206 protein-coding genes, 1 pseudogene and 2 riboswitches (1 of these 209 only partly in view) are annotated in these 227,748 nt (G+C 60.9%); of the genes and pseudogenes, 94 read left to right on the top strand and 113 right to left on the bottom strand.

Features of this window, described 5'->3' with window-relative positions; translation table 11 throughout:
• Both HBJ59_RS22450 and HBJ59_RS22445 read right to left on the bottom strand, forming a co-directional pair.
• On the bottom strand, window positions 1–238 hold the 5' end (the start) of the coding sequence (locus HBJ59_RS22450) for a MoxR family ATPase (RefSeq protein WP_003218556.1). Its footprint begins 722 nt before the window's first position; the window shows 238 of its 960 coding nt (coding positions 1–238); the start codon lies at window positions 236–238; its stop codon lies off the left edge, out of view.
• Between the two features lie 309 nt (window positions 239–547).
• Window positions 548–904, bottom strand: a complete 357-nt coding sequence (locus tag HBJ59_RS22445) for a hypothetical protein (protein ID WP_076014887.1) — start codon at window positions 902–904, stop codon at window positions 548–550.
• A 468-nt stretch (window positions 905–1,372) separates the two neighbouring features.
• Here HBJ59_RS22445 and HBJ59_RS22440 point away from each other — a divergent pair, with 468 nt between their 5' ends.
• On the top strand, window positions 1,373–6,232 hold the full coding sequence (locus tag HBJ59_RS22440) for an NAD-glutamate dehydrogenase (RefSeq protein ID WP_167664799.1): 4,860 nt from the start codon (window positions 1,373–1,375) through the stop codon (window positions 6,230–6,232).
• 232 nt (window positions 6,233–6,464) lie between these two features.
• Here HBJ59_RS22440 and HBJ59_RS22435 read toward each other — a convergent pair whose 3' ends face one another.
• From HBJ59_RS22435 to HBJ59_RS22425, 3 genes are all read right to left on the bottom strand, one after another.
• Window positions 6,465–7,151: a GntR family transcriptional regulator gene (locus HBJ59_RS22435; protein ID WP_167664798.1), complete on the bottom strand. Its 687-nt coding sequence runs from the start codon at window positions 7,149–7,151 to the stop codon at window positions 6,465–6,467.
• Window positions 7,152–7,168: 17 nt separating this feature from the next.
• Window positions 7,169–7,873: a FadR/GntR family transcriptional regulator gene (locus HBJ59_RS22430; RefSeq protein ID WP_003212959.1), complete on the bottom strand. Its 705-nt coding sequence runs from the start codon at window positions 7,871–7,873 to the stop codon at window positions 7,169–7,171.
• A 145-nt stretch (window positions 7,874–8,018) separates the two neighbouring features.
• The gene (locus tag HBJ59_RS22425; protein ID WP_076014883.1) at window positions 8,019–9,329 is read right to left on the bottom strand and encodes a C4-dicarboxylate transporter DctA; all 1,311 of its coding nucleotides are present in this window, start codon (window positions 9,327–9,329) and stop codon (window positions 8,019–8,021) included.
• Window positions 9,330–9,561: 232 nt separating this feature from the next.
• Here HBJ59_RS22425 and HBJ59_RS22420 point away from each other — a divergent pair, with 232 nt between their 5' ends.
• Window positions 9,562–10,191, top strand: coding sequence for a DNA-3-methyladenine glycosylase I (locus HBJ59_RS22420; RefSeq protein ID WP_167664797.1), 630 nt, complete (start codon window positions 9,562–9,564; stop codon window positions 10,189–10,191).
• On the opposite strand, the gene HBJ59_RS22415 is transcribed toward HBJ59_RS22420, so the two are convergent.
• The 9 genes from HBJ59_RS22415 to HBJ59_RS22375 form a co-directional block, all read right to left on the bottom strand.
• Entirely contained in the window at window positions 10,188–10,589 is a 402-nt protein-coding gene (locus tag HBJ59_RS22415) for a cupin domain-containing protein (RefSeq protein WP_076014881.1), read from the bottom strand. The genes HBJ59_RS22420 and HBJ59_RS22415 overlap by 4 nt on opposite strands.
• An 84-nt stretch (window positions 10,590–10,673) precedes the next feature.
• On the bottom strand, window positions 10,674–12,107 hold the full coding sequence (locus HBJ59_RS22410; protein ID WP_167664796.1) for a PLP-dependent aminotransferase family protein: 1,434 nt from the start codon (window positions 12,105–12,107) through the stop codon (window positions 10,674–10,676).
• Window positions 12,108–12,166: 59 nt separating this feature from the next.
• Complete coding sequence (locus tag HBJ59_RS22405; protein ID WP_003210776.1) at window positions 12,167–12,934, bottom strand: SDR family oxidoreductase; 768 nt, start codon at window positions 12,932–12,934, stop codon at window positions 12,167–12,169.
• A gap of 19 nt (window positions 12,935–12,953) precedes the next feature.
• Window positions 12,954–14,021 (bottom strand): phosphotransferase family protein, encoded by a 1,068-nt coding sequence (locus HBJ59_RS22400; RefSeq protein WP_076014879.1) that lies wholly within the window; start codon window positions 14,019–14,021, stop codon window positions 12,954–12,956.
• A gap of 130 nt (window positions 14,022–14,151) precedes the next feature.
• Window positions 14,152–16,008 carry a pilus assembly protein TadG-related protein gene (locus tag HBJ59_RS22395; RefSeq protein WP_167664795.1) on the bottom strand — a complete coding sequence of 619 codons (1,857 nt, stop codon included), beginning with the start codon at window positions 16,006–16,008 and terminating at the stop codon, window positions 14,152–14,154.
• Window positions 16,009–16,098: 90 nt separating this feature from the next.
• Entirely contained in the window at window positions 16,099–17,049 is a 951-nt protein-coding gene (locus HBJ59_RS22390) for a 2-hydroxyacid dehydrogenase (protein WP_076014877.1), read from the bottom strand.
• Window positions 17,050–17,179: 130 nt separating this feature from the next.
• Window positions 17,180–17,716, bottom strand: a complete 537-nt coding sequence (locus HBJ59_RS22385; protein ID WP_167664794.1) for a cysteine hydrolase family protein — start codon at window positions 17,714–17,716, stop codon at window positions 17,180–17,182.
• A gap of 216 nt (window positions 17,717–17,932) precedes the next feature.
• A complete protein-coding gene (locus HBJ59_RS22380; protein ID WP_167664793.1) occupies window positions 17,933–18,529 on the bottom strand; it encodes a TetR/AcrR family transcriptional regulator in 597 nt (198 codons plus the stop codon).
• Between the two features lie 52 nt (window positions 18,530–18,581).
• Window positions 18,582–18,965 carry a tautomerase family protein gene (locus HBJ59_RS22375; protein ID WP_076014874.1) on the bottom strand — a complete coding sequence of 128 codons (384 nt, stop codon included), beginning with the start codon at window positions 18,963–18,965 and terminating at the stop codon, window positions 18,582–18,584.
• A 252-nt stretch (window positions 18,966–19,217) separates the two neighbouring features.
• Here HBJ59_RS22375 and HBJ59_RS22370 point away from each other — a divergent pair, with 252 nt between their 5' ends.
• Together HBJ59_RS22370 and HBJ59_RS22365 are read left to right on the top strand one after the other, a co-directional pair.
• On the top strand, window positions 19,218–20,495 hold the full coding sequence (locus HBJ59_RS22370) for a serine/threonine transporter (protein WP_076014873.1): 1,278 nt from the start codon (window positions 19,218–19,220) through the stop codon (window positions 20,493–20,495).
• Between the two features lie 80 nt (window positions 20,496–20,575).
• Window positions 20,576–22,222: a SulP family inorganic anion transporter gene (locus HBJ59_RS22365; protein WP_167664792.1), complete on the top strand. Its 1,647-nt coding sequence runs from the start codon at window positions 20,576–20,578 to the stop codon at window positions 22,220–22,222.
• 45 nt (window positions 22,223–22,267) lie between these two features.
• Here the strand turns inward: HBJ59_RS22365 and HBJ59_RS22360 are convergent, their stop codons facing one another.
• Together HBJ59_RS22360 and HBJ59_RS22355 are read right to left on the bottom strand one after the other, a co-directional pair.
• The gene (locus tag HBJ59_RS22360) at window positions 22,268–22,762 is read right to left on the bottom strand and encodes a DUF934 domain-containing protein (RefSeq protein ID WP_003210798.1); all 495 of its coding nucleotides are present in this window, start codon (window positions 22,760–22,762) and stop codon (window positions 22,268–22,270) included.
• Window positions 22,746–24,404, bottom strand: coding sequence for a nitrite/sulfite reductase (locus HBJ59_RS22355; RefSeq protein WP_076014871.1), 1,659 nt, complete (start codon window positions 24,402–24,404; stop codon window positions 22,746–22,748). The genes HBJ59_RS22360 and HBJ59_RS22355 overlap by 17 nt, the downstream gene beginning before the upstream one ends.
• Window positions 24,405–24,854: 450 nt before the next feature.
• On the opposite strand from HBJ59_RS22355, the gene HBJ59_RS22350 reads away from it, so the two are divergent.
• Window positions 24,855–25,934 (top strand): ABC transporter substrate-binding protein, encoded by a 1,080-nt coding sequence (locus tag HBJ59_RS22350; RefSeq protein ID WP_167664791.1) that lies wholly within the window; start codon window positions 24,855–24,857, stop codon window positions 25,932–25,934.
• Window positions 25,935–25,940: 6 nt separating this feature from the next.
• Here HBJ59_RS22350 and HBJ59_RS22345 read toward each other — a convergent pair whose 3' ends face one another.
• Window positions 25,941–26,159, bottom strand: coding sequence for a DUF2970 domain-containing protein (locus HBJ59_RS22345; RefSeq protein WP_076014869.1), 219 nt, complete (start codon window positions 26,157–26,159; stop codon window positions 25,941–25,943).
• A 47-nt stretch (window positions 26,160–26,206) separates the two neighbouring features.
• Window positions 26,207–29,917 (bottom strand): methionine synthase, encoded by a 3,711-nt coding sequence (gene metH, locus HBJ59_RS22340; RefSeq protein WP_167664790.1) that lies wholly within the window; start codon window positions 29,915–29,917, stop codon window positions 26,207–26,209.
• Window positions 29,918–30,081: 164 nt separating this feature from the next.
• Between metH and HBJ59_RS22335 the strand changes: the two genes are divergently transcribed.
• From HBJ59_RS22335 to nfuA, 3 genes are all read left to right on the top strand, one after another.
• Window positions 30,082–32,373, top strand: a complete 2,292-nt coding sequence (locus HBJ59_RS22335) for a fatty acid cis/trans isomerase (RefSeq protein WP_167664789.1) — start codon at window positions 30,082–30,084, stop codon at window positions 32,371–32,373.
• 81 nt (window positions 32,374–32,454) lie between these two features.
• Complete coding sequence (locus HBJ59_RS22330) at window positions 32,455–33,477, top strand: acyltransferase (protein ID WP_167664788.1); 1,023 nt, start codon at window positions 32,455–32,457, stop codon at window positions 33,475–33,477.
• Between the two features lie 59 nt (window positions 33,478–33,536).
• Window positions 33,537–34,121 (top strand): Fe-S biogenesis protein NfuA, encoded by a 585-nt coding sequence (gene nfuA / locus HBJ59_RS22325; protein ID WP_003210817.1) that lies wholly within the window; start codon window positions 33,537–33,539, stop codon window positions 34,119–34,121.
• Between the two features lie 1,481 nt (window positions 34,122–35,602).
• Here the strand turns inward: nfuA and cobM are convergent.
• The 5 genes from cobM to fabF form a co-directional block, all read right to left on the bottom strand.
• Window positions 35,603–36,349 carry a precorrin-4 C(11)-methyltransferase gene (gene cobM / locus HBJ59_RS22320; protein ID WP_167664787.1) on the bottom strand — a complete coding sequence of 249 codons (747 nt, stop codon included), beginning with the start codon at window positions 36,347–36,349 and terminating at the stop codon, window positions 35,603–35,605.
• Window positions 36,350–36,432: 83 nt separating this feature from the next.
• The gene (locus HBJ59_RS22315; RefSeq protein WP_167664786.1) at window positions 36,433–36,825 is read right to left on the bottom strand and encodes a cobalamin biosynthesis protein; all 393 of its coding nucleotides are present in this window, start codon (window positions 36,823–36,825) and stop codon (window positions 36,433–36,435) included.
• Entirely contained in the window at window positions 36,822–37,520 is a 699-nt protein-coding gene (locus HBJ59_RS22310; protein ID WP_076014863.1) for a CbtA family protein, read from the bottom strand. The genes HBJ59_RS22315 and HBJ59_RS22310 overlap by 4 nt, the downstream gene beginning before the upstream one ends.
• Before the next feature lie 11 nt (window positions 37,521–37,531).
• Window positions 37,532–37,720: a CbtB-domain containing protein gene (locus tag HBJ59_RS22305; protein WP_003217883.1), complete on the bottom strand. Its 189-nt coding sequence runs from the start codon at window positions 37,718–37,720 to the stop codon at window positions 37,532–37,534.
• A 95-nt stretch (window positions 37,721–37,815) separates the two neighbouring features.
• Window positions 37,816–38,032: riboswitch (cobalamin riboswitch) on the bottom strand.
• 36 nt (window positions 38,033–38,068) lie between these two features.
• A complete protein-coding gene (gene fabF / locus HBJ59_RS22300) occupies window positions 38,069–39,337 on the bottom strand; it encodes a beta-ketoacyl-ACP synthase II (RefSeq protein ID WP_167664785.1) in 1,269 nt (422 codons plus the stop codon).
• 113 nt (window positions 39,338–39,450) lie between these two features.
• Between fabF and HBJ59_RS22295 the strand changes: the two genes are divergently transcribed.
• From HBJ59_RS22295 to HBJ59_RS22275, 5 genes are all read left to right on the top strand, one after another.
• Window positions 39,451–39,969 (top strand): helix-turn-helix domain-containing protein, encoded by a 519-nt coding sequence (locus HBJ59_RS22295; RefSeq protein WP_167664784.1) that lies wholly within the window; start codon window positions 39,451–39,453, stop codon window positions 39,967–39,969.
• Window positions 39,966–40,168: riboswitch (cobalamin riboswitch) on the top strand. It overlaps the preceding gene by 4 nt.
• A gap of 92 nt (window positions 40,169–40,260) precedes the next feature.
• A complete protein-coding gene (gene cobW, locus HBJ59_RS22290; protein WP_076014860.1) occupies window positions 40,261–41,322 on the top strand; it encodes a cobalamin biosynthesis protein CobW in 1,062 nt (353 codons plus the stop codon).
• 3 nt (window positions 41,323–41,325) lie between these two features.
• On the top strand, window positions 41,326–45,099 hold the full coding sequence (cobN, locus tag HBJ59_RS22285) for a cobaltochelatase subunit CobN (RefSeq protein WP_167664783.1): 3,774 nt from the start codon (window positions 41,326–41,328) through the stop codon (window positions 45,097–45,099).
• Complete coding sequence (locus HBJ59_RS22280; RefSeq protein WP_167664782.1) at window positions 45,099–46,097, top strand: ATP-binding protein; 999 nt, start codon at window positions 45,099–45,101, stop codon at window positions 46,095–46,097. The genes cobN and HBJ59_RS22280 overlap by 1 nt, the downstream gene beginning before the upstream one ends.
• Window positions 46,022–46,753: a VWA domain-containing protein gene (locus HBJ59_RS22275; protein ID WP_256670870.1), complete on the top strand. Its 732-nt coding sequence runs from the start codon at window positions 46,022–46,024 to the stop codon at window positions 46,751–46,753. The genes HBJ59_RS22280 and HBJ59_RS22275 overlap by 76 nt, the downstream gene beginning before the upstream one ends.
• Before the next feature lie 38 nt (window positions 46,754–46,791).
• On the opposite strand, the gene HBJ59_RS22270 is transcribed toward HBJ59_RS22275, so the two are convergent.
• Window positions 46,792–47,835 carry a DUF1853 family protein gene (locus HBJ59_RS22270; protein ID WP_076014857.1) on the bottom strand — a complete coding sequence of 348 codons (1,044 nt, stop codon included), beginning with the start codon at window positions 47,833–47,835 and terminating at the stop codon, window positions 46,792–46,794.
• A 144-nt stretch (window positions 47,836–47,979) separates the two neighbouring features.
• Here HBJ59_RS22270 and HBJ59_RS22265 point away from each other — a divergent pair, with 144 nt between their 5' ends.
• From HBJ59_RS22265 to pepN, 6 genes are read left to right on the top strand one after another with little or no spacing between them, the layout of a single operon-like run.
• Window positions 47,980–48,870, top strand: a complete 891-nt coding sequence (locus HBJ59_RS22265) for an NAD(+) kinase (RefSeq protein ID WP_003217892.1) — start codon at window positions 47,980–47,982, stop codon at window positions 48,868–48,870.
• Window positions 48,867–49,841, top strand: coding sequence for a metallophosphoesterase (locus HBJ59_RS22260; protein WP_167664815.1), 975 nt, complete (start codon window positions 48,867–48,869; stop codon window positions 49,839–49,841). Before HBJ59_RS22265 ends, HBJ59_RS22260 begins: the two co-directional genes overlap by 4 nt.
• Window positions 49,838–50,713 (top strand): rhomboid family intramembrane serine protease, encoded by an 876-nt coding sequence (locus HBJ59_RS22255; protein WP_167664781.1) that lies wholly within the window; start codon window positions 49,838–49,840, stop codon window positions 50,711–50,713. The genes HBJ59_RS22260 and HBJ59_RS22255 overlap by 4 nt, the downstream gene beginning before the upstream one ends.
• 15 nt (window positions 50,714–50,728) lie before the next feature.
• Window positions 50,729–50,989, top strand: coding sequence for a YeaC family protein (locus tag HBJ59_RS22250; protein ID WP_003217900.1), 261 nt, complete (start codon window positions 50,729–50,731; stop codon window positions 50,987–50,989).
• Entirely contained in the window at window positions 50,986–51,816 is an 831-nt protein-coding gene (locus tag HBJ59_RS22245; protein WP_178124281.1) for a DUF2797 domain-containing protein, read from the top strand. The genes HBJ59_RS22250 and HBJ59_RS22245 overlap by 4 nt, the downstream gene beginning before the upstream one ends.
• Before the next feature lie 13 nt (window positions 51,817–51,829).
• Entirely contained in the window at window positions 51,830–54,487 is a 2,658-nt protein-coding gene (gene pepN / locus HBJ59_RS22240) for an aminopeptidase N (RefSeq protein ID WP_167664780.1), read from the top strand.
• Window positions 54,488–54,608: 121 nt separating this feature from the next.
• Here pepN and HBJ59_RS22235 read toward each other — a convergent pair whose 3' ends face one another.
• Entirely contained in the window at window positions 54,609–55,664 is a 1,056-nt protein-coding gene (locus HBJ59_RS22235; RefSeq protein ID WP_167664779.1) for an aldo/keto reductase, read from the bottom strand.
• Window positions 55,665–55,849: 185 nt separating this feature from the next.
• Here HBJ59_RS22235 and HBJ59_RS22230 point away from each other — a divergent pair, with 185 nt between their 5' ends.
• The 4 genes from HBJ59_RS22230 to HBJ59_RS22215 all read left to right on the top strand — a co-directional run bounded on the left by HBJ59_RS22230 (window position 55,850) and on the right by HBJ59_RS22215 (window position 58,698).
• A complete protein-coding gene (locus tag HBJ59_RS22230; RefSeq protein ID WP_076014851.1) occupies window positions 55,850–56,566 on the top strand; it encodes a YafY family protein in 717 nt (238 codons plus the stop codon).
• Between the two features lie 51 nt (window positions 56,567–56,617).
• Window positions 56,618–56,959: a nuclear transport factor 2 family protein gene (locus HBJ59_RS22225; RefSeq protein WP_076014850.1), complete on the top strand. Its 342-nt coding sequence runs from the start codon at window positions 56,618–56,620 to the stop codon at window positions 56,957–56,959.
• Window positions 56,960–56,981: 22 nt separating this feature from the next.
• Complete coding sequence (gene zapE, locus HBJ59_RS22220; protein ID WP_167664778.1) at window positions 56,982–58,115, top strand: cell division protein ZapE; 1,134 nt, start codon at window positions 56,982–56,984, stop codon at window positions 58,113–58,115.
• A gap of 91 nt (window positions 58,116–58,206) precedes the next feature.
• Window positions 58,207–58,698: a GNAT family N-acetyltransferase gene (locus tag HBJ59_RS22215; RefSeq protein ID WP_167664777.1), complete on the top strand. Its 492-nt coding sequence runs from the start codon at window positions 58,207–58,209 to the stop codon at window positions 58,696–58,698.
• Between the two features lie 97 nt (window positions 58,699–58,795).
• Here HBJ59_RS22215 and HBJ59_RS22210 read toward each other — a convergent pair whose 3' ends face one another.
• From HBJ59_RS22210 to HBJ59_RS22195, 4 genes are all read right to left on the bottom strand, one after another.
• A complete protein-coding gene (locus HBJ59_RS22210; RefSeq protein ID WP_076014847.1) occupies window positions 58,796–59,011 on the bottom strand; it encodes a hypothetical protein in 216 nt (71 codons plus the stop codon).
• 151 nt (window positions 59,012–59,162) lie between these two features.
• A complete protein-coding gene (locus HBJ59_RS22205) occupies window positions 59,163–61,412 on the bottom strand; it encodes a TonB-dependent siderophore receptor (protein ID WP_167664776.1) in 2,250 nt (749 codons plus the stop codon).
• Window positions 61,413–61,567: 155 nt separating this feature from the next.
• Window positions 61,568–63,310: a phosphoethanolamine transferase CptA gene (locus HBJ59_RS22200; protein ID WP_167664775.1), complete on the bottom strand. Its 1,743-nt coding sequence runs from the start codon at window positions 63,308–63,310 to the stop codon at window positions 61,568–61,570.
• A gap of 155 nt (window positions 63,311–63,465) precedes the next feature.
• The gene (locus HBJ59_RS22195) at window positions 63,466–63,642 is read right to left on the bottom strand and encodes a DUF6026 family protein (RefSeq protein WP_159442632.1); all 177 of its coding nucleotides are present in this window, start codon (window positions 63,640–63,642) and stop codon (window positions 63,466–63,468) included.
• Between the two features lie 244 nt (window positions 63,643–63,886).
• On the opposite strand from HBJ59_RS22195, the gene gnd reads away from it, so the two are divergent.
• Genes gnd through HBJ59_RS22180 form a run of 3 tightly spaced genes read left to right on the top strand, consistent with a single transcriptional unit; the run spans window position 63,887 to window position 67,235 of the window.
• Window positions 63,887–64,894, top strand: a complete 1,008-nt coding sequence (gene gnd / locus HBJ59_RS22190; protein WP_318302832.1) for a phosphogluconate dehydrogenase (NAD(+)-dependent, decarboxylating) — start codon at window positions 63,887–63,889, stop codon at window positions 64,892–64,894.
• Entirely contained in the window at window positions 64,891–66,414 is a 1,524-nt protein-coding gene (zwf, locus tag HBJ59_RS22185; RefSeq protein WP_167664773.1) for a glucose-6-phosphate dehydrogenase, read from the top strand. Before gnd ends, zwf begins: the two co-directional genes overlap by 4 nt.
• Complete coding sequence (locus HBJ59_RS22180) at window positions 66,411–67,235, top strand: HAD family hydrolase (RefSeq protein ID WP_076014842.1); 825 nt, start codon at window positions 66,411–66,413, stop codon at window positions 67,233–67,235. The genes zwf and HBJ59_RS22180 overlap by 4 nt, the downstream gene beginning before the upstream one ends.
• A 137-nt stretch (window positions 67,236–67,372) precedes the next feature.
• Here HBJ59_RS22180 and HBJ59_RS22175 read toward each other — a convergent pair whose 3' ends face one another.
• Entirely contained in the window at window positions 67,373–67,633 is a 261-nt protein-coding gene (locus HBJ59_RS22175; RefSeq protein ID WP_063029505.1) for a hypothetical protein, read from the bottom strand.
• 342 nt (window positions 67,634–67,975) lie between these two features.
• Here HBJ59_RS22175 and HBJ59_RS22170 point away from each other — a divergent pair, with 342 nt between their 5' ends.
• On the top strand, window positions 67,976–69,304 hold the full coding sequence (locus HBJ59_RS22170) for a sigma-54 dependent transcriptional regulator (protein WP_167664772.1): 1,329 nt from the start codon (window positions 67,976–67,978) through the stop codon (window positions 69,302–69,304).
• A 167-nt stretch (window positions 69,305–69,471) separates the two neighbouring features.
• Here HBJ59_RS22170 and HBJ59_RS22165 read toward each other — a convergent pair whose 3' ends face one another.
• The 7 genes from HBJ59_RS22165 to HBJ59_RS22135 all read right to left on the bottom strand — a co-directional run bounded on the left by HBJ59_RS22165 (window position 69,472) and on the right by HBJ59_RS22135 (window position 75,511).
• A complete protein-coding gene (locus HBJ59_RS22165; protein ID WP_076014840.1) occupies window positions 69,472–70,785 on the bottom strand; it encodes a transporter in 1,314 nt (437 codons plus the stop codon).
• 49 nt (window positions 70,786–70,834) lie between these two features.
• On the bottom strand, window positions 70,835–71,581 hold the full coding sequence (locus HBJ59_RS22160; RefSeq protein ID WP_167664771.1) for a hypothetical protein: 747 nt from the start codon (window positions 71,579–71,581) through the stop codon (window positions 70,835–70,837).
• Window positions 71,582–71,618: 37 nt separating this feature from the next.
• Entirely contained in the window at window positions 71,619–72,299 is a 681-nt protein-coding gene (locus tag HBJ59_RS22155; protein WP_076014838.1) for a C39 family peptidase, read from the bottom strand.
• A gap of 62 nt (window positions 72,300–72,361) precedes the next feature.
• Window positions 72,362–73,117: a hypothetical protein gene (locus HBJ59_RS22150; protein WP_076014837.1), complete on the bottom strand. Its 756-nt coding sequence runs from the start codon at window positions 73,115–73,117 to the stop codon at window positions 72,362–72,364.
• A 72-nt stretch (window positions 73,118–73,189) separates the two neighbouring features.
• Entirely contained in the window at window positions 73,190–73,738 is a 549-nt protein-coding gene (locus tag HBJ59_RS22145; RefSeq protein ID WP_076014836.1) for an adhesin, read from the bottom strand.
• A complete protein-coding gene (locus tag HBJ59_RS22140) occupies window positions 73,738–74,196 on the bottom strand; it encodes a hypothetical protein (RefSeq protein ID WP_076014835.1) in 459 nt (152 codons plus the stop codon). The genes HBJ59_RS22145 and HBJ59_RS22140 overlap by 1 nt, the downstream gene beginning before the upstream one ends.
• Window positions 74,197–74,515: 319 nt before the next feature.
• Window positions 74,516–75,511, bottom strand: a complete 996-nt coding sequence (locus HBJ59_RS22135; protein ID WP_167664770.1) for a FecR family protein — start codon at window positions 75,509–75,511, stop codon at window positions 74,516–74,518.
• Between the two features lie 151 nt (window positions 75,512–75,662).
• On the opposite strand from HBJ59_RS22135, the gene HBJ59_RS22130 reads away from it, so the two are divergent.
• Complete coding sequence (locus HBJ59_RS22130; protein ID WP_076014833.1) at window positions 75,663–75,932, top strand: PepSY domain-containing protein; 270 nt, start codon at window positions 75,663–75,665, stop codon at window positions 75,930–75,932.
• A gap of 41 nt (window positions 75,933–75,973) precedes the next feature.
• Here HBJ59_RS22130 and HBJ59_RS22125 read toward each other — a convergent pair whose 3' ends face one another.
• Window positions 75,974–81,094, bottom strand: coding sequence for a dermonecrotic toxin domain-containing protein (locus HBJ59_RS22125; protein WP_167664769.1), 5,121 nt, complete (start codon window positions 81,092–81,094; stop codon window positions 75,974–75,976).
• Window positions 81,095–81,264: 170 nt separating this feature from the next.
• Between HBJ59_RS22125 and HBJ59_RS22120 the strand changes: the two genes are divergently transcribed.
• The gene (locus HBJ59_RS22120) at window positions 81,265–82,302 is read left to right on the top strand and encodes an Ldh family oxidoreductase (protein ID WP_076014831.1); all 1,038 of its coding nucleotides are present in this window, start codon (window positions 81,265–81,267) and stop codon (window positions 82,300–82,302) included.
• Window positions 82,303–82,342: 40 nt separating this feature from the next.
• Here the strand turns inward: HBJ59_RS22120 and HBJ59_RS22115 are convergent, their stop codons facing one another.
• Window positions 82,343–82,663 carry a YqjD family protein gene (locus tag HBJ59_RS22115; protein WP_010172915.1) on the bottom strand — a complete coding sequence of 107 codons (321 nt, stop codon included), beginning with the start codon at window positions 82,661–82,663 and terminating at the stop codon, window positions 82,343–82,345.
• A 176-nt stretch (window positions 82,664–82,839) separates the two neighbouring features.
• On the opposite strand from HBJ59_RS22115, the gene HBJ59_RS22110 reads away from it, so the two are divergent.
• Window positions 82,840–83,091 carry a hypothetical protein gene (locus tag HBJ59_RS22110; protein WP_003217960.1) on the top strand — a complete coding sequence of 84 codons (252 nt, stop codon included), beginning with the start codon at window positions 82,840–82,842 and terminating at the stop codon, window positions 83,089–83,091.
• Here HBJ59_RS22110 and HBJ59_RS22105 read toward each other — a convergent pair.
• From HBJ59_RS22105 to HBJ59_RS22095, 3 genes are all read right to left on the bottom strand, one after another.
• A complete protein-coding gene (locus tag HBJ59_RS22105) occupies window positions 83,066–83,983 on the bottom strand; it encodes a LysR family transcriptional regulator (RefSeq protein WP_167664768.1) in 918 nt (305 codons plus the stop codon). The genes HBJ59_RS22110 and HBJ59_RS22105 overlap by 26 nt on opposite strands.
• A 56-nt stretch (window positions 83,984–84,039) precedes the next feature.
• Window positions 84,040–85,329 carry an MFS transporter gene (locus tag HBJ59_RS22100; RefSeq protein WP_167664767.1) on the bottom strand — a complete coding sequence of 430 codons (1,290 nt, stop codon included), beginning with the start codon at window positions 85,327–85,329 and terminating at the stop codon, window positions 84,040–84,042.
• A gap of 67 nt (window positions 85,330–85,396) precedes the next feature.
• Window positions 85,397–86,785 carry a M20 family metallopeptidase gene (locus HBJ59_RS22095; protein ID WP_167664766.1) on the bottom strand — a complete coding sequence of 463 codons (1,389 nt, stop codon included), beginning with the start codon at window positions 86,783–86,785 and terminating at the stop codon, window positions 85,397–85,399.
• A 119-nt stretch (window positions 86,786–86,904) separates the two neighbouring features.
• Here HBJ59_RS22095 and HBJ59_RS22090 point away from each other — a divergent pair, with 119 nt between their 5' ends.
• A complete protein-coding gene (locus tag HBJ59_RS22090; protein ID WP_076014827.1) occupies window positions 86,905–87,789 on the top strand; it encodes a LysR family transcriptional regulator in 885 nt (294 codons plus the stop codon).
• 109 nt (window positions 87,790–87,898) lie between these two features.
• A complete protein-coding gene (locus HBJ59_RS22085) occupies window positions 87,899–88,825 on the top strand; it encodes a carbon-nitrogen hydrolase family protein (RefSeq protein WP_167664765.1) in 927 nt (308 codons plus the stop codon).
• 832 nt (window positions 88,826–89,657) lie between these two features.
• Here the strand turns inward: HBJ59_RS22085 and HBJ59_RS22080 are convergent.
• From HBJ59_RS22080 to HBJ59_RS22070, 3 genes are read right to left on the bottom strand one after another with little or no spacing between them, the layout of a single operon-like run.
• A complete protein-coding gene (locus tag HBJ59_RS22080) occupies window positions 89,658–90,209 on the bottom strand; it encodes a GNAT family N-acetyltransferase (RefSeq protein WP_167664764.1) in 552 nt (183 codons plus the stop codon).
• Between the two features lie 4 nt (window positions 90,210–90,213).
• Window positions 90,214–90,675 (bottom strand): LEA type 2 family protein, encoded by a 462-nt coding sequence (locus HBJ59_RS22075; protein ID WP_076016521.1) that lies wholly within the window; start codon window positions 90,673–90,675, stop codon window positions 90,214–90,216.
• 12 nt (window positions 90,676–90,687) lie between these two features.
• A complete protein-coding gene (locus HBJ59_RS22070; protein WP_167664763.1) occupies window positions 90,688–92,115 on the bottom strand; it encodes a nucleobase:cation symporter-2 family protein in 1,428 nt (475 codons plus the stop codon).
• A gap of 235 nt (window positions 92,116–92,350) precedes the next feature.
• Between HBJ59_RS22070 and HBJ59_RS22065 the strand changes: the two genes are divergently transcribed.
• The gene (locus HBJ59_RS22065) at window positions 92,351–93,976 is read left to right on the top strand and encodes a methyl-accepting chemotaxis protein (RefSeq protein WP_167664762.1); all 1,626 of its coding nucleotides are present in this window, start codon (window positions 92,351–92,353) and stop codon (window positions 93,974–93,976) included.
• A gap of 133 nt (window positions 93,977–94,109) precedes the next feature.
• Here the strand turns inward: HBJ59_RS22065 and HBJ59_RS22060 are convergent, their stop codons facing one another.
• The 5 genes from HBJ59_RS22060 to HBJ59_RS22040 form a co-directional block, all read right to left on the bottom strand.
• Entirely contained in the window at window positions 94,110–95,087 is a 978-nt protein-coding gene (locus HBJ59_RS22060) for an NAD(P)-dependent oxidoreductase (protein WP_167664761.1), read from the bottom strand.
• Window positions 95,087–96,382, bottom strand: coding sequence for an MFS transporter (locus tag HBJ59_RS22055; RefSeq protein ID WP_167664760.1), 1,296 nt, complete (start codon window positions 96,380–96,382; stop codon window positions 95,087–95,089). The genes HBJ59_RS22060 and HBJ59_RS22055 overlap by 1 nt, the downstream gene beginning before the upstream one ends.
• A 111-nt stretch (window positions 96,383–96,493) precedes the next feature.
• The gene (locus HBJ59_RS22050; protein ID WP_076016526.1) at window positions 96,494–97,456 is read right to left on the bottom strand and encodes a sugar kinase; all 963 of its coding nucleotides are present in this window, start codon (window positions 97,454–97,456) and stop codon (window positions 96,494–96,496) included.
• Window positions 97,449–98,231 (bottom strand): sugar phosphate isomerase/epimerase, encoded by a 783-nt coding sequence (locus HBJ59_RS22045; protein WP_167664759.1) that lies wholly within the window; start codon window positions 98,229–98,231, stop codon window positions 97,449–97,451. Before HBJ59_RS22045 ends, HBJ59_RS22050 begins: the two co-directional genes overlap by 8 nt.
• A gap of 89 nt (window positions 98,232–98,320) precedes the next feature.
• On the bottom strand, window positions 98,321–99,385 hold the full coding sequence (locus tag HBJ59_RS22040; RefSeq protein WP_167664758.1) for a LacI family DNA-binding transcriptional regulator: 1,065 nt from the start codon (window positions 99,383–99,385) through the stop codon (window positions 98,321–98,323).
• Between the two features lie 241 nt (window positions 99,386–99,626).
• On the opposite strand from HBJ59_RS22040, the gene HBJ59_RS22035 reads away from it, so the two are divergent.
• The 3 genes from HBJ59_RS22035 (at window position 99,627) to HBJ59_RS22025 (ending at window position 106,184) form a co-directional block, all read left to right on the top strand.
• The gene (locus HBJ59_RS22035; protein ID WP_167664757.1) at window positions 99,627–101,573 is read left to right on the top strand and encodes a hypothetical protein; all 1,947 of its coding nucleotides are present in this window, start codon (window positions 99,627–99,629) and stop codon (window positions 101,571–101,573) included.
• 149 nt (window positions 101,574–101,722) lie between these two features.
• Complete coding sequence (locus tag HBJ59_RS22030) at window positions 101,723–103,714, top strand: hypothetical protein (protein ID WP_167664756.1); 1,992 nt, start codon at window positions 101,723–101,725, stop codon at window positions 103,712–103,714.
• A 280-nt stretch (window positions 103,715–103,994) separates the two neighbouring features.
• A complete protein-coding gene (locus tag HBJ59_RS22025) occupies window positions 103,995–106,184 on the top strand; it encodes an autotransporter outer membrane beta-barrel domain-containing protein (RefSeq protein WP_256670868.1) in 2,190 nt (729 codons plus the stop codon).
• A gap of 59 nt (window positions 106,185–106,243) precedes the next feature.
• On the opposite strand, the gene HBJ59_RS22020 is transcribed toward HBJ59_RS22025, so the two are convergent.
• The 6 genes from HBJ59_RS22020 to HBJ59_RS21995 form a co-directional block, all read right to left on the bottom strand.
• On the bottom strand, window positions 106,244–106,729 hold the full coding sequence (locus HBJ59_RS22020) for a hypothetical protein (RefSeq protein WP_167664754.1): 486 nt from the start codon (window positions 106,727–106,729) through the stop codon (window positions 106,244–106,246).
• A gap of 132 nt (window positions 106,730–106,861) precedes the next feature.
• Window positions 106,862–107,467, bottom strand: a complete 606-nt coding sequence (locus HBJ59_RS22015; RefSeq protein ID WP_167664753.1) for a LysE family translocator — start codon at window positions 107,465–107,467, stop codon at window positions 106,862–106,864.
• Between the two features lie 54 nt (window positions 107,468–107,521).
• On the bottom strand, window positions 107,522–108,361 hold the full coding sequence (locus HBJ59_RS22010; protein ID WP_076016533.1) for an AraC family transcriptional regulator: 840 nt from the start codon (window positions 108,359–108,361) through the stop codon (window positions 107,522–107,524).
• A 166-nt stretch (window positions 108,362–108,527) separates the two neighbouring features.
• Window positions 108,528–109,169 (bottom strand): DUF1345 domain-containing protein, encoded by a 642-nt coding sequence (locus HBJ59_RS22005; protein ID WP_167664752.1) that lies wholly within the window; start codon window positions 109,167–109,169, stop codon window positions 108,528–108,530.
• Window positions 109,170–109,222: 53 nt separating this feature from the next.
• Window positions 109,223–112,321: an efflux RND transporter permease subunit gene (locus HBJ59_RS22000; protein ID WP_167664751.1), complete on the bottom strand. Its 3,099-nt coding sequence runs from the start codon at window positions 112,319–112,321 to the stop codon at window positions 109,223–109,225.
• 17 nt (window positions 112,322–112,338) lie between these two features.
• Entirely contained in the window at window positions 112,339–113,496 is a 1,158-nt protein-coding gene (locus HBJ59_RS21995; protein ID WP_167664750.1) for an efflux RND transporter periplasmic adaptor subunit, read from the bottom strand.
• A gap of 305 nt (window positions 113,497–113,801) precedes the next feature.
• Between HBJ59_RS21995 and HBJ59_RS21990 the strand changes: the two genes are divergently transcribed.
• From HBJ59_RS21990 to nudC, 4 genes are all read left to right on the top strand, one after another.
• On the top strand, window positions 113,802–114,503 hold the full coding sequence (locus HBJ59_RS21990; protein WP_167664749.1) for a response regulator transcription factor: 702 nt from the start codon (window positions 113,802–113,804) through the stop codon (window positions 114,501–114,503).
• A gap of 3 nt (window positions 114,504–114,506) precedes the next feature.
• Window positions 114,507–115,802, top strand: coding sequence for an ATP-binding protein (locus tag HBJ59_RS21985; RefSeq protein ID WP_167664748.1), 1,296 nt, complete (start codon window positions 114,507–114,509; stop codon window positions 115,800–115,802).
• Window positions 115,803–116,024: 222 nt separating this feature from the next.
• On the top strand, window positions 116,025–116,837 hold the full coding sequence (locus HBJ59_RS21980) for a crotonase/enoyl-CoA hydratase family protein (RefSeq protein WP_167664747.1): 813 nt from the start codon (window positions 116,025–116,027) through the stop codon (window positions 116,835–116,837).
• Window positions 116,838–116,843: 6 nt separating this feature from the next.
• Window positions 116,844–117,677, top strand: a complete 834-nt coding sequence (gene nudC, locus HBJ59_RS21975; protein ID WP_063029560.1) for an NAD(+) diphosphatase — start codon at window positions 116,844–116,846, stop codon at window positions 117,675–117,677.
• Here nudC and HBJ59_RS21970 read toward each other — a convergent pair.
• From HBJ59_RS21970 to HBJ59_RS21960, 3 genes are all read right to left on the bottom strand, one after another.
• Window positions 117,645–118,424: a TSUP family transporter gene (locus HBJ59_RS21970; protein WP_063029562.1), complete on the bottom strand. Its 780-nt coding sequence runs from the start codon at window positions 118,422–118,424 to the stop codon at window positions 117,645–117,647. The two genes, nudC and HBJ59_RS21970, sit on opposite strands and share 33 nt — an antisense overlap.
• A gap of 195 nt (window positions 118,425–118,619) precedes the next feature.
• A complete protein-coding gene (pcsA, locus tag HBJ59_RS21965) occupies window positions 118,620–119,336 on the bottom strand; it encodes a phosphatidylcholine synthase (protein WP_076016540.1) in 717 nt (238 codons plus the stop codon).
• A gap of 151 nt (window positions 119,337–119,487) precedes the next feature.
• Window positions 119,488–120,414 carry a class I SAM-dependent methyltransferase gene (locus tag HBJ59_RS21960; protein WP_167664746.1) on the bottom strand — a complete coding sequence of 309 codons (927 nt, stop codon included), beginning with the start codon at window positions 120,412–120,414 and terminating at the stop codon, window positions 119,488–119,490.
• A 190-nt stretch (window positions 120,415–120,604) separates the two neighbouring features.
• Here HBJ59_RS21960 and mdeB point away from each other — a divergent pair, with 190 nt between their 5' ends.
• Entirely contained in the window at window positions 120,605–123,283 is a 2,679-nt protein-coding gene (mdeB, locus tag HBJ59_RS21955; RefSeq protein WP_167664745.1) for an alpha-ketoglutarate dehydrogenase, read from the top strand.
• 121 nt (window positions 123,284–123,404) lie between these two features.
• On the opposite strand, the gene HBJ59_RS21950 is transcribed toward mdeB, so the two are convergent.
• Both HBJ59_RS21950 and HBJ59_RS21945 read right to left on the bottom strand, forming a co-directional pair.
• On the bottom strand, window positions 123,405–123,893 hold the full coding sequence (locus tag HBJ59_RS21950) for a DUF1289 domain-containing protein (protein ID WP_063029570.1): 489 nt from the start codon (window positions 123,891–123,893) through the stop codon (window positions 123,405–123,407).
• A 150-nt stretch (window positions 123,894–124,043) separates the two neighbouring features.
• Complete coding sequence (locus tag HBJ59_RS21945) at window positions 124,044–125,294, bottom strand: ribonucleotide-diphosphate reductase subunit beta (RefSeq protein ID WP_167664744.1); 1,251 nt, start codon at window positions 125,292–125,294, stop codon at window positions 124,044–124,046.
• Between the two features lie 283 nt (window positions 125,295–125,577).
• Between HBJ59_RS21945 and HBJ59_RS21940 the strand changes: the two genes are divergently transcribed.
• Window positions 125,578–126,054 (top strand): GNAT family N-acetyltransferase, encoded by a 477-nt coding sequence (locus tag HBJ59_RS21940; RefSeq protein WP_167664743.1) that lies wholly within the window; start codon window positions 125,578–125,580, stop codon window positions 126,052–126,054.
• A 567-nt stretch (window positions 126,055–126,621) separates the two neighbouring features.
• Here the strand turns inward: HBJ59_RS21940 and HBJ59_RS21935 are convergent.
• Window positions 126,622–127,107, bottom strand: coding sequence for a GFA family protein (locus tag HBJ59_RS21935; protein ID WP_076013703.1), 486 nt, complete (start codon window positions 127,105–127,107; stop codon window positions 126,622–126,624).
• Window positions 127,108–127,199: 92 nt separating this feature from the next.
• Here HBJ59_RS21935 and HBJ59_RS21930 point away from each other — a divergent pair, with 92 nt between their 5' ends.
• The 4 genes from HBJ59_RS21930 to HBJ59_RS21915 are packed head-to-tail and all read left to right on the top strand — an operon-like array spanning window position 127,200 to window position 133,471.
• Window positions 127,200–128,321, top strand: coding sequence for an AAA family ATPase (locus tag HBJ59_RS21930; RefSeq protein ID WP_167664742.1), 1,122 nt, complete (start codon window positions 127,200–127,202; stop codon window positions 128,319–128,321).
• Window positions 128,318–128,752, top strand: a complete 435-nt coding sequence (locus HBJ59_RS21925) for a hypothetical protein (RefSeq protein ID WP_076013701.1) — start codon at window positions 128,318–128,320, stop codon at window positions 128,750–128,752. Before HBJ59_RS21930 ends, HBJ59_RS21925 begins: the two co-directional genes overlap by 4 nt.
• Window positions 128,752–130,584, top strand: coding sequence for a hypothetical protein (locus tag HBJ59_RS21920; protein ID WP_167664741.1), 1,833 nt, complete (start codon window positions 128,752–128,754; stop codon window positions 130,582–130,584). Before HBJ59_RS21925 ends, HBJ59_RS21920 begins: the two co-directional genes overlap by 1 nt.
• Window positions 130,577–133,471: a bpX6 domain-containing protein gene (locus HBJ59_RS21915; RefSeq protein WP_167664740.1), complete on the top strand. Its 2,895-nt coding sequence runs from the start codon at window positions 130,577–130,579 to the stop codon at window positions 133,469–133,471. The genes HBJ59_RS21920 and HBJ59_RS21915 overlap by 8 nt, the downstream gene beginning before the upstream one ends.
• Here the strand turns inward: HBJ59_RS21915 and HBJ59_RS21910 are convergent.
• The gene (locus HBJ59_RS21910) at window positions 133,464–134,357 is read right to left on the bottom strand and encodes a LysR family transcriptional regulator (protein ID WP_076013698.1); all 894 of its coding nucleotides are present in this window, start codon (window positions 134,355–134,357) and stop codon (window positions 133,464–133,466) included. The genes HBJ59_RS21915 and HBJ59_RS21910 overlap by 8 nt on opposite strands.
• Before the next feature lie 277 nt (window positions 134,358–134,634).
• Here HBJ59_RS21910 and HBJ59_RS21905 point away from each other — a divergent pair, with 277 nt between their 5' ends.
• The 8 genes from HBJ59_RS21905 to dctM all read left to right on the top strand — a co-directional run bounded on the left by HBJ59_RS21905 (window position 134,635) and on the right by dctM (window position 143,353).
• Window positions 134,635–135,453: a MaoC family dehydratase N-terminal domain-containing protein gene (locus tag HBJ59_RS21905; RefSeq protein WP_167664739.1), complete on the top strand. Its 819-nt coding sequence runs from the start codon at window positions 134,635–134,637 to the stop codon at window positions 135,451–135,453.
• 31 nt (window positions 135,454–135,484) lie between these two features.
• The gene (locus tag HBJ59_RS21900) at window positions 135,485–136,648 is read left to right on the top strand and encodes an acyl-CoA dehydrogenase family protein (protein ID WP_167664738.1); all 1,164 of its coding nucleotides are present in this window, start codon (window positions 135,485–135,487) and stop codon (window positions 136,646–136,648) included.
• Window positions 136,649–136,658: 10 nt separating this feature from the next.
• A complete protein-coding gene (locus HBJ59_RS21895) occupies window positions 136,659–138,008 on the top strand; it encodes an MmgE/PrpD family protein (protein WP_167664737.1) in 1,350 nt (449 codons plus the stop codon).
• A gap of 9 nt (window positions 138,009–138,017) precedes the next feature.
• Window positions 138,018–139,214 carry a CaiB/BaiF CoA-transferase family protein gene (locus HBJ59_RS21890; protein ID WP_167664736.1) on the top strand — a complete coding sequence of 399 codons (1,197 nt, stop codon included), beginning with the start codon at window positions 138,018–138,020 and terminating at the stop codon, window positions 139,212–139,214.
• 14 nt (window positions 139,215–139,228) lie between these two features.
• Window positions 139,229–140,044: a CoA ester lyase gene (locus HBJ59_RS21885; protein WP_167664735.1), complete on the top strand. Its 816-nt coding sequence runs from the start codon at window positions 139,229–139,231 to the stop codon at window positions 140,042–140,044.
• A 237-nt stretch (window positions 140,045–140,281) separates the two neighbouring features.
• Window positions 140,282–141,265, top strand: coding sequence for a TRAP transporter substrate-binding protein (locus tag HBJ59_RS21880; RefSeq protein ID WP_167664734.1), 984 nt, complete (start codon window positions 140,282–140,284; stop codon window positions 141,263–141,265).
• Window positions 141,266–141,440: 175 nt separating this feature from the next.
• On the top strand, window positions 141,441–142,073 hold the full coding sequence (locus tag HBJ59_RS21875; RefSeq protein WP_076013692.1) for a TRAP transporter small permease: 633 nt from the start codon (window positions 141,441–141,443) through the stop codon (window positions 142,071–142,073).
• Window positions 142,073–143,353, top strand: coding sequence for a C4-dicarboxylate TRAP transporter large permease protein DctM (dctM, locus tag HBJ59_RS21870; RefSeq protein WP_010169752.1), 1,281 nt, complete (start codon window positions 142,073–142,075; stop codon window positions 143,351–143,353). The genes HBJ59_RS21875 and dctM overlap by 1 nt, the downstream gene beginning before the upstream one ends.
• Window positions 143,354–143,477: 124 nt before the next feature.
• Here dctM and ampC read toward each other — a convergent pair whose 3' ends face one another.
• Window positions 143,478–144,632 (bottom strand): class C beta-lactamase, encoded by a 1,155-nt coding sequence (ampC, locus tag HBJ59_RS21865; RefSeq protein WP_167664733.1) that lies wholly within the window; start codon window positions 144,630–144,632, stop codon window positions 143,478–143,480.
• Between the two features lie 133 nt (window positions 144,633–144,765).
• On the opposite strand from ampC, the gene HBJ59_RS21860 reads away from it, so the two are divergent.
• Window positions 144,766–145,647, top strand: coding sequence for a LysR family transcriptional regulator (locus HBJ59_RS21860; RefSeq protein ID WP_076013690.1), 882 nt, complete (start codon window positions 144,766–144,768; stop codon window positions 145,645–145,647).
• Here the strand turns inward: HBJ59_RS21860 and HBJ59_RS21855 are convergent, their stop codons facing one another.
• Window positions 145,648–146,223, bottom strand: coding sequence for a DUF1349 domain-containing protein (locus HBJ59_RS21855; protein ID WP_167664813.1), 576 nt, complete (start codon window positions 146,221–146,223; stop codon window positions 145,648–145,650).
• 214 nt (window positions 146,224–146,437) lie between these two features.
• On the opposite strand from HBJ59_RS21855, the gene HBJ59_RS21850 reads away from it, so the two are divergent.
• Window positions 146,438–147,622, top strand: coding sequence for a DUF2252 domain-containing protein (locus HBJ59_RS21850; RefSeq protein WP_167664732.1), 1,185 nt, complete (start codon window positions 146,438–146,440; stop codon window positions 147,620–147,622).
• 124 nt (window positions 147,623–147,746) lie between these two features.
• Here HBJ59_RS21850 and yghX read toward each other — a convergent pair whose 3' ends face one another.
• Together yghX and HBJ59_RS21840 are read right to left on the bottom strand one after the other, a co-directional pair.
• A complete protein-coding gene (yghX, locus tag HBJ59_RS21845) occupies window positions 147,747–148,634 on the bottom strand; it encodes a YghX family hydrolase (RefSeq protein ID WP_167664731.1) in 888 nt (295 codons plus the stop codon).
• A gap of 44 nt (window positions 148,635–148,678) precedes the next feature.
• The gene (locus HBJ59_RS21840; RefSeq protein ID WP_063029646.1) at window positions 148,679–149,173 is read right to left on the bottom strand and encodes a PaaI family thioesterase; all 495 of its coding nucleotides are present in this window, start codon (window positions 149,171–149,173) and stop codon (window positions 148,679–148,681) included.
• Window positions 149,174–149,291: 118 nt separating this feature from the next.
• Between HBJ59_RS21840 and HBJ59_RS21835 the strand changes: the two genes are divergently transcribed.
• On the top strand, window positions 149,292–149,846 hold the full coding sequence (locus HBJ59_RS21835) for a YceI family protein (protein WP_167664730.1): 555 nt from the start codon (window positions 149,292–149,294) through the stop codon (window positions 149,844–149,846).
• A gap of 3 nt (window positions 149,847–149,849) precedes the next feature.
• Here HBJ59_RS21835 and HBJ59_RS21830 read toward each other — a convergent pair whose 3' ends face one another.
• A complete protein-coding gene (locus HBJ59_RS21830; protein WP_167664729.1) occupies window positions 149,850–150,740 on the bottom strand; it encodes a DMT family transporter in 891 nt (296 codons plus the stop codon).
• Between the two features lie 90 nt (window positions 150,741–150,830).
• On the opposite strand from HBJ59_RS21830, the gene HBJ59_RS21825 reads away from it, so the two are divergent.
• Window positions 150,831–152,159 carry a PLP-dependent aminotransferase family protein gene (locus HBJ59_RS21825; protein ID WP_167664728.1) on the top strand — a complete coding sequence of 443 codons (1,329 nt, stop codon included), beginning with the start codon at window positions 150,831–150,833 and terminating at the stop codon, window positions 152,157–152,159.
• Between the two features lie 126 nt (window positions 152,160–152,285).
• On the opposite strand, the gene HBJ59_RS21820 is transcribed toward HBJ59_RS21825, so the two are convergent.
• On the bottom strand, window positions 152,286–152,720 hold the full coding sequence (locus HBJ59_RS21820) for a nuclear transport factor 2 family protein (protein WP_076013683.1): 435 nt from the start codon (window positions 152,718–152,720) through the stop codon (window positions 152,286–152,288).
• A 258-nt stretch (window positions 152,721–152,978) separates the two neighbouring features.
• On the opposite strand from HBJ59_RS21820, the gene HBJ59_RS21815 reads away from it, so the two are divergent.
• On the top strand, window positions 152,979–153,449 hold the full coding sequence (locus HBJ59_RS21815; RefSeq protein ID WP_017475185.1) for a RidA family protein: 471 nt from the start codon (window positions 152,979–152,981) through the stop codon (window positions 153,447–153,449).
• A 6-nt stretch (window positions 153,450–153,455) separates the two neighbouring features.
• Window positions 153,456–154,190, top strand: a complete 735-nt coding sequence (locus HBJ59_RS21810; RefSeq protein ID WP_167664727.1) for a CPBP family intramembrane glutamic endopeptidase — start codon at window positions 153,456–153,458, stop codon at window positions 154,188–154,190.
• 6 nt (window positions 154,191–154,196) lie between these two features.
• On the opposite strand, the gene HBJ59_RS21805 is transcribed toward HBJ59_RS21810, so the two are convergent.
• Window positions 154,197–154,562, bottom strand: a complete 366-nt coding sequence (locus HBJ59_RS21805) for a hypothetical protein (protein ID WP_076013681.1) — start codon at window positions 154,560–154,562, stop codon at window positions 154,197–154,199.
• 288 nt (window positions 154,563–154,850) lie between these two features.
• Here HBJ59_RS21805 and HBJ59_RS21800 point away from each other — a divergent pair, with 288 nt between their 5' ends.
• Window positions 154,851–155,267: a hypothetical protein gene (locus HBJ59_RS21800; RefSeq protein ID WP_003215097.1), complete on the top strand. Its 417-nt coding sequence runs from the start codon at window positions 154,851–154,853 to the stop codon at window positions 155,265–155,267.
• An 18-nt stretch (window positions 155,268–155,285) separates the two neighbouring features.
• Here HBJ59_RS21800 and HBJ59_RS21795 read toward each other — a convergent pair whose 3' ends face one another.
• A complete protein-coding gene (locus HBJ59_RS21795; protein ID WP_076013724.1) occupies window positions 155,286–156,095 on the bottom strand; it encodes a helix-turn-helix domain-containing protein in 810 nt (269 codons plus the stop codon).
• Window positions 156,096–156,211: 116 nt separating this feature from the next.
• Between HBJ59_RS21795 and HBJ59_RS21790 the strand changes: the two genes are divergently transcribed.
• Both HBJ59_RS21790 and HBJ59_RS21785 read left to right on the top strand, forming a co-directional pair.
• Window positions 156,212–156,529 (top strand): DUF2834 domain-containing protein, encoded by a 318-nt coding sequence (locus HBJ59_RS21790; RefSeq protein ID WP_076013680.1) that lies wholly within the window; start codon window positions 156,212–156,214, stop codon window positions 156,527–156,529.
• Window positions 156,529–156,945, top strand: coding sequence for an MAPEG family protein (locus HBJ59_RS21785; protein WP_167664726.1), 417 nt, complete (start codon window positions 156,529–156,531; stop codon window positions 156,943–156,945). The genes HBJ59_RS21790 and HBJ59_RS21785 overlap by 1 nt, the downstream gene beginning before the upstream one ends.
• Here HBJ59_RS21785 and HBJ59_RS32085 read toward each other — a convergent pair.
• From HBJ59_RS32085 to HBJ59_RS21775, 3 genes and pseudogenes are all read right to left on the bottom strand, one after another.
• Window positions 156,945–157,039, bottom strand: a pseudogene (locus HBJ59_RS32085) (outer membrane lipoprotein carrier protein LolA); the annotation flags it as partial. The gene HBJ59_RS21785 and the pseudogene HBJ59_RS32085 overlap by 1 nt on opposite strands.
• Window positions 157,040–157,066: 27 nt before the next feature.
• Window positions 157,067–158,233, bottom strand: a complete 1,167-nt coding sequence (locus HBJ59_RS21780; RefSeq protein WP_167664725.1) for a cystathionine gamma-synthase — start codon at window positions 158,231–158,233, stop codon at window positions 157,067–157,069.
• Window positions 158,230–159,606 (bottom strand): cystathionine beta-synthase, encoded by a 1,377-nt coding sequence (locus HBJ59_RS21775; RefSeq protein WP_167664724.1) that lies wholly within the window; start codon window positions 159,604–159,606, stop codon window positions 158,230–158,232. Before HBJ59_RS21775 ends, HBJ59_RS21780 begins: the two co-directional genes overlap by 4 nt.
• A 265-nt stretch (window positions 159,607–159,871) precedes the next feature.
• On the opposite strand from HBJ59_RS21775, the gene atzF reads away from it, so the two are divergent.
• Both atzF and HBJ59_RS21765 read left to right on the top strand, forming a co-directional pair.
• A complete protein-coding gene (gene atzF / locus HBJ59_RS21770) occupies window positions 159,872–161,671 on the top strand; it encodes an allophanate hydrolase (RefSeq protein ID WP_167664723.1) in 1,800 nt (599 codons plus the stop codon).
• A 2-nt stretch (window positions 161,672–161,673) separates the two neighbouring features.
• Window positions 161,674–162,360 (top strand): GntR family transcriptional regulator, encoded by a 687-nt coding sequence (locus HBJ59_RS21765; protein ID WP_076013676.1) that lies wholly within the window; start codon window positions 161,674–161,676, stop codon window positions 162,358–162,360.
• A 144-nt stretch (window positions 162,361–162,504) separates the two neighbouring features.
• Here HBJ59_RS21765 and dapA read toward each other — a convergent pair whose 3' ends face one another.
• Window positions 162,505–163,368, bottom strand: a complete 864-nt coding sequence (dapA, locus tag HBJ59_RS21760; protein WP_167664722.1) for a 4-hydroxy-tetrahydrodipicolinate synthase — start codon at window positions 163,366–163,368, stop codon at window positions 162,505–162,507.
• Window positions 163,369–163,660: 292 nt separating this feature from the next.
• Window positions 163,661–164,581: an alpha/beta hydrolase gene (locus tag HBJ59_RS21755; protein ID WP_167664721.1), complete on the bottom strand. Its 921-nt coding sequence runs from the start codon at window positions 164,579–164,581 to the stop codon at window positions 163,661–163,663.
• A gap of 106 nt (window positions 164,582–164,687) precedes the next feature.
• Here HBJ59_RS21755 and HBJ59_RS21750 point away from each other — a divergent pair, with 106 nt between their 5' ends.
• Complete coding sequence (locus tag HBJ59_RS21750; RefSeq protein WP_167664720.1) at window positions 164,688–165,167, top strand: VOC family protein; 480 nt, start codon at window positions 164,688–164,690, stop codon at window positions 165,165–165,167.
• On the opposite strand, the gene HBJ59_RS21745 is transcribed toward HBJ59_RS21750, so the two are convergent.
• The 3 genes from HBJ59_RS21745 to HBJ59_RS21735 are packed head-to-tail and all read right to left on the bottom strand — an operon-like array spanning window position 165,157 to window position 166,492.
• Window positions 165,157–165,303: a hypothetical protein gene (locus HBJ59_RS21745; protein WP_167664673.1), complete on the bottom strand. Its 147-nt coding sequence runs from the start codon at window positions 165,301–165,303 to the stop codon at window positions 165,157–165,159. The genes HBJ59_RS21750 and HBJ59_RS21745 overlap by 11 nt on opposite strands.
• 1 nt (window position 165,304) lies before the next feature.
• The gene (locus tag HBJ59_RS21740) at window positions 165,305–165,856 is read right to left on the bottom strand and encodes an arsinothricin resistance N-acetyltransferase ArsN1 family B (RefSeq protein WP_167664719.1); all 552 of its coding nucleotides are present in this window, start codon (window positions 165,854–165,856) and stop codon (window positions 165,305–165,307) included.
• A gap of 15 nt (window positions 165,857–165,871) precedes the next feature.
• Entirely contained in the window at window positions 165,872–166,492 is a 621-nt protein-coding gene (locus HBJ59_RS21735) for a LysE family translocator (protein ID WP_167664718.1), read from the bottom strand.
• Window positions 166,493–166,731: 239 nt separating this feature from the next.
• Between HBJ59_RS21735 and HBJ59_RS21730 the strand changes: the two genes are divergently transcribed.
• Entirely contained in the window at window positions 166,732–167,298 is a 567-nt protein-coding gene (locus tag HBJ59_RS21730; protein ID WP_167664717.1) for a hypothetical protein, read from the top strand.
• A gap of 691 nt (window positions 167,299–167,989) precedes the next feature.
• Here HBJ59_RS21730 and HBJ59_RS21725 read toward each other — a convergent pair.
• Window positions 167,990–169,135: a serine hydrolase domain-containing protein gene (locus HBJ59_RS21725; protein ID WP_167664716.1), complete on the bottom strand. Its 1,146-nt coding sequence runs from the start codon at window positions 169,133–169,135 to the stop codon at window positions 167,990–167,992.
• A gap of 70 nt (window positions 169,136–169,205) precedes the next feature.
• A complete protein-coding gene (locus tag HBJ59_RS21720) occupies window positions 169,206–170,273 on the bottom strand; it encodes a fatty acid desaturase (protein WP_076013722.1) in 1,068 nt (355 codons plus the stop codon).
• Window positions 170,274–170,586: 313 nt separating this feature from the next.
• Here HBJ59_RS21720 and HBJ59_RS21715 point away from each other — a divergent pair, with 313 nt between their 5' ends.
• The gene (locus HBJ59_RS21715; RefSeq protein WP_076013668.1) at window positions 170,587–171,150 is read left to right on the top strand and encodes a recombinase family protein; all 564 of its coding nucleotides are present in this window, start codon (window positions 170,587–170,589) and stop codon (window positions 171,148–171,150) included.
• A gap of 43 nt (window positions 171,151–171,193) precedes the next feature.
• Here the strand turns inward: HBJ59_RS21715 and HBJ59_RS21710 are convergent, their stop codons facing one another.
• Window positions 171,194–172,252 (bottom strand): FAD-binding oxidoreductase, encoded by a 1,059-nt coding sequence (locus tag HBJ59_RS21710; RefSeq protein ID WP_167664715.1) that lies wholly within the window; start codon window positions 172,250–172,252, stop codon window positions 171,194–171,196.
• 167 nt (window positions 172,253–172,419) lie between these two features.
• On the opposite strand from HBJ59_RS21710, the gene HBJ59_RS21705 reads away from it, so the two are divergent.
• Window positions 172,420–172,791, top strand: a complete 372-nt coding sequence (locus HBJ59_RS21705; protein WP_167664714.1) for a hypothetical protein — start codon at window positions 172,420–172,422, stop codon at window positions 172,789–172,791.
• A gap of 39 nt (window positions 172,792–172,830) precedes the next feature.
• On the opposite strand, the gene argC is transcribed toward HBJ59_RS21705, so the two are convergent.
• The gene (gene argC, locus HBJ59_RS21700; RefSeq protein WP_167664713.1) at window positions 172,831–173,763 is read right to left on the bottom strand and encodes an N-acetyl-gamma-glutamyl-phosphate reductase; all 933 of its coding nucleotides are present in this window, start codon (window positions 173,761–173,763) and stop codon (window positions 172,831–172,833) included.
• Between the two features lie 112 nt (window positions 173,764–173,875).
• On the opposite strand from argC, the gene HBJ59_RS21695 reads away from it, so the two are divergent.
• From HBJ59_RS21695 to HBJ59_RS21675, 5 genes are all read left to right on the top strand, one after another.
• Entirely contained in the window at window positions 173,876–174,760 is an 885-nt protein-coding gene (locus HBJ59_RS21695; RefSeq protein ID WP_167664712.1) for a LysR family transcriptional regulator, read from the top strand.
• An 82-nt stretch (window positions 174,761–174,842) separates the two neighbouring features.
• Complete coding sequence (locus HBJ59_RS21690) at window positions 174,843–175,175, top strand: DUF2388 domain-containing protein (protein WP_076013663.1); 333 nt, start codon at window positions 174,843–174,845, stop codon at window positions 175,173–175,175.
• A gap of 41 nt (window positions 175,176–175,216) precedes the next feature.
• Complete coding sequence (locus HBJ59_RS21685) at window positions 175,217–175,843, top strand: hypothetical protein (protein ID WP_167664711.1); 627 nt, start codon at window positions 175,217–175,219, stop codon at window positions 175,841–175,843.
• 156 nt (window positions 175,844–175,999) lie between these two features.
• A complete protein-coding gene (locus HBJ59_RS21680) occupies window positions 176,000–176,806 on the top strand; it encodes an alpha/beta fold hydrolase (protein WP_167664710.1) in 807 nt (268 codons plus the stop codon).
• 101 nt (window positions 176,807–176,907) lie between these two features.
• Window positions 176,908–179,103, top strand: a complete 2,196-nt coding sequence (locus HBJ59_RS21675) for an OsmC domain/YcaO domain-containing protein (protein WP_076013660.1) — start codon at window positions 176,908–176,910, stop codon at window positions 179,101–179,103.
• A gap of 154 nt (window positions 179,104–179,257) precedes the next feature.
• On the opposite strand, the gene HBJ59_RS21670 is transcribed toward HBJ59_RS21675, so the two are convergent.
• Genes HBJ59_RS21670 through HBJ59_RS21660 form a run of 3 tightly spaced genes read right to left on the bottom strand, consistent with a single transcriptional unit; the run spans window position 179,258 to window position 183,358 of the window.
• Window positions 179,258–180,676 (bottom strand): efflux transporter outer membrane subunit, encoded by a 1,419-nt coding sequence (locus HBJ59_RS21670; RefSeq protein ID WP_167664709.1) that lies wholly within the window; start codon window positions 180,674–180,676, stop codon window positions 179,258–179,260.
• Window positions 180,673–182,253 (bottom strand): DHA2 family efflux MFS transporter permease subunit, encoded by a 1,581-nt coding sequence (locus tag HBJ59_RS21665; protein WP_167664708.1) that lies wholly within the window; start codon window positions 182,251–182,253, stop codon window positions 180,673–180,675. Before HBJ59_RS21665 ends, HBJ59_RS21670 begins: the two co-directional genes overlap by 4 nt.
• The gene (locus tag HBJ59_RS21660) at window positions 182,246–183,358 is read right to left on the bottom strand and encodes an HlyD family secretion protein (protein ID WP_167664707.1); all 1,113 of its coding nucleotides are present in this window, start codon (window positions 183,356–183,358) and stop codon (window positions 182,246–182,248) included. The genes HBJ59_RS21665 and HBJ59_RS21660 overlap by 8 nt, the downstream gene beginning before the upstream one ends.
• A gap of 99 nt (window positions 183,359–183,457) precedes the next feature.
• On the opposite strand from HBJ59_RS21660, the gene HBJ59_RS21655 reads away from it, so the two are divergent.
• Window positions 183,458–184,162: a CerR family C-terminal domain-containing protein gene (locus HBJ59_RS21655; protein ID WP_167664706.1), complete on the top strand. Its 705-nt coding sequence runs from the start codon at window positions 183,458–183,460 to the stop codon at window positions 184,160–184,162.
• Window positions 184,163–184,164: 2 nt separating this feature from the next.
• Here HBJ59_RS21655 and HBJ59_RS21650 read toward each other — a convergent pair whose 3' ends face one another.
• Window positions 184,165–184,785 (bottom strand): LysE family translocator, encoded by a 621-nt coding sequence (locus HBJ59_RS21650; protein WP_167664705.1) that lies wholly within the window; start codon window positions 184,783–184,785, stop codon window positions 184,165–184,167.
• 181 nt (window positions 184,786–184,966) lie between these two features.
• On the opposite strand from HBJ59_RS21650, the gene HBJ59_RS21645 reads away from it, so the two are divergent.
• Window positions 184,967–185,806, top strand: coding sequence for an SDR family oxidoreductase (locus HBJ59_RS21645; RefSeq protein WP_167664704.1), 840 nt, complete (start codon window positions 184,967–184,969; stop codon window positions 185,804–185,806).
• 2 nt (window positions 185,807–185,808) lie between these two features.
• On the opposite strand, the gene HBJ59_RS21640 is transcribed toward HBJ59_RS21645, so the two are convergent.
• Entirely contained in the window at window positions 185,809–186,579 is a 771-nt protein-coding gene (locus HBJ59_RS21640; RefSeq protein ID WP_167664703.1) for a nucleotidyltransferase domain-containing protein, read from the bottom strand.
• Between the two features lie 46 nt (window positions 186,580–186,625).
• On the bottom strand, window positions 186,626–187,585 hold the full coding sequence (locus tag HBJ59_RS21635; protein ID WP_167664702.1) for a DMT family transporter: 960 nt from the start codon (window positions 187,583–187,585) through the stop codon (window positions 186,626–186,628).
• A 92-nt stretch (window positions 187,586–187,677) separates the two neighbouring features.
• On the opposite strand from HBJ59_RS21635, the gene HBJ59_RS21630 reads away from it, so the two are divergent.
• On the top strand, window positions 187,678–188,577 hold the full coding sequence (locus HBJ59_RS21630; RefSeq protein ID WP_167664701.1) for a LysR substrate-binding domain-containing protein: 900 nt from the start codon (window positions 187,678–187,680) through the stop codon (window positions 188,575–188,577).
• A gap of 75 nt (window positions 188,578–188,652) precedes the next feature.
• Entirely contained in the window at window positions 188,653–189,690 is a 1,038-nt protein-coding gene (locus HBJ59_RS21625; protein WP_167664700.1) for an alpha/beta fold hydrolase, read from the top strand.
• Window positions 189,691–189,936: 246 nt separating this feature from the next.
• Here the strand turns inward: HBJ59_RS21625 and HBJ59_RS21620 are convergent, their stop codons facing one another.
• Window positions 189,937–190,437 (bottom strand): Lrp/AsnC family transcriptional regulator, encoded by a 501-nt coding sequence (locus tag HBJ59_RS21620; RefSeq protein WP_017475545.1) that lies wholly within the window; start codon window positions 190,435–190,437, stop codon window positions 189,937–189,939.
• 118 nt (window positions 190,438–190,555) lie between these two features.
• On the opposite strand from HBJ59_RS21620, the gene HBJ59_RS21615 reads away from it, so the two are divergent.
• The 3 genes from HBJ59_RS21615 to HBJ59_RS21605 all read left to right on the top strand — a co-directional run bounded on the left by HBJ59_RS21615 (window position 190,556) and on the right by HBJ59_RS21605 (window position 194,690).
• Window positions 190,556–191,590 (top strand): histone deacetylase family protein, encoded by a 1,035-nt coding sequence (locus tag HBJ59_RS21615; protein ID WP_167664699.1) that lies wholly within the window; start codon window positions 190,556–190,558, stop codon window positions 191,588–191,590.
• A gap of 76 nt (window positions 191,591–191,666) precedes the next feature.
• Window positions 191,667–193,076, top strand: a complete 1,410-nt coding sequence (locus HBJ59_RS21610) for an amino acid permease (protein ID WP_167664698.1) — start codon at window positions 191,667–191,669, stop codon at window positions 193,074–193,076.
• Window positions 193,077–193,280: 204 nt separating this feature from the next.
• On the top strand, window positions 193,281–194,690 hold the full coding sequence (locus HBJ59_RS21605; protein WP_076013654.1) for an OprD family outer membrane porin: 1,410 nt from the start codon (window positions 193,281–193,283) through the stop codon (window positions 194,688–194,690).
• A gap of 166 nt (window positions 194,691–194,856) precedes the next feature.
• Here the strand turns inward: HBJ59_RS21605 and HBJ59_RS21600 are convergent, their stop codons facing one another.
• From HBJ59_RS21600 to HBJ59_RS21590, 3 genes are all read right to left on the bottom strand, one after another.
• Window positions 194,857–195,366 (bottom strand): cytochrome P460 family protein, encoded by a 510-nt coding sequence (locus HBJ59_RS21600; RefSeq protein WP_167664697.1) that lies wholly within the window; start codon window positions 195,364–195,366, stop codon window positions 194,857–194,859.
• On the bottom strand, window positions 195,366–196,418 hold the full coding sequence (locus HBJ59_RS21595) for an alpha/beta fold hydrolase (RefSeq protein ID WP_167664696.1): 1,053 nt from the start codon (window positions 196,416–196,418) through the stop codon (window positions 195,366–195,368). Before HBJ59_RS21595 ends, HBJ59_RS21600 begins: the two co-directional genes overlap by 1 nt.
• 133 nt (window positions 196,419–196,551) lie before the next feature.
• Window positions 196,552–197,079: a GNAT family N-acetyltransferase gene (locus HBJ59_RS21590; RefSeq protein WP_167664695.1), complete on the bottom strand. Its 528-nt coding sequence runs from the start codon at window positions 197,077–197,079 to the stop codon at window positions 196,552–196,554.
• A gap of 150 nt (window positions 197,080–197,229) precedes the next feature.
• Between HBJ59_RS21590 and HBJ59_RS21585 the strand changes: the two genes are divergently transcribed.
• On the top strand, window positions 197,230–198,357 hold the full coding sequence (locus HBJ59_RS21585) for a GGDEF domain-containing protein (RefSeq protein ID WP_076013650.1): 1,128 nt from the start codon (window positions 197,230–197,232) through the stop codon (window positions 198,355–198,357).
• A 3-nt stretch (window positions 198,358–198,360) separates the two neighbouring features.
• Here the strand turns inward: HBJ59_RS21585 and HBJ59_RS21580 are convergent, their stop codons facing one another.
• The 6 genes from HBJ59_RS21580 to HBJ59_RS21555 all read right to left on the bottom strand — a co-directional run bounded on the left by HBJ59_RS21580 (window position 198,361) and on the right by HBJ59_RS21555 (window position 205,068).
• Window positions 198,361–200,037 carry an ATP-binding protein gene (locus HBJ59_RS21580; protein WP_167664694.1) on the bottom strand — a complete coding sequence of 559 codons (1,677 nt, stop codon included), beginning with the start codon at window positions 200,035–200,037 and terminating at the stop codon, window positions 198,361–198,363.
• 140 nt (window positions 200,038–200,177) lie between these two features.
• Entirely contained in the window at window positions 200,178–200,597 is a 420-nt protein-coding gene (locus tag HBJ59_RS21575) for an organic hydroperoxide resistance protein (RefSeq protein ID WP_167664693.1), read from the bottom strand.
• Window positions 200,598–200,737: 140 nt separating this feature from the next.
• On the bottom strand, window positions 200,738–201,592 hold the full coding sequence (locus HBJ59_RS21570; RefSeq protein WP_076013647.1) for a CAP domain-containing protein: 855 nt from the start codon (window positions 201,590–201,592) through the stop codon (window positions 200,738–200,740).
• 81 nt (window positions 201,593–201,673) lie between these two features.
• Window positions 201,674–202,999, bottom strand: coding sequence for an MFS transporter (locus HBJ59_RS21565; RefSeq protein WP_076013646.1), 1,326 nt, complete (start codon window positions 202,997–202,999; stop codon window positions 201,674–201,676).
• A 57-nt stretch (window positions 203,000–203,056) separates the two neighbouring features.
• A complete protein-coding gene (lhgO, locus tag HBJ59_RS21560; protein ID WP_167664692.1) occupies window positions 203,057–204,250 on the bottom strand; it encodes an L-2-hydroxyglutarate oxidase in 1,194 nt (397 codons plus the stop codon).
• Window positions 204,251–204,357: 107 nt separating this feature from the next.
• A complete protein-coding gene (locus HBJ59_RS21555) occupies window positions 204,358–205,068 on the bottom strand; it encodes a FadR/GntR family transcriptional regulator (protein ID WP_063029761.1) in 711 nt (236 codons plus the stop codon).
• A gap of 464 nt (window positions 205,069–205,532) precedes the next feature.
• Between HBJ59_RS21555 and HBJ59_RS21550 the strand changes: the two genes are divergently transcribed.
• On the top strand, window positions 205,533–206,207 hold the full coding sequence (locus HBJ59_RS21550) for a GNAT family N-acetyltransferase (protein WP_003215223.1): 675 nt from the start codon (window positions 205,533–205,535) through the stop codon (window positions 206,205–206,207).
• Here the strand turns inward: HBJ59_RS21550 and HBJ59_RS21545 are convergent.
• The gene (locus HBJ59_RS21545; RefSeq protein WP_167664691.1) at window positions 206,204–206,806 is read right to left on the bottom strand and encodes a TetR/AcrR family transcriptional regulator; all 603 of its coding nucleotides are present in this window, start codon (window positions 206,804–206,806) and stop codon (window positions 206,204–206,206) included. The genes HBJ59_RS21550 and HBJ59_RS21545 overlap by 4 nt on opposite strands.
• 90 nt (window positions 206,807–206,896) lie before the next feature.
• On the opposite strand from HBJ59_RS21545, the gene HBJ59_RS21540 reads away from it, so the two are divergent.
• Window positions 206,897–207,502, top strand: a complete 606-nt coding sequence (locus tag HBJ59_RS21540) for an NAD(P)H-dependent oxidoreductase (RefSeq protein ID WP_076013642.1) — start codon at window positions 206,897–206,899, stop codon at window positions 207,500–207,502.
• On the opposite strand, the gene HBJ59_RS21535 is transcribed toward HBJ59_RS21540, so the two are convergent.
• On the bottom strand, window positions 207,499–208,356 hold the full coding sequence (locus HBJ59_RS21535; RefSeq protein ID WP_167664690.1) for a LysR substrate-binding domain-containing protein: 858 nt from the start codon (window positions 208,354–208,356) through the stop codon (window positions 207,499–207,501). The two genes, HBJ59_RS21540 and HBJ59_RS21535, sit on opposite strands and share 4 nt — an antisense overlap.
• A gap of 107 nt (window positions 208,357–208,463) precedes the next feature.
• Between HBJ59_RS21535 and HBJ59_RS21530 the strand changes: the two genes are divergently transcribed.
• The gene (locus tag HBJ59_RS21530) at window positions 208,464–208,742 is read left to right on the top strand and encodes a carboxymuconolactone decarboxylase family protein (protein ID WP_008436391.1); all 279 of its coding nucleotides are present in this window, start codon (window positions 208,464–208,466) and stop codon (window positions 208,740–208,742) included.
• A 5-nt stretch (window positions 208,743–208,747) separates the two neighbouring features.
• Window positions 208,748–209,122, top strand: a complete 375-nt coding sequence (locus HBJ59_RS21525; protein WP_167664689.1) for a tautomerase family protein — start codon at window positions 208,748–208,750, stop codon at window positions 209,120–209,122.
• A 1-nt stretch (window position 209,123) separates the two neighbouring features.
• On the opposite strand, the gene HBJ59_RS21520 is transcribed toward HBJ59_RS21525, so the two are convergent.
• From HBJ59_RS21520 to HBJ59_RS21500, 5 genes are all read right to left on the bottom strand, one after another.
• A complete protein-coding gene (locus HBJ59_RS21520; RefSeq protein ID WP_167664688.1) occupies window positions 209,124–209,513 on the bottom strand; it encodes a hypothetical protein in 390 nt (129 codons plus the stop codon).
• Window positions 209,514–209,545: 32 nt separating this feature from the next.
• Window positions 209,546–210,802, bottom strand: a complete 1,257-nt coding sequence (gene aroA, locus HBJ59_RS21515) for a 3-phosphoshikimate 1-carboxyvinyltransferase (RefSeq protein ID WP_167664687.1) — start codon at window positions 210,800–210,802, stop codon at window positions 209,546–209,548.
• Between the two features lie 84 nt (window positions 210,803–210,886).
• Window positions 210,887–211,345, bottom strand: coding sequence for a nuclear transport factor 2 family protein (locus HBJ59_RS21510; protein WP_167664686.1), 459 nt, complete (start codon window positions 211,343–211,345; stop codon window positions 210,887–210,889).
• On the bottom strand, window positions 211,342–212,187 hold the full coding sequence (locus HBJ59_RS21505) for an SDR family NAD(P)-dependent oxidoreductase (RefSeq protein WP_167664685.1): 846 nt from the start codon (window positions 212,185–212,187) through the stop codon (window positions 211,342–211,344). Before HBJ59_RS21505 ends, HBJ59_RS21510 begins: the two co-directional genes overlap by 4 nt.
• Window positions 212,184–213,083: an NAD-dependent epimerase/dehydratase family protein gene (locus HBJ59_RS21500; RefSeq protein WP_167664684.1), complete on the bottom strand. Its 900-nt coding sequence runs from the start codon at window positions 213,081–213,083 to the stop codon at window positions 212,184–212,186. The genes HBJ59_RS21505 and HBJ59_RS21500 overlap by 4 nt, the downstream gene beginning before the upstream one ends.
• Window positions 213,084–213,197: 114 nt before the next feature.
• Between HBJ59_RS21500 and HBJ59_RS21495 the strand changes: the two genes are divergently transcribed.
• The 3 genes from HBJ59_RS21495 to HBJ59_RS21485 all read left to right on the top strand — a co-directional run bounded on the left by HBJ59_RS21495 (window position 213,198) and on the right by HBJ59_RS21485 (window position 215,407).
• Complete coding sequence (locus tag HBJ59_RS21495) at window positions 213,198–214,097, top strand: LysR family transcriptional regulator (protein ID WP_076013635.1); 900 nt, start codon at window positions 213,198–213,200, stop codon at window positions 214,095–214,097.
• Between the two features lie 114 nt (window positions 214,098–214,211).
• On the top strand, window positions 214,212–214,565 hold the full coding sequence (locus tag HBJ59_RS21490) for a DUF1428 domain-containing protein (protein ID WP_167664683.1): 354 nt from the start codon (window positions 214,212–214,214) through the stop codon (window positions 214,563–214,565).
• 212 nt (window positions 214,566–214,777) lie between these two features.
• Window positions 214,778–215,407: a lytic polysaccharide monooxygenase auxiliary activity family 9 protein gene (locus HBJ59_RS21485; protein WP_167664682.1), complete on the top strand. Its 630-nt coding sequence runs from the start codon at window positions 214,778–214,780 to the stop codon at window positions 215,405–215,407.
• Window positions 215,408–215,555: 148 nt separating this feature from the next.
• Here the strand turns inward: HBJ59_RS21485 and HBJ59_RS21480 are convergent, their stop codons facing one another.
• The 5 genes from HBJ59_RS21480 to HBJ59_RS21460 all read right to left on the bottom strand — a co-directional run bounded on the left by HBJ59_RS21480 (window position 215,556) and on the right by HBJ59_RS21460 (window position 219,366).
• Window positions 215,556–216,110, bottom strand: coding sequence for a UPF0149 family protein (locus HBJ59_RS21480; RefSeq protein ID WP_167664681.1), 555 nt, complete (start codon window positions 216,108–216,110; stop codon window positions 215,556–215,558).
• An 87-nt stretch (window positions 216,111–216,197) separates the two neighbouring features.
• Window positions 216,198–217,451 (bottom strand): chloride channel protein, encoded by a 1,254-nt coding sequence (locus HBJ59_RS21475; RefSeq protein WP_167664680.1) that lies wholly within the window; start codon window positions 217,449–217,451, stop codon window positions 216,198–216,200.
• A 114-nt stretch (window positions 217,452–217,565) separates the two neighbouring features.
• Entirely contained in the window at window positions 217,566–218,249 is a 684-nt protein-coding gene (locus tag HBJ59_RS21470) for an anti-sigma factor domain-containing protein (protein ID WP_167664679.1), read from the bottom strand.
• Window positions 218,246–218,773 carry a sigma-70 family RNA polymerase sigma factor gene (locus HBJ59_RS21465; protein WP_076013629.1) on the bottom strand — a complete coding sequence of 176 codons (528 nt, stop codon included), beginning with the start codon at window positions 218,771–218,773 and terminating at the stop codon, window positions 218,246–218,248. Before HBJ59_RS21465 ends, HBJ59_RS21470 begins: the two co-directional genes overlap by 4 nt.
• Before the next feature lie 71 nt (window positions 218,774–218,844).
• On the bottom strand, window positions 218,845–219,366 hold the full coding sequence (locus tag HBJ59_RS21460; protein ID WP_076013628.1) for a DUF3455 domain-containing protein: 522 nt from the start codon (window positions 219,364–219,366) through the stop codon (window positions 218,845–218,847).
• 137 nt (window positions 219,367–219,503) lie between these two features.
• Here HBJ59_RS21460 and HBJ59_RS21455 point away from each other — a divergent pair, with 137 nt between their 5' ends.
• Together HBJ59_RS21455 and HBJ59_RS21450 are read left to right on the top strand one after the other, a co-directional pair.
• Window positions 219,504–220,283, top strand: coding sequence for a class I SAM-dependent methyltransferase (locus HBJ59_RS21455; RefSeq protein WP_167664678.1), 780 nt, complete (start codon window positions 219,504–219,506; stop codon window positions 220,281–220,283).
• A gap of 82 nt (window positions 220,284–220,365) precedes the next feature.
• Window positions 220,366–221,151, top strand: a complete 786-nt coding sequence (locus tag HBJ59_RS21450) for a sulfite exporter TauE/SafE family protein (protein ID WP_076013626.1) — start codon at window positions 220,366–220,368, stop codon at window positions 221,149–221,151.
• Here HBJ59_RS21450 and HBJ59_RS21445 read toward each other — a convergent pair.
• Window positions 221,148–222,383 (bottom strand): acyl-CoA dehydrogenase family protein, encoded by a 1,236-nt coding sequence (locus tag HBJ59_RS21445; RefSeq protein ID WP_167664677.1) that lies wholly within the window; start codon window positions 222,381–222,383, stop codon window positions 221,148–221,150. The two genes, HBJ59_RS21450 and HBJ59_RS21445, sit on opposite strands and share 4 nt — an antisense overlap.
• A 263-nt stretch (window positions 222,384–222,646) precedes the next feature.
• On the opposite strand from HBJ59_RS21445, the gene sfnG reads away from it, so the two are divergent.
• Window positions 222,647–223,738, top strand: a complete 1,092-nt coding sequence (sfnG, locus tag HBJ59_RS21440; protein WP_017475582.1) for a dimethylsulfone monooxygenase SfnG — start codon at window positions 222,647–222,649, stop codon at window positions 223,736–223,738.
• On the opposite strand, the gene HBJ59_RS21435 is transcribed toward sfnG, so the two are convergent.
• Window positions 223,722–224,822 carry a GNAT family N-acetyltransferase/peptidase C39 family protein gene (locus HBJ59_RS21435; protein WP_167664676.1) on the bottom strand — a complete coding sequence of 367 codons (1,101 nt, stop codon included), beginning with the start codon at window positions 224,820–224,822 and terminating at the stop codon, window positions 223,722–223,724. The two genes, sfnG and HBJ59_RS21435, sit on opposite strands and share 17 nt — an antisense overlap.
• Window positions 224,823–224,916: 94 nt before the next feature.
• Between HBJ59_RS21435 and HBJ59_RS21430 the strand changes: the two genes are divergently transcribed.
• Both HBJ59_RS21430 and HBJ59_RS21425 read left to right on the top strand, forming a co-directional pair.
• A complete protein-coding gene (locus HBJ59_RS21430) occupies window positions 224,917–226,503 on the top strand; it encodes a RimK family protein (protein ID WP_218585931.1) in 1,587 nt (528 codons plus the stop codon).
• Window positions 226,504–226,509: 6 nt separating this feature from the next.
• On the top strand, window positions 226,510–227,451 hold the full coding sequence (locus tag HBJ59_RS21425; protein WP_167664674.1) for a magnesium transporter CorA family protein: 942 nt from the start codon (window positions 226,510–226,512) through the stop codon (window positions 227,449–227,451).
• The last annotated feature ends 297 nt before the right edge of the window (window positions 227,452–227,748 follow it).

The following is a 227,748-nucleotide window of genomic DNA, read 5'->3' as shown; positions in this document are numbered from 1 at the left end:
TGCCGGTGATGTCGGCGGGCAGCAGGTCGGGGGTGAACTGGATCCGATGGAACTGTGCTTCGATCCCTTCGGCAAGCTCCTTGATGGCCTTGGTCTTGGCCAGCCCGGGAGCGCCTTCAACCAGCATATGGCCATCGGCAAGCAGGGCAATGAGCAAGCGCTCGATGAGTTTTTCCTGGCCGAGAATCTGCGTTGAAAGAAAGGTTCGCAGCGCAAGCAGCGCTTCACGATGTTCCATCGATGACGGTTCCTGGAGGGGTGAGACTGGGCATTGCGAAAAATGCCAGGCCTGGGGGCGTTACTTTAATGCATCGCAGGGGCTGGCGACTAACGGCGTGGGGGGTATTTTTGGGAAATGTGGGAAATTTCCGAAGATTTTGCCGACGGGCACCTGCCGTTGTGGCGAGGGAGCTTGCTCCCGCTGGGCTGCGCAGCAGCCCCAATAAGGCTGTCGAGTTTTTCCAGGAAGAACGCAGTAGGCTGGTTTGGGGCCGCTGCGCAGCCCAGCGGGAGCAAGCTCCCTCGCCACATTGTGCGGGTTTGGCAGCTAGGCCCGGATATAGGTCCCGGTGCCCTTGAGAATGTTCTGCAGGGTTGCCTCCACTTCGGCCAGGTCCGACGCGGCGGTGCCGTGGGTGATTTCCAGATGATCGCTGCCGCCCAACGCATCGGCATCCGCTGCGCCAATTTCCACCAGCAACGTCGTGGCACTCAGGGTGATCTTCAGCCCGTCAAGGGTCGACGGCTCGTAATCCCAGGTGATCTCCACCTCGTCCTCATCCGGATAACGGGTCACCATGAACATCTCGCCCTTGTCGCCGTGGCAGCAGAGCATGGCCATGTTGTCTTCTTCGTCATCGCACGGGTTGACGATCAGGTGGGCGGTGGTGAGTTGCAATGGCATGGTTAATCCTGTCTGGGGGAGGGCGAAGCAGGGCAATTGTGCCATTACGGCGAATTTTGTGCTGCATCGTGTGTCAGACCTTTTGGCATGACCTGGCGGGCTACATCAGTCATTTCCGATACTCGGCGCCCCGGGATTTCTCCGAAAACACCCGGTTGCCCAAGTCGCAACCCGCCAGCAGCGTGCCGATGACCGAATATGTCGCAGCGTCGCAAGCAGCCTGCTTCCTACACTCGTTAAGCTGCGCAACGGATGTGCCCTGCCGGGAGTCTGACCTGCCCGTCGTACCGTCACCTGGCAAGGTGCGCATCTTATGGAAGTTGAATGTGACCTCATTGTCTTGTCCAGCTTCACCCACCTGTCACTCTGAATTCGTTACTGTAGACCGCGAACAGAGCTGACGGTCTCCCCGCAAGGGGATAACACGCGACGCTTCCATCAATAACAAGCCCAAGCGGAGTACCACAGATGGCGTTCTTCACCGCAGCCAGCAAAGCCGACTTCCAGCACCAACTGCAAGCGGCACTGGCGCAGCACATCAGTGAACAGGCACTGCCACAAGTGGCGCTGTTCGCTGAACAATTTTTCGGCATTATTTCCCTGGATGAACTGACCCAGCGTCGCTTGTCCGACCTGGCCGGTTGCACCCTGTCTGCCTGGCGCCTGCTTGAGCGCTTTGATCACAACCAACCGCAAGTGCGGGTCTACAACCCCGATTACGAACGTCATGGCTGGCAATCGACCCACACCGCGGTCGAAGTGCTGCACCACGACTTGCCATTCCTGGTGGACTCGGTACGCACCGAGCTGAACCGCCGTGGCTACAGCATCCATACCCTGCAAACCACCGTGCTCAGCGTGCGTCGTGGCAAGAAGGGCGAGTTGCTGGAAATCCTGCCGAAAGGCACCCAGGGCGAAGACGTTCAGCAAGAATCGCTGATGTACCTGGAAATCGACCGTTGCGCCAACGCCGCCGAGCTGAGTGTCCTGAGCAAGGAACTTGAGCAGGTGCTGGGCGAAGTGCGCGTTGCTGTCGCCGATTTCGAACCGATGAAGGCCAAGGTCCAGGAACTGCTGGCCGGTATCGATGCCAGCTCGTACGTGATCGACGGCGAAGAAAAAGCCGAGATCAAGAGCTTCCTGGAATGGCTGGTGGGCAACCACTTCACCTTCCTCGGCTATGAAGAGTTTGTGGTACGTGACGAGGCGGATGGCGGTCATATCGAATATGACACTCACTCGTTCCTCGGTCTGACCAAGCTGCTGCGCCCGGGCCTGACGGCCGATGACCTGCGCATCGAAGACTATGCAGTGAACTACCTGCGTGAGCCGGCTGTGCTGTCGTTCGCCAAGGCTGCTCACCCAAGCCGCGTCCACCGCCCGGCCTACCCTGACTACGTGTCGATCCGCCAGATCGATGCCACCGGCAAGGTCGTCAAGGAATGCCGCTTCATGGGCCTCTACACCTCCTCGGTGTACGGCGAAAGCGTGCGAGTGATTCCTTACATCCGTCGCAAGGTTGCGGAAATCGAGCGTCGTTCGGGCTTCCAGGCCAAGGCGCACTTGGGCAAGGAATTGGCCCAGGTGGTCGAAGTACTGCCCCGTGATGACCTGTTCCAGACCCCGGTGGACGAGCTGTTCAGCACCGTGATGTCGATCGTGCAGATCCAGGAACGCAACAAGATCCGCGTGTTCCTGCGCAAAGACCCGTACGGTCGCTTCTGCTACTGCCTGGCCTATGTGCCGCGCGACATCTATTCCACCGAAGTGCGCCAGAAGATCCAGCAAGTCCTGATGGATCGCCTGAAAGCCTCGGACTGCGAGTTCTGGACCTTCTTCTCCGAGTCCGTACTGGCTCGCGTCCAACTGATCCTGCGGGTAGACCCGAAGAACCGCCTGGACATCGATCCGCTGCAACTGGAAAAAGAAGTGGTGCAGGCCTGCCGCAGCTGGCAGGACGACTACTCCAGCCTGGTGGTGGAAAGCTTCGGCGAAGCCCACGGCACCAACGTGCTGGCGGATTTCCCGAAAGGCTTCCCGGCCGGGTATCGTGAGCGTTTTGCGGCACATTCGGCCGTGGTCGACATGCAGCACTTGCTCAGCCTCACCGAAGCCAACCCGCTGGTGATGAGCTTCTACCAGCCATTGGGCCAGGTTTCCGGTCAGCGCGAGTTGCACTGCAAGCTGTATCACGCCGACACCCCGCTGGCACTGTCCGACGTACTGCCGATCCTGGAAAATCTCGGCCTGCGTGTACTGGGTGAATTCCCGTACCGCTTGCGTCATGCCAATGGCCGCGAGTTCTGGATTCACGATTTCGCGTTCACCGCCGCTGAAGGCCTGAACCTCGACATCCAGCAGCTCAACGACACCCTGCAGGACGCGTTCGTGCACATCGTCAACGGCGATGCCGAGAACGACGCGTTCAACCGCCTGGTACTGACCGCCGGCCTGCCTTGGCGCGACGTGGCGCTGCTGCGTGCCTACGCCCGTTACCTGAAGCAGATTCGCCTGGGCTTCGACCTGGGTTACATCGCCAGCACCCTGAACAACCACACCGACATCGCCCGCGAGTTGACTCGGTTGTTCAAGACTCGCTTCTACTTGGCGCGCAAGCTCACCGCCGAAGACCTGGAAGACAAGCAGCAACGTCTGGAGCAAGCGATCCTCACGGCCCTGGACGACGTTCAGGTGCTCAACGAAGACCGCATCCTGCGTCGCTACCTGGACCTGATCAAGGCTACCTTGCGGACCAACTTCTACCAGGCGGATGCCAACGGTCAGAACAAGTCGTACTTCAGCTTCAAGTTCAACCCGCACGCCATTCCAGAATTGCCGAAGCCGGTGCCGAAGTTTGAAATCTTCGTCTACTCGCCACGGGTTGAAGGCGTGCACCTGCGCTTTGGTAACGTTGCACGCGGCGGCCTGCGCTGGTCTGACCGTGAAGAAGACTTCCGCACCGAAGTGCTGGGCCTGGTAAAAGCCCAGCAAGTGAAGAACTCGGTGATCGTGCCGGTGGGCGCCAAGGGCGGTTTCCTGCCGCGTCGCCTGCCACTGGGCGGCGGTCGGGACGAGATCGCGGCCGAGGGCATCGCCTGCTACCGCATCTTCATTTCCGGCCTGCTGGACATCACCGACAACCTGAAAGACGGCGCCCTGGTGCCTCCGTTGAACGTGGTGCGCCACGACAACGATGACCCGTACCTGGTGGTGGCAGCGGACAAGGGCACTGCGACCTTCTCCGACATCGCCAACGGCATCGCCATCGACTATGGCTTCTGGCTGGGTGACGCGTTCGCTTCCGGCGGTTCTGCCGGTTACGACCACAAGAAAATGGGCATTACCGCCAAGGGTGCGTGGGTCGGCGTGCAGCGTCACTTCCGTGAGCGCGGCATCAACGTCCAGCAAGACAGCATCACCGTGGTGGGCGTGGGCGACATGGCCGGCGACGTGTTCGGCAACGGCCTGTTGATGTCCGACAAGCTGCAACTGGTCGCGGCCTTCAACCACCTGCACATCTTCATCGATCCAAACCCGACCCCGGCCAACAGCTTCGCTGAACGTCAGCGCCTGTTCGACTTGCCGCGCTCGTCCTGGACCGACTACGACACCAGCATCATGTCGGAAGGTGGCGGTATCTTCTCGCGCAGCGCGAAGAGCATTGCCATCTCGGCGCAGATGAAAGAACGCTTCGACATCCAGGCCGACAAGCTGACCCCGACCGAACTGCTGAACGCCTTGCTCAAGGCGCCGGTAGACCTGTTGTGGAACGGCGGTATCGGTACTTACGTCAAGGCCAGCACCGAAAGCCATGCCGATGTGGGCGACAAGGCCAACGACGCCCTGCGCGTCAACGGCAACGAGTTGCGCTGCAAGGTAGTGGGCGAGGGCGGTAACCTCGGCATGACCCAATTGGGCCGTGTGGAATTCGGCCTCAATGGCGGCGGTTCCAACACCGACTTCATCGACAATGCCGGTGGTGTGGACTGCTCCGACCACGAAGTGAACATCAAGATCCTGCTCAACGAAGTGGTGCAGGCTGGTGACATGACCGACAAGCAGCGCAACCAGTTGCTGGCGAGCATGACCGACGAAGTCGGCAGCCTGGTGTTGGGCAACAACTATAAGCAGACCCAGGCCCTGTCCCTGGCTGCCCGCAAAGCCTTCGAGCGAGCGGCCGAGTACAAGCGCCTGATGAGCGACCTGGAAAGCCGTGGCAAGCTGGACCGCGCCATCGAATACCTGCCTTCGGAAGATCAACTGACCGAGCGTGCCGCCACCGGCAAGGGCCTGACCCGTCCGGAGCTGTCGGTACTGATCTCTTACAGCAAGATCGACCTCAAGGAAGCGTTGCTCAAGTCTCTGGTACCGGATGACGACTACCTGACCCGCGACATGGAAACCGCGTTCCCGCCGAGCCTGGTGGCGAAGTTCTCCGAAGCCATGCGTCGCCATCGTCTGAAGCGCGAGATCGTCAGCACCCAGATCGCCAACGACCTGGTCAACCACATGGGCATCACCTTTGTTCAGCGGTTGAAAGAGTCCACCGGCATGAGCCCGGCTAACGTGGCCGGTGCTTACGTGATCGTGCGTGACATCTTCCACCTCCCGCACTGGTTCCGTCAGATCGAAGCCCTGGACCACCAGGTTTCGGCTGAAGTGCAACTGGCGCTGATGGACGAACTGATGCGCCTGGGCCGCCGTGCCACACGCTGGTTCCTGCGCAGCCGTCGCAACGAGCAGGATGCTGCCCGTGACGTCGCGCACTTCGGTCCGCACCTGGCAGCGTTGGGCCTCAAGCTCGACGAACTGCTGGAAGGTCCGACCCGCGAAGGCTGGCAGAACCGGTACCAGGCCTATGTCGAAGCCGGTGTGCCTGAACTGTTGGCGCGCATGGTTGCAGGCACTACCCACCTGTACACCTTGCTGCCGATCATCGAAGCCGCTGACGTGACCGGTCAGAGCGCAGCGGACGTGGCCAAGGCGTACTTCGCCGTGGGCAGCGCCCTGGACTTGCCGTGGTACCTGCAGCAGATCAGCGATCTGCCGGTGGGCAACAACTGGCAGGCCCAGGCCCGCGAAGCCTTCCGCGACGACGTGGACTGGCAGCAACGGGCGATCACCATCAAGGTTCTGCAAATGGCCGATGCGCCGGAAGACATGGAAGCCCGCGTGGCCCTGTGGCTTGAGCAGAACGCGAGCATGGTGGAGCGCTGGCGCGCAATGATGGTGGAGATTCGTGCTGCGGTCGGTACGGACTACGCCATGTACGCGGTGGCCAACCGTGAGTTGCTGGACCTGGCGATGAGCGGCCAGTCGGTGCTGTAACGGGTCTGACTGAGCGTTAAAACAAAAAGCCCGGTATCGAAAGATGCCGGGCTTTTTTTGTTCATTGAGTGGGTGGGTGGTTAACCCTGTGGCGAGGGGGCTTGTCCCCCGTTGGGCTGCGCAGCAGCCCTAAAACCGCAAACGCATTTTCCAAATGAATGTGGTGCTTGCATTGGGGCTGCTGCGCAGCCCAACGGGGGACAAGCCCCCTCGCCACAAGTCAGCGGTGCTCCTAATTGCTGCGTAGCAGCTTGGCCTCCAGATAATCCAGATGGTGGGTCATCAAGGTGACGGCTGTACCGGCATCGCCTTGCTCCACCGCATCCACAATCGCCCTGTGCTCCTGCCACGCGCAATACGTGCAGGCCTTGGCCTCAAATTGCGCAATCGCCAACGAGGTCAACGGCACCAGGCTGTTGAGAAACTGCGCCAACGGCGCGTTACCCGCTATCGCCGCCAGTTGCAGGTGAAACTCCCCGGAAAGCCGAATCGCTGGCCCGCGTTGGTCGCGCTCGATGCATTCCCGTTCCCGCGCAATCAACTCTCGCAACTGTCGTACCTGCGCTGGCTCCGCATTAGCACACGCCAACTGCACCACGGTGATTTCCGTCAGGCGCCGGGCCTCGAGAATCTGCCGGGTTTGTTGGGCATCGGGTGCCGCCACCTGGGCCCGGTGGTTGGGACGCAGGATGATCACTTGTTGGTGCGACAGTCGCGCCAGCACTCGGCGAATGACGCTGCGGCTGACACCAAAACTTTGCCCGAGGCTCTCCTCGGTAAAACGGCTGGCGGGGGCGATGCGTTGCTCGAGAATGGCGTCGAACAGTGCCGGGTAGATGTCGTCCACCGAGAGTTTCGGCTTGCCCACCAGGCGCAACGGCGTAAAGGGGAAAGGGGTGTGCAGGGCGTGAGCGGTCATGCGCGGTCTCCTGGAAGTCAGCTACCCAGATGGTCATCCGGGATGTTCAAGCGAATGCCCATGCGCAAGCCTTCCTGCAGGATGTGCCGGCGCATTTCGGCGCTGGCCAGGGCGCTGTTTTTGTTGCGGATCGCGCGCACCACGGCGTCGTTTTCCTGCAAGCGTTCCGCCAGGTGTTCGGGGGAGTTGCGCAGCACCTGGGCGCTTTGCTTGAGGGCATTGCTGGTCTGTTGCACCACGTTCTGGAAGATCGGGTTGGAAGTCAGGGCGAACAGTTCTTCGTGGAACGCGATGTAGGCGTTCATCCCGGCTTCGCTGTCGCCGGCGTCGAGGGCTTCGCGCATGTCCATCAGGGTCAGGCGCAGTTGCCCGACTTCCTTGCTGCTGATGGATTGCGCCACTAAACCTACGATAAACGGCTCGAGGGTGTAGCGCAGTTGCAGGATGTCTTCGAGGCTGGCGTCGGCCACGCCGCTGTCCTGGGCCTGGGATTCGCTGAGGGTGGTCTCCAGCACCACCACGCCCTTGCCGGGCATGGAACGCACCAGGCCGAGGGTTTCGAGCACGATCACTGCTTCGCGCAGGCTTGGGCGGCTGATGCCCATTTGCTCGGCCAGTTCACGCTGGCCGGGCAGCATCTCGCCGCGCCGCCACTGACCCCTCGCCAGGGCGGCGCGCAGTTTTTCTACCACTGAATTGACTACGGTTGACGAGGTGATCACGTGTGGCTCCCTTTAAATTGGACTGTCTGCTTTGTGTGGCGAGAGAGCTTGCTCCCGCTGGGGCGCGAAGCGGCCCCAAAAAATGGGCCTGCTGCGCAGTCCAGCGGGAGCAAGCTCCCTCGCCACAGGGGATGAGTCAGTCTCATCAGAACTCTTGGTGGGCAGGCAAGACCGGCTTCTTGGCCTGGAATGCATACCCTTGCTGTCCGTCCAGCACCTTGTTGGCGCGCTGGATATCGATGTCCTTCTCCCAACGGGCGATGGCCACGGTGGCGACACAGTTGCCGATCAGGTTGGTCAGCGCCCGGCCAATGCCCATGAACCAGTCCACCGCCAATACCAGCACCAGGCCTACCACTGGAATCGCCGGAATCGCGGTCAGTGTCGCCGCCAGAATCACCAGTGCCGAGCCCGGAATCCCGTGGGCGCCCTTGGAGGTGATCAGCGACACCAGCAGGATGGTCAGCAGGTCGGTCATCGACAGCGGTGTGCCGGTGGCGTTGGCGATAAACACGATGGCGAGGGTCAGGTAGATCGAAAAACCGTCGAGGTTGAACGAGTACCCGGTCGGAATCACCAGGCCCACGGTGGAGCTGCCAATCCCGAGGTGCTCCAGTTTACGCATGATTTGGGGCAGCACTGCGTCGGAGGAGGCGGTGCCCATCACTATCAACAGCTCTTCCCGCAGGTACTTGAGCAGCGGCAGCATCCGCAGGCCCGACAGGCGCATCACCAGGCCGAGAATCACCGCGACGAACAGGAAGCAGGTGAGGTAGAACAGGCCCACCAGGCTGCCCAGGTGTTGCAGGGAATCCAGGCCATAAGTACTGGTGGTGAAGGCGATGGCGCCGAACACGCCGATGGGCGCCAGGCGCACGATCATGCCCATGATGCGGAAGATCACGTGGCTCAGTTCGTTGATCAACCGTGAGATCCCGGAAGCAGCTTCGCCCACCAGGTTCAGCGCGCTGCCGAACAGCACCGAGAACAACAGCACTTGCAGCACGTTGTTGTCAGCGAAGGCGCCGATCACCGAGTTGGGGATCAGGTCCATCAGGAATTGGCTGGTGCCCTTGATGTGCTGGCCTTTGTCGGCCAGCTCATTCAAGCCGGCAGACGACAGTTGTTCCAGGTGAATATTGGCGCCAGTGCCGATTCCGGTGCTGAAGGCCATGATCAGGCCGATCACCAGGGCCACGGTGGTCAGTGCTTCGAAGTAGATCACCGACTTGAGGCCGATGCGTCCGACTTTCTTCAAGTCGCCGGCGCCGGAAATACCGCTGACCACCACGCAGAATACGATCAGGCCAATCAGCATTTTGATCAGCTTGATAAAGCCGTCACCCAGGGGTTTGAGTTGCGAGGAAAATTCGGGAAGGGCGAGGCCGCAGATTATGCCGATGATCAGGCCAATCACGACTTGCAGGAAAATCGAACGCGAGCACCATCTGAGCATGGGAAGGATCTCTATTCGGTGCCCTGGTGGGTCCAGGGCTTAATTGTTGTGGTCTGACCGGTATGTCCAGTGCGGGGCCAGTCTACGCTCGGGTTTTTTCAAGTCGCAAGTAAATATTACGTGGATGGCCGGTCCCGGTCTGACCAGTTGGTGCGTAAGGTCTGTGCTTGAGCGGTTGGCGGCGGGAATTTTTTTTCGCTTATCATCCGCAGCTTGGCCAAACAGGTGAGCTATGGATATTCCGGGACTGACGACGGATGAGAATGGCCTGACGCGCTGTACATGGCGCATGGCCGCAGTGGAATACCCGGATTACCACGACCATGAATGGGGCGTGCCGGTGGCTGATGACATTGCGCTTTACGAGAAGATTTGCCTGGAGGGTTTTCAGGCGGGCATGGCGTGGATCACCATCCTGCGCAAGCGCGAGGCGTTTCGACGGGCGTTCGAGGGCTTTGATTTTCGCCGGGTGGCGCAGTACACCGAGCAGGATATCGAGCGGCTGATGGCCGACCCGGGTATCGTGCGCAATCGCGCCAAGATCGTGTCCACCATCAACAACGCCCGGCGCGCTTGTGAGCTGGTGGATGAGACCGGTTCGCTGGCGGCGTGGTTGTGGTCATTTGAGCCGTCCGCCGATGAGCGCCCGGCGCAGGTCGACCTGGCATACTGGACGGCCAACCCGACTTCAGCCGCTTCAACGCGCTTGTCCAAGGCCCTGAAAAAGCGCGGCTGGAGCTACGTGGGGCCGACCACGATGTATGCGTTCATGCAGGCGATGGGCATGGTCAACGACCACCTTGAAGGCTGTATCTGCCGGCAGCAGATCGAAGATCGGCGCCGGCAATTCAAACGGCCTTAGTGTGGCAGCGGTGTGAGTACGTCGGCCTTGTCATCCATCACCATCACCACCAGCAATTTCGCCGGTTGAGTCTGGCTGGCATTGCTCGATTCAAAGTGCCGCGAGCCAGCCGGTTCGTAGAACGATTGGCCGACCTTGTAGGTGATCGCCTTCTCATCGTTGACCCGCGAGGTGATTTCACCCTCCAGCACGTAGGCCACGGCAGTGCCGGTGTGGCTGTGGGGCACGGTGGCCTGGCCCGGCGCATAGTCCACGGTGAGCATCACGGTTTTCTTGCCGGGGACGTTGGTCAGGGCGTGTTCCTGCAAGACGTTGATCTTTTCCTGGTTGTATACCGGGTCGTGGGCAAAGGCGCTTAACGAGGCCAGCAGCAGGGTGGTGCCGAGCAGTACTTTCATGGTGAGGCTTCCGAGTGAGTCGAGACCCGTTCACCCTAGGCCCCGATCCGGATTTGACCAATAGCCAATCCGGCGGAAATTCCCTCAGCCAATCTGTTGCAGGATGTCCCGCACCACGTCCAGCGCCGGGTCGATGTCCAGGGTTTCGATCGCGCCAAACCCGATCTTCAGCCCCTCGCGTACCGGTGTGTCGTGAAAAAACACGCTCAGCGGATAGAGCCCCACGTCCGCCTCCCGTGCCAGTCGGGTGAGCTGCGGGATATTCACCGGCACCTTGCACAGTGCGGCCAGATGGAACCCGGCCACGGTGGGCACCACTTCGAACCACGGCGAGAGGTCCCCCGCCAGGCGCTGCAGAATCCGTTCCCGGCGCCCGGCATACACCCCATGGCAGCGCCGAATGTGCTTGAGCAGGTAGCCTTCGCTGATGAACTTGGCCAGGGCCCATTGCGGCAGGGTGGAGCTGTGCTGGTCGGTGAGTTGCTTGGCCTTGAGCACCGCGCCAAAAATCGCCGGCGGTAACACCGTGTAGCCCAGGCGCAACTCCGGCAGGAGGGTTTTCGAGAAGGTCCCGACATAGGCGACCACGCCGCGGGTGTCCATGCTTTGCAGGGAATCGGTGGGGCGGCCCTCGTAGCGGAATTCGCTGTCGTAGTCATCCTCGATCACGATGGCGCCCAGCGCCAGCGCACGTGCCAGCAATGCCTCACGGCGCGGCACGCTCATGGGCATGCCCAGGGGAAACTGATGGGACGGTGTCACGTAGATCAGCCGCGTGCCGTCGGGAATCAAGTCGACCCGCAGGCCGTGCTCGTCCACCGGCACGCCCACCACGGTCGCCCCCATGGCGTCGAACATCAGTCGCACCGGGGGGTAGCCGGGGTCTTCCATGGCGACGACGCTGCCCGGCTCCAGCACCACGCGGGCGATCAGGTCGAGCGCCTGCTGGGCGCCGTTGGTGACTACGATGTCGTCTTCGCTGCACCTGACCCCACGGGAAAACGCGATATGCCCGGCGATTGCACTGCGCAGGGCCGGCAAACCTTCCGGCCGGCTGTAGAAGCCGCTGTCCTGTGAGATACGGCGCAAGGCATCGAGGGTGCAGCGCCGCCATTCATCCTGGGGGAACTGGCTGCGGGCCGTGGCGCCGCCGATAAAGTCCCGGCTCGGGCGGGTCTCACGGCTGGGGTGGCCCATGGGAGCGGGAAGGGCCTGCCACTTGGCCAGGTTGGCGGCGCAGGCGAGGTCGGCGGCACTTTGCAGGTGTTCGCGGCGCGTGGCCCAGGCGTTGACGAACGTGCCACGGCCGATCCTGCCGACCAACAACCCTTCGTAGGTCAGCGCCGCGTAGGTGTCTGAGACCGTCTTGCGCGACACGCCCAGTTGCAGGGCCAGCAAGCGGCTGGGAGGCAATTGCGACCCGGCCACCAGTTGTCCCGACTCAATGGCCGTGCGCAGTTGCTGGTAAAGCTGTTCGGCCAGGTCCTTGCGGCCCTTGATAACGACGTGCAGTTCCATGGTTCATCCAGAGGCAAGCAATCACCCGCAAGATTACCGCAAGTCACCCGCCAGCCGAATCAGGACAGGAAACCGCCGTCCACATTCAGCGAAACGCCGGTGGTGTAGCTCGACGCATCGCTGGCCAGGTACAGCACCGCGCCGGCCATTTCGCTCGGGTCGGCCACACGCTTGAGGGGAATCTGCGCCAGGGCCATTTTCAGGATCGAGTCGTTCTTCACCAGCGCCGAGGCGAACTTGGTGTCGGTCAGGCCCGGCAGCAGTGCGTTGCAACGAATGCCGAACGGCGCGCATTCCTTGGCGAAGACTTTGGTCATGTTGATCACGGCGGCCTTGGTCACCGAGTAGATGCCCTGGAACACACCCGGGGAAATCCCGTTGATCGAGGCCACGTTGATGATGCTGCCACCGCCGTTTTCGCGCATCAGCTTGCCGGCTTCCACGGACATGAAGAAGTAGCCGCGAATGTTCACGTCGACGGTTTTCTGGAACGCGCCCAGGTCGGTGTCCAGCACGTTGCAGAACTGCGGGTTGGTGGCGGCGTTGTTGACCAGGATATCCAGGCGGCCGAACTGTTCGCGGATCGCGGCAAACACGTTGGTGATCTGTTCCATTTCGCCGATATGGCAGGCGATGGCGGTGGCCTTGCCGCCGTCGGCGATAATCGCGTCGGCCACGTGCTGGCAGCCGTCGATCTTGCGGCTCGACACGATCACGTGGGCGCCTTGCTGGGCCAGCAACTTGGCGATGGCTTCACCGATACCGCGGCTGGCGCCGGAAACGAAAGCGATCTTGCCGTCGAGGTCGAACAGTTGAGTCTTGGACATGGTTTTTCCTTGAAGAGGGTCAGAGGGAAGACTGTTTGATGACGTTCAGGCTCATCTGCTCCAGCAGCTTGTTCATATGAATGAACTGCGCAAAGCGTTTGTCCTGGGTCTGGCCATGGAAGAAGCGGTAGTAGATCTGCTGCACGATGCCGGCCAGGCGGAACAGGCCGTAGGTGTAGTAGAAGTCGAAATTGTCGATCTGGATCCCGGAGCGTTCGGCGTAGTAGTCGACGAACTGGCGGCGGGTGAGCATGCCGGGAGCGTTGCTTGGCTGGCGGCGCATCAGTTGCACCGGCGCCGGGTCGGCCGCTTCGATCCAGTAGGCGAGGGTGTTGCCCAGGTCCATCAGCGGGTCGCCGAGGGTGGTCAGCTCCCAGTCCAGCACGCCGATGATCTGCATCGGGTTATGCGGGTCGAGGATCACGTTGTCGAAGCGGTAGTCGTTGTGGACGATGCTCGAGGTGGGGTGGTCGGCGGGCATCTTGTCGTTGAGCCAGGCACGCACGGCTTCCCAGCTCGGCGCGTCAGGGGTCAGGGCCTTTTCGTAACGGTCGCTCCAGCCGCGAATCTGCCGCTCCACATAACCTTCAGGCTTGCCCAGGTCGGCCAGGCCGCAGGCGGTGTAGTCGACCTGGTGCAGCTCGACGAACTTGTCGATAAAGCTTTTGCACAAGGCTTCGGTTTTCGCCGCGTCCAGGCCCAGCTCCGGCGGCAGGTCAGAGCGCAGGATGATCCCGTTGACCCGCTCCATCACGTAGAACTCGGCGCCGATCACCGACTCGTCGGTGCAGTGCACATAGGCTTTGGGACAATACGGGAAACCGTCCTTGAGTTGGTTGAGAATCCGGTATTCGCGGCCCATGTCGTGGGCGGACTTGGCCTTGTGGCCAAAGGGCGGGCGACGCAGCACGAATTCCTGGCCGGGGTATTCCAGCAGGTACGTCAGGTTCGAGGCGCCACCCGGGAACTGGCTGATGTTGACGCTGCCACTCAAGCCCGGGATATGGGCCTTGAGGTAGGGATCGATGAGGCTGGCATCAAGTTCTTCGCCGGGGCGAATCTGGGTCGATTGGTCATTAAGCGCCATGCTTATCCCTTCTGCTTATTCTTAAGGCCTTGGACTATTGGCTAATCTAATGCGCGCGGCCGCCCAGCTACAAGGTTGGGGCGGCTTAATAGGTTAGCGTGTTGGCCGATGATCAGCGGGCTTGATGTGTTCAGATCACCAGAATTGCGCGCCCGCCGGGGCTGCAGGACAGGTTGGCACCTATTTCGACTTTCGCCAGGTCGACGCCCAAACCGGCAAGAAGGTTGTTGACCAATGGGTCGAGGAGCGGGCTGAGCACCCCGGAGATGATGCCGGTGAGGAGATTGAGCACGCCCGTCACCAGGCCGACCACCAGATTCAGCACCAATCCCAAGAGCCCGCCTTGTGTAGGTGGATGGTTGATCAACTGGATGCCACTGAGGGTGTTGCTCAAGCTGCCTACCACGTTACTCGAACTGAAACTGAAGTAGGCGGGGGGCTGCTTCACCTCGGGCGGCGACGCGTAGGTGTGATTGCGAGTGGTCTTGGCCACGCTGCTGTCGACTCTCAGGCTGATGCCGCCTACGCCATAGGGTTGCCGAGGATCGCAGACGCCCTTGCTGCAGGTTCGTATGCCCAGGTCGAGCAATGGAAACTCGTCGACACTCAGCGGGGCGGTGGAAGAAAACAGGTTTTTCGGGTCGATCTGGCCGACCATCAACCGCACGGCAGATGTGGTGCCCACCACCGACAACGATTTGTCCGCAGGCCCGTTGCAGCGATGACCGGTCACCTCGCTACTGCCGCTGGCCGCCTCCAGGGCCACGTCGAGTTGGGTGCCGATTTTCGGATCCAGGGAGCTGCCCAACAACAGCCCCAGCAGGCCTGTCACTCCACTTACCACATCGTTCAGCACGCCAACCACGGGCAAGTTCACGGAGATCAAGGTTCTGACTTGCGCGGTCCTGACATAAATCGGCTGGGTGGCGATCAGCTTCGGGTTGCCGATGGCGGATATCTGCGCCGGTTCAATCACCTTTGTCTTGACCGTGATATTCAGCAATCCCAGCACATCCACCGGCAGCTCCACCGCCACGGCGTTGTACTTGTTCGACAGTTGCACAAACCCCTGGATCAGGTTGAACAGTTGCAGGTTGACGTCCAGGGCGCTCTTGTCGGTGCCGTTCTGGATGGTCAGCAGGTCGCCCAGGTGCAGGATCTTCGTGCCGGGAGCAATCAGCTTGATCGCTTCCAGGTTATTGATCACCACCTTGACCGCATCGCCCCCCAGTTTGAGAACATCAATTGCGGCCTGGATCAAATCGCCGACGCTGGCGTTGGTCTTGAGCAGTTCGTCGTAGTTGCCGGCGCTGACCTTCAGTTGAATGGCCAACGCGTCCAGGTAGCTGAGCAGGCTGATATCGGTGTTGATCAACCCCTCCCAGCCCACCGCGTTGATTTGCAACTTGCCCCCCAGCAGCCCGCCGATCAGCGCGTTGAGTGCTGCGGACTTGGTGCTGTCGACGGTCAACAGCGTGCTGCGAATGGTCAGCACGGCGACCGGCGGCGCGGGTACTACGGCCACGGCCACTGCCTGCAACTGGATGGTCGACTCGAAAGGGCCGGGGGTGAACAGCATGAAGAGACCGTTGGCGATGCTGGTGACCACGCGATGGGTGGCGATGACCTGAATCGCATCGGCTTTTGAGGGATTGGGACTGAAGGTGCGCATGAAGTCAGCGCCGGTGACCAACGTGCCGCAGGCGGTGGCCAGGGTACGGTTTTCGTTGATTGGGAAGTTATTGCGGGTCGCGCTTTGGATCGCGAATTGCGCGGCGTTGGTATTCGGGGAGACGCAGGCGCCGCCGCGGGTCACCACCTCCAGCGCAGCGGTGTCGGCAATCCGTTGCAGCTTGCGCTTTTCCAGGTACAGCCGGCCGCTGTCGACCACCAGCAGCAGAAACAACAGCGCAATCGCGAGGGTCATCGCGCCCATCAGACCTATCGCACCGCGTTGGCGGGCCGGGCCGAATCCATGGCAAACCATCCTGCGTTCCTTCGCCGGTCCTGCACCGGCGTCCTGAGCGTCCCCGCAAGCAGTGTAGTCAGGATTTGGATGATTGCTGGCTATTAGCCATTATTTCTTCGGTGGCAGTGTCACGGGCGTCAGTACGGGCCGGCCGGCGAAGTATTCCAGCAAGTTGTCTGCCACGCGCTGCACGGTGTCATGGGCAGCTTCCGGCGACAGGCCGGCGACGTGGGGCGTGAGCACGGTGTTGCTGAGGAGCTTCAAGGCATCCGGCACTTTGGGTTCATCGTCGAACACATCCAGCGCTGCGCCGCCGATGCGCCGTTGCTCCAGGGCGGTGATCAGGTCGGCAGTGACTATCACGCTGCCGCGGCCGATGTTCACCAGAAAACCATTGGGGCCAAGGGCGTCGAGGGCCTGGCGGTCGATCAAATGCCGGGTGCTGGCGCCGCCCGGCGTGGCCAGGATCAGGAAGTCCGAAGCCCGCGCCAGTTCCACGGCGGTGGCGCAGTAGGTGTAGTCGACGTCCTCGCGGGGCTGACGGTTGTGGTAACTCACTTCCATGCCAAACCCCAGCGCTGCACGCTTGGCGATCTCCAGGCCTACGGCGCCCAGTCCAAGAATGCCCAACTGCTTGCCGGCGAGGGAAGGGCGCATCACCTTGGGCCATTCGCTGCGCCGTACCGCAGCGTCTGCCCGGGGAATGTCACGCACCAGCGACAGCAGCAGAGCCATGGCGTGGTCGGCTACCGACGGTGCATTCACGCCCGCGCCATTGGTGACCACGATCCCACGGTTGCTGGCGGCTTGCAGGTCAACGTGTTCATAGCCGGCGCCGACCACGCAGATGATCTCCAGCAGCGGCAGCGCGGCGATTTCCTCGGCGTACAAACCCAGCGGGCCACGGGTCAGCACCGCCTGGATCTGCCCGCCGTGGGTCTTGATTGCCTTGGCGCGTTCGGCCGGGGTCGGCGCGAGGATCACGTGAAAGCCATTGCCTTCGATGATCGGCAGGTAGTCGTTGATGGTTTCAACCAGGACCAGAACGGTGACGGGCATGCGAGGGCTCTTCCTGAAGGGTTTGAGGGGTTGAGTATGCGACATTTTGTCGGAATGAATCCCGCGACAGGCGAAGAAAAATCGGACGCCCGCCGGGCATTGATACTCCGGCGGGCGTTTCAGGGGGAGGTTAAAAGCAGATATCTGCCGCCTTCACACGCTTCACAAACGCCCCAGCCAAGGTTCCATTGTGATGCTCGATAATTGCCTCGGCCGATAACGCCGGAGTGTCCATGCAGGTATGGCCATCTTCCGGCAGCACTACCGAGAACCCCAGCTCGACGGCCACTCGGCACGTTGTGTCGATGCAGTACTGGGTTTTCATCCCGACGATCACCAGTTCATTCACCTGTGCCGCCGCCAGTTGCTGCGCCAGCTCGGTGCCGAGAAAACAGCTGGGCCGGGTTTTATTGAAAACCGTGTCGCGAGCCTCATCAACCTCCAGCGCTGGCCAGAGCTGCCATAACGGGCTGCCCGCCTCGATGGGCGAACCCGCCGGGCCGGTGTGGCGCGCTGCAAAAACCGGCACGCCAGCGTGTCGCGCTCGTTGAATCAACTGGTTGATGTTGTCGAGTACGCGCTGGCGTTCGTAGGGTTTTTGCGGACCATCGTACAGACCGGTCTGCATGTCGATGACCAGCAGGGCGGGGCGCTTGTTGTCAGGCATGGTACTGCTCCTTGTGGTTGCCAGATGGCGGAGCAATAAAAAGGCCCCGTCCATTGCTGGCGGGGCCTTGGGTAAATCCGGGTGGCTTAGTTTGCGCGCCACTCACAGCTACCACACGACCCGCCAAAAGCGGTCGTGGTGGTGGTGCGGGTGAGGGCCTGCTGAATAAGGTTCATGGGCCGATCATGCTGGCGCTGGCGTTTGGATGTCAACGCATCAACCGAGGTTTTTTTCCGGGATCAGGAGATTTCTGGCAGCGGTGAGGAATTCGTCGGACAGGCTATTGCCTTTGGTCGCACGGGCCAGGGTGAGGGCGCCGACCATCATCGCGTACTGGGCAATGGCGGCCTGCCGGTCACCTTCGGGTGTTCCGGTTGCCTGGGTAGTGGCCAGGATTCCCATGGACGCTTCAAAGCCCTGGATAAAGCTGCGTTGCAACGCGCTGTCGACGGCTTCATGGCACATCTCCCCGGCAAACGCCGCCACCGGGCAACTGTCCCCGGGGTTGTCACGATTGGCCGCCGACAGATACGGATCAATCAACGCCAGTCGCGCCGCCTCGGGCTCAGGGTTTTGCTCGAGCCTGGCCTGCCAACGCAGGCTCGATTGTTCGAACGCCCGGTTACAGGCTTCCGTGGCCAGCGCCTCGCGGGACTCGAAGTGGCCGTAGAAACCGCCATGGGTCAGCCCGGCGGCGGCCATCACGTCCGACACGCTGATGCCGTGGATGCCCCGCTCACGAAACAGCCGCGTGGCGGCCTCGACGATGATTTCGCGGTTGAGTTCGGCTTGTTTGCGGGACACGCGTGGCATCGGGGGCTCTCTGGATCAGGTTGTGGCAGGAATAGGCGGCATCATAAAACGTTTAGCTGGCGTACTGCGCAATCCCGTTGCCGAACGACCAGTTTTCCCTCTTGACCTCCACCAGGCTGATAAACACGTCTTCGAGGCGTACCGCGAGTTCACGGTTCAGGCTCTCGGCGATGGTCTTGTACAACAGCTTTTTCTGCTCGGTGCTGCGGCCTTCGTTCAAGGTGATCTGGATGATCACCAGGTTGTCGCTGCGCTGGATACCCAGGTACTCAGGGTCATAGATGAAGTGGTGTTCATCGTGCTCGGTGAGGATCTGGAAATTGTCGTGCTCGGGCACGCCGATGGCCGTGTGCATGGCGTTATAGATCAGTACGCCGACGCGTTTGGCGTAGGTGACGTCGGGGTTTTTCCGAAGGTCTATGCGCACGATTGGCATGGCAGATATTCCAGTGAGAGGCGTGGCATTAAAAATACATGACAGCTGGAATTTATAAAATAGATTTTTAATGAAATATAAAAACGGTACTCATCAAACCTCTCCAATCACCTGCTCCGCACAACCATTCCTCAGCTAAGTCTTTGCTTATTCAAGCGAATCCCGGACAATCGCGCCCCTGTTTCGGTCGTGGCGCTGCCTGTCAGGTTTTTCTGACTCGCCCCGACTGAGTGAATGCGGAGATCCGAACGGATGAATGATCAGGCCAATAGCGTCGACGAACGCTACGCAACGACACCTGCAACCCTCACAAGCTGGAGCCGCCAGGACACCACCTGGATGCTCGGGCTGTTCGGTACGGCCATCGGCGCCGGCACCTTGTTCCTGCCGATCAACGCGGGCCTTGGCGGCTTCTGGCCGTTGGTGATCCTCGCGCTGCTGGCGTTCCCGATGACGTTTTTCGCTCACCGTGGCCTGACCCGCTTTGTACTCTCGGGCCGTGAAGGCTCGGATATCACCGACGTGGTCGAGGAACACTTCGGCCTTAAGGCCGGTGCCGCGATCACCTTGCTGTACTTCTTCGCGATCTTCCCGATCCTGCTGATCTACAGCGTGGCGCTGACCAACACCGTCGGCAGCTTCATGGAGCATCAACTGCACATCGCACCGCCACCGCGGGCGATCCTGTCGCTGGTGCTGATCCTCGGCCTGCTGGCCGTGGTGCGTTGTGGCGAGCAGGTGATCGTCAAGGCCATGAGCCTGATGGTGTATCCGTTTATCGTTGCCTTGCTGTTCCTGGCGGTGTACCTGGTGCCGCACTGGAATGGCGGCATCCTCAGCACCGCCAGCACCGTGCCGGCCCCGTCGGCGCTGCTGCATACCCTGTGGCTGGCAATTCCGGTGATGGTGTTCTCGTTCAACCACTCGCCGATCATCTCGGCCTTTGCGGTGGACCAGAAGCGCCAGTACGGCGAACACGCTGAAGAACGCAGCTCGCAGATCCTGTCCCGGGCGCACATCCTGATGGTGGTGATGGTGCTGTTCTTCGTGTTCAGTTGCGTCCTGACCCTGTCCCCGGCGCAGTTGGCCGAAGCCAAGGCGCAGAACCTGTCGATCCTGTCGTACCTGGCGAACCACTTCAGTAACCCGACCATCGCGTTCGCCGCGCCGCTGATCGCGTTTGTGGCGATTGCCAAGTCGTTCCTGGGCCACTACATCGGCGCCAGTGAAGGCCTCAAGGGCCTGGTGCTCAAAAGCGGCCGTCGTCCCGCTGCCAAGACCCTGGACCGCATGACGGCTGCCTTCATGCTGGTGGTGTGCTGGATAGTCGCCACTCTCAACCCGAGCATCCTCGGCATGATCGAGACCCTGGGCGGGCCGATCATTGCGTCGATCCTGTTCCTGATGCCGATGTACGCGATCCGCAAGGTACCGGCGATGGCCAAGTACCGTGGCCAGGCGTCCAACGTGTTTGTGACGGCGGTGGGCCTGGTGGCGATTACCGCGCTGATTTACTCGCTGATGTCCTGACAGCACCCGGTTTCAGTGCAATGATCACGGCCAATTCGCAGACTGCGGATTGGCCGTTTTTTTTGCCAGGGAATTAGGGATTGAACATCAAGCCTGAGAGCGACTCCACGCCGAACCGTGCACAAGACTTGCTGGCCGGCCTGTCCATCGCCGGCTTGCTGCTGCCCGAGGCCGTGGCCTATTCCAGCATCGCCGCGTTGCCGCCCCAGGCAGGCGTGATCGCCTTGTTCGCCGGGTTACTGTGCTACGGCCTGTTCGGTACCAGCCGCTTCGCGATCGTCTCCGCCACGTCATCCTCGGCAGCGGTGCTGGCGGCAGCCACCGCGACGCTGGCGGGGGACGACCCGACACTCAGGTTGAGCCTGGCAATGGGCCTGGTAATGGTGACCGGGGCGTTTTTCCTGCTGGCCGGGTTGCTCAAGCTGGGCGGGCTGACCTCGTTTATCGCCAAGCCGGTGCTGCGTGGCTTTGCCTTCGGGCTGGCGTTGACGATCATCCTCAAGCAACTGGCCAGCGTGGTGGGCGTACACCTGACCGATAACAACCTGATTCGCTTCCTGCCCCAACTCCTGGAGCAACTGCCTCGTTGGAACTGGGCCGCCGCAGCAGTCGCGGGTGTCGCATTGCTCTTGCTGTGGCTGTGCGCGCGGGTCCGGCGCCTGCCGGGGGGATTGCTGGTGGTGATCCTCGGGATAGCCGCCGGCCAGTGGCTGGATTTGCAGGCCCATGGCGTGGCATTGATCGGTGTGATCGACCTGCACCTGGAGTTTGCGCACCTTCCGGTATTGCCGTTCGCCGACTGGCTGCGCCTGGGGGAGCTGGCGTTTGCCATGGTGATGATTCTTTACGCCGAGTCCTACGGCTCCATCAGCTCATTCGCCCTCAAGCATGGCGATCGCGTGTCATCCAACCGTGACCTGCTGGCGCTGGGGGCTGCCAACCTGCTGTCCGGGCTGTTTCAGGGTATGCCCGCCGGGGCCGGTTACTCGGCGACGTCGGCCAATGAGGCAGCGGGCGCCAATTCCCGACTGGCGGGGGCGGTCGCGGCGCTGGTGGTGTTGCTGATTGTCCTTACAGTGCTGCCGTTAGTTGCACTGACGCCGGAGCCGGTGCTCGCCGCCATCGTTATCTACGCCTTGGGTCGGGGCTTGAGCCTGCAACCCTTGGGCCGCTATTTCTCCTGGCGGCGCGACCGGTTGCTGGTGATTTGCGCGGTGGCGGCGGTGTTGGTGCTCGGCGTGCTGGACGGTCTGCTGGTGGCGGTCGGCATCAGCGTGGTGTTGATGCTGCGCCAGATGTCGTCGGCGGATGTGCGTGAGCTGGGGCGCATTGACGGTGGGCATGATTTTGTCGACTTGCTGCATCACCCGAGCGCCGAACAGATCCCGGGTGTTCTGATCGTGCGGCCCAGCGAAGCGCTGTTCTTTGCGAATGCCGAGCGAGTGCTGGGAGCGGTGTTGAGCCTGATGCGGCACGCTACGTTCCCGGTGCACACGGTGGTGCTCAGCCTGGAAGAATCGCCTGACCTCGATGGCACCACCATCGAGGCGTTGCAGGCGTTTTTCGTCCAGGTGCAAGGGGAGGGCAAGTGCCTGGTGCTGGCCCGCGTACGGCATGAGGCACAGGAGGTGTTGCAGACGTTGCCTGAAGCGTGCGCGCCGCAGGTGCTGATCAGCGGGTTGAGTGTCGATGGTGCGGTGCAACTCGCGTTGCAACCCACCGCCTGAATGCAAAAAGCCCCGACTAGTCGGGGCTTTTTATTGAAGCGAGGCTTAACGGCGGCGGAACAACGGCAACGGTTCATCCGTCGCCGCCTGGTACGTCACCGAGAAATCCTTGAGGCTTTCCAGCGCTTCATACGGGTCTTTGTCTGCGCGCAAGGCGAAGGCATCGAACCCGCAACGGCGCAGGTAGAACAACTGGTCGCGCAGCACATCACCAATCGCCCGCAGCTCGCCCTTGTAACCATAACGGTCACGCAGCAGGCGGGCGTTGGAGTAGTTGCGACCGTCGGTGAAGGCAGGGAAGTTCAGGGCGATGACCTGGAAGTGCTCCACGTCATCACCGATCTCTTCGGCTTCTTCATCGGCGTCGAGCCACACACCCAGGCCGCCGTCGCGGGCCTTGAGGGCGTGAGCGTGCTCGCGCCACAGGGCCAGCGGCACGATCAGGTCGTCGCAGTTGGAGATGCCATCGAAGCTCGCGTCCTTGGGCAGCAGGTGCCAGGTTTCGTCGAGGACTTCGTTGTTCTTAATGATTCGCTGCATAGACGCGCTCCTTGAACAGGTCAATGCCGATGCGCTGGTAGGTGTCGATGAAACGCTCATCTTCGGTGCGCTGTTCAACGTACACGTCGATCAGCTTGCCGATCACGTCAGGCATGACTTCCTGGGCGAAGGACGGGCCGAGGATCTTGCCCAGGCTCGCATCGCGGCTGGCGCTGCCACCCAGGGACACTTGGTAGAATTCTTCGCCTTTCTTGTCCACGCCCAGGATGCCGATGTGGCCGACGTGGTGGTGACCACAGGCGTTCATGCAACCGGAGATGTTCAGGTCCAGCTCGCCGATGTCGAACAGGTAGTCCAGGTCGTCGAACCGGCGCTGGATCGATTCGGCAATCGGGATCGACTTGGCGTTGGCCAGGGAGCAGAAATCGCCGCCCGGGCAGCAGATGATGTCGGTCAGCAAGCCGATGTTCGGCGTGGCAAAACCCTGCTCGCGCAACTCGCCCCACAGGGTGAACAGCTGAGACTGTTCGACGTCGGCGAGGATGATGTTCTGCTCGTGGGAGGTGCGCAGTTGGCCGAAGCTGTAGCGCTCGGCCAGGTCGGCGACGCCGTCCAGTTGCTTGTCGGTGATATCGCCCGGTGCAACACCGGTAGGTTTCAGCGACAGGGTCACGGCCACATAGCCCGGCTTCTTGTGAGCCAGGGTGTTGCGGGTGCGCCAGCGGGCGAAACCCGGGTGCTGCTGGTCGAGCTCGGCCAACTCGGCGTCCTGATTGCTCAGGGCCTTGTAGTCCGGGTCGACAAAGTGTTTGGCGACGCGGTGCACTTCGGCTTCGGTCAGGGTGGTCTGGCCGCCGCGCAGGTGCTCCATCTCGGCGTCGACCTTCTGGGCAAACACCTCAGGGGTCAGCGCTTTGACCAGGATCTTGATCCGGGCCTTGTATTTGTTGTCACGACGGCCATAGCGGTTGTAGACCCGCAGGATCGCGTCGAGGTAGCTCAACAGGTCCTGCCACGGCAGGAATTCGTTGATGAACGCACCGACCACCGGCGTACGGCCTAGGCCACCGCCGACGAGAACACGGAAGCCCAACTCGCCCGCCGCGTTATGCACCGGCTCCAGGCCGATATCGTGCACTTCGATGGCTGCGCGGTCCGAGGTCGAGCCGTTGATGGCGATCTTGAACTTGCGCGGCAGGTAGGCGAATTCCGGGTGGAAGGTGGTCCATTGACGGACGATTTCACACCATGGGCGCGGGTCGATCAGCTCGTCAGCGGCGACGCCGGCGAACTGGTCGGTGGTGACGTTGCGCAGGCAGTTACCGCTGGTCTGAATGGCGTGCATCTGCACGGTGGCCAATTCAGCCAGGATGTCCGGCACGTCTTCCAGGGCCGGCCAGTTGAACTGCACGTTCTGGCGGGTACTGATGTGGGCGTAGCCTTTGTCGAAGTCGCGGGCAATCTTGGCCATCATGCGCGTCTGACGGGAAGTCAGTTGGCCATAAGGCACGGCAACCCGCAGCATCGGCGCAAAGCGCTGAACATAAAGGCCATTTTGCAGGCGCAGAGGGCGGAACTCTTCTTCGCTCAGTTCGCCTGCCAGATAGCGTCGGGTCTGATCACGGAACTGCTTGACGCGGTCCTCGATGATGCGCTGATCGTATTCGTCGTATACGTACATATAGGTCCTGTTCTCGGCAAATCTGCGCGCACGGCCGCGCACTCCCAACGGAGCCGGCGCACGATACCAGTTTGCGTTTATGCGCAAAAGTGATGTTTGAGTATATGCAAATAACCAAATCGACTAATGAGAACCGTTATCGCGATACCCACATTTGTCATGCGGGCAATCATGATCTTTACTGTGCTCGTGTCTTTATGCAATCACCTATAAAACCGACAAGAGGCGATGCTATGAGCAATCCGACCAAAGCCCGCAAAAGTGACAGCAGTGTCGATGCCTGGGCCATTCTGTTCTTGATTATCCTGGTGGTTTCCACTGCCGTGTTCTGGGTCAGCCATCAATAAAAGGACGTTACCGAGCCCTGCTGCCCGACAATCGGCAATTAGCCGAGATTGATCGGCCCGATGCCATTATCATGGGCCGTCATTTCCAAGGGCTCAGACAACGATGTTGAAGGTTCTCTGCAAGTGCTTGCTGGTGCTGAGCATGCCGTTCTGGGCTGTTGCCCAGGCGACGTCGGTGGTGTTTCTCAACCCTGGCAATTCGACTGAGGCCTTCTGGGTCAGCTACGCGCAATTCATGCAGGCCGCCGCCAGGGACCTCGGCCTGGATTTGCGTGTGCGCTATTCCGAGCGCAACCCCGAGGCCACACTGGTGCAGGCCCGTGAGGCGTTGCAAGGCACAGAGCGTCCGGACTACCTGGTGCTGGTCAACGAGCAGTACATCGCGCCACAGATCCTGCGCCTGTCCCAGGGCAGCGGGGTCAAGCTGCTGATCGTCAATAACGCCCTGACCGCCGACCAGACTCAACTGCTGGATGCCGGCAAATACCCCAACTGGATCGGCAGCATGGTGGCCAACGATGAAGAAGCCGGCTACCTGATGCTCAAGGAACTGCTGCGCCTGCATGGCCCGGTTACCGAAGGCCAGACACTTGACCTGCTGGCGTTCTCCGGCGCCAAGACCACCCCTGCGGCGCAACTGCGTGAGGAGGGCCTGCGCCGGGCACTGGTGGATTACCCCCAGGTGCGCCTGCGCCAGATGGTGTATGGCGAATGGAGCCGCCAACGCGCCTTCGAGCAGGCCACGCAGTTGTTCAAGCGCTACCCGCAGACGGCACTCGTATGGTCAGCCAATGACGAGATGGCGCTGGGCGCGATGGATGCGCTGCAAGAAGACGGGCGCACGCCGGGAAAGGACGTGTTGTTCAGCGCGGTCAACAGCTCGCCTGAAGCCCTCCAGGCACGGCTCGATGGCCGGCTCAGTGCGCTGGTGGCGGGGCACTTTACTGTCGGCGGCTGGGCGATGGTGGTGGTGCATGACGATGCCTTGGGGCTGGAGATGGCCGGGCATGGCGGGCGTGAGCGCAAGCTCGGGCTATTTCAATTGATCGACCCGGCCCTCGCCGCCCAGCTATTGCAGGTGCATGGGCGCGAGGATTACGGGGTGGATTTTCGCGCGCTGTCAGCGCAGGGCAAGCCGGCGGATTACCGTTACCCGTTCAGCCTGCAACTGCTGATGCATTGACCGGGTTCAAACACCGGCCAGGTGCAACACCAGCTTGACGATGCCAAACAGGGTCAAGGCAAAGACGGCGGTGAACAGGATGCCCAGCACTACAAAGTGGCTGGGCTTGCCGTGGGTGAAGTCGCGGGCACGGTTTTTCCCGCTTTGCACGCCGAAGGCGGCGGCCATCACGCTGTGGAGCATTTGCCAGAACGTCGGTGGCTTGTGGTTGGCTGGATCGTCCATACATCCCCCAGTGAAGGTGTGTATGGACAGCATAGTCAATCCAGCGATTAGTTGTCGTAACCCAGGTTAGGCGCCAGCCAGCGCTCGGTCACGCTCAGGTCCTGGTCCTTGCGGGCGGTGTAGCTCGCCACCTGGTCCTTGTCGATCTTGCCCACCGCGAAGTACTGCGCCTGCGGGTGAGCGAAGTACCAGCCGCTGACGGCTGCCGCCGGGAACATCGCGTAGTGCTCGGTCAGGAACACGCCGCTGCGACCCGCGTGCATTTCGCGAGCTTCAGGGTCCAGCAGTTGGAACAGCTGGGCTTTCTCGGTGTGATCCGGGCACGCCGGGTAACCCGGGGCAGGGCGGATGCCGCTGTATTGCTCCTTGATCAGTGCTTCGTTATCCAGCACTTCGTCCTTGGCGTAGCCCCAGTGTTCTTTACGCACTTGCTGGTGCAGCCACTCGGCGCACGCCTCGGCGAGGCGGTCGGCCAACGCTTTAACCATGATCGAGTTGTAGTCGTCGCCAGCGTCCTGGTAAGCCTTCGCCACTTCTTCAGCGCCGATGCCAGCGGTGGTGATAAAGCCACCGATGTAGTCGGTCACGCCGCTGTCTTTAGGCGCGACGAAGTCGGCCAGGGAGAAGTTCGGCTTGCCGTCGGTCTTGATGATCTGCTGGCGCAAATGGTGCAGCTTGGCAATCGGCTGGCCATCGTCGCCGTAGACTTCCAGGTCATCGTCCTGCACCTGGTTGGTCGGCCAGAAGCCGAACACGGCGCGGGCGCTGATGAGTTTTTCGTCGATCAGCTTCTTGAGCATTTCCTGGGCGTCGGCGTACAGCGAGGTCGCGGCTTCACCCACGACTTCATCGGTGAGGATGCGCGGGAATTTGCCGGCCAGGTCCCAGGAGATAAAGAACGGCGTCCAGTCGATGTACTCGGCCAGGACGTTGAGGTCGATATTGTCCAGCACTCGGGCACCGGTAAACGTCGGCTTGACCGGCGTGTAGCTGCTCCAGTCGAACTGCGGCTTCTTGGCGATGGCGGCCGGGTAGCTCAGGCGCTCGGTGCGGGCGCTGCGGTTGGCGGTGCGCTCGCGAACGTCGATGTATTCCAGGCGGGTTTTTTCAACGAACGCCGGCTTCAATTCCTTCGACAGCAATTGCGTTGCCACGCCCACGGCGCGGGAGGCGTCGGTGACGTAGATCACTGCGTCATTGCTGTATTTCGGCTCGATCTTCACCGCCGTGTGGGCCTTGGAGGTGGTGGCGCCACCGATCATCAGCGGCAGGTGGAAATCCTGGCGCTGCATCTCGCGGGCGACGTGCACCATCTCGTCCAGGGACGGGGTGATCAGCCCGGACAGGCCGATGATGTCGCACTTCTGTTCCTTGGCCACCTGCAGGATTTTCTCGGCCGGGACCATCACGCCCAGGTCGACGATGTCATAGCCGTTGCAACCCAGCACCACGCCAACGATGTTCTTGCCGATGTCGTGCACGTCGCCCTTCACCGTGGCCATCAGGATCTTGCCCTTGGCTTCCGGTTTGTCGCCCTTTTCCAGCTCGATGAACGGGATCAAGTGAGCCACGGCCTGCTTCATCACCCGGGCGGATTTCACCACCTGGGGCAGGAACATTTTACCGGCGCCAAACAGGTCGCCGACGATGTTCATGCCGGACATCAACGGGCCTTCAATCACTTCGATCGGGCGCTTGAACGACTGCCGGGATTCCTCGGTGTCTTCGACGATGTGGGTGGTGATGCCCTTGACCAGCGCGTGTTCCAGGCGCTTGTTGACTTCCCAGCCACGCCATTCTTCAGTCTCGGCTTCCTTGACGCTGCCGTCGCCTTTGTACTTGTCGGCAATGGCGAGGAGGGCGTCGGTGCCTTCCGGAGTGCGGTTGAGTACTACGTCTTCCACCGCGTTGCGCAGCTCGGCCGGGATCTGATCGTAGATCTCCAGCTGGCCGGCGTTGACAATACCCATGGTCAAGCCGTTGCGGATCGCGTACAGCAGGAACACCGAGTGGATCGCTTCACGCACCGGGTTATTGCCACGGAACGAGAACGACACGTTGGACACGCCGCCGGATGTCAGCGCATACGGCAGCTCGTCGCGGATATAGGCACAGGCGTTGATAAAGTCGACGGCGTAGTTGTTGTGCTCTTCGATACCGGTGGCGACCGCGAAGATGTTCGGGTCGAAGATGATGTCTTCCGGCGGGAAGCCGACTTCATTCACCAGGATGTCGTATGAGCGTTTGCAGATTTCTTTCTTGCGCGCTTCGGTGTCGGCCTGGCCGGCTTCGTCGAACGCCATTACCACCACCGCCGCGCCGTAACGCTTGCACAGCTTGGCGTGGTGAATGAACTGCTCCACGCCTTCCTTCATGCTGATGGAGTTGACGATGCCCTTGCCCTGAATGCACTTCAGGCCGGCCTCGATCACTTCCCACTTGGAGGAGTCGATCATGATCGGCACGCGGGAGATGTCCGGCTCGCCGGCAATCAGGTTGAGGAAGGTCACCATGGCCTTCTTCGAATCCAGCATGCCTTCGTCCATGTTGATGTCGATCACCTGGGCGCCGGCTTCCACCTGCTGCAGGGCGACTTCCAGGGCTTCGGTGTAGTTGTCTTCACGGATCAAACGGGCGAAGCGGGCGGAACCGGTGATGTTGGTGCGCTCGCCGACGTTGACGAACAACGAGCTGCGATCAATGGTGAACGGTTCCAGGCCCGACAGGCGGCAGGCCTTCGGAATGTCCGGGATCGGGCGCGGTGCGTAACCGGCCACGGCCTTGGCGATGGCTTCAATGTGGCCCGGCGTGGTGCCGCAGCAACCGCCTACGATGTTCAGGAAGCCGCTCTGGGCGAACTCTTCGATGACCTTGGCGGTTTCCGACGGCAGTTCGTCGTACTCGCCGAATTCGTTGGGCAGGCCGGCGTTCGGGTGGGCGGAAACGTGGGTGTTGGCCTTGTTCGACAGCTCTTCCAGGTACGGGCGCAACTCGCTGGCACCCAGGGCACAGTTGAGGCCCACAGACAAAGGCTTGGCGTGGCTGACCGAGTTCCAGAAGGCTTCGGTGGTCTGGCCCGACAGGGTACGGCCGGAGGCGTCGGTGATGGTGCCGGAGATCATGATCGGCAGTTCGACGTTCAACTCCTCGAACACGCCCTGTACGGCGAAAATCGCGGCCTTGGCGTTGAGGGTGTCGAAAATGGTTTCGATCAGGATCAGGTCGGCGCCGCCCTCGATCAGGCCTTTGGTGGCTTCGGTGTAGTTTTCCACCAGCTCATCGAAGGTCACGTTGCGGTAGCCGGGGTTGTTCACATCGGGCGACAGCGAGCAGGTACGGCTGGTCGGGCCCAGCACGCCGGCGACGAAACGCGGCTTGGCCGGGTTTTCAAGGGTCTTGGCGTCGGCGATCTTGCGCGCCAGGCGCGCGCCTTCTACGTTTAACTCGTAGGCCAGGTCTTCCATGCCGTAATCGGCCATGGAAATGCGCGTGGCGTTGAAGGTGTTGGTTTCCAGGATGTCGGCGCCGGCATCCAGGTAGGCTTTTTCGATGCCGCCGATCACGTCCGGGCGGGTGATCACCAGCAGGTCGTTATTGCCCTTGACGTCGCTCGGCCAGTCGGCGAAGCGTTTGCCACGGTAGTCCTGCTCTTCCAGCTTATAGCTCTGGATCATCGTGCCCATGCCGCCGTCGAGGATCAGGATGCGTTCCTTGAGGGCTTGGTGGAGGGCTTGCAGACGAGCGCTACGATCGGGCATGGGACTACTCTGGTCAGGTATTACGGAGGGCGAAGATCATAACAAACCTGTGCGCTTTTAGAGCATGTGCAGGGTTTGCATGAATATCGCTCATGTTGGCGAGGGTGTTACATCGGTAGAATCGCCAGGTTTTTCACCGTACGCATCGAACCGGGACCGGGAACATGTCACTTCGCCTCATCGTCAGCGCCGTTTTTGCGCTGGTCGCCAGCACCGCACAGGCAGAAGGTCCCGCTCCGGCGATCTCTTATACCCGTGATATTCAGCCGATCTTCACCGAGAAGTGCGTGGCCTGCCACGCCTGCTATGACTCGGCCTGCCAGCTAAACCTCGGCAGTGCCGAAGGCGCCGCACGTGGCGCGACCAAAGTGCCGGTGTACGACGGCGAACGCAGTCTTGCCAGCCAGCCCACCCGTTTGTTCTATGACGCCTTCGGCAAGGCCGCGTGGCAGCAGAAGGGTTTCTACTCGGTACTCGATGCCCAGGGCAGCCAGGCCGCACTGATGGCGCGCATGCTGGAGCTGGGGCATAACGCACCGTTGCAGCCCAATGCCAAGCTGCCTGACGACATGGTGCTGGGCCTGAACCGCGAAAATACCTGCCCGATGCCGGGCGAGTTCAACGCCTACGCAGGTAGCCATCCCAAGGAAGGCATGCCGCTGGCCGTCACCGGCCTGACCGACCAGCAGTACCCAACCTTGCAACGCTGGCTGGCCTCCGGTGCACCGATCGACGAACAAGGCCTGGCACCGACTGCCCAGGAAGCCCTGCAAGTGCAGCAATGGGAAAACCTGTTCAACCAGCCCGGCGCCCGGGAAAGCCTGGTGGCGCGCTGGTTGTTCGAGCACCTGTTCCTCGCCCATATCTACTTTGAAGGCGGTGAGCCGGGGCATTTCTTCCAGTGGGTGCGTTCGCGCACCCCGAGCGGGCAACCGATCGATCTGATCAACACCCGTCGCCCCAACGACGACCCGGGCACTCAGGTGTACTACCGCCTGTGGCCGGTGCAGGGGGTGATCGTGCACAAGACCCACATCACCTATCCGTTCAGCGCCGAGAAAATGGCCCGCATCAAGTCGCTGTTCTACACCGATGACTGGCAGGTTAACGCCTTGCCGGGCTACGGACCGGGCCGGCGGGCCAACCCGTTTGAGACTTTCGAGGCGATTCCGGTCAAGGCGCGCTACCAGTTCATGCTGGATAACGCCGAATACTTCGTGCGTACCTTTATTCGCGGGCCGGTATGCCGTGGGCAAATCGCCACGGACGTAATCCGCGACAACTTCTGGACCCTGTTCCAGGACCCCGACCACGACCTGTACATCACCGATGCCCGCTACCGCGGCCAGGCCACGCCGTTGCTGGCGATGCCGGGGCAGATTGACGATGTGGGCAGCGTGCTCAGCCTGTGGCTTAAATACCGCGACAAGCGCAACGAATACGAAGCGCTGCGCCGAGACAGCTATGCCGACCTGCCACCGCCGAGCTGGGCGTCCCTGTGGGCGGGCAACGATAACGCCTTGCTGAGCATCTTCCGCCACTTCGACAGCGCCTCGGTGACCAAGGGCTTGATTGGCGAAGTGCCGCAAACCATGTGGTTGTTCGACTACCCGCTGCTGGAGCGCACCTACTACCAGTTGGCAGTGAATTTCGATGTGTTCGGCAACGTTTCCCATCAGGCCCAGACGCGCTTGTATTTCGACCTGATCCGCAACGGCGCCGAGCAGAACTTCCTGCGCTTGATGCCGGCGGATTCGCGAGATGATTTCCTCGACGATTGGTACCAGAACAGTGGCAAGGTCAAGCTGTGGATGGACTATGAAGCCATTGACGATGACAAGCCCACTGGCCTGACGCTCGATGAAAAAGACCCCAAGCGCGACTTCGCCAACCAGTTGCTGGCCCGTTACGGCGACTTGAACGCCAGCCCGGACCCGATTAACCGTTGTATCAGCGCCTATTGCTCACGCCGGGGCATTGATCCTGCGCTGCAGGACGCCGAACAGGCCCTGAGCCGCCTGACCAATCGCCCGGCGGCGGGGCTCAAGGTGATCGACCAGTTGCCGGAAGCGACCCTGCTGCGCATCGAAACCCGTAGCGGCAAACGTGAGATCTACAGCCTGCTGCGCAATCGCGCCCACAGCAACGTGGCCTTCATGCTCGGTGAGGCTTATCGCTATCAGCCCGGCCTGGATACAGTGACTATCTATCCCGGGGTGCTGAGCAGCTATCCGAACTTCATGTTCAACATTCCGGCGCAGCAGGTACCGGAGTTTGTCGCTGCCATGGAGAACGCCAAGGACGCCAATCGCTTCGAGAAGATCGTCGACCGTTGGGGCATTCGCCGCAGCCATCCGCAGTTCTGGCAGTACTTCCACGACCTGTCGCAGTACCTCCACGAAACCACGCCGCTGGAAGAGGGCGTGCTGGACATGAACCGCTACGAGAATCTTTGATCGACCTTTGACCGTCGACGGCTGTCCCAAGCCAGAGGCACCTGAATAATCGGTGTCGAGGGTTGGGAGAGCGGGTCGACGATGTTGATTTCAGTACAGGCACTGCGCGCCCTGGCGGCCTGGACCGTGGTGGGTCATCACTTCATGCAGATTTTCTTTGGCTTCCAGGCCGACTCGGCGCTGGGGCACCTGTTTGTCGACAAGGGCGCGGCGGGCGTGGACGTGTTCTTCGTCATCAGCGGCCTGGTGATCTTCCTCTCCACCGAGAACAAACAGCTGCCGCCCTGGCGATTCCTGCTGTATCGCCTGCTGCGGATCGTCCCGGCGTACTGGTTCTACACGGTGCTGATGGCGCTGCTGGTGGTGTTTGCCCGTCCGGTGTTGCCGGACCAGAGCGTCGATGCGGCTCATGTGTTGATGTCCTTGCTGTTTATACCTTCCGAAAACCCCGGTGGTTATGGGGTGTACCCGACCTTGAATGTCGGCTGGACCCTGAACTACGAAATGCTCTTCTATCTGCTGTTTGCCTGGGCGCTGCTGTTTCGCCGGCAGTGGCGGGTGCTGGTGGTGGGCGCGTTGTTGTTCGCGGTGTGCCAGGCGTGGACGTCGTTTGGCTGGATCAGCGATTTCTATCGTTCGGACATCGTGTACGAGTTCTTGCTGGGGATTGGCATCGGCATGCTGTACCGCAAGGGCTGGATTCGCCCCGGCCTGTGGCTGCCGCTGGCGGGTATTGCCGGTGCGCTGTTGGCGATTTATCACTGGCCGGCATCGCCGCGGGCCCTGACCTGGGGCTTGCCGAGTGCGGTGCTGGTGGTGGCCTGTATTTCGATGGAACGCTATTTCGAGCGCAGCCGCCTGCTCAAGGTGATGGGGGACTGTTCCTATTCGGTCTATCTGATGCACGTGCTGGTGCTGTCTGCCGGTGGTTTTATCGCCCAGCGTTATGGGGTGAATGCCTACGTGATGCTCGGCGTGTGCGTGGTGCTGATCGCCCTTGGGTCGCTGGCCAGCTATCACTGGCTGGAAAAGGGCAGTTATCGTCGGCTCAAAGGCTGGTTCGATGGCGACGAACGGTTGGTGCTTTCCCGACAAAAATACTAGGACTTTGTACCTCGGTAATAATTTGGCGTAAACTGCCGGCAAGCCTGCGAGGAGTTTCCATGACCGCTATTACCATTACCGACGCCGCCCACGATTACCTGGCTGATCTGCTGTCGAAGCAGAACACCCCGGGCATCGGGATTCGCGTCTTTATCACCCAGCCCGGCACCCAGTACGCAGAGACGTGCATTGCCTACTGCAAGCCGGGAGAAGAAAAACCTGAAGATACGGCGTTGGGGCTGAAAAGCTTCACGGCGTATATCGATGCATTCAGCGAAGCGTTCCTTGACGATGCGGTGGTTGATTACGCCACTGATCGTATGGGTGGCCAACTGACCATCAAGGCGCCGAACGCCAAGGTACCGAACGTTAATGCGGATAGCCCGATTAACGAGCGCATCAACTATTACCTGCAGACCGAGATTAATCCCGGGCTGGCCAGCCACGGTGGTCAGGTGAGCCTGATTGATGTGGTTGATGATGGTATTGCTGTGTTGAAGTTTGGTGGCGGTTGCCAGGGCTGTGGCCAGGCGGACGTGACCTTGCGTGAGGGGATTGAGCGTACGCTGCTTGAGCGGGTTCCGGAGCTCAAGGGTGTGCGGGATGTGACTGACCATACGCAGAAAGAAAACGCCTACTACTAAGGGTGTTCGCTGCGGATGTGGAGAAACGGCGCCTCGTGAGCGCCGTTTTTTTTTGCTTTTTATTCAGTGGGTTGCGTGGTGTTTGTGAGGTTTTAGGTTAGGTGCATTGTGTACATATCCGTTGCTGCGGTAACGGCTGCTTATGGTTCCGCTCTTACAGCGGGTCACTTTTGGCAAACGCCCGGAATGCCGGCCCAGCCAAAAGTAACCAAAAGGTCTTTGCCCCACCACTCGGTGCCTCGCTTAGGCTCGGCATGCCCGCACTCCGGCCCGATTCCGCGGGCCGCCGCGACGGGCCATCCATGGCCCGGCGCGGCTAAATCGGCTTCCCTGCCGATTTACCCGCTCCACCGTGCCTACTTGCGGCCATCGTGGTTGACGGGGCCCGCAGATCAAGATCAAAAGCAGATCAAAAGCAAGAGCACAGCGGCCTACAGGCCGGCTTGCTTCTCTGTAGGAGCGAGCTTGCTCGCGAAAAACCTGAGACCGCCGCGTTCATCCAGAATGCCAGCGTCATCGTTAACGACCTTCGCGAGCAAGCCCGCTCCCACATTTGGACCGTGCCCGCTTTAGCTTTTGATTCTGCTGTTGCTGTTGCTTCACCACACTCAAGCCGGCCTGTAGGCTGCTGTGCTGTTGATCTGCTTTTGATCTCGATCTTGATCTTAGGCGCCCCGCCCACAGGCCGGCTTGAGTGTTAAAAGCAAAAGCAAAGCTGCTTTCCTGTAGGAGCGAGCTTGCTCGCGAAAAACCTGAGACCGCCGCGTTCATCCAGAATGCCAGCGTCATCGTTAACGACCTTCGCGAGCAAGCCCGCTCCCACATTTGGACCGTGCCCGCTTTAGCTTTTGATTCTGCTGTTGCTGTTGCTTCACCACACTCAAGCCGGCCTGTAGGCTGCTGTGCTGTTGATCTGCTTTTGATCTCGATCTTGATCTTAGGCGCCCCGCCCACAGGCCGGCTTGAGTGTTAAAAGCAAAAGCAAAGCTGCTTTCCTGTAGGAGCGAGCTTGCTCGCGAAAAACCTGAGAACGCCGCGTTCATCCAGAATGCCCACGTAATCGTTAACGACCTTCGCGAGCAAGCCCGCTCCCACATTTGGACCGTGCCCACTTTAGCTTCTGATTTTGCTGTTGCTGTTGCTTCACCACACTCAAGCCGGCCTGTAGGCCGCTGTGCCCTTGATCTGCTTTTGATCTTGATCTTAGGCGCCCCGTTAAACCACGCTGGCCGAACGTAGGCAGTACGGAGCGGGTAAACCGGCAGGACGCCGGTTTAGCCGCGACGGGGCAGGGACGCCCCGTCGCGGCGGCCCGCTTCGTGCTGCCGGAGTGCGGGCACACCGAGCCCAAGCGAGGTGCCGAGTGGTGGGGCAAGAGCGTTTTGCTTACTTTTGCGCTTTTCAAAAGTGAGCCGCTGTAAGAGCGGAACCAATATCAGCCATCACCTAAATAACGGATATGTACACCACCACTAACACCCTCAGGGCCGATACAAATGCGCATGCCCCGCACGATACAACGACGACTCACCAAAACTGTCACTGGCCAAAACCCGACCCACCACAATCAACGCCGTACGCCGAAACCCCTTGGCCGCCACCTTCCCGGCAATATCCGCCAGCGTACCAATGGCCCAATCCTGATCCGGCCAGGTCGCCCGATGCACCACCGCAATCGGACAATCCTCCCCATAGTGAGGCACCAACTCAGCCACGATCTTCTCCAGATGACTCACCCCCAGGTGAATCGCCATGGTCGTCCCATGCTGCGCCAAACTACTGAACGCCTCACCCTCAGGCATCGCCGTCTTATCCGCATACCGCGTCAAAATCACACTCTGAGCGATGTCCGGCAACGTCAGCTCAGCCTCCAACAACGCCGCACACGCCGCCACCGCCGTAACCCCGGGAATGATCTGAAACCCAATCCCCAACTCCCGCAAAAGCCGAATCTGCTCCCCAATCGCCCCGTACAAACTCGGATCCCCGGAATGCACCCGAGCCACATCCTGGCCTTTCTCATGGGCCGTCTTGATCAGCCCAATGATCTGCTCCAGATGCAACTCCGCACTGTTAACCACCAGATCCGCCTGATGCCCCTCAAGCACCGCCGCCGGCACCAGCGAACCGGCGTAGATAATCACCGGGCAACTGCGAATCAGCCGCTGCCCCTTGACGGTGATCAGTTCCGGGTCGCCTGGGCCTGCGCCGATGAAAAAGACAGTCATGGATTCATTCCTGTGAAAAAAAGCACGCGAGCAGCCCTCCAGATGAAGATTGCTCATGATCAAAGCTGACGATTATCGGGAATTCAGCCGGCGCAAGCCAATGCAAAGGTGGCCTGGGCGGTTTTTTTGCGGGCGATCAGCAGAGTAGCAGGGCCTTGGGACAGGTGTTCTGCGAGGGCCAGGGCGGCACTTTCCGCGATGCCGTAGCAGCCGGTATGAGCAAAAACCGTCTCGGACTTATGGCTCAGTCGATCTTCATAGGGCGCCAATTGCGCCGCACTGAAAAACGTCAACGGCAACTTCAGAACCTGAGCCAGTGCCAGCAACCCCGGCTCATCCTGTTTGCGATCAAGACTGGCCAGCGCAGTGATGCGCTGGCGCTCAATGCCACCCTCGGCGAGGGCGGCATTGAACAGGTCAAGCAGGGCGTCGACAGAACAGCCCCGCTGGCACCCCAGGCCCACCGCCAGGATCATGCCGAATACTGACCATCACGGTTACGGCGAAACAGCCAGGCACTGATCAGCCCCAGCGCCAGCCAGAAGGCAACGTTGGTCAACTGCGAGGCAATCTTGAACTGAGCTTCCAGGGCTTCCGGCGCCAGCATCGAGTGGACTTCCGGCTGTGGTGCGCCAATCACATGAGGTACCGCCAGGATCGCCACGCCCAGGACTTTCAGCAGCCAGTTGCGACCGAATACGATCAGCGCGATACCGGCAGCGGTGGAGCCGGCGGTGCCGATCCACCAGATTTGCCGTTGCGCCAGGTCTGCAGCCGCAGTGCCCGGCAATTCAGGCGGCAAGCCCAGGGTCGGCGCCAACACAAAGGTGGCGTAACCGGCCAGGCCCCACAGCAGGCCTTGGGCCGTTCGGGTCGGTGCACGCAGGGTGTACAGGCCGGCAAGCATCAGGGCAAAACCCACGGCAACCACAAGGTTACCGCCCGTGGTCGACAGCACACGCTGCCAGCCATCTTCCGGTTCCCAGGCTTCGGCGTCGTGGGTGTGGGCCGCAGCGCCGGCATGCTCATGCACTTCGGTGGCCGCGGGAGCCTTTTCGAAGGTTTCCGCCTGCAGAATCAGCGGGGCGACCCAGAAGCTTTGCAGCAAGGTCAGCAGCAAGGCGGCCAGAAGACCGGTGAAACCTGCGGTTTGGGCAATACGCTTGATCATGTCGGCAGGTCTCAGTGGCACGGGAACGCGGCGCTGTGGCGGGTATCGTGGGCGGCGTTGTGCACCGCCTCGATGTGCGAGAAACCGGCGAAATACACCAGGCACGCGCCGAGGATCGACGCACCAATGGCGGCGGTCAGGCGTTGGCTCAGGGTGGCAGTGGTGCTGGCGGTAGAGGCGGTGCTGCTGATGATCGACATGGCGCGTCCCTTCTGGGTTTCAGGGTGCACGAGCGCATGAAAACCCCGCGAGCCAGGCACGCAGGGTTCTGAACAGCGCCCGCCCACCGCGGGTTTGTTATCTGAATTTTTCGGGCCGGTCTCCGGGCTTGCGAGGGGCCTGGGCCTTGAAAACATCACCTTCCCATGCCGTACAGACACAGTGGATTTGATGTTTCACTCGCTTACCGTTGCGGGGGCAGCACCGGACTCGTCACGCCCTTGAGTAAAGGAACATGACTCACCGGTTTCCCGTTTCACCCTGTGAAGGGCACCCGAAACAAGATGTGTAGGAGAGCATGGGCGGGCGATGGGCGTCAAATCGCCGCGTTAACCCCAGCGTTTGAACAACACACTGGCATTCACGCCACCAAAGCCAAATCCATTGGATATCGCGTATTCAATCGGTAACGGCCGGGCTTGGCCTCGGACCATATCCAGCCCTTCGGCAGCGGGGTCCGGGTTGTCCAGGTTGAGGGTGGCCGGGGCAATCTGGTCGCGCAGGGCGAGCACAGTGAAGATCGCCTCGATCCCGCCCGCGGCGCCCAACAGATGGCCGGTCGCCGACTTGGTGGCGCTGATCGCGACGCTGGCATTTGCACCGAACAGCGTATTGATCGCCGCCAGCTCGCCGTTGTCACCTACGGGGGTCGACGTGGCATGGGCGTTCAAGTGCTGGATCTGTGCGGCGCTGATCCCAGCTTGCGCAATCGCGAGCTCCATTGCCCGGCGTGCACCTGAGCCATCTTCCGGCCCCGAGGTCATGTGATAGGCGTCGGCACTGGTGCCATAGCCCACCAGTTCCGCGATGGGCGTGGCGCCGCGAGCCAGCGCATGCTCCAGCTCCTCGATGACCAACAGCCCGGCACCTTCGCCCATCACAAACCCGTCGCGGCCTTGATCGAACGGACGCGAGGCCAGTGCCGGCGTGTCGTTGTAATCGCTGGACAGCGCACGCGCCGCAGCGAAACCGCCGAGGCTGACCCGGTGGATGCAGGCTTCGGCGCCGCCACACACGGCGATGTCGATTTCCCCTGCGCGGATCATCCGCGCGGCATCACCAATCGCCTGTACGCCGGCGGCGCAAGCAGTGACGGGGGAGCCCAGCGGACCTTTCAGATGATGCTGGATCGACACGTGCCCGGCCGCCATGTTGCCGAGGAATGACGGAATCGTGAACGGCGACAGGCGGCGCGGCCCTTTGCTGTCAGCCGTTCGGACGGCCTCGGCAATCGCCGGAAACCCACCCACGCCGGAAGCGATAATGGTCGCAGTACGTTCCTGCTGCGCTGCCGTTTGCGGACTCCAGCCGGCCTGCGCCAGGGCTTCCTGGGCGGCGGCCAGGGCAAACACGATAAACCGGTCCATCTTGCGCTGCTCTTTCGCCGGGATGACAGTGTCCGGGTCAAAGCCGGCTTCAGGGTCTTGGTTACGGTCCAACACCTGGCCGCCGATGCTGATTGCCAGGTCGCCGACCAATGCCTCGGGTAGCCTGCGGATCCCGGATTCACCGGCCAGCAGGCGTTTCCAGGTCTGTTCCACGCCGGTTCCCAGCGGGGTCACTGCGCCCATGCCGGTCACAACAATTCGCTTACTCATGATCGCTTAGCTCCGCAAATTTCAGGTTGGTAGCATTGCATGGACGAAGCTATCATTATGAAAGTAACATCCGATAGCTTAAATTTCCGGGGCCGCCCCATAGAGGAACTGCAATGCAACGTAAGTCGCTGGTGAATGCCGAATGCCCGGTAGCCCGTGGAGTGGAACGGGTAGGTGAGTGGTGGAGCATCCTGATCATGCGCGACGCGCTGCAGGGCCTGCGCCGTTTTGATGAGTTTTCCCAGAGCCTGGGCATCGCTCCGAACATGCTGACTCGCCGGCTCAACAGCCTGGTGGACGCGGGGCTGTTGGAGCGCCGGCAATACAGCGAGCGGCCGCCACGTTTCGAGTACGTGCCGACGCCGGTCGGCGAGGATTTCCGGGTGGTGATCATGGCGTTCGTCGGTTGGGGCAACCGCCATTTCGCCAACGAAGGTGAAAGCCTGCAATTGGTCGACCGGGAAACCCGGCGCCCGGTGGAAGTGGCGGTGGTGGATGCCGACGGCGCGCGCGTGTCCGTCGAGCAATGCAGCGTTCAAGCCGGGCCTGCCGCCAGCGAGGGCATGCTGGAGCGCCTGGCGCTGCTTCGCGCCAAACGCTCGGACATTGACCCGTCCCTGCGCACTGCGTAGCCTTGCACCTTCGAGGTTCTTCGGTCCAGGCCGAAGCTAAGAAGGGAACGCGGTCAATGCCGCGGCTGCCCCCGCAACTGTAAAGGGTTTATCTGACTGCCACGCCACTGCCTGAACAAGGCGGGAAGGCGCAGCCAGCGCCGGCCTCACCGCCGGCAAGCCCCAAGCCAGGAGACCTGCCTCGCAACCGATTTTCTACTTCAACCGGGCGGGGTGATCCGGTGGCGAATTCTGCTTCTGCGCACCCGCGCAGGGCCACTCGTCCCGTATGCCCGCCCCAAAGGGCATCCGATGAAAACACTGGCCAAACTCCCCGTCACCATCGTTACCGGCTTCCTCGGCTCGGGCAAGACCACCTTGCTGCGTCACATGCTGGACAACGCCCAGGGGCGCCGCATCGCGGTGATCGTCAACGAGTTCGGCGAGCTGGGCATTGACGGTGAAATCCTCAAGCAATGCTCCATCGGCTGCACTGAAGAAGAAGCCAACGGCCGCGTCTACGAATTGGCCAATGGCTGCCTGTGCTGCACGGTCCAGGAAGAGTTCTTCCCGGTCATGCGCGAACTGGTGGCCCGTCGCGGCGACCTCGACCATATCCTGATCGAAACCTCCGGCCTGGCCCTGCCAAAACCCTTGGTCCAGGCGTTCCAGTGGCCGGAAATCCGCAGCGCCTGCACCGTTGACGCCGTGATCACCGTGGTCGACAGCCCGGCCGTGGCCGCCGGCACTTTCGCGGCCTTCCCGGACCAGGTCGACGCCCAGCGCAAACTCGACCCGAACCTGGACCACGAATCCCCACTGCACGAGCTGTTCGCCGACCAACTGGCCAGCGCCGACCTGGTGATCCTCAACAAGTCCGACCTGATCAGCCCTGAAGACCTGGCCCGCGTGCGCCTGGAAGTGGCAGAAGAGCTGCCGCCAGCGGTCAAAATCATCGAAGCCAGCAGCGGTCGCCTGCCGCTGGACGTGCTGATTGGCCTCGGTGCGGGCTCCGAAGAACACATCGACAGTCGCCACAGCCATCACGATCATCACCACGAAGGTGAAGACGACCACGATCACGACGCCTTCGATTCCATCTCCATCGAACTGCCCCAGGCCGACGAAAGCCTGCTGCTGGACGCCCTGACCCAACTGGTGGTCAAGCACGGCATCCTGCGGGTCAAGGGTTTTGCGGCGATCCCGAACAAACCGATGCGCCTGCTGATCCAGGGCGTGGGCACGCGTTTCGACAAGCACTTCGACCGCGCCTGGCGCGCCGATGAGCCGCGCGCCACGCACCTGGTGCTGATCGGCCAGGAACTGGACGCCGCCTTGCTCGAAGCGCAACTGCGCGCCGCCCTCAGCGTTTAACCCATGCACCTGCTCAGGACCCAGCCCGGCGGTTTCGTTTCGGATGACAACATCGCCGACCTTGGACAGACTCCCGCCGAGCTGGTGATCCTGTGCAGCGGTGATTCCAGCCTGGCGCTGCTGGCCGAAGCGGCCCAGCAGCTGCCCGAGGATTACCCGAGCCTGCGCCTGGCCAACCCGATGCAGGTGCAGAACCATGCTTCGGTCGACCTGTATGTGGATGAGGTACTGCGCCACGCCAAGGTCATCCTGATTTCGCTGCACGGCGGCATCGGTTATTGGCGCTACGGTATCGAGCGCCTGGTGGAATTGGCCGAGCGCGGCGTGCAGCTGATTCTGGTGCCGGGGGACGACCGCCCGGACCCGGAACTCAGCGGCCTCAGCACCGTGGGTGCCGAGGCGCGTGACCGGCTCTGGCACTTCCTGCGCCAGGGCGGCTTGGGTAATGCGCTGGATTTCTATCGTTGCCTGGCGGCCAGCTACCTTGACCGCGATTACGCCTGGGACGAGCCGCAAACCTTGCCGCGTACGGCGATTTATCACCCGCACAAAGCCAATGCCCGTCTCAACGATTGGCAGGCCGACTGGCAAGCTGATTTTCCGGTGGCGGCGGTGCTGTTCTACCGCTCGCATTTGCAGGCGGCCAACACCGGCTTTATCGATGTGTTTTGCCAGCGCTTGCAGGCGGCGGGTCTTAACCCGTTGCCGATGGCGGTGGCCAGTTTGAAAGAGCCCGGCTGCCTGACGGTGGTCGAGGACTTGCTGGACGAGGTGCACGCCGCGGTGATTCTGAACACCACCGGATTTGCCCAATCCAGCCCCGAAGCCCCGCACCTGCGGCCGTTTCGCCGCAATATTCCGGTGATCCAGGCGATTTGCGCCCAAGACAACGAGCCCGGCTGGCAGGCCAGCGAGCAAGGCCTCGGCCCACGGGACCTGGCGATGCACATCGCGTTGCCGGAGCTGGACGGGCGCATCATCAGCCGGCCCATCAGCTTCAAGGACCTGGCCTGGCGCAGCGAGCGCAGCCAGTCGGATGTGGTGTGCTATCGCGCGCAGCCGGAACGCATGGACTTCGTCGCCGAACTGGCGCGGCGTTGGGTCGAACTGGCGCGGGTACCGAATGGCGAAAAACGTATCGCGCTGATCCTCGCCAACTACCCGACCCGGGACGGGCGTATCGGCAATGGTGTGGGGCTCGACACGCCAGCCGCTGCGCTGAACATCTTGCGCGCATTAAAGACTGAAGGTTATCCGCTGCCGGACGTCCTGCCGGAAAGCGGCACGGCGCTGATTCAGGAACTGTTGGGCGGTGTCAGCAACGACCTGGACAGCCTCGACCTGCGTCCGTGTCACCAAAGCCTGGCGCTCGACGACTACGAAGCGATGTTCAACTGCTTGCCCGAGTCCAACCGCCAAGCGGTTTTGGCACGCTGGGGCACACCCCACACCGATCCGATGTTCCGCGACGGCCGCATGATGATCGCCGGCCTGCGTTTCGGCCTGACCTTCGTCGGCATCCAGCCGGCCCGGGGTTACCAGGTCGACGCCAGTGCGGTCTACCACGACCCGGACCTGGTGCCGCCCCATGGCTACCTGGCGTTCTACTTCTGGTTGCGCCAGACCTACGGCGCCCACGGCGTGATCCACGTTGGCAAGCACGGTAACCTGGAGTGGCTGCCGGGCAAGGGTGTCGGGCTTTCCGAAAACTGCTGGCCGGACGCATTGCTGGGGCCGCTGCCGAATATCTACCCGTTTATCGTCAACGACCCGGGCGAGGGCGCCCAGGCCAAGCGCCGCACCCAGGCGGTGATCATCGATCACCTGATGCCGCCGCTGACCCGCGCCGAAACCTATGGGCCGTTGCGCGACCTGGAGCTGCTGGCCGACGAGTATTACGAGGCACAACTGCTCGACCCACGACGTGCCCGCGAGCTGCAAAAGGACATCCTCAAGCTGGTGCGGGAAACCCGTATCGACCAGGAACTGGCCCTGGACGAAAACCTCAACAGCGATGCCGACGCGGCGATCTGGTTGCCGCGCCTGGACACTTACCTGTGTGACTTGAAGGAGTCGCAGATTCGCGATGGCCTGCACATCTTTGGTGAGTCGCCCGAGGGCCGTTTGCGCATCGACACCTTACTGGCCTTGCTGCGCATTCCGCGTGGCGACGGCCGTGGGCCGCAATCGAGTCTGCTGCGGGTATTGGCCAAGGCTTTTGAGCTGGGCTTCGACCCGCTGGACTGCGCCCTGGCCGAGCCGTGGACCGGGCGCCGGCCATTGGTGCTGCAGAAGATCGACGCGCAATTGTGGCGTACCGCCGGCGACACCCGTGAACGCCTGGAGTTGTACGCCGCACGCCTGATCGAGCAGGCGCTGGAAGGTGCCGTGGAACAGCTTGAAGAGCCCGGCTGGGAAGACGTCAAGTCGGTGATCGAGAGCCTGCGCATCGTCGTCGCGCCGCGCCTGGATGCTTGCGGCCCGGCGGAAATGCGCGGGTTGCTGGATGCACTGAGCGGGCGCTTCGTCCCGGCCGGGCCCAGCGGTGCGCCGAGCCGGGGCCGCCTGGACGTGTTGCCTACCGGTCGTAACTTTTTCTCGGTGGATGTGCGCAATCTGCCAACCACCACCGCCTGGCGCATCGGCTTCCAGTCGGCGAACCTGATTCTTGAGCGTCACCTGCAAGACCATGGCGATCACTTGCGCCAACTCGGCCTGTCGGTGTGGGGCACCGCCACCATGCGCACCGGCGGCGACGACATTGCCCAGGCCATGGCGCTGATGGGTGTGCGCCCGGTGTGGGCCACGGGCAGCCAGCGGGTGGATGACTTTGAAATCCTGCCGATCAGTCTGCTGGACCGGCCGCGCGTCGACGTGACCTTGCGCGTGTCGGGGTTCTTCCGCGATGCGTTCGCCAACCTGATCCGGCTGTTCGACGCGGCGGTGCAAGCCGTGGCGGCGCTGGACGAGCCCGACGACCTGAACCCCCTGGCCGCCAAGGTGCGCAGCGAGCGCGAAGCGTTGCGCCTGTCGGGCCTGGACGAGGAAGCGGCGGCGAAGCAGGCCGGCTGGCGGATCTTCGGTGCCAAGCCCGGTGCCTACGGTGCCGGCGTGCAGGGCGCGATTGACGGGCGCTTGTGGCAGAGCCGCGAAGACCTGGCCGAGGTCTACCTGAACTGGGGCGGCTACGCCTATGGCGGCTCCGACGAAGGCACCGCCGCCCGCGAACAGTTTGCCCAGCGCTTGAGCCAGGTGCAGGCGGTGTTGCAGAACCAGGACAACCGCGAGCACGACTTGCTCGACTCGAATGACTACTACCAATTCCAGGGCGGCATGCTCGCTGCCGTGGAAACCCTGAGCGGCGACAAGGCCGCCAGCTATCATGGTGACCACAGCCAGCCGGACCTGCCGAAGATCCGCACGCTGAAGGAAGAGTTGAACCGGGTGATTCGTGCCCGGGCGGCCAATCCGAAGTGGATCGAAGGGGTAAAGCGCCACGGCTACAAAGGCGCGTTCGAGATGGCCGCGACCGTGGACAATCTGTTCGCGTTCGACGCCACCACGGCGCTGATCGACGATCATCAATACGCGTTGCTGGCGGACGCCTATTTGCTGGACCCGGACACTCGGGCCTTTGTGCAGCAGCACAACCCGGATGCCCTGCGGGACATGACCGAACGCATGCTCGAAGCCCAGCAGCGCGGCATGTGGCAGGAACCCGGGGCGTACCGCGAGGCGTTGGAAAACCTGTTGTTGGATATAGAAGAAGGCAGTTGATGACCGATCTCCCGCATTTCCCGCTGTCCGCCGTTGTCGGCGCCGACGACTTGAAACTGGCCCTGTGCCTGACCGCCATCGACCCGAAAATCGGCGGCGTGCTGATTGAAGGTCCGCGCGGCATGGCCAAGTCCACCCTGGCCCGTGGCTTGGCAGACCTGCTCGCCAGCGGTCAGTTCGTCACGCTGCCGTTGGGCGCTACCGAAGAGCGTCTGGTGGGCACCCTCGACCTGGACGCGGCGCTCGGCGAAGGCCGCGCACAGTTTTGCCCCGGCGTACTGGCCAAGGCCGACGGCGGCGTGCTCTACGTCGACGAAGTCAATTTATTGCCCGACCATCTGGTGGACCTGCTGCTGGACGTGGCCGCCAGCGGTACCAACCTCATCGAGCGCGACGGGATTTCTCACCGGCATTCGGCGCGCTTCGTGCTGATCGGCACCATGAACCCGGAAGAAGGCGAGTTGCGCCCGCAATTGCTCGACCGGTTTGGCTTCAACGTGGCGTTGAGCGGGCACACCCAGCCGGCCGAGCGTGGGCAGATCATCCGTCGTCGGTTGGATTTTGACAGCGACCCTCAGGGTTTCTGCGGGCAATGGGCCGACCAGCAGGCCGCGTTGCGTGAGCGCTGCACAGAGGCGCGGGCGTTGCTGGAGAGCATCCCGTTGGATGACCAGGCGCTGGCGCAGATCACCGAACGTTGTTTTGCTGCGGGCGTCGATGGCTTGCGCGCCGACCTGGTCTGGCTGCGCGGCGCCCGTGCCCATGCCGCCTGGCGTGGTGCGACGGCCATCGGCGAGGAAGATATCGAAGCCGTTGCGGAATTTGCCCTGCGTCACCGGCGCCAGGAGCAATCACCGCCTGCTACTCCGCCTGCAGGCGGTCAATCACCCAAGCCCAATGATTCAACAGAAGGCCAGGGCCAATGGGGCGACATGCCCGCGCCTGCGCTGGCGACGGGTGCTCGCCGGGACGTGCCCACCTGGCCAAAAAAGCCCTAGGCATCCGCCCCAGGCCTAAAGCGGGGGCGGATGCACGGCCCAAGGCGGGTCGACTGGACAAGGGCAGGCGAGGGCCGGCGCGCAGCGCGGCCGAAGGTTCGATCAACTGGCCGGGCACCTTGCTCAGCGGGCGGCCGCAACGCCGTGAAGATCTGCTGTATCAATTGCGCAGCCGCACGCCCCATGAACTGTGGCTGGTGATTGTGGATGCTTCGGCGTCCACCCGGCGGCATCAGGCGCTGAGTGATGCCAAGGGTTTGCTGGCCCAACTGTTTGACGACGCCTACCGGCAACGGGCGCGCATGGCGTTGCTCACCGCGAGTGGACAGTCGCCAAAGTGGCAGGTGCAGGGATTAAAGGCGGCAAAAGGGCTTGGTCATTGGCTTGATGGCCTCGGTGCAGGCGGCGGCACGCCGTTACTGGCAGCGCTGAGCGAAGCGGGGCATTGGTTGTTGGCTCGTCGTAAGCGTTACCCGGTGGAGCAGCAGCGCTTGCTGGTGATTACCGATGGGCGACTGAAAGATGTGGCAGGGCTGCCGCAGCTGGACTGCCCAGGATTGCTGGTGGACATCGAGCGCGGCCCGATCCGCTTGGGGCGCGCGAAAGCGTTGGCTGCCGGGCTGCAAGTGGATTATCGGCACATCGATCACCTTTAATAACCCCCCGTAAATTCGTCCGTAGCAGCTGTTGAGCTTCAGCGAGGCTGCGTCGGGCGCGACTCGGAGATGGGGGATGACTCGGCAACGGTGGTGCTGCCGACGCAGCCTCGCTGGCGCTCGACAGCTGCTACGGGGGTGCCGGGTACGTTCGGCCACAGATCGGCCACCAGGAACAGCCGTTCGGCTTCTTCCCATTCTCCTTCGCTGTTTTCCACCAGGCGCACCAGCAATTGCGCGGGCGCCATGGGGTCCAGTTCGGTGAGCCAATCTCGCATCCGGGCCGCATCCCAAGCTTCATCCGCCGGGTAGTGCGCCGGTGCCAGCCACGCGTGGCGGGGTAGCGGTTGCCAGCGACCGGCGGGGCTTTGCTCGATAAACCGTGACCAATCGCGCTGATGCAGCCAGCGGCCATTCAGGTGCTGCGGATGCGCGCCCACCGGCGCTTGCGCCATGCCGGGCCATGGGTAGAGCAAATACCCGCCCAGCCATAGATGCGCGTCAAATCTCTGGATATCCAACGCCGCCAGTATTTCGCGGCTTTCCGGCCGGGCGGAAATCGGCAATTGATGCTGCGCCAGATGAGCCAGCTTGCGGTCAAGCCGGTCATGACAGCCCGGGCCCAGCCATTGCGCGGTGTCCCGGCCGTCGCCGTCCTGGGGCCCGAGATAAAGTTTGATCGCCAGTTCCAGGTGGTGCACGCCGTCACGGTCGCGCAGCAGCATGTCCAGCTCGCCCAGGGTGTGCCCGGCCTGGCGGATCGGCAGGTTGGCCGCGAGCAATTCCACGCCCGGCGCATGCTGCACGGCGAATTGCCATAGTCGTTCGTAATACAGGCCCAGCCGACGGGTACGTGCCTGGCTCAGCCAATGCAGCAAGGCGCTGCTGTCCTGGTCCAGCTGGCGCAGCCAGTGTTCCAGCAAATGCGGGGCCTGCACCCAATCGCTGCCGGTCAGCGGGTGGCGTTGCGGCCAGGGTGTCTGCTCAAGCATCGGCGGGGCGAGCATCACCCACGCGAGGTCCCGCACCTCGGGGTGACGCAGTTGGCGGGGCAGGTGCTGTAAATCAGTGAACAGAGTCATGGTCCGAGCATAGCCTTTTACAGCCGGGAAGGGGGCTGAGAACCGTTGTCGTCTGGGGTTTGCGGCGACAAAGGATTTTGTGTAACGCCGGCTTTCGCCCATAATCGTTCTTTTTTGCCAGAACCCGAACCCCGCAGGAGCCCCATGGAGCAATTTCGCAATATCGGCATTATCGGTCGCCTGGGCAGTACCCAGGTGCTGGACACCGTCCGCCGGCTGAAAAAGTTTCTGCTCGAGCGCCACCTGCATGTGATCCTCGAAGACACCATCGCTGAAATCCTCCCGGGCCACGGCCTGCAAACCTCGTCGCGCAAGATGCTCGGCGAAGTCTGCGACATGGTGATCGTGGTGGGCGGCGACGGCAGCCTGTTGGGCGCCGCCCGTGCGCTGGCGCGGCATAACGTGCCGGTGCTGGGGATCAACCGCGGGAGCCTGGGGTTCCTCACCGATATTCGCCCTGACGAGCTGGAAGTCGAAGTGGCCAAGGTGCTGGACGGCCATTACCTGGTGGAAAACCGCTTCCTGCTGCAAGCCGAAGTGCGCCGTCACGGCGAAGCCATCGGCCAGGGCGACGCCCTTAATGATGTGGTGCTGCACCCCGGCAAATCGACGCGGATGATCGAGTTCGAGTTGTACATCGACGGCCAGTTCGTGTGCAGCCAGAAGGCCGACGGCCTGATCGTCGCCACGCCTACCGGGTCTACGGCCTACGCGCTGTCTGCCGGCGGGCCGATCATGCATCCCAAGCTGGATGCCATTGTGATCGTGCCGATGTACCCCCATATGTTGTCCAGCAGACCTATCGTGGTCGACGGCAACAGTGAGTTGAAAATCGTGGTGTCCAAAGACATGCAGATCTACCCGCAAGTCTCCTGCGACGGGCAGAACCATTTCACCTGCGCCCCCGGTGACACCATCACCGTGAGCAAAAAGGCGCAGAAGTTGCGGTTGATCCACCCGCTGGACCACAACTACTACGAAGTGTGCCGCACCAAGCTGGGCTGGGGCAGCCGCTTGGGGGGTGGAGGCGACTGATGCTCGATCCCGCGCGTAGCTACGACCTGATTGGTGACGTGCACGGTTGCGCTCATACCCTTGAGCACTTGCTCGACCGGTTGGGTTACCACAAGCAGGGCGGTACCTGGCGGCATCCGTCGCGAATGGCTGTGTTCCTCGGCGATATCATCGACCGTGGCCCGCGCATTCGCGAGGCGCTGCACATCGTCCACGACATGACCGAAGCCGGCCAGGCGCTGTGCATCATGGGCAACCATGAGTTCAACGCGCTGGGCTGGAGCACGCCGGCGCCCCCGGGCAGCGGCAAGCAGTTCGTGCGTGAGCACACGCCACGTCATGCGCGGTTGATCCATGAAACCCTGACCCAGTTCGAACAGCACCCGGCGGACTGGCACGACTTCCTCGGCTGGTTCTACGACATGCCGCTGTTTGTCGATGCCGGACGGTTCCGCGTGGTGCACGCCTGCTGGGACAACGGCTTTATCGAACCCCTGCGCGCGCATTTCCCGGACGGCTGCATCGACCAGCACTTCCTGCAAGCCGCCGCCGTGCCCGGCAGTTTCGCCAGCAACGCCTTCGACCGCCTGCTGCGCGGCACCGACATGCGCCTGCCGGACGGCCTGACCCTGACCGGCGGCGACGGGCTGACGCGCTCGTTTTTTCGCACCAAGTTCTGGGAAGACGACCCGAAAACCTACGGCGACATCGTGTTCCAGCCTGATGCGCTGCCGGAACCGGTGGCAGCCACGCCGCTGTCGTCCACCGAGAAAAATTCCCTGCTGCGCTACGGCGTCGACGAGCCGTTGCTGTTCGTCGGCCATTACTGGCGCAGCGGTAAACCGGCGCCGATCCGTCCGAACCTGGCCTGCCTGGACTACAGCGCAGTGCTGTATGGCAAGTTGGTGGCTTACCGACTGGATCAGGAAACCCGCCTGGACCCGCGTAAATTTGTTTGGGTCGATGTCGAGCGCCCTGAGGTTATTAAATGAGTACCGTGGCTGTATTACGCCTGCCGCTGGCGGTGGATTTGAGTGGTTTCGTCACGCTGCTGCAACGCATGCAGGTGCCCCATCGCGTCAGCGAAGAAGCCGGGGAGCAAGTGCTGTGGGTGCCCGATTCCATCAGCGAAGACGTGAAGGTCTTGTACCAGCGTTTTCCAGCTGGTGACCCGGACCAGCAACTGGATATTCCGGCACAGGCGGCGACGGTCAAGCGTCCGGGGTTTGTCCAGCAGTTGCGCCACAGCCCGGTGACCGGACTTATCCTGCTGCTGAGCATCATCGTCGGCGCCGTCACGCTGTTGGGTGAAAACCTGCAAGCCATGAGCTGGCTGACGTTCCTGCCGTTCAGTGTGTCGGGTGAGTACCTGCACTTCACGCCGCTGGCCGACAGTCTCGCATCGGGGCAGTGGTGGCGGTTGGTCACGCCGATGCTGATCCACTTCGGCATCCTGCACCTGGCCATGAACGGCATGTGGTACTGGGAACTGGGGCGGCGCATCGAGCTGCGCCAGGGCAGCATCAACCTGCTGGGCCTGACCCTGTTGTTCAGCCTGGTGTCGAACTACGCTCAATACTCTTTTGGTGGTCCCGGCCTGTTTGGCGGGTTGTCCGGGGTGCTGTACGGCTTGCTCGGGCATTGCTGGATCTATCAATTATTGTCGCCGAACCCGGCGTATCGCCTGCCTCGCGGGGTGTTGGTGATGATGCTGGTGTGGCTGGTGCTGTGCCTGTCGGGCCTGGTTTCGATGATCGGTTTCGGCGAAATCGCCAACGCGGCCCACGTGGGCGGCCTGGTGATGGGTTGCCTGACCGGTTTGTTGGGTGGCTTGTACAGTCGCCGCAAAATGTCTCCTATTTAGTTAAGGAAGAGTCTTATGTCCTCTTTTGTCGAAATGATCGAAAACATCACCCCGGACATCTACGAGAGCCTCAAGCTCGCCGTGGAAATCGGCAAGTGGTCCGATGGCCGCAAGCTCACCGCCGAGCAGCGTGAACTGTCGTTGCAGGCGGTAATCGCCTGGGAACTGCAGAACCTGCCGGAAGACCAGCGCACCGGCTACATGGGCCCGCAGGAATGCGCCTCGAAGTCGGCGCCGGTGCCGAACATCCTGTTCAAGTCGGATGCCATCCATTGATTGAGATTGGCCGTGGTGCAGTCAGCAAGATGTCGGCGCAGTTGGGTGAGCCGACCGTTCAATACGCGTTTCGTCTGGGCGACATCGAGGTGCCGGTCAACCCGTTGATCGGCACCACCGTGCGCCTGGAATACCTCGGTGCGATCCATTGCACCCATTGCGGTCGCAAGACCAAGACCAGTTTCAGCCAGGGTTACTGCTACCCGTGCATGACCAAACTGGCCCAGTGCGACCTGTGCATCATGAGCCCCGAGCGTTGCCATTACGACGCAGGCACTTGCCGCGATCCGGCCTGGGGTGAAAAATTCTGCATGACCGATCACGTGGTTTACCTGGCGAATTCGTCGGGGATCAAGGTCGGCATTACCCGCGCCAGCCAGCTGCCTACCCGCTGGCTGGACCAGGGCGCAAGCCAGGCGCTGCCGATCATGCGGGTTGCCACGCGCCAGCAGTCGGGCTTCGTCGAAGATCTGTTCCGCAGCCAGGTGGCCGACAAGACCAACTGGCGCGCGCTGCTCAAGGGCGACGCCCAGACGGTAAATCTTGCGCAGGTGCGGGACGAACTGTTCGCCAGCTGTGCCGAGGGTTTGCTCGGTTTGCAGGAACGCTTTGGCTTGCAAGCCATCCAACCGGTGACCGACATCGAACCGATCGAAATCCGTTACCCGATCGAGCAGTATCCGACCAAGATTGTCAGCTTCAACCTGGACAAGAACCCGATTGCCGAAGGCACGCTGATGGGGATCAAGGGCCAATACCTGATCTTCGACACCGGCGTGATCAACATTCGTAAATACACGGCCTACCAGCTCGCCGTGCATCAGTAGAAGGACGACAGACATGCGCACCGAACAGCCGAAGATGATTTACCTGAAGGACTATCAGGCGCCGGACTACCTGATCGACGAGACGCACCTGACCTTCGAGTTGTTCGAGGACCATAGCCTGGTCCACGCGCAGTTGGTGATGCGCCGCAACCCCGAGCGCGGCACCGGCCTGCCGCCGCTGGTGCTCGACGGGCAGCAGTTGGAGCTGGTGTCGGTAAACCTGGCCGACCAGGAACTGACCGAGGCCGATTACCAGTTGAGCGACAGCCACCTGACCGTGCACCCCACCAGCGCAACCTTCACCCTCGACACCACGGTGAAGATCCACCCGGAAACCAACACCGCCCTGGAAGGCCTGTACAAATCCGGTGGCATGTTCTGCACACAGTGCGAGGCCGAAGGTTTCCGCAAGATCACTTATTACCTCGACCGCCCGGACGTGATGAGCGTGTTCACCACCACGGTGATCGCCGAGCAACACAGCTACCCGGTGTTGCTGTCCAACGGCAACCCGATTGCTTCCGGCCCTGGCGAAGACGGCCGGCACTGGGCGACCTGGGAAGACCCGTTCAAGAAACCGGCTTACCTGTTCGCACTGGTGGCCGGTGATTTGTGGTGCGTCGAAGACACCTTCACCACAATGACCGAGCGCACCGTGGCGCTGCGTATCTATGTCGAGCCGGAAAACATCGACAAGTGCCAGCACGCCATGAACAGCTTGAAGAAGTCCATGCGCTGGGACGAAGAAGCCTATGGCCGTGAGTACGACCTCGATATCTTCATGATCGTCGCGGTCAACGACTTCAACATGGGCGCGATGGAGAACAAGGGCCTCAACATCTTCAACTCCAGCGCCGTGCTGGCCCGCGCCGAAACCGCTACCGACGCCGCGCACCAGCGTGTCGAGGCGATTGTCGCCCACGAGTACTTCCACAACTGGTCGGGCAACCGCGTGACCTGCCGCGACTGGTTCCAGCTGTCGCTGAAGGAAGGCTTCACGGTGTTCCGTGATTCGCAGTTCTCTGCCGACATGAACTCGGCGACGGTCAAGCGTATCCAGGACGTCGCCTACCTGCGCACGCACCAGTTCGCCGAAGATGCTGGGCCGATGGCCCACGCGGTACGCCCGGACGGCTTTATCGAAATCTCCAACTTCTACACCCTGACCGTGTACGAAAAGGGCTCGGAAGTGGTTCGCATGATCCAGACCTTGCTCGGCGCCGAAGGCTTCCGCAAGGGCAGCGACCTGTACTTCGAACGCCACGACGGCCAGGCTGTGACCTGCGACGACTTTATCAAGGCCATGGAAGACGCCAACGGCGCCGACCTGACCCAGTTCAAGCGCTGGTACAGCCAAGCCGGTACACCACGCCTGGCGGTGAGCGAGTCCTACGACGCGGCGGCTAAAACCTACAGCCTGAGCTTCCGTCAAAGCTGCCCGGAAACCCCGGACAAAGTAGAGAAACTGCCGTTCGTGATTCCGGTTGAACTGGGCCTGCTGGACGGCAAGGGCGCGGGTATCGCCTTGCGCCTGGCCGGTGAAGCTGCGGCGGGCGCCACGTCCCGGGTGATCTCGGTGACCGAAGCCGAGCAGACCTTTACCTTTGTCGACATTGCCGAACATCCGCTGCCGTCTCTGCTGCGTGGCTTCTCGGCGCCGGTGAAGCTGAGCTTCCCGTACAACCGCGACCAGTTGATGTTCCTGATGCAGCACGACAGCGATGGTTTCAATCGCTGGGACGCCGGCCAGCAGCTGTCGGTGCAGGTGTTGCAGGAGCTGATCGGCCAGCATCAGCAGGGCAAGGCGCTGGTATTGGATCAACGCCTGATCACTGCGCTGCGCACTGTGCTCAGCGACCAGAGCCTGGACCAGGCGATGGTTGCCGAGATGCTCTCGCTGCCGAGCGAAGCCTACCTGACTGAAATCAGCGAAGTGGCGGATGTCGACGCCATCCACGCGGCCCGCGAGTTCGCCCGCAAGCAATTGGCCGATAACCTGTTCGAAGGTTTGTGGCTGCGCTACCAGGCCAATCGCGACCTGTCGAAGAAAACCCCGTACGTCGCCGAGGCGGAACACTTTGCCCGTCGCGCCTTGCAGAACATCGCGCTGTCTTACCTGATGCTCAGCGGCAAGCCGGAAGTGTTGGCGGCAACCCTTGAGCAGTTCGACGCGTGCGACAACATGACCGAGCGCCTGACGGCGTTGGCGGTGTTGGTCAACTCGCCGTTCGAAGAAGAGAAGGCCAAGGCCCTCGCGGTGTTTGCCGAGAACTTCAAGGACAACCCGCTGGTCATGGACCAGTGGTTCAGCGTGCAGGCGGGCAGTGGTTTGCCGGGCGCGCTGGAGCGGGTCAAGACGTTGATGCAGCACCCGGCGTTCAACATCAAGAACCCGAACAAGGTGCGCGCACTGGTAGGTGCGTTTGCCGGACAGAACCTGATCAACTTCCACGCGGCGGATGGTTCCGGTTATCAGTTCCTGGCGGATTTGGTGATCCAGTTGAATGGCTTCAACCCGCAGATTGCGTCGCGGCAGTTGGCGCCGTTGACCCGCTGGCGCAAGTACGACAGCGCGCGGCAGGCGCTGATGAAAGGTGAACTGGAGCGGATTCGCGCTTCGGGCGAGCTGTCCAGCGATGTGTTTGAGGTGGTGAGCAAAAGCCTTGCGTAGCTGAGGCTGAGTACTGCATCTGTGGCGAGGGAGCTTGCTCCCGCTGGAGTGCGCAGCGCTCCCAAGATTTTGGGGCCGCTACGCAGCCCAGCGGGAGCAAGCTCCCTCGCCACAACGGGTCTTAGATAACCGGCGGCCAGCGCAGGTCTTGTGCATCATCGTCGGTATAGCGCGGGAAGCGCTCCGCGATCATCTCGTGGGGCACCCCCAGCGGTATCGCGCTGGCAGCGTCAAGACGGGCGACTTGCTCAGCCGAGAGTTGCACCGTCAGCGCGCCCAGGGTGCCATCCAGTTGCTCACGGGTACGTGGCCCCAGAATCGGAATCAGCGCGGTGGTGGATCGACGGGCTTTTTCCCGTAGCCACGCGATGGCAATGTGAGTCGGCGTGGCGTTCAGCTCACCGGCAACCGCCAACAAGGTGTCGAGCACTGCCGTTTCCCGTGCGCTTTTTTCAGCGTGGACCAGAATCCCCAACTTGCTGGCGCGGGAGTCCTCCTGGCTGTTGCGATACTTACCGGTGAGAAAACCACCACCCAGCGGTGACCACAACGTGGCAGCCAGGCCCAGCGCTTCGGCCATGGGCAGCAGCTCACGGTCGGCGGTGCGTTCGGCCAGGCTGTATTCGGTCTGGATCGCTACCAGCGGCGCAAAGCCGCGCACTTCGGCGAGCAGGTCGGCGCGGGCAATGCGCCAGGCAGGGAAGTTGGACAGCCCGGCGTAGTGGATCTTGCCAGCCCGCACCAGGTCATCAAAACCCCGCAGGATCTCTTCCATCGGCGTGACGTTGTCGCTGATATGCGCCCAGAACAGGTCGATGTGGTCGGTGTTCAGGCGTTTCAGGCTTTCTTCGACAGCACGCACCATGTTCTTGCGGTTATTGCCGAGCTTGAGGGTGCCTTCGTCTTGAGGCTGGGTGCGCAAGGTGTACTTGCTGGCGATCACCAGGCGGTCCCGTTCCGACGCAATAAACTCGCCGAGCAGTACTTCCGATTGGCCGAACTGGTAGCCGTTGGCGGTATCAAGGAAGTTGCCGCCGGCCTCCAGGTAACCGTCGTAAATCCGCTTGGACTCTTCGCGCTCGGCGCCGTGGCCCCAGCCTGTGCCAAAGTTGGCGGTACCCAAGGCCAGCTCCGAAACCCGCAGGCCGCTGCGACGGCCAAAGACTTTATTGCGCATACGAGAACTCCTGACGCTGTGGTTGATTTAAATGTTTTGCAACATCTATTAAATATGATGCGAGTCATATATTTCGTCAAGAGAGTTTTTTTGCCGTTGAAGGGAAGGGCGTCTGCTCCTGACACTTTCTGACAGAGGCCTCTGCTAAGCTTTCGCCACCTTCCCTTTTCCGAGTGTGATCAAACGTGTCGCGTACCACTCGTCTGCTGACCTTGTTGCAAGTCCTGCGGGGCAAAAAACGCCCGGTGACCGCCGCTGTGCTGGCGGCGGAACTGGAGATATCCGAACGCACGCTGTACCGCGACATCGCCGAATTGACCGCCTTGGGCGCACCGATCTTCGGCGAGGCGGGCGTGGGTTACGTGCTGCGTGCGGGTCTGTTCCTGCCGCCGCTGATGCTCAATGCGGACGAGACCGAGGCCATCGTGCTCGGCTTGCGGTATGTCGATCAGCGTGGTGATGACGTGCTGAGCCAGGCGGCGGCGAATGCCCTGGCGAAGATTGCTGATGTGCTTGATCCTGCGGCCCAGGAAGCCTTGCGCAATCCGACCTTGTTGCCCGGCCCGCCAGGATTTGGCTACCCGGAAAACCGCGTGCCGCTGAATGTGTTTCGCGAGGCGATTCGCGGCCAGGCCAAACTGCACATCGATTATGCCGATGCCAGCCAGACCGCCAGCCAGCGCCTGATCTGGCCCCTGGCCCTGGGCTTTCTCAACGAAGTGCGGGTGATCGTTGCGTGGTGCGAGTTGCGCGGGGCTTATCGCACCTTCCGCACCGACCGGGTAGCGGCTGCCAGCCTTCACGGCGAGCGTTATCCGGGACGTCGCAGCGACTGGTTGCGGGCCTGGCGCAAGCTGATGGAACAGAACGAATCCGGACCATTCACTCCTGACAAGAACTGACACAGCACTGCTTTAGCATGGCTCCATAAATCACCAACAAGGAGCTGTCTCATGTCTCAACTCACCCCCGAACTGGCCCCGGCGATCGCGACCTATATTGCCGCCGCGAATACCGGCGACACGTCCTTGGTGGCCGACTGTTTCGCCGCAGATGCCAACGTGTTCGATGAAGGCGAGCACCAGGTCGGTACCGCCGCCATCGCCCGCTGGATGGAAGACACCGGGCGCCGCTACCAGCCCAAGGTCCAGGTGCTGAATGTGCAGCACCGCACCGGCAAGGTGTTGGTCAGCAACCTGATCACCGGCAGCTTTCCCGGCAGCCCGCTGGAGCTGCGTTATACCTTCCGCCTCAATGAGCAGGGCAAGATTTCCCGATTGGATATTTCCCTGTAGCCGTCATGGCATACTGCCGGGCATGACTTTCGACTCGCCACTCGCCGCCTACCAGCACGCCATCACCGAACAGGGTTTCGTCCCCGACGACGCCCAGCGTGAGGCGGTGCAAGCCCTGCAAGATTGCCATCAAGCCCTGCACCACGGGCATGCGCCCATCACCGGGGTGTACCTGTGGGGCCCGGTCGGGCGGGGCAAGACCTGGCTGATGGACCAGTTTTACCAAAGCTTGCGAGTGCCTGCCCGACGCCAGCATTTCCATCACTTCATGGGCTGGGTGCACCAGCGCTCGTTCCAACTGACGGGCACCCACGACCCCTTGCAGGCCTTGGCCCGTGAACTGAGCCGGGAAGTGCGGGTGCTGTGTTTTGATGAGCTGTTCGTCAATGACATTGGTGACGCGATCATTCTCGGCCGGCTGTTCCAGGTGATGTTCGAGGAAGGCGTGGTGATGGTCTGCACCTCCAATCAACCGCCAGATCAACTGTATGCCGATGGTTTTAACCGTGATCGCTTCCTGCCGGGGATCGAGGCCATCAAGCAGCATATGCGAGTGGTTGCGGTGGATGGCGGGGAAGATCATCGCCTGCATCCGGGCACCACGCTGCAGCGTTACTGGGTCGATCAGCCTGAAGCGCTGGCCGGGGTATTTCGCCAGTTGAGCGAAGGGCAGGCGGTGAGCAGTGGCCCGGTCGCGGTCGGGTACCGTTCCGTCGTGGCCGTGCAGTCCAGTGAAACAGTGCTGTGGTGCCGCTATGCCGATCTGTGCGAACAGCCGCTGGCCGCCATGGACTTCATGCTGTTGTGTGATCGGTTCAAGGCCATTTTGTTGGGTGAGGTCCCCAACCTCAGCGCGCAAAAGCGTCCTGGACGAATCGCACGCGGTACGGAAGACGCCGCCCAACGAGTGGAAGCGGGTGATCGCGAGTTGCCGGAACTGTCCGTGCATGACGACAGCGTCCGGCGGTTCATTGCCTTGGTGGACGAGTGCTACGACCGCAAGGTGCCGCTGTACATTGAGGCCAGGGTTCCATTGGAAAGCCTCTACACCGAGGGTTACCTGGAGTTCCCATTCCGCCGCTCCCTGAGCCGTTTGCAGGAGATGCAGTTGACGCGATTCGGCGATCCAGGCGTAATTTCACGCGGGCAAATGTAGTTAATCTCCTTCATCTAATGCCCACTCCACGCTTACAATCGAGCCCTTTTACGGGGACCGAGTCCCTGTTGCACCGTTAACGAGGAAGGAAATGGACACCCCAGACATCCTGGTGCTGCAAGCCAGCTACACCAATCCGGTACACGCCGAGGCCATTGGCCTGGTGCTCAATCATTATGCAGAAGACCCCATGGGCGGTGGCCAAAGCCTGCCGGCCGACCGTTTGCAGCAATTGCCAGCGGAGCTGGCCAAGCGTGCTCATGCGTTCAGTGTGCTGGCATTTGTCGGCGGTACGCCGGCGGGTCTGGTGAATTGCTTTGAAGGGTTTTCCACCTTTGCCTGCCGCCCGCTGGTCAATGTCCACGACGTGGTGGTGATGGATAAATTCCGCGGCCTGGGCTTGAGCCAGAAGATGTTGCAAAAGGTCGAGGAAATCGCTCGCCAGCGCGGCTGCTGCAAGATCACCCTCGAGGTGCTTGAAGGCAATGGCGTCGCACAGTCGGCGTATCGCAAGTTTGGTTTCGAAGATGCAGTATTTGATCCGGAGCATGGCCGGATGCTGTTTTGGAGTAAGCCGCTTTAATTAATGTTTATTTAATTAACACAAAAAAGGCGCCAGCAAGTGGCGCCAAATAAACCTTAGCTATCAGAGCGGAATAGCGCAGGGTATCGCGGGTAAATCAGGTGTTAGGTGTAGTGGTAGTTTGATCGGCAGTGGCGGGCTTTGCAGTCTTGCCGTCAGCCATTGCTGTTTGCTGGGCAGCGCCGTGAGTTTGTTCCTGAACGAAGGTGAAGTTGTTGTAGAACTCCTTCGAACGCTCTGAACCGCCTTCTGCGAAGGCTGCTACGGAGGTCATGGTCATCAGGCCGGCAAGGATAACAGTCGAAATTTTCATGGCAGTGTCTCATTAAGTGTGTTGGGTTCCGCGCGTTGTGGTCAGCGGCGGGATGGGGAGACTGTGGGCCAATGATATTAAGTAAGGGTTAACCTGGTGCTGACCGAAAGTTAACGATTTCGTTAACTTCCAATCTTTCGCAGCGATGAATTCAGAGCTTCCAGTCCAGTGCAAGGCTGATGGAGCGCGGGTCTCCCCAATACACGCCGTTATAAAAGCCGACACGCTCGTAATATTTTTTATCAAATAGGTTGTTGATATTAAGTGACGCCGACAAGTGGTCATCGAACTCATAGCGAGACATCAGGTTGACCACTGTATAGGCCTGCTGAGTGATTCGGGTCTGCTCCCTGATCAACGTTCCACTGGAGTCTCTGCCTACGGGGCGATTGGCAACGTCGTAGAAATCACTCTGCCAATTCACCGCGCCGCCGACGGTCAGCGCATGCCATTCGCCGGGCAGGCGATAGGCCGTGGACACCCGCAGCAGGTTCAGTGGCAGATTGGTGTTATTGCGCTGCTTGTCGCCGTTCAGGGAGTGGGTGTAGGTGTAGCCTGCGGTCAGGTTCCAGTCGGGGCGCACCTCTCCGGAAACCTCTACCTCGAAGCCCTGCACTTTGTTGCCTTTGCCGCCGGACGTGTAGAACTGCTCGCCGGTCTCTGGATCCGGTGGGGTCGAACTGTCCAGTTCCGCGACGTTGTCCTGCTTGCTCCAGAAATACGCGGCCGCCAGGTTCAGGCGCTCATCCAGCAGGCTGCCCTTGATGCCCACTTCATAGTTGCTGCCCACCACCGGCTCCAGGTATTGCTTGCCGGCGTCACGCTGCTCTTGCGGGTTGAAAATATCGGTGTAGCTGGCGTAGACGGTGTACTCCGGGGTCAAGTCGTAGAGAAGGCCGGCGTAGGGCGTCAACATGTCGTTGTGGGTCTGGCTGGATTTTGAGGTGCCGAGAAACTGGTCGGTGTCTTTATCGTAGTCGTATGTGGTGCTCTCGATCTCCCAACTGCCATAACGACTGCCCACTATGGCATGCAGGCGCTCGGTCAGGTTCAGGCGGGTGGCCAGGTAGCCGGCCTTTTGGCGGGTGCTGCCTTGCGAGCCCTTGAGGCCGGTATTGGAGTCGGGGAATTTGCCGATCCCGCCCATGTGTTTCCAGTCGTCGATACTGGTGTAATTCTTCGGCACCGGACCGTCGCGCAGGTGTGGCGAAGCATCGCGCTGCTCGGATTCGCCATACCCCACCATCAATTCATGCTCACGCCCCAACAGGGAATAGGAGCCGGACAGGTTCAAGTCGACCACGTCCATTTTTGAAGTGCCGATCATATGGCTGGTCCAGGCCGTCATGCCGCTGCGGTCGGCATTGGGAAAGCCTGAGCCGCCGTAGTAGACCTTGCCGTCCGTGTCGCTTTCGCGGTGGGTGTAGGCAGCCTTCAAATGCCAGTCACCGGCCAGCCGGTGGTCGAGGGTGGCGAAGGTGGTTTCGTCTTTCAGCGGCCAGGAACTCCACTTGGCCGCGATGTTGGCGGAGCGGGGCAGCTTGGCTTTACTGCCGTCACTGTTCCAGTAGGGCAAGGTGCCCCACGCGGTACCCTGCACGTGCTTGTTCTGGTAATCGAAGCCCACCGCCAGCACCGTGTCGTCGGTCAGGTCGCCTTCGAGGATGCCGTAGCCGACTTCCCGTTGCAGCGCGTAGTTGTCGCGATAGGACTGGGTGTCACGGTAGGCGAGCACCGTACGGCCCCGCAGGCGCCCATCAAACGCCAAGGGGCCGCCAACATCCAGGTAGCTGTAGTAATTGTCATCGGAGCCGCCACTGATGCCCGTCTTTGCCTGCCACTGGGCGGTGGGGCGTTTGCGCACCATGTTGACGGTGGCCGAAGGGTCGCCTGCACCGGTGGTCAGGCCGGTGGCGCCGCGTACCACTTCGATCCGGTCGTAAATAATGGTGTCGGCATCCGACTTCATGCGCCCGAAGGTGTTGAGCATGCCGTCAATCTGGAAGTTGCTGATGCCGTAGCCGCGTGAAGAGTAGCCAACCCGGTCGGAGTCCAGGTGTTGCACCACCACGCCAGTGGTCTGGCGCATGGCTTCGGTGAGGGTATTGAGATTGAAATCGTCCATCTGCTGGCGGGTGATCACCGAGACCGACTGCGGCGTTTCCTTGATGGACAGGTTCAACTTGGTGGCGGTGCTCATCGAGCCTGTGGTGTAGGCACCAGTGTGTTCGGTGTTGGCGCCCAGGCCCTCGGCGGTGATGCTGGTGCTGCCCAGCTCAAGGGCATTGGCCGGCGTGTGCGATTCCTTTTCAGGATCGTTTTCAGCCAGCAGCTCCGGGCTCAGCACCACGCTGAAAAGGCCCAGGGTCAAGGTCATGGAACGGGTAAAAGGCGCGAACATCGCGGCGAACTCCTTGTCGTCTATGAAAAATGCCATTGGCTCAAAGACGAAAGGAGGCGGGGAACTTTAGCGCTAAACGAGAATAATTATTATCTTGGTGTTGCTGCCAAGTCGGGTTTCACCGCATTGCGCAGGTGAAACCCGGGTTATGGGACCTACTTGATGACCACATCAGTCGAGTCGGTTTTCTTCGGCTTGATCAGGCTGAAGTCAATCAGGGGCTTTTGCTGGCGTTCGTAAGGATTGCCAATCAGCAGCGGCCGCGGCTTGAAGCTGTCACTGACCAGGCTCTTGCTGTGGTCCAGTTCATCAAAACTCAACCCCGCCATGTCGGCCCAGGTATGGATCAACTGCGAGCTGCTGTAGGGCCGCTGCAAATCACCACCAAAGCTCCAGTCATGACTTTCACGCCACTTGGGCGACGCGTAGGCCATGAACGGAATGGTGTACATCGGCGCCGTTGGCTTGCCTTCGTTACGGCCCAGGGTGCTGTGGCCGGCCGAATCGAATACGTCTTCACCGTGGTCGGAGAGGTACAGCAGGAAGCCGTTCGGGTCAGTCTTGGCGTAGTCCTTGATCAGGCTCGACACCACGAAATCGTTGTACAGCACCGCGTTGTCGTAGCTGTTGTAGGTCGGCAACTGTGCGTCGCTGATCCCGGCAGGCACACCCTGGCGATCGGTGAACTTGTCGAAGGTCGGCGGGTAGCGGTACTGGTAGCTCATGTGGGTGCCCAGCAGGTGCACCACGATAAATTTGCGCTCGGCGGTGTCGGACATCGCCTTGGCAAACGGCTCCAGTACGTCGCCGTCGTACTGGCGGGCGTTCTGGTTGCGGTTGTTGTTGAGGTACACCTGCTCGTCGGCCTGTTCGGAAAAGGTCGTGAGCATGGTGTTGCGCTTGGTCATGGTCTGCTGGTTGGTGATCCAGAAGGTCTTGTAGCCGGCCTGCTTCATCACGCTGACGATGGACGGCGTCTTGAGGTACAGGTCCGGGTTTTCTTCGTCGGCGAAGGTCAGCACCTGTTGCAGCGCTTCGATGGTGTAGGGGCGCGGGGTGATGACGTTGTCGAACACCGCCAGTTGGTCCCGCAGCTTGTCCAGTTCCGGCGTGGTGTTGCGCGGGTAGCCATACAGGCTCATGCGCTGGCGGTTGGTGGACTCGCCGATCACCAGAACCAGGGTCGACGGCTGGCCGGCCATGCTGTCCTTGAGGTTGGTCAGGGGCGGGATCTTGCTGGCGCTGGTCAGCATGCCTTGCATGTTGTCCAGTTGTTCGGTGTAGCGGCGGTAGGCGACGATCATCTGCCACGGCACGGCCGGCTCGATGCGGGTTTCAAAGCGGTCGATGGCCAGTTCCATGGTCTCGCTCTTGGCGATCTGCTTGACCAGCGGGTAACCGACGATGGCAATCACGATTGCCGCAGCCGCCAGCATGGCTTGGCCACGCGGCAGGTAAACCGGGCGTACGCGAGTCCACAGGAATACGGCCATGGCCGTGTGGGCAATGAACGCCAGCACGATCCACCAGGCAAAGTACTGGGTGGCGTACTCGCCGGCTTCAGAGATGTTCGACTCGAACATGATGAAGATGACGCTTTGGGAGAATTCCTGCTGGTAGATGAAGAAGTAACCCAGGCTGGCCATGGAGCAGGCCCACAGCACCACACCAATCAACCCTGCCACCAGGCGCGCGCGACGCGGGAACAGCAGCATCGGCGCCAACCACAGGGCGCTCATGAAAAATGCCTGGCGGAAACCGCTGAAGCCGGAGGTGCCGGTCAGCTGGATCAGCAGTTGGGTGATACCCGAGAAATACCAGAAAAACAGGAACATCCAGCCGAGGCCGGCCCAATCAAAACCTTTCGCAGACGTAGTGCTGCGTTTGAACATCGCCATCCAGCGCTCCAACCCGATAATTTTTCAGTGTCGACGCGCACGGACGCGCGCAACAGAGGGCCTGCGCACGTGGCGCGGCCCTATTCGGCGGGAGTATCGGGATGAGGATGTGAAAACTTCGTGAGTTATTCCTGAACGGTTCGTTCAGCTCACGTTCAGCAAAGTGCGGGCTGGGTGCCGGACGGTTGATTGAGCTGACCCTGCAAGTGCAAACGCAGGCGCATGACTTCCTGTTGCAATTGGTCGCGTTCGTCTTTCAACTGGCGCAATTCATCACGGCGAATGGTGACGTAGAGGGTCTGTGGCGGACGGGTCATGTGTGCAGTGCTCATTGCTTACCTCGCAAATAGCCGGTGTATCGCGGTGCCAGAGCGCTTGATTCGAGGCTCTCGGCAACAGTCGGCGCAATTCTGAATTCTTTTTTAAGCGAAGGGAACTTTTTTATTTTTGATGGTCGCTGTGACTTTTTCCCCACTGAAGGCTAAAGGATGGCCACTTTTTGTCATGAAACTATGCCAATCCGCTCTGGACTAACCCTCATTAGCCTCATTGCGCTATAAACTGTGACACACATTTATTCGTAGTAAGGAGCATCAGCACATGCAACTGGGGATTATTGGACTAGGCCGCATGGGTGGCAACATTGCGCGACGCCTGATGCTCAATGGGCATACCACCGTGGTTTACGACCGCAATGAAGCATTCGTAAAAGGTTTGGCAGGCGAGGGCGCCACCGGCGTTGCCGACCTGGCGGGCCTGGTGGCCGGGCTGCAGAAGCCCCGGGCGATCTGGGTGATGCTGCCGGCAGGCGACCCGACCGAAAACACCATTGAAGAATTGAGCCAGCTGCTGGAAGACGGTGATGTGATCATCGACGGCGGCAACACCTTCTATAAGGATGACATCCGCCGGGCCAAGGCCCTGTCGGAAAAAGGCCTGCACTATGTCGACGTCGGCACCTCCGGCGGCGTCTGGGGCCTGGAGCGCGGCTACTGCATGATGATCGGCGGCGACGCCGAGACCGTTAAGCTTCTGGACCCGATCTTCGAAAGCCTGGCGCCGGGCATCGGTAACATCCCGCGCACGAAAGACCGTTCTGCTGCAGCTGACAGCCGTGCCGAGCGTGGCTATATCCACGCGGGGCCTGCCGGCTCGGGGCACTTCGTCAAGATGATCCACAACGGCATCGAGTACGGGATGATGCAGGCCTTCGCTGAAGGTTTCGACATCCTCAAGACCAAGAATTCGGAGAGCCTGCCGGAAGACCAGCGCTTCGATCTTAACGTCGCCGACATCGCCGAAGTCTGGCGTCGTGGCAGTGTGGTTTCGTCCTGGCTACTGGACCTGACCGCCGACGCCCTGGCCACCGATCCGAAGCTCGACGGTTATTCCGGCTCGGTTGCCGACAGTGGCGAAGGCCGCTGGACCATCGAAGCCGCCATGGAGCAATCGGTACCGGTACCCGTGCTGTCCAACTCGCTGTTTGCCCGCTTCCGCTCCCGCCAGCAAAGCACCTACGGTGACAAAATGCTTTCTGCCATGCGCTTCGGCTTTGGCGGCCATGTGGAGACTCCCAAAAAATGACCGCCAACGGCAAGAAACCCAAGGCCGAACCCGCTCCGCCCACCACCCTGTTTCTGTTTGGTGCCCACGGTGACCTGGTCAAGCGTCTGCTGATGCCGGCGCTGTACAACCTCAGTCGCGATGGGCTGCTGGGCAATGGCTTGCGCATTGTGGGCGTTGATCACAACGCCATCAGCGACGCCGATTTCGCCAAGAAACTCGAGGACTTCATTCGCACCGAGGCCGCCAGCAAGGTCAAGGGCAAGGGTGATGACGCCCTTGACCCGCAATTGTGGGCTCAGTTGGCCGAGGGCATCAGCTACGTCGAGGGCGACTTCCTTGACGACGGCACCTACGCCGACATCGCCAAGAAGATCGCTGACAGTGGCACCGGTAACGCGGTGTTCTACCTCGCCACCGCGCCGCGTTTCTTTGCCGAAGTGGTGCAGCGTCTCGGCGCTGCCGGCCTGCTGGAAGAAACCCCGGAGGCGTTCCGCCGGGTGGTGATCGAAAAGCCTTTTGGCTCGGACCTCGCCACTGCCGAAGCGCTGAACGCCTGCCTGCTCAAAGTGATGAGCGAGAAGCAGATCTATCGCATCGACCATTACCTGGGCAAGGAAACCGTCCAGAACATCCTTATCAGCCGTTTCTCCAACGTGCTGTTCGAGGCGTTCTGGAACAACCACTACATCGACCACGTGCAAATCACCGCCGCCGAAACCGTCGGCGTGGAAACCCGTGGCAGCTTCTTCGAACACACCGGCACGCTGCGGGATATGGTGCCCAATCACCTGTTTCAGTTGCTGGCGATGGTCGCCATGGAACCGCCAGCCGCCTTTGGCGCCGATGCGGTGCGGGGCGAGAAGGCCAAGGTGATTGGGGCCATACGGCCCTGGTCGCTGGAAGACGCACGGGCCAACTCGGTGCGCGGCCAGTACACCGCCGGTGAAGTCGCCGGCAAGCAACTGCCGGGTTACCGCGAAGAGGCCAACGTTGCGCCCGACAGCAGCACCGAGACCTTCGTCGCCCTCAAGGTGATGATCGACAACTGGCGCTGGGTCGGCGTGCCGTTTTACCTGCGCACCGGCAAGCGCATGAGCATCCGCGACACCGAGATCATCATCTGCTTCAAGCCGGCGCCATACGCGCAGTTCCGTGATACCGAGGTCGATGAACTCAAGCCGACGTACCTGAAGATCCAGATCCAGCCGAACGAAGGCATGTGGTTCGACCTGCTGGCGAAAAAGCCCGGGCCGACCCTCGACATGGCCAATGTGGAGCTGGGGTTTGCCTACAAGGACTTCTTCGAGATGCAGCCGTCGACGGGTTACGAAACCCTGATCTACGACTGCATGACCGGCGACCAGACCTTGTTCCAGCGCGCCGACAACATCGAAAACGGCTGGCGTGCAGTGCAGCCGTTCCTCGATGCGTGGAAGCAGGATGACGGCATCCAGGCCTACAAGGCAGGCGAAGATGGTCCGGCGGCAGCCGATGCACTCTTGGCCCGCGATGGCCGTAGCTGGCACAGCCTCGGATGAGCGACTTGCCGAGTCAACCCATCCGCTTTGTGTTGAGTGATATGGACGGCACGTTGCTGCATCCGGATCACAGCCTCAGTCAACGCACCATTGATACGGTTCGCGCCTTGCGCGCGGCCGGGGTGTTTTTCAGCCTGGCCAGCGGGCGACCACCCAAGGCCATGATGCAGCAGGTCGAAGCACTCGGTATTGACGTACCGATTGCCGGCTTCAACGGCGGCACGCTGGTCAATCCCGACGGCAGTATTCTGGTGGCGCATCACTTGCCGGCAGAAGCGGCGCTGGTAGCGCTGGCATTGTTTACGCCGCAGCCAGACGTGGAAGTCTGGCTGTTTGCCGACGGTGACTGGCTGCGTCGCGATCCCGGCGGGCCGATGGCGGTTCGCGAGGAACATGGCCTGGGTTATGGGGCAATCGTCGTGGAGAGTTTCGAGCCGTTCCTGGATCGGGTCGACAAGATTGTTGCGGCCAGTACCAATACCCAACTGCTGATCGAACTGGAAGCGCAGTTGCAGCCGAGGGTCGAGGGTTTGGCTCAGGTGTCCCGCTCGCAGCCAGTGTTCCTGGATGTGACCGCCATGAAGGCCAACAAGGGCGAAGCCTTGAAGACCCTGGCTGCGCACCTGGGTGTGCCACTGGAACAGACCGCCGCCATCGGCGATGGCGGCAACGACCCGGCGATGTTTCACGTGGCAGGGTTGTCGATTGCCATGGGCCAGGCCGAAGAAGTGGTCAAGCGCCAGGCCAGCGTCGTGACCGGCAGTAATGTCGACGATGGTGCGGCGGAAGCCATTGAGCGATTTATTCTCTCGGCCGATTGATTGGCAACCACACTAATAAGTAGTCAGCTATGCAAAGTTGCAACTTGCATCGCTGACTACCCACTCGTGTTAGTGCGGGTCAATATACTGCGCCGTCAAACGGCACACTTTCTGGTGCCGCCTCACGCGAGTTTCAGTTATTTGGGCATTGCCCAGGATTGCAACTGATAGCCATCTTTATCGAGTTCAGCGCGGGCCTGCAACAGCAAGTCCTCGAGCTGTGCCGGGTCGGAATAAGTGCTGGAAGACAGCTGCTTGCTACCGATACGGGTATTGGTGCGGTCGATGACGCTCAGGCTCAGGGCGCCGTTGCCATCGTGCCAGGCCACACATTGAAAGGGCTGGAAAGCACGGTCTGCGATCAAAAGAGCTTCGTTGATGCGGAGCGGGGCGTTCATGGGGTCTTCTCTCTAAATGCCCATTCAAGTGAAGCCGTTGGTTGGGCGTGCCTAACGACTGGTTACTTGTACTGATGCACGATCACCGGGTACAGGTCACATGTTAGAAGAAGATTTTTTAACTTTCCCTGATTAAAGTCATGTAAGGGGCTATGTTGAAAGCCTCATGAAAGTTATGCCGCGACAATTGACCGCACTCGACTGGAGGAAAAGGGCAGGTTTGTGCGCGGCTTATAACGAATGGGTACAAAGGCCGCGTCAAAATCTTGCTAGTGTTGCCAACAGGGTTTCCAAATAACTGTTTTTAAATAACTTTAACGATTTTGACGCCAAGGAATAGTCATGATTGTTGCACCTGCTCCGCGCCGTCTGCTTGTGGTCGATCCCTGTGATGACTGCCACGGGCTATTACCGGGTTTGCGTACGGCGGGGTGGGATGTGGACAGCTGTGCCCTCGAGTCGGTGGGTGAGCGCTCCTGCGATGTTGGATTGCTGCGCCTGCAGCCGTTTCATCTGGAGCGGCCCGAAGCGGTCAAGGAACTGATCAGCCGTAGCGGCACCGAGTGGATTGCCGTGCTTAACCAGGAAGTGCTGCGCCTGCAGAATGTCGGCGATTTTGTCTGCGAGTGGTTCTTCGACTTCCATACCTTGCCGTTCGATGTGTCCCGGGTGCAGGTCACCCTCGGCCGTGCCTTTGGCATGGCGCGCCTGCGGGGCAAGGGCAACAACGCGCCTGCCGGCCAGCCTGAACATGAGTTGCTGGGCGACAGCCGCCCGATTCGCGAACTGCGCAAACTGCTGGCCAAGTTGGCGCCGACGGAATCCCCGGTGTTGATTCGTGGCGACAGCGGCACCGGCAAGGAGCTGGTCGCCCGCACCCTGCATCGCCAATCCCAGCGCCACGCCAAGCCGTTTGTGGCGATCAATTGCGGGGCGATCCCTGAACACCTGATCCAGTCCGAATTGTTTGGGCATGAGAAGGGCGCCTTTACCGGCGCCCATCAGCGCAAGATCGGGCGGATTGAGGCGGCGCATGGCGGTACGTTGTTTCTCGATGAAATCGGCGACTTGCCCATGGAGCTGCAAGCCAACCTGCTGCGTTTTCTCCAGGAAAAACAGATCGAGCGCGTCGGCGGCAGCCAACCGATTCCGGTGGACGTGCGCGTATTGGCGGCCACCCACGTCGACCTGGAAGCCGCGGTTGCAAAGGGTACCTTCCGGGAAGACTTGTACTACCGGCTCAACGTCCTGCAAGTGGTGACTGCGCCGTTGCGCGAGCGTCATGGTGACGTGGCGATGTTGGCCAACCATTTTTCACACTTCTACAGCCAGGAAACCGGCCGGCGCCCCCGCAGCTTCAGTGAAGACGCGTTGGTAGCCATGGGCGAGCACGGTTGGCCGGGCAATGTGCGGGAGTTGGCGAACCGCGTGCGGCGTGGCCTGGTACTGGCTGAAGGGCGGCAAATCGAAGCCGTTGATCTGGGACTGCAAGGCCAGCAGGCAATCGCGCTGCCGATGGCTACACTGGAGGATTACAAACACCGTGCCGAACGTCAGGCGCTGTGCGATGTGCTCAACCGGCACAGCGACAACCTGAGTGTCGCGGCCCGTGTGCTGGGAGTTTCCCGGCCGACGTTCTACCGGTTGCTGCACAAACACCAGATCCGCTAGGGCGGGTAAACCGAAAAGCCCCGCAACGACCCTTATCGTTGCGGGGCTTTTCCTTGTCTGTAGGAGCGAGCGTGCTCGCGAAATTCGTTAACGATAACGCGGGGTTTCTGGGGCCCCGCGTTGCTCTCGGGTTTTTCGCGAGCAAGCTCGCTCCTACAGTGTTCTGTTTAGAAGTAGTACGGGAATTTCAGGCTGAAGGTAAAGTCCGGCGCATCATCCGTCATACCGATGGCCAGGTTCGGCACGATCGTCAGGTTGTCGGTTGCCGCGATCGTCATGCCGACGTTGAAGTAGCCGGCGTTGGCGTCGCTGGAAACCACCGATTGCCAGTCGCCGCCATCGGGCTTTAGCTTGCTCTTGCGTTGGATCAAGTCGGAGACCGAAAACGACATACTCATTTTCTCGTTGAGCGCAAAGGCCACGCCAACGCCGATCTGGAAGCTGTCTCCCAGGCGCACTTTGCCGCCGACTTTTTCATTGACTGTGGAACTGATGTCGTCAAATGAGTCTTCGAAGTTGTGGGTGTAGGACAGCGACCCAAACAGCACCGCCGGGTCGAAAGTCTTGACCAGGGAGATGCCCGGCGTAATCGACCAGACGCCGTTGCCGGTGGGCAGGTTTTCCGGCACGTAAAGGTTGGTATTGTTAGGTGAACGTACCAACTTGATGCCAAACGGTTCTTTACCGGTAGGCGCCTTGACGCGCAGCGACACCACGGCATCCGGAAGGCTGGCCGTTTCGTCGAGGAATTTATAGGCCACGCCGAAGTTGACGTCGCCAATCGTCGGGTCACGACTGACCGACTCCTCTGACGTCGCCGTACCGGAACCGCCATTGGCACCACCGGACTGATAAGTCGATTCACGATAAACCACCGGTACGTTCACATCGAATTGCCAGCGGTTGTCGAGGTTGTAGCGCCCCGTTAAGTCCAGCGTCCAGTTGTCGGCCTTGATCCGGTCCAGGTTGATATTGCCCAGGAAGATCGAGTCCAGCGCCAGAAAACCGTTGAGGGTTAACTGACGGGCATCGTAACGAGCATAGGTAACACCGGTTTCAAAACTGAATTTTCCATCGCCGAAGAAGCCGCTCGCCTCGTTGTACAGGTTGCTCACACTCTGTGCCGGGGCCGAGTCGTCCTTGAGCGACTGCCCGTACGAGGCGCCGCCGCCTGCACCGCCCGAGGCGGCAGCTGCACCGACGCCGGGCGTGTTACCGGCCACCGTGGTGCCGCCTTTCTGGAAGTCTGCCGGGGATTTGGCCAGGCGTTTGGGGGGTGGGGCCGCCGGCTGGTCTTCAACCTGGCGTACCCGTTGTTCCAGCACCGCCAGTGCTTTTTGCTGCACTTCGTAGCGTTGCTTGAGTTCCAGTAATTCCTTTTTCAATGTGTCGATGTCGGTATCCGGCGCGGCATACAACATGGATGCGGGCAGGAGCGTGCTCAAGCAAATTACGGCACGTAACGATAGCGATCGATGCATGAAATAAGCCGTCCCTTTCTAATGCGCAAGTGTCGAGGCACAGCGTAGTTCAATAACCAAGGGTGCGTAGGCCTTTGAGTTGGTCCAGGTTGCAGTTCAGTACACCATTGTTCAAACCGTTGCTGCCCATGACCACGTTCAGTTGGGTCATGTTGTTAACGAAATTGCTGTTGCCCTGCAAAACGGTGCCCTGTAGCACATTGCCTCCGCCGATTTGCTGCACGGTATTCCCTTGGTTGTGATTGGCTTGGATAGCCATTTGCAGGCCGCCATTGGTGGCTGAGACGCTGACGTTGCCAGCTCCACTGGTACCCGTGACGGTACCGCCGGCCACCAGCACTTGCCCTGACTGCACAAGATTGGCCGGCGCCAGCCCATTTTCGTTGATGTTGATGCCGACGTTGTTGGTCGCCGTGTTGCCGTCGCCCGCAGCGCGCACGCTTTGAACCACGCCCTGGCCGGTGCCCAGTCCGGCGCCGCCAGTCACGGTGCCTGTGCCGGTGGTCTGACCGGTCCCGGTGCCCGTCCCGCCAGTGGTTTGTACATAGAATTGGGGGGTGATAGTGGATGAGTCGATCTGCATGCTGGCCTTGCCAGTGATCGAGTCGCCAACGGCGTTGGTCCAGGTGCTGCTCATCACGATGCCAAAGCTGATAATCCGCCCAGGCATCACATAGCGCCCGCGCAGTTCCGCCAATTCCGAATCCTTGACTTCAATCGGTTTAAATCCGGAGGAGGCATAAACAGGCATTGAGGCTACCAGGCACATGACCGTAAGCCAGCGGTAGGTGTTCATCTTTGGCTCCTGGAGCGTCCTGCTCCTTATTGCGCTTCTAGAAGAAGTCGCTCTGGATAAAACCGAAGTCCATCAGCTCTGCATCACCCACGGGCCTGAACTCATTCATTTTGTTTTTCGCCGTCAGGGGGGTGGGTGGGTCGAGCAGGATGTTGGTCTTGTCGTAGCCTTCACCGAGTACGGCGAAAACGATGCCGTTCCAGCCCTTGACGAAGTCGTCATGCGAATAGCGTTTATGCCCCAGCACCGGATCGCCGATATAGACCCAGTTCTTGTCCGCTCGCTGCATGACCACGAAGTGCTTGTAGCCGCGAATTTCCAGCAGTACCACGACGGGGATTTTCACGGTGACCAAGGTATCTGGCCCGATCTTGTAGCCCCGGGCACGCATGCCGATGCTTTCGAGGTAGCGCTTCATGTCCAGCATGGAGAAGCCTTGGGTACGTACCAAGTCCTGGTCAGCGTTGACCAGCATGCCTTTGATGATGTGTGCTTCGTCGACGTCCAGCCAATAGCCCTGACGCAGGATGGTTGCGAGTGCCGCAGCACCGCAGCTGAAATCGGTTTTCTGTTCCACCAGGTTGGCGAAGCGGCGCTCACGAATGCTCTCGACCTTTTTGAATATCACGCCACCGCCGGGCATGGCTGAAATTGCCATTTGCCCTGCCCAGGTCGGGCCGGTGAGCATTAACAAGAGGGTGAGCGTCACGAGGCGCATGATCGTCTGACCTGTTGGACACTGGAAATAGAAAAGGGCCTTGTCGCCAAGGCCCCGTTGCATCAGAAGCGAACGCCGCTGCCCGCTGCACATTGGGTGCAACCGCTGCCCAGTGTGAGGGTGTTGCTTTGTTGGTTGCCGGAACCTGCGGACACGTTGAGCCCGATGTTGCCGGAGCCGTTGTTGCCAGAGTTGTTCAGGCTGGCGTTGTTGCTGACATAGGTAGACTGGCCACCATAGCCATGGGTAGACGCGGCTGCGTTGAGGAAGTGGTTGTCCAACGATTGTTGCTCGGTGTTGGAAGCAGCGGCTACGTTGTTGCCGTCGGCAGTCACGATAGCCAGGTTGTTTTTCTGTTGGTTGCCTTGACCGGCTGCAACGTTGACGCCGGTGTTACCCGAGCTGTTGTTGGCCGAGTTGTTCAGAGACGCGTTGTTTTGCGTGCCTTTGTTGTCGAACTTGTTGTTTTGGCTTTCTTGATAGATGTCGGCGACGGCAAACACCGAAGCAGCATCATCGGCACTGCTGGTGATTGCAGCAGCATTGTCCTGCTGGTTGCCCGAGCCCGAAGCGGCGTTGGCGCCCAGGTTGCCGGAGTGGCCGTTAAGCGAGCCAGTGGCTGAGGCGTTGTTAGTGGTTTTAGTGTCGTCGAATTTGTTGTCTTTGCTGACTTGGGTATCCGTCACGACGGCAGCCACGGTGCCGGTCGCCACTGGGGTTGGGTGCCAGCCGCCGCCGCTACCACCTGCTTGTGCAGCAACAGCCATGAGCGCAGTCAGAGCGAAAACCAGTGGTTTAAGAGCCATTGTAGGTTTCATGGTGTATCTCCTTGCTTCTAATTAGTTGGTTAAGTGTTGGTACGGTCTAACTAACAAACACTGATCAAGCTGTTACTTGATAGTGATAGCCAGGGTGTTAGCCACTCGGTTCCCCACCCCCGCACTCTGGTTCACCTGTACCACTCCTCGGCTGCCGGTGAAGGCCTGGTCGCTGGTAACGACCTGGCGGCTGCCAGTGGTGGGGGTGAGCCCTGAGTCTGTTAACAGCGTCGTGTTCTGCTGCGACAAAACGCTGTCATCGATGCTTTGCGGACCCGGATTGATGCTGATCCGCACGGCATTGATCATCTGTGTATTGGCCCCGGCCGACTGGTTGACGCCCAGCACACCGTTGCCATTGCTGAAAGAGGAACCCTGGATCGCCGCGTTGGCGTTCAGGGAAGCATCGACTTTGCCATCGAGTTTCTGCACGAGTGAATCGTGGGCTTGTCCGCCGACGACGATGGCGCGACTGTTGATCTGCTGTTGCTGATTACCGGCAGACTGGTTGACCGAGGCGACGCCGCTGTATTGCTGGCCGCTGTTATCGATCGTTGCGTTGTTGTCGGCCATGGCCGATGTGCAACCCAGTGCGGCGATGATCAGCCAGGAGCGATTCATTACTGGCCCCCCATCATGCTGCCGATGTTGTTCAGCGGCGCCATGCCCCGCTGGATCGAACCATTGATCTGCCCGGCCATGCTGCTGCCACCACCGCCATGGCCGGCGGATGCGCCAGCTCCCAGGGTTGAGGTGCTTGCGCCCAGGCTGTTACTCAGGCCAGGAAGGTTGCCGCCGGGCATCATGGCGCGGGTGATACTGGAGCCGCTGCTGACCCCGGCGATGTCGAGGTCGCTGAGTTCGCCAGTCGTGGCGCTCAAAACTTGTTTGGAGGGGTTTGCATTGACAGTGCTGGGGTTGCGATCCGGGGCAAAGGAGGAGCGGCCAGCCATGTGGCCTTGTACGGTGCGACCAACCACGATGGTGCCGTCACCCGCGAGGGCCGAAAGACTCATGCTGGTGCTGAATACACAGCTGATCAGCAGTAGGCTCAGTGAGCCTGGATTGAGTGTTTTCACGGCAGCATTCCTTATTCTTTACGCTGACCCTAAACAGCGTTGTCAGGAAGAGAGCAGGAGCTGTGCCGCTTTTGAATTTATTAATAAATTCAAAGAGTTGGGAAGGATGAAAAAGAAAGGCAGGTGGAATGTGTTTCAACGGTGAGACAACAGGCCTGAGTTCAACTCACTCGGCAGCTGTCTCAGGAATGAAACACCGGCCGCCATAAACCTGGCAACCCGCAGCCGGCTGTCAGCTTAGCCGGTGCAAGTGTTTCAAAAGTGGACAGTTCCAGGCAGAGAACGTCCGTGGAGCAGGGCATGCGCCCTGTCCCCAGCATCAGCCCTTGGGTGTTTTACGCGGAATCGAATTGAGTACGGGGTTGCCGTCCTGGTTCTGGGTCAGGTAGACCGGCAGGACCTTGGGCAGGGAGGGGACGAGGTTGGACACCTCGTTGATGTTGTAGATACCACCAATGCGGATCGCGCCGGTACCGGCGTCGGCCAGCATCACCGGTTTGCTCAGGTAGCGGTTGATCAACGGCAACGCGTCGGCCAGGGCCAGGTTGTCGAGGATCAGCTTGCCGTCGCGCCAGGCCAGGGCCGTGTCGCCCGGGGCAATTGGCTGGGCCAGGGGGCTGGCGTCGCCACGGTTGTAGCTGGCCTGCATCCCGGGTGACAGGCGCAGGCCGCTGTGGAGGTCGTCGCTGCTCACCAGTACCGAGCCTTGCAGCAGCATCACCCGCACATGGTCTTCGTATTTCCAGACGTTGAACTGAGTGCCGGTCACCCGAACCTGACCGTCGCCGGCGTGGACAATGAAGGGGTGTTGCGGGTCATGGCTAACGTTGAAAAACGCCTCGCCTTTTTTCAGGGTGACCCGGCGCTGGTCTTTGTAATGGCTGTAGACCAGCTCGGTGCCCAGGTTCAGTTCCACCTGGCTGCCATCATCGAGGGTGACCTGACGCAGGCTGTTTTCGGCTTCGTAATGCTTGTACGAGCTGGGCAGCCAGCCCGCTTCCCAGCCGGTAAAGGCCGCCATTGGCAAGGCCACCAGGCATACCGCCGCCGCTACCGCGTAGTTGCTAAAACGCTTGCGAGGCTGGAGTCGCACCACGGCAGGGGCCGGTTCGCTGCGGGGCAGGTGATCGGCAACGTCCCAGATTTCCAGCATCGCCGCGTATTCGAAGGCATGCAGTGGATGTGCATTGTGCCACTGCTCGAACGCCTGACGCTCGGCCGTCGTGCAATCGCCGGCGTGCAGACGCATGCACCAGTGCGCAGCGGCATCGGTGATGGCGTCATATTCGGCTTCTGAAAGGGACTTATCTGTCATTAACTCATCCTGATTTCCCACATTCTAACCTCCACAGCAGGACGGCGAGAACAGCCATCATGGCGAATGCACATCAATTGGAACTAATTCTCGTCTGCAAGGCCCTAAAAATCAGGACAGCTAACATTCAATCCCTGTATGGAGTACGAAAATGCTTAAGAAAACCTTAGCCGCCATCGTTGCAACCTCGGCCCTGCTCAGTGCCGGAGCCGCCCTGGCGGACAAGCCGGGCGCAGGCTGGATCACCATTGAAAAAGCCATCGAAACCGCCAAGACCAAGGCCGGTTACGTCGAGATCTATAAGATCGAAGCCGATAACGATGGCTATTGGGAAGGTGAGGGGCGCAAGTCCGATGGCATCGTCTATGAGTTCCGCATCGACGGTGCCTCGGGCAACGTGTTGCGTGACCAGAAAGACTGAATGAGCTGGCTGGGTGCAGGCGTGTAGCCTGCACCCGTTCTTTACGGCGTCCCTTCGGCAATCGAGGGCACGGCGTCCAGTTGGCGCCCTAGCGTTGTGATCAGCAAGGTCAATGAGTCTGCGTTATCCATTTGTGTGTTGAAGCGTTGAGTCAGGTTGGTTTTGAAAATTTCCCGTGCATTGCTCAAGTCCACGCCGCCTGTCGTGGTGAGAATCTGCTGCTTGATGTAGGCATCTTCCGGCTCAGTTCCGATATCAGTGCCTGCGGCGCCAAACGGGCTCGTCGACTTGAATAATTGCCCCATGGGCGTGCTCACCGAGTAGCCATTTTCCTGCAGGTCTCGCAGTCGTTTTTGAAGATCGCGACCGGCTGGGGTTTCTACTTCGATCAGGTCGGCAAACGGTGATACCGAATTGAGGTAGGCCACGTCGGCAGTACGGCTGACGATATGGGTCAGTTCATGAATCAACGTGGTGGCGCGCGCATGGGATTGTCTATCGAAGTAACTGATCAAATGCCCTTCGAACTCGCCCGTAGGCGCGGTAAAGAAGTTTTCGGTGAGGTAGATGCGCCGATCCGGATCGTCGTCGATGGTAAACGCCCAGTGCCGTTCGGGTTCGGCAAGGTGAACACCGGAGACGAAGCGCCGGGAGTTGAGTGAGTAGAGTGACGGCTCCAGCACCTCATCGAGGATTGCGGTGACGGTGTCCATGAGCTTTTGCGAAAGAGCTTCCGGAAAGGTCGGCGGGCCGGTGTCGGGGTTTATCGGGATACCAAAGAAGCGATTGATGAAGCGGTGGATTCGGGTCACGGGTGGGTATTTGTGATCGAGCAGTTTCAGGTTCTGCTGGCAGTTGTGCAGGTAAAAGGTTGCCAGGTCCAGTGCCTCGACGATCGCCTGGGCCCTGTGGGGCGCAACACGTCGAATCTCGGCCAGGCCTCGGGCTTCGACGTTCATCACCCGATCCACCTCTGACCTCACCCCCCGGCGTTCCATCATGGCGCTCCAACCCGGGCCGTGGCGGCGTACCGATGCACTAGGGTCCAGGATCCATTTGCGCTCGCTATCGAGGCGCACAAAAGGCCCCTTGGACCGTGCACTGAAAAGTCGCCAATGCCCCTCAGCCTGTTTGGCTCGGTAGACCTTGCCGGCACACGGAAGATAGTGCCGATTGTCGGTAGTGGTGTAGACGCCGGAGTTGCCGACCTTCAGGCTCTCCAGGCTGGTGTCGCAGGCTTCGTACGCTTGCAGCCGGGTGCGGGCCTGGGCGGTGACATCGATGTCTTGCCAGGCGCTGGCTGTTTGTGTGGGCACGGGTTGTGCCGCGGCACTTGCTGTCGCAGGCTCATCCATCAACTCGCGTATTGAAGCCATTTGCGCCACACCGCCAATAAACGTCTCCAGCGCATCGCGCCAGCGGTGTTGCTGCAAGTCTTCGGCAGAGGTCTTGAACAGTTTGTAGCTTTGCCAGATCACCAGCGGCACCATCAGTTTGCCCGGCAACAACGCTTGCGCCTGTTGCAGGCCATGGGTAAACAACGCCTTGAGGGTGTCCCAGGCTGATCGGCCATTGGCCTGGGTTTGCTGTTCAAACAGGCTCGAAATCAATTCAATGTTGTCGCGGTACAACTGCTTGAGCGCGTGGCCCTTGATCGGATTGGACGCCAGCGTGATTTCGGAGGTTTTCCCAAACGTGCTGGTCCAGAGGTTTTTATACGTGGCTTGCTCAGCCGCTGGCAGGCGGCCGACCACCCAGTCCTGCAACGGGCCAGGCAGGTTGAGCTTGCGTATCAAATCCGCCTCATTTTCGAACTCCTGGAACGCCTGCTGCGGACCGTAGGGCGCGTACATCACCAGCGGCGCCTTTTCGATAGTGTTGAACACGTACACCCCAAGGGCCTTGATGGTGCGGGCGCCCGCGGTGGCGATCAACTCCAGGGGACGGAGAGTCGAGGTCGCATCCTTGACCGCTGCCCGGGCGACAGCATCCGGCATGTCGAGGACTTGTTCGATCAGGCTCAAGCCCGTGGGTGATAACAGTTCCTGCAGTTTCAGTGCGTGGGCGTTTTGCAGCAATTGCCAGGGCAATTGCCGTATAAAACGTTGCTCGCGTGCTTCGGCTCCCGGCTTGCCCGGCGTGAGTTTTTCGGCCAGGTAGGCCTTGTTGTCCTGCTCAAGGGGCAGGCGCGCGAGTATCTGGCGGACAATAGTGGGCGTCAGGCCAGTGGCCGTGGACTCCACATCGAACTCAGCGGCTTGCTGGCTGATGTGATTGAGTGCGTAGTCCACCAGATTTTGCCGCTGGCCGGCCAACACCAGTTTGGGCAGGATGTAGACGTCTTGCGGGAGCACGTCATAGTCTTCCAACAGCTCCTCAAGTTTGCCGCTGAGGTACTGTGATAGCGGGACGAAACCGTCAAGGTAGTCCTTGTTGCCGTCCAGGTTATGGCGGTATTGCTCAAGTATTTCCACATGGCGCCGCTGTTGGCTGACCGCTGCCATCCCCAGCCAGGCCGGCAGTGATTGTTGCGCCATGAGGGTCTGGGCGATTTGCGAGGCGTGGTCCAGGTCGTTGGCCGGCAGCGCCTTTTCCAGTTCTTTGAGGCGTTCCAGCAACGCATCGCCTGACAGCTTCAGCGTCAGGCAGTGGGCCCGTTGTGCCTTGTAATGATCAATCCAGGACTGCTGGCGGTGTTGCGCGACCGCACCGTTGATCTGCATGAAATGGCCGAGAGGGCAGGGCTGGTGCGGCTTGAGATAGCGCGGATCGAGATTGGCCAGTAGCTGCATGCGCAGGGCCGGGGCGGCCAGCCGACGTTTCAGTTCCGTCTGCAATTGGCTGACATTGGCGAAACTCTCCAAGCCACGCGCCGGCGTCCATAACACTGCCCGGCCGGAGTGCGACGGGTCCAGCCCGCCGCGTTCGGTCAGCATCAGGCAGTGGGCGAGGGGCACCCTGTGCGTCAGGCCCTGGGGTTCGACGGTCAACGCATAGGCATCCGGGATGAATCCACCCAATCCCTGGCGCTGGCGGCGATCGGGGTGTTGAAGATCGAACACCGTTTGCACGATCGCCTCATCACGGGCGTCCAGGCTGTTGTTGAGGCGCCTGAGCCCGGCTTCGCTCCGGATCGCCACGGCCATGGCATGGGCCATCGGCTCCTTGAGCTGCTCCAGGTGTTCGCGAGGAATATCGGTGATGTTGTAGTTATGAAACTTGATCAGCGCGGCTTCAAGAATCGCGTTTGCTTGCGGTATGTCCAGGACGGTCAGTTTTTTTGCAACACCACTGCCTGCGCCGTCGTAAAGACCATAGCCCGGGGTTTGCGGAATCGGCTCGCGCCCGTGGATCAGGCGCGCAAGAAAGTAACTGCGCAGGCTTTGGCTTTCCAGGGGCGCAGTGGCTGGTTTGGCGATTGCGGTGCCGGAGTATCGATTGACGTAGATCCTCCCAGGATCCCGGCCCGACAAACCCCTGCGGCTGAACTCTGAGATGAGTGCCTGATTGACGGTGTTTTCCAAGGTGGGTTGCGCCCGTATCTGGGCGGCCAGCGTGTCCCGGATACCGAGCAACTGCTTTTGCAGCAGAGAGGCCCGTTCGGCGGCCAGTGACACCGGGCGGGTCGGGTCGGCCAGTACCGAGTGCGGCGTCCAGCGTCCCGCTGTATCCAGGCCCGGCAGGTGGCTGTCGACCATGTAGCGCACATCCAGCGCGTGGTCGACCAGGGCCGAGGGTTCTATGCCCGCGCGGGTGCGTCGGTACAGATCGAGGGCGTAGCGAAGGTTCTGTTGTTGCTTGCCAATGATGGCTTCGAATAGATGCTCAAACAGATTGCCGGCGATGGGTTTGCCGGAAAACTGCGGCACCTTGAAACCGATAAACAACGCCCGCTCCTCAAGTGACATCAGGTTGTACAGGTCGTCTTCATACCCTGGCGCCTTGACCATCGCCCTTAGGGCTTCCATCAGGTCGTCATAGCTCCCGAGGACTTGCAAGCCCTTGTCCGGGGTATAGAGAAAGGTCTGCGAATTGCCGATCATCAAGGTGCTGGCCAGCTCGACGACGTTGGTCGAATGTTCCCAGACCAGTACTTTCTCAAAGCGCAGTACGTGGCTGTTACGCAGAGCCTCTTTACCATCGGACTCGTAAAGCACAGCCAATGCCTGGCCTTGCTCGGGGCTGATGATGGATTGCTGGCGCTTGAGCAGCAAATCCAGGCGCGCATTGGCGGCCATAGCCTGGGCGAACCAGGCCCGGCGAGAAACACCCGGCGAAATCTCGGTGTTCCAGAATGTCTCCAGTGCACTGTGCAGGAACGGGATCAGTTGGCCGGCTGCTTGCTTGATCGCGCGCTCCCAGCGCTGCGTATCGCGGGCCTTGCGTTCAGGGTCCTTGGCGTCGGTGGGTTGCTTGGGATGGAAGAACTCCCGGGTTTGCCCCGCAGGCCAGGCCTGCTCACGATAGAACAACAGCACCGCGTCATTGATTTGCAACGAGTCGAGCCAACGAGGCAGCGCATCACCGGCAGGTTGCCTGGCAAAAAAGCTGACATGGGCTTCGCCGGCGTCGAGCCCTGGAAACAGCGGGCGGCAGATGCTTTCGAGCAGCTTTGAAAGCAGGGAACCCAATGCCGGGAGCTGTTTCAACTCAGCCAGCAATGCCTGGCGATTTTTAGCCTGATAGTGCCTCAGGGTTTTTTCCTGCTCACCAAACACGTCATCGACCATGAACTCCGGCGTCAGCTCCAGGCTATCGTCGAGTACCTGCGAGGCCTGCTGCAGCAAGGGCAGGAAGCACAGGAGTTGCGTGGCGTCAGCCGGCTTTTTCAAACGCTCTTTCAGTGCTGTGAGTACGAGGGCCGGGCTGTCGAATTTCTCCAGGCCGCCGTACGGGGTGTAGAGCCAGGCATGGGGGTAGGCGCTGGTTGAACTCATCATGAAACTGCCCGCCAGTTCGACTGCGTCGGCGGCACTTTTATTCAGCCAGATGCGCTGTGCAATCATCGGCGGCGACTGTTGGCGACGGCCAGCATCGCTGGCAAAAAACACCTTGCCGAGAAACTCGATGTCCTTGCTGTCGATGTTCATCTGGCGCTCACGGTCCAGCGCCCTCCAGCCCACGCGCATGGCTTCGGGGAAAAAATAGGGAGTCTGGCTCATCACTGCGGTCCTTGGGGAAGTACGACACTGGACGCTATCCAGTCTCGACAACCCCGGGGGCTAGATATGTCTGGCGCTCCCTGTCGACAGCCATGGGGCAAACCCTGTCTAATCGACGGACCGATTCTTGTACGCTGTTGCCCATTCCAATAATTAAACGGGAGCTTCAGATGTCTGCATCGCCTTTGGATGTCGAGTCTTCATCAGAGCGACTCAGTTTTGCGCAATTGACCGACCTGCTGCGCCAGGTATTCGTGCGCCATGGCACCTCGGCCGAAGTGGCCCAAGTGCTGGCCGAGAACTGCGCCAGCGCCGAGCGCGACGGCGCCCACAGCCACGGTGTATTCCGTATTCCCGGTTACGTCTCGACGCTGGCCAGTGGCTGGGTCAACGGCAAGGCCGTGCCGGTGGTCGAGGACGTGGCCAGCGGGTTTGTGCGGGTGGATGCCGGTAATGGCTTCGCCCAGCCCGCGCTGCAAGCCGCTCGCCCGTTGTTGGTGGAGAAGGCCCGCAGTGCCGGGATTGCCTTGCTGGCGATCCATAACTCCCATCACTTCGCGGCGCTTTGGCCGGACGTCGAGCCGTTCGCCGAAGAAGGCCTGGTGGCCTTGAGCGTGGTCAATAGCATGACCTGTGTGGTGCCCCACGGCGCCGACCGCCCGCTGTTCGGCACCAACCCCATTGCCTTCGCCGCGCCCCGCGCCGATGGCCTGCCAATCGTGTTTGACCTGGCCACCAGCGCCATCGCCCACGGCGACGTACAGATTGCCGCGCGCAAGGGCGAGCGCCTGCCACCCGGAATGGGCGTGGACAGCCTCGGCCAGCCGACCCAGGACCCCAAGGCGATCCTTGAAGGCGGCGCGCTGCTGCCGTTTGGCGGGCACAAGGGTTCAGCCCTGTCGATGATGGTCGAATTGCTGGCCGCGGCCCTTACCGGTGGCAATTTCTCGTTTGAGTTCAACTGGTCCGATCACCCCGGCGCCCGCACGCCGTGGACCGGCCAACTGCTGATCGTGATCGACCCAAGCAAGACCGCCGGGCAGAGCTTCGCCGAGCGCAGCCAGGAACTGGTGCGACAGATGCATGCGGCAGGGTTGCGGCGTTTGCCGGGGGACCGGCGTCATCGCACACGAGCGAAGTCGCTGGCAGGCGGGATTGAGATCGAAGCGGCAGAATTGAGCCGGTTGCGGGTGTTGGCGCAGGCGTGAAGCGAGCTGCGCCCGGGGAGGGCGCAGCCGTTACATCAGATCAGTTGCGACGGCCCAGCAACAGGCCGACCACCAGGCCAAACCCGGCGGAAATCGCCACGGTCTGCCATGGATGGCCACCGATGTAGGTTTCAGTGGCATCCACCACCGGCTTGCTGCGCTCGCGCACGTTGGACACCGAATCCAGGGCTTGCTTGAGCTTGATAGCGACCTGCTCACGCAGGGTTTCACCTTCTTCCCCCACCAGTGACGCGCTGCTTTTGAGCAGCTTGTCTGATTCTTCGATCAGCGCGGTCAGTTCACTGAAGGCTTGATCCTTGATTTGTTCTTCGACGGCTTGGGCGGCAGATTTGCGGGCCATTGGGTTAACTCCTTGCGGGTGAATGTGGCAATGAATGCGCTTGATGAAGAATGGAGTGTTTGAAGCTGGCAAAAGTTGCAGGTTTTTTTCCTACGGTCAGCTTAGGTGAAATCCAGGCCAGGAAATTTCGACCTACAGTGTAAGATGTCACCTATTTGTGCAGCAGGTAATTCAACATGAGCTTCAATCTGGCCAACAAGCCCCTTGCCGAGCGCGCCGCGCTGGAAGATGAAAAGTCCCGTCTCTACGACCTGTGGCAAAGCAACCTGGGCAAAGCCAAGGGCGAGGCCGCCCGCCTGTTTGGCGAGCGCGCCAAGCGCAAGGGCAAATGGGCCGAATGGGTACGTGCGGAACTGGACGGCATGTCACCGCCGGAGTTTTCCAACATGGTGCGCAGTGAAGTCAATCGCCTGATGGCGGCGAAGTAAAACAAGCCTCGATCGCTTCGCGCACTTTGAGCAGCAACGGATCCCGTTGTGCCTGGGTGCGCCAGCCCAGTTCCACCGGGTAACGCGGCAATGCCAGCGGGCAGGGCAGTACCTTCAGCCCGGTCATCTGCGCGATGGCCTGGGCTGCGTGTCCGGGAATCGTTGCCACCGCCTGGCTGCCCTTGAGCAGGAACGGCAGCGCGGCGAAGTGCGTGGTTGAGGCGCTTACGTGCCGGCTCAGCCCCTGCGCGGCCAGACCCTCGTCGGTAATCCCGATAAACCCGCCGGATGACACCAACAGATGTTCACGCCTGACGAATTCGTCGAGGTCGATGGCCTGTTGCTCCGGCGCCAGGCTGGCGGCGTCCACCAGGCACGCATAATGGCCTTCCCCCAACACCTGCCGGCTCAACCGGCGCTCGGCAAAGCCGCCGGCAGTGATCGCCAGGTCCAGACTGCGATCGAGCAGGGCGCCGGCAACGATCTGGCTGTGGGTCTGGCGGAAAATCAGCCGCAGCTTCGGCGCACGCCGGGCAATCTCTTCAATCAGCCGGCGGCCGTAGGCGATTTCGAAATCATCCGACAGCCCCAGCACCACCGAACGGCCCTGATACTGGCTGCCCTGTGGGTCGACCATGGCCAGGCTTTGGCGGCAACGATCCAGGGCTTCGCTGATCACCGGTTTCAACTGGTTGGCGCGCAAGGTCGGCGCCAGGCCTCGACCGGTGCGCACGAACAACTGATCGCCATACACATCCCGCAGGCGGCGCAATGCGGCACTGATCGCCGACTGTGTGACGCCAAGGCGCAGGGCGGCCCGGCTGGCGCTGGATTCATCGTGCAGCGCCTCGAAGGTTTTCAGCAGGTTGAGATCAACGTCGGCGATATTCATTGGGTTCATATCATGTGGCCCGGGTGTGCCCTGAATATATAACGCCTCGACAGGTGCTACACCAACCGCAACGTTCTCTTAGCTACCACGAGCGCGCCAATGCTGAGGGCTGCCGCCGCTATCAGGTAAAAGCTCGGCGCCAACTGCGAGCCGGTCAGCGCGATCAGCCCGGTCGCAATCACCGGTGCAAAGCCACCGAATATCGTCACGGCCAGGTTGTAGCTGAGTGACATGCCAGTGACTCGGGTGCGCACAGGAAACACATCGGCCATCAGTGATGCCAGCGGTGCGAAATAGACGGCCTTGATCAACGCCATCATCGACACCACCAACAACAACGAGGTTGCGCTCGGCACTCTGTTGAGCCAAACAAACGCCGGAAAGATCGCGAGGATGTAGATGACCGAAGCCCAGAGCATGATTTTGATCCGGCTGACATAACCGGTGATGAACCCTACCACCGGCGTCACCAGGGTCAGTATGAGCCCGCCCGACAGCGTGGCTAAAAAGCCTGTGGACTGGGGAATGTTCAAGGTGGTGGCGGCATAGGACGGCATGTACTTGATCATGAAGTTGGACGCTGTCGACACGATCAGCACGCCCATCGCTACAAGCAACAAGGTCTTCTGCGAGAGCAGCACCTCCCGCAACGGCCGGGCGCCGGGTTGGCTTTCCTTGAAGTCGGGCGACTCATCTACCGTGCGACGGATGTACAGGCCCACCGGGGCGAGGATCAGGCCGAAGAAAAATGGCACGCGCCAACCCCAGTCGAACATTTGTTGATCATTCAGGTGGGTGGTCAAAAAGTAGCCGAACAATGAGGCGATGACCACGCCAAAGCCCTGGCTTGCAAACTGCAGGCTCGCGACAAAATTGCGGGTCTTTTGCGGTGCATGTTCCATCATGAAGGCGGTGGAACTGCCGAATTCACCGCCTGCCGAGAAGCCTTGGAGCAGGCGGGCCAACAAAATGCCTATCGGCGCAATTATCCCGATGGCTGCATAGCTGGGCATCACCGCGATCATCGCAGTCCCTATCAGCATCAGCATGATGGACAGTGTCAACGCTTTCTTGCGACCCTCCCGGTCGGCATAGGAACCCAGCACGGCGGCACCCAATGGCCGAATAAGAAATGAAAGGCCGAAGGTCGCGAAGGCAAGAAACAGCGAGACGGCCGGGTCGGCGGCCGGGAAGAATACCTTGCTGATGGTCAGCGCAAAATAGGCGTACACCGACAGGTCAAACCATTCAAGGGTATTCCCGATCAAGGCCGCGCCGACGGGTTTCCAAAGGGGCGTGGCCTTTGCGACCGAGGGTGAAACGGTAGGGGACGATAACGCTGTCATTCTTGACGCTCCTGATTTTATAAGGGGGTGAGCGGCAGATAAAAAGGGTCGGGCGGACCCCGATTTTTTATTGTGGGTTGAAGGGGGCGAGGTGACCCAGGTCCCAGAAAAGCGAGGTCATGATGTGCAGCCCTTCGAGGACTACCGAGCCCAGCAGATGCTCATCCGGAGCATGTTGTGAACAGCCGGGGTAGGAGTGGGGTATCCACAAGGTAGGCAAACCCAAGATGTCAGCGAAAATATCGTTGGGCAGGGTACCCGCAAGGTTCGGTAACACGGCGATAGGCCGGTGGGTGACGTCGGCAATCGACTGCTTGGCGAAGCGCACCCACGGGTTGTCAGGGTCCAGTCGGCTGGCAGGTGTGCAACGGTCAATCACGATATCGACCTGTTGAAAACCCTCGGCGTCCAAGTGTTGGCGCAGCAGCGTTTGCAGGTTTTGCCAGTCTGTGCCCACCACAAAGCGTAATTGGCAATGCGCAATGGCGCGGGGTGGAATGGCGTTGACCGGTTTGGCTGGATTGCCTGCGGTAAACGCCAGGATCTCCACGGTATTCCAGCCGAAGAGTCGCTCACCCAGCGTCAAGTCGGGCTCGCCCCAGTGCACGTCCAAAGGACGGCCCAGGGAATTCTGATCGATACCCAGGTCGCGGATGGCTTCGCGGACTGAGTCGGGTATGGCGCCAGGCACCAGCGTTCGGCAGCGAATACGACCGTTCTTGTCCACCAGGCTGGCCAGGGCATTGGCCAATACCACGGCGGGGTTGGACATCACGCCGCCCCAGTTGCCGGAGTGAAGGCCCTTGTCGCGCGCATTGACTTCAAGGGAAAACAGCGCAGAACCTCTGGAACCCAGGAATATCGTCGGGCGGCTGTCGTTCAAGCGCGGCCCGTCCGAGGCGATGAATACATCGGCCTGCAACAGCGCCTGGTGCGTTGTGCAAACCTCCCGCAGCCCGGGAGAACCGCATTCTTCGCCGGTTTCGAACAGCACTTTAACGTTGAAGCCCAAGCGCCCCTCGCGTTGCTTGATGACGTGTTCGAGGGCCGTCAGGTTGATGCTGTGCTGGCCCTTGTTGTCCGCGGTGCCGCGGCCATACCAACGATCACCTTCTACGGTCAACGCCCAAGGGCTGAGCCCCGCGCGCCATTGCTCGTCATACCCGAGCACTACGTCGCCATGTCCATACGTCAATACCGTCGGCAAATCAGCCCCTTCGTGGCGTGCTGCGAACAGCATCGGCCCTGCGCCCGAGGGGTTGTCGAGCCACTGGCATACGAAGCCCATTGCGATCAGCGCGGGTTGTATTTCCTGTTGCAGATACCGCGTCAGTTCGTGCGCTTGGCCGGGGTTCTGGCTTTCGCTGCGAATGGCGATCCGGCGACGTAAATCGGCTTCAAAATGGCCGTCGGCCAGGTACTGACGAACATTCGCGAGCGCTTGTTGCTTGGACATGACCGTTCCGGTGTGGGCTGAGATTCAATCCAATATAGAAGTCACGTATCGGTCTGTATATTGCTGTTTTTTGACGTTTGCCTTCTAATAAATAGATGCTTCGGTGAGGGAGTCAAACTGTGGATTATCGTTATTTCCTGGCCGTGTTCGATACAGGCTCGCTGGCCGCTGCCGGCGAACGCTTGCACATTGCGTCCAGCGCTGTGAGCCGCCAGATATCCCTGTTGGAAGAAACCATCGGGGTGCCACTGTTTGAGCGCCGGCCAAGAGGCATGCAGCCAACCGCTGCCGGCAACGCCTTGGCCGACCACGCACGACGTGCCTCGCTGGAGGAGCAAAGCCTGCTGTCGGAGCTACGGGCGGGGGATTATCCCGGGGCGAAAGTAGTACGGCTGGTGTCCACCGAAGGATTGTCCCGCTACTTCCTGCCTCAGGTGCTGATCCGGCATTACCAGCAAAATCCCGCTTTCCAGTATGTGCTGGAAGTGATGTCGCCTCACGACTGCGCGGATAAAGTGAGGCGCGGCGAAGCCGATGTGGGGTTGGTATTCAGTACCGAGCCTATCGACGGTGTCGAAGTCCGGCATTCCAGCCGCTCGCCGATCCGCGCGGTGATGCGGGTGGGGCATCCATTGGCGACGCTCAAGCAGGTGCCTCTTCGGTCGCTGTCACCTTACCCGTTGGCGCTGACGCCAAAAGGCTCTACCCAGCGGCAGTTGTTCGACCTGGTTTGCCAGATGGAAGGGTTGTCGTTTAATCACGTGATGACCTGCAATTATTCGGGCGCCATCCATGAGTTCGTTCGCAACACGGACACCATTGCGTTTGGTGGGGCGATCAGTCATCGGGCGAATGGAAGCGACGAGCTGACGTCCGTAGCGCTGTCGAACCCGCAATTTTCGGACCGGTCGATTCAAGTCCTGACCATGCCCAAGCGCGCTTTACCGGTGGCCCTGGAGCTGTTTATCGAAACCCTGATCGGATCCCTGAAAGATTTGACTTGATGGGTGATGATATTTATCTGGCTCATATCAGTTAGCAGCGAAGTGGGCTTTATTCATGATTGCTGCTGGCCGGAGAATGGGCAACCCCCATTGATTCGGAGTGATCGTGATGCCCATTTCTACCGTGGCTGCCCTGCAAATCGGTTCCTTGCCCGGCGGCAAGGCTGAGACCCTGGAACAGATCCTGTCTTACGAGGACGAAATCCTGCGCAGCGGTGCGCAACTGGTGGTGATGCCCGAAGCCTTGCTCGGGGGTTATCCCAAGGGTGAAGGTTTTGGTACACAGTTGGGTTATCGCCTGCCTGAAGGCCGTGAAGCGTTTGCCCGATATTTTGCCAATGCGATTGATGTGCCAGGTGTGGAGACCGAAGCGCTGGCCGGGCTCTCGGCGCGCACCGGGGCCAGCCTGGTGTTGGGCGTGATTGAACGCAGTGGCAGCACGCTGTATTGCACGGTGCTGTATTTCGAGCCGGTGGGCGGGTTGGTGGCCAAGCATCGCAAATTGATGCCTACCGGCACTGAGCGGCTGATCTGGGGCAAGGGCGACGGCTCGACGTTGCCGGTGATCGACACGGCGGTAGGACGCATCGGCGGCGCGGTGTGCTGGGAGAACATGATGCCGTTGTTGCGCACGGCGATGTACGCCAAGGGCGTGGAGGTGTGGTGTGCGCCGACGGTGGATGAGCGGGAAATGTGGCAGGTGAGCATGCGGCATATTGCTCATGAGGGGCGGTGTTTTGCGGTGAGTGCGTGTCAGGTGCAGGCATCGCCCCAGGCGTTGGGCGTGGAGATTGCGAACTGGCCGGTGGATCGGCCTTTGATCGCGGGGGGCAGTGTGATTGTCGGGCCCATGGGGGACATTCTCGCCGGGCCGTTGCTCGGTGGGGCGGGGTTGCTGGTGGCGCGGATTGATACGGATGATCTGGTGCGGGCGCGGTATGACTATGATGTGGTTGGGCACTATGCCCGGCCGGATATTTTTGAGTTGACGGTGGATGAGCGGGTTCGGGGGGGGGTGCGGTTTATTGGTGACTGAGTACATATCCGTTTTTTCGGTAACGGCTACCTATGGTTCCGCTCTTACAGCGGGTCACTTTTGAAAAGCGCAAAAGTAACCAAAACGCTCTGCCCCGCCTGTCGGCACCTCGCCTAGGCTCGGTGTGCCCTCACTCCGGCATTGCTCCGCGGGCCGCCGCGACGGGCCATCCATGGCCCGGCGCGGCTAAACCGGCGTCCTGCCGGTTTACCCGCTCCGCAATACCTGCGTTCGGCCTCGGGCTGAATGGGGCAGTCAGATCAAAATCAAAAGCAGATCAAAAGCAAGAGCACAGCGGCCTCCCGGCCGGCTTGAGTGTTAAAAGCAGAGGCAAGATCCAGAGCGAAAGCAGAGCTGCTTTTCTGTGGGAGCGGGCTTGCTCGCGAAAAACCTGAGAACGCCGCGTTGAATCAGGATGCCCGCGTCATCGTTAACGACCTTCGCGAGCAAGCCCGCTCCCACATTTGGACCGTGCCCGCTTTAGCTGTTGCTGTTGCTTCACCACACTCAAGCCGGCCTGTAGGCCGCTGTGCCCTTGATCTGCTTGTGATCTTGATCTTAGGCGCCCCGTTAAACCACGCTGGCCGAACGCAGGCTTTGGAGCGTGGGTAACCCGGCAGGACGCCGGGTTAGCCGCGCTGGGCCAAGGATGGCCCATCGCGGCGGCCCACGCTCCAAAGCCGGAGTGAGGGCACTCCGAGCCTAGGCGAGGAGCCGAGTGGTGGGGCAAGAGCGTTTTGCTTACTTTTGCGCTTTTCAAAAGTGAGCCGCTGTAAGAGCGGAACCCATAGCGGCCCTGACCGCAGCAACGGATATACACTCAAAACCCACCTCAGCCCCGCCGAACCCCCAGCCATTCCTCCCGGGTAATCTCCCAAATATCCTTAGGCAAATTCCCAGCGACAAACTGCCCCTCATCCGTCCTGACCAACCGCATCCCCGTACGCTCGGAGATCCTGCGCGAGGCCACGTTCGGCGCCGCCTTGGGCACCCGCATCAAAGGCCGCTCCAGCACCTCAAACCAATACTCGGTCACCGCCGCACTGGCCTCGGCCATCAACCCCTGACCCTGCCACTGCGGCCCCAGCCAAAAGCCCCGATTGTTGTCCACCTCATCCATCAGACTGACATTGCCAATCAACACCTCTGGCGCGCTTCTGAGGCGGATCGACCAATGCCATTCCTCCCCACGCGCCATCGCCGGCAATGCCACGTGCTCCAGATAACTGCGCGCACCGTCCGCCGGGTAGGGCCAAGGCACCTGGGCATTGAGATAACGCACCACTTCCCAGTGCGCAAACTGCTGCTGGACGCCCTCGGCATCCTCCAGCGTCAGCGGCCTTAGGATCAGGCGTTCGGTATACAGCGTAGGTTGCGCATCCATGTCGTTACCAAGTGGCAGTGTTGGGAAAGTCCAGTGTCCCGCGATCCACAAAGCGCATGGTGCCGAACAGGCCACCCGCCAGCTTCCCGCGCAACACGTAAGGCAGGTTATTCAAACTCTGGGTCTGGCTCAAGCCAAGGGTCTGGCGCAACACGGAAAACGCCGAAACGCTCACCGGCACCGTCAGCACCGTCTCCGAAAAGCGCGGGATGGAACCACTCAGATCACTCACCCCGGAAGCCAGCGGCCGGCCATTGACCTCAAGGTCCAGGGCCACGCCGTTATAGTCGATCGCGGTTTCATTTGGGTTCTGCACCCGCAGCTTCACCGCGAAACGCACTTCCAGGTCCTGGCTTTGCAGCGGCTCGATGCCCACCACGTTGATGTTCACCGGGTCGCGGTTGGGGAACAACGCGCAGGCGCTCAGGGTGAGTAGCAGCAGTGACAGGACCATGAGCTTGCGCATAAAGGGGTTCTCCTATTTCGTGACGTCCGGGTCTTGCATCACCTTGAGGGTGGAGGCTTCCGGATCAAATTCATCTTCTTCCAGTTCTATGAACTCCTCAGGCAGGAAGATGTTCAGCACGATAGCGCAGAACGCACCGACGGTGATCGGCGACTCGAAGATGTTGTGCAGCGCCTTGGGCAGTTCGCGCAGTACTTCCGGGACTGCCGCCACGCCCAAGCCCATGCCTAAGGAAATGGCCACGATCAGCACATTGCGCCGGTGCAGGCCGGCTTCGGCGAGGATCTTGATCCCGGCCACCGCCACGGTGCCGAACATGATCAGGGTAGCGCCGCCCAGCACCGGTTTGGGCATCAGTTGCAGCACCGCGCCGATCATCGGGAACAGGCCCAACAGCACCAGCAGCCCGGCAATGAAGTACGCCACATAACGGCTGGCCACGCCGGTCAACTGGATCACGCCGTTGTTCTGGGCGAAGGTCACCATCGGCAGGCTGTTGAAAGTGGCCGCCATCACCGAGTTGAGGCCGTCGGCCAGCAGGCCGGACTTGATGCGCTTGATGTACAGCGGGCCCTTGACCGGCTGTTGGGAAATCATCGAGTTGGCCGTCAGGTCGCCGGCGGCTTCCAGGGGCGAAATCAGAAAGATCACTGCCACCGGGATAAACGCCACCCAGTCGAACGAGAAACCGTATTTGAACGGCACCGGCACGCTGATCAGCGGCAGTTGGGGCAGGGCGGCCAAGTCGACGCGGCCCATCCACCAGGCCACGACAAAACCCAGGGTCAGGCCAATCACGATCGAACCCAGGCGCAGGAACGGGTTGTTGAAACGGTTGAGCACCACGATGGTCAGCAGCACGAGGGCTGCCAGGCCCATGTTGCCGGCGGCGCCCAGGTCGCTGGCGCCATAGCCGCCGGCCATGTCGGTGACGGCCACCTTGATCAGCGATAAGCCCATCAAGGTAATGATGGTGCCGGTGACCACCGGGGTGATCAGTTTGCGCAGCTTGCCGATGAACTGGCTGAGCACCACTTCGATAAATGCCGCGAAGAAGCAGATGCCGAAGATCGTCGACAGGATCTCTTCGGTACCGCCGCCCCGGGCCTTGACCATGAAGCCGGCGCTCAGGATTACGCTGATAAACGAAAAGCTGGTGCCTTGCAGGCACAGCAGGCCCGAGCCCACCGGGCCGAACTTGCGGGCCTGCACGAAGGTGCCGAGCCCCGACACAAACAGCGCCATGCTCACCAGATACGGCACTTCGCTTTCCAGGCCCAGCACGCCGCCGACGATCAGCGTTGGAGTGATGATCCCGACAAAGCTGGCCAGCACGTGCTGCAGGGCGGCAAATATCGCCGCGCTGAAGTGCGGACGGTCGTCGAGGCCGTAGATCAGGTCGGATTTATAACGGGGGCGAGGGGTTTGAGTGTCAGACAAAATACGGGCCCGGGCAGGAAAAAGGAGGCGCAGGATGCCAGAAACTGCCAGTTGTCAGAAGTGTGAAAAAATATTTCGGAACATCCCCCATTAATTCCTCAAGCCGGCCGATACCGTTTATAGGCCCACATACCAATTACAACAGTGGTGCCAGCCGGTCAGAGCGGCGCGTTGACGCCCACTGACCGTGTCGCGGCAGGGATGCTCGCAGCCACTACTTCTAAGAGCGCCCCCTATGTCCCTTCGTAACCTGAATATCGCACCTCGAGCTTTTCTCGGTTTCGCCTTCATCGCGTTGCTTGTCGTTATTCTTGGGGTGTTTGCGGTGAACCGCATGACCCTGATTCGTCAGGCATCGGTCGACATGGGCGCCAACCAACTGCCCAGCGTCGGATATCTGGCCACCATGACCGAAAACGTCCTGCGCCTGCGGATTCTGTCGTTTCGCGTATTGGTCAACCGTGAACCGGCGGCCTTGCAGGAAGCCCAGACCCGCATGGGCGTGCTGGAAGGCAAGGTCAAGACCGCCCAGGCGGCTTATGCCACCATGCCGGCGGGGGATGAAGAGGCGGCGCTGTACAAGACGTTTGCCCTCACGCTCGACAATTACCTCAAGGCTCAGGCCGAGATGGTGAGCCTTTCGCAGCAGAACAAAGTGGAAGAGATGCGCGCCCTGATCAACAGCCGCATTAAGGATGGCACCGACCAGATGGGCGAACAGTTGAATAAACTGATCGCCATCAACGCGGCTGACGCGACCCAGGCAGGCAATGACGCCGGGCAGAGTTACCGGGACGCCATCACGGGCATCATCGCCGTTTCGGTGATTGCGGCCTTGATGACGGTGTTGCTGGCATGGCTGTTGACCCGCAGCATCGTCACCCCACTGCGCAAAGCGCTGGAGGTGGCTGAAGTGATCGCTGGCGGTAACTTGAGCAAAGTGATTGAAGATGACGGCAAGGACGAACCCGCTCGCCTGCTCGGCGCATTGGCTGCAATGCAAGCCAACCTGCGTCAGACCATCCAGCACATCGCCGGCTCAGCCACGCAGTTGGCCTCTGCCGCTGAAGAGCTCAGCGCGGTGACTGAAGAGGCCTCCAAAGGCTTGCAACAGCAGAACAACGAAATAGACCAGGCCGCCACAGCGGTCAACGAAATGACCGCAGCGGTGGAAGAAGTGGCGCGCAATGCGGTGTCCACCTCGGAAGCTTCCAGCCAGTCCAACCAGGCTGCGCGAGAAGGGCGTGACCGGGTGGTGGAAACCGTCGGTGCGATTCAGACCATGACTCAGGATGTACAAAACACCTCGGTATTGATCGAAGGCCTGGCGGCTCAGGGCCGTGATATTGGCAAGGTACTGGACGTGATTCGCGCGATTGCCGAGCAGACCAACCTGCTGGCCCTCAACGCAGCGATTGAAGCGGCACGTGCCGGTGAAGCCGGGCGCGGGTTTGCGGTGGTGGCGGATGAAGTGCGGGCCCTGGCCCATCGCACGGCGCAGTCGACCCAGGAAATCGAAAAAATGGTCGCAGGCATTCAGAGCGGTACGGGCGAGGCAGTGAACTCGATGCAGCAGAGCAACCAACGCACCCAAAGCACCCTGGAAATGGCACGGGCTGCCGGCGTGGCGTTGGAGCAGATTACCCAGTCCATCAGCCTGATCAACGAGCGCAACCTGGTGATCGCCAGTGCGTCGGAAGAACAGGCTCAGGTGTCCCGTGAAGTGGACCGCAACCTGGTGAATATCCGTGACCTGGCGACTCAGTCGGCAGCGGGTGCCAACCAGACCTCAGCCGCCAGTCACGAACTGTCGCGCTTGGCAGTGGATCTGAACGGGATGGTGGCGCGCTTCGTCATCTGATCTGAAATACAATTAAAAATGTGGGAGCGGGCTTGCTCGCGAAGGCGGTGTGTCAGTTGATGCATTCGGTGGCTGACACACCGCTTTCGCGAGCAAGCCCGCTCCCACATTGGGTGCTGTGGTGTTTCAGGATTCAGTGTTTCCAGGCAGTCGGATTCACCAGATTCTTCGGCTTCTCACCCGCCAGCGCCGCCAGCAGATTGTCCACCGCGCACTTGGCCATAGCCTCCCGCGTCTCATGAGTCGCCGACCCGATATGCGGCGTCGCCACCACATTGCTCAAGCGCAACAACGGCGAGTCATGCTGCAGCGGTTCCCGCACAAACACATCCAGTCCCGCCGCGCGAATGGTGCGCTGTTGCAACGCCTCGATCAGCGCCGGCTCGTCCACCACCTTGCCTCGGGAGATGTTGATAAAGATCGTCTCCGGGCCCATCAGCGCGAATTCTTCAGTGCCAATCAAGCCTTCGGTTTCAGCCGTCAGCGGCAACGTCAGGCACACAAAGTCGGCTTGCTGGAGCAAGTCCGGCAGGCTGCGATACTCGGCGCCGAAGCGCTGCTCCACCGCCGGTTTTGGCGAATGGCTGTGATAGATCACCGGCATGCCAAACCCGAAGTGCCCACGCTGGGCCAAGGCTTCGCCAATACGCCCCATGCCGATAATGCCCAGCGTCTTGCCGTGTACGTCGCTGCCGAAATGCAACGGGCCAATGTTCTGGTTCCAGTTGCCGGCGCGCACCATATTGGCCAGTTCCACCACTCGCCGGGCAGTGGCGAGGATCAGCGCGAAGCCGGTATCAGCGGTGGTTTCCGTCAGTACGTCGGGGGTGTTGCTGAGCAGGATGCCGCGCCCGGTCAGATAGTCGATGTCGTAGTTGTCGACGCCGACGGACACGCTGGCCACGGCCTCAAGGTTTGGCGCCAGGTCCAGCAATTTGGCGTCCAGGCGCAGGCTGGCACCCAGCATCCCTTGGGCCTTAGGCAACGCCGCGCGCAGCTTGGCCAGGCCGCTTTCATCCAGTGCCTCGATCAGTGTGACCTCGGCCTGTTCATGCAGGCGGGCCATCAGCGGCGCAGAGAGTTTCTTGTAGAGCACGACAGACTTTTTCATCAGGTCTTTACCTTCAATTCAAGGGAATTCAGCGGGGCGCGTTCGCGGTCACTGGCGCCGGGCTTGAGGAAGATTGTCAGCACCACCGACACCATCAACGCACCGCTCATCAGCAGGTACGAGGCGCCGGGCGAACCGGTGCTGCTATTGAGGTAGCCCACCAGGTACGAACCGCCAAACGAACCGAGGGCGCCCATGCTGTTGATCAGTGCCATGGCGCCGCCGGCGACGTTGGCCGGAAGGATCTCCGGGACGATCGCGAAAAACGGCCCGTACGGCGCATACATGCACGCCCCGGCGATCACCAGCAGGGTGTACGACCACCAGAAGTGTTCGGCGCCCAGCACGTAGGACGCATAAAACGCGATGGAGGCGATCAACAGCGGCGGCCACACAAAGCGTTTACGTTTTTGCAGTTTGTCCGAGCCCCAGGACACCACCAGCATGCCGATCACCGCCGCCAGGTACGGCAGCGCCGACAGCCAGCCGGCCTCGACCATGTCCATTTTCAAACCGGCCTTGAGGATCGACGGCAGCCACAGCACGAAGCCATACACGCCAATGCTCCAGCAGAAAAACTGCAGCGCGAGGATGATCACCTTGGGCGAGCGAAAGGCTTCGGCGTAGTTCTTCACCGCCTTGATGCCCACCTGTTCTTCGGCGAGGGCGGTTTCCAGGTCTTTTTTATGCTGGGCGCTCAGCCATTTGGCATCGGCCGGTTTTTCATCCGCCAGCTTCCACCAGATAAACGCCCAGATCACCGCCGGCAAGCCTTCGATGATAAACATCCAGCGCCAGCTGAAATGCTGCACCAGATAGCCCGAGACCACCGACATCCACATCATGGTCACCGGGTTGCCGAGGATCAGGAAGGTGTTGGCCCGGGAGCGTTCTGCGCGGGTGAACCAGTGGCACAGGTACACCAGCATCGCCGGCATCACCGCAGCTTCCACCACCCCGAGCATGAAGCGGATCACGATCAGCATGTAGGCGTTGGACACCATGCCGGTCAGGGTGGCCAGGCCGCCCCACAGGATCAGGCTGACGAAAATCAGCTTCTTGACGCTGCGCTTCTGCGCATAGATCGCCCCCGGTACCTGGAAGAAAAAGTAGCCGAGGAAAAACAGCGCGCCAAGCAATGACGACATGCCCGGGGTGATCATCAGGTCTTCGGCCATCCCGGAGGCGGCAGCGAAGCCGTAGTTGGCGCGATCCAGGTACGCCAGGCTGTAGGTGATAAACACGATGGGCATGATGTACCACCAACGACGGGTGGCGAGTTTCAACGGTTCCATAAGGTTGCTCCTGAGCTTGTTGTAGTTGTGGCAACAGGTAACTGGGTAGCAGCGAGCTTGCTCGCGAAAAACCTAAGGGCTCCACCTTTATTCAGGTGGCGCGTGTCATCGTTAGCGACCTTCGCGAGCAAGCTCGCTCCTACAATAAGCAGGCAGATCTTCACGCAACGGCAAGCCTTCCATGTCCCCACGGCTCTGCACCGCGCGGCTGCCGATCCAGTTGCCGCGCTGCACGGCCTCGGCAAAGCTGAGGTTTTCCAACAACGCGCTGATCATGCCCACGGCAAAACCATCGCCAGCGCCGACCGTGTCGACCACCTTGGCCACGGGTAAGGCGGCGACGAAACCCTGGTCCAGTTGCGTGCGGTAATACGCGCCGTGGGGGCCGAGCTTGATGGCCACGGCTTCCACGCCCTGGTCGAGGTAGAACGCGGCGATGTCGGCCGGGTCTTCAAAACCGGTGAGCAAACGGCCTTCGCTCAAACCCGGCAACACCCAATCCGCCAGGCAGGCGAGGGCGTTGATTTCGCTGATCATGCGTTGCTCGTTTGCCCACAGGGACGGGCGCAGGTTCGGGTCGAAGGACACGCTGCGCCCAGCCTCGCGCATTTGCGTCATCAACTGGCGCGACAGCTCGCGGGTGGCGTCCGACAGTGCCGGCGGGATGCCTGTGGCGTGCAGGTGGCGGGCTTGCAACAGCTCGGGCTTGATCGCCTCGACCGAGAGATGGCTGGCGGCCGAGCCACGGCGGAAGTACTCCACCTGCGGATCGTCGCCGGCTTCTTCGCGGGACTTGAGTTGAAAACCCGTGGGGTGCAGCGGGTCCACCGCCACATGTGCGCAGTCCAGGCCTTCGTTCTGCAAGGTGTCCACCACAAAACGCCCGAGGGAATCGGCGCCCACCCGGCTCAGCCATGCGACGTTGAAGCCCAGGCGTGACAGGCCGATGGCGACGTTGCTGTCGGCGCCGGCAATACGCTTGTGAAACTCGGCAACCTGGGCCAGGTCGCCGGTCTGTTCGGCGACAAACATCGCCATGGTTTCACCAAACGACAGGATATCGATCTCAGACATGGGCGTTCTCCACGCGGGGCTGGCCAAGGACGGCGAGGGCGGCGACCTGCTGTGCCGTGACCTGTACCAGGTCATCGCCTTGCAGCGGAAATTCCACGGCCCGGGTAATACCTTGAGTCATATGCTTGAGCAGTTGTTCCCACAGATGCAGGTCGGCGGCGCCTGGCGGCAACGCCACCAGCTTGCCGTCGGCGCGGCGGGCCACGGCCTTGCAGTGTAGGTAGTCCACATGCCGGCCCAGCAGGCGCGCGGCGGTGAGTGCGGACTGGTCCTGCCATTGCCAGTTGCCGATATCGAAGGTCATTTTCACCGGCACCGCCAGGCGCTCGACTTCGTTGAAAAAACGCTGCATCGGCTCGATGCGCCCGCCGTGCAGGGTCTGGTCGTTTTCCACCAGCAGCTTGACCGGATGCCGGTTGAGCAGGGCGCTCAAGCTGTCCAGGTCGTTGGTGTCGGTGAAATAGCCGAGGGAGACTTTCAGCCAGCCAGCGCCAAACGCCTGGGCGCGGTCGAGGGTGGCGGCCAGTTCGGCGTTGGGTTGCGAGCGGCCGGCCACCCAGAGTTCCAGGGGCGAGGAGAACACGCATTCCAGGCCTTGATCGGCCGCTGCTTTTACCAGTTCAAGGGGTTGTTCGGTGGTCAGCAGTTCTTCGCGCCATTCGATACGTTGCGCGCCAGCGGCGGCCAGCACCGAGACGAAGCTCAACTGGCCCTGTTGGCGGACCAGGTCGGCGCCGTAGCTGGAAAGGCTGATGGAGACGGGGTATTTATGCATTGTTGTGTACCTCTGAAACCGGTTTCATTTTTATACGCAAAGTAAAGGTGTGGGAGCTGGGTTGCCTGCGATGGCGGTGTGTCGGTCAATTACTTTTTTGTTTGAGACATCGTCATCGCAGGCAAGCCAGCTCCCACAAGGGATTGGGTGGAGCCTCGGACGATGAGTTGTGGCAAGAAATCCAGGGTGCGCGTCGGCTCGGTATCGCCGCGTAAGCGCTTGAGCAAACAATCAAACGCGCTGGCGCCGATGGCTTCGGTAGGCTGGGCGAGGGCGGTGATGCCGCTGCCTACCAGCGGGTACCAATCCAGGTCATCGAGGGCGATCAAGCCCACGTCCTCGAACAGCTTGCAGCCCAGTTCCTTCAGCGCACGGGTGCAGGCCAGTGCGGCGATGCCGTTGGCGCAGAACAGGGCTTTGGGGCCGGCTTTAGTATTGGCGAGGAAGGTTTGCAGGCGGGTATTGAGTTGACTGTCGATCTCCAGCACGGCGCCGGTCAACGCACTGCGCTGGCCAATCTCGGCCTTGAAACTCTCCAGACGCTCCAGACGTGAACTGGTGCCATCGGTGGCTTCGCTGACCAATAGCAGGTCGCGATAGCCTTGCTGCTCAAGGTGCTCGACCGCCATGCGCACCGCCACCAGGTTATCCAGCCCTACCAAATCGCTGTGCAGCGGCTCGACCTTGCGGTCCACCAGCACCAGAGGCATTTCCCGTTGCAGCTCCAGCAATTGGTCGAGGTGATGGCCGAGGGTGTTAACGATCAGGCCTTCGATGTTGTACGAGCGCAGGGCGGCCAGGTGCAGGCGTTCCTGCTCGTCATCGCGGTCGGTGTTGCACACCACCAGGCTGTAGCCGTGTTGACGGCAGGCGGTTTCCACGCCATGCATCACGGCAATCGAATAGGGGTTGCGGATATCGGCCACCAGCATGCCGATCAGGCGGGTACGCCCACGTTTCAAACCACGGGCCATCTGGTTGGGGCGGTAGCCGAGCTCATCGATAGCCTGCTCGATGCGCAGAGCGATGGCCTCGGACAAGAGCCCACGGTCGTCGCCGATAAAGCGCGACACGCTGGCTTTGGAGACACCGGCGCGCTCGGCCACATCAAGCATGGTCACACGGCTGCGCTGGGCGGCGGAAAATGGAGTCACGGTGCAGGGCCTTTCTTATTGGAAGGGTCGACGCGTGGGTACTCGCGCTGAAACCGGTTTCAGAAGACCATCGACCAGGCAATTCGTCAAGTACGATTCACGGGGAGTTGCCGGTTAAAACCGACGAACGGCTGGGTCAACCTGTGAGTTCTGACAGTATTCGAACCCCGATATTGCGCGTTTAATAAATCCAAGCGCGCAAACATCTGCGCGGGAGCGAACAAGTAGCCAGGAGGGTGACATGAGTGATCCCAAGACCGCTGGACTGCGCAAGGGTGTCTTGAGCCTGAAAGACATCGAGGTGCCGATTCTGGATTACGTCATCCCTCCGATTACAGATGGGTATATTCCCAACTGGCACCTGGACAGTGGGCTGGAGGTGGTGATTCCCGAGTTATGGGACGGTTCCGCAGAGGAGGGTGAGTTCAATATCGTGAGGGTTCGTTGGCTGCGCGGCGGGGCTGAAGGCAGGCCGCCTTATGTCCGCCGTTTTGATGGCCCCATCTCAGAAGGCATTTTTCCTCTAAAGATTCCGATAGCGCGGGATTATCTGGAAACAGACGGTACGGTATTTCTGCATTATGAGATTGAAGACGAAACAACACTGATTTCCCGGTCAACCCCACGCATCCTGTATCTGGATCGCACGCCGCCCAATAACAACGTTAAGCCTTTGCCCCCGGTATTCCCGGTCGCGATTATTGATGAGGATTACTTGCGGGCGCACGCCACCGTCGATCTCACCGTGGCGTTTTATAACGGTCGCCGAGCCCGAGACAGGATCTATTACTACGTATCGGACAAAACCCCGCCGCCCGATGCAGCGCCCGACGGATATATAGAGTTTCCCCTTGAAACCACGCCACTGATCGTGCCGATCCCCGGTGACGTGTTTCGGTTGTACCCAAACGGTACCCAATACGTCCATATTCGGCTTGAAGATCGATCGGGAAATCCTGGCCCAAGATCCGATCAGGCGTCAGTTGAGGTCGATTTGTTGGGTTCTCCGACTCTACTCCAGCCTCCGGTTATTACGGCAATGGCGGGTGGCCTGATCAACCGCCATGAAGCCCGTCTGGGAGTTGTTGCGCGCGTGAACTACACCAATTGGCAGCCAGGAGACCGAGTTGCCTTAAGGTGGGGTAACACCACGATCGGGCTGATAGAGGTCACGAAGGTGCCCTTTGACGTCGATGTTCCATGGCTGGCGTTGATCGACGACGGCCTGGGACCCGCGCAGGAGTTTGCCCATTACACCATTTGGCGCGAGGGCAGCATGGTGCCCACTTTTCCGAGCCCGGGCACCAGGATCCTCTGGGACTTCACCGTTGCAGGGCAAGATCATGCCAATGCCCCACAGTTGATCAACACTGACTTGCCACGGGTACGGATATTTGGGGAGGGCTCTACCACTGACAACCATATTGATATTCGTGACAAGGATAAGCGGATCTACGCCAGTGTTGCCCTTTATCACACCCCTAGAGATGGGGAACTGTTGGAGTTGTATTGGGGGAACTTTCCGTCCCTGGATTCACCGGTCGCCAGTTATCGTATAGATACCAGTAATGGGGATGTAGAAGGCGCACGCGTGGAATTTAGCGACATACCCTGGCAAGTCATTGTGGATGCGGGTAACAATGACCGGCTGCCGGTGTATTACACGACGTTTAACGGCGTTAATGAACAAATCGCTTACTTCACTGAAGTGACCGTGGCGGTGATCGCGCCTTTGATATTTAGGCAGGCAGAGTTCCCAAGCTGGGATCACCTGACTTCAACCCTTAATTGTTCATCCATTCCTCCCCTGTGGGACCATATTCCAATCCGAGTTGCGCCCGATCTCGCGTTCAGGAGAGACGACGTCGTTATTTTGAGCTGGATCGGATATACGGAAATCTGGGGGGGAGGCAAGCCAATTCCTGAAACCGCAGAAACGATCACTCATAGCTTAACCGCAGAAGAAGCTATTAATGGTTATACGTTCAAGCTGGATAACTATGCTGAAAAAATAGCGCCCATCAAATCCCCGGACCCCACTAGCCCGGCAAGTTCCGCGTATGCCGTTTATACCGTTTGGCGCGGCACCCAGTTTATAGGTTCATCACGGCTTTACTACGTGAAAATTGATCGGCGCAGGGCTGGCGGACTCTACTGTGGGCCTGACGGGAACGGCCCGGAGCTCTGAAAGTTGGGGCGTAGTGTGCAAGTGCGAAGGCAAACAGTGACCTGATGATTTATGAACTCATGCCGTCATGTCCATGTGTGTAATGCCATGTGAGTTCACGTCATCTTACATTTTAACGATGTTGTTAAACATGCAAGTGGAGAGCACAAATGACGAGTTTGAATAAGAAACAACAGGCTGCAGTTGCCTCGCGAGAAGCGAACAGGGCGTATTTGTCCGGTCGAAAGGGCGGGATCCTGAATTTGACGTTGCCGGACTTCGATAGTTTGAATGCCGACGGGCTGATTCCTTATCAAGAGCCCAGGCTGCCGCTACGTGTCAGTTATGATCTTTCCGACTTGGCGGCGGGTGGCGACGTTGACCCTGCCACGGTTTATATCACTACGAATATTCGTGGCAAAGGCGCAACCCAGTGGGGGCCTGCCATTCATGTCGTTACCTTTGCAAACCCTGCGTCCCCTACTTACGCCGATATCACCGCACCCTTTTTTCGAGATATCCCCGCATCGCTCTTAACCCAAGGCGAGCATGAAGTGGGTTATATCATCTGGGAAGGCCCCTCATCACCGACCCCGCTGTTAGCGGGTGCTCCACTGGAAATAGATGAGACGCCGCCTTACGGTCGTAACTATCCGCCAGTGCCGGTATATCCCAGCTATCTGGCAGACGAAATTACCGAGACGGATATCGCAGGAAACGCTGGCGGGATGGTGTGTACATTCCCGGCCTATCCAGCATCACGAAAACCGGGCGATAGTATTGAGGTCTATTTTTCCGAGGATTTTTCCTCGCAATTGTCCACTCCGGCCCTGACGGTTCCTGTTACGGACGGATTAACCTTCACCGTGCCCTGGGACGCGGTCAGGGCCAATGAAGCAGGGCGCAACTACCTGTTTTACGTCCTGCGTGACTTGGCCGGCAACCGCAGCCTGGATTCAACGCCAGCGCGCATCAACTTGAACTTGACTGACGATCCGGCTCCCCACCAGGCGGAGATTCCGCTTGCGCTGCTGCCCGATGACGGTCTCATTGACCTGCAAGATGTGTATGTCGAGGACAACGTTTTCGTCAGCATTCCTGAATACACCAACAACCTGCCCGATATCGACGTTATCCAACTGACTTGGGGGGGTGAGGATCCGCTGCGTTACGACGTCGCGGATTACATGCCGTTCCCGCTGCTGCTGCCCGTGAGCCGCGCAACGATCTTTGCCGACTACGGCACTGTAACTGGAGAGAACGAGACCACCATTGAGTATCTCGTTGATCGGCGTGGGCAGGAGTTTGATGCACCTCCCCTGGTTATCCACGTCGACCTCTCGTCACCAGGTCCCAACCCTGGACTTGACCCTGAAAACTCGGCACTCAATCTGCCGACGGTGTTTGGCAGCGACAGGACCACGCCTAACGTGCTCACGCCCGACGACTTTGGCAATGATGCTACGGTCGATATCGTGCTCTGGGACCTGCCCGTACCTGCTCCGGGTATCATCATTACCGGCTACTGGGGCGATCTGGCGCACCCCTTTGACCCGACGCCACTAACAACAGAGGGCGCTGGTGCGACCATTACATTGGACGTCCCATGGGAAACGATCAGGGACGTAGGCAACAACGCCACACTCAAGGTGTTCTACACCTTGAGTTGGCTAACCAATAACAATATCCAGCGCTCTGAATCCCGGAACGTGAACGTGACCGCGAATGTGGTAACGCTGCAGGAGGCACAGTTCCGAAAGGCCGCGGCAGCATTGGCATGTACCGACCTCCAAAACGTGACGCGGGCCGCAGTCGTCAGGATTTCGGGCAATATGACGTACTTCAAGGAGCACATGGTTATCCGAGGGGAGTGGCGAGTGTTCAGCGACGCGGCAGGCACTACGCAGCTGGGTCCCGCTCACGACGTCAACTCTCCACCGCTGACACTGGATATGGTCGCGAACGGTTTTGATTTGACGATTGCGCCTTACATGACGGTAGTCAGGCCTGCCGCTCGAAACTCGGCGGACTTCCACTACTTCGTCGACATTCCCGGGGAGGGCGAAGTCAAGTCCCAGCGGGCGTTTACCCGAACTCGTTTTACCGACCTCAACGGCTTGTTCTGTGAGGAACAGCCGATCTCTTTCGTGGATGAAGACTAGTCTCCAGCAATGATCAAGGGGCGCTCCGGCGCCTCTTGAATTTAACCCGCTCGCCCCCGCATTTCCGCGTCATGCCATTCAAACCATTCAGATAAATCCTACATCAACAGTTAGCACTCAACGGTAACTTTGCGACCCTTGAGTGGCCTGCTTCCATCCCTCTGGAAATAGGCCGGACGGTTCCGTTGTGGAGCCTCTGTTGAAAGAGTGGTTTCTTGTGAAGATCAATACTGCGTTTAAGTTAAAGCCTTTAGTCGCAATGATGCAGGTCCCTTGCGTTATGTCCGTTTTATTCCTGGCACCTCAAGCCCAAGCCAGGCTGATTGAAAATGAGACCTACACCATTGGGCATGGTGAACACATTGATTCGTTTGAGTTGCGCAACGCTACGCTTAACGTCAACAACACGTTTACGCGGGATGTCTATGCCGACGCTTCTACGCTGAACGTCACCGACCGCAGCACCATCCTCGGCCCGGTGGTTGTCCAACGAGGCTCCAGTGTGAACGTGGCCAATAGCCGAGTGACCGCTTCCGGGGCGCTCAATAACGGTATTACGTTGTTCAGCAGCAATGCCCTGATCCAGGGGAGTGTGATTTCCAGCGCGGACCATTTCGGCATGTTGATCGGTCGGTACACGTCTGACACGACCGGGTCCACGGCAGTTGTGTCCGATAGCGTAATCTCCGGCGCTACCGGTGGCGCGGCGTTGACGGGCAACAGCTCGCTGGACTTGATGCAAAGCGAAGTGATCGGTGTAAGCGAGGGCAGCTTCGGCCTGAGCCTGGAAAGTGCAACGGCCCGTGCTTTGCGCAGCAATATTACCGGCGGACTTAACGGCATAGTGATGTCGGTTGATCGTCGTATACCCAATGCGAACACATTGGTACTGGACCAGACCCGGGTCACCGGTACCACCGGTGCGGCCCTGCTTGTGCAGGGCGCGCGGGGGCAGGGCGCGGTCGCCGACATTCAGGTACTCAACGGCTCTACGCTGATCGGTGGCAACGGCAATCTGCTGGAAGTCAAAGGTGGCTCAATCGCCAATATGCAGGTCGATAACAGCCAGCTGCAAGGTGATGTGGTTGTCGATGCCGGGAGTGCCGCCCACCTGCAACTGAACAATTTTGCCTCCCTGACAGGCCGCCTGGACAACGTCTCTTCGTTGCAGATCGGTGACCAGTCGATGTGGGTCATGACTGGCAACAGCCAGGTCGGTGCGCTGACCTTGTCGGATGGCATGGTCAAGTTCGGTGAAGGTGATGCGTTCTATCAGCTGGACCTGGGAAGCCTGTCTGGCCAGGGTACTTTTGTGATGGGCACCGACTTCGCGCGGGGCCTGACCGACTTTCTCAACATTACTGGCGATGCATCCGGTCATCACAATTTGTTGCTTGCCAGCAGCGGCGCGGAACCGCTCAACCCGGGCGACATACAGGTGGTGCACACCGGAGGCGGTGACGCACAGTTCGAACTGGTAGGCGGTTCGGTTGATGTGGGGGCCTGGTCCTACGGTCTTCGCCAAGACGGTACCGACTGGTTCCTCGACCCGAATAACCGCACCGTCAGCCCGGGCACCCGTTCGGTGCTGGCCTTGTTCAACACCGCACCGACCGTGTGGTACGGCGAAATGACCTCGTTGCGCAGCCGCATGGGTGAACTGCGCCACAATGGCGCCGAGTCCGGTGGCTGGCTGCGTGCGTACGGCAACAAGTACGAAGTCTCCGGCGGCGAGGCGGGCGGTTACCAGCAGATTCAGCGTGGTTTCTCCCTGGGCGCGGACGCACCTGTCGGCGATGGCTGGTTGCTGGGGGTGATGGCCGGTCACAGTAACTCCGACCTGGACCTCAACCGGGGGACGTCGGGTGAAGTAAAAAGCTACTACGCCGGCCTGTACGCAACGTGGCTGGATGAAGACAGCGGCTACTACTTCGATGGCGTGGTCAAAGCCAACCGCCTGCAGAACTCATCCAAAGTAGGTTTGAGCGACGGCACGCAAACCAAAGGCAATTACAACACCAATGCGCTGGGCGCTTCTGCCGAGGTAGGTCGCCACATCAGGCTTGATGACGATTTCTTTGTCGAACCTTTCGCGCAAGCGTCGCTGGTGACTGTGCAAGGCAAGAGCTACAGCCTGGACAATGGCCTCAAAGCCAAAGGCAAGAACACTGACTCGGTGCTGGGCAAGTTGGGCGTGACCGTAGGGCGTGACTTCGTACTGGATGACGGCAGCGTGATGCAGCCGTATCTTCGCGGCGCCGTTGCCCATGAGTTTGCCAAGAACAATACGGTGTTGGTCAACAATCAGACGTTCAACAACGACCTGTCGGGATCACGTATCGAACTTGGCGCGGGGGTTGCCGTATCGCTGTCCAAGCACCTGCAATTGCATGCTGACTTCGACTACGGCCAGGGCAAGCATGTTGATCAGCCTTGGGGCGCCAATGTCGGCATGCGGTATAGCTGGTAAAAGCTGCTGGTAAATAAAAACGCCCCGAGACCGGGGCGTTTTTTTTGCAGCGCATTTAATCAAAGGTTGAACAAAATCTGCAGTCTTTGCTCTGCACCACTGACATCATAGAAATAGACATCCAATGCGCCGCTGACATGGTTGGAGATGATGTCATGAAAAAACTCTATGGTCCCACGATGTGCGCTATAGGCAGGCGTGGGTGGATCATCGTACGTCATGTTAATGATCGAGAACCGTTGCTCTCTTTCGTCCTCCTTCAGCGTGTAGCGCCCGGAGGGTAGTAGAGCCCGGTCGTACGTATATTTGAAGATGATCACTTGTTTGAAAATGTCTGAACCTTGAGCTTTTCCATGACGCGAAGTGCTACCTGCCAGATCGGGCGGTGGGCCAGTCATCGTGCCTTCAGCCAACCAGAACCCGTTTTTCAGTTCATGACTCAAAAACTGTGGCTTGAATTTTTTGTCTGCGACGACTCCTTCGAAAAAGCGTGTGTTGGTTGCGGTTCGGGTGGATTTGGCGGCAGGGGCAGTTGCAGTACTCATCATCAAACTCTCCTTCAATACAGTGAAGTGTGCGGTGAATGTCGCGGGTGCAAAGTGAGTTCATTCAGCGCCCTAACGTGCTGCGCCACAACTGTCAGAATTCACAGGTTTTCCAACCGTTCGTCGCTTTCCCTACGTGCCAGCCAGAACGCTCAGCCACGCGGACCCGAACAACAGCAACGCCATGCCTTGGTTAAAACGCTGCATGGCCCTGGCCGAGCGGAACACCCGGCTCGAACCCACTCCCAGCAACGCCCACGCTCCCAGGCACGGCAACGAAATCATAAAAAACGCCAACGACAGGTACAGCACATGGCTCTGGCGTTCGTCGCCATTGCCGGCAAACACACTGACCACCGCCAGGGCCATCATCCAGGTCTTGGGGTTGACCAATTGCAGGCTGGCGGCGCCGGCCAGGCCCAAACGTTTTTGAGGGGTGTTCGGGTCGATGGCTTCGGCCGGGGCGCGGAAGATCTGCCAGGCCAGATAGCTGAGCCAGGCCACGCCCACCCATTGCATCACGGCCTGCACTCTGGGCAATTGCGCCAGCGACTGGCCCACGCCCGAGCCCACCAGCAACACAATCCCCGCCGCGCCCATACAAGCACCCAATACGATAGGCAACGCAGCCTTGAGCCCATAACGCGCGCTGTTGCTCAGCACCAGGATATTGGTCGGGCCGGGGGTAATGGAGGCGACGAAGGCGAATAACAGAAAGGGCAGCAGGGTAGGGAACATGGTGGTGCGACTCCGATGTGCAAGGCAATGGAGTCGATCTTCACAAGCGGCTCGTTAGCTGTCTGGAAGATTTGAGCAGCGCTTGCGGTACGCAGCCGGTGTCATGCCGTAGGCCCGCACAAACCAACGGCCCAAATGGCTCTGGTCGGCAAAGCCCAGGCTGGTGGCGACCTCGGCAGGCTGCTCGCCCTTGGCCAGCAAGTGACGGGCACGGGCCAGGCGCAGTTGCACCAGGTAGGCATGAGGCGGCAGACCGAAGGCGCTCTTGAAGGCGCGGGTCAGGCGGAAGCGGTCTACGCCGGTCGCCAGGGCCAATTCGTCCATGCCGACGTCCTGATGCAGATGGGCGTGCAGGTACTCGCGGGCCTTATGGGCCACCAGAGGCAGGCGCGGGTCCTGGTGATAGCGCTGGCGCCAGTGCAACTGGCCGGTCAGGCGCTCCAGCAAGTGGTCGAGGGCGTGTTGGCGCACGATGCGCAGTTCGCCGCTGTGCAGGCTTTGAAACGCCTGGCTGGTGGCAAGCGCCAGGCGAGGATCGCTGGCAAGGGTGGTGGCAAACCCCAGCTGACTGTTGGCCGGGGCTTCCTCGAACACTGCCGCCACTTCCCGCTGCAGCCACTGTGGGTCGAGGTACAGCATGCGGTAGGTAAACCCGGCTTCGGTGGGGGCGTGGCCGTCATGGATTTCCCCTGGTTCCAGCAGAAACACCTTGCCGGGCGTGCTTTGGTGACGGGTACTGCGGCAATTGAATTGCTGCACGCCTTGCTCCGTGACGCCCACCAGGTAGCTGTCGTGCCAGTGCGGGTCGTAGGCATGGCCCTCGAAATGCGCACGCAGGGTCTCGATGCCGGTGTCGGCGTCCTGGGACAGGTCGATCCAGTTGTGTGCAGCCATAAAAAAATCCATGGGTAGTAACTGTAGGAGCGAGCTTGCTCGCGAAGAACCTGAGCGCGCCGCGTCAAGCCAGGCAGTGCCCATTATCGTTGACGTTCTTCGTCGGAACGCCGCCCGGAGCAGGCTCGCTCTTACAGGGGGTTAGCGTCTAGAAGTTTTGTGCAGCTCAACCAAACAGCCCGGCGGCAATGTTGATCGAGAACCCCAGTATCGCCGTATTGAACAGAAACCCGATCAGCGATTGCCCCAGCACTACCTTGCGCATGGTGCGCGTGGCAACCCCGACGTCCGCGGTTTGCACCGCCACGCCGATGGTGAACGAGAAGTACAGGAAGTCCCAGTAATTGGGAGTGCGCAAATCCTCGGCAAAACGCAACGCCGGCTCGGGGCCGTCCCAGGTGTAATACAGCCGCGCGTAGTGCACGCTGAAAATCACCCCGATCAGCAGCCACGAACCGATCACCGTCAGCCCGGTAAACCCGTAGTGCAACAGGCGCGTCGTGGCGTCCAGGTCCTTGCTGCCCACCAGTTCAAAGGTGATGGTTGCCAGGCTGGCGACGGCCGCGATGCACACCATGAACAGCACCAGACCGGCGTTCTCGTCCTCGATCTCGGCGATGCGTTTTACATCGTCGGCGCGGGAATGGCTGGTGAGCCAGAGCATCAGCACCAGGTAGGTCCAGACGCCCGCGTTCCAGCCGATGAGGATTTTGCTGATGACGGTATCGGCCGGAGCCAGGAGCCCCACCGCCAGGCCCAACACGGCGGCGGAGGACAGGCGAGGGTGGGTGCGGGCGAGGAAGGGCATGGGAACTCGATGGGCCAGGGTTTGCGTTACCTTAGCCCACCTTAGTCCTTTGTTCAGCTGTCTTTGTGGCGCTTTTTCACCAGCTTCATCACCACCACGAAGAACACCGGCACAAACACCACCGCCAGCGTCGCGGTAATCATCCCGCCGATCACCCCGGTGCCGATGGCCTGCTGGCTCGCCGAGCTGGCGCCGGTGGCGATCGCCAACGGCACCACGCCGAGGATGAACGCCAGGGACGTCATGATGATCGGCCGCAGACGCAGGCGTGCAGCCTTGAGCGTGGCATCGATCAGGTCTTCGCCCTGGTCATACAAATCCTTGGCGAACTCGATGATCAGAATCGCGTTTTTCGCCGACAGGCCAATGATGGTAATCAGACCCACTTTGAAGAACACATCGTTGGGCATCCCGCGCAAGCTCACGGCCAATACCGCGCCGAGCACGCCGAGCGGCACCACCAGCAGCACCGAGGTCGGAATCGACCAGCTCTCATACAACGCCGCCAGGCACAGGAACACGATCAGCAGCGACAAGCCGAGCAGCAGCGGTGCCTGGGAACCGGACAAGCGCTCCTGCAACGACAGGCCGGTCCATTCCTGGCCCAGGCCGGCGGGCAGTTGGCTGACCAGGCGCTGGATCTCTTCCATCGCCTCGCCGGTACTGTGGCCTGGCGCCGATTCACCGGAAATTGCGATGGCCGGGTAACCGTTGTAACGGGTCAACTGGGCCGGGCCCTGGATCCAGCGCGCTTCGACGAAGGCCGACAGCGGCACCATCTTCCCGGCGTTGTTGCGCACATGGATCTTCATCAGGTCGGCCACCTGGCTGCGCTGATCACCTTCGGCTTGCACCACCACCCGCTGCATGCGGCCCTGGTTGGGGAAGTCGTTGATATACGCCGAGCCGATGGCCGACGACAGCACATTGCCGATGTCGGCAAAGGAAATGCCCAGGGCGTTGGCTTGCTTGCGGTCAACTTCCAGCTGTACCTGAGGTGCCTCGGCCAGGGCGCTTTCACGCACATTGGCCAGGATCGGGCTTTTCTCGGCAGCGGCCAGCAGTTCGGTGCGGGCCTCCATCAACGCGGCATGGCCGACGCCGCCACGGTCCTGCAGGCGGAACTCGAAACCACTCGAGGTGCCCAGGCCATCCACCGGCGGCGGCAAAATCGCATAGGCAATCGCGTCCTTCAGCTCGGTAAAGGCCGCGTTGGCACGGTCTGCAATGGCCGCGGCGGAATCCTTGCTGCTGCGTTCCGACCAATCCTTGAGCGTGGTAAATGCCAGCGCTGCGTTCTGCCCCGAGCCGGAGAAGCTGAAGCCCATGATCATCGTGGTATCGCCCACACCCGGCTCGCCGGCGTTATGCGCCTCGATCTGCTCGGCCACCTGCACCGTGCGGTTCTTGCTCGCACCTGGCGGCAGCTGGATATCGGTGATGGTGTAGCCCTGGTCTTCCACTGGGAGGAACGAGGAGGGCAGGCGGCTGAACAACACCCCCAGGCCCACCACCAACACCAGATAGATCAGCAGGTAACGCCCGCTGCGCTTGAGGGCATAGGCCACCCAGCCTTCATAGCGGTCGGTGAACTGTTCGAAGCGCCGGTTGAACCAGCCGAAAAAGCCGCCTTTCTCATGGTGCTCGCCCTTGGCAATCGGCTTGAGCAAGGTGGCGCACAGGGCCGGGGTCAAGGTCAGGGCGAGGAATGCCGAGAACAGGATCGAGGTGGCCATCGACAACGAGAACTGCTGATAGATCACGCCCACCGAACCCGGCATGAACGCCATCGGCAGGAACACCGCCACCAGCACCAGCGTAATACCGACAATGGCCCCGGTGATCTGGCCCATGGCCTTGCGCGTGGCTTCCTTGGGCGACAGGCCCTCGGTGACCATGATCCGCTCGACGTTCTCCACCACCACAATCGCATCGTCCACCAGGATGCCGATGGCCAAGACCATGCCAAACATGGTCAGCACGTTGATCGAGAAACCCAGCAACAGCATGGTGGCGAAAGTGCCCATCAAGGCGATCGGCACCACCAGCGTCGGGATCAGCGTATAGCGGATGTTTTGCAGGAACAGGAACATCACCGCAAACACCAGCAACATCGCCTCGCCCAGGGTGTACACCACCTTGGTGATCGAGACCTTCACGAACGGCGAAGTGTCATACGGGATCTTGTACTCGACGTTGGCCGGGAAGTAGCGCGCCAGTTCGTCCATCTTCGCCCGCACCAGGGTCGCGGTGCTCAAGGCGTTGGCGCCCGGCGACAGCTGTACGCTGACCGCAGTGGACGGCTTGCCGTTCAGGCGGGTGGAGAACTGGTATTCCTGGCTGCCGATTTCCACCCGCGCCACGTCACCGACGCGCACGGTGGAACCGTCCGGATTGGCCTTGAGCACGATGTCGGCAAATTCGGCCGGGGTCGACAGCTGGCCTTTCACCAGGATCGAAGCAGTGACTTCCTGGGTCTTGGTACCCGGCAAATCACCGATGCTGCCCGCTGATACCTGGGCGTTCTGCGCCGCGATGGCGGCGTTGACGTCCGCCGGGGTCAGGTTGAAACCGATCAGTTTCTGCGGGTCGATCCAGATCCGCATTGCGCGCTCGGCGCCATACAGCTGGGCCTTGCCCACACCGTCCAGGCGTTTGAGTTCGTTCATCACGTTGCGCGCCAGGTAATCGCTGAGCGCTACGTCATCGAGCTTGCCGTCGCTGGAGGTGAGGGTCACCAGCAGCAGGAAGCCGGCGGAAACTTTCTCTACCTGCAAGCCTTGCTGCGTCACGGCTTGGGGCAGGCGCGGCTCCACGGCCTTGAGGCGGTTTTGCACGTCAACCTGGGCCATCTCCGGGTCGGTGCCCGGCTGGAAGGTCGCGGTGATGGTGGCCGAACCGAGGCTGCTCTGGGATTCGAAATACAGCAGGTGATCGGCGCCGTTAAGCTCCTGCTCGATCAGGCTGACCACGCTTTCGTCCAGGGTTTGCGCGGAGGCACCCGGGTACACCGCGTAGATTTCGACTTTCGGCGGGGCGACGTTGGGGTACTGCGCCACCGGTAACTGCGGGATGGCGAGGGCGCCGGCCAGCAGGATAAACAGAGCGACCACCCAGGCGAAGATCGGGCGGTCAATAAAGAACTGCGGCATTGTGAACTATCCCTTTCTTACTGGCCGGATGCCTGGGCGATTGGCGCGGGGCTGTCGTCGACCTGGACTTTCTCGCCAGGGCGGGCGTGTTGCAGGCCTTCAACGACGATACGGTCACCGGCCTTCAGGCCGCTGGTGACCACCCAGCGGTCATTGACCACCGAGCCCAATTCCACCGGTTGCTGGCTCACGTTTTGCTCGGCGTCCAGCAGCAGCACCATCGGAATCCCGGCGCTGTCGCGGGTGATCGCCCGTTGCGGCACGCTGATGCCTTGCTGGTCGACGGCTTGCTCCAGGCGTACGCGGATAAAGCTGCCGGGCAGCAGGTCGAGGTCCGGGTTGGGGAATTCGCTGCGCAAGATGATCTGCCCGGTGCCCGGGTCGACGCTGATTTCGGCGAACAGCAACTTGCCCGGCAGCGGATACAGGCTGCCGTCATCCTGGATCAGCGTGGCCTTGGCCTGGTCCTGACCGACTTGCTTCAAGTGCCCGGCGCGGAAGGCTCGGCGCAGGTCATTCAGCTCGCGGGTGGATTGGGTCAGGTCGGCGTGGATCGGGTCCAGTTGCTGGATCAGCGCCATCGGCGTGGCTTCGTTCTGGCCCACCAGGGCGCCTTCGGTCACCAGCGCGCGGCCAATGCGCCCGGAAATCGGCGCAGTGACGGTGGCATAGCCCAGGTTCAACTTGGCCCGCTGTACGGCGGCCTGGTTGGCAGCCACATCGGCCGCGGTTTGCCGGGCGGCGGCGCGGGCGTTGTCGTATTCCTGGCCGCTGATGGCGTTGCCTTCCACCAGTTGGCTATAGCGCTGCTCTTGCAGGCGCGCCTGGAACGCATTGGCCTCGGCCTTGCGCAGGCTGGCCTGGGCGCTGTCGAGGTCGGCCTTGAACGGCGCCGGGTCAATCCGGAACAGCACATCGCCCTGTTTCACGTCGTGACCTTCCTTGAACACCCGCTGCAACACCACGCCGGCCACCCGGGCACGCACCTCGGCAATGCGCGGCGCGGCAATGCGCCCGCTCAGTTCGCTGGTGATGGACAGGGGCTTGGCTTCAAGGGTTTCGATCCGCACCTTGGCCAACGGTGCTTCGGCGGCGTCGTCCGCCGACTGGCCACACGCGCTCAACGCCAGTGTCAGGGCCAACAGGCAAAACGGCGCAAACAGATTCTTCGACATGCTCATATCCCAATATTGACTGGCGCATCCTACGGTCGCCCCCGCCACAGTGCTGTGAAGCTCTGTAGGTGGTGTGTGAAGAAATGTAAGGTGCAGCCCACAGATGCACGCGGGCGTATATCCTTCATAACCGCCGAACCTTACACGATCTTCCTGATACCGAAGATCAAATGTGGGAGCGGGCTTGCTCGCGAAAGCGCTGTTTCAGTTAACGCATACGGCGCCTGACACACCGCTTTCGCGAGCAAGCCCGCTCCCACATTGGATTTGCGTACTACTCAGAAATTGTATTATTTGGAAATACCATGCCCAACATTCTTCTGGTGGAAGACGACGCCGCGCTCTCCGAATTAATCGCCAGTTATCTGGAACGCAACGGCTATCACGTCAGCGTGCTCAGCCGTGGCGACCATGTGCGTGAGCGCGCGCGGCTCAATCCACCGGATCTGGTGATCCTCGACCTGATGCTGCCGGGCCTCGACGGCCTGCAAGTCTGCCGGTTGCTGCGGGCCGACTCGGCCACGCTGCCGATCCTGATGCTCACCGCCCGGGACGACAGCCACGACCAGGTGCTGGGCCTGGAAATGGGCGCCGACGACTACGTCACCAAACCCTGCGAGCCGCGGGTATTGCTGGCTCGTGTACGGACCTTGCTGCGCCGCAGCAGCCTCACCGAACCCCAGATGGCCAACGACCAGATCCTGATGGGCAACCTGTGCATCGACCTGTCGGAGCGCACCGTGACCTGGCGCGACCAGCCGGTTGAGCTGTCCAGCGGTGAATACAACCTGCTGGTGGTGCTGGCCCGGCACGCCGGCGAAGTGCTCAGCCGCGACCAGATCCTGCAACGTTTGCGCGGTATCGAATTCAACGGCACCGACCGCTCGGTGGACGTGGCGATCTCCAAGCTGCGGCGCAAGTTCGACGACCACGCGGGCGAGGCGCGCAAGATCAAGACCGTGTGGGGCAAGGGTTACCTTTTCAGCCGTTCCGAGTGGGAATGCTGAGCCATGTTTCGCGTTCTGATTCGCCTGTACCTGATCACCATCGTTACCTTCGCTGGCGCGATCTACCTGGTGCCCCGGGCGGTGATCCAGCTGTTTGAACACCGTTACATGAGCTACAACATCGAGCAGTCCCGGGGGATGCAAAGCCTGATCGTCAAGGAATACCAGCGGGTGCCGGTGGAGCAGTGGGCCAATGTCACCGTGCGCCTGTCGGCGGATTTTGCCCCGCTCAAGGTGCAACTGCTGCGCATCCAGGACGCCAGCTACACCCCGGAAGAACAGCGCCTGCTGGAAAAGGACCAGATGGTGGTGCGCCTGGGCGAGTGGGGCTGGGCGGACGACGTCAGCTCGCCCCTGGACGATCAACTGGTGGTCAAGGTCTCGGTCCCGCCGGACCCGCTGGACATGAACCTGTTGTACTGGAGCATGAACGTGCTGATCGGCGCGGCGCTGCTGGGATGCCTGCTGTTCTGGCTGCGGCCCCACTGGCGCGACCTGGAACGCTTGAAAAGCACGGCCGCGCAACTGGGCCAGGGCAACCTTGCGGCACGCACAAAAATCCCCCCCAGCTCCAACATCGGCAGCCTGGCAGCGGTGTTCGACACCATGGCCAACGACATCGAACAGTTGCTCAATCAGCAGCGTGATTTGCTCAACGCCGTCTCCCATGAACTGCGTACACCGCTGACGCGCCTGGACTTCGGCCTGGCGCTCGCGCTGTCCGACGACCTGCCAGCCGCCAGCCGCGAGCGGCTGCAAGGCCTGGTGGCGCATATTCGGGAGCTGGACGAGTTGGTGCTGGAGTTGCTGTCCTACAGCCGCCTGCAGAACCCAGCCCATACACCCGAGCGGGTGGAAGTGGTACTTGACGAGTTCATCGACAGCATCCTGGGCAGCGTCGACGATGAACTGGAAAACCCGGATATCGTGATCGATGTGGTGCTGGATTGCGCGGTGGAACGCTTCACCCTGGACCCGCGCCTGACCGCCCGGGCCCTGCAAAACCTGCTGCGCAACGCCATGCGCTATTGCGAGCGACGGATTCAGGTGGGGGTGAAGGTGTGTCCCAAGGGTTGTGAGATTTGGGTAGATGATGACGGGATTGGTATTCCGGTTGATCAGCGGGAGCGGATCTTCGAGCCGTTCTACCGGCTGGATCGCAGCCGGGATCGAGCCACTGGCGGTTTTGGCCTGGGATTGGCCATCAGCCGGCGGGCGCTGGAGGCCCAAGGTGGAACATTGACGGCCCAGGGTTCGCCGTTGGGCGGCGCACGGTTCCGGCTCTGGCTGCCGAGCTAAGGAACACCGCAAAACATTGTGGGAGCGGGCTTGCTCGCGAATACGGTGTGTCAGTCGCCGAATAAGATGACTGATCCACCGCATTCGCGAGCAAGCCCGCTCCCACATTTGATCTTCATCGCTCTTCAGTCCCGCTTTTGGCGTTTGCACAGCCTTACCCGCCGTCACACACCCTTGATATAGTTCGGCCCCTATTCCAGCCGCCAGTCAAGGATCACTGCCATGTCCGAATACCAAGCCTTTGTCGTCGAACTCAGCGACAACGTCGCCCATGTGCAGCTCAACCGCCCGGAAAAAATCAACGCCATGAATGCGGCGTTCTGGACCGAGATCATCGATATCTTCCAATGGGTCGAAGACACCGATGCGGTGCGTGCCGTGGTCATCAGTGGCGCCGGCAAGCATTTCTCCTCCGGCATCGACCTGATGATGCTGGCTTCGGTGGCCAATGAATTCGGCAAGGACGTAGGCCGTAACGCGCGTCTGTTGCGGCGCAAGATCCTCGAACTGCAAGCTTCCTTCAATGCGGTCGACAACTGCCGCAAGCCGGTACTCGCGGCGATCCACGGCTACTGCATCGGCGGCGCCATCGACCTGATCAGCGCCTGTGACATGCGCTACGCCGCCGAAGACGCGCAATTCTCCATCAAGGAAATCGATATCGGCATGGCCGCCGACGTCGGCACCCTGCAACGCCTGCCACGCATCGTCGGCGACGGCATGCTGCGCGAGCTGGCCTACACCGGCCGCCAGTTCGGTGCGGAAGAGGCGCGCAGCATTGGCCTGGTGAATCGCGTGTACAGCGATCACGAGAGCCTGTTGGCGGGTGTTATGGAAATCGCCCGGGAAATTGCTGCCAAATCCCCGATCGCGGTCACCGGCACCAAGGCGATGATCAGCTACATGCGTGACCACACGATCAATGACGGCCTGGAATACGTTGCCACCTGGAACTCAGCTATGTTGCAATCCAACGACCTGCGCGTGGCCATCGCGGCCCATATGAGCAAGCAGAAACCCGACTTCGTGGATTGACTGAACATGACCCCAGGCTGGATTACCACAACGCTGCTGGACAACGACGCCCCGGGCGGCTGGGCCGTGGCCCGCAGCCGCGAAGGCTTTTTACACGACCAGAACGGCCCGCTGTTTCCCCGGGAATGGCTCAAGCGCCAGGACCTGTCGGTGTTTGCCGAGCATGGCATCGGCCATCTGGATGGCGAGCCGGTGTACCTGCTGGAGCTCAATAGCCCAGCCGATGTACCGGGTTGCGGCTGGCAGGGCCTGCGGGCGTTCATGCTGCAAGGCGACCACACGCTGTACAAAGTCCTCGGCTACGCTGCGCAAATCGGCACCTGGGCCCGGGAACACCGTTTCTGCGGCAGTTGCGGCCAGGCGATGGTGCAGGTGCCACGGGAGCGGGCGATGTTCTGCCAGGCCTGTGACCTGCGCAGCTACCCGCGTATCTCGCCGAGCATGATCGTGCTGGTGACCCGTGGCGACGAGATCCTGCTGGCCCGTTCGCCGCGCTTTGTCACGGGTGTCTACAGCACCCTGGCGGGGTTTGCCGAGCCGGGTGAGTCGGCCGAGGACTGCCTGATTCGCGAAGTGCGTGAAGAAGTGCAGGTGGAGGTCAGGAACATTCAGTACATGGGCAGCCAGTGCTGGCCGTTCCCGCACTCGATGATGCTGGGCTTTCACGCCGAGTACGCCGGCGGCGACATCGTGCCCCAGGCCGACGAGATCGAAGACGCGCAGTGGTTCAACATCCATGAACTGCCGCCGTTGCCGGCGTCCCGCTCGATTGCGCGCTACCTGATCGATCTCTACCTGGCCCGTCGCTTAGGCCACGCTGAACCAGTGCTGCCAGGCTAGGCGCACCGTCAGCCCGAGCACTACGGTGATGAACACCGGGCGAATGAACTTGGCGCCGCCGCTGATTGCGCTGCGTGCGCCAAAGAACGCGCCGCACATCACCGACACGCCCATGCACAGGCCGACAATCCAGTCTACCGAACCATTGAAAATGAACACCGTCAGCGCCGCCGCGTTGCTGACGAAGTTCATGCTGCGTGCCACGCCGCTGGCTTTTACCAGGTCGATGGGGTGCAACAGCATGGTGCTCACCGTCCAGAAGGCCCCGGTGCCGGGGCCGGCCACGCCGTCGTAGAAACCCAGGCCGAAGCCCTGGGTGGATTGCCATTTCTTTTTGATCGGCGCGTCGTTATCCAGCGCCGCCTTGGGCGTGCCGCCGAACAGCAAATACAAACCGCAGCCGAACACAATCACCGGGAGCATCTTGTTCAGGGTTTCGGCGGGCAGGTAATGGGCGACGACGGCGCCGGTGAGTGCACCGACCAGGGTGCCGACGATGGCATGCACCCACTGGCGCGGATGAAACAGCTTGCGCCGGTAGAAGGTAAAGCTGGCGGTGGCCGAGCCGAAGGTGGAGCTGAGTTTGTTGGTGCCCAGCACCAGGTGGGGCGGCATGCCGGCGGTCAGCAGGGCAGGCGTGGTGAGCAGGCCGCCACCGCCGGCGATGGCGTCGATGAAACCGGCGATAAAGGCGACCACGGCGAGGATCGCCAGGGTGGTGAGGTCAACGCTGAGTTCGAAGGGCATGGGCAAGACTTATTCGGCAAGGCGCAGCAAGGGCTGCGCGAAAGGCCGGTATCTTACCCATAACCCTGGGGCGAGGCGATCCAAATGTGGGAGCGGGCTTGCTCGCGAATGCGGTGGATCAGCCACTCTATCCGGTGACTGACACTGCGCATTCGCGAGCAAGCCCGCTCCAACATTTCAACCGTGCCCGCCTGGCTATTTATGTGTTTCGACCCACTCCAGTGCGGTGCGCCAGAAGCAGATCCCCAGGAAGTACGCCGACATCAGCAACCACAGGCCCATGGTCAGCCCATTGGTGTACGGGAAGTCGATCACCAGCAGCAGGCTGCACAGCAACCAGATGGTGGTCACTGCGATATTGAGCGGCATGAAGCGTTTGACCCGGAACGGGTGCAGGAACTTCATCGGCGTTACGGTCAACAGCGCCAGGACGATCACGGTGAGCAAGGTGATCCAGGCATCTGGCTGGATGATGTAGACGCACAGCGCGACCACGTTCCAGGCCGCAGGGAAACCCTGGAAGTAATTGTCCTTGCTCTTCATGTTGACGTTGCAGAAGCAGAACAGCGACGACACCAGAATCACCGACACCGTAAACAACGGGGTGAAGTCCGGCAGGGCGATATAGCGATAGATAAACAGCGCCGGAATAAACACGTACGTCAGGTAATCAATCACCAGGTCCAATACCGAGCCATCGAAGCTTGGCAGCACCGTCTGCACGTTCACCCGTCGCGCGAGGGAGCCGTCCACCCCATCGACGATCAAGGCCAGGCCCAGCCATAACAGGCAGGCCTTGGGCTGGTTGTCGAGCAGCGCCAACGTTGCCAGGAAAGCCAGGACCACGCCGGTGGCGGTAAAACCATGGGCGCCCCAGGCCTTGAGACGGGCTACATGCAGAGTCGATATCACAGGGGCGTTCTCCAAAAAGGTGAAACAGGGCAGCCGACGGGCGTGACGCCATCGAATCTGGCCAGAGTGTGCAGGTATCGACCGGGAAGGGTGGGATAAGGTTCACCACCCGGCGTAATGGTAAGCGTAGCAAGCGTAGGACTTTTCGGCATCAGACTTGTCGGAACACCAGCGCCTTTAGCCCGCTTTGTGGATCAATATCGGGAAATTCCGGTGGGTTTTCCAGCCGCTGGTCAAAGCGCAGCCCCGGTGCTTCGCGGGTTACGCCGTCGATCAGGAAGTCTTCGCCGAACGCCGGATCATTCATGCACGCCAGCACCGTGCCCTGGGCCGTGAGCAAATCCGGCAGGCGGCGCAGCACCCGCTGGTAGTCCTTGGTCAGCAGAAAGCTGCCTTTCTGGAAGGAGGGCGGGTCGATGATCACCAGGTCATACGGGCCGCTGTGAGTGACCTTGGCCCAGGACTTGAACAGGTCGTGGCCGAGGAAGGTCACTTTGCTCAGGTCATGACCGTTGAGGCGGTGGTTGTCGCGACCGCGGCTCAAGGCGCCACGGGCCATGTCCAGGTTCACCACATGCTTGGCGCCGCCTTCGATGGCGGCCACGGAAAACCCGCAGGTGTAGGCAAACAGGTTCAGCACCCGCAGGCCTTGAGCCTGTTCGCGCACCCAGTTGCGGCCGTAACGCATGTCGAGGAACAGCCCGCTGTTCTGCTTTTTGCCCAAATCGATCAGGTAACGCAGGCCGCCTTCGGTGATGGTCAGTTCGTCAACGGCCTCGCCCAGCAGCCACTCGGTGGTGCTTTGCGGCAGGTAACGGTGTTGCAGCGCCACGGTGTGAACGCCGTAGGCCGACCAGTCGATCTGCGTCAGCATCTGCTTCAAGGCCTCAAGCTCGGCGGCCCCGGGCTCTTTGAACAGCGAGACCAGCACCACACCTTGCAGCCAATCCACCGTCAGTTGCTCCAGGCCCGGCCAGCAGCGGCCACGCCCGTGAAACAGGCGCCGGGTCTCGGCGGGGACGGTTTGCAGGGCGGTCAGCAAGTGGGTGTGCAGCGTGGCAAGTGCGTCTGGGTTCATCGGGCAGCGTCGGTCATTGAGCGGGCGGCATTTTAAACACAATTGCGGGGTTTTCGGGGCTTGAGCACAACGTGCTTTGAATTGGTCGATTGGCAGTGATTTGTGCTCAAAAGACTATGAGAGGCTGCGTATAACAGTCAAAAAATCCCCTAGCACCGACATAAACTGGAAAAAAAGCCCGGAGGTGCCCATGAATGGTTTCGCGAACGCAGTGAGTCAGACAGCGATGGACCAGGAAGAACTGGCCGAATGGCGCGATGCCCTGGCCTCCCTGGTGGCCAACGCCGGGCCGGCGCGGGCGCGGGAGATCCTCGACATGCTGGCGGAGGCCGGCGGCGCACCGCACATCGGCTGGAAACCCCGGCATGGCACGCCTTATATCAATAGCATCGCCGTGGAGCAGCAACCGCCGTTCCCCGGCGACCTGGCCACCGAAGAGCGCCTGGCCTCGGTGGTGCGCTGGAACGCCCTGGCCATGGTGGTGCGTGCCAACCAGGCCTATGGCGAACTGGGTGGGCATATCGCCAGCTACGCCAGCGCGGCTGACCTGTTTGAAGTCGGCTTCAACCACTTCTTCCGTGCCCGAAACGCCGGTTTTGGTGGTGACCTGGTGTTCTACCAGCCGCATTCCGCCCCCGGCATCTATGCCCGCGCCTTCCTTGAAGGGCGCCTGAGCGAGGCTGACCTGGCCCACTATCGCCAGGAAATCGGCGCCGGCAAGGTCGGCGCCCGTGGCCTGTCCAGCTATCCCCATCCGTGGTTGATGCCGGACTTCTGGCAATTTCCCACCGGTTCCATGGGCATTGGCCCCATCAGCTCGATTTTCCAGGCGCGGTTTATGCGCTACCTGCAGCATCGCGGCTTGCAGGACACCACCGACCGCCACGTATGGGGCGTGTTCGGCGATGGCGAGATGGACGAGCCGGAAAGCATGTCGGCCCTGACCCTGGCTGCCCGCGAGGGCCTGGATAACCTGACCTGGGTGGTCAACTGCAACCTGCAACGCCTCGACGGCCCGGTACGTGGCAACGGGCGAATTATCGACGAGTTGGAAGCCCTGTTCGCCGGTGCTGGCTGGAACGTGATCAAACTGGTTTGGGGGTCGGACTGGGATGCCTTGCTGGCCAAGGACGCCGACGGCTCGCTGGTACGCACGTTGTCGCAGACCGTGGACGGACAGTTCCAGACCTTCGCCGCCAAGGACGGCGCCTATAACCGCGAACATTTCTTCGGCCAAAGCGAGGCGCTGTCCAAACTGGTCGAGGGCATGAGCGATGAGCAGATCGACCGCCTCAAGCGTGGCGGCCATGACATGGTCAAGATTCACGCCGCCTATCACGCTGCACGCCAGGTCACGGGCAAGCCCACGGTCATCCTGGCCCAGACCAAAAAGGGCTTCGGCATGGGCGAGGCCGGGCAGGGCAAGATGACCACTCACCAGCAGAAGAAGCTCGACCGCGAGGCGTTGATCGCCTTCCGCAATCGCTTCCAGTTGCCGCTGTCGGATGAGCAGACCGAATCCCTGAGCTTCTACAAACCGGCTGAAGACAGCCTCGAGATGCGCTACCTGCACAAGCGCCGTGCCACCCTCGGCGGGTATGTGCCGAGCCGTGGCCAGCAGGCGCCTGCGGTGAACGTCCCGCCGGTGTCGGGCTACGGTGCGTTTGCCACCCAGGCGGACGGCAAGGAAATGTCCACCACCATGGCCTTTGTGCGCATGCTTACCAACCTGCTCAAGGACAAGGCCCTCGGCCCGCGCATCGTGCCCATCGTCGCGGATGAAGCGCGCACCTTCGGCATGGCCAACCTGTTCAAGCAGATCGGCATCTATTCCAGTGTCGGCCAGCGCTACGAGCCGGAAGACATTGGCTCGATCCTCAGCTACCGCGAAGCCACCGACGGGCAGATCCTCGAAGAAGGCATCAGCGAAGCCAGCGCCATCAGCTCCTGGGTCGCGGCGGCCACCAGTTATTCGGTGCATGGCCTGCGGATGCTGCCGTTTTACATCTACTACTCGATGTTCGGTTTCCAGCGCGTCGGCGACCTGATCTGGGCGGCGGCCGACCAGCGTGCCCGTGGCTTCCTGCTGGGGGCCACTGCCGGGCGCACCACCCTGGGTGGCGAAGGCTTGCAGCACCAGGACGGCAGCAGCCACCTGACCGCCGCCACCGTGCCCAATTGCCGGGCCTACGACCCGGCGTTTGCCAGCGAGTTTGCGGTGATCCTCGACCACGGCATGCGCCAGATGCTGGAGCACGATGTGGACGAGTTCTACTACGTGACCCTGATGAACGAAAACTACCCGCAGCCGAGCCTGCCTGAAGGCGTCGAAGCGGCGATCATCAAAGGCATGTACCGGCTCAGTGGTCAGCCCGATGGCAAGGTTCGCTTGCTCGGCTCGGGCACGCTGGTGCGTGAAGCGCAGGCAGCCGCGCAGTTGCTGGCGGACGATTGGCAGATTGACGCTGAAGTGTTCAGTGTTACCAGCTTCAGCGAACTGGCCCGGGAGGCGCGGGAAGTGGAACGCTGGAATCGCCTGCATCCGCAACAGCCGGCGCGGCGCAGCCACCTGGCGGAGTGTTTGCCCAAGGGCGCGCCGGTGGTGGCGGTGTCTGACTATGTGCGGGCGGTGCCGCAGATGATTGGGTCGTACGTGGACTCGGCGTACACCGTGCAGGGGACGGATGGTTTTGGTCGAAGCGATACCCGGGCGGCGTTGCGGGATTTCTTTGAGGTGGACCGGTATCACATCGTGCTGGCGGCGCTGACAGCGTTGGTGGAGCAGGGGAGTCTGGAGCGGGGCGTGTGTCGGCAGGCGATTGAGCGGTACGCATTGCAGACCGATCGCGCGCCGTCGTGGGCCTCCTAAGCGAAGAAGATCAAAGGTGGGAGCTGGCTTGCCTGCGATAGCGGCGGGTCAGCTTGTATCTTTGGTGACTGATACACCGGCATCGCAGGCAAGCCAGCTCCCACATTTTTTGTGATGTGGCTTAGAGCGTGGCTATCAACGGCGCCCCAAACGATTCGCGCAGAAACCCCGGCGCGATATACCGCTCGTAATGCGCCTCGGACAACAGAAAAAACTCCCGATCAATCGCATCCCGCAAATCCGCCAGACTTCGCTCGCGAAACTCCGGCAACAGCGCCAACCCATACGCATCCAGCTTCGAAATCACCCGCGCGCCCCGGGCAATCAACTGGTACGCCCAGCAATACGGCGACTGGTGGGGCACAAACCGAATCTTGCGGTCTTCCAGTTGCTGGCGCAGGCGCTGCGGGTCCAGCACCTGCAGCTTGCTGGTCATCACCTGCACCAGCAGTTGTTCCAGGCGCAGCCACACCGCTTGTTTCTCCTCGGCGTTGTAGCCGTTCCACTGAATCACCTCATGGTGATAACGCTTGCAGCCCCGGCATACCAGGTCCCCGTAAACGGTGGAGCACAGGCCGACGCAGGGTGTCTTGATGGTTTGATTGGGCATAAAGGTACGTATACAAAATTTATGGAGCACCGATAACCAATGTGGGAGCGGGCTTGCTCGCGAAGGCGGTGTGTCAGTCGCCAGATATCTAGGCTGATCCACCGCATTCGCGAGCAAGCCCGCTCCCACATTTTTAATTGGCGTCGCTAATCAGTCCCAGCTCAGCGCGCCGCCGGTCTGGTACTCGATCACACGGGTCTCAAAGAAATTCTTCTCTTTCTTCAAGTCCATGATCTCGCTCATCCAAGGGAACGGATTCGTCGTCCCTGGATACTCTTCCTTCAACCCAATCTGCGACAGACGACGGTTCGCGATGAACTTGAGGTAGTCCTCCATCATCGCCGCATTCATCCCCAACACCCCACGTGGCATGGTGTCACGCGCGTATTCGATCTCCAGCTGAGTCCCTTGCAGGATCATCTGGGTTGCTTCTTCCTTCATCTCGGCATCCCACAAATGCGGGTTTTCGATTTTGATCTGGTTGATCACATCGATACCGAAGTTCAGGTGCATCGACTCATCCCGCAGGATGTACTGGAACTGCTCGGCCACGCCGGTCATTTTGTTGCGACGGCCCATGGACAGGATCTGGGTGAAGCCGCAGTAGAAGAAGATGCCTTCCAGTACGCAGTAGTACGCGACCAGGTTACGCAGCAGCTCTTTGTCGGTCTCGATGGTGCCGGTTTCGAACTTCGGATCGGAGATCGAACGGGTGTACTTCAAGCCCCAGGCAGCCTTTTTGGCGACCGATGGAATCTCGTGGTACATGTTGAAGATCTCGCCTTCATCCATGGCCAGCGATTCGATGCAGTACTGGTAGGCGTGGGTGTGGATCGCTTCTTCGAAGGCCTGGCGCAGGATGTACTGGCGGCACTCCGGGTTGGTGATCAGGCGGTACACGGCCAGTACCAGGTTGTTCGCGACCAACGAATCTGCAGTGGAGAAGAAACCGAGGTTGCGCATCACGATGCGGCGTTCGTCGTCGGTCAGGCCTTCGGGGTTTTTCCACAGGGAGATGTCGGCGGTCATGTTGACCTCTTGCGGCATCCAGTGGTTGGCGCAGCCGTCGAGGTATTTCTGCCAGGCCCAGTCGTATTTGAAAGGGACGAGTTGGTTGAGGTCGGCGCGGCAGTTGATCATGCGCTTTTCGTCTACGGCGACGCGGGCAGCGGAACCTTCCAGCTCGGCGAGGCCTTCGGCGACGTCGAGTTTGTCGAGGGCGGCCTTGGCGCGGATGATCGCGGCGGAGTCGCTGGCGGTCACGTTGCGGGCTTCAAGGGCGGCGGCAGCGCCGGCGCCGTCGAGGCGGTCCATGTTGGCTTCGGTGGCGTGGCCGGCGTTGGCGCCTCGGATGACTACGTCACCGGTGTCTGGTTGATCTGCTTCATCCCAACTCAGCATTGAATTGCTCCTTCCTGGTCCGTTTGACGGCGTGGGCTTCGATTCACCCAGCGTGTTCAAAAATGTGCGTTTTGCAGGCTTCAAGGCATTGAAATACTGCGCATAGTGTGGTCGGTATTCAGCGTCGCCGCACACTATGTAGTGGTTGTCTGTGTTTGTGGGCACACTATATGGTGTGTAATGACGATGGTCAACGCACAAGACGGGCCGTTTTGAGTGGCTGGCATGAAGTAGGTCAGCTATAAATGCCGGGATCATTGACCCGAATCAGGACCTCAAAGGAATGAACAATCTGCAGATCCGCGCCGCCCGCCTGGAAGACGCCGAGGGCATTTTCCAGGTGCATAAGAACTCCGTCGAAAACCTCTGCAACGCCGATTACGTCCCGGACCAGATCAGCATGTGGCTCGACGGCCGCTCGCCCGAGACCTACCGCGAGGCGATCGTCGCCGGAAACTTCTGGCTGGCTTGCACTGATACGCTTCAGGGCTTCGTGGAAATCGACGGCCATGAAGTCAGCAAACTGTTTGTCCGGGGTGACGCCGCCGGGCAGGGGATTGGTGCCCGATTGCTTCTCGAAGCATTGCAACGGATCGAAGCTGCCGGCCATTCCAAGGGGTACCTGGAGGCGACCCTCACCGCCGAGAAATTCTATGCCGCGTTCGGCTTTCGCAAGATCGGAGAGGGCACCTTCAGCCGGGGCAACAGCCCGGTGTCCATCGAGATCATCAAGATGGAGCGATTGTTCCAGGGGGCATGACCAAAACGCACCTCAAGCAACCAAAAGGTCCTTGCCCAACCACTCGGTGCCTCGCCCGCTCGCGGCCATCGTAGTTGACGGCCCCCCCGAAAGCAGAGCTGCTTTCCTGTAGGAGCGAGCTTGCTCGCGAAAAACCTGAGACCGCCGCGTTCATCCAGAATGCCAGCGTCATCGTTAACGACCTTCGCGAGCAAGCCCGCTCCCACATTTGGACCGTGCCCGCTCTAGATTTCGCTGTTGCTTCACCACACTCAAGCCGGCCGGTAGGCCGCTGTGCTCTTGATCTGCTTTTGATCTTGATCTTAGGCGCCCCGTTAAACCACGCTGGCCGAACGTAGGCAGTACGGAGCGGGTAAACCGGCAGGACGCCGGTTTAGCCGCGACGGGGCAGGGACGCCCCGTCGCGGCGGCCCGCTTCGTGGTGCCGGAGTGCGGGCACACCGAGCATTAGCGAGGTGCCGAGTGGTGGGGCAAGAGCGTTTTGCTTACTTTTGCGCTTTTCAAAAGTGAGCCGCTGTAAGAGCGGAACCAATATCAGCCGTTACCGCAGCAACGGATATACACCCATCAGCCCAGCCCCAACCGCCCATGCCACTGGGCAATCGACTCCTGCGGATACTCCTCAAACTCCAGATCCCCCGGCCGAACACTCACCTCAACCCAAGGCGCCTTCGACCCCAACATCAAATGCGTATGCTCCGGCGGCACCGGCAACGGCGTATCAATCGCCGAAGCAAACGGATGAATCAACTCCGGCCACTCCGGACTGAACAACCACAACCCCGACCCACACTGCGAACAGAAATGCCGCTCAGCCGTACTCGCATGCGCCCGACTATCCCCCGGCCCCTTCATCCGCGCGTGATAAACCGAAATCAACTTGCGCCCCCGCACCCTCAGGCTCTTGGCATCCCCCCCAAGGTTGATCGCATACCCGCCACCCCCTTGGGTCTTGCGGCAAATCGAGCAATAACACCGCTGATAAGGGTAGGGATGAGCACTCTCAAGACTGAACGTAACCGCGCCGCAATGGCAGGAACCGTCGAGCTGCATGGCAAAACTCCTTCTCCTGATGATGTAACAATACTTTGCTAATACCTTAGCCTCAGGCAAGATTCCCCGCTTTGGTTTCAGGGAAGACGCCCATGATCGCTTCATTGCAGAGCGCTGCCGCACAAATTCGCCATGCCGTCCGCGCGGCGACTGAAGGATTGGTGGGGCGTGAACAATTGGCCGAGCTGATTGTGTTGGCCGCCGTCGCCCAGGAACACATCCTCGTCGTCGGTCCGCCAGGCACCGCCAAAAGCGCGGTCGTGCGGCGAGTGGCGCAGTCCATGGGCGGGCGCTATTTCGAGTACTTGCTCGGGCGTTTTACCGAACCGTCGGAACTGTTCGGCGCGGTAGACCTGAAAAAACTCCGGGAAGGCACCGTCGAAACCGACGTCAGCGGCATGCTGCCGGAAGCCGATATCGTGTTTCTCGATGAAGTATTCCTCGGCTCTACGGCGATCCTCAATACCTTGTTGGGGGTGCTCAACGAACGCCGCTTTCGCCGTGGCCATACGCAAATTCATTGCCCGTTGCGCGTCTGTGTGGGCGCCGCCAACGGCCTGCCGGACGACGAGGCCCTGGCGGCCTTCGGTGATCGTTTCCTGCTGCACCTGTTTGTCGAGTCGGTGCCGGACAACCAACTGGAAGCCATGCTGGCCGGTGGTTGGCAGTCCGAGCAGCGGCCGGTCCAGCAGTTACTCGGGCTGACTCAACTGGACACCCTCGGCCAGGCGCTGAAAAACGTTGACCTGACCCTCGTGCGCCCGGCACTCGCCCAGGCGATTCGCCGCCTTCGGGAAGCCGGCATTGCGTTGTCGGACCGGCGCATCGTCAAATCCCAGCGCCTGATCGCGGCGGCGGCCTTGCTCGGTGGCCGGCTTGAGGCCAGCGAAGCGGATTTGTGGCCGTTGCTGTATGTGTTGCCGACCAAGGAAACCCAGCAGCATGGCCGCGAGGTCTTGCGGGACCTGTTCGCCGCTTCCAGCAATAGCCATCTGTTCAGCGCGGTGGAGGAGGCGACCTTGCAGCCGATGTCACGGCTCAATCGCTTGCTGGAAACGGCTGAAGACTACCTGAACCGCAGCGAACCACCGGCGAGCCCGGCGCTGGAAAGCCTGCTGCGAGAGATCGACGCCAACTTCAATAGCCAGACCATGCCGGAGTCGCTGCAGCAGGCGCGGGAGAAACTGACCCATCTGCTGACGCCCATAGCATGACGGCTGCGGCTCACACCTGGGGCTGGCGCTCACGCCGCTCGCCCGCTGAACCGCGTGCTGCCGTGGCCTGGGGCGAGGCTGCGCGGCGCTTGCATGCGCGGCTGTTGCTGATCCCCGCCGAACAGGCCGCGCGCCTGCAAGCCACCGCCAATGCGCACGTGTTGGTGGTGTCCGGCGTGGCCGACGATTTGCCGTGGGTCGACGGCGTCGAATACGCCGCTCCCGAGGACGGCGCGCCGGGGTTGTGGTTGCCCACCAGTTGGGAGCCGGACGTGCCGGCGGATGTGCTGGGCCAGGCACTCGCCGTGGGTTTCAAACGTGCACCCTTGTTAGTGTGGCGCAGCCCCCAGGCGGTTATTCCGCTGGACCGCCAATTGCCGCTGACGCCTGAACATTTACAGCGGATTGCCGCTTATTGGGTGGGCCACTGATGCAACTGCCAGACTCGCTGCAACCCTGGAGCCAATGGCTGGAATGGTTTGCTCCGGACCACTTGCCGCTGTTCGCCGACCTGCTGGGCCGGCTCAATCCACTGCTCGGCCCGTTGCGTGGCCGGCAACAAGGTGGTGTGCCGGAGCCCGATGGGCTGGGTGATTTGCAACGTCGTGGACCCTATGAGCGCTTGCTGTCCAGCGAGTGGTTGTTGGCTGAGGAAGTACCCGATGAGTTCCTGCGTCGGGCGGCGGTCGGTGAGCATATGTTCCTGGCGCCGCAGTATCGGGCACGGGAAGCCAATCGGTTGATGGTCGTGCTGTTCGACGCGGGCCCCTTGCAGTTGGGTGCGGCCCGCCTGGTACATCTGGCGTTGCTGATCCTGTTGGCGCGCCGCGCGGCGGAGGCCGGGGCCGAGTTGCGCTGGGGTATTTTGCAGCGTGAACCGGCGCTGTATGAGCTGGGCGCTGCGTCGAACCTCAAGCAACTGCTGAACGCCCGGACCTATGAAGTGGTCAGTGAGCAACATGGGCAGGCCTGGCGTGACTGGATGGCCGAACAGCCGCAGACCGTCGGTGAATGCTGGCTTGTCGGCCAGCGCCTGCCTGAGGCTGTACCGGCGTGCTGCACCCACCGGGCCCATGTGCAACGAAGTCTTGACGGGCAAAGCCTCTCGTTTGAGTTGCGGGCCGGGGGAACACGGCAGGTGAAATTACCGATGCCGGATGAGCGCCAAGCCTTGCAACTGCTCAAGGGCCGCTTCGAGGGTGAAGCGGCAGAGGCGCCCGTGATCAACGCTCAGGTACCTCGGGTGGCCCTGACGTTGCCTCCGGTGATTTCCGGTGCCGGCAACTATGTGGCCTTGCGTCTGTTGGATCAGCCCGGGATGGCAGTGATCAAGCTGCCGTCGCCGAATCAGAAAAAGCCTTTGAGTGTACGCACTCAACTCTGGTCCTCTTATCAGCATGCGCTGGCGGTGACCTTCCTGAGTCGCGAACTCGGCGCGGTGTTGAGCAGCGAGGAGGCCTTGGCTTTCTGGAATATTCCCGGCCTGGCCCCGGTAAAAAAACCAAGTCGTGAGCAACTGCTGCTGCCGCCGGGTACCGCGACGTTTCTGCCAGTCGCCTGGCTGCGCAATCCTAACGCCGAGCGCGTTTACCTGCTCGATAGCCAGGGCCGGCTGGCTTACTGGGAATCGGACCGGGCCAAGGCGGTGGACCGTTCAAAGCCGCGCCAGACCCATGAACTTGCCAGCGGCGTGTTGGGCCTGGCCAGGGTCGATCAATTTACCCTGGCCTATGTCCGTAACGCCGGCGGGCGATTGTTTGCACAGTCGGCGGCGGCAGATGAGGCCAGGATTGAGAGTTACGCGCTGAGTGTGGCAGAAGGCGTGAGCCAGGTGCTGTTTGCCGGCAACTCGTTGTGGCGGCGTCATTTCGGCGGCTGCGCGCTGCTCACGTCCAAGGGTGTGAATGAAAGCTGGCAGGTGATCACTCCCAAAACTGTGCCGGTCATCAAGGAATACATCGACCTGGCCTCTGGCTGGAAAGCCATCGGCTTGCTGCTGGACGTGGGCAAGGACCAACCGTCACTGCTGCTGGTCAACGCCGGCCAGCGCGCTATCGGCCTTTACAGCAACGGGCAGCAGAAACTGCTTTTCACCACCTCGGATGTTATTTCCCGGTACAGCTTTTGCCCCATGAGTGGTCTGCTTGCGGTCCTCACCAGCTCCCGCGAGCTGCTGGTGTATCACGTGGCGTCCGGTGACTTGCGCCTGCAGGTCACATGCGACAAAGAGCCCGAACACATCAAGGAAGGCGGCGATGCTTGAGCGCAATGAGGCGTTGATTCGCCGCCCGGTACTGGCCGGCCACCAACAGATTGAAGGGCTGTGGTTCTCCTGTGAACGCTTCGACGCGTCAGAGCGCGAACGCTTGATCCTCGAACACTGGCAGTTAGGTGCCGGTGCCTACCGGTTTGCCGAAGGTGATTTGTTGCGCTTCTGCACTGCATTGTCGGTGCAATGCGAAACCCTCGCGGGTTGGCCGCTGATTCGCCAGGGTGCTGGTTTGTGTTCGGCGCTGCTGGCCCCGGAAGAACTGCACACCCTGCCGGCGGCGGATGTGTGGCTGGTGCGTGGCAGTCAGGTGCAGGCCTTGCTGTTGCGCGATGCCCAGGCGCTGTCGCCGGGGCAGTGGCTCGATATCAGCGGCTATACGCTGCTCGACACCTACGACTGCAACGCCACCCTGGCCGAACCGGTGTTCGAGGCGCGGGTCACCGACGTGCGGACCATCATCGGCGGGCCGTTGGGGGCAGTCAGTCCGGAGCGGGAAGGGGTCATGCAGGCCTTGATTGAACGTCAGCGCGCCGCTCCCCAACAGCCTGCCGCCAGAGCCACGGCTCCCGGCAAAAGCGCATGGAATCCCACGGAGCCTGTCTCGTTTCCCGCCTTGAAACTCGGCGCCACCTTTGCCTTGGTGGGGGCACTGATCTGGATGGCCAGTTATGGCAAGCAGCAGGCTTTTTCTCCGTTGCCGCCCCCCGTTCGTGAGGACTTCAGCGGGGTGATCCTGGGGACGCTGGTGGGCGCGATTGTGTTTACCGCGCTGCTGATGGGCTTGAACAAGTTTTTGCGTCGTGGCTCGCCTGGCGTGGCGGCGCCGCCCCCAGCAAAAGCGGCCCAAGGTATCGCACCGCGTGCCACGCCGGTGGGGCACAAACCTGCCGCCTGGCGCCGCTGGCTGACCCGCCTGACCCAGCATTCAAAGCTTTCGGCGTTGTACGGCAAGCGTCAGGCCGCCTATATGCAACGCATGCTGGAGATGTTCGAAGACGGCGACTTTGCCGAAGCCCTGCGCCACGCCATCCCGCTGGGCGGCGAGCACGGCAGTAGCGAGCAGATGTTCGGCACCCCGGAGCGCCGGCAGGACCTGCGCCTGAGCGAGCAAAGCGGGCCCCGGCGCGCGATGCTGTTCGAGGAGGGCCTGGAGGCCCACTTGCGGCTGGTCTACCGCCAGACTTTCACGCGACTGGACCGTGAAGGGCGCATCGAGGAAGCGGTGTTTGTGCTGGCGGAATTGCTGAAAGTGCGCCAGGAAGCGCTTGATTACCTGGAAAAACACGGTCGCTATCAGCAGGCCGCCGACCTTGCCCTTGCCTGGGACATGCCCGCTGCCGTGATCGTGCGCTTGCTGTGCCTGGCAGAGCAGTGGGAGCAGGCCTTGTCGGTAGCGCGCCGGGATAACGCGTTCGGCGATGCGGTGTTGGCACTTCAGGCCAAGTCGCCTGAAAGCGCCAACCGCTTGCGTCTTGAATGGGCGCAATCGCTGACCGAAAAAGGCCTGTGGCTGCAAGCCGTGGAAGTGATCTGGAGTTTGCCTGCCGAGCGTGGGCGAGCGGCGCAATGGCTGCTGAATGCCGAAGCGGCAGGCGGGCGGTTGGCGATTGATGCGCTGGTCAAGCGCGCCATCCTGCTGCCTGAGACGCTGCATGCCTACGGGCCATGGGTCGAGCAATTGCGCAATGATCCGCAGCGCGGCCGTGAACGCGCGGCCCTTGCCCAGGCGCTGTTGGCCCATAAGGCCGAGGCGGGTGCGCTGGCCTGGCTCACAGGGGCGACGGTGCATGCGATCGTGGCGGACCAGCTCGGCGGCGAGGGTGGCTTGACCCACCAGCAGTTGCAGGCGCTGGTGAAAATGAGCAAGGACAAATTGCTCTTGGCGGACCTGCCCGGCCAGGCGTTGAAGCGCTCTGCTGTCGTCCCCCTGAGCCAGGCGGGCGAGACCCAGGAGTGGTGGGTCCCTGCCCGAGGCAATCGAGGGATCCGCGATGCGGTTGCGCTTGAAGATAGCCGCTACCTGTTGGCCCTCGGTGAAGCCGGCGCGGTGGTAATTGATGAGTTTGGCAACACGCTGTTCCATTTCGCCGTGCCGGCGCAGGAGATTGTCCTGGCCCACGGCCGGCAAGTGGCGCTGGTGCTGATTCGGCGTAATGACGCCTGGCGGATCAGCAAGTTGGACCTGGTCAATCGTACCGCCACGGACCTTGGGGTGCTGGTAGTGGACGTGTTTGCCAAAGTCTTCGATGGCACCGCCTGGAGTATCGGCCGTGAGAAACAGATGCGGGTGGTGGATGTTGATCGAGGGTTTGCCACCCTATGGCACGTGAGTGATCTGCCTGGCCGGGTCCACCGACTGCAGAGCGATGAGTGCAACGAATACTTATGGCTGTTTTCTGTGCCGGGGGTGGGCATCGAGCGCTGGCATTACCGGTTGCCGGAGCGGCGCCTGATGGGGCGCGAGGTTGTGCCGGCAATCAATCCGGACCACAACCAGTTGCTTTGCGCGGTCAGCATGATCACCGAGTGCTGGATCAAGGACCTGTACGCCGAGGAACTGATTCTGGTGGTCAACGTTGCCGGTAATCACCGGGGCTATCGTTTGCCGGGCGCCTCGGCCGAACTGATCGAGGAATACCCGGTGAGCGTCCATCTGGAGCCCGAGTGGCTGCTGTTCCGTTATGCCCTCGCTGAGAACCAGAGCCGTTGGCATATGATTCACCGCGCCAGCGACCGTCTCTGCGCTGCTTGGACGTGGCCACTCGATGACGCCAATGTGCGTCAACAGGGCGATGACTGGCTGCTGTTCGATGAACAAGGCCGCCTGTCCCATATCAACGTTGCCAATGGCAGCCAGCGCAACATCACCCTTAACTGACCGTCTGCGGCATCAACGTGGCTATCAACGCACGAATGGTGCCGGGCAACGCCTCCAGTTCCCGCACCAGAATACTGCGCTCGCGTACCGCCCAAACCTCATCCAGCTTGACCGTCACCAACTGCATGGTCCGGCTGTGGCGCACCGCCGCCGACTCTGGAATGATGCCGATCCCGACGCCAGCCTCGACCATCCGGCAGATCGCCTCGAAACTCGACATCTGGATCCGCAACGACAGGTGCTTGCCCAACCGCTCCACATGCTCACGCAGGAAACTCAGCAACGTGCTGCCGTCATGCAAACCGATATGTTGGTAGGCGAGGGTTTGCTCCAACGTCACCGAAGGCAGGCTCGCCAGCGGATGCCCCACGGGTACCGTCAGCACCAGGTGGTCGGTGCTGAAATGCAGCACCTGTAGCCCCGATGCTTCCACGGGCCCGGCGATGATGCCCATGTCGCTGGTACCGTCGAGCACGCCTCGCACGATGTCTCGTGACAGACGCTCCTGAAGGTCCACGGTGACGCCAGGACGCGCTGAAAGAAAGCCAGCCAGCACTTCCGGGAGAAACTCGGTCACGGCGGTGGTGTTGGCAAAAATGCGGATATGCCCGGCCGAATCGATGCCGTATTGGGTGAACTCACTCTTCAGGTAATCCACCTGGCGCATGATCAACCGCGCGTGGTGCACCAGCCGTTCGCCCGCCGGGGTGATTTCCACGCCACGGCTGTCGCGATACAGCAGGCGCGTGTCGAGCTGGCCTTCCAGGGCTTTGATCCGCGCACTGGCGGCGGCCGGCGAGAGGAACGCGCGCCTGGCGCCCTGGGTCAGGCTGGGGGATTCGGCGATATGGATAAACAGGCGTAAGTCAGCCAGATCAAAGTGCATGCAAGGCTCCAGGTGGACGAACTCTTGTGGCGAGGGGGCTTGTCCCCCGTTGGCCTGCGTAGCGGGCCCAAAAAAAGCGGGAGCGCTTCGCACTCCAACGGGGGACAAGCCCCCTCGCCACAGAAAGCCTCCTGATCAAGTTGGAGGCTGTGTTCTGTTCGGACAGGTCAGCGGCGTTCAGCATAGCCGAACGCTGCTTTATTGAAATGCAAATTCTCAGAACGGCCAAGGCCCAGCATGATCCGGCTCAGATTCCCTGCCCGAGGACATGCACCTGATGAGCGCCACAGACTGGATCGGCCGTAGCGAAACAGCCCACGACCACTTGAGCCACAACCTGCTCAAACGCATCGCCGCCACCTTTGGCGAAGCGGCACCGGCAGATGGCGAGGCGGTTCCGCCTTTGTGGCAATGGTGCTTTTTCCAGGACCCGCTGCCCGAATCCGCCCTGGGCGGTGACGGCCATCCGGCCCGTGGCGGGTTTCTGCCGCCGGCGGATAACCGCAATCGCATGTGGGCCGGCGGGCGTATCGAGTTTTTCCATGGGTTGCGTGCCGGTGAGTCCGCCACCCGCGTTTCGACCATCACTCAAGTGGAAGAAAAAACCGGCCGCACCGGCTCGCTGCTGTTCGTCACCGTACGCCACGACTACTCCCAGGACGGCCGCCTGGCCATCCGCGAGGAACAGGACATCGTCTATCGCGAACCCACGCCGCCCAAGCAGGGCAGTGGTGATGTATTACCCGAAGGTGACTGGCGCGAAGCGGTCGACCCGACGCCAACCCTGTTGTTCCGCTACAGCGCCGTGACCTTCAACGGCCACCGCATTCACTACGACTACCCCTATGTCACCGGCACCGAAGGTTATTCGGGGCTGGTGGTGCACGGGCCGCTGATCGCCACTCTGAGCCTGCGCGCATTCTGCCGCGCAAATCCGGCGGCCACGTTGCGCCGTTTCTCGTATCGCGGTGTGCGGCCATTGATTGCCCCGCAACCCTTTGAAGTCGGTGGGCGCATCACCGCGCCGGGCGTCGCCGAACTGTGGGCGGGCAACGCTGACGGCCTGGCCCAGCGCGCCGAACTGCATTTCGAATAAACCTCCAAGAACAACAGGCGGAGAGCCGTTAATGAACCCGAATGACAACGAAGAACTGAATGCCATCCGCGAAGGCGTACGCGCACTGTGCGCCGAATTCGACGCCGCCTACTGGCGCAAGGTCGATGAAGAAAAGGGCTTTCCGGAAGCCTTCGTCAAGGCCTTGACCGACGCCGGCTGGCTGTCGGCAATGATCCCCGAAGCATACGGTGGCTCCGGCCTCGGGTTGGCGCAAGCCTCGGTGATCCTGGAAGAAGTGAACCGCTGCGGCGGCAACTCCGGCACCGTCCATGGCCAGATGTACAACATGTTCACCTTGCTGCGCCACGGCAGCGAAGCGCAGAAAAGCTTCTACCTGCCCAAGCTCGCCAGCGGCGAATTGCGCCTGCAATCGATGGCCGTGACCGAACCCACCACCGGCACTGACACCACCAAAATCAAGACCACCGCCGTCAAGCGTGGCGACAAGTACGTGGTCAACGGCCAGAAAGTCTGGATCTCGCGGGTGCAGCATTCCGACCTGATGATCCTGCTGGCCCGCACCACGCCGCTGGCCGAGGTGAAGAAAAAATCCGAAGGCATGTCGATCTTCCTGGTGGACCTGCGGGAAGCCATCGGCAACGGTCTGACCGTGCAGCCGATTGCCAACATGGTCAACCACGAGACCAACGAACTGTTCTTCGACAACCTGGAGTTGCCGCTGGACAGCCTGATTGGCGAGGAGGGCAAGGGCTTCCGCTACATCCTCGACGGCCTCAACGCCGAACGCACCCTGATTGCCGCCGAGTGCATCGGCGACGGCCGCTGGTTCATCGAGAAAGCCAGCGCCTACGCCCGTGACCGCGTGGTGTTTGGCCGGCCCATCGGGCAGAACCAGGGCGTGCAGTTCCCGATTGCCGAAGCGCATATCGAGATCGAAGCGGCCGACTTGATGCGCTGGCGTGCCTGTGAGGAATACGACAGCGGCGCCAACGCCGGGGCCAGCGCGAACATGGCCAAGTACCTGGCGGCCAAGGCTTCCTGGGAAGCCGCCAATGCCTGCCTGCAAACCCACGGCGGCTTCGGGTTTGCCTGTGAATACGACGTGGAGCGCAAGTTCCGCGAGACCCGCCTGTACCAGGTTGCGCCGATCTCCACCAACCTGATCCTGTCCTACGTGGCCGAGCATTTGCTCGAACTGCCACGCAGCTTCTGAGGGCCCGACCATGAGCCATACCCAAGCGCTGTGCTGGTTCCTCGCCGAGCTGAATTACGAACAATTGCCGGACAACGTACTCGCCCGCACCGAAGACCTGTTCCTCGACTGGCTCGCCTCGGCGCTGGCCAGCCAAGGCGCACATCCGATTCCGCTGTTCGAGCGTTATGCCCGCACGATGGGCCCGGCCAATGGTCCGGCGCAGATCATCGTCAATGGGGGAAGCAGCAGTGCCTATTTCGCCGCGCTGGTGAACGGCGCGTCGTCGCACCTGGTGGAGCAGGATGACTTGCACAACAGCTCAGTCTTGCACCCGGCCACCGTGGTCTTTCCGGCTGCCTTCGCGGCAGCGCAAGACCTTGGCAAGTCCGGTCGTGAGCTGCTGCTGGCTTCGGTGGCCGGTTACGAGGCCGGGATTCGCATCGGTGAATTCATGGGCCGTTCCCACTACCGAATCTTCCACACCACGGCCACCGTCGGCACCCTCGCGGCGGCTGTCGCGGTGGGTAAATTGCTCGACTTCAATCAAGAGCAATTCATCAACCTGCTGGGCAGCGCCGGCACTCAGGCGGCCGGTCTTTGGGAATTCCTGCGGGATGCCGCCGACTCCAAGCAACTGCACACCGCCAAGGCAGCCGCCGATGGTTTGTTGGCAGCGTATTTGACGGCGGACGGGCTGACCGGTGCGCGCAATATTCTGGAAGGCGAGCAGGGGATGGCGGCGGGCATGTCCACCGATGCAGACCCAAGCAAACTGTCGGATCGCCTCGGCAGCCGTTGGGCGCTGCTGGAAACCTCGTTCAAGTTCCACGCTTCGTGCCGCCACACCCATCCGGCCGCCGATGCGCTGCTGGACCTGATGCAGCGCGAGGGCATCAGCCATGAGCACATCACCCGTGTGGAAACCCGCGTTCACCAAGGCGCCATCGACGTATTGGGCCGGGTAACGCTGCCGCAGACCGTGCACCAGGCCAAGTTTTCCATGGGCACCGTGCTGGGGTTGATTGCCGTGCACGGCAAGGCCGGGCTGACTGAGTTTCATGAACTGGCGCTCACCGATCCCGCCGTATCGGCATTTCGCGACAAGGTCAGCATGACCCTCGACGCCGAGGTCGACGGGGCCTATCCCCAGCGCTGGCTGGGCCGGGTGATTGTCACCACGGTCGACGGTCGCGTGCTGCACGGCGCCATTGATGAACCCAAGGGCGATCCCGGCAACACCCTGAACCGTGCAGAGCTGGCCGACAAATTCCAGCGCCTGACCCAATTCAGCGGCGCCCGCACGCCCGCGCAAACCACCGGGCTGATCGAAAAGGTCTGGGACCTACGCAACGCCACGTCCCTGGCTCACTGGCTTTAAGGAGTCGTCATGAAAGCTAATCAACGACCGCTGGACGGCATCACCGTCGTCAGCCTGGAACACGCGATTGCCGCACCGTTTTGCACCCGCCAGTTGGCCGACCTGGGCGCCCGTGTGATCAAGATCGAACGCCCGGGCGCCGGTGACTTTGCCCGAGGCTACGACGAGCGCGTGCGCGGCCTGGCGTCGCATTTTGTGTGGACCAACCGCTCCAAGGAAAGCCTGACCCTGGACCTCAAGCACGACGATGCCGGAGACATCCTGGAAACCCTGCTGGCCGACGCCGACGTGCTGGTGCAGAACCTGGCACCGGGCGCCGCGGCGCGCATGGGTCTGTCATTCGAAGCGCTGCATGAGCGCTTCCCGCGGCTGATCGTCTGCGATATCTCCGGATACGGTGAGGGTGGGCCTTACGAGAAAAAGAAAGCCTACGACCTGCTGATCCAGAGTGAAGGCGGCTTTCTCTCGGTTACCGGCGGCCCGGGCGAGGACCAGATGGCCAAGGCCGGTTGTTCCATCGCCGATATCTCCGCCGGGATGTATGCCTACAGCGGCATCCTCTCGGCGCTGCTGCTGCGGGGCAAGACCGGGCAGGGCAGTCGCATTGACGTCAGCATGCTGGAAAGCCTGGTGGAGTGGATGGGCTACCCGATGTATTACGCCTTCGACGGCGCGCCCCAGCCACCGCGCGCGGGTGCGGCGCATTCCACGATCTACCCCTATGGGCCGTTTCCCACCGGCGACGGCGGCACGGTAATGCTCGGTTTGCAGAACGAACGGGAGTGGGCGGCGTTTTGCGACAAGGTGCTGCTCACGCCAGAGCTCGCCACCGACGGCCGTTTCTCGGCCAACTTCAAACGCTCGGAAAACCGCGACGTGCTGCGCCAGATCATCGTCGACCGCTTCGCGCAGATGAGTGCCGAGGCCGTGATCCAGCGCCTGGAAGACGCGCAAATCGCCAGCGCCCGGGTCAACGATATGCAAGGCGTGTGGGACCACCCGCAGCTCAAGGCCCGCAACAGCTGGCGGGAAGTCGACAGCCCGGCGGGCAAGTTGCCGTCGTTGCTGCCGCCGGCGCGCAATGCCGCGTTTACCCCGCGCATGGACGCGGTGCCGGGGCTGGGGCAGCACAGCCAGGGAATTCTGGACCAGTTGGGTTACTCCGCTGAAGCCATCGACAGCCTGCGTGCACGCGGCGTTATCTGATAAGGAATTGAGCGATGCCAACTTCTCTTGTGCGCTCTGCGCTGTTTGTACCGGGCAGCCGGCCGGAACGTTTTGCCAAGGCCTTGGCCAGTGGTGCCGATGCGGTGATTGTGGATTTTGAAGACGCGGTGGAAGAGCCGCTCAAGCGCCAGGCCCGGGACAACCTCGGGGTGTTTTTGCAGGCGACGCCGGCAGCGCGGGTATGGGTGCGGATCAATGCGCCGGAGCACCCGGAGCATTTCGCCGATGTGGCGTTCTGTCAGGCCCACGCGGGAGTGGCGGGAGTGTTGCTGCCCAAGGTTGAAAGCGCGGCCCAGGTGGCCGTGGTGGCGGCAACGGGCAAGGCCATTTGGCCGATTATCGAGAGTGCGCGGGGCTTGCTGGCGGTGGCGGAAATCGCTCATGCACCGTTGGTGGAGCGCTTGTCGTTCGGCGGCCTGGACCTGGCGCTGGACTTGAACCTGAGCAGCGGCTCCCCGGCCGCGCAATTTGCCCTGGACCAGGCCCGCCTTGCCTTGATCGTGCATTCCCGCGCCGCCGGGCTGGTGGCGCCGCTGGACGGCGTGCACCCGGCCATTGACGACCCTGAAGGCCTGCGCCGCGCGATTCGGCATGCCTATGAAATGGGCTTTGCCGGCGCGCTGTGTATCCATCCCAGGCAAGTGGCGGTGATTCACCAGGCGTTGGCCCCCAGCGCCGAAGACCTGGCGTGGGCCAAACGGGTGGTGGAAGCCGGTGCCCATGGGGCAGGGGCCTATCAACTGGATGGGCAAATGGTGGATGCGCCGGTGTTGCTGCGGGCCCAACGATTATTAGCCGCGCAACCGTAGAAATGTGGGAGCGGCGGTGCGACGGTTCGACTTGCTCGCGAAAGCGGTGGGTCAGCCAGTGCATCTGGTGACTGGCACACCGCTTTCGCGAGCAAGCCCGCTCCCACATTGGATCTCTGTTATTTGAGAAGTCGGCGTTCGTCCACGCCGAACGCAGGTATCTAAAATTCGAAATTCTCTATACGCGTGACATCAGGCACCTTGCCCTATAACACAACAATAAGAAGGTGATTTTCCATGCTCAAGCTTTCTCGGGCGCTGTTCTGCGCCGCCACCTTGTTTGCCGCGGGCCTGGCCCAGGCGGCCGACCCCATTGTGATCAAGTTCGCCCACGTCGTTGCTGAAAACACCCCGAAAGGCCAGGGCGCGTTGCTGTTCAAGAAGCTCGCTGAAGAACGCCTGCCTGGCCGGGTGAAAGTCGAGGTGTACCCGAACTCCTCGCTGTTCGGCGACGGCAAGGAAATGGAAGCGCTGCTGCTGGGCGACGTGCAGATGCTGGCGCCATCCCTGGCCAAGTTTGAGCAGTACACCAAGCAAGTACAGATCTACGACCTGCCGTTCCTGTTCAACGACCTGGCGGCGGTGGACCGTTTCCAGGCCGCCCAGGGCAAGGCGTTGCTGACCTCCATGCAAGACAAAAACATCCTCGGCCTGGCCTATTGGCACAACGGCCTCAAGCAACTGTCATCGAACAAGGCATTGCGTGAGCCCAAGGATGCCCGTGGCCTGAAGTTCCGCGTGCAGGCCTCCAGCGTGCTGGAAGAGCAGTTCAAGGCGATCCGCGCCAACCCGCGCAAGATGAGTTTCGCCGAGGTGTACCAGGGCTTGCAGACCGGCACCGTCAACGGCACCGAGAACACCTGGTCGAACTATGAAAGCCAGAAGGTCAACGAAGTGCAGAAGTACTTCACTGAGTCCAACCATGGCCTGATCGACTACATGGTGATCACCAACGCCAAGTTCTGGAACGGCCTGCCGCCGGATGTGCGCACCACCCTGGACCAGATCATGGTTGAAGTCACCGTCGAGGTGAACAAGCAGGCCGAAGCGCTGAACCAGTCGGCCAAGCAGAAGATCATCGACGCCAAGACCAGCGAAATCATCGAACTGACGCCCGAGCAACGCCAGCTGTGGCGCGAAGCCATGCGCCCGGTGTGGCAGAAGTTCGAAGGTGAAATCGGCGCTGACCTGATCAAGGCGGCCGACGCGTCGAACCAGTAATTGATTGCTGACGAAAACCCGACTTCTGTGGGAGCGGGCTTGCCCGCGATGGCATCACCTCGGTGTTCCTGAAAGGCCGAGTTGCCCGCATCGCAGGCAAGCCAGCTCCCACATTGATCCGGTTTCGTCAGTGACTTGTCGTGAATATCCCCGTCCAGTTTCGCGAGGTTTTGCCATGCAAACGCTAAGGCGCATCTGGGAGCACCTGGAGGAAGGCTTTATCGCCATCCTGCTGGCCGCCATGACCCTGGTGACTTTTGTCTACGTCATGCTCAACAACATCTACACCCTGTTCTTTGCCCTTGCTGATAAGTGGGCGTGGAGCAGCGGTTTCTTCAACGCCCTGGGTGACCACACCATGGGCTGGGCCCAGGACATGACCTGGAGCGTGGCGCTGACCAAGGCCATGTTCGGCTGGCTGATTTTCTTCGGCATTTCCTACGGCGTACGCACCGCCGGCCACCTGGGCGTGGATGCCCTGGTCAAGCTGACCCCGCGCCGTGTGCAGCGCCTGCTGGGCATGCTCGCCTGCCTGTGCTGCCTGGCCTACGCCGGGTTGTTCATGGTCGCCAGCTACAAGTGGCTGAGCGCGGTGATGACCGCCGGCATCGGCGCCGAAGACCTCGACAAGTTCGGCATCGACGTCGGCGACATCGTGGTGATTGTGCCCGTCGGTTTTGCCTTGGTGTTCATCCGCTACCTGGAAATTTTCTACCGCATCTTCACCCACCGCCAAACCGGGCTGGGCCTGGCCGACGAAGCCGGTGAAGCCAGCAAGTTGGCCGGCAGCCATGAGGAGCGTCACTGATGGCCGTTCTGTGTTTGTTTTTGCTGCTGTTCGTGTTCATGTTCCTCGGTGTGCCCATCGCGATTTCCCTGGGGTTGTCGGGCGCGGTGTCGATCCTGATGTTCAGCCCGGACTCGGTGAGTTCCCTGGCGATCAAGCTGTTTGAAACCTCGGACGCCTACACCTTCCTGGCGATTCCGTTCTTCCTGTTGTCGGGTGCGTTCATGACCACCGGCGGCGTGGCGCAACGGTTGATCGACTTTGCCAACGCCTGCGTCGGGCATATCCGTGGCGGCCTGGCAATTGCGGCGGTGTTGGCGTGCATGCTGTTTGCCGCGCTGTCGGGCTCATCGCCTGCAACCGTGGCGGCGGTGGGTTCGATTGCCGTGGCGGGCATGGTGCGCTCGGGCTATCCGAAGGAATTCGGCGCCGGGATCATCTGCAACGCCGGTACCCTGGGCATCCTGATTCCGCCGTCGATTGTGATGGTGGTGTACTCGGCGGCGACTGAAACGTCGGTAGGCAAGCTGTTTATGGCCGGGGTGATTCCTGGCCTGCTGCTGGGCTTGATGTTGATGGTCGCGATCTACATCGTCGCGCGCATCAAGAAGCTGCCGGCCCAGCCTCGGGCGACCTTTCGCGAGTGGCTGACCTGCGCCCGCCGGGCATTCTGGGGCTTGTTGCTATTGGTGATCATCCTTGGCGGCATCTACAGCGGCATGTTCACCCCGACCGAAGCAGCGGCGGTGGCGGCGGTGTACTCGGCGTTTGTCGCGCTGTTCGTCTACAAGGACATGAAGATCAAGGATTGCCCCAAGGTGCTGCTGGAGTCCGGGCGCCTGGCGATCATGCTGATGTTTATCATCGCCAACGCCATGCTCTTCGCCCACGTGCTGACCACGGAGCAAATCCCCCAGGAAATCACTGCTTGGGTGATCTCCGAAGGGCTGACGCCGATTGGCTTTTTGATCATGGTCAACGTGGTGTTGTTGGTGGCGGGCAGCTTTATGGAGCCGTCGGCGATCGTGCTGATCCTGGCGCCGATCTTCTTCCCGATTGCGATGAAGCTGGGGATCGACCCGATTCACCTGGGGATTGTGATGGTGGTCAACATGGAGATTGGCCTGGTGCACCCACCGGTGGGGCTGAACCTGTTTGTGACCTCGGCGGTGACCGGGCTGACCCTGGGGCAGACCATCCGCGCGGCGTTGCCGTGGCTGATGATTTTGCTGGTGTTCCTGATCATGGTGACCTACCTGCCGTTCATCTCGCTGGCCTTGCCGCACTGGTTGGGGATGTAAGCACCTGTGGCTTTCTGTAGGAGCGAGCTTGCTCGCGATGGTCGTCAACGATGACGCGTGCATCCTGAATGAACGCGTTGTTTGACGGTTTTTCGCGAGCAAGCTCGCTCCTACAGGGCAGACGCTATTGGTCCATCGCACTCAGGATCGCATGGGCCGCTTTCACCCGTTCGGCATTCGGGTAGTTTTTGTTTGCCAGGATCACCACCCCCAGGCCTTTGCTCGGCACATAAGCCACGTACGCCCCAAAGCCACCGGTCGAGCCGGTCTTGTTCACCAGCGTGTCGGCATGGGGTGCCTGCGGTGGTGTCAGCCAATTGACCTTGTGGGGCTCCATGGCCATTTGTGTCGAGTTGCCTTCCACCAGGGCATCCACTTTGATCGGGTAGGGGTACATCTCCCAGCCGAGGCCCTGGGTCATGCCATCAACCGTGTAGTAGCCGGTGTGGGTCGCGGCAATCGCCTGTTGCAGCGGCTTTTCCAGCTTCGCCGGGTGCATGTTCACTTCAACGTAGTGAATCAGGTCCGAAGTGCTGGTCTTGATGCCGTAGGCTTCGGCGTCCAGGGCGCCAGGACTGACGCGCACCGGTTTGCCGGCCTTGTCGTAACCCTGGGCGTACAGGCTCATTTGCGTCTCGGGAACGCTGATAAAGGTGTGCTTGAGGCCGAGTTTCGGCAGCACGGTCTGCTCCATCACGCGGTTAAACGGCTGGCCCAGGCTTTGCGCCGCCAGGTGGCCGAACAGGCCGATACTCGGGTTGGAGTAGAGGCGTTGGGTGCCGGGTGCAAAAGCCGGTTTCCAGTGCTGGTAGTAGCTGATCATCTTGCCGGTGTTATCGAACTCATCGGGGAATTGCAGCGGCAAGCCACCCGCGGTGTAGGTGCCGAGGTTGAGCAGGCTGATGTGGTCAAACTTGTCGCCGCGCAATGCCGGCAGGTATTGGCTGGCCGGGTCTGACAGTTTCAGCTTGCCGTTGGCCAGGGCATAGCCTGCGAGGGTGGCGGTGAAGGTCTTGCTCACCGAGCCGATTTCAAACAGGGTGTTTTCGGTGACCGGCTGCTGGCTGTCCTTGTTGGCGACGCCGTAGTTAAAGTATTGCGCCTTGCCGTTCTGTATCACCGCGACCGACAGGCCGGCGATGTCCTGTTGCTGCATCAGGGGTTCGACGGTACTGTCGACCACCTGGCGAATATCGGTGGCGGCCATGCAGTTGCCGGCGCCGAGCAATAAGGCGAATATCGTGGTGTTGCGCACGGTTGGGAAAATGGATGTGTACATGATGACGTGACTTCCATGAAGGTGATCGGGTGAATACCGTTGCCTGCGCAGGCGCCGCAAATTTAGGCAGTTTGTGATCCGGCGGCAAACGATGATATCTCGCAACAGCCATTAGAAAAATTAAGGTCAAGCCATGCTCCGTTCCCATTTGCCTCTCAACGCACTGCGGGCCTTCGAGGCTTCCGCGCGGCATTTGAGTTTTACCCGGGCGGCGATTGAATTGTGCGTCACCCAGGCGGCGGTCAGTCACCAGGTGAAAAGCCTGGAGGCGCAGCTCAATGTCACGCTGTTCAAACGCTTGCCCCGGGGCCTGATGCTCACCAGCGAAGGCGAGACCTTGCTGCCGGTACTGCGCGAATCCTTCGACCGGATTGCTCAAACTTTAGGCCAGTTTGAAGCTGGGCATTACCGCGAAGTCTTGACGGTAGGCGCGGTGGGCACCTTTGCGGTGGGCTGGCTGTTGCCGCGGCTTGCGGACTTCCAGGCGCGCTACCCGTTTATCGACTTGCGCCTGTCCACCAACAACAACCGGGTCGATGTGGCTGCCGAAGGCCTGGATTACGCGATTCGTTTTGGTGCCGGCGCGTGGCACGGCACCGAGGCGTGCCAGTTGCTGGAAGCGCCGCTGACGGTGTTGTGCGTGCCGCAACTCGCTCGGCAATTGCAGACGCCGGCGGACCTGTTGAAGCACACGTTGCTGCGCTCCTACCGCGCGGATGAGTGGACGCAATGGTTCCAGGCCGCCGGCTTGCCAGCCGATACGCTGGTGCCGCGCAGCATTGTGTTTGATTCATCCCTGGCGATGATGGAGGCGGCGCTGCAAGGGGCGGGCGTGGCCCTGGCACCGGCGATGATGTTCAGCCGGCAGTTGGCGACGGACGTGATCCGGCAGCCGTTTGAGGTGGGCATCACCACCGGCAGTTATTGGCTGACGCGCTTGCAGTCGCGAGCCGAGACACCGGCGATGCTGGCGTTCAAGGTGTGGTTGCGTGAAGTGGTGAGCAGCCGGCGTTAGTCAGGACAGGTCGTGCAGGGATTTACCGTTGGGCGCACCCACCCATAGTTCGGAAAACTCCACGTCCAGCCCACCGCGCTCTGGCGTGCAGCAGTAAGGCCCGACCTGATACGACTGCGCCACCGGGAACGGCGCCAGGCGCACCAACGGCCAGCTCGTACCATCCACTGATACCTGCACGCGCAATACACCCTTGGCCACGGTGACGCGAATCCAGAAGGCTTCGGGATCACCCGGGAACACGCCGGTAGCCCAGTCCGACACGCCATCGGTCAATACGCTGCTCAGCAGCGTCGCGCCGTCGGACAGTTCCGCACCGATCTTCACCCAGTGCGCTTCATCCACTCGTACCATCAACCCGGCCTGGTCATACAGGTGGGTGAATTCACTGTGGATTTTGACCTGAGCGGTAAAGTCGCCGTCGGTTTCGACAAACAGGAAATGCCCGTTATCGCGAATAAAACCATAGTGGGTTTCACGCCAGAAATCGGTACTGGCGTCGGTGCGCACCTTGAGACGCTCGCCTTCTCGGCTCCAGTGCTGGGGTTGATTGAGCCAACTGGCCTGTTCAAACATCGGGAAGCTCCTTGAAGGTGGCAAAACATCGGAGAAGGCGGCGGTGCCATTGTTAAGGCGCGTGCGCAGCGAAAACAACCACTGCGGCACGCCGACGCCGAGTGTAACCCCGGCAGTGATGGCGCCGATGTGGCTCATTAATGGAAACCTCTGAAACAAAATGAAACATTTGTCGCGGCCCAGCCTCTACCGTATCTCCACGACGAGTACCTCTATGAAAACGCCGCGTCCCTCTTCGCGAATGCCCCACCTCACACAACTGCGCAACCTGAAGATGGCGCGCTCCGCCCACGCCTACGTGCGGGGCAGTACGGTTCAGTTTTATGAGTGGCTGCACAGCCAGCGCGGGCGGCGCTTGCCCCATGGGCCGGCGATCTGGATCTGCGGTGACTGCCATGCCGGCAACCTCGGGCCCACGGGCGATACCAAGGGCCGGATCGACATGCATATCCGTGACCTTGACCAGGCGGTGATCGGTAACCCGACCCATGACTTGGTGCGCCTGGCGCTGTCCCTGGCCACCGCTGCCCGGGGTTCGGACCTGCCGGGGGTGACCACCGCTCGCATGCTTGAAGAGATGATGGTGGGCTACGCGCAGGCGTTTAAGGACAAGCCCGACGAGGCACCGCCGCGTCCATCCCAGGTCAAGGCCGGGATGCGCAGTGCGGTGGAACGCACCTGGAAGAACCTGGCCCGCGAACGGATTGAAAACACCCGGCCGACGATTCCGATGGGTAAGCATTTCTGGTCGTTGTCGCGGGCGGAAAAGTCGGCCCTTGAAACCTTGTGCGCCTCGGATGAGATCCACCGGCTGGTGACTTCGCTTAAAGGCCGGTCCAACGATGACCAGGTCGAGCTGCTGGATTCCGCTTACTGGGTCAAGGGTTGCAGCTCCCTTGGGTTGTTGCGGTATGCGGTGTTGTTGGGGGTAGGGAACCAGGACGATCAGGAATACTGCCTGCTCGATATCAAGCAAGCGGTGGGTGCGGCGGCACCGCGCGCGGCACGGGCGAAGATGCCCCGGGACAATGGTCGGCGAGTGGTGGAGGGCGCCAGGCACCTGTCACCGGCGTTGGGGGAACGGATGCTGGCGACGCGGTTTCTGGATCACGGTTTTTTTATCCGCGAGTTGCTGCCCCAGGACATGAAGCTGGAACTGGATGAGTTGAGCGAGATTGATGCGATGCACGCGGCCGGGTATCTGGCCCGGGTGGTCGGCGTGGCGCACGCGCGGCAGATGGACCGGGATACGCGCAAGGACTGGATGGCGGTGTTGCAGGAGAACCGGTCGAAGCAGCTGGATGCGCCGTCGTGGTTGTGGACCAGTGTGGTGCAGTTGGTGGGGAACCATGAGGAAGGGTATCTCAACCACTGCCGGCAGTACGCGCTGGAACACTGATGACGATCCCACTGTAGGAGCGAGCTTGCTCGCGAAAAACCCGAGAGCGCTGCGATAAACCAGATGCGCTGCGTTATCGTTGACGTTCTTCGCGAGCAAGCTCGCTCCTACAATGAGGTTGGCATCAGGCCAGGTATTTGCGGAACCAACCCAAGGTCCGCTCCCACGCCAGATTCGCCGCCGCCTCGTCATACCTCGGCGTCGAATCGTTGTGAAAGCCGTGATTGGCGCCCTTGTAGATAAACGCCTCATACGTCGTGCCCGCGGCCTTCAGCGCCTTCTCATACGCCGGCCAGCCCTCATTGATCCGCGTATCCAGCTCACCGTAATGCAACATGATCGGCGCCTTGATCCGTGGCACGTCCTTGGCTTCCGGCTGGCGCCCATAAAACGACACCGCCGCACCCAATTCCGGATAAGCCACCGCCGCCGCATTGGTCACGCCGCCGCCATAACAGAACCCGGTAATGCCCACCTTGCCGGTGCTGGCATCGTGGTGCATCAACCATTCGATGGCCGCGAAAAAGTCGTTCATCAGCTTTTCGGGATCGACTTTCTGCTGCAGCTCCACACCTTTCTCATCGTTGCCGGGATAGCCGCCCACCGAGGTCAAGCCATCCGGCGCCAGGGCAATAAAACCGGCCTTGGCCAACCGGCGGGCGACGTCTTCGATATACGGGTTCAACCCACGGTTCTCATGCACCACCACCACCGCCGGCACCTTGCCGCTGGCCTTGGCCGGGCGTACCAGGTAGCCGCGCACCGTGCCGTTGCCCTTGGGTGACGGGTAGGTGATGTAGTCGGCGACGATCTCCGGGTCGGTGAATTTCACCTGCTCGGCCAGGGCGTAGTTGGGGCTCAGGGCGGCGAGCAGGGCCGAGGCCGTCAGCCCGCCAAAGGTGAACAGCGCCGCACGGTCGAGAAACTCCCGGCGGTTGATCTTGCCGTGGGCGTAGCCGTCGTAAAGCTCCAGCAGTTCAGGGGCGAAATCTTTGGCGGTCAGACGAGTCATCGGTAGCGTCCTCGATTAGCGGTGGGACTGAATGTAGACCAGTATCAGGCTTCCCGGCCATGGGCGGCGGCTGCCAACTGCCCGGTGTCGACTCGCACGAAGACCGAATCGCCAATCGCCGTCAGCACACCATCAGCGTACACCTCACACACCACGCGGCTTTTGCGGCCCACGTCACCTTCGACTTTTGCGCGCAAGGTCAGCGGTACGCCCATCGGTGTCGGCTTGATGAATTTGATTCCCAGGTTGCCGGTCACGCAGTCGATGCGCGGCAGGCTGCCGGGTTCGCGTTGCTCCGCCCGGTAGTGGTAGGCCATGGCGGTCCAGTTCGAGTGACAGTCCACCAGCATTGCGATCAAGCCGCCGTAGACCAGATCTGGCCAGCCGCAGTATTGGGCATCGGGCTGGTGCTCGGCGATCACGTGGATGCCGTCGGCGTCCCAGCGGCTCTTGATGTGCAGCCCGTGGGGGTTGCGGCTGCCGCAGCCATAACAGACGCCTTCGGGGGCGGTGGTGTCTTGCAGGGAAAGCGCGGGCATCGTGGCTCCTTGTTGTTTGAGTTCCTTCGAGGCACGAGCCTAATGCCAGGCACGTGAATAAATCCAGCACCTACGCTGTTAGCAGTGCACAGCGTGTTCATTCCCGGTTGAGAACCCCATGAAACCTCGATTGCTAGCGGCCCTCCTTACCCTCGGCACCTTGTCCAACGCGTATGCCGTGGAATACACCGACGTGAATCCGGCGGCCAGCACCCTTAGCTTTACCTATGACCAGATGGGCCAGCAGGTGTACGGCACGTTTGGCACCTATTCGGCGACCCTGAATTTCGACACGCAAAACCCGGCCGCCGCCAGCACCGTACTGACCATCCAGCTGCCGAGCATCAATGCCGGCAGCGACGACGCCAACACCGAACTGCCCAAGCCCGGCTGGTTCGACATGACGACTTACCCGGTGGGCACCTTTACCTCGACCCACATCACTGACCTGGGTGGCAACCGCTACCTGTTCAGCGGCAACCTGACCCTCAAGGGCCAGACCCGGCCGGTGGAGGTCAAGGTGGCGCTCAAGGAGCAGAGCGGCATTGGTGTGTTCGATGGCGAGCTGGTGCTCAAGCGCGACGACTTCAAGATCGGCGCAGGGGAGTGGGCGGACAGCGTGGTGTCCAATGTGATTGTCATCAAGTTCAAGATGGTTGCGCCTGAGCGCTGATGGCTAGCGGGCAAACTTCTTGGCCCCCGCCACACACGCAATTACCGCGACCGTCACCACCAGCATGCCCAGGCTCACCGGTTCATGCAGCAGCGTGGCGGCCAGTGCCAGGCCGAAAAACGGTTGCAGCAACTGCAATTGCCCGACGGCGGCGATACCGCCCTGGGCCAGCCCGCGGTACCAGAACACAAACCCGATCAGCATGCTGAACAGCGACACATAGGCCAGGCTCAGCCAGGCCGGCAGGCTGATGTTAACGAAAGAGCTTGGCGCGAGGATCGCCGTCAGAGGGGCCACAATCGGCAGCGAGATCACCAGCGCCCAGCAGATCACCTGCCAGCCACCCAGGGTGCGCGAAAGTTTGGCCCCTTCGGCATAACCCAGGCCGCACGCCAGTATCGCCAGCAGCATCAGCAAATCCCCGGCGGGCGCGGCGCTGAGGCCCTGGGCAACGGCGTAGCCCACCACCAGCAGGCTGCCCAGGATCGAAAACAGCCAGAACACCGGCTTGGGCCGCTCGCCGCCACGCAATACACCGAACACGGCGGTGGCCAGCGGCAGCAAGCCGACAAACACGATGGAGTGGGCGCTGGTGACGTGCTGCAAGGCCAGGGCGGTGAGTAGCGGGAAGCCGATCACCACGCCCAGCGCGACGATTGCCAAGGGCAACAACTGGCTACGGGCCGGGCGCTTTTCCTTGAACAGCCACAGCAGGCACAGGCCCAGCAGGGCGGCGATGGTGGCGCGGGCGACGGTCAGGAACACCGGATCAAATTCCAGCACCGCCAGGCGTGTGGCGGGCAGCGAGCCGCTGAAGATCACCACGCCGATCAAGCCATTGATCCAGCCGCTGGGGTTGTGTTCCTGGGTGTTGAGGTGCGTGGTGCGTTCCATGGGTGTTGGCTCGATAAGGATAAGTTGCGTCTCCCGCATCCTATGATTCACCATTAAGACAATCAAAAAATTGTCATGGATACATCGCCTATGCCTCGCGCCCGCTACAAGACACTGGTGGACACCTTCGCCCGGGATATCCGCTCCGGCACCCTGTCGGCGGGCACCCGTTTGCCGACTCACCGCCAGTTGGCCGCCAGCCACGGCCTGGCGCTGGTCACGGCCAGCCGGGTGTACACCGAACTTGAGGCCATGGGCCTGGTCAGCGGTGAAACCGGGCGCGGGACCTTTGTGCGGGAAATCGCGTTGTCGCCGGGGCAGGGCGTAGGCCAGATCGCGGTGGCGGCGGGCATGATCGACCTCAATTTCAACTACCCGTCGCTGCCGGGCCAGACCGACCTGCTGCGCACTGCGTTGCGTCAGCTGGCGCTGTCCGGCGACCTGTCGGCCCTGCTGCGCTACCAGCCCCACGCCGGCCGGTTGCACGAACGGGCGGCGGTGGCGCGCCACCTGGCGAGTCGTGGGTTGACGGTGCAGGCCGAGCAGGTACTGATCGTCAGCGGTGCCCAGCACGGGCTGGCGGTGACCATGATGTCGCTGCTCAAGCCCGGCGCTGTGGTGGCGGTAGATGCATTGACCTATTCCGGGTTCAAGGTGCTGGCCGAGACGTTGCACCTGGAAATCGTTGCAATCCCGGTGACCGCGACGGGCCCAGACTTGGTCTTCCTCGAAAAACTCTGCGCCCGGCGCCCGGTACGCGCCGTGTACAGCATGCCGACCCTGCATAATCCGTTGGGCTGGGTGATGAGCAGGGAGCAGCGCGAGCACCTGGTGGCGATTGCCCGCAGGCACGATCTGATTGTGATTGAGGACGCGGCCTACGCGTTTTTAGCCGAGGACGCGCCGCCGCCTGTGGCCGAGCTGGCACCGGAGCGCACGGTGTATGTGTCGGGGCTGTCCAAGAGCGTTGCCACTGGCCTGCGGGTGGGGTTCGTGGCTGCTCCGCAGCAGTGGATGGCGGCGCTGGAACGTACGGTCATGGCCACCACCTGGAACACTCCGGGGGTGATGACTGCGGTGGCTGCCGCGTGGATCGACGACGGCACGGTGCTGCAGCTGGAAGCGCAAAAGCGTGAAGACGCCCAGGCGCGCCAGGCGGTGGCCGATGAGGTGTTGGCAGGGTTGAATGTGATCCGCCATCCGTCTTCGTATTTTCTGTGGCTGCCCTTGCCGGAAGATGCCCGCGCCGACCAGATCACCATGGCGCTGGCACGGCAGAATATCTCGGTGTCCACCGCCGAGCCGTTTGCCGTCTCGGCCCACGTGCCCCATGCCTTGCGAGTGGCGCTGGGGTCAGTGGACCGGGAGGTGTTGCGCGAGGCGCTGCTGAAAGTGCGCTGGGCGGTGGAGGCGTACTAGATCGAGCTAATCGTGGCGAGGGAGCTTGCTCCCGCTGGAGTGCGCAGCGCTCCCAAAGATTTTGGGGCCGCTGCGCAGCCCAGCGGGAGCAAGCTCCCTCGCCACAGGAGAAGCATTCGTGTGTTATCAGAATTTGTACGCCTGACGCCCAATCAGCAGCCACTTGCCTTTCTGCTTCTGCCAGACCTGGAAGTTTTCAATTTCGGTGGGCACCTCGACGCCGCTGTTCACCGCCTGGGCGGAAAAGTGGTTGCGCACCAGCGCGGTGTCGCCATTGAGGGTGATGGTCTGTTTCTGCATTTCCAGGGTCTTGAAACCGCTTCTGCCGGTTTCAATGTCGGCGATAAATTCCTGCTTGTTCTGGACCTTGCCGCTGGAATGGCCGTAGGTGAGGTTGTTCGCGGTGAGGGCCTGCAGTTGCGGGATGTCCTTGTGCAGCATGGCTTGGGTCAGGTGGTCGACCGCGACGGCTACATCCTTGTCGGCTGCGGCAGGCGCGGCGGCCGCTGCATAACCGCTGAACAGGCACAGAAAACCAATCAGAACCTTGACGTTTTGCATGGGTGTTTCCTTGTTGTTGTGGGTACTTGGACGAATCAGGAGGTATGTCTGTGTCGTCGTACAACCATGCCGTATTTCGCGGGATCAAGGAAAGTGAAATTTGTAATTTGCCCGAATATAAGCGCCGCTTGCCAGTATTGGTCATCGTATCACTTGTGAAATAACGGTCGGCACTTCCCGTGGAAATGGCACATGGCTATGCTGTGGCCGGCGACTTCATGGTGTGGATTCGCAACAGCCAGCGAGGACAACAACAAAATGACACCAGATCAAAAGTACGCGGCGGCCATGGTGCGCCTGGGTTATCAACTCAACGAATTCAAGATCGGCGGCAACTACACGCCGCTGCTGAGGGACGGCAACCATGTTTACATCAGCGGCCAGATCCCGCGGGTGGGTGACACGATCGTGCTGCCCGGCAAGGTCGGCGAAAGCCTCAGCCTGGCCGACGCCCAAATCGCCGCCGGTGTCAGCGCATTGCGTTGCCTGGGCTTGCTCAAGCAGGCACTGGGCTCCCTGGATCAGGTCAAGGCGATCCTGAAGATCAATGTGTACGTGCGCAGTGCGGATGACTTTGACCAGCAAAGCGAAGTGGCCAACGGTGCGTCGGACCTGTTGAACGAGATTCTGGGGGCTGCCGGTTCTCACACGCGCACCTCGGTGGGCGTGCTGCAACTGCCCAAGGGCGCCGCCGTGGAAGTCGACATGATCGCTGTGGCACAGGGCTGACGCCGAGTGATCGCCGACGCTTTTACAGTGCTGATTCACTATGGGATTTATCTGCTTCCAGGGCTGATCCTGTTTGGCCTGTGGTTCGGCCTCACCCCGAAAACAATGCCGGGCGTGCGCATCGTTGTTCTGCTGTTGGCGTTCGTGCTGATGCGCGATGCGATGACGCCGCTGGGCATGTGGTCGCTGAGCACTGAGGTGCAGATCCAGTTTACGGCCAACCCCTTCGTGCTGGCTGCGCTCGGCGGCTTGTCCCTTGGGCTGATTGCACTGCTCGCGCGCCTGGCTCCGGAGTTATGGCAACTGACGGTGCTGTTCAAGGGTAATCGCGGTGCAGGCCTGGCAGTGGGGCTGGTGGCCGGTTGTTTGATTGGCTTGCCATTGCGGCTGTATCAAGGCATCGAACCGGCGGCGATCGCGGCTTACTGGACCTGGATGATGGGCATGCTAGTGCTTGCCTACTGCGCCAATGCGCTGGAAGAGGTGTTGTTTCGCGGCTTCTTGCAGGGTTATCTCGAACAGCACGTTACGCCGCTGCGTGCGGCGTTGCTCAGCGGGTTGGCGTTCGCCGCGTGCCATTCATTTCTGGCGTTGAGCGTGACGCAACTGGGCTGGCCAGTGTTGGCCTTTACCCTGATTGAAGGCGTGGCCTGCGGGCTGGTGCGGATGCGTTACGGCGTGGTGGCGGCGACGGCCACCCATGGCACGGCGATCTTGCTGATTGCCGTACCGATGGTGTGAGCCGTCTCAGGCCTGTACATCAACGCCGATGTGGGCCTGGAGCCAGTCTTTGTAGACCGCGATGTTATCGGTCGACTGGTCGCCATTTTTCGCGGTGACAGTCCTGCCGTCCAGGCGCCCGATATCGAGCAGGTACTGAAGACCATTGGCCACATGGGTGGCGTCGCTTTTGCTGAGTGACTGAACATCGGGCAGTTCGACGTCGTTGCTTTTATCGTCGAAGGTCGCCCAGGAAGGGCTGGCCCTGGCGGTGGCAACGGTTTGCGCGGTCGAGCGCACTTGCTCCTGATAGCTGGCTTCCAGCGTGGCCTTGATCTCGGGCGTGGCGTTGGTGACTTCAATCCTCCCGGCCCGCAGGGTGCCGTTTTCCATGGATTGTGTAAAAGCCCTCTGTCCCAGCGCTAACAGACTTATCGTGCTTCCTATCATGGTGCCGCTCCCTTATTGGTAGCAGCAACAGAGCAAAACCCGGGCCATGTGCTGCATGCTCTGTGCGGCGCGGGCTGGGTGGTATTGCCGGGGCAGGGCGCAGGCCAGGAGTTGCCGGGGCTGGCAAAGGGTTGCCACGTCGGCTCGCGCGAGCGCATTTCAGAACGTTGGAAACTAAGTTCAGAATCTCCAGTCTGTAATAGCGTATCGCCACCCCTACAAGGAATTAACATGAAGCTTAAGGTCGTTTTGCTGGGCACGGTTTTGTTGGCTGCGCCGCTTTACCAAGCGGTTGCCGAGACGTGCAGGGCGAACAGTTATGGTGGGTCCGATTGCGAATACGACAATGGCACCTCTTCCAAGAGTCGCGCCAATAGCTACGGTGGGCAAGACACCCAATACAGCGATGGTACTTCCTCCAAGAGCCGCTCCAATAGTTATGGCGGGCAGGATATCCAATACGGCGACGGCACCTCGGCCAAGACCCGTTCCAACAGCTATGGTGGGCAAGACACTCAATACAGCGACGGCACCTCAGCCAAGAGCCGCTCCAATAGCTACGGCGGGCAAGACACCCAATACAGCAACGGCTCCTCCTCCAAGAGCCGCGCCAATAGCTATGGCGGGCAAAATACGACAAATAACTAATGGCCCCGACGCGGCTTTCTACCTCACCAATGACCGCTCATACGCGGCGGTCATCACCTGCCACGTCTGCGCATCTGCCGGAATCAAATGCTCGATGCGCAACGACGTTACCGTAATGTCCTGAGGCATGCCGAAGGTGGTGAAGGTCGACATGAAGTTCAGCTCACCTTCACGGGAGTTGACGCGTGTCAGCACCAGTGGCGGCGGTTCATTGACCAAGGCTTCGGTACTTTGCGGTGCCGGCAGGCTGTCCAGAAGCCTGGCAAGTTCGGGATTGCCCAACGCCTCGCGCGTCGCCCGTTGCCAGGCGATGGTGCGGATTTCTTCAGCGTTGATCAAATGATCACCCAGGCCGCCAGGCTGTAGCAGGGTGACCAGCAAATTCAATCCATCAGCCGCCTCCGGCTTGATCCCCACCAGCTCGAACAGTACCTGCGTACTGGCGTTGGCGGCGAGCACTTCCCAGTGGCTGCCCAGCACGATCGCCGGCGCAGGATTATTCGCATGGAGCACATGGCTGATCGCCTCGCGAATGGCCTCCATCGACGGCGAGGAAAGCGGGGTTGCCTCATAACGCGGGGCGAAGCCGGCGGCGAGGAACACGCTGTTGCATTGCTCCAGCGGAACCTCCAGCGCCATCAGCAAATTATGCAGGGTGCCCGGGCTCGGCTTGGCGCGCCCGGTCTCGATGCAGCTCAGGTGGCGTTGGGAAACCCCGGTGATCAGCGCCAGTTCCAGCTGGCTCAATCTGGCGTGCCGACGCAGCACGCGCAGTTGCATGCCGGCGCTGGTGTCGGGGTTGGCGCGGGGGAAGGGTTGGCTGCTCATAGGCTGACTCTGGCCGGGCGGGTCGATGGTGTCGATGACCTTTGAGGTCATTGAGAGGGGAGCGACGTTATCACTAATGTGCAGCTTCCCGAACCGTTGTCTCCAAGGAGGAGAACATGCGCAGACCCTGGATTGCCCTGGCCGGGTTGTTGGCTTTTGCCCTGTACACATTGATCACGATGCTTATCGCCGATCAATCGCTCATGGCGTTCGGACTTGAATTGATATCGAGGCCGGACACTGCCCAGGTGGTGATTGACTTGTATCTGATGGCGGCCTTGGCGGGCGTATGGATGTACCGGGATGCGCGGGCCAGGGGCAAATCCCTGGCGTCGGTGTTGCCCTATTTACTGGTAACGGCGGTTTTCGTATCCATCGGGCCGCTGCTGTATATCGTGGTCAACGGGTTCCGCGAACCTTCAAGGGGCCGGTGATGGAGGTTTATGCGCTGTGCGTGCTGGTGCTGTTCTTGAAGATGCTGGCGATCTCCTGTTACCAGGGTTTCTTTCGGCTCAGATACCGTGCATTCACCAACCCCGAGGACGCCGGTTTCTTCCATCGCGATGCGAATCCCCGGGAATTACCGCAAGTCTCCCGGGCCGCGAGAGCCTGGGCCAATGACCTGGAAAATATTCCGTTGTTTTTCGTTTTGGGTGGGTTGTGCATTGCAGTGGAGGCGACCGGCGTTGCCACGACGTGGCTGTTCTGCACGTTCACCGTCGCGCGGGTGATGCATACGGTGATGTACCTGAGAGGCCGCCAGCCATGGCGTACGGTCGCTTATGGCGTGGGCCTGATCTGTTTATTGGGACTTGCGGGGGGCATTGGATTGAGATTGATATGGCGATGACAACCCACTGTAGGAGCGAGCTTGCTCGCGAAGAACCGGAGGGCGCCGCGTTGAAACAGGGTGCGAGCGTCATCGTTAACGACTTCGCGAGCAAGCTCGCTCCTACAGGGAGGCAGTTTTTTTAGATCCGCGCCAACGCCTGCGCCAGATCCGCCCGCAGGTCTTCCACGTCCTCAACTCCCACCGACAACCGCACCAACCCATCACCAATCCCCAACTGCGCCCGCGTCGCTGCCGGAATGCTCGCATGGGTCATGATCGCCGGGTGTTCGATCAAACTTTCAACGCCCCCCAGGCTTTCAGCCAACGCAAAGATCTTCACGTTTTCCAGGAAGCGCGTCGCACCCGCCAGGTCGCTTTTCAGGTCCACCGAAATCATCCCGCCAAACCCACGCATTTGCCGACGCGCCAGCTCATGCTGCGGATGCGATGCCAGGCCGGGGTAGTAAACCCGTGCCACCTGCGGCTGTTGCTCCAGCCATGTCGCCAGTTCCAGCGCATTGCTGCAATGGCGCTCCATGCGCAGCGCCAATGTCTTCACGCCGCGCAGGGTCAGGAATGCGTCAAACGGCCCGGCAATCGCACCCACGGAGTTCTGCAGGAAGCCGACGCGCTCGGCCAGTTCAGGATTCTGGCCCACCACCGCAATGCCGCCGATCACATCGGAGTGGCCGTTGAGGTACTTGGTGGTGGAGTGCACCACGATGTCGAAACCCAGTTCCAACGGGCGCTGGATCCATGGGCTGGCGAAGGTGTTGTCGGCCACGCAGATGATGCCCCGTGCCTTGCAGATACGGGCGATGGCACTGAGGTCGGTCAGGCTCAGCAGCGGGTTGCTCGGGGTTTCGACCCAGACCATCCGCGTGTCGTCCTGCAACGCGGCTTCGAAAGCCGACAGGTCGGTCAGGTCGACGAAGCTGAAACGATGCCCGGCGCTGCGTTGGCGAACTTTGTCGAACAGGCGGAAGGTGCCGCCGTACAAGTCGTTGCCGGAAACCACGTGGGAACCGGCGTCGAGCAGTTCCAGCACGGTGGAAATCGCCGCCAGCCCGGAGGCGAACGCGAAGGCCTGGGTGCCGCCTTCCAGATCGGCCACGCAGCGTTCCAAGGCAAAGCGCGTCGGGTTATGGGAGCGCCCGTAGTCGAAGCCTTTGTGAACGCCGGGGCTTTCCTGCAGGTAGGTGGAGTTGGCGTAGATCGGCGGCATCAGCGCCCCGGTGGTCGGGTCGGGGGATTGCCCTGCATGGATCACGCGGGTGGCGAAGGCGCTCTTATCGTGCTGGGTCATGCAAGGGATCTCCGTAGGTGATTAAGCAGGTCGACGCGGGTGATCAGGCCGTGAAAGCCCGACGCGTCAGCAATGATTGCCACCAGTCCGCGATCCAGTTCGGCCTGCAATTGCGCAAGGCTGGCGCTGGGCGCAAGGGTGTGCAGGGCGTTGGTCATGGCGCTGGCCACGGTCATGGAAAAGTGCGCGGCGTTCTGATGCAGGCCGAGCAATACATCTGACTCGTCGAGCACCCCCACCAGTTTTTGGCCGTCCACCAGCACCGGCAATTGCGACACGTCCGCCAGGCGCATGCGCTGGAAGGCGGTGAGCAGGCTGTCGTCGGGGCCGACGCTGATCACTCGGCCGTCCTCGAAACGGCGGGCGATCAGGTCGCGCAGGTCGCCGTAGTGTTTGTATTGCAGCAGGCCGGCGTCGTTCATCCACTGGTCGTTGTAGACCTTCGACAGGTAGCGCGTACCGGTGTCGCAGACGAAGGTGACGACGCGCTTGGGTTCGGTCTGTTCACGGCAATAGCGCAGGGCGGCGGCGAGCAGGGTGCCGGTTGAAGAGCCGCCGAGAATGCCTTCGGCCCGCAGCAGTTGGCGGGCGTGGTCGAAGCTTTCTTCGTCGCTGATGGAATAGGCGTGGCGCACGCTGGAGAGGTCGGCGATGGAGGGGATGAAGTCTTCGCCGATGCCTTCCACGGCCCATGAGCCGGGTTCGGTCATGGTGCCGCTGCGGCTGTATTCAGCCATCACCGAGCCGACCGGATCAGCCAAGACCATGGCCAGGTCGGGTTGTACACGCTTGAAGAAACGCGTCAGGCCGGTGAGGGTGCCGGCCGAGCCGACGCCGACCACAATGGCGTCGAGATCATGCTGGGTCTGAGCCCAGATTTCCGGCGCAGTGCTGGTCTCGTGGGCCAGGGGGTTGGCCGGGTTGTTGAACTGGTCGGCGAAGAACGAATCGGGAATGTCCTTGGCCAGCCGCGCGGCGACGTCCTGGTAATACTCGGGGTGGCCCTTGCCGACGTCGGAGCGGGTGATGTGCACCTCGGCGCCCATGGCTTTCAGGTGCAAGACCTTTTCGGTGGACATCTTGTCCGGCACCACTAACACCACACGGTAACCTTTGGCGCGACCCACCAGCGCCAGGCCGAGGCCAGTATTGCCGGCGGTGGCTTCGATGATGGTGCCACCGGGGCGCAGGCGGCCGTCGCGTTCGGCGGCGTCGATCATGGCCAGGCCGATGCGGTCCTTGATCGAGCCGCCGGGGTTCTGGGATTCAAGCTTGAGGAACAGCGTGCATGGGCCGGTATCGAAGCGGCTGACCCGCACCAGCGGGGTGTTGCCGATCAGTTCGAGCACGGCGGGGCGGGAAGCGGTGGGCATGTCGTCACCTGGCTACGGAATGGGCGTATGGGATGGACAGCAGTTTTTAAAGCATGGTTTCGAACATAGGCCGGTATCGACCCGCTCGCAACCGCGCGGCCGCCTGAATGTCTTTTTTTGGCGCATTGCTGCTTCATCACGGAGCACGGTTGAGGGCGGCCAATCCGGCGGTTTTCTGCCAACGCCACGTATTCATTGGCTTGCAGCTGATTGGCCCAGCGCTTGCTAAAAGAAATCCAAACTTGGATACAAGATGGAATCCTCAATGCGCAACGAACAACTTGGCTGGACCCTTGGCGAATGGCAGGCCGCTTACCGCAGCCAGGCGCTGACCCCCGACATCCTGTTGACCCTCGCGGGCACGTTTCCCGCCGAGGACAACGCCTGGATCAGCCGGGTGCAGCCGCAGCAACTGCGTGACCAGTTGGCGCAACTGGCCGAGCGGCTTGCGGCGGTCGGTGGCGATATCGACAAGCTGCCGTTGTATGGCGTGCCGTTTGCCATCAAGGACAACATCGATGCGGCGGGTTGGGAGACCACGGCGGCGTGTCCGGAGTTTGCCCATCGCGCTGCGGCGGATGCCACGGTGGTGGCCCGGCTGCGGGCGGCCGGGGCGATCCTGATGGGCAAGACCAACCTGGATCAGTTCGCCACCGGCCTAGTCGGTACGCGCTCGCCCTACGGTGCAGTGGGCAACAGTTTCAATCCGGATTACGTCAGCGGCGGCTCCAGCTCAGGTTCTGCGTCGGTGGTTGCCCGTGGCCTGGTAGCGTTCTCCCTGGGCACCGACACCGCCGGTTCCGGCCGGGTGCCGGCGGGCTTCAACAATATCGTCGGGTTGAAGCCGACCAAGGGGCGTTTGTCCAACTCCGGGTTGGTGCCTGCGTGCCGTACTGTGGACTGTATTTCGGTGTTTGCGCTGACGGTTGAAGATGCCGAGACGGTTGCGGGCGTCGCTGCTGCTTACGACGCCAGCGACGCCTATTCACGCGTCAACCCCAACACCGCTCCCGTAGCGGTCGGCGCCTCAATCAAGCTGGCGGTGCCGGCCAGCCTGGAGTTTTTTGGCGACGCGCAGAACCAGGCGGTGTTTGAACAGGCGCTGCTCAGGTTTCAGGCACTCGGTGCCGAGATCACGGCGGTGGATTTCAGCCCGTTCCAGCAACTGGCCGAGCAGCTTTATTACGGGTCTTGGGTTGCGGAGCGCACGGTGGCACTGGAAGGCATGCTCGCCAGCAACGCCGAAGCGATCAACCCGGTGGTGCGTGGCATCGTGGAAAACGGCCACCAGTACAGCGCCTGCGATGCCTATAAAGCCGAATACCTGCGCGCCGAACTGAGCCGACGCATCAACGACAGCCTGGCCGGTTTCGACGCCTTGCTGGTGCCGACCTCGCCGACGATTCGTACCCTGGCGGAAATGGCCTTGGAGCCGGTGCTGTACAACTCGCAGTTTGGCTTCTACACCAACTTCACCAACCTGGCCGATCTCTCGGCGCTGGCCGTGCCCGCCGGGCTGCGCAGCGATGGCCTGCCGTGCGGCGTCACGCTTATCGCGCCTGCCTGGCACGACACGGCCCTGGCGCACCTGGGCAAACGCTGGCAGGCCGGCCTCGATCTGCCGTTGGGCGCCACCGGACGCCACCTGCCACAACCGGCCCCTGCACGGCAGGCTCCGGGCAGCGTGCGGGTGGCGGTGGTGGGTGCGCACCTCACCGGGATGCCGCTGAATTTCCAACTGACCACCCGCAACGCTGTGCTTGTGGAGCAAACCCTGACGGCGAGCCACTACCGCTTGCATGCACTGCCTGGCACGGTTCCGCCCAAGCCTGGGCTGGTCAAGGACGATTCGGGCAGCGCGATCATCGTCGAGCTGTGGGACATGCCCATCGCTCGCTTTGGCGAGTTCGTCGCGGAGATTCCCGCGCCACTGGGCATCGGCAACCTGACCCTGGCGGACGGGCGCAGTGTGAAAGGGTTTATCTGCGAGCCCTGGGCCCTGGCAGGCGCCACCGACATCACCGAATTCGGCGGCTGGCGCGCCTACATGGCGAGCAGGAAATAGGCATGCAGCTCTCAACCACGAGAAAACCCAGCGAACGCCCGGACAGCCTGGCAGAGCGGGTCTACCAGCAGTTGAAGGACGACATCTTCGACTTTCGTTTGTTACCGGGTGATCGCTTCAGCGAAGGTGACGTGGCCGAACGCATGCAGGCCAGCCGCACGCCGGTGCGCCAGGCGCTGTATCGGCTGGCGCGGGAAGGGTACCTGGAAGTTTTTTTCAGGAGCGGCTGGCAGGTGCGGCCGTTCGACTTCAACTATTTCGAAGAGCTTTACGACGTTCGGATCGTGCTGGAGTTAGCCGCCGTCAATCGCTTGTGTGGCATGGCGGAGCAGGGCCTTGAAGGGCTTGAGGCGATTTGGCAGGTGGACGAAAGTGCCCGGCTGGATGACGCTCAGCTCGTTTCGGCGCTGGATGAGGCGTTCCACTGCGGGCTGGTGCAGGCCACGGGCAACGCAGAAATGGCGCGCATGCATTACGAGATTACCGAGAAAATCCGCATCATTCGGCGGCTGGATTTCACTCAGCAATCGCGAATTGCGGCGACGTATGAGGAGCACGGAAGAATCCTCGATGCGATCTTGCAACGGCAAAGCGACCAGGCGCAGCAACTGCTCAAGACCCACATTGAGGTGAGCAAGCAGGAAGTGCGCAAGATCACGTTGCACAGATTGGCGGTGGCGAGAGGATAAACCGCACCCCTGTGGCGAGGGAGCTTGCTCCCGCTGGGCTGCGCAGCAGCCCTAGTCCAGACACCTCTTTTCGGCAGATAAAATGGGGTGTCTGGTTTTGGGGGCGCTTCGCACCCCAGCGGGAGCAAGCTCCCTCGCCACAGGTTATTCGAGCGTGGCCAAGACTTGCTGCAATTGATTCACCACCGTCTCACTCGCCGCCAGCATCGGCGCCCGCAACTCACTGCCGATCAACCCTTCCATCGCCAGTGCCGCCTTCACCGGCGCCGGATTGGGCTCCACGAACATTGTGTGAATCAACGGCAACAAGCCGAAAAACGTCTTGCGAGCCGCCATCAATTGGTTATCCCGAACCTGCCGATGCAGCGTCACAAAATCCTCGGTCCGCACATGCGCCGACGCGGCAATCGCACCGGTCGCTCCCAGGCACAGTGCGTTGAATATCTGCACATCCTCGCCACACAACACATCAACCTTCCCACTGGCCAACAACGCTAGGGTGTTGGCCAGGTTGCCGCCGCAATCCTTGATCGCGACGATCCGTTCATGGGCAACGATGTTCAGCAGCGTCGCCTGTTCGAAGGCAATGCCGGTGCGATAGGGAATGTCATACAGAATGATCGGCACACTGGAGGCATCGGCCACGGTGCGGAAGAACGCCTCAAGGCCCGCCTGGGACGGGCGTATGTAGCTCGGCGGCGGCACCAGCAAGCCGGCCACCGGGCGCTTCAGGATTTCGGCCTGGAACTGCAACAGCTCAATCTGGTTATACCCGGCCAGACCCATCACCACTTGCTGCGCCGGTACCAGTTCCAGTACTGCATCCAGCATCACCAACTGCTCATGGCGGCTCAACGAGGCAGCTTCGCCGGTGGTGGTACAGACCATGATCCCGGCCACGCCTTTTTCCAGCAGATGGCAGACCAGGCGGCGCAAGCCAATGAAGTCGATGGCGCCGTTATGAAACGGTGTAACCACGGGAACCCAGATACCTTGAAACGATGACATGCGCTTTCTCCTGATGGTTGACCGATTTCGTCACCGTCAGAAGGGCAGAGGGAAGTAAGCAAGAGGAGGGGGCCTTCGCGCTCAATGTCCTGTCAGCTCATCTGACGGGACAGCGCGCCCCGGTCACATGAGCGACTGTTTCTTCGATTTGAGGGCGTGCGCAACGCAACCTTGCGCCTTGGCAATCAAGCCAATGACGGAAAAGTTGAAGGTCGTTGCAGACATTGAGGACACACCCTGAAGAAGACGCTCATCTTTATGGATTATTACAGGGTGTGTCAACTCGCAGCGATCAGGCGCGGTTCAACCAGTGGCGCACAAAACGCACCTGTTCCGCCGACAGTTCTGCGTCTTCCGGCGCGCCCATGAAACCGCCGTGGGGCATCGCTTCAAAAATATGCAGATCCACCGGCACCTCGGCCCTTCGCAGCGCGCGATGCAGGCGCACGGCGTTGGAGAGGAACAGGTCACGGGTGCCGCTTTGCACGAACGTCGGCGGGAAGCCCTTTGCGAAATCTCCGAACAATGGCGACAGGTACGGGTGAGACAACTCCGCGCCGGCGGCGTACAGCAGGTTGGTGCTCATCAGCGGGTTGGGCAGCACCACGTCGACGGTGCGGTTGACCTGGAAGCTGTCGCCTGATTCGGTCAGGTCCACTTCGGGTGACAGCAATACCAGCGCGGCCGGCAGCGGCAAGCCTTCGTCGCGGGCCCGCAGCACCGTGGCGGCGGCAAGGTTGCCACCGGCCGAGCGCCCGCCGATCACGATCTTGTCCGGGGTGTGGTGCGCCAGTACGTGCCGGTAGGTGGCCATGCAGTCATCGAGTGCCGCCGGGTACGGATAGTCAGGCGGCATGCGGTAGTCCACGCCGTAGCAGGTCATGCCATGCAGGTCGGCATGTCTGCCGGCGGCGAGGCGGGCATTTTCGCCGCCGCCGAACACCAGGGCGCCGCCGTGCAGGTCGATATAAGCGAACTCGGCGCCGTCGGCTGGGGTTGCCCGGTACACGGTGGCGCTTGCGACGGTGATCGTCTCGACGGCGGCTTGCATGCGACGCCAGCCATCGTGGTCATCGGCGGCGGGCATGGCGTACAGGCTGTTCAGCGGCACGCCCTCGTCATTCACCGAGCGACGCAGCATCGCCTGGGCCTCGGGGCTGATGGATTGCGGGACCGGGAGTGTTCGCGGGTCGATCCTTACACCGTTACTCATTATCTGCACCGTGGGGTTAAAGCGGGGGGCGTGCCAGGACGCGAACGCATTCTTGTCGGTAGCGGTACTACACTGCAAGTCCGAACCTCCACGCTGGAGAACACTCATGCTCAGCAAAAACACGGTGTGCCTTTGGTACGACGGCAGCGCACTGGACGCTGCCAACTTCTACGCCAAGACCTTCCCGGACAGTGCGGTGACCGCTGTCCATCACGCGCCCGGGGATTACCCGGCGGGCAAGCAGGGCGATGTGTTGACCGTGGAATTCACGGTCATGGGCATTCCTTGCCTTGGCCTGAACGGCGGCTCTGGCGTGCAGCACAACGAGGCATTCTCGTTCCAGGTGGCCACCGACGACCAGGCGGAAACCGACCGCTTGTGGCACGCAATTGTCAGCCATGGCGGCCAGGAAAATGTCTGCGGCTGGTGTCAGGATAAATGGGGTGTGAGGTGGCAGATTACCCCGAGGGTGCTGAGCGCGGCGATCACCCATCCCGACCCTGCAGCGGCCAAGCGGGCGTTTGACGCGATGATGGGGATGACCAAGATCGATGTCGCGGGGATTGAGGCGGCGCTTAAAGGTTGAGCGGCTGAACGCGTCCGCCACGCTTGGATTCATACAGCGCCGCATCACTTTGTTCAATCAAGCCGACGCGGCCCAGCGCGACGGTGCGCTCGTTCGAGGTGTTGTTAAGCAGGATCACAAACTCGTCACCGCCCAACCTATTTCCCCGGCAACTCGTTGAATGGAATGATCGACCTGGGCGGTGTTGATCCATCCAGTGCCTTGCGCCAATAACCTACGTCATGCCACTGACCATGCTTGAATCCGACTTCGGGATACGTCCCGATATGCGTGAAGCCCAACGCTTCATGCAACCCCACACTCCCGGCGTTCGGCAGGGCGATCCCGGCATAGGCCGCGTGGTAGCCCTGGCGCACAAGCAGGGGCAATAACTGTTGGTATAACGCCCGGCCGATTCCGTTGCGATGTGCCGCAGGATCGATATACACCGTGACATCCACCGCCCAGCGATACGCTTCCCGGGCGCGATGCGGGCTGGCATAGGCGTAGCCCACGACCTGACCGTCGCGCTCGGCTACCAGGTAGGGATAAAGATCCAGCGTGGTAGTGATCCGCTGGGCCATCTCTTCGATGCTCGGAGCTTCCTGCTCGAAAGAGATCGCCGTGCGTTCAACCATGGGTGCATAAATCGCCTGGATGGCTGGTGCATCTGCTACGACTGCCACCCTTACATTGACGGTGAAGCTCATCCTTTATCCTCTTTTTCAGGCTCTGCGTGCCATCAGCAACACCGTCGCGGCGGCCGACAACAACCCCGCACAGCAGCGGTTGAAAATCCGCTTGCCCCGAGGCTGCGAAAACCAGCGGCGCATATGCAAACCCATATAGGCGTAGGCGCTGATGGCGATCCATTCCAGGGCCAGGAACATCGCGCCCAGCAGGGCGAATTGCGGTGTGATCGGCTGTGCCGGATCGACGAATTGCGGCAGGAAGGCGGTAAAAATCAGGATCGCTTTGGGATTGCCGGCGGCCACCAGGAACTCCTGTCTTGCCAATGCCCACAAACCGGCCTTGGGCGCTGTCGACTCAGCCTCCGCCTCCGGATTGGCCCGCCACAGTTGATACGCCAGATAAAACAGATACGCGGCGCCCAGGATCTTGATCCCGTAGAACAGCAATTCTGAAGTTTGCAACACCACCGCCAGCCCGGCGGACGCGAGGGCGATCATCCCGGCGAAGGCCAGCAAGCGCCCGACGCCCGCCAGGCACGAAGTACGGTAGCCGTAGCGGGTGGAGTTGCTCACGGACAGCAGGTTGTTCGGGCCGGGCGCCATGTTCAGGGCGAAGCAGGCCGGGAGGAAGAGGGTGAGGGTGGCGAGGTCCATGAGGGCTCCGGCGGGCGTTGGCAGGTAAGGCCACGAGGATAAGGGATGTGAGGCGGTTGAACAATTTGCGCTAATGGGTAGAACCGATGGCGCTCTGCCCATGTCTGTGAGTCGCGGATAAATAGGCCGTTACCCGTGACGCTCATTCGTTAATATGCCCGGCATGCCAATCGGGTAAAGGAAGTTGGCGTGAAGCACGAAGCGCTTTTCCCGGGAATTAAAAATAGAGTAGGCAGGAAATGGAATATCCTTCATTTGAAAACAAATCAAAGAAAAGAACCTTGTTGTTGGTGGTGTGTCTGGTATTTGGAGCATGGATTGCTTATATGCTCTGGGCCGCTCGTATTGGAATGCGAACGGTTTTAATGCCATCGATTCCCGAGTGGACGACCTATATAGTCATTGGTTGTCTGGTTGGACTCTTTTTTGCTGCAAGGGCCACCTGCTATCGTCCGGCTGTAAGAAACCCGAACCGTGTTGGAGAATCTTTTTTTGGTGGTTTTTGCCTGGGTCTGATTTTGTCCTTACACAGTTATGACGTCGTTACATACCTGTTGCCCGGCGACATTGTTCAGTATGCGTCACCTTACGAGCTGGATACTCCGGGGCCCTACGTTGGAAAGTTCAGTCGTTGTGAGGCGGGTCTGCGGATTAAGGATTTAAAGACTGAGCGCTGGGTTGAGCTTTGTACCACTCAGTCGGAATTCAACGATCAAAGAAAGAAAGGCATGAATGCAGTGTGGGTGACTGCTCATTCAAACAAGATAGGTTCTTATATTGAGGCGTATGAATTTATTTATAAATAAATCATGTCGTCGTTTTACCCACCCTCGTTCATAAACCAACGGCTCATTGTGAGCCGGGAGGGATAGGTTTCGGTTTGCCATCAGTCACTTGTGACCGGAAGCTGGTTGCAAGGTACCGGTGAATAACTGGCTTAGCTTAGTTGCCTTGCATATCGGGCGACCTGTTCAGGAAACAGCTCACCATAAGGGGGGTGGGAAATGCCAAGAACGTTAACCTCAATTAAGTCAGGTAGAAGCGCTTCCGAGTAATCCAGGATACTAACGCCTGCACACTGAATGACTTGGCCCGTTTCGGTTTGAACCGAAAGCCCCAGAGCCGACTGATCACGGTGGTTCGTACGGCACTCGTTTTGGATCAATCGGTATCCATCGACTGGCTCGAATCTGCCGAATGCGACACCCATAGGAGGGTCGCCCTCATCGAGTGCCGAGTACCCGGCTAGAACCGTCCCGCTGTAAATTGAAAATCGCGGCAAGTGATTACCCATTCAGTTAAGGCTGGTAACGGCGCATCCGCGCTCCGTAGTCGATCAGTTTCCTGGGTGAATCCATATCGGCAATTAAAGCCTAATTCTGCAGGTTCAACAGGTGGGTGGCACAAGGCCGCATCTTGCCATAAACCTGCTGCGTTGCATTATGCAATCTTGCGCACCGTTGAAAGCCTCAGATGCATAGATCCGCCCCTTTCCTATCAAAGCGCCGCATAGACAAGGGATGAAAGCCGGCCGGGACGGGGATCAATCATCGAATGGCTGCCCGAGGTGGTGGTGACAAAGCCAAAGCTCACTTGCCTTTCGGGATCGGCAAAACTGATCGGGCCGCCAAGCCCGATATGGCCGAAGGTGTTTGGGCCCATCGCATGGGAAGCCGTCGGGTCGCGTTGCTGCTCCAGCATGCAGCCTAATCCATAACGCATGGGGCGCATCCATACCCGATCCATGCCATGACTGTGCTCTCGAGTGAACTCACTAAGCAGTTCGGGACCGATAAAGTTTCCCGCCATCAATGCACTGTAGAAACCGGCCAAGCCGTGAGCCGAACCGTGTCCACACACGGCGGGTTGCCGGTAGGCCCACCAGCGCGGGTCACTGGTTCGTCTGGGCACCATTCCGGGGTTGGTGAAGGCGAGTGTCGCGATATGCGACGGCTCGTTTTTCACCACGGTTCGCAACGCCTGCGAGTAAGGATCACCGACCCGTCCCGTGGCACTGTCGAAACGCGCGATACGATGAAAGTGTTCTGCGTCCACGCCAAGGTGCACGTCCAACTCATGGGGATCCAGAATCTCTTCGTGGATAAACACACAAGGATCTCGCCCGTCTACCCGACGAATCAATTCACCGAGAATCCAGCCAAACGTGGTGGTGCCGTACCCCAGGTCTGTTCCCGCTTCCCACCAAAGCGGCTCGGCCTCCAGCACCCGCAGCATATGTTCCCAGTCATACATCATGGGGTTATGGTCGGGTGCTCGCAGCGCCGGCAGGCCTGCGGTGTGGTTCATCACCTGGCGCAAGGTGACCCGTGCTTTCCCGCTCTGGGCGAATTCAGGCCAGTAACGGGCCACGGGCGCATCCAGCTCCAACTTGCCGTCCTCGACCAACATCAGGACGGCCACCGCGACATAGGGTTTTATAACGCAAAAGGTATTGGCCAGCGTATCGCGGGTCCAGGGCTTCGTGCCTGCCAGATCCGCCATGCCCGCCCAGAGGTCGACAACGGTCTCTGCGCCTACCTGCACGCATAGGCCGGCCCCACGTTCCTGCGGATCATCAAACATGTCCTCGAAGGCCTGCTTGACCGCTTCAAACGGCTTCGCACACATCCCTTGCGCTTTCATACCTCAATGTCCTCTATTTGAAGTGCGGCCCTTGATACTTGCCGAACACCGATAATGGTCGTGGGGGACTTCACCCACGAGACCGAGTTTGGGAGTGCTCCATGGAGAAGCGGTTCGCTCGCTTGTAGGTGCCGAAGTCATTGAACCTGACACCGGCCTGGGCCATGACTTTATGAGCATACGGTGCCGTCATCTGGCGCAGATAAAACGGGTCTCTCACCACGAAGTGATGGATGCTGTGGGTGCTGCCAAAGTTAAAACAGAACAACTGGAACGGCCACAGCCACCAAGGGTTCATCACTTGGGTTTGTTGTAATGCGTTACGCGGGGCAACATCGCCGTAGTAGTGCATATTTGAGCTTATAAAGAATAGGCAGAACTGCCGTATCATATTGGGCGCTATAAGAATAACTACTGCGCTATTGATGATGCCCATTAATTCCAGCGTCGTGGCAGAGCTGTGAACCTCCATCCCAATCATTGACCCAAACCAGACATACAGGTGGTAGCCGAGGAACACATACCAGCACCCCCAATACAGAAGCCCGAATGGTGTATTGAGCCGAATAATCTTGCCTAACAATTTTACCTTTTGCCCCCATCCCGGGGCAAAAACCGCATTTAGAAAACCAAATACAAATCCGTCCACAAGTTTTAATAATCGCAGTATTCCCCAAGGGCTGCCGCTCGTGGTGATCCAGGCCTCGACATCCGAATCAGTTCCGGACTCCTTATGGTGATGAAAGTGCAGATTGCGCCTTAGCCACGGACTGGGCATTCCCGGCCGAGCCAGCCAGCAGAAGAGCATCATGGCATTATGGGCAAGCGGCTGCTTTCTAAAATAAAGGCGATGAATCAGGTCATGTTCGATTTCATGAATGAACGAAGTCAGCAGCGCATTGACCAAAATACACGTCCATGCGGGGATAAAACCCTTTATATAGAGCCCTCCCGTAATGACCATCCCTAGCAGGGAAAACGCCATGACACTCGCGCCCAGAGCATCCTGGTGCTGCAGGATCGGATAACGCTTTCGCAGGTAGTTCCCATGATCCGTAATACTCCGAGTTACCTTGTCAATCTTTTGCTGATCGGTAGTTGGGTGATCAATTTCGATGGTGTTTTCCATGACCTTCATCCATTCATCCTCTGATTGCATCGATAAATACCAGCGCGTCAAGTCGGTCAAGTCAATTGTTGAGGCTATAAAACAGTAGTTGCTCATATTGGTTGCTTGAATTGCGCGGGTCATTCAAGAAATACGAAATCGACTTTTTTGCGAAAAGCTTGTTAGAATCCATGCTTCAAAATGATAGGGCAAGTTCAACTCTTTGCAACTGTGTATTTTGGGTGGGTTCAATGTTACAAGTGTTGGTGTAAGGAATTGATGATTTAGTTACAGTTTGTACAGGTATAAAATGACGCTGTACAAGTATTGCCAAGGAGGCACCATGAGATTGCATCGCATCAAATATTTCCGGCGCGCTCTACAAGAGCCCGAGATCGCCGTAGAGAAAATAACAAGCGATGATGTATTTGATGCCGTGTTTTGCGATGAGCCGGCAGACAATGCCGCGAATCCTGCAGGCCTGGAGAGGCTACTCCGCCACCTGCAGTGCGGGGATACCGTGGTGGTGGACAGCATGGCAGCGCTCACCTCCAACACGGACCAGTTGTGCACCATCATTCGCCGGTTGATTGAAAAGCAGGTCACGCTGGAGTGTTTGAACGAAAACCTGGTGTTCCGGCATGACTGTCTTGAAGTCGTGGAGTCCATCATTGCGGTAATGGAGCTGATTGCAGAGTTCGAGCGCGCTGCGATGAGGGAAAGACAGGCGGCGGGAATTGCCAGCGCAAAGCATCGTGGGACTTATAGAGGTCGCAAGAAGAAACTGTCTGACAATCAGGTTGTAAACTTAATTGACCGGGCCGGTGCAGGAGAAAGTAAATCCAAGTTGGCGCGTGATTTTGAAATCAGTCGGCAGACGCTCTATCGGTACTTGAGATCTGGATAGGGGCTTCTTCAGGTCGCACGCGGGAGCGGGTGCCAACAAGCCCCTACCGTTGAAAAAACCTTTCAGGACGGCATGGCCCGAAAGCGGCGGAGGTCTTGCCATCAGTGATTTCTTCACTGGCAAGACGTCCCACTATTGCGGCCAACGCAACCCCAGGGTGCATCACACATATGTACACGCCCTCGACGTTGGGTAGATAACCGATAATGGGGATGTTGTCTGCGGGGATGGGCCTGAGGCCGATACACGCCAACTCCGGCTCAATCGAATCAACCCCATGGAACTCGTGCCGAATGGTGTTGGCCGTGCGTAGCGCGATCGCCATCGGCTGGTTTTCCACGGCATCGCCCAGGTAATCCTCTGCCGCCAGCAACGTACCGTCGGCCGCTTGCCTGACTTCCATTTCCGGGCTGGAGATAAGTGTCTGCACCAGGTTGGATTGCGCGGTGTAGCGGATGAAAATGGACGGCGAGGCGTGTATGGGAAGGGTCGCCCCAAGCATGTCTGCCAGCGTCGAGATGCCTGTCCCGGCGGCCATTACCACAACGTCGGCATCGATGATGCCCTTGGCGGTTTCGACGCCCGTCACCCGGCCATTCGCGGTTTTGAAGCCGAGAACCCGGGTCTGTGTGTGTACCTTCGCGCCCAGCTCCTGGGCGCCAGCGACCAACGTATGGGTGACGTGCACCGCATCCAGGGCGCCTTCTTCGGCGACATACAGGGCATGTTCAGGAGGGTTTTTCAGGTTTGGCTCAAGGTCGAGAATCTGCGAGCGCGACAACCGGTGCGCCGAAGGCTGCTGCAACGCCCTTGAATTCGCGCCGTAAGACAGGGCGCCTGTCCAACGAATGTTCAGGCCCGGCAGTTGGGTTTCAAGACGGTGATAGTCGTTAATGGCCTCGCCACGCAAGGCGGCGATCGGGTCCGGCCCTCGGTGTGAAGTGGTGATCCAGGCAAATGAAGTGGCGGTCACCCCGGACGCGATGTCGGCAGCCTCGACCAAGGTCACGCTCGCGCCTTTGACGGCAAGGTGATACGCCAGGGAAGCGCCGACGATGCCTGCGCCAATGACCACCACGCGCTTTTCTCTGTGCTCCTTCATATCCCGCTCCATCTATTCAAGGCCGCCTTCAGCCGCTGCGGGCAAGCGGTCGAGCTTATCGCTAAAGCCGACGGGAATTGTGCAGGTTTTGCATGACCGGTTAAAGCCATTTGCGGTAGGTTGACCACCCAGGGAACGGACCCTGTCGACCAAGGAAGCGCCTTCATATGCCAACCGCCTTTCCCCAAATCAGCGAACGCCTGAACAATCGCCGGTTTATCGTAGCGGGCAACACCCACGGGCTGTCCGGTACGGGCACCGTGTTTGAATATCACGTCGATGAAGACGCCATCTGGGGCACTTACCAGGGCGGCCGGATTCGCATGGGCAATCAAGTCGGGCGCGCCACAGGTCCCGACTCCATAGAACTGCTGTATCAGTGCCTGACCACCGAGGGCGAGATTCTTGCCGGCTGGTCAAGGGGCACCGTAGGCGTTGATGACGCCGGGCATACCACTCTGACCTTCGTGTGGGGTTGGCTGTCGGGCGCGGAGGGCGGCGGGGAGTCCAGCTACGTCGAGCTTGTTGCACAGTCGTGACGGATTACGACCGCAGGGCCCCGGAAAAATCGGCGCCCGCTATTGTTTTGCCCTGATCATCAAATCCAGGTTCTGCACAGCAGCACCCGCAGCGCCCTTGCCAAGGTTGTCGAATACCGCCGCCAGCAGGACCTGGCCCGTCTCGTGGTTTTCACACACGATCAGGCGCACATCATCCGTGCCGTTCAGCGCTTGAGGGTCAAGGTAGGTCAGCTCCTTGGCGGCCTGCATCGACAGCACCTGGACATGATTCGTATCGCGGTAGTGCTGAGTCAAACAGTCATGCAACCGCGAGCCATCCACACCCGGCGCCAATAACCGACGTTGCAGCGGGATGGTCAATACGATGCCCTGGCGAAACGCCCCGTAGGCCGGCACAAAGGTCGGCCGCTCGGTCAGCCCGCTTTGCAGCTGAATCTCCGGCACATGCTTGTGTGCCAGCCCAAGCCCATACACCAGGAAGGCGGGCGCTTGTGAGGCGTCGGCGCCCTCATGTTCCTGCACCCCGGCGCGGCCCTTGCCGGAATAGCCCGACACGGCATGAATGGTCGTCGGGTAATCCTTGGGCAGCAACCCGGCCTCAAGCAAGGGGCGCAACAGTCCAATCGCTCCGGTGGGGTAGCAACCGGGGTTGCTGACCCGCTGCGCCGTGGCAATGCGTTGCGCCTGTTGCGGGCTCATCTCGGCGAAACCGTAGGTCCAGTCAGGATGAGTACGGTGGGCTGAACTCGCGTCGATCACCCGCACAGCCGGGTTCCGGATGCTGGCGACGGCATCGCGTGCGGCGTCGTCGGGCAAGCAGAGAATCGCGATGTCGCAAGCGTTGATCATCTCGGCGCGCTGCTGCGGGTCCTTGCGGTGTTCCGGGCTCAGGGTGATCAGCTGCAGATCGATGCGGTCGCGCAGGCGTTGATGGATCTGCAGCCCGGTGGTGCCTTGGTCGCCGTCGATAAATACAAGAGGATTTGCCATGGGATGCACTCGGAGAGGAAATCAGGTGTTCCAATCTTCGGCGAGTCGCTAGGATAGGAAAAGTTGAATTTCCAAACGATGAAGTTCAGGTTTTCTGAATAAGGATTGACCCATGCGCGAAATCAGCCTGGACCGCCTGCGCACGTTGGTGGCGATTGCCGACCTCGGCTCATTTGCCGAGGCGGCCCGCATGCTCAACCTGGCGCCACCCACCGTCAGCCTGCACATTGCTGATCTTGAGTCGCGAGTGGGCGGCAAGCTGTTATCGCGTACCCGTGGACGGGTTCAGCCCTCGGCGATTGGCGAAACCCTGGTGGAACGCGCGCGCCGGTTGTTGGCGGATGCGGAACAGGCGCTGGAGGACGTGGAGCGTCAGGTGCTGGGCCTGGCCGGTCGCGTGCGGCTGGGTGCATCCACCGGGGCCATCGCACAGTTGCTGCCGCAAGCCCTCGAGACTTTGAGCCAACACCACGCAGCCATTGATGTGCAGGTCGCAGTACTCACCTCGCAGGACACGCTGAAGAAACTTGCCGAAGGCACACTCGAAATTGGCCTGGTGGCGTTGCCGCAAGCGCCAGTGAAGGGTTTGCGGATCGAGCCCTGGCGGCGGGATCCGGTCATGGCTTTTTTGCCGGCGCGCCGCGAGTGCCCGGAAGTGGTGACACCTGCTTGGCTGGCCGCCCAGCCGTTGATTCTGAATGACACCACCACCCGGCTTTCACGTCTGACTTCGGAGTGGTTCGCCAGTGACGGGCATCAGCCCACGCCGCGTATTCAACTCAACTATAACGACGCAATCAAAAGCCTGGTGGCTGCCGGTTATGGCGCTACGTTGTTGCCCCATGAGGCGTCCACGCCTTTGCCTGACAGCCGGATCGTGATGCGCCCAATCCAGCCCTTGCTGTGGCGCCAACTGGGGATTGCCCACCGCGCCGGGGACATCGAGCGGCCAACGCAACATGTGCTGGATGTGTTGTGGGGGTTGAGTGCGGGGTAGCCGCCTTTAAGTTGTGTGTTCAGGGCGGGACGGGTAGCCTTGCGCCCCGATGTAACTAGCCATTTCAAGGAAGGAAGCGCGCGTGAAGATTTTTCGAGGAGTGACCGGGTTGGCGGGATTAGGCCTGTTGCTCGGTTGCAGCGTTGCCGAGGCTAAAGACGGTGTCTCCTTTGGCGACGATCCGCTTGGGTGGTCATGCCTGAAGTTCTCCACCTTCACCTTGCTGACTTCGGAACTGACCACACGTCCAGGTAGTTTTTTTTCAGCCAAGAATGACGCATTGGCGTTTGTAGGGTCCGAGGGCAAGATCCGGGGTGCGTATTTTGAGCAGGCGTTGCGGGATTTTCGCGGTGCTGGCGGTAACGCGGATGTCAGCGATGCGCAGTTTGCCGAGGCGGTGGCGATCATTGAGTAAACACGTTTCAACCCTGAACCTGACCTGCTCATGGAGAGCTTATGCCATTTCGTAACGTCCTCGTTTTTACCCATCTCGCCGTAGCGCTGTTGCTTTCAGGCTGTGCAAACCCTCAGGTCGCTGTCGCACCGGCGGCGCCCTTTGATCTTGAACCCCTGGGCCAGCCGATGGCGCAGACCAGCGTCCGTACTGCGCTGATCGACCAGATCATCGTCAAGGACCCAGTGGTGATCTCAGCGCAAAAGCCGGTTCTCGCGCCCTCTGATAACGAGGCGCGCATCGCCAAACTACGCAAAGCAGACGGCGGCGCACTGCCTGACGGTTACTGGGCACTCTATAAGCAAAACCTTGAAGCGATGCAGTACGACCTCAATCACCAGCATGACGCCGCCCGTGTGCAGTACGAGCAGACTTATCGTGATGAGTTGGGCCGAGTCGACGACAGCACGCTGCAAGTCATGGCCACGGCGCCCAAGACGCTGGATGAGCAGACGCGGCGTCAGTGGAACGCCCGCATGGCCGATAGACTGTCGCAGTACATAAAGACCAGTGAGCAATCGTTGCGCGCCGCTGCCGATACGCATATCAATCGTATGGCCTTGATGGACCGACAATACAACGTGTGCGCACGTAACCCGGAGTGCTGGGATGCGCCGGTTAAGAAGTAATGCGTTGTCCTTGACCATGACGCGCTGAATCATACGATTGGGCTATGAGTGCCTTACTGACTCAGGAATTTACACCGGTCTGAATCTCCTTGAGATTGGCGGCTTTGGGCCGCCAATCCGCTTAGCGCGGTCGTTTTTTTTCAAGGAGTCAGCCATATGCCCCTACCCGAACCGTTCACCCATGCACAGCTCCCCATGACGGTCGACGGTGTGCCGTTGAACATCGCAACGATCCACCGCGCGGGCGGCCTGGCGCCAATCGTGTTCCTGCATGGCTTTGGTTCCACCAAGGAAGACTACGCCGACATCGTCCAGCAACCTGCATTCGATGGTCACCCGTTTGTGGCCTACGACGCCCCCGGTTGCGGTGAAAGCCAGTGCAGCGACCTGTCGAAGATCTCAATCCCGTTCCTGCTGCAAACCGCCAAGCAAGTGCTTGACCACTTCAACATCGAGCGCTTCCATCTGGTAGGCCACTCCATGGGCGGGCTCACCGCTCTGATGCTGGCGCACCAGTTCCCGGGCAGGGTGCTGAGCTTTGTCGATATCGAAGGCAATATCGCTCCGGAAGACTGCTTCCTCAGCCGGCAGATCGTCGACTACCCGGCGGATGATCCCGAGGCATTTTTCAGCGCCTTCATCGAGCGCACTCGCCAGGCACCGGCCTACGCCAGCGCGCTGTACTCGGCGAGCCTGAGGCACAAGGTGCGCGCCGGTGCGGTGCGGGGGATTTTCCAGTCCATGGTCGAGCTGTCCGATAACGCCGACCTGATGGGCAAGTTTCTCGGCCTGGAATGCCCGCGCCTGTTCATGTACGGCGAGCAGAATGCACACCTGTCGTACCTGGCGCATATCCAGGCGCAGGGCGTGCGGCTGGCACCGATTGCCCACTGCGGGCACTTCCCGATGTACTCCAACCCGATCGCGATGTGGCAGCAGATTGCGGACTTTCAGCACAGCTGATCTCAACCACCAGCGATCAGCCAAGCCCGAAAGCACAAGACTTACGCCTCGAAACCCGGATAATGGCGGCCATATTTTGCTCGCTATTCTGGTAATCCCGCATGGAAATCAAGGTCAATTTTCTCGACAACCTTCGACTTGAAGCCAAGTTCGACGACTTCACCGTGGTGGCCGACCAGCCTATTCGCTACAAGGGCGATGGCTCGGCCCCGGGTCCGTTCGATTACTTCCTGGCTTCGTCGGCGTTGTGTGCGGCTTACTTTGTGAAGTTGTACTGCGAAACCCGCAACATCCCCACCGACAACATTCGCCTGTCCCAGAACAACATTGTCGATCCGGAAAACCGCTACAACCAGATCTTCAAGATCCAGGTCGAGTTGCCGGCGGACATCTCCGACAAAGACCGTCAGGGCATCCTGCGCTCCATCGACCGCTGCACCGTGAAAAAAGTGGTGCAGGCCGGTCCGGAGTTTGTGATCGAGGAAGTGGAAAACCTGGATGCCGATGCCCAGGCATTGCTGATGCCGAGCGCGGCGTCGGATGCAGGCACCTACATCGCGGGCAAGGACCTGCCGCTGGAAACAACCATTGCCAACATGTCGGCCATCCTGGCGGGCCTGGGCATGAAGATTGAAATCGCGTCGTGGCGCAATATCGTGCCCAACGTGTGGTCGCTGCATATTCGCGATGCGCACTCGCCGATGTGCTTTACCAACGGCAAGGGCGCGACCAAGGAAGGCGCGCTGGCGTCGGCATTGGGCGAGTTTATCGAACGACTGAACTGCAACTTCTTCTACAACGACCAGTTCTGGGGTGAAGACATCGCCAACGCGGCGTTTGTGCATTACCCGGACGAGCGCTGGTTCAAGCCGGGCCGTAAAGACGAACTGCCGCCGGAAATCCTCGACGCGCACTGCCTGCATATCTACAACCGCGACGGTGAGCTGCGTGGCTCGCACCTGTACGACACCAACTCCGGCAATGAAGAGCGCGGCATTGTTTCGCTGCCGTTCGTGCGCCAGTCCGATGGTGAGGTGGTGTATTTCCCGTCCAACCTGATCGAGAACCTGTACCTCAGCAACGGCATGAGTGCCGGTAACACCCTGGCTGAAGCGCAGGTGCAGTGCCTGTCGGAGATTTTCGAGCGCGCGGTAAAACGCGAAATCATCGAAGGCGAATTCGCGCTGCCGGATGTGCCGCAGGAGGTGCTGGCGAAGTTCCCGGGCATCCTCGCCGGTATTCAGGGCCTGGAAGCCCAAGGCTTTCCGGTACTGGTGAAGGATGCGTCCCTGGGCGGCGAATTCCCGGTGATGTGCGTGACGTTGATGAACCCGCGCACCGGCGGTGTATTCGCCTCGTTCGGCGCCCACCCGAGCCTGGAAGTGGCGCTGGAACGCAGCCTGACGGAACTGCTGCAAGGCCGCAGCTTCGAAGGCCTGAACGACTTGCCGCAGCCGACGTTTGAAGGCCACGCAGTGACCGAGCCGAACAACTTTGTCGAGCACTTCATCGACTCCAGCGGCGTGGTGTCGTGGCGCTTCTTCAGCTCCAAGTCGGATTACGAGTTCGTCGAATGGGACTTCTCCGGCCAGGGTGAAAACTCCAACGCCGAAGAGGCCGCAACCTTGTTCGGCATCCTCGAAGGCATGGGCAAGGAAGTCTACATGGCGGTGTACGAGCACATCGGCGCGACCGCCTGCCGCATCCTGGTGCCGGATTATTCGGAGATCTATCCGATCGACGATCTGATCTGGGACAACACCAACAAGGCGCTGTTTTTCCGCGAAGACATCTTGAACCTGCATCGCCTCGACGAAGCCGAATTGAAGGGCCTGGTTGAGCGTCTGGTGGAAAGTGAGCTGGACGATTACACCGACATCACCTCCTTGATCGGCATCGAATTCGATGACAACACGGCGTGGGGTCAACTGACCATTCTGGAACTGAAGCTGCTGATTTACCTGGCCTTGCAGCAGTTCGAGGAAGCGAAAGAACTGGTGGAGATGTTCCAGCAGTACAACGACAACACCGTCGAGCGTGGCTTGTTCTACCAAGCTGTGAATGCAGTGTTGGAGATGGAGCTGGACGAAGATCTGGAACTGGCCGACTACGAAGTGAATTTCCGCCGGATGTTTGGCAACGAGCGGATGGATGCGGCGATTGGTTCGGTGAACGGTAGCGTGCGGTTCTATGGTTTGACGCCGACGAGCATGAAGCTGGAAGGGCTGGATCGGCATCTGCGGTTGGTCGACAGCTACAAGAAGCTGCACGCGGCGCGGGCCAATACGGCCAATTAAAAGCTAACACCGTACCTGTGGTGAGAGGGCTTATTGTGGCGAGGGGGCTTGTCCCCCGTTGGACTGCGTAGCAGTCCCTTTTTTTGGGGCCGCTGCGCAGCCCGACGGGGGACAAGCCCCCTCACCACAGGTCAGTGGTCACTCGGGTTATTTGTCACAACGTCCATCCCAACCCCAGCGCCTTGTGCAGCGACGCAAAGTCCTTGAGCAACAGCGCATCCCCTGAAATCCGGCTTTCCTGCGCCTGGTATCGCGTACGTTCCGCATCCAGCCAGTCCAGCGTGCTCGCCGTGCCTGCTTTATAACGCTGGCGCGTCAGGTCCGCAGCCCGTACCGCCGACGACTCCACATTACGCAGCAGCACCACGTTCTGCCGCTGGTTGCCATACCGGGCCAACGCCACATCCGCATCACGCAAAGCACTCAACACCACACTTTTGTAATGAGCGAGGGCCTCATCGCGACCGGCTTCGGCGCCTTTGACACTGGCCGCCACCCGGCCGAAATCCAATGCGTTCCAGGTCAACCGCGGCAACAACAGCCAGGTGCCGCTGTCCTTGCGCGCCAGGTGCCCGGGGTCGGCCGCCGAGAACGACAAGTCACCCATCAGGCTGAGCTTGGGAAACCAGTCGGCGGTTTTCTCGCCGATTTGCGCGTTGCTGGAGGCCAGTTGGCGCTCGGCCACGCGGATGTCAGGCCGTGCTTTCAGGATCGCCGCCGGGTTGGCGAACGGCACCTGGCTCGGGATGGCGGGCAGTGCGCGGGGCGTGCTGAGCTGTGCGTCCAGCTCGCCTGGTTCCAGGCCGCAGAGCAGGTTCAGTTGATCCACGGCCTCGACAATGGATGCTTGCAGCGGCAGTCGCTGGGCCCGGGTGTTTTCTGCCTGGGTCAGTACCTGTTCCAGTTGCAACTGCGAGGCCACGCCACGACTGCGCCGTTGCTGGGTCAGGTCCAGCGCCTGCTGCTCAATCTCGACACTGGCGTCCACCAAGGCGAGGCGTGCCTGCTGGTCGCACAGGTCGGCATAGGTCTGCACCACCTCGGCCGCCAACTGCACCTGGGCATCGGCCAGTTGCGCCTGCGAAGCGTCGTTTTCCGCCTGTGCCGCCTCGATCGCACGCCGGGTGCCGCCAAACAGGTCGGCTTCCCAGCTGGCATCAAAGCCGGCGAGGTAAAGGCTCAATGGCCCGCGGCCGCCGCCACTGCTGCCACCCAGCGCCGAGGTGTCGGGGGAGCGCAGCTTGAGCATCGCAGCGTCGCCGGTGACCTTGGGCAGGGCGTTGGCATTGGCGCCACTCAGGCTGGCCCGCGATTGCCTGAGTCGCGCCTGGGCAGTCGCCATGTCCGGGCTGTTTTGCAGCGCCTGGGCCACCAGTTGGTTGAGTTGCGGATCGGCGAGGGTTTGCCACCATTGGGCGACACCCGGCGTACTCGACTCGCTGCCTGCGTGAGGCAAGCGCCCGGCCGCCAGGGTTTTTGGCGCGGCATCCGGTGCGCCATGGTAGTCCGGCCCCACAGTACAGGCCGCCAGCAGGCCGACGGTGAAGAGCAGGGGAAGTGAGCGATAAATCATGTTCGTTGGCCTGCCTGCGCCGCGCGCTTTTTCAGGATGAAGATCAGGGGAAGGCACGCCAGCATGGCGAGTCCCAGCACGTAGAACGCGTCGTTATAGGCCATCACCGCCGCTTGTTGGGCGATGTCGTTGGCGAGGTGGCTGAGGGCTTGCAGCGAGGCGGTGGACGGGTCGCCGGTTTGCGCGAGGTAGCTGGCGGTGTTGCTCGCCATTTGGTCCTGGGTCAACTGGGTGTTGGCCTGGATGCCTTCGCGCAGCATGTCGTCATGAAAGTGGCTGCGCCGGTCCATCAGTACGCCGAGCAGCGCCAGCCCCAAGGTACCGCCGAGGTTGCGCGACATGTTGTAGAGCCCGGCAGCGTCGCCCGCATCGCGGGTTTCCACCGAGCGCATGGACAGTTGGCTGAGGGGCATCATCACCAGGATCTGCCCAAAGCCGCGCAGGATCTGCGACCAGTAAAAATCATGGCCGACGCTCTGGGCGGTGAGTTGAGTGTCGAGAAAGCAGCTGGCCCAATACATCAATAGACCCACGCCAACCATCATCCTGAGGTCCAGGCGGCCGAGCATTCTCGGCAGGATCGGCATCAGCAGGAACGCCGGAATCCCCGACAGCAACATGATCGAACCCGACTGTTGCGCGTTGTAGCCGGACAGAACCCCGAGGAACTGCGGCACCAGGTAAGCCGTGCCATACAGCCCGGCGCCGACCGCCGTGGCAATCAGCAGCACGCTGCCAAAGCTGCGGTTGAGCACCAGTTGCAGGCGCAGGATCGGCGTACTCGAGCGGACTTGCCCGACGGCGATCAGGAAGAAACCGATCACCGTCGTGATGCTCAACCCGATGATCAACTGAGAGTCGAACCAGTGTTCACGCTGGCCTTCTTCCAGCACTACGGTGAGCGAACTCAAGCCCATCGCCAGGCCGAGAATGCCCAGCCAGTCAGCCTTGATGAACTGTTGAAGGTTCATGCGCTCGCTGGGCAGGCCGGTGATCAGCAGGGTGATCAAGGTAATGCTGACGGGCAAGTTGATGAAGAAGCACCAGCGCCAGTTGATGTTTTCCGTGAGCCATCCGCCAATCACCGGGCCCAACAGCGGGCCGAGGATCACCGTCATACCGAACATCGTGGTGCCGATTGCCAACTGGTGGGCGGGGAGGCGGGTGCGCACGATGGTCTGCGCGGTCGGGATCATTGCGCCGCCGGCAAAGCCCTGGCCAATGCGCCCGGCGATCATCGCGCCGAGGCTTGAAGACAGGCCGCAGAACATCGAAAAAAACGTGAACATCAACGCCGTGCCGATCAGGAACCGGCGCAGGCCAAAGACCCGGGTCAGCCAGGCGGCGAGGGGAATCATGACGATTTCCGACATCAGGTAACCGGTAGCGATCCAGGTGCCCTCAGTGCCGGTTGCGCCGATCTGGCCCTGGATTTGCGGGAGCGCCGAGTTGGTGATCGAGATGTCCAGGGTCGCCAGCAACGCCCCCAGCGAGCCGGCGGCGACCGCGATCCAGTCCGTCAGCGAGGCGTTGCGCGGTTTGTCCGCGGGCACCTCGGTCAAGATGGCTTCAGCCATGGTTGGCGTCTGCCTTGTGGGTGCGGGTGTCTACTTCCACAGTGGCGGACAAGCCGGGCACCAGTGCCTGGCGAACGTCGTCATCCGGTACATCCAGGGAAATCCGCACCGGCACGCGCTGCACGATCTTGGTGAAGTTGCCGGTGGCGTTGGAAGGCGGCAGCAACGCGAACTGTGCGCCAGTACCGGGAGACAGGCTGTCGATATGGCCTTGGATGTCGTGGCCTGGCAGTGCGTCCACATGCACGGTGACGGTCTGCCCGGCGCGCATGTCGCCGATCTGGGTTTCCTTGTAGTTGGCGGTGAGGTAGATCGCGCTGACGGGCACTACCGTGAGCAGGCGCGTGCCCGGCTGCACGTATTGGCCGACACGCACACCGCGATCGGCCACGCGGCCGTCGAGGGGGCTGCGAATCACCGCGTCGTCCACATCCAGCTGGCTTTGCGCTTCGCTGGCCTTGGCCACGCCAAGTTGCGCCTGGGCTTGCTTGAGCTGGGCTTCGAGGGTGCCGTAGCGGGTTTGGCTGGAGCGCAACGCGGCCTGCTTGGCGGCCACGGTGCTGCGAGCTTGGGCGAGTTGGTTATTGAGCTGCGCCAGGCGCTCTTCCGGCTCGGCACCGGAACGCGCCAACGGTGCATAACGCGCAACTTCGGTTTGCGCGTGCTGGGCGTCGGCTTGGGCGCCCTGGAGTTGGGCGCGCGCTTCGGCGATGGTCGAGTCCTGCTGCACCAGGTCGGCCTGGGCCTTGGCAAAGTCGGCCTCGCGGGCCGCAATCGTCGCCGAGGCTTCGTCACTCACCGCCTGGTATTTGCGTGCGTCCAGGCGTACCAGCACGTCGCCGCGCTTCACGTTCTGGTTATCCGCCACCAACACCTCGGCGACGTAGCCATTGATTTTGGGGGCGACGCTGATGCTGTCGGCTTGCAGGTAAGCGTCGTCGGTGGTCTCGATAAAGCGCCCGGTGAGCCACCACCAGGCGCCCCACGCCAGCCCACCCAATAGCGCCACGCAGGCGAGAGACAGGAGAATCCGTCGGGCTTTGCCGCGTTGGCCGTTGACGGTGGTTTCAGGAATGACCTGAGAAGAGGGAGGTGCAGCGGACATCAAGTCACTCCAGTTTTATATCAGTTGGAATAAATTCGTTTTTTCGCGAAAATTTGTCAACTGGTATATTTTGGTTACGTTAAAAAAATGGAGTTACCCATGGCACGACACAAACCGGCCGCCGAAGGGGGTTATCAGCGGGGTGAAGAAACCCGTGCACGTATTGTCGAGGCGGCTGTCGAGGTATTTGGCGAGCGTGGTTACAACGGCGCATCCACGCGAGACATCGCGAATGCTGCCGGCGTCAATGCGCCAGCGATCCAGTACTACTTCGATGGCAAGGAAGGCGTGTACCTGGAATGCGTCGAGCACTTGATCGCGCTGCTATGGCGGAAAATGGCGCCCACTGTTGAAGCGGCGGAAGGTGCGCTGGCCGACCCCAAGGTCGACGATCAGGCGTTGATCGAAGCCTCATTGGGCATTCTCGGCGCGGTGGTCTCCACGATCCAGGACAGCCCCCAGACCACGGCTTGGCGGGCGTTTCTTGATCGCCATCAAGCCGGACTTTGCCCTGAAAGCGCGACCATGGCTTTCGAGGAGCGTTTCAAGGCACGCATCGCCAATGTGATCCGCCTGCTGATCGCCCGTCTTGCCGGCCTTGCAGTTGACGACGAGCGCACGGTGATCCACTCGATGGCGCTGTTTACCCAGGGGCTGGCGTTTCGGGTGCAGAAACCCAAGCTGCTTTCAGCTCTGAACTGGACTGAAGTGAGCCAGAAGGAAATGGAATTGGTGCGGGATGTGGTGCTGATGCAAGCACGGTTCACCCTCGAAGGCCTGGTGCGGCACCGAGGTCGGCACTGACCTCAGCGTTTGCTGAACGCCAGCCGGGCTGCGAACAGCACAAAAATCATGCCGGTGGTGCGGTCCATCCACTTGATCACCTTTTCGCGCCGCAGCACGCCGGCCAGTGGCTGCGTGGCGCCGATCAGTATCAGTGCCCAGATCAGGCTGATCACCACATGGATGCTCACCAGGCCGAACGTCCAGGCCACCAGGGAATGCCCCTGGGGAATGAACTGCGGCAGGAAAGACACGTAGAAAATCCCGATCTTGGGGTTGAGCACGTTGCCCATCATGCCCTTCAAGAACCAGTTGGCACCGGGTTTTCCGTCGGCCTCGACGGGCGCCAGCGAGCTGCGCGGACGCATCAGCATGTTCAGGCCCAGCCAGGCCAGGTAAGTGGCGCCGCAATACTTCAAGATGTTGAAGGCCACCTCGGACACGGCAATCAGCGCCCCCAGCCCAAAGGCCACCGCTGCACCCCACAACAAACAACCGGCGTTGATGCCCAGGGTGGCGCGCAGCGCTTGCTGCTTGCCCTCGACGGTTGCGGTGCGCAGCACCAGGGCCGTGTCCAGCCCTGGAGTCAGCGTCAGCAGTGTGGCGGCGAAGGTAAAGGCCAGCAGGTTATCGGTGATGGACATGGGCAGGGCACGTTGAGGTGAGCGTGGGTGCACGTTAGCACATGCCTGGTGCGGCACCGTTCGTCTGTGATGTGGCGAATCGGTTGAACGCAAGTCCGGCTCTGTCGGACAGACACCTATGAGCAGGTGAAACACGTGCCGTTTTTATACCTATCGCACATCAATCACTCAGGGGAAAAACATGACAGTTCTGGTAACCGGAGCAGGCACCGGGTTCGGCTTTGAAGTGGCCCTCAGACTCGCCAATCAAGGCCTGGATGTTATCGCTGGGGTAGAAATCGTGGCGCAGATACACGCGCTGGAACAAGAAGCCAAGCGCCGCGGCGTCAGCCTTCGAATAGAAAAACTCGACGTGACCGATGAAGGCGATCGGCGCAAGGCCGTGGAGTGGGATGTGGAGGTGCTGTTAAACAATGCCGGCATTTCCGAAGGCGGCTCGACACTGGATATTCCTGCTGAAAACTTGCGGCGCCAGTACGAGGTCAATATGATCGGCCCCTTGATGCTGACCCAACTGATCGCCAAGAAAATGGTGTTGAAGCAACAGGGCAAGATCGTCTTCATGTCCTCGGTGGCGGGCCTTACCGCCGACCCGTTTGCCGGGGCATACGCCTCGTCCAAGCATGCGGTCGAAGCGATTGCTGAAGCGATGAGTCAGGAGCTGAAAGAATTTGGTATCGAAGTGGCAACCGTTAACCCGGGGCCTTTCCTGACCGGGTTCAATGACCGAATGTTCGAAACCTGGAAAAGTTGGCAGGACGACGCTTCCCAGCGTCTGTTTGACTACAGCAAGCTTGCGTTTCCACACGAGCAGTACGATCCCGAGCCGGTATTCGAGACAACCATCGCCGTGATCACCGGCGCCATCGACACCTACCGTAATGTGGAGCCGAAAGAGATCATCGATCAGCAGCGCAAACAACTCGATGCTGCCTGGACCCGCAAGAGCAGCGAGGGCCTGGGTAAGCGTTCGGCGCTTGTGCAGAAGGCGTATGACATCAAGCCCGGCACGCCGGTCTGAAGTTAAACCGCGCTCACCATCCAGGCTGGAAACTCACGCAGGTGCGTCGAAAACGTATTGTCGCCCACGGGCTTTTTAGCCTGGGACAGGAAAAAATCCACCCGAGACTGCATGGACGGGTAACGCTGGACGAACAGTTCGACATGCTCGTCCAGCGTTTGCGGCCACCTCAACTCGTGTTCCGAGCGGAGCACCTGCGTTGCACGCACGAGCTTGCGCGAAGCCTCCCGTTGCAGGCGGCATGACATGGCATCAGTTGTCGCGTCATCAATCAACCTGGCGTACCGGGCCAGCGTAGCTTCGAAGCCTGCGTTCACCGCCTTGGCGATTTCCAGTGATGGGCGAAACGGTTCGAAGCGCGCTGTCAGGTCGTTGCCCCATAAACAGCGGCAGTGGTGCTTGAGCCAATAAACCCAGCTGAATCTGCTTTCCGGCGCCAACACTTCAGTTCGGCAGCCGATGTCGAAATCAATCTTTGTGACTTCAGAGTGCCGTTTCTCCAGCGCAACGCGAACAGCTTCCAGTATTTGCATACCCTGTGGGGTGGGAGAATCTCGCAGCACAAGCGTCAGGTCCAGGTCAGATTCGCCGGGTCTGGCATCACCCCTGGCGATGCTCCCATACAGGTAAACCCCGTCCAGCAAAGGCCCTGACTGCGCGAGGGAAGTGCACGCCTCGTCCAGCAATGCCCGGAACTCCGGCTGAGCACGGGCGGTGGGCGCAGGGAGGATAAAACCGTCAGCGTCGGTACCGCTTGCAAGGGTTTGTGCCATGAAGCCGTCCGTGGTTTGGGTCTTGTAGAACACTGTAACAGAGCTATCAAGCGCTGTTTTCTGGACGACTTGCCGTCAGGATGATACGCACAGCCAACACCACACCAAGCAGAACGGCCGCGAGGCCACAGGTTTCCAGCACCGTTGGTAATCGCCCCTTGAACCACAAGCCAAGCAGCATGGCGAACAGCGATTCCAAGGCAATCAGTTGCCCGGATAACACCATGGGCAAACGCCGGGTTGCGGTGTTCCAGGCCCACGCCCCGATCACTGAGGACATTAACGCGATGCCCACGCCCCAGGCATACAGGTTGCCCGCCTGGGAAAAACTGAAGCCCAGGGTTGGCAACTTCAGCAGGCCGAGCATCTGCACGACGGGCAATACACACACCGCGCCTATCCCGGCACCGATCATCATCAGGCCGGTCCAGACCGTGGATGACTGCGGCGCAATTGTCTCCAGCGCCCGTTGATTTAACACGCTGAAGGCCAGCCACAACGCAACTGCGCCGACGGAGAACGATAGCCCCAGTGGCCATGAACCGTCGCCTGCGGTGGCTTGATGCAAGCTGCTGACGTTCGACAATAAGAGTCCAACCGTTAATAAAGTCAGGGGTATCGCCAGCCGGCGCCATTCAATGGTTTTGTGCGTGGCGTTACCGATAAGTGCCAGCAACACCGGCACCAGGCCGATAAACGCGGGAGTCAGTACCGGCCCGCCAAATACGACCCCGGCGGCGATACAGCTGCTGTATCCGAGGTAACCGATGAACCCCAGGCCTGCGCCCAGGATTCGCAACCCACTGCCCAGTGATCGAAGCTGGGCGCGACAGCACATCACCACTACCAGCCCCAGCAGGCCGGCGCTCAGAAACCTGACGACCATCAAGTCGTACAGGCTGTAGTTACCGGTAACGTAGGGCGCGACAAAATTCAGCGCCCAGCTCAGCGTCGCAACGACCGCCAGGGCGACTCCGGTAAGCAGGGTTGAGTGAGCAGAGGGCATCAGATGCGTCCATAAGGTAATGAGCCCATGTTGACCCGTTGCCTGGGTGTGTTACAAACGAGTTCTCGGTTCTGGATGCATAACGTCAGATTATGAATAGCCTTGGGAAGTCACTGCCGCCTCTCGCCAGTTTGCTGCCGTTTGAAGCGGCCGCCCGATTGGAAAGTTTTTCAAGAGCCGCCGAGGAATTGCACCTCACGCAAGCGGCAATCAGCCGTCAGGTCCGTGGCCTTGAAGAAAACCTTGGGCTGAAGCTGTTTTACCGCCGTAATCGCGCAGTGTTCCTGACGCCCGAAGGCCGGGAACTGGCGAGTGTCGTCAGTGCCGCGTTGCAGAGCATCAGCCATAGCGCCGAAGCCTTGCGCGAAACCCCGGGCAAAAATCGCGTGGTTTTGCTCTGTCAGTTGTGCGAAGCGTTTTATTGGCTGATGCCACGCCTGTCGACGTTCCACCAACAACATCCGGCAATCGAAATCCAGGTGGCAACCACCACGCGACCGCTGACTGAATTCAACGGACACTTTGACGTGGCACTGCAAAGCACCAGGCGTGCCAGTGGGGCGCATGTGTTGGTGTTCACGGCAGCAGATGAAGTGTTCCCGGTGTGCAGTCCTGGCTATCTGGCTACCGGGCAAGCGTTGGAAGTCGGCGATCTGAGTCGCTACACGCTTTTGCACCACCGCGCGACACCGCCTCACTTGATGGAATGGGACAGCTGGCTGCTTGCTGTTGGGCATGCTTTGGAAGCCAATGCCAAGGGCGCCGTGTTCGACAGTTACCCGCTGATGCTTCAGGCCGCTGTCGAGGGGCATGGCATTGCGATGGGGTGGCAGCGCACTGCGGGCCGGCTTATCGACAACGGAGTACTGGTGCGACCTTGCGCTGAAAGTGTTGCCTTGCCTGATGCACTTTCGTTGTTCCGGCAGCACGGCGCTGGAGACAGTGCCCAGGTTCGCGCACTGGTTGAGTGGTTGGCGCAGGAGCTTCGCTGAATACAACGCACAGTAAGGCGCCGCACTCGACGTGTATGGCAGAATATGGCGCTTAGCCACTTAGGGAGCTCAAGGATGAAAACGCTGTGTGCTGCGCTGTTGTTGATAGCTGTATCCAGTCTGGCCCAAGCCAATGAAGCTCGGATTGGCTTCCAGGAAATACTGATTCCCGACGCGGAGTACGGCAGGCCGTTGCAGGTGGCGGTGTGGTACCCGACCCATGCTTCCGGCACACCAGAACTGATTGCTGACAATCCGGTGTTTGTCGGCGCACCCGCCTTGAAGGACGCCGCGCCGGCTACCGGCGAGCACCCGCTGGTGGTGATCTCCCACGGCATCTTTGGCAACTGGATCAACCAATCGTGGCTCGCCAGTGCGTTAGCCGGGCAGGGTTACATCGTCGCCTCGCCCAACCACCCCGGCACCACCAGCAAGGACCGCACCCAGCCTGCGGCCTCCGAGCTATGGAAACGTCCCCTGGATATCCATCGGGTGATTGATGCCGTGATCGCCCAGCCCAAGCGTTTTGGCGCGGTGGCCGACCACAGGATCGCGGTAGTGGGGCATTCCCTCGGTGGCTGGACCGCGATGGAAGTTGGCGGCGCACGCTTCGACCCGCAGCGCTTCACCGAGGATTGCAAAGTGCATCCCGAGATCGCCCCTTGCAAAGCGTACGACCTGATCGAGGTGGGTCGCACGGAGCAGGCCAAACAGCGCCTGGCCGAGGACTTGAGCGACAAGCGTGTGGCCGCCATCGTCTCCCTGGACCTGGGCTTCGCCCGCGGCTTCAGCGACGAAAGCCTGACGGCGTTGCACCGGCCCACACTGGTAATTGCGGCGGGTACGCCGTCCCCGGAATTGCCAGCAGCGCTGGAGTCGGCCGACTTGGCCAAACGCCTGCCGCAGAAGACTTCGCGCTATGTGGAAATCAGCGACGCCACGCACTTCAGCTTCCTGCCCCTCTGCAAGCCGGGCGCGGTGGAGCGGATTGAACAGAGCGACCCCGGCGAAGGCTTCATCTGCCTGGATGCCAAGGACGCCCGTCCCAAGCCGCAGATTCAGCAACAGATACTCAGCTTAATCAGCGAGTTTTTGCGGCAATCCCTGCGCTAGCCGTCAGATATCTTCGGAAAACACACAACCTGTGGCGAGGGGGCTTGTCCCCCGTTGGGCTGCGCAGCAGCCCCGTCAATCCGTCAAAAAACCACAAACCCCGTGGCGAGGGAGCTTGCTGCCGCAGGGGTGCGAAGCGCCCCCAAAAACAGGACTGCTACGCAGCCCAACGGGGGACAAGCCCCCTCGCCACCGTCTAGCTAGCCGAGTCGTGGGATAGAAAACAAAAGCTGATTTCCCACTGGATCACTTTCCCACCCGCCCAGGAATCGCCACCCGACTCGTCGCCTTGACCTCCCTTAACGCCAAACTCGACTGAATCGACGCAATCCCCAACTGTCGCCGCAACACGCTCTCCACAAAATCGCTGTACGCATCCAGATCCTCCGCCAACACCTGCAACAGATAATCCGCATCCCCGGTGATCTTGTGGCACGCCTGCACCTGCGGCAGTTCCTTGATCACTGCTTCAAAATCTTCCGGCGTATGGTCGGAATGCACCGCAAACCGCACGTGCACAAACGCCATGATTTCCAGGCCCAGCATCTTCCGATCGAGGTTGGCCTGGTAGTCCTTGATCACGCCTTCTTCTTCCAGCCGCTTACGCCGTCGCCAGCACGGCGTGAGGCTCAGTGACAGGCGCTCGCTGAGTTCGGCGTTGGAGATACTCGCGTCTTCCTGCAACAACGCAAGGATGGCGAGATCGGTGTCGTCAAGTGCGACCTGTTTGGTTTTATTTTTCTTCATGACGGCTCTTTGGGGTAAAAATACCCGATTACGCTAGCATCGGCGCACGTAAAAGCAAAGAAAGCCCACCAAAGCCAGAACAAAATAATCACCTGTCTTTCACGGGTGGATGTCTTTCATGTTGACTGTTTTTAGTGATTCTCATCGTTTGCACCATGGCACCGAACTCAAGGATGGCGTGCTCAAGCCGTCCTTCGAACAACCCAGCCGGGCCGACACCGTGCGTGACCGGGTCAAGCATGTGGGCCTGGGGGATATCATCGTGCCGCGCAGGTTTGACCGGGCCTGTTACGTCAACGCCCACAGTGAACGCTACGTGTCTTTCCTGGAAACCGCCTGGGCTGAATGGACCGCCATCGGCCGTGCCCATGATGCGTTGCCGCTGGTGTGGCCGGTACGTGATTTGGCTAACGAGCAGGTGCCGGAATTTATTGACGGCAAGCTCGGATTCTTCGCAATGGACGCCGGTTCGCCCATCACCAGCACCACGTGGGAGGCGGTGAAGACCAGCGCCGATATCGCGCTCACCGGCCTGGCGTTGATCGATGAAGGCCACAACAGTGCCTTCGCCCTGTGCCGTCCACCGGGCCACCATGCGGCGCGGGAATACATGGGCGGTTATTGCTATCTGAATAACGCGGCCATCGCAGCGCAACAGGCGATCACCCAAGGCGCCAAGCGTGTTGCGGTGCTGGACGTGGACTTCCACCACGGCAACGGCACGCAGAACATTTTCTACGACCGTAGTGACGTGATGTTCGTCTCGCTGCATGGCGAACCGTCCGTGTCGTATCCCTACTATTCAGGCTTCAGTGCCGAGCGCGGCGCAGGGGTAGGCGAGGGGTTCAACCTCAACTATCCGCTGGCAAAAAACACCGGTTGGAGCACCTATAGAGACGCGTTGCTCGACGCCTGCATCCAACTGCGAAAGTTCTCGCCGGAAGTGTTGGTGATCTCCCTCGGCGTCGACACCTTCAAGGACGATCCCATCAGTCATTTCCTCCTCGAAAGCCGCGACTTCCTGGGCATTGGCGAGATCATCGCCAGCGTCGGCGTGCCCACCCTGTTTGTGATGGAAGGCGGCTACATGGTGGATGAAATCGGCATCAATGCCGTCAACGTGCTGCATGGTTTCGAGAACAAACAAGCCTGATCCCGATGCCATTTCAACAATAAAAAACGCCTGACTTTTTCTGCCAAAACTCAAAAACATAACAAGAGGTTTTGTGATGAAAACAACCGCGCCCGGGCTTATTGAAAAGCCCGCTTTGCAACGCACCCTCAATAACCGACATATCCAACTGATGGCCATGGGCGGTGCGATTGGCACCGGCCTGTTTATGGGCTCGGGCAAGATTATTGCGCTGTCCGGCACCTCGATCATCCTGATCTACATGATCATCGGGCTGTTTGTGTATTTCGTGATGCGCGCCATGGGCGAGCTGCTGTTATCCAACCTGAACTTCAAGAGCTTCGCCGACTTTGCCGGTGCCTATCTGGGGCCGCGTGCGGCGTTTTTTCTCGGCTGGTCGTATTGGCTGAGCTGGAGCGTAGCGGTGGTGGGGGATGCGGTGGTGGTCGGGGGCTTTTTCCAGTACTGGTTTCCGGATGTGCCGGCCTGGATCCCGGCGATCGCCATGCTGCTGACCCTGTTTGCGCTGAATGTGCTGACGGTACGGCTGTTTGGTGAGGTGGAGTTCTGGTTTGCGATCATCAAGATCATCGCCGTGGTGACCTTGATCAGCGTGAGCGTGGTGCTGATTGCCAGCTCGTTTGTTTCGCCCACTGGCGTCACGGCTTCCCTCAACCATTTGCTGGATAAGCAGGCGGCGTTTCCCAATGGCTTGTTCGGGTTCTTTGCCGGGTTTCAGATGGCGATCTTTTCGTTTGCCGGCACTGAGTTGATCGGTACGGCGGCGGCGGAAACCCGCTCGCCGGAGAAGACGCTGCCCAAGGCGATCAACTCGATTCCGCTGCGGATCATCCTGTTTTACGTGCTGGCCCTGGCGTGCATCATCGCGGTGACGTCCTGGCAGCAGGTGTCGCCGAGCAAGAGTCCGTTTGTCGAGCTGTTCCTGGTGGCCGGCTTTCCCGCCGCCGCCGGGATTGTGAATTTTGTGGTGCTGACGTCGGCGGCTTCGTCGGCCAACAGCGGGGTGTTTTCGGCCAGTCGGATGCTGTTTGGTTTGGCGGACCTGGGTGATGCACCGGGAATCTTCCGGCGCCTGTCGAAACACAGCGTGCCGTTTATCAGCCTGGCGTTTACCACCTTCCTGATGTTGCTGGGCTTGTTGCTGCTCTTTATCGTCCCGGAAGTGATGACGGCCTTTACCATCGTCTCCACCGTTTCGGCGATCCTGGTGATTTTTACCTGGTCGACCATCCTGGCGTCCTACATTGCCTATCGTAAAAAACGACCGGAGCTGCACGCAAAATCCCTCTACAAAATGCCCGGTGGCGTACTGATGGCCTGGGTTTCACTTGGGTTCATGGCGTTTGTACTTTGCCTGCTGGCACTGCGACCAGACACGCGGCTGGCCCTTTGCGTGATGCCTGCGTGGTTTGTGTGGCTGGCAGTTGCCTACCAATTTTCGCATTTTCGCAGCCGACTTCAGCCTGATCAGCGCGCAGCGCTCTAGCGGTCGTCATACAATTCACTGGCACTCAAGCCTCAAAAAAGGCCGTCTTCTACGGCCTTTTCATGACGGTTTTTTCATCGCTACATGACAAAAATTTCACATTCTGCGCCATAAGCCCCATGCCACAATCCGCAGCGTTTGCAGGGCCGCAACGGTATTCGCTCGAAGGACAGTAAAAAAATAATGTTCACAGGGGCGCAGTAAATGAAACTCTCTACATTAGCTTTGGCTATCACCGCGGCTGTCCTCGCACAACAAGCCTGCGCAGATGACTTTGGGCTTGGTTCACTCGGCACGGGCAACGGTCATAGCGGCTTTCTCGAAGACAGTCACTCGTCGATCAGTTCGCGCACCATGTACTACAACGCCGACGTTCACTCCGGCACCGCGAACGACCTGCGCGAGGCGGCTCAAGTACTGCGTTTCGACTACAAATCCGGCTATACCCAAGGCACCGTAGGCGTCGGGTTCGACGTGATGGCTTTCGGCGCGTTGCGTCTTGACGGTGGTGATGGCCACGCAGCGGGTGCCGGCCTGTCGGGTAACGGCAACAGCTTCTTCCCGGTCAAGAACAACGGCACCGAGCCTGCTGACAGCTTCGGTCGCGCAGCCGGCAACGTTAAATTCCGTATTTCCCAGACTGAATTGCACGTGGGCGGTGGTTTGGCGCCGATCCTGCCGATCCTGGTGTCCAACGATAGCCGTGCCGCACCGCAAACATTCGACGGCGGTATCCTGACCTCCAAGGACATTCCTAACGTCACCTTCACCGGTGGCGAGCTGAACAAGGCTGAAGGCCGTGCATCGAGTAACTCCACTGGCCTGAGCGTCGCCGGTGCGACACGTGACAGCGACAGCTTCCGTTTCGGCGGCGTTGACTACCAGCCGTTTGGTTCTTCTGACAACGTCATCGCTAAAAACCTGACGTTGCAGTACTACTACGCCGACCTGGAAGACTTCTACAAACAGAACTATTTCGGCCTGGTGCACGTACTGCCGTTGGGCAATGACCAATCGTTCAAGACCGACCTGCGCTATTTCGACAGCACCAGCGACGGCAAAAACGGTTCGGCTGGCTACGCGTTCAACAACAACGGTGGCTATGCCAAGCACGCCGGTGAAGTCGACAACAAAACCTACAGTGCTGCATTCACCTACCAGTTGGGTGGCAGCCAGTTGATGCTCGGCCACATTGGCGTAAGCGATGACGGCGGCTTCGTCTGGGTCAATCAGGGCAGCATCGCCGACCCCACCGCACAAGGCGCGGCGGGCTCAGACTTCTACCTGTTCACCGACGCGGTGGTTGGGCAGTTCTCCCGTGCGGGAGAGCAGGTCAATTTCGGTCAGTACCTGTATGACTTCAGAACCCTGGTGCCTGGCTTGAAAGCCTCGATTGCCTACCTCAACGGTAGCGACATCAAGTCCAAGGTTGCCGGCGGCAGCGATCAGTCGGAACGCGAAACCGATTTCCGTCTGGATTACGTCGTGCAAGCAGGCCCGCTGAAAGGCTTCGGTACCACCTTCCGTACCGGTAGCTACCACGGCCATAACACCGGCACTGCTGACCAGGATCAAACCCGCCTGATCCTCAACTACACCTACGCGATCTTTTAATAAGAAGCCGGTAAATGCTCTAAAAGAAGGCCGCCTACTGGGCGGCCTTTTTTTGCGACCCGCGATGCGCTGGCAGGGCCAGGGCCTGATAAAACACCACCAAACGCAGCCTCGCTTGGGCTCGACAGCTGCTACGGGGTGGCCGGTGTGGAAGAGGGTTATTGCGCTAAGGCGCCAGACGGGTAAACACGTAATCATGGTTCTTGACCAACGCCTGATGGCAGGCGAAGCACGTCTCATGCTGCGCGTGGTCCGCTGGCTTGCCATTGATGAACCGTCCAAAACCCCAGCCTCCCGTCGCCGCATATTTTTTCGAATCCTTGACCATGAACTGCACGGTGGTGGCCGCACCGGGAATCGACGCGGTCTTGAACTCGGGCGACTGCACATGCTTCCAGGCCAGCTTCGCCAGCACGGTGCCGTCCGGGAAGGGCAGCGTGCCGTCGCGGTAGGCCTTGAGCGCGATCTTGTTGCCCAGCACCACCCGCAGTTCATTCAGCGGGTCGGCTTCCTGGGCCGGTGCGATCAGCTCCCATTGGCGGTAGCCGTCGGGAATGGTCACACCGTAGATCGGTGACGGTTCGCTGGTGGGTGAGCCGCCAAAGGCGAATCCGGTAGCCGTGGCCACAATGGCCGCTGTCGCTGCGACGAGTGCCGCAAGATGCAGGCGCTTCATCACAAATGGTCCGCATCAATCACGGCCTTGGCAAAGGCTTGCGGGGCTTCCTGCGGCAGGTTGTGGCCGATGCCGCCGCTGATCAACCGGTATTCGTACTTGCCGGTGAAACGCTTGGCGTAGTCTTCCGCCGCCGGGTGCGGTGCGCCGTTGGCGTCGCCTTCCAGGGTGATGGTGGGCACGCCGATGGACGGGGCGGTGGCGAGTTTCTGCTCCAGCGCAGCGTATTTCTTCTCGCCCTGCACCAGGCCCAGGCGCCAGCGGTAGTTGAAGATCGACACGGCGACGTGGTCGGGGTTGTCCAGGCCTTTGGCGCTGCGGTCGAAGGTGGCGTCGTCAAACGCCCATTTCGGCGAGGCGATCTGCCAGATCAGCTTGGCGAAGTCGTGGGTGTTTTTTGCATAGCCGGCGGCGCCGCGGTCGGTGGCGAAGTAGAACTGGTACCACCATTGCAACTCGGCCTTGGGCGGCAGCGGGTTCTTGCCGGTAGCCTGGTTGCCGATCAGGTAGCCGCTGACCGACACCAGCGCCTTGACCCGCTCCGGCCACAGCGCGGAGACGATGTCGGCGGTGCGTGCGCCCCAGTCGTAGCCGCCGAGCACGGCTTGTTTGATGTTCAGTGCGTCCATGAAGTCGATCAGGTCGACCGCGAGTGCGGCCGGCTGGCCGTTGCGCAGGGTCTTTGCCGACAGGAAGTGCGTGTCGCCGTAGCCGCGGGCGTAGGGCACCAGCACCCGATAGCCTTGGGCGGCCAGCAGCGGCGCTACCTCGGAGTAGCTGTCAATGTCGTAGGGCCAGCCGTGCAGCAGGATCACCACCGGGCCTTCGGCCGGGCCGACTTCGGCGTAGGCCACGTCCAGCAAGCCGGTCTTCACATGCTTCAACGGGCCAAGCGTGGTGTGGCTGCTTGCGCTGGCAGCCGCTGGCGGCTGGGTGTCCTGTGCACTGGCAACGCCGGGGGCACCGAACTGCAACAGCGCAAGGGCCAGCAGCGACGCGCCCATCAGGCGGCGGGGTGTGAAACCGGGTGAGGTGTTCAACTGTGGGTGCATGGTGAGTCTCCAGCGGCGGGTTGTGTGCCTGGCTCACAGTTGAACGCAGTTGTGTATCCGGCCTGTTTCGAGAAAACCATCGGGTTAAACGTTTTGTATCGCAGGGTGGTCTGGACACACTGCGATACATAGCTCAGAGAGGCCGGGTCGCCCGGTATACGAGGCTCGGCGCCTGCCCGGGCACATCGTCCAACTCATCGATGCGTTGCATGCCGATTTTTTCCAGCACGTTGATTGATGCCTGGTGCGCCGGGCGCACCACGCCGTATACCTCTGGCTGATCCAGCTGCACAAAACCAAATTGCAACGCGGCCCTGGCAAGCTCTGTCGCATAACCCTGGCCCCAGGCGCTGACGGCGAAGCGGTAACCCAGGTTGATCCGCTCAACCTCGTTGTAGTGGTACAGCGTGATGCCCCCAAAGCCGATCACGCGTTGCGGCGCCTCTTGGGTCACGATCGCCCATTGGCCAAAGCCATGTTCTGCCCAATGTTCCAGCCAGCGATCCAGCACGGCTTTTGCTTGAACCATGTCGGCGAGGGGGCCTGACGGGTTGTAGCGGTTGGTCTCGGGATCGCCATAGATGGCGAATACACAGGGCGCATCGTCGACCGTTGGGGGCCTGAGGATCAATCGTTGGGTGCTTATTGGGTGGGTATTCATGGATAGGCTCTGATCCCTGGAGCGAAAGAGAAGGTGATCACCTATATTTATCCTGCTTTCGACGCTCTAGCACGCTTGATTCAGTTGTTAGGGGTACTGGCAGGATGCCACAATGGCACTTTGTCGCGGCAGTAAGATCAGGCGGACCCAATGAATGGCCTTGGACGTGGGCAGGACCAGGATTGCTTCATCGAGGAGCAGGTACGAACCGATCGCTTGCATCAGCTGTTTCGCCAATCATTTTCGGCTGTGTTCGGCAGTTATATGGCAGCCGCCATGCTCTGCTGGCTGTGCTGGGAACGTTTTGATCACTCGGTAATGCTGGTCTGGCTGGTGGTGTTGACGGGCACGTCATTGCTGCGAGTCTCGATGTTCATGGCCTGGTTTCGCTGCCCCAACAGTGATCGCACCCCCGCACGCTGGGAACGGCGCTACTGGGTGACGCTGATGTTGTCTGCCGGGGTCTGGGGCGCAGGCGCACTCGCGCTGATGCCCACCGACGACCGGCTGTCCCAGGCCCTGGTGATGTTGTTCACCGTGGGCATGTCGGTCAGCGCAGTCTCGTGTTACTCGGCCTATCGCTACATGACCCTGGTTTCCATGGGACTGGTCTTGCTGCCGTGCACCCTGTGGCTGCTGTTTCAACCGTCCTCGATGCAAGTCGGCATGGCCCTGGCGGTTCTGGTGTTCTCCTCGTTTGTCGGTGGCGCCACGCGCAAGTTGTCCGACGCCCTGGAGAAGGCCTTTCGCCTGACCCGGCAAATGGAACGTGCCCACAACATCTCCACCCGCGCCGCACAAACCGACGAACTCACTGGCCTGATGAACCGCCGGGCGTTCTTCGAGCACGCGCAGTTGCTCTACGAACAGTGTCGGCATAACCAGCAGCCGTTGTGCGCGCTGATGATGGACATGGACCACTTCAAAAACATCAACGACACCTATGGCCACCAAGCTGGGGACGAGGTGCTGCGGCAGATCGGCGGGGTAATCAGCACGTCGTTTCGCCAGGCCGATGTCTACGGGCGGTTGGGTGGCGAGGAGTTTGCGGTGCTGCTGCCGGATACGTCGCTGGAGACCGGGCGGCACATCGCCGAGCAGTTGATCAAGGCCATCGCGGGGCTGGCCAGCGAGCCGGTCCATGGGTTGACCGCGAGCCTCGGCGTGGCCTGGGCCCGGGCGGTGGACCAAGACCTGCACGGCTTGATGAACACCGCAGACAAGGCCCTGTACCGCGCCAAGGCCCTCGGGCGCAACCAGGTGGCCGTGGCGGAGTAGGGCTCAGCCCTTGAACAGCGCCTTGGCCAGCACCTGAGAGATTTGGTCGGCGGAGTAGGGCTTGGGCAGGAACGCCAGGCCTTCATAGCCGCTCTCAGCCAGTTCTTCGCTGTAGCCCGAGGTCAGCACCACCGGCAGGCCCGGCCTGCGCCGGCGCAATTCCCTGGCCAGCGCCACGCCGGTGATGCCGGGCATCATCACATCGGAAAACACCGCGTCGAACCCCATCACGTCTGAGCCGGCCAGCTCCAGCGCCTGCTCAGCATTGGTCGCCCAGGTGGTCTGGTAGCCCAGGTCCTGGAGGATCTGATTGGCAAAACGGCCCACTTCCAGGTTGTCTTCCACCACCAGGATATGGCGCTGGGCGCAGTCCGCGATCAGGCCACAAGTGTCCTGCGGGCAATGCTCGAAGCCTTCTTCAGGCACCACTTGCGGCAGGTACAGGGTAAACACCGTGCCTTGGCCGACCTTGCTCGCCACATCGACGTTGCCGCCCGACTGCTTGGCGAAGCCGAACACTTGGGACAGCCCAAGCCCGGTGCCCTTGCCGACTTCCTTGGTGGTGAAGAAGGGTTCGAAGATGCGCTCGAACGTCTCGCCGGGAATACCGCTACCGGTGTCGGTCAGTGAAATCGCAATAAACGCCTGGCGCGAGCCGGCATCGCCACGGATGCTCGGCAGCGGTTGGTCAGCATCCAGGCGCAGGGTCAGGGTGCCCTGGCCGTTCATGGCGTCCCGGGCGTTGAGGGCGATGTTGATCAAGGCGGTTTCAAACTGGCTGGAGTCGGCGCGGATATAACATGGCTGGCCAGGCAGTTCGACCCGCACCTGAATCCGCGCGCCGGTGACCGTCTCGAGCATCTCGCCGATGTTCTTGACCCGCTGGGCCGCATCAAACACTTCCGGGTTAAGCGGCTGGCGGCGGGCGAACGCGAGCAACTGGCTGGTCAATTTACTCGCCCGCTCCACGGTGTCGGTGACGGCGCTCATGTAGCGCTGGCGACGTTCTTCGGACAGGGTGGGCATGCGCAGGAAGTCGACAGATGAGCGAATGATGGTCAGCAGGTTATTGAAGTCGTGGGCCACGCCGCCGGTCAACTGGCCGATGGCTTCGAGCTTTTGGGATTGACGCAATGCCGCTTCTGTCTCGGTCAACAGGGTGGTTCTTTCGTTGACGCGCTGCTCCAGGCTCGCATTCAACTCGGTCAATCGCCGGGACAAAACGACGGTGGCGGTGGTTTCGGTGACGGTGTCGAGCATGCCGACAACCTTGCCTTGCACGTCGCGAATCGGGCTGTAGCAGAAGGTGAAGTACGCCTGTTCCGGCGCGCCGCCGCGTTCGACGATTAACGGGAAATTTTCGATAAAGGTGGCGTCACCGGCGAAAGCGGCATCTGCGATCGGGCTGATTTCGCTCCAGGCTTCCTGCCAGATCTGGCTGAATGGCCGCCCGAGTGCATCGGGTTTGTCGCCAAGAATCGGGATAAAACCGTCGTTATAAAGGGTGATCAGCGAAGGTCCCCAGACGATCGCCTGGGGGAAACTGGAGGCAAGGCACAGCGCGACAGTGGTCTTCAACACGTCCGGCCATTGATCCAGCGGCCCCAGCGGCGTACTTGCCCAGTCGTGATGCCGGACTCGCTCGGCCATTTCGCCGCCGCCTTGCAGCCAGTTTGTCATTCGCTGAACGCCTTCTTTGCCACGGTTTGCTGAGTAGGGGTGCCAAGCAACAGACACCCCTGGACCCCGCCAGTTCAGCGGGATTATCCGCTAGATGGCAATTTAATACCTCCGCCAAATAATGACCCCGCTAACCGCCTTCAAACCACGGTGATCAGCACATCGATATTGCCACGAGTTGCCTTGGAATACGGGCACGTCTGGTGGGCACGATCCACCAGCGCCTGGGCGGCAGAGTGCTCGATACCCGGCAGGCTGACCCGCAGACGCGCTTGCAGGTAATAGCCGCTTTCCGGGCTGTTCACCAGGTCCACTTCGGCGCTCACCGCAGTGTCTGCCGGCAGGCGGATTTGCAGGGTTTGAGCGGCCTTGCCCATCGCACCGATAAAGCAGGCAGACCAGCCGGCACCAAACAGTTGCTCGGGGTTGGTGCCGGCCGCCTTGGAACCGGGCGGCGACAGCTTGATGTCCAGTTGCAGGTCATCGCTGTGGGACGCGCCTTCACGGCCGCCAGTGGTGTGGGTTTTGCCGGTGTAGAGCACGGTGCTGTTCTGGGACATGACGGTTTCCTTGTGAGTGGCCCGGGGTGGGCCGGTGTGCACAGGAAACCGTGCTGGCGTATCCGCAATGTGTCATCGCCAGTGGCTGCGCGCCTCGCAGTGTGTCGCCTTGGCGCGAAGATACGTTGGGATACAAACCGCTACTGCTGCACCCCAAACAGCCCCGTCCAGTAGATGCCGGCATCACTTTTCGGGTCCATGGCATAGGCGGCGCCCATTTCGCGGAACTGCGGGTTCATCAGGTTGGCGCAATGCCCGGGGCTGGCGAGCCAGCCGTCGACCACCTTGCGCGGGGTGTCCATGCCGGCGGCGATGTTTTCGCCGATCTGCTGGCCGATGTAGCCCGCCAGCTCAGCCCGGTCCCCCGGCGTGCGGCCGTCGTGGTCGAGGTGATCGAAGAAGTTGCCGTTGGCCATGTTGCGGGCGTGGCCGGCGGCGGCGTTGGCGAGTGCTTCGTTCCAGCTCAGCGGCGTGGTGGCGGCAAAGGCCTGGCCGCCACATTGGCGTGGTTGCTGGCGGGCGGTGTTGATGAGGTCGAGGACCTTTTTACCTTCGGTCTGGCTCTCGCCCAGGCCGCTGGTCAACAGCGGACGGGCCAGCACAATGCGCCAGTCCTGGCCGCTGTTGCTCACACCGATATCAATGAATTGCGGGTCGAGCACCACCCGGCAAAAACTTTCGCGCACGGCTTTCATCGCGGCTTCAGCGTTCTTGGGCCCGGACAGGCTGATGGCCTGGACGTTGACCATCGGGTAGGCCGCGCGCGCCAGCGCCTGTTGCAGGTCGCCGACGCTGTTGACCGGCAAGACCAGCCGCGTGTCGCTCGCCAGTGGTGGCAATTCCTGGGAACCCTGGTTGCCGCAGCGCTGGACCTGGCTGCGGTATTGATTGATCGAGTCGACCAACAGGCTTTCTTCACCCGCCTGCGCCTGGGCGGTAAACACCAGACTGGCGGCCAGCGTCGTAAGACCCATCATCAATGACAGAACGCGCATGGACGTTTCCCTTGAGCTTGAAAGTGCCCATGATGCGTGATGAAGGGGCATCCATGCACCCGTTGGTCCGAACTTTTTACCTCAGTTCTTGAATGCCGAGTGTTTACGGCCCTGATCGCACAAGGCAAACACCACCACCAGCAGTGACGAGATGGCGAGAATTATCACAACGCCATCAGTGGAGTGGGTGGCCGATGCCGCGACCATCGACAAGGCGCCTAATGGCGCGAGGCCACCCGCGATCGCGGTGCCGATTTCACGCCCGGTGCCAAAGCCTGAAGAGCGGGTCTGAGTCGGAAACTGTCGGCTCAGGAACGAACCCTGCGGCGCGAACATCATCGGTGCGAGGATGCCGGTGCCTACGCCGATTGCAACGTAGATCATCAGGCTTTCACCGGTGTTGAGCAGCGCGAGGAACGGGTAGGCAAACAACAGCGAGAACACGCCACCGAGCATCAGCACGGTCTTGCTGCTCCACTTGTCGCACAACCAGCCGAAGCACGGCACGGCGACGATGGCGATCAGGCTGGCGATGGTCACCGACAGCGACGTGACGTGCACATCAACGCCCTTGAACTGGGTCAGGTACGCCAGGGAAAACGTCTTGAAGATGTAGCTCAGGGCGTTGTAGCCAATCGCCACGAAGAACACCACGGCCAAACCCTTGAGGTCGTTCTTGAACAGCGCCTTGAGCGGCGAGGCCTTGGCCTTCGCGGTTTCCTTGCTCAGCTCTTTGAACTCCGGGGTTTCCGGGATGCTGTTGCGCACCCACAGGCCCACACCCACCAGCGCGATGCTGCAAATGAACGGAATCCGCCAGCCGCCGGCCAGCAGGAACTCGTTGCCGTTGATGGTCAGCAGGTACACGGTCAGGGACGACAGCAGCAAGCCCAGGTTCAAGCCCAGCGCCGGCCACGCACCCTGGCTGCCGCGCTTGCCTTCCGAGGCGTGCTCGTAGGACGTAACCGCCGCGCCGGACAATTCGGCACCGGCGCCCAGGCCCTGGATGATGCGGATAAACACCAGCACGATCGGCGCCCAGATGCCGATGGAGGCGTAGCTGGGGATCAGGCCGATCAGCGTGGTGCACACGCCCATCATGCAGAAGGTCAGCACCAGCACTTGTTTACGTCCGAACTTGTCGCCCAGGTAGCCAAATAGAATGCCGCCGAACGGGCGGGCGATAAAGCCGATGGCAAAGGTGGAAAACGCCATCAGCGTGGCGGCTTTCGGGTCGCTGTTATCGAAGAAGATCTTCGAAAACACAATCGCCGCCATGGTGGCGTACAGGTAAAAGTCATACCACTCCAGCATCGAGCCGAAGATCGTCGCGGCCGCGACTTTGCGCAGGCGTTTCTTGGTTTGCTCGGGCGTTTCAACGTCCGGGGTGTGGGCGGTTGCCGTCATTCTGGAGTTCCTTCCTGGTCATTATATTTATTGTCAAAGTGAGGCGTGTTGCGGGTGTCAGTCGGGCTTGAACATGCGGTCGGCGATCATCGCGCCGATGGGAATTGCGGAGGTGGCAGCGGGTGAGGGCGCATTGCACACGTGGAGCATTCGGGGGGTCTGGGCGAACAGGAAGTCGTGCACCAGGGTGCCGTCGCGCATCACGGCCTGGGCGCGGATGCCGGCTTCGTAAGGCAACAGGTCTTCGATGTTCAGCGACGGACAGTACTTGCGGCATTGCTCCAGGTAGCCGGATTTGAACAGCGAGTTCTTCATCTCGACGCTGCCGGAACCGAGGTTCTGCCAGAGGGTTTTCCAGAAGCCCGGGAAGCTCGCGTACTGCGCCACATCGCGCCAGTTCACCGAGAACTTGCGGTAGTTTTCACGGCCCAGGCCGAGTACGGCATTCGGGCCGACGGTGACGCTGCCGTCGATCATGCGGGTCAGGTGCACGCCGAGGAACGGCAACTCCGGATCAGGGATCGGGTAGATCAGGTGGTTGACGATGTTGTTTTTCGATTCCGGCAGGCGGAAGTACTCGCCGCGAAACGGGATGATCTGGTGGTCGATCTTGACCCCGGCCATCTTCGCCAAACGGTCCGATTGCAAGCCGGCGCAGACCACCAGGTGCTTGGCCTGCCAGCTTTCGCCACGGGTGTTGACGGTGACTTTGTCGGTGTCTTCAACGATCGAGGTCACCGTGCGTTCCAGGCAGATTTCTCCACCGGCACGGCGGATGACCCGGGCCATGGTTTCGCAGACTTCGCGGTAGTCGACGATGCCGGTGGCGTCGAGAAACAACCCGCCCAGCCCGACGATGTTCGGTTCGCGCTGGCGCAACTGGTCGGCGTCCAGGCGTTCGACTTTCATGCCGTTGAGCTGCGAGCGGGCGTACAGCGCTTCCATCCGCTGCACTTCCAGCGGGGTCGAGGCCACCAGCAACTTGCCGCACACCTCAAACTTGATCCCGTGCTCGGTGCAGAACTGCTTGGTGGCTTCGGCGCCGCGTTTACACAAATCGGCTTTGAGGCTGCCCGGCGCGTAGTAGATGCCGGCATGGATCACGCCGCTGTTATGGCCGGTCTGGTGCTTGGCCAGTAGGCTTTCCTTTTCCAGGATTACCAGGGAAGCGTTCGGCTGGCGCTTGAGCAACTCCATCGCGGTGGCCAAACCGACGATGCCGCCGCCGATGATGCAAAAGTCATAAATCATTGTTTTAGGTACCTACGCATTTCAGTCTGCTTATCAGGTTGTCAGACTAATGATTTTGTTAAAAAACCGGCGCGCCCGAAGGCACGCTTCAAACGGGTCTGGATCGTTTAATTGATGGCGGGCAATTCCAGGTGCAAACGCCGTGCTGCCGCGCGCAAATGGGCTTCGGCACAGGCAGCGGCGCCTTGGGCGTCACCGTCGACGATGGCCTGGTACAGCGCGGTGTGTTCCTGGGTGGCGTCGGCTGAACCACTGACAAAACGGGTGGCAGAGTTTTCCCAGGCGGTCTTGCGCGCACTGGCCAGCTGGCTGCGGAGGAAGTCATGGAAGGCCACGAAATAGTCGTTCTTGCTGGCCTCGGCGATGGCGCGGTGGAATTCCACGTCGGCCAGGGCGGCGGCTTCGAAGTCGGCGCGCTTGTCGTGCATTTCCTGCAGGGCGGTTTTCATGCGGTGCAGGTCAGCGGCATCACGGCGCTGGGCGGCAATCGAGGCGGCCTGGGTTTCGATCCACAGGCGTACTTCGAACATCTGCGCCAGGTCCGGACGGCGGCCGTTTTTTTCCGGGAAACGGAACACGGTGCCGGCCGGGGTCTGGGAAATAAATGAGCCCAGGCCACGCCGCGCAGTCAGTACGCCGTCGGCCTTGAGCTGGGCGATCGCTTCACGCACCACCGAACGGCTGACGTTGAGTTGTTCTGCCAGTTGCTGTTCGGTGGGCAGGCGCGCTTCGGGCGCCAGTTGGCCGGAATCGATTTCTGCACGAATGGCGCTGACAACACGCATAACGAGCGAATCAGGGCGCTGGAGCTCAAGCATGGGAAAACCTTGGTAATCAGGTTGTCAGACAATAGTCGTTACGATTTTACCTTGTCAAGACAGCTGTTACGCGGAACCGGCCGTGTAGGCCCAGGAAAAGGCTTACACCAATCAGTGCCAATGCCACGCCGAACGTGGCTTGCATCCCACTTCCCGCGTCGGCGGGAGTGGCCGTGGCGAGGTCACCTGAAACGTGCGCAAAGACGTGACAGGGCGGCGACCTGGCCCATCGCTTTGGAAAGCACCAACCCCCCTGTGGCGAGGGAGCTTGCTCCCGCTGGGCTGCGAAGCGGCCCCAAAACCTGCATCCTGTTTCCCGCTGAAAGAACGCGGTGCGCTTAATGGGGCTGCTACGCAGCCCAGCGGGAGCAAGCTCCCTCGCCACAATGGGTGCTTCCGGGTCCACGGCGGCCCTTGAGCAGGTACAATCCGCCGGGCCTTAAAATGAAACACCAGGAATTCAAATGTTCAGCCTTACCCATTATGAAACCCCATGCCCCGAGCCTATCAACGCGCAGATCCTGCAGATGGTGGTCGACTACCTGACGGACATCAGCATGGTCGCCATCCCGCCGAGCAACCTGCTGTACAACGTCTACCAGTACGCGATCGGCTACGAAGTGCACCTGTACCTCGAAGCGCTGGGTGGCTCCAAGGGCATTGCGGTTGAATTGATCGTCGCGCTGGACGCGCAGGAGCAGGTGATCGGCTTCCTGCTGTACCTGCCGGTGAAGGATGATCCAGAAGCCTGCGGCGTTGCCTATATGGCGGTGCACGCCAGCCATCGGCGTAAAGGCGTGGCGCGGGCGATGATGCAGGACATGCTCGCTCGCTACCCCCATGCCGAACTGACCTGCGCGGTGGAGAAGGTGCCGGCGTTCGAGTCCATGGGCTTTCAACTGCGCGGCGTGCGCGGTACACAGGTGCTGATGAACACCCGCGACTACAGCACTGACGGTCTGATGGGTTTGCTGGATGTGGCGTCGATCTACAGCTCGCTGGAGGTGCGGCAGATCCACACCTACCTGCTGCAAAAGCACGGCAAGCGGGCGATGGTCGATGCCGAAAAACAGCGTGATCGTCACTTCGACCAGATGACCCACAAGGCCCGGATGTTTGTGCACGCAAGGCTGGGTTAACGTACGCCTCGACTCACCATCGACTTGATGCTCGCAAACAGTTCCTCCTGTGCCTCCAGCGCGCTGATTTCCTCGCTCGCTGCGGCATGGGACAAGGCTTCCGCCGCGCCCAACATTCCCCTCAAACCGGCCTGGGTTATCGCGCCGTCCACGGCAAAGGGGGCGAGGGCATCGCGGCACTTGCCGAGGAAAATCACGTCGTACTCACGCTTGATGCTCTCCAGTTCCGGGCTGCCGGCCAACGCCGCGATCACCCCCGGAATTTCACGTCCCTGCAGCAACACACAGTCGACATAGCACGAGGCGATCACCCAGGCGCGGTCGTCCAGGGTGGGTTCGCTGGCCTCGATCGCGGCGGCAAACACCTGGTTCTGACGGGCGTCGAAATCTTCATACAGCGCGGCCAACAGCCCCGCGCGATCGCCGAAATGGTCATACACCACCGGCTTTGTAACGCCGGCCAACTCAGCCAGATGCCCCAGGGTCAGGGCATCGGTGCCTTCTTCTCGCACCAGTTGCCAGGCCACGTCGAGCAACTGACGCAACCGGTCATCCCGGGACAGGCGACGGCGAGGGGCAGGGGATTGATCGCTTGACATGCTTATATACCAAAAGTAACTTACCAACGGTAACTTAGCTCAAGCCTACTCAATTTGCCTTCTCATCGCTACCCCGAAGGAGTCACTGCCATGCACGCGCTGATCGTTGTTGCTCATCACGACTCACACTCCCTGACCCACAGCCTTGCCAAACAGGCCGCCGCCGGCATAACCGCCGCCGGCCACACCTTTGAAATTGCCGACCTCGCCGCCGAAGGTTTTGACCCGCGCTACAGCGCCGCCGACCATAAAGTGCACCGCACCCGCGCCACGCCGCCGGCCGACGTAATGGCCGAACAGGCCCGACTCGACCGCGCCGACGCCTTGGTGCTGGTGTTCCCGATCTTCTGGTGGTCGATGCCGGCCTTGCTCAAGGGCTGGATCGACAGGGTATTCGTCAACGGTTGGGCGATCGACTACAGCCTTGAGACGAAGGTGGTGAAAAAGCTCGGCCATTTGCAGGTTCACTTGCTGGGCGTCGGCGGGGCGGACGAAGGTGTGTTTGAACGCCACGGCTATGCCAACGCCATGCGTACGCAAATCGACCACGGGATCTTTGATTACTGCGGAGCGAAAGTGCTGACATCCGAGCTGCTACTGGACTCGGAAAGCGGCGCTGCCGAACAGCACTTGGAAACGGTGGCGAAGTTGGGGCGACAACTGTTCGTCACCCTGGAACCCTGCGAAACCGCCTAAACCAGGCTGCTCTGTATGAGCGCTGCCAGCTGTGCTACCGCAGGGCCTGGCGCTGGATGGCTGCAATGCAATTCATAGCCAAGGGACGGCACCGGCGGCAGGCCGTCGAGCACCCGCAGGTGCGCGGGCAAACCGATGCGGGTGCGCAAGGTCACGCCCAACCCGGCATCGACCGCCGCCCAGATCCCACCCACGCTGGGGCTGGTCAATGCAATACGCCAGGCAATGCCGGCGCGGTCCAGGGCTTCAGTGGCCGCGCTGCGCAATACGCAGGGCGCCTCGAACATCACCAGGGGCAGCGGCGCATCTTCGGCACGCGGTAGTTGGGGTTTGTCCCGGGGCCCGATCCAATGCATGGGTGTTTGCCCCAGGCGGGTGCGGCAGGACGATGTTTGACCGGTTTCCCAGGTCAGCGCCAGGTCCAGGCTCGCGCTGTTGATCAGGGTCAGCAACTCGGCATTGCGGCCAATCCGCACTTCAAGGCTGATCATCGGATACAGCCTGGCGAAGCGCCGCAAGATGTCACTGAGCACATGCTCGCCAAAATCCTCCTGCAAGCCGAGGCGCAAGGTGCCGGCGGTTTGGGTTTCGTTAAGGCTGCTGAAGACAGTGTCATTGAGGTCCAGCAACCGCCTGGCGTGGCCGAGCAGCGCTTCACCCACCGGCGTCAACACCAGCCCGCGCCCGGATTTGCTCAGCACCGGCGTGCCGACCTGTTCTTCGAGTTTCTTTAATTGCGCGCTGACGGCTGAGGTCGAACGGCCCAGGCGGTCCGCCGCTTTGGCAAAACTGTTCAGCTCGACGCCGGTGACGAAGGTGCGCAGTACATCAAGGTCGAAGATGGGGCGGCGCATTGAATGGTCCATTAAAACGGGATGGTGGATGCCATTAAATCTGATATTCGGAATGATCCTGGCTTGCTAGTTTTTGCCCGTCAACTGAATTGTCGGAGCGAGCGTCCATGAGCAACAAATTTACCGAGCTGACCCGCGACGTGCTGTTCGCCGATATCTGGGAGCGCGAGGGCCTGTCGCCCAGGGAGCGCAGCCTGATCACCGTGGCGGCGCTGGTGGCGATGTACCGCCTGGAGCAACTACCGTTTCACTTGCAGCGGGCGGTTGGCAATGGCTTGAGCGTAGAGGAACTGGGTGAAGTCATCACTCACCTGGCGTTTTACTCCGGCTGGCCCACTGCGGCGTCGGCGCTGAACCTGTTGGCAGCCATCCATCCTGCGGAGTAACCACCATGCCTTACGCCCGAATCTCACTGCACCGCGGGAAATCACCTGAGTATCTGCAAGCGCTTTCACAGGGATTGCATGATGCCCTGGTTGAAAGCTTCAAGATTCCTGACGCGGATCGCTTCCACGTGATCCACCAGCACGAAATGGGCGAGATGATCATCGACCCCAACTACCTGGGCGGCCCGCGCGGCCATGACTATGTACTGATCGCGATCACTGGCGGAAAGCCTCGTGATACCGAGACCAAACGGCGGTTTTACCAGGTGTTGGTGGAGCGGCTGGAGGTCGCGATTGGGCTGAGCCCTGAGGATGTGATGGTGGTGATTACGACGACCGCGGCGGATGAGTGGTCGTTTGCGGGGGGCAGAGGGAACTGACTCAACCCTCGCGAAACAAGTCATGAGCATCCAGCAACCGATACGCAATCTCCGGCCGTTTCTCCATGCCCTTGCGAATTGCCGCCGGAATCGACTGCCGGGTCTTGCGACACAACCCCGGCAAGTCATCGATAACGATCTGAATCCCGCGCATCGTCTTCACTTCCGTATGACCCGGCGCGACATGCACGCGAATGCCCAATTGCAGGTACATCAGCTGTTGCATGCGTTCCAGGTCGGGCAGGCTTTGCAGGTTTTCGAGGCGTTCGAGCAGGCGTTTTTCTTCCTGGCGGGTCAGGTTCAGGATGCGTGCATCGGCGCCGGGAAGGTCGAGCAGTTGCTCACGATTGCAGTCGCAGGCGCCGGGTGGGCAGGGTTGGCGAATCGTCATGCAGTCTCCCTCCCGTTACCGGCGCCGGCGGCTTACCAGGTCAGATGGACCCCAAGGCTTTCCAGCTCTTTCCAGTACTCAGGATAGGTCTTGCCGACGCAGTCCGGGTCTTGAATCCTGATGCCTGAAACCTTCAGGCCCGCCAAGGCAAAGCACATCGCGATGCGGTGGTCGGCGTGGGTGTCGATCAGCGCGTTGCACGTAGTGCCCGCCAGGGCCGGATCGCTGGCCACCAGCAAGTCATCACCTTCAATGGTCGCCAGCCCCGGACGGATTTCATTCAGGCCGTCATGCAGTGCCTGCACCCGATCACATTCCTTGACCCGCAGGTTGGCCAGTTCCGTGAAACGTACCGGCGTGTTGTTGAACGCGGCCAGTACGGCGAGGGTCGGGATTGCGTCCTGCATCTGCGAGCCGATGACCACCGGCTGCATCTGCGGGAACTGCGCGATCACTGCCTGGGCCTTGGCATCGGGCTGGGTGAAGTCCTGCGGGGCGACACCGAGGTCGATGCGGCCACCGGTCAATACTTCGGCAGCCCACAAATAGGTGGCGGCGGAAGCATCAGGCTCGATCAGGTAGTCGTGGGCGGTGTAGCCGGTCGGGGCCACGCGCCAGGTGCTTTCATCAACGATGTCTACCTGGGCACCAAAGGCGCGCATGCAGTCCAGGGTCAGGTCGACATAGCCACGGGCGCCAATGTCCTTGCCGGTCAACGCCACTTCAATCGGCGCTTCGCCGCACGCCGCCAGCATCAACAGCGCCGACACGTACTGGCTCGACAGGCCGCCGTCGATCTCGAAACGTTTGGCTTGCACGCGGCCAGTGCCATGGACGGTCACGGGTGGGCAACCGGTAGGGCTGTCGACCTGGATGCCATTCTGGCCGAGGGTCGCCAGCAGCGGGCCGATCGGGCGTTTTTGCATGTAGGCGTCGCCGTCCAGCACCACGGTGCCTTGTACGGTGGCCACGGCGGCAGTGAGGAAGCGCATCGCCGTGCCGGCGTTGCCGAGGAACAGTGGTTGCGCCGGCAACTGCAGCTTGCCCAGGCTGGTGACGACGAATGTGGTGTCGTCCGGTTCATCGATCACCACGCCCATCTGCCGCAGGGCCACCGACATGTGGCGGGTGTCATCGCTTTTCAACGCGCCGCTCAAGCGGCTGGTGCCCTTGGCCAGGGCCGCCAGCAGCAAGGCACGGTTGGTAATGGATTTGGAGCCGGGGGGCGCTACCTTGCCGTTCAATGGAAAGTTGGGCGGTGTAACGGTCACGGTTTTCTGCGAACTCAAGGTACAAGGCTCCTGCTTCAAGGCGGGTGGCGTTTGGCGGACACGAATAATCGGCCAAACACGCTACCGTTGTCGAGGGTGGATCTACGCCTCCAGCCCTGCCACCGGCTTCCAGCCGGCGAGTGGCGTCAGGAAATGCAGCTCAAAGCGCCGCTCGCTGAACGCCCAACGCCCTTGCCGGCGTTCGAAACGGTCGTGATAAAGACCGCTGATTTGCACCTGCCCCATCTCGTTATGGGCGCACAGGCAATCCACCGCAACCCTCGCGCCGGCGGTATCGCCGCTGATGTCGATCAGCGGGTTAGCCATCCAGTGGTGCATATGCGGCATGGCTGCCCAATTGAGGTGGGCTGAAGCAATGATCGCTGCGACGCCGTCATGGCAGCCGAACGCGGCACCGAGGTCCAGCCGTGCGTCGTCGTGCCAGATGCTGCGCAGCAGCGTTTCGTCGCGGGAGTCGAAGGCGTGGGCGTACTCACTGATCAGGCGCTCGAGGGCGAAGCGGATTTCCAGGTGTTCCACGCGGCTAATTAGGTCGGTCATGACAGGAGCCTTTTCTGAGGAAAATCGGTGGAGAGGGACAGCGAGCGCCAGCGTTCAAGATCGGCGTGGACCTGGCCCAGTTTTGCCTCGACAACGCTGACTGCATCGCTGCCAGCGACGAAGCGCAAGGGCGGCGCTGCCAGGGCCGCCAATTGCACAACCGCCAGGCCTAGCCGGTCCGGGTCACCGATTTGCCGGTGATTACGAGCCTCGAAGACCGCCAGCGTGCGCGCACGAAATTCGGCGTAATCCTCAAGTGCCCGTGTGCCGAGCTTGAGCATTCGGCTGTCGAGAAAGTCAGTACGAAACGCCCCGGGCTCCAACAGCGTCAGGCGGATGCCGAACTCGGCGACTTCCTCGGCCAGGGCCTCGGAAAACCCTTCAATCGCAAACTTCGACGCCGAATACATCGAGGCCCCTCGCACGCCCTTGAAGCCGCCATTGGACGACATCATCACCAGGTGGCCGCTGCGCTGGCGGCGCATCACCGGCAGCACCGCGCGGGTGACGTTGAAGGTGCCGAACACGTTGGTGGCGAACTGGCGCTCGATGGCCTCGGGTTCGACTTCCTCGAAAGGCCCGAACTGTCCGTAGCCGGCGTTATTGACCAGCACATCGATGCGTCCGAATCGTGCGATGGCTGCGGCCACCACCGTTTGGGCCTGTTGCTCATCGCGGATGTCCAGGGCGGCGGTCATCACTTGGTCGCCGCTGTAGGTTTGATCCAGGCGGGCCAGGTCAAGGTCGGTGGCCACCACCTGGTCGCCGTGGTCCAGCGCCGCGCGGGCGATGCCGGCACCCAGGCCGCCAGCGCTGCCGGTAATCATCCAGACCCGGCTCATAGCGGCATCTCGCTGCTGATCCAGTCGAGGATCGAGCTATGACGCGGCGCCCAACCCAGCTCGGCACGCGCACGCTTGGCCTTGACCCGGCTATTGGTGCCGAAGGTGTAATGCACGTGAATCGGGTCCCAATGTCGCTCGGCTTCTTCGGCCGGCCATGACTGCACCGCGCCGAGGTTCATGCGCTCGGCCAGTGCGGCGGCCATATCGATAAACGACGCTTCACCGTTCTCCAGAAAATAAAACGCGCCGGCCGGGGCTTTTTCCACGGCCAACAGGAACAGTTGCGCAACGTCATCAATGTGCACGTTGGACCAGCGATTGACCCCGCGCCCAACGATACGCATCACTCCGGTTTCCCGGGCGCGGGCCATCAGGAATGGCAGCTGGAAGCTGTGATCGGTCAGGCCATGGCCCACGCCATAGATATTGCTCGGGCAGATCACCACGCTGCGAATGCCCAGGTTGGCGGCGGCCATCATGCGCAGGTCGATGTCGTAGCGGGCCTGCTTGGGGGGCTCGATGATGAAGGGCGTGTCTTCGTCGAAGATGTGTTCGGACAAGGTATTACCCAGCGCGTCATCGCCGATGATGCTGGAGCCGCTGGTGTGGATCAGCAATTTGCCGGAACCCCGCAGCGCCTCGATAAACGCGTCGACGGCGCCGGCGTGGTCGCTGTTGGCGGCATCGAAAACGGCATCGGCCTGTCGAGCTTCGTCGATCAGTAATTGGCGGTCATCCAGGCTGCCGATCACTGGAGTGATGCCCTTGGCTTGCAGGCGTTCGGCTTTCTGCGGGTCCCGCAGCAGGCCGCGCACGCTGTGCCCTTGGGCAATCAAGTGATGGGCGACGCTGCCGCCGACGAAACCATTGGCACCGGTAAGGAAAATCTTCATGGGTAAAAGCCTGTGGCTGGGGAACGAGCCACCACCATAGGCTTGAACAATTAGCGGAAAAACAGGCTTCAGTTCTGTTTAGAATGGACTCCAGAGTCCTTAATGGGTAAGCGTATGGAAAGCCTGAATGCCATCGGCGTATTTGTTGCGGCGGCGGAAGCCCGCAGCTTTGTCGGCGCGGGCAGGGCGCTGGGCATCTCGGCGTCGGCGGTGAGCAAGAGCATTGCCCGGCTGGAGGCAAAGTTTGGTGTGCGGCTGTTCCATCGCAGCACCCGCAGCATCACCCTCACGGCCCAGGGCACGCAGTTTGTCGAGCGCTGCCGGCGGGTACTCGCGGAACTGGAAGTGGCGGGTGAAGAACTGTCGCAAACCCTTACCGCGCCCCAGGGACCGCTGCGGGTTGGCCTGCCGATGATTGCCCGGCCGTTCCTGGGGATGTTCGGTGAGTTCCAGGCGTTGTACCCGCAGATCCAGCTGGACCTGGATTTCAACGATCGCTTGGCGGACGTGATCGCCGAAGGTTTCGATGCAGTGATCCGCAGCGGGGCGCCGAAGGATTCGGGGTTGTCGGCACGCCCACTGGGCACTTATCGAATGTTGGTCGTTGGCTCCCCGGATTATCTGGCTCGGAACGGAACGCCGCGTTGCCCGGAAGACCTGCACGCACATCGCTGCATCCATTTCCGCTTTCCTGCCTCCGGCAAACTCCAGGCCTGGCAGATGCGCCGTGACGAGCGCGCGCTTGAACTTGAGCTGCCGCGCTCGATGATCTGCAATTCGGTGGAAGGGCGCATGGAGCTCGCCGTGCAAGGCCAGGGCCTGACTTATGCAGCGGACTTCGTGGTGCGCGACGCGTTGGCAGACGGGCGTCTGGTGGAGGTGCTCGGGGATTACACCTGGGAGGGTGGCCAATTCAACCTGCTGTGGCCGTCGGGGCGACAGGTGCCGCCCAAGCTGCGGGTGTTTATCGAGTTTATTGTTGCGAACATGCCGTTGGTGCGTGGAGCGCCTTAGCCCGGCATCGCACTGGTTAAACCACCACTGGTCGACATTTCCCATGTTGATGTCGATTAAGCGCCTGATGGATCGACTACAAGCACAACAACCCGTCGAATCAGGAGAGTGATCATGTCTTACGTAGATGGCTGTGTGATCGCGGTGCCCACCGCAAAACGCGAACAATTCATCCAGCATGCCAAGGCCGCCGCCGTGGTGTTCAAGGAGCATGGCGCGCTGAATATCGTTGAATGCTGGGGCGATGATGTGCCCCAAGGGCAGGTGACCTCGTTCCCGATGGCGGTCAAGCTCAAGGACGATGAGACCGTGGTGTTTTCCTGGATCGTGTGGCCGTCACGCCAGGTGCGTGATGCCGGGATGAGTAAGGTGATGGAAGACCCGCGCCTGAAGGCGGACGTCAATCCGATGCCGTTTGATGGGCAGCGGATGATCTATGGCGGGTTTGAGATGATCCTCAACACTTGAGGCCAGGTGTTAACGGACGGCAGCTGTAGTCCGATCGCCTGATGCAGGGTAGGACCGACGACACCTGCGGTGCAAGACCAGTACGAAAACTCCGCAAAACAAGGACATGACGCGATTTGTCTGACAGAACCGTCGGGTAGACAACCCGGCGGGGTGGGCTAAGTTCAAGGCGCTTCCCATGACGGGAGGTCTTCAATCAAGGAGTGACTGAAATGAACAAACCCCAGACTCAACTCAAGCATGGTCGCGTCGTGACCCCGGCCAGCCGTGGCGCGGTAGCGGTAGAACGCGGGCTGCTGGAAGGCTGGCAAGTCAACGAAATGGAAGGCGGCAAGAACTTCCCGGCCCTCAACGCAGGCCCGTTTCCGGCACCTTACGAAACCGACGATCAAAGTGTCACGCCACCCGCTGACGGGCACATCCTCAGCGGCGGCAAAACCGACGCCCGCGACTGCGTCAACTTCACCGACGAAGAAATGGGTAAAAAGCTCAACACCCCGTTTAACTGGCCGTTACTGAATGTTGAAGCCGGCCAGGTGTTCAAGGTGCAGTGGGCTTACACCGCCGCGCACGTAACCCGAGGCTATCGCTGGTTGATCACCAAGGACGGTTGGGACCCCAAGCAGCGCATCAGCCGCGCTCAACTGGAGGCCAAGCCTTTCTTTGAGGACTTCTACACCCAGGTGCCGTATTACCAGCACTCGGCAGAATTGAAGGCCAAGGTTGAACATCAAGTGACATTGCCCAAGGGCAAGAAGGGCCGGCATGTGCTGGTGTTGATGTGGATCGTGGCCAATACCGGCAATGCGTTCTATCAGGCGTTTGACGTCGATTTCAACTAGCGGCAACTGAACCTGGAGGAACAACATAATGTGGCGAGGGAGCTTGCTCCCGCTGGGCTGCGGAGCAGCCCCAAAAAATCAGGGGCGCTTCGCACCCCAGCGGGAGCAAGCTCCCTCGCCACAGGTGTTGCGTTCAGCACAAGATCAATCAGCGTTGGGCCAACCAGTAGTCGTGCAACGCGCGGGCGGCCGGTTCGATAGCGGCTACTCGTTGCTGATGGGCATCAACATCCAGGTCTGCCGGCAGTTCGAAGTTGTCCTGCTCGGCGCACCAGGAAATCTTCTCCAGTTGCCCGGCCTGTTCGGCGGGCAGCTCTGGCCAGTTGCCAATGGCGGCGCCACGGATATAGCCAAAGCACCATTCTTCCGCCAGGGTCAGTGGCTGGTCCTGATGCTCGGTTTCTTCGAAACGCGCTTTAAAGCCTTGGGCATCGGTCGCCAGTTGCGTGGCGATGGCGTTCATATGCCGCACGCACAGTTCAAGGAACTGCCCGGCTTCTTCCGGGCTTTCCCAATCCGGGTTCTGCCCACCAAAGATCCCCGGGAACCATTCGGCAACGTCCACTTGGGCAGGGCTTGAAACCAGTGCGGTGAAGTAGCCGTCAAGCTCGGCCAGGTTCAGCACCGAATGGTCGTCGCCGTACTTGAGCAGGGTTTCGTCGATGAACTCGAAATCGGCGGGGGCGAGGGGTTGGTCGTGCATGGGCATATCCTTTGTGCGTAGAACGCCGCTGATGGGGCGGCTTAAAGCGCGGAGGATGGCGCGTGTCGGGGTTTTAATCCAGCTTCTTCAACGCTTTTCCCACATGACGCACAGCTTGCTCATGCACATCGAACCCGCCACCGCGAGGATGATCGGCACCAGGAAGTCATGGTCGATGCGGGTGAATTCCGCCACCAGTACAATCGCCGTCAACGGCATGCTCATGCTCGATGCCAGGAACGCCGCCGCACCGATGATCGCGAACGCCCCCAGGGGCACGCCGGGCCACAGCAGGTTCCAGGCGCCACCGAGGATGATCGCGAGCAACGCGCCGTTGGCCAGCGCCGGGGTCAACAGGCCACCTTCGGCACCGGCGCGCAGGCTGCTGGCGGTGATCAGCACCTTGACCACCAGCAGCACGGCGGCCAGGGCGATGGTCAGCTCGTTGTCGAAGCCCAACTGCGCCGGGCCCTTGCCGTTGCCGAGGATTTGCGGCAGGAAAATCGCCAGGCCGCCAATGATGGTGAAGTTGATCAGCGACAGCACCGGCAGCCGCCAGCCCCGGGCGGCGTTGCTGCGGGCTGCGCCGGTCAGGCGGGTGAATCCGTAGGCGGCGAGGCCAAACACCGGGCCGCAGATCAATGCCCAAGCGATCAGACCCGGGCTGAGCACAAAGTGCGGCACCACGTATTGCGCCTCAGCCCCCAGGCCGATCCAGGCCACTGACGCGCCGATGGCCGAGGTGACCAACGCGATCACCGCCGCCGGCCAACTGAACACGCCCACCAACACTTCGAGCACAAACACCGCGCCCCCCAGCGGCACGTTGTACACCGCCGCCAATCCGGCACCCGCGCCGCAGGCAACAATCAACCGATGCATGTCCGGCGCCAGCCGCGCCCGCTGTGATAACCAGGTGGCGGCCAGTGCGCCGACTTCCCGTGGCGCCACTTCACGGCCCAAGGGCGAGCCGAGGGCCACAGTGACGATTTGCAGCACGGCGTGGGCGAGGGTGGTCTTGGGCGGCATGATCGGCGCGTCGGCCGAGACCGCTTGCTTGATGCTCACCAAGGGGCGGCCATAACGGTAGATCAACCACCAACCCACGCCGGCTATCAGGCCGCAGGTGATCAGCACCAACACCCGGCGTTCGGGGGCGGCGGCGGTGACGCCGAGCAAAAAGGTTTCATGGCTGATCAGGCTGTCGAGGCTGTAGCCGTAGGCCAGGTGCTGAATGCCGTGCAACAGCAAGGCGAGGAGCATGCCGCCCAGGCCGGCGCCGATGCCGGTAAAGATGACGACAAGGGCAAGAGTCAGCAGCGAACGGGTTTTTGAGGGCATGAAGGGTCCAGGGAGCCGGGTTTTCGAGCCCGATTCTATAGCGCAATGGTGACGCCATAGCCCCGAGATGTAATGCAACTGCGCGAACTGGCCTTCCACAACATTGCATTACGTTCAGATTACTTTAACGGCCCGGCCAATTGCCTGAATCGGACCTGTCGGCTTGCCGGTTTTCGATCCGCCCGGATTTTCCAGGGTCAGCTCAAACAGCTGGTTCGGCGCCAGTGGCGGGAGTTTGTCCAGCGGCACCGACAACGTCTGCCCGGGCTTGACCAAGCCCAGCGACACGGGGCCTTGCCAGTCTTCGCCCTTGGTCCAGAACTGCAAGGTCTTGCCCGCCGGCACTTCCATGACGCCCAGTGGAATCAGCTGGATTTCCTGAGTGTTACTCGCCTGGATCACCCAGCCCGGCGCCTGGTTTTGCGGGGCTACCAGCACCACCACATAAGCGGTCGGGTTGATGGCAGCCGTGCGGGTCAGTAGCAGCGTCGCCAACACCAGGCTTGCCGCGATGCCGGCACCGGCCAGCCCGCGCCACAGGGCCAGCCGGTTCCACCACCAGACGGGCGAATCGTGAGTGGCTGAATGCCCCAGGCTGCGCTCGATGCGTCGCCATAAGTACACCGACGGCGTTGCGGGCGCGGCCTGCTCCGTCAATGGCAGCAGGCGCTGCTCCCAGGCCTGCACCGCTGCGCGCAACGCGGTGTCGGTTGCCAGGCGTTGTTCCACCTCGGCACGCTGCTCGGCGGGCAAGGTGCCGAGCACATATTCGCTGGCCAGTTCATCGATGCTGTTCATGCCATGCACTCACGCAATGCCGCGAGGCTGCGTTTGATCCACGCTTTCACGGTGCCCAATGGGGTGCCGAGTTTGTGCGCGATTTCGCTGTGGGAATAACCGTCTACATACGCATGCAGGATGCAGTTGCGGCGGGCCGGGTCGAGTTGTTCGAGGCAACTGTAGATCCGCCCCGAGCGCGCCTGATAGTCGAAGGTGTCGGTGTGCTCTGCGCTTTCATGCTCTTCGCTGAGGGGCACTTCGCGTCCATTGCTGCGCACGGCATTCAGCGCCAGGTGCCGGGTCACGCTGTACACCCAGCCGCGGGCCGAGCCCTTGTGCGGGTCAAAGCTGGCGGCGCCCTTCCAGATCTTGATAAAGGCGTCATGCACGATGTCTTCGGCGACCGTCTTGTCGCGCACGATGCGCAATGCGACTCCCAGCAGCCGGCTGCTTTCCTGTTGGTACAGTCGGCGCAAGGCCGGTTGTTCGCCACCGGCGCAGGCCAGCAGGCAGGCTTCATAATCAAAATCGGCTTCAGGCAAAGACAGGGCTTCCTGGTGGATGCCCCGGCGGTAAGCCCGGGGCGCTTTCGCAGCAGCGTAGACGAGTTTGGTTAATTGGCCGCCCAGAAGATGTAGTCAGCCTGGTACTTCACCACTGCCTGCTTGCCCTTGTTGGCCGCGGTGCATTCGGTGCTCGGAGCCACGCCACCCTTGAGGGCGACCCGCTGAATGTAGGCGACGCCACTCATCGCGCCCTTGCCTTCGGCGGGGTTGGCCTTGACCAGTTGATAGGGCAGGTTGCCGGGGCTGGACGGCGCCACCGCCAACTGGGTGCCGGTGACTTTCGAACCGTCCTTGGCCTGCCAGGTGGCCGGCGGGCCGAAGTAGCTGCCGACCTGCTGGCCATTGCGGTCATTGAGCACGGCCTTGGGCCCGACGAAAAACCATTCGGTCTGGCCGGCAGCGTTGGCCTTGTCGCGGCACTCGTAAGTGATTTCGCCGACCCCGGTGGTTTCCATTGCCACCTTGTGACCGTCCGGCACTTTGATGCTGTCGGGTAAACCGGTCTGGGCAAAGGCGGTCGGTGCAGCGGCAAGCAGGCAGGTCACACAGAACAGGGCTTTGGCGTTCATCGGTGTCTCTCCGTAGGGGCAGCAAGGCGCTGCTACCTGTACTACCCACGACACGCGAAAACGGATGCAGCGATTAGAAAATAAATCGCCAAGGGCGCACACTGTGGCCCCCCGCACTACCAGAGGAGAGATTGGCAATGACCGGTGTTCACACGTCTGCTCAACAGGGTTTCTCTACTCAGGCCGTCACGTACGCCCAAGGCCGGCCTGACTATCCACGGCAACTCACGGGTTGGCTGACCGATGCCCTGCAAATCAATCCCCAGTCCACGGTCATCGACCTGGGGGCCGGCACTGGCAAGTTCACCCGCTTGCTCAGCACCGTGGCGCCAACGTTGATTGCGGTCGAGCCGGTGGAGGCGATGGGCGCGCAGTTGAAGAAACTGCTGCCGGATGTGCGCCTGCTGTCGGGCACCGCCGAAGCCATCCCCCTTGAAGCGGCCACCGCCGATGCGCTGGTGTGCGCCCAGGCATTCCACTGGTTCTCCACGGAAGCGGCCCTGGCGGAAATTCACCGGGTGCTCAAGCCGGACGGCCGCCTTGGGTTGATCTGGAATGTGCGGGATGAGTCGGTGGACTGGGTTGCGGCGATCACCGAGATCATCACGCCCTACGAGGGTGACACCCCGCGTTTTCACACCGGGCGATGGCGTGAGGCGTTCACCGGTGAATATTTCTCCGCCCCCGAAATGACCTGCTTCCCCTACAGCCATGTGGGCAGCCCCCAGGAAGTGATCATGGATCGCTTCCTCTCCGTGAGCTTTATTGCAGCGCTACCGCCGGCGGAAAAAGCACGGGTCACCGAGCAGTTGCAGGCGCTGATCAATACGCATCCGGCGTTGCGCGGTCGTGAGACGGTCGCCTTCCCGTATCAGACCCAGGCCTACCGCAGCCAGCGACTGGCCAGAAAGGCATAAAGTCAGAACGTTTTGATATAAGTGGTTATAAGAAAAATCGCTATGCTGCGGCCAGAATTTTATAAGGCCGCAGGTAGTTGTAATGGATGTAGGTAATTTTGGTTTCTCGATTGCTGGCCTGATTGTTGGATTTATCGTGGGTATGACCGGTGTCGGCGGTGGTTCGTTGATGACGCCGATCCTGCTCTGGTTCGGCATCAACCCGGCCACCGCCGTGGGCACCGACCTGTTGTATGCCGCCATCACCAAGTCGGGTGGTGTGCTGGTCCACAGCAAGAATCGCAACATCGACTGGACCATCACCGGCTGGTTGACCCTGGGCAGCGTACCTGCGGTATTGCTGACCTTGTGGTTCCTCAAGAGCCTGGACACTGATCCGGCGGCCTTGAACGCGGTCATCAAGCAATCCCTGGGCGTGGTGTTGCTGCTGACGGCCACGGCGATCCTGTTCAAGAACAAGCTGTTGGCCTTCGCCCAGCGGCATGCCGGCGACGACTACAAGATGGCGCCGCGCAACCTCAATGCGCTGACCATCGTTACCGGCGCGATCCTCGGCACCATGGTTGCCCTGACCTCCATCGGCGCCGGCGCCCTGGGCACCGTGGCGCTGTTTATCCTGTACCCGTTCCTGGCTACCAAGCGCCTGGTGGGCACTGAAATCGCCCACGCCGTGCCGCTGACCCTGGTCGCAGGCCTCGGCCACGCGAGCATGGGCAACATGGACTGGACCCTGCTGGGCTTCCTGTTGCTGGGCTCGCTGCCGGGGATTTATGTCGGCAGCCACATGGCCGGCAAGGTCCCGGACGGGATATTGCGTCCTTGCCTGGCGTTCATGCTGGTGATGATTGGCTTCAAGCTGGCGCTTTAACGCGCTGGCCCATTGCCGATCTGCCATACAAACGGCGGCTCGGTGCCATTGATCACCCAGTCGCCGACAATCCGCGCCTTGTAGATCACCGGGTTGTGGGACGACACCGTCCGTGCGTTGCGCCAATGCCGATCGAGGGCTTTGCCCTGGCGCACATCCGAAGCCCCCAGCGCGTTGAACAGTTCAGTGGTGGCGCGCTGGATCAGTTCCGAGACCACCACCTGCGCCGTGGCTGACTCAATCTCGGCCGCCACGTTGGCTTCGCGCTCGACGGCATCGTCCCCACCAAACCGCGCCACATAAGCCCGCTGCGCCGGAACCGCGGCCTTCAGCGCGCTGGCTTCGGCCGCATACACCAGTGCTGCGACTTCGCCCACCACCTGCTGTATCTGCGAGTCCTGGCTCACATGGGCTGCATTGCCGTGGCTGTAGATCCGCTTGCGGCTGCGCACCTGATGCGCCACATCCTTGAGGGCCGCGCGGCCGATACCGGCCAGGGTGGCGAGCAGTACCAACTGGTAGAACGCAGTCTGGTATTTAAAGCGGGTAGCAAAGTCGATGACGTTTTCTGCCTCCACCACCGCATCGGTAAAACGCGAGGTACCGCTGCCGGTGGTGCGTTGGCCAAAGCCGTCCCAGTCATCGCTTTGCACCACGCCGGGCTGGCGGGTGCGGGTGGCGGCAATCACGTCGCCGCCGGTGTCGCTGCGTTGGGCGTAGACATCGATCCAGTCGGAAAACAGGCTGCCGGTGCTGTAGAACTTCTCACCGTTGAGTTTCCATTTATCGCCGTCGGGGCTGACTTGAGTGACGACATCGCCGATGGCCACGCTGCCGATTTCGGTCCAGGCGCAGCCGACGATGTCACCGTCGACAAAGCGTTTGAACCAGATGTCCCGCGCTGCGCCAGGTGCGGCGTTCAGGCGGTCTTCGGCAAACGCGAAATGCCCACGCAGGGCCTGGGGCACGTTGGAGTCGGCTTCGGCGAGCTCGATCAGCAGTTCAAACAGCTGGGGCAGGGAAGCGCCGCCACCGCCGTATTCCACCGGAACGCGCACAGCGCCAAAGCCGGCTTGCTTGAGCCATTGGATCGGCTCGTAGGGCAGGGCGCGGGTGTGTTCGCGTTCTACGGCACCCTCGGCGATGCGCTGGAAAATCGGGCGGAAGCGTTCGGCCAGGGCGTGATAATCGACGCCGGTGGACAGTGGATTGATCACGTGGTGTTCGGTCATGGGGACGGTTCCTGGGCAGTTGGACAATGGAGCTATTGCACGGTCCATGCCGGGTGCCAACGACCGTGTTTGCGGGCGCGGGGCGGATTCAACTGTTGCTGCGGCAACAGCAAAACGACAAACCACTGCAATCCATGACACCTTCCCGCAGGTTGCTTTTCGCCCATTTCCGCGCGCCAGGCCACTTGGGCCGGGCTTCTCACGGTCACTGGCACAGTTGCTGCTCCCTACGCTGTACATGCCAATCCGCGAGGTACAGTCCGATGAGTCAGCAAGCCGTTAAATTTGCCTACTGGGTGCCCAACGTCAGTGGGGGGCTGGTGGTCAGCAAGATCGAACAGCGCACCCACTGGGGCATCGACTACAACCGTAAGCTGGCGCAGTTGGCCGAAGAAGCCGGCTTCGAATACGCCCTGACGCAGATTCGCTTCACCGCCGGTTATGGCGCTGAATACCAGCATGAGTCCGTCGCGTTCAGCCACGCGTTGCTGGCGGCCACCACCAAGCTCAAGGTAATCGCGGCAATCCTGCCCGGCCCTTGGCAACCGGCGCTGGCGGCCAAGCAGCTGGCAACCATCGACCAACTCACCAACGGCCGCGTCGCCGTGAATATCGTCAGCGGCTGGTTCAAGGGTGAGTTCCAGGCCATCGGCGAACACTGGCTGGAGCACGACGAGCGTTATCGCCGCTCCGAGGAATTCATTCGCGCCCTGAAAGGCATCTGGACCCAGGACAACTTCACCTTCCGCGGTGATTTCTACCGCTTCGACAACTACAGCCTCAAGCCCAAGCCACTGGGCGAACCGCATCCGGAAATCTTCCAGGGCGGCAGTTCACGAGCGGCGCGGGACATGGCCGCGCGGGTATCGGACTGGTACTTCACCAACGGCAACACCCCGGAAGGCATCAAGGCCCAGGTGGACGATATTCGTGCCAAGGCCGCTGCCAACCACCATTCGGTGAAAGTCGGGGTCAACGCGTTTGTGATCGCCCGCGACACCGAGGAAGAAGCCCGCGCCGTGCTCGCGCAAATCATCGAGCAGGCCGACCCGGAAGCCGTCAATGCGTTTGGCGACGCGGCGAAGCAGGCGGGCAAGGCATCGCCGGAAGGCGAGGGCAACTGGGCCAAGTCGACCTTTGAGGATCTGGTGCAATACAACGACGGCTTCAAGACCAACCTGATCGGCACCCCGCAACAGATCGCCGAGCGCATCGTCGCCTTGAAAGCGGTCGGCGTGGACCTGGTGCTGGCGGGCTTCCTGCATTTCCAGGAAGAAGTCGAGTACTTCGGCCAGCGCGTGTTGCCGCTGGTGCGCGAGCTGGAAGCCAAGGCCGGGATCAAGCAAGTCGCCTGAACACCACCACCGCCGCACGCAATTTGTTGTTGCCGAACCGGCACATTCGCTCGAACTCTCCGTGGCTGACCGGCAGGTGCTGGCAGTCCATGGGTTGGCGGTGCTGGCTGTGGTCGACGTCCGGGTCATGCAGGTAGACGAAGTCTTCGTCGCAGTCGGTGACGATCACCCAATGGGGCGATTTGGAGCGGGTCAGCCGGTAGCTGCTGATCAACACCAGCGGCTGCCCGCCGTCGCGCAGCACCTGGGGTAGATCCAGCGGGCCGCCGAGTACTCGCTCAACGTCACTCAAGGCCAACTCTTCCTCGAAGGCGTCATGCACCAAGCGCATGACGTCTTTTTTATGCGCATCACGCACTCCGTCGAGAAACAACGGCCCGCTGACGTTGACCTGCATGCGTACCCGAAAGCCCCGGCGCCAGGCGGCAAGTGCCAGGCCTTGGGGGCTGCAACCGCCATGGCCGGCGGTCATGAACACGGTGGTTGCTTCGCGCCAGATTTGCAGTTCTTCCCGGCGCTGGGCCACACGCGCAGGTTCCAGGGCACCCATGGCCATCAGCAAACTGGCGGCGCCACAGGTGAAGTCGGTGGTCTGTTGGTAATAGGGCACGCTCAAGGCTCGCGCGTCCTGGTGCTGGAGGATGCGTTTCTCCAGGCGCAGTGCCGGGGCGTGGTCTTCGTAGTAGTCGTTGATCAGGGCAAAGCGCCGGTAGCCGTTGCGCTCGTACAGGGCGATGGCGCCGGGGTTGTCGGTGCGCACTTCCAGGCGCAGGTAGGCGCAGTCATGTTCTACGGCGCAGGCTTCGATGCGCGTCAGCAGTTGCTTGCCCAGTCCCAGGCCCCGGGAGGTCTCGGCGATGGCGATGGAATACAGGCGCGCCAAGGAGGTGCCCCGGTGGAACAGCACCAAGGCGTAGCCCAGCAAATCGTCATCTTTTTCTGCCACCAGCAGTTGCCCGTGGGCGCGGCTGACCATCCACTGGAAGCTGCGGGTGGAGAGCCGGTCCGTGGTGAAACAGTGCTGTTCCAATGCCACCAATGCAGGCACGTCATCGGGTGTTGCAACGCGAAAGGAAAGAGCCATGTGACCGCCGTAAAAGTTGCGTAACGAAACGGGACTTCTCTAAAAGATCGTGCTTAATAGAAAAGGTCTAGTTCTCTAAAGCGGATCAATCAATATGTCAGCGGTACAAGGTCATTGGCGTGAAGTATCCGAGCAAACAGTGGCGGCGACAATAACTTCCAACGGTTATTTTTCCAGCCCTCCCAAGAGTGCAAGTCAAGTCGTGATCATTGTCGAGCGCAAGGAAGACTGGGCGTCGTACTTTCCCAGCGAAGACATCGTCACCGCCCAGGAATACCTTGAGCAAACCCGGGAAAGCGAGACGGGCAAGCGGGTCCAGGTGATCAACCTGTGCCGCAGCTACAAGTACCTGGGGCACGGTTACTACTGCTCGCTGCTGGCCGAGGCGCGGGGCCACAAGGTGATTCCGTCGGTGCGCACCATCAGCGAGTTGACCAAAAAATCACTGTATGGCCTGGCCCTGGATGACCTGGATAAAACCCTCGACAAAGCCTTGAGTCACCATCTCTACAGCAACACCGAAGGCTTCACCCTGACACTTTACTTTGGCCGAACCAATATTGAACCCTTGCAGGATTTGGCCCGTCAGTTGTTTGAAGCGTTCCCTTGTCCAATCCTGTTAGTTGAGTTTCGCAAGAATAACGGCTGGCACATCGAAGGCATCAAGTCTGGCGTATTGCACAAGTTGCGCGATGACCAGGAAGATCAGTTTGCCAACGCGCTGGACAACTTCAGCCGCAAGATTTGGCGCCAACCGCGCTCCCGACGTTTGGCCCGCTACGACCTGGCGATCCTGCATGACCCGCAGGAACAATTGCCGCCATCCAACGCCCGCGCTCTCGAGAACTTTGTACGCGTCGGCAAGGGCCTGGGCATCGATGTGGAACTGATCGAACGCAAGGACTACGCCCGCCTGGCCGAATACGACGCCTTGCTGATCCGCGAGACCACCAGCGTCGACAACCACACCTACCGCTTCGCCAAAAAGGCCGAGAGCGAAGGGCTGGTGGTGATGGACGACCCTGCGTCGATCCTGCGCTGCACCAACAAGGTCTACCTCACCGACCTGCTGAAAAGCCACCAGTTGGGCATGCCCGCCACCGAAATTCTCTACAAGGAACGACCCGAAGACTTTGAACGGGTGGGCGAGCGCCTTGGCTTCCCGCTGGTGCTGAAGATCCCCGACGGGTGTTTCTCCCGTGGCGTGATCAAGGTCGAAAGCCAGCAAGCGCTGCTGACCGCCACCGCGGAACTGTTCGAGCATTCAGTGTTGCTGCTGGCCCAGGAATTTTTCTACACCGAGTACGACTGGCGCATCGGCGTCCTCAACCGCAAACCGATCTTTGCCTGCCAGTACTTCATGTCCAAGGGCCATTGGCAGATCTACAATCACAAGGCCATCGGCCAGGATATCAATGGCGAGTGCTGCACCCTGGCGGTTCACGAAGCCCCCAAGGCCGTGGTGGAACTGGCGGTAAAAACCGCCAACCTGATCGGCGACGGCCTGTACGGCGTCGACCTCAAGCAATCCGGCGACAAGGTGGTGGTGATCGAGGTCAACGACAACCCCAACATGGACGCCGGTATCGAAGATGCCTACCTGCAAGACGACTTGTATTCCCTGGTACTGGAAGAATTCGTACGACGCCTGGAGTTGAAGCGTCAAGGCCAGGTGTGGTGACGCGCGATGATCCAGCGCTTTGAATTAACCGATGGCAAGTTGTACAACAGCCTGGGGGACGGCGGGGATGTCTTGCTGTTCAGCAATCCGGACCCCCACGAGCGCAAGTACCTGCGCGACTGCTACAAGCTTGATGAGCACGCCCTGGCCTCGGCGCTCGACCCGGACGAAGTGTCCCGCATCGAGTTCCACCCCGATAACCTGTTCCTGATCTGGAAGCGCCCGGAAAACTATTCCGGCGGCGGCAACCTGGTGTTTGAAGTGTCGTCCTGCGGCCTGCTGTTTTCCGGGGACCAACTCTTGGTGATCGCCACCGACGACAGCCAACTCTCCGGGCTGGGCTCACGCCGGCCGTTACGCACGCCACTGGATGTGTTGCTGGACCTGCTGCTCAACAACATCCACCACTACCTGGGCCACCTCAAGGTGATCAAGATGGTCGCGCGGGAGTTGCAGCAGCAGTTCAACGCATCGATGAGCAACCGCCACCTGATGCAGATGTTCAACCTCAGCGAAAGCCTGATCTATTACATCAACGCCTTGCACAGCAACGGCGCGGTGCTGACGCGCCTGCGTAACCATGGGGAAAAGGAGCATTTCAGCGCTGAGACCCTGGGCCTGATCGATGACCTGATCATCGAGAACAACCAGTGCTACAAGCAGGCAGAGATTTACTCCAACGTGTTCTCCGGGCTGATCGATGCCCGGGGCAACCTGATGAACAACAGCATGAACAACCTGCTGCGCAAGCTGACGTTGATCAACGTGGTGTTCCTGCCGCTGAACCTGATTGCGAGTGTGGGCGGGATGTCGGAATTCAGCATGATGACGGCGGGGACGCCGTGGTGGATTTCGTATCCGTTGTTTTTGGCAGCGATGGGGCTGGGGGCGGGGTTGATGGTGTTGGCGTTGAAGCGGATCGCGGGGAGTGGCGACAAGGCAGTTTGACTAAAATCTTGAATATCACTGAGGTCTAAATGTGGGAGCGGGCTTGCTCGCGAAAGCGGTGGATCAGTCGCTGTAGATGGCGACTGTCACACCGCTTTCGCGAGCAAGCCCGCTTGTATGGTTAGACTTGTAGGGGTGGTGGGACTAAAAGCCAGCATCTGACTCTAGCCAGTACAGACCGTGGGAGACTTCGCCCCACCCCTTCACCAAAGCGCCGATAAGGAATGCATCGGCCATGACCGACGATAGAAGCAAGCCAGCGCAACGGTGAAGCCCCGACAAGCCCATAAACCCTAA

Source organism: Pseudomonas sp. AN3A02 (assembly GCF_011765255.1).
GTDB lineage: Bacteria > Pseudomonadota > Gammaproteobacteria > Pseudomonadales > Pseudomonadaceae > Aquipseudomonas.
The sequence above is the reverse complement of the archived record's forward strand: the minus strand, read 5'-3'. Positions and strand labels throughout refer to the sequence as shown.

Coding starts and splice junctions, on each gene's coding strand:
- HBJ59_RS21475 (WP_167664680.1), bottom strand. CDS start 217,451: ATGCCCTCAAAAACCCGTTCGCTGCTGACTCTTGCCCTTGTCGTCATC.
- HBJ59_RS22395 (WP_167664795.1), bottom strand. CDS start 16,008: ATGGTTTGCCATGGATTCGGCCCGGCCCGCCAACGCGGTGCGATAGGT.
- HBJ59_RS21620 (WP_017475545.1), bottom strand. CDS start 190,437: ATGAAGAAAAATAAAACCAAACAGGTCGCACTTGACGACACCGATCTC.
- HBJ59_RS21785 (WP_167664726.1), top strand. CDS start 156,529: ATGGAGGTTTATGCGCTGTGCGTGCTGGTGCTGTTCTTGAAGATGCTG.
- HBJ59_RS22080 (WP_167664764.1), bottom strand. CDS start 90,209: ATGGATGCGCAACCTACGCTGTATACCGAACGCCTGATCCTAAGGCCG.
- HBJ59_RS21730 (WP_167664717.1), top strand. CDS start 166,732: ATGGAATATCCTTCATTTGAAAACAAATCAAAGAAAAGAACCTTGTTG.
- HBJ59_RS22350 (WP_167664791.1), top strand. CDS start 24,855: ATGTTGAAGGTTCTCTGCAAGTGCTTGCTGGTGCTGAGCATGCCGTTC.
- HBJ59_RS22180 (WP_076014842.1), top strand. CDS start 66,411: ATGAGCGACTTGCCGAGTCAACCCATCCGCTTTGTGTTGAGTGATATG.
- HBJ59_RS21695 (WP_167664712.1), top strand. CDS start 173,876: ATGCGCGAAATCAGCCTGGACCGCCTGCGCACGTTGGTGGCGATTGCC.
- HBJ59_RS22400 (WP_076014879.1), bottom strand. CDS start 14,021: ATGGCGCTTAATGACCAATCGACCCAGATTCGCCCCGGCGAAGAACTT.
- HBJ59_RS21450 (WP_076013626.1), top strand. CDS start 220,366: ATGGATGTAGGTAATTTTGGTTTCTCGATTGCTGGCCTGATTGTTGGA.
- HBJ59_RS21895 (WP_167664737.1), top strand. CDS start 136,659: ATGAGCCATACCCAAGCGCTGTGCTGGTTCCTCGCCGAGCTGAATTAC.
- HBJ59_RS21885 (WP_167664735.1), top strand. CDS start 139,229: ATGCCAACTTCTCTTGTGCGCTCTGCGCTGTTTGTACCGGGCAGCCGG.
- HBJ59_RS21920 (WP_167664741.1), top strand. CDS start 128,752: ATGCAACTGCCAGACTCGCTGCAACCCTGGAGCCAATGGCTGGAATGG.
- lhgO (WP_167664692.1), bottom strand. CDS start 204,250: ATGATTTATGACTTTTGCATCATCGGCGGCGGCATCGTCGGTTTGGCC.
- HBJ59_RS22390 (WP_076014877.1), bottom strand. CDS start 17,049: ATGCCCGTCACCGTTCTGGTCCTGGTTGAAACCATCAACGACTACCTG.
- HBJ59_RS22235 (WP_167664779.1), bottom strand. CDS start 55,664: ATGCGCAATAAAGTCTTTGGCCGTCGCAGCGGCCTGCGGGTTTCGGAG.
- HBJ59_RS21830 (WP_167664729.1), bottom strand. CDS start 150,740: ATGGAACGCACCACGCACCTCAACACCCAGGAACACAACCCCAGCGGC.
- HBJ59_RS21625 (WP_167664700.1), top strand. CDS start 188,653: ATGAAAACGCTGTGTGCTGCGCTGTTGTTGATAGCTGTATCCAGTCTG.
- HBJ59_RS21735 (WP_167664718.1), bottom strand. CDS start 166,492: ATGGACCTCGCCACCCTCACCCTCTTCCTCCCGGCCTGCTTCGCCCTG.
- HBJ59_RS22355 (WP_076014871.1), bottom strand. CDS start 24,404: ATGTACGTATACGACGAATACGATCAGCGCATCATCGAGGACCGCGTC.
- HBJ59_RS22445 (WP_076014887.1), bottom strand. CDS start 904: ATGCCATTGCAACTCACCACCGCCCACCTGATCGTCAACCCGTGCGAT.
- HBJ59_RS21425 (WP_167664674.1), top strand. CDS start 226,510: ATGATCCAGCGCTTTGAATTAACCGATGGCAAGTTGTACAACAGCCTG.
- yghX (WP_167664731.1), bottom strand. CDS start 148,634: ATGACTCGTCTGACCGCCAAAGATTTCGCCCCTGAACTGCTGGAGCTT.
- HBJ59_RS22425 (WP_076014883.1), bottom strand. CDS start 9,329: ATGCTCAGATGGTGCTCGCGTTCGATTTTCCTGCAAGTCGTGATTGGC.
- HBJ59_RS21780 (WP_167664725.1), bottom strand. CDS start 158,233: ATGACCCAGCACGATAAGAGCGCCTTCGCCACCCGCGTGATCCATGCA.
- HBJ59_RS21680 (WP_167664710.1), top strand. CDS start 176,000: ATGCCCCTACCCGAACCGTTCACCCATGCACAGCTCCCCATGACGGTC.
- HBJ59_RS21940 (WP_167664743.1), top strand. CDS start 125,578: ATGAACAATCTGCAGATCCGCGCCGCCCGCCTGGAAGACGCCGAGGGC.
- HBJ59_RS21985 (WP_167664748.1), top strand. CDS start 114,507: ATGTTTCGCGTTCTGATTCGCCTGTACCTGATCACCATCGTTACCTTC.
- HBJ59_RS22160 (WP_167664771.1), bottom strand. CDS start 71,581: ATGAACACCTACCGCTGGCTTACGGTCATGTGCCTGGTAGCCTCAATG.
- HBJ59_RS22170 (WP_167664772.1), top strand. CDS start 67,976: ATGATTGTTGCACCTGCTCCGCGCCGTCTGCTTGTGGTCGATCCCTGT.
- HBJ59_RS21655 (WP_167664706.1), top strand. CDS start 183,458: ATGGCACGACACAAACCGGCCGCCGAAGGGGGTTATCAGCGGGGTGAA.
- HBJ59_RS21665 (WP_167664708.1), bottom strand. CDS start 182,253: ATGGCTGAAGCCATCTTGACCGAGGTGCCCGCGGACAAACCGCGCAAC.
- HBJ59_RS21880 (WP_167664734.1), top strand. CDS start 140,282: ATGCTCAAGCTTTCTCGGGCGCTGTTCTGCGCCGCCACCTTGTTTGCC.
- HBJ59_RS21715 (WP_076013668.1), top strand. CDS start 170,587: ATGAGATTGCATCGCATCAAATATTTCCGGCGCGCTCTACAAGAGCCC.
- dctM (WP_010169752.1), top strand. CDS start 142,073: ATGGCCGTTCTGTGTTTGTTTTTGCTGCTGTTCGTGTTCATGTTCCTC.
- HBJ59_RS21480 (WP_167664681.1), bottom strand. CDS start 216,110: ATGCACGACCAACCCCTCGCCCCCGCCGATTTCGAGTTCATCGACGAA.
- HBJ59_RS21945 (WP_167664744.1), bottom strand. CDS start 125,294: ATGCTGAGTTGGGATGAAGCAGATCAACCAGACACCGGTGACGTAGTC.
- HBJ59_RS22415 (WP_076014881.1), bottom strand. CDS start 10,589: ATGAAAGTACTGCTCGGCACCACCCTGCTGCTGGCCTCGTTAAGCGCC.
- HBJ59_RS21650 (WP_167664705.1), bottom strand. CDS start 184,785: ATGTCCATCACCGATAACCTGCTGGCCTTTACCTTCGCCGCCACACTG.
- HBJ59_RS21510 (WP_167664686.1), bottom strand. CDS start 211,345: ATGACCGACCTAATTAGCCGCGTGGAACACCTGGAAATCCGCTTCGCC.
- cobM (WP_167664787.1), bottom strand. CDS start 36,349: ATGACTGTCTTTTTCATCGGCGCAGGCCCAGGCGACCCGGAACTGATC.
- HBJ59_RS22130 (WP_076014833.1), top strand. CDS start 75,663: ATGCTTAAGAAAACCTTAGCCGCCATCGTTGCAACCTCGGCCCTGCTC.
- HBJ59_RS21610 (WP_167664698.1), top strand. CDS start 191,667: ATGAAAACAACCGCGCCCGGGCTTATTGAAAAGCCCGCTTTGCAACGC.
- HBJ59_RS21835 (WP_167664730.1), top strand. CDS start 149,292: ATGAAACCTCGATTGCTAGCGGCCCTCCTTACCCTCGGCACCTTGTCC.
- HBJ59_RS22295 (WP_167664784.1), top strand. CDS start 39,451: ATGCAACGTAAGTCGCTGGTGAATGCCGAATGCCCGGTAGCCCGTGGA.
- HBJ59_RS21645 (WP_167664704.1), top strand. CDS start 184,967: ATGACAGTTCTGGTAACCGGAGCAGGCACCGGGTTCGGCTTTGAAGTG.
- HBJ59_RS21795 (WP_076013724.1), bottom strand. CDS start 156,095: ATGAGCAGCCAACCCTTCCCCCGCGCCAACCCCGACACCAGCGCCGGC.
- HBJ59_RS21435 (WP_167664676.1), bottom strand. CDS start 224,822: ATGGCTCTTTCCTTTCGCGTTGCAACACCCGATGACGTGCCTGCATTG.
- HBJ59_RS22035 (WP_167664757.1), top strand. CDS start 99,627: ATGAGTGATCCCAAGACCGCTGGACTGCGCAAGGGTGTCTTGAGCCTG.
- HBJ59_RS21850 (WP_167664732.1), top strand. CDS start 146,438: ATGAAAACGCCGCGTCCCTCTTCGCGAATGCCCCACCTCACACAACTG.
- HBJ59_RS22165 (WP_076014840.1), bottom strand. CDS start 70,785: ATGCATCGATCGCTATCGTTACGTGCCGTAATTTGCTTGAGCACGCTC.
- HBJ59_RS21710 (WP_167664715.1), bottom strand. CDS start 172,252: ATGAAGGAGCACAGAGAAAAGCGCGTGGTGGTCATTGGCGCAGGCATC.
- HBJ59_RS21670 (WP_167664709.1), bottom strand. CDS start 180,676: ATGATTTATCGCTCACTTCCCCTGCTCTTCACCGTCGGCCTGCTGGCG.
- HBJ59_RS22410 (WP_167664796.1), bottom strand. CDS start 12,107: ATGGAACTGCACGTCGTTATCAAGGGCCGCAAGGACCTGGCCGAACAG.
- HBJ59_RS22370 (WP_076014873.1), top strand. CDS start 19,218: ATGAATGATCAGGCCAATAGCGTCGACGAACGCTACGCAACGACACCT.
- HBJ59_RS21500 (WP_167664684.1), bottom strand. CDS start 213,083: ATGAAGATTTTCCTTACCGGTGCCAATGGTTTCGTCGGCGGCAGCGTC.
- HBJ59_RS21600 (WP_167664697.1), bottom strand. CDS start 195,366: ATGAAGCGCCTGCATCTTGCGGCACTCGTCGCAGCGACAGCGGCCATT.
- HBJ59_RS21900 (WP_167664738.1), top strand. CDS start 135,485: ATGAACCCGAATGACAACGAAGAACTGAATGCCATCCGCGAAGGCGTA.
- HBJ59_RS22210 (WP_076014847.1), bottom strand. CDS start 59,011: ATGAAAATTTCGACTGTTATCCTTGCCGGCCTGATGACCATGACCTCC.
- HBJ59_RS21930 (WP_167664742.1), top strand. CDS start 127,200: ATGATCGCTTCATTGCAGAGCGCTGCCGCACAAATTCGCCATGCCGTC.
- HBJ59_RS21565 (WP_076013646.1), bottom strand. CDS start 202,999: ATGACGGCAACCGCCCACACCCCGGACGTTGAAACGCCCGAGCAAACC.
- HBJ59_RS22045 (WP_167664759.1), bottom strand. CDS start 98,231: ATGCATAAATACCCCGTCTCCATCAGCCTTTCCAGCTACGGCGCCGAC.
- HBJ59_RS21530 (WP_008436391.1), top strand. CDS start 208,464: ATGAGCAACAAATTTACCGAGCTGACCCGCGACGTGCTGTTCGCCGAT.
- HBJ59_RS21520 (WP_167664688.1), bottom strand. CDS start 209,513: ATGACGATTCGCCAACCCTGCCCACCCGGCGCCTGCGACTGCAATCGT.
- HBJ59_RS22145 (WP_076014836.1), bottom strand. CDS start 73,738: ATGAATCGCTCCTGGCTGATCATCGCCGCACTGGGTTGCACATCGGCC.
- HBJ59_RS22405 (WP_003210776.1), bottom strand. CDS start 12,934: ATGTCCAAGACTCAACTGTTCGACCTCGACGGCAAGATCGCTTTCGTT.
- HBJ59_RS22335 (WP_167664789.1), top strand. CDS start 30,082: ATGTCACTTCGCCTCATCGTCAGCGCCGTTTTTGCGCTGGTCGCCAGC.
- HBJ59_RS21740 (WP_167664719.1), bottom strand. CDS start 165,856: ATGAGCTTCACCGTCAATGTAAGGGTGGCAGTCGTAGCAGATGCACCA.
- HBJ59_RS22215 (WP_167664777.1), top strand. CDS start 58,207: ATGGACACCCCAGACATCCTGGTGCTGCAAGCCAGCTACACCAATCCG.
- HBJ59_RS22440 (WP_167664799.1), top strand. CDS start 1,373: ATGGCGTTCTTCACCGCAGCCAGCAAAGCCGACTTCCAGCACCAACTG.
- HBJ59_RS22110 (WP_003217960.1), top strand. CDS start 82,840: ATGAGCTTCAATCTGGCCAACAAGCCCCTTGCCGAGCGCGCCGCGCTG.
- HBJ59_RS22310 (WP_076014863.1), bottom strand. CDS start 37,520: ATGATCAAGCGTATTGCCCAAACCGCAGGTTTCACCGGTCTTCTGGCC.
- HBJ59_RS21615 (WP_167664699.1), top strand. CDS start 190,556: ATGTTGACTGTTTTTAGTGATTCTCATCGTTTGCACCATGGCACCGAA.
- HBJ59_RS22025 (WP_256670868.1), top strand. CDS start 103,995: ATGTCCGTTTTATTCCTGGCACCTCAAGCCCAAGCCAGGCTGATTGAA.
- cobN (WP_167664783.1), top strand. CDS start 41,326: ATGCACCTGCTCAGGACCCAGCCCGGCGGTTTCGTTTCGGATGACAAC.
- HBJ59_RS22005 (WP_167664752.1), bottom strand. CDS start 109,169: ATGCCCTTCCTCGCCCGCACCCACCCTCGCCTGTCCTCCGCCGCCGTG.
- HBJ59_RS21540 (WP_076013642.1), top strand. CDS start 206,897: ATGCACGCGCTGATCGTTGTTGCTCATCACGACTCACACTCCCTGACC.
- HBJ59_RS21790 (WP_076013680.1), top strand. CDS start 156,212: ATGCGCAGACCCTGGATTGCCCTGGCCGGGTTGTTGGCTTTTGCCCTG.
- fabF (WP_167664785.1), bottom strand. CDS start 39,337: ATGAGTAAGCGAATTGTTGTGACCGGCATGGGCGCAGTGACCCCGCTG.
- HBJ59_RS22095 (WP_167664766.1), bottom strand. CDS start 86,785: ATGTCCAAGCAACAAGCGCTCGCGAATGTTCGTCAGTACCTGGCCGAC.
- HBJ59_RS21430 (WP_218585931.1), top strand. CDS start 224,917: ATGTCAGCGGTACAAGGTCATTGGCGTGAAGTATCCGAGCAAACAGTG.
- HBJ59_RS21525 (WP_167664689.1), top strand. CDS start 208,748: ATGCCTTACGCCCGAATCTCACTGCACCGCGGGAAATCACCTGAGTAT.
- HBJ59_RS21470 (WP_167664679.1), bottom strand. CDS start 218,249: ATGAACAGCATCGATGAACTGGCCAGCGAATATGTGCTCGGCACCTTG.
- HBJ59_RS21910 (WP_076013698.1), bottom strand. CDS start 134,357: ATGCACTTTGATCTGGCTGACTTACGCCTGTTTATCCATATCGCCGAA.
- HBJ59_RS21490 (WP_167664683.1), top strand. CDS start 214,212: ATGTCTTACGTAGATGGCTGTGTGATCGCGGTGCCCACCGCAAAACGC.
- HBJ59_RS22015 (WP_167664753.1), bottom strand. CDS start 107,467: ATGTTCCCTACCCTGCTGCCCTTTCTGTTATTCGCCTTCGTCGCCTCC.
- HBJ59_RS21675 (WP_076013660.1), top strand. CDS start 176,908: ATGGAAATCAAGGTCAATTTTCTCGACAACCTTCGACTTGAAGCCAAG.
- HBJ59_RS21980 (WP_167664747.1), top strand. CDS start 116,025: ATGTCCGAATACCAAGCCTTTGTCGTCGAACTCAGCGACAACGTCGCC.
- HBJ59_RS21705 (WP_167664714.1), top strand. CDS start 172,420: ATGCCAACCGCCTTTCCCCAAATCAGCGAACGCCTGAACAATCGCCGG.
- HBJ59_RS21460 (WP_076013628.1), bottom strand. CDS start 219,366: ATGAACGCCAAAGCCCTGTTCTGTGTGACCTGCCTGCTTGCCGCTGCA.
- HBJ59_RS22270 (WP_076014857.1), bottom strand. CDS start 47,835: ATGACTCTGTTCACTGATTTACAGCACCTGCCCCGCCAACTGCGTCAC.
- pepN (WP_167664780.1), top strand. CDS start 51,830: ATGCGCACCGAACAGCCGAAGATGATTTACCTGAAGGACTATCAGGCG.
- HBJ59_RS21825 (WP_167664728.1), top strand. CDS start 150,831: ATGCCTCGCGCCCGCTACAAGACACTGGTGGACACCTTCGCCCGGGAT.
- HBJ59_RS21765 (WP_076013676.1), top strand. CDS start 161,674: ATGCAGCTCTCAACCACGAGAAAACCCAGCGAACGCCCGGACAGCCTG.
- zapE (WP_167664778.1), top strand. CDS start 56,982: ATGACTTTCGACTCGCCACTCGCCGCCTACCAGCACGCCATCACCGAA.
- HBJ59_RS21445 (WP_167664677.1), bottom strand. CDS start 222,383: ATGACCGAACACCACGTGATCAATCCACTGTCCACCGGCGTCGATTAT.
- metH (WP_167664790.1), bottom strand. CDS start 29,917: ATGCCCGATCGTAGCGCTCGTCTGCAAGCCCTCCACCAAGCCCTCAAG.
- HBJ59_RS22135 (WP_167664770.1), bottom strand. CDS start 75,511: ATGACAGATAAGTCCCTTTCAGAAGCCGAATATGACGCCATCACCGAT.
- HBJ59_RS21875 (WP_076013692.1), top strand. CDS start 141,441: ATGCAAACGCTAAGGCGCATCTGGGAGCACCTGGAGGAAGGCTTTATC.
- HBJ59_RS22020 (WP_167664754.1), bottom strand. CDS start 106,729: ATGAGTACTGCAACTGCCCCTGCCGCCAAATCCACCCGAACCGCAACC.
- HBJ59_RS22085 (WP_167664765.1), top strand. CDS start 87,899: ATGCCCATTTCTACCGTGGCTGCCCTGCAAATCGGTTCCTTGCCCGGC.
- zwf (WP_167664773.1), top strand. CDS start 64,891: ATGACCGCCAACGGCAAGAAACCCAAGGCCGAACCCGCTCCGCCCACC.
- HBJ59_RS22060 (WP_167664761.1), bottom strand. CDS start 95,087: ATGAAAAAGTCTGTCGTGCTCTACAAGAAACTCTCTGCGCCGCTGATG.
- HBJ59_RS22305 (WP_003217883.1), bottom strand. CDS start 37,720: ATGTCGATCATCAGCAGCACCGCCTCTACCGCCAGCACCACTGCCACC.
- HBJ59_RS21630 (WP_167664701.1), top strand. CDS start 187,678: ATGAATAGCCTTGGGAAGTCACTGCCGCCTCTCGCCAGTTTGCTGCCG.
- nfuA (WP_003210817.1), top strand. CDS start 33,537: ATGACCGCTATTACCATTACCGACGCCGCCCACGATTACCTGGCTGAT.
- HBJ59_RS22385 (WP_167664794.1), bottom strand. CDS start 17,716: ATGCCTGACAACAAGCGCCCCGCCCTGCTGGTCATCGACATGCAGACC.
- HBJ59_RS21605 (WP_076013654.1), top strand. CDS start 193,281: ATGAAACTCTCTACATTAGCTTTGGCTATCACCGCGGCTGTCCTCGCA.
- HBJ59_RS21685 (WP_167664711.1), top strand. CDS start 175,217: ATGCCATTTCGTAACGTCCTCGTTTTTACCCATCTCGCCGTAGCGCTG.
- HBJ59_RS21640 (WP_167664703.1), bottom strand. CDS start 186,579: ATGGCACAAACCCTTGCAAGCGGTACCGACGCTGACGGTTTTATCCTC.
- HBJ59_RS22115 (WP_010172915.1), bottom strand. CDS start 82,663: ATGGCCCGCAAATCTGCCGCCCAAGCCGTCGAAGAACAAATCAAGGAT.
- HBJ59_RS21725 (WP_167664716.1), bottom strand. CDS start 169,135: ATGAAAGCGCAAGGGATGTGTGCGAAGCCGTTTGAAGCGGTCAAGCAG.
- HBJ59_RS22125 (WP_167664769.1), bottom strand. CDS start 81,094: ATGAGCCAGACTCCCTATTTTTTCCCCGAAGCCATGCGCGTGGGCTGG.
- HBJ59_RS22150 (WP_076014837.1), bottom strand. CDS start 73,117: ATGAAACCTACAATGGCTCTTAAACCACTGGTTTTCGCTCTGACTGCG.
- HBJ59_RS21915 (WP_167664740.1), top strand. CDS start 130,577: ATGCTTGAGCGCAATGAGGCGTTGATTCGCCGCCCGGTACTGGCCGGC.
- HBJ59_RS21960 (WP_167664746.1), bottom strand. CDS start 120,414: ATGAACCCAGACGCACTTGCCACGCTGCACACCCACTTGCTGACCGCC.
- HBJ59_RS22100 (WP_167664767.1), bottom strand. CDS start 85,329: ATGACAGCGTTATCGTCCCCTACCGTTTCACCCTCGGTCGCAAAGGCC.
- HBJ59_RS22075 (WP_076016521.1), bottom strand. CDS start 90,675: ATGCGCAAGCTCATGGTCCTGTCACTGCTGCTACTCACCCTGAGCGCC.
- HBJ59_RS21815 (WP_017475185.1), top strand. CDS start 152,979: ATGACACCAGATCAAAAGTACGCGGCGGCCATGGTGCGCCTGGGTTAT.
- HBJ59_RS21855 (WP_167664813.1), bottom strand. CDS start 146,223: ATGTTTGAACAGGCCAGTTGGCTCAATCAACCCCAGCACTGGAGCCGA.
- HBJ59_RS21635 (WP_167664702.1), bottom strand. CDS start 187,585: ATGCCCTCTGCTCACTCAACCCTGCTTACCGGAGTCGCCCTGGCGGTC.
- HBJ59_RS21890 (WP_167664736.1), top strand. CDS start 138,018: ATGAAAGCTAATCAACGACCGCTGGACGGCATCACCGTCGTCAGCCTG.
- cobW (WP_076014860.1), top strand. CDS start 40,261: ATGAAAACACTGGCCAAACTCCCCGTCACCATCGTTACCGGCTTCCTC.
- HBJ59_RS21595 (WP_167664696.1), bottom strand. CDS start 196,418: ATGCACCCACAGTTGAACACCTCACCCGGTTTCACACCCCGCCGCCTG.
- HBJ59_RS21575 (WP_167664693.1), bottom strand. CDS start 200,597: ATGTCCCAGAACAGCACCGTGCTCTACACCGGCAAAACCCACACCACT.
- HBJ59_RS22380 (WP_167664793.1), bottom strand. CDS start 18,529: ATGCCACGCGTGTCCCGCAAACAAGCCGAACTCAACCGCGAAATCATC.
- HBJ59_RS22375 (WP_076014874.1), bottom strand. CDS start 18,965: ATGCCAATCGTGCGCATAGACCTTCGGAAAAACCCCGACGTCACCTAC.
- HBJ59_RS22330 (WP_167664788.1), top strand. CDS start 32,455: ATGTTGATTTCAGTACAGGCACTGCGCGCCCTGGCGGCCTGGACCGTG.
- HBJ59_RS22000 (WP_167664751.1), bottom strand. CDS start 112,321: ATGCCGCAGTTCTTTATTGACCGCCCGATCTTCGCCTGGGTGGTCGCT.
- HBJ59_RS21585 (WP_076013650.1), top strand. CDS start 197,230: ATGAATGGCCTTGGACGTGGGCAGGACCAGGATTGCTTCATCGAGGAG.
- HBJ59_RS22255 (WP_167664781.1), top strand. CDS start 49,838: ATGAGTACCGTGGCTGTATTACGCCTGCCGCTGGCGGTGGATTTGAGT.
- HBJ59_RS21660 (WP_167664707.1), bottom strand. CDS start 183,358: ATGTCCGCTGCACCTCCCTCTTCTCAGGTCATTCCTGAAACCACCGTC.
- HBJ59_RS21570 (WP_076013647.1), bottom strand. CDS start 201,592: ATGCGCGTTCTGTCATTGATGATGGGTCTTACGACGCTGGCCGCCAGT.
- HBJ59_RS22345 (WP_076014869.1), bottom strand. CDS start 26,159: ATGGACGATCCAGCCAACCACAAGCCACCGACGTTCTGGCAAATGCTC.
- HBJ59_RS21505 (WP_167664685.1), bottom strand. CDS start 212,187: ATGAGCCGGGTCTGGATGATTACCGGCAGCGCTGGCGGCCTGGGTGCC.
- atzF (WP_167664723.1), top strand. CDS start 159,872: ATGCGCAACGAACAACTTGGCTGGACCCTTGGCGAATGGCAGGCCGCT.
- HBJ59_RS21925 (WP_076013701.1), top strand. CDS start 128,318: ATGACGGCTGCGGCTCACACCTGGGGCTGGCGCTCACGCCGCTCGCCC.
- HBJ59_RS22105 (WP_167664768.1), bottom strand. CDS start 83,983: ATGAATATCGCCGACGTTGATCTCAACCTGCTGAAAACCTTCGAGGCG.
- HBJ59_RS22280 (WP_167664782.1), top strand. CDS start 45,099: ATGACCGATCTCCCGCATTTCCCGCTGTCCGCCGTTGTCGGCGCCGAC.
- HBJ59_RS22030 (WP_167664756.1), top strand. CDS start 101,723: ATGACGAGTTTGAATAAGAAACAACAGGCTGCAGTTGCCTCGCGAGAA.
- HBJ59_RS22435 (WP_167664798.1), bottom strand. CDS start 7,151: ATGACCGCTCACGCCCTGCACACCCCTTTCCCCTTTACGCCGTTGCGC.
- HBJ59_RS22315 (WP_167664786.1), bottom strand. CDS start 36,825: ATGATCCTGGCGGTGGGCCTGGGGTGCCAGCGGGGCTGTTCTGTCGAC.
- HBJ59_RS22065 (WP_167664762.1), top strand. CDS start 92,351: ATGTCCCTTCGTAACCTGAATATCGCACCTCGAGCTTTTCTCGGTTTC.
- mdeB (WP_167664745.1), top strand. CDS start 120,605: ATGAATGGTTTCGCGAACGCAGTGAGTCAGACAGCGATGGACCAGGAA.
- nudC (WP_063029560.1), top strand. CDS start 116,844: ATGACCCCAGGCTGGATTACCACAACGCTGCTGGACAACGACGCCCCG.
- HBJ59_RS21590 (WP_167664695.1), bottom strand. CDS start 197,079: ATGAATACCCACCCAATAAGCACCCAACGATTGATCCTCAGGCCCCCA.
- HBJ59_RS21990 (WP_167664749.1), top strand. CDS start 113,802: ATGCCCAACATTCTTCTGGTGGAAGACGACGCCGCGCTCTCCGAATTA.
- HBJ59_RS21750 (WP_167664720.1), top strand. CDS start 164,688: ATGCTCAGCAAAAACACGGTGTGCCTTTGGTACGACGGCAGCGCACTG.
- HBJ59_RS21860 (WP_076013690.1), top strand. CDS start 144,766: ATGCTCCGTTCCCATTTGCCTCTCAACGCACTGCGGGCCTTCGAGGCT.
- HBJ59_RS22275 (WP_256670870.1), top strand. CDS start 46,022: ATGGGGCGACATGCCCGCGCCTGCGCTGGCGACGGGTGCTCGCCGGGA.
- HBJ59_RS22250 (WP_003217900.1), top strand. CDS start 50,729: ATGTCCTCTTTTGTCGAAATGATCGAAAACATCACCCCGGACATCTAC.
- HBJ59_RS22055 (WP_167664760.1), bottom strand. CDS start 96,382: ATGGAACCGTTGAAACTCGCCACCCGTCGTTGGTGGTACATCATGCCC.
- HBJ59_RS21550 (WP_003215223.1), top strand. CDS start 205,533: ATGTTCAGCCTTACCCATTATGAAACCCCATGCCCCGAGCCTATCAAC.
- ampC (WP_167664733.1), bottom strand. CDS start 144,632: ATGTACACATCCATTTTCCCAACCGTGCGCAACACCACGATATTCGCC.
- HBJ59_RS21495 (WP_076013635.1), top strand. CDS start 213,198: ATGGAAAGCCTGAATGCCATCGGCGTATTTGTTGCGGCGGCGGAAGCC.
- HBJ59_RS21535 (WP_167664690.1), bottom strand. CDS start 208,356: ATGCGCCGCCCCATCTTCGACCTTGATGTACTGCGCACCTTCGTCACC.
- HBJ59_RS22265 (WP_003217892.1), top strand. CDS start 47,980: ATGGAGCAATTTCGCAATATCGGCATTATCGGTCGCCTGGGCAGTACC.
- HBJ59_RS22360 (WP_003210798.1), bottom strand. CDS start 22,762: ATGCAGCGAATCATTAAGAACAACGAAGTCCTCGACGAAACCTGGCAC.
- HBJ59_RS22120 (WP_076014831.1), top strand. CDS start 81,265: ATGTCTGCATCGCCTTTGGATGTCGAGTCTTCATCAGAGCGACTCAGT.
- HBJ59_RS21485 (WP_167664682.1), top strand. CDS start 214,778: ATGAACAAACCCCAGACTCAACTCAAGCATGGTCGCGTCGTGACCCCG.
- HBJ59_RS21840 (WP_063029646.1), bottom strand. CDS start 149,173: ATGCCCGCGCTTTCCCTGCAAGACACCACCGCCCCCGAAGGCGTCTGT.
- HBJ59_RS21720 (WP_076013722.1), bottom strand. CDS start 170,273: ATGAAGGTCATGGAAAACACCATCGAAATTGATCACCCAACTACCGAT.
- dapA (WP_167664722.1), bottom strand. CDS start 163,368: ATGTCATCGTTTCAAGGTATCTGGGTTCCCGTGGTTACACCGTTTCAT.
- HBJ59_RS21800 (WP_003215097.1), top strand. CDS start 154,851: ATGAAGCTTAAGGTCGTTTTGCTGGGCACGGTTTTGTTGGCTGCGCCG.
- HBJ59_RS21970 (WP_063029562.1), bottom strand. CDS start 118,424: ATGCCCTTCGAACTCAGCGTTGACCTCACCACCCTGGCGATCCTCGCC.
- HBJ59_RS21455 (WP_167664678.1), top strand. CDS start 219,504: ATGACCGGTGTTCACACGTCTGCTCAACAGGGTTTCTCTACTCAGGCC.
- HBJ59_RS22225 (WP_076014850.1), top strand. CDS start 56,618: ATGTCTCAACTCACCCCCGAACTGGCCCCGGCGATCGCGACCTATATT.
- HBJ59_RS22175 (WP_063029505.1), bottom strand. CDS start 67,633: ATGAACGCCCCGCTCCGCATCAACGAAGCTCTTTTGATCGCAGACCGT.
- HBJ59_RS21935 (WP_076013703.1), bottom strand. CDS start 127,107: ATGCAGCTCGACGGTTCCTGCCATTGCGGCGCGGTTACGTTCAGTCTT.
- HBJ59_RS21545 (WP_167664691.1), bottom strand. CDS start 206,806: ATGTCAAGCGATCAATCCCCTGCCCCTCGCCGTCGCCTGTCCCGGGAT.
- argC (WP_167664713.1), bottom strand. CDS start 173,763: ATGGCAAATCCTCTTGTATTTATCGACGGCGACCAAGGCACCACCGGG.
- HBJ59_RS21755 (WP_167664721.1), bottom strand. CDS start 164,581: ATGAGTAACGGTGTAAGGATCGACCCGCGAACACTCCCGGTCCCGCAA.
- HBJ59_RS22155 (WP_076014838.1), bottom strand. CDS start 72,299: ATGCGCCTCGTGACGCTCACCCTCTTGTTAATGCTCACCGGCCCGACC.
- HBJ59_RS22050 (WP_076016526.1), bottom strand. CDS start 97,456: ATGTCTGAGATCGATATCCTGTCGTTTGGTGAAACCATGGCGATGTTT.
- sfnG (WP_017475582.1), top strand. CDS start 222,647: ATGAGTCAGCAAGCCGTTAAATTTGCCTACTGGGTGCCCAACGTCAGT.
- HBJ59_RS21820 (WP_076013683.1), bottom strand. CDS start 152,720: ATGCAAAACGTCAAGGTTCTGATTGGTTTTCTGTGCCTGTTCAGCGGT.
- HBJ59_RS21580 (WP_167664694.1), bottom strand. CDS start 200,037: ATGACAAACTGGCTGCAAGGCGGCGGCGAAATGGCCGAGCGAGTCCGG.
- HBJ59_RS22205 (WP_167664776.1), bottom strand. CDS start 61,412: ATGTTCGCGCCTTTTACCCGTTCCATGACCTTGACCCTGGGCCTTTTC.
- HBJ59_RS21950 (WP_063029570.1), bottom strand. CDS start 123,893: ATGCCCAATCAAACCATCAAGACACCCTGCGTCGGCCTGTGCTCCACC.
- HBJ59_RS21995 (WP_167664750.1), bottom strand. CDS start 113,496: ATGTCGAAGAATCTGTTTGCGCCGTTTTGCCTGTTGGCCCTGACACTG.
- HBJ59_RS22195 (WP_159442632.1), bottom strand. CDS start 63,642: ATGAGCACTGCACACATGACCCGTCCGCCACAGACCCTCTACGTCACC.
- HBJ59_RS21775 (WP_167664724.1), bottom strand. CDS start 159,606: ATGCCCACCGCTTCCCGCCCCGCCGTGCTCGAACTGATCGGCAACACC.
- HBJ59_RS22010 (WP_076016533.1), bottom strand. CDS start 108,361: ATGGCTGCACACAACTGGATCGACCTGTCCCAGGACGCCGACACCGGC.
- HBJ59_RS22200 (WP_167664775.1), bottom strand. CDS start 63,310: ATGGCGATGTTCAAACGCAGCACTACGTCTGCGAAAGGTTTTGATTGG.
- HBJ59_RS21805 (WP_076013681.1), bottom strand. CDS start 154,562: ATGGAAAACGGCACCCTGCGGGCCGGGAGGATTGAAGTCACCAACGCC.
- HBJ59_RS21905 (WP_167664739.1), top strand. CDS start 134,635: ATGAGCGCCACAGACTGGATCGGCCGTAGCGAAACAGCCCACGACCAC.
- HBJ59_RS21555 (WP_063029761.1), bottom strand. CDS start 205,068: ATGCTTGAGCTCCAGCGCCCTGATTCGCTCGTTATGCGTGTTGTCAGC.
- HBJ59_RS22420 (WP_167664797.1), top strand. CDS start 9,562: ATGGATATTCCGGGACTGACGACGGATGAGAATGGCCTGACGCGCTGT.